Annotated in this window: 205 protein-coding genes and 3 pseudogenes (2 of these 208 only partly in view); 92 read left to right on the top strand and 116 right to left on the bottom strand. The window is 71.4% G+C overall.

Annotated features, from left to right (window positions below; translation table 11 throughout):
* A protein-coding gene (narI, locus tag ABD355_RS01515; RefSeq protein ID WP_344398103.1) for a respiratory nitrate reductase subunit gamma crosses the window boundary here: on the top strand, positions 1-637 show its 3' portion. It extends 86 nt beyond the left edge of the window; the window shows 637 of its 723 coding nt (coding positions 87-723); its start codon lies off the left edge, out of view; it ends in the stop codon at positions 635-637.
* Between the two features lie 3 nt (positions 638-640).
* Here the strand turns inward: narI and dnaK are convergent, their stop codons facing one another.
* The 4 genes from dnaK to ABD355_RS01495 all read right to left on the bottom strand — a co-directional run bounded on the left by dnaK (position 641) and on the right by ABD355_RS01495 (position 5,723).
* Complete coding sequence (gene dnaK / locus ABD355_RS01510) at positions 641-2,506, bottom strand: molecular chaperone DnaK (protein WP_344398102.1); 1,866 nt, start codon at positions 2,504-2,506, stop codon at positions 641-643.
* Positions 2,507-2,659: 153 nt separating this feature from the next.
* The gene (locus ABD355_RS01505; RefSeq protein WP_344398101.1) at positions 2,660-3,088 is read right to left on the bottom strand and encodes an OsmC family protein; all 429 of its coding nucleotides are present in this window, start codon (positions 3,086-3,088) and stop codon (positions 2,660-2,662) included.
* Between the two features lie 78 nt (positions 3,089-3,166).
* Entirely contained in the window at positions 3,167-5,224 is a 2,058-nt protein-coding gene (locus tag ABD355_RS01500; protein ID WP_344398099.1) for a phage holin family protein, read from the bottom strand.
* 97 nt (positions 5,225-5,321) lie between these two features.
* The gene (locus tag ABD355_RS01495; RefSeq protein WP_344398098.1) at positions 5,322-5,723 is read right to left on the bottom strand and encodes a hypothetical protein; all 402 of its coding nucleotides are present in this window, start codon (positions 5,721-5,723) and stop codon (positions 5,322-5,324) included.
* 83 nt (positions 5,724-5,806) lie between these two features.
* Between ABD355_RS01495 and ABD355_RS01490 the strand changes: the two genes are divergently transcribed.
* Together ABD355_RS01490 and ABD355_RS01485 are read left to right on the top strand one after the other, a co-directional pair.
* The gene (locus ABD355_RS01490; RefSeq protein ID WP_344398097.1) at positions 5,807-6,580 is read left to right on the top strand and encodes an MBL fold metallo-hydrolase; all 774 of its coding nucleotides are present in this window, start codon (positions 5,807-5,809) and stop codon (positions 6,578-6,580) included.
* Complete coding sequence (locus ABD355_RS01485) at positions 6,577-7,197, top strand: DedA family protein (RefSeq protein ID WP_344398096.1); 621 nt, start codon at positions 6,577-6,579, stop codon at positions 7,195-7,197. Before ABD355_RS01490 ends, ABD355_RS01485 begins: the two co-directional genes overlap by 4 nt.
* Before the next feature lie 16 nt (positions 7,198-7,213).
* Here the strand turns inward: ABD355_RS01485 and ABD355_RS01480 are convergent, their stop codons facing one another.
* The 4 genes from ABD355_RS01480 to ABD355_RS01465 all read right to left on the bottom strand — a co-directional run bounded on the left by ABD355_RS01480 (position 7,214) and on the right by ABD355_RS01465 (position 11,244).
* Positions 7,214-8,278, bottom strand: a complete 1,065-nt coding sequence (locus tag ABD355_RS01480; RefSeq protein ID WP_344398094.1) for an MBL fold metallo-hydrolase — start codon at positions 8,276-8,278, stop codon at positions 7,214-7,216.
* Complete coding sequence (locus tag ABD355_RS01475) at positions 8,275-9,522, bottom strand: aminotransferase class I/II-fold pyridoxal phosphate-dependent enzyme (RefSeq protein WP_344398092.1); 1,248 nt, start codon at positions 9,520-9,522, stop codon at positions 8,275-8,277. The genes ABD355_RS01480 and ABD355_RS01475 overlap by 4 nt, the downstream gene beginning before the upstream one ends.
* Positions 9,523-9,629: 107 nt before the next feature.
* Complete coding sequence (locus ABD355_RS01470) at positions 9,630-10,346, bottom strand: hypothetical protein (protein ID WP_344398091.1); 717 nt, start codon at positions 10,344-10,346, stop codon at positions 9,630-9,632.
* Positions 10,347-10,524: 178 nt separating this feature from the next.
* A complete protein-coding gene (locus ABD355_RS01465; protein ID WP_344398090.1) occupies positions 10,525-11,244 on the bottom strand; it encodes an ANTAR domain-containing response regulator in 720 nt (239 codons plus the stop codon).
* An 88-nt stretch (positions 11,245-11,332) separates the two neighbouring features.
* On the opposite strand from ABD355_RS01465, the gene ABD355_RS01460 reads away from it, so the two are divergent.
* Positions 11,333-12,448 (top strand): GAF domain-containing protein, encoded by a 1,116-nt coding sequence (locus tag ABD355_RS01460; protein ID WP_344398089.1) that lies wholly within the window; start codon positions 11,333-11,335, stop codon positions 12,446-12,448.
* Here the strand turns inward: ABD355_RS01460 and ABD355_RS01455 are convergent.
* Positions 12,429-13,223 carry an RNA polymerase sigma factor SigF gene (locus tag ABD355_RS01455; RefSeq protein WP_344398088.1) on the bottom strand — a complete coding sequence of 265 codons (795 nt, stop codon included), beginning with the start codon at positions 13,221-13,223 and terminating at the stop codon, positions 12,429-12,431. The genes ABD355_RS01460 and ABD355_RS01455 overlap by 20 nt on opposite strands.
* A 255-nt stretch (positions 13,224-13,478) precedes the next feature.
* Between ABD355_RS01455 and ABD355_RS01450 the strand changes: the two genes are divergently transcribed.
* The 7 genes from ABD355_RS01450 to ABD355_RS01420 all read left to right on the top strand — a co-directional run bounded on the left by ABD355_RS01450 (position 13,479) and on the right by ABD355_RS01420 (position 20,878).
* Positions 13,479-15,272, top strand: coding sequence for a thiamine pyrophosphate-requiring protein (locus ABD355_RS01450; RefSeq protein WP_344398087.1), 1,794 nt, complete (start codon positions 13,479-13,481; stop codon positions 15,270-15,272).
* 65 nt (positions 15,273-15,337) lie between these two features.
* Positions 15,338-16,216, top strand: coding sequence for an LLM class flavin-dependent oxidoreductase (locus tag ABD355_RS01445; protein ID WP_344398086.1), 879 nt, complete (start codon positions 15,338-15,340; stop codon positions 16,214-16,216).
* Between the two features lie 392 nt (positions 16,217-16,608).
* Positions 16,609-16,992 carry a DUF2795 domain-containing protein gene (locus ABD355_RS01440; protein WP_344398085.1) on the top strand — a complete coding sequence of 128 codons (384 nt, stop codon included), beginning with the start codon at positions 16,609-16,611 and terminating at the stop codon, positions 16,990-16,992.
* A 138-nt stretch (positions 16,993-17,130) separates the two neighbouring features.
* Positions 17,131-17,571, top strand: coding sequence for a CBS domain-containing protein (locus tag ABD355_RS01435; RefSeq protein WP_344398084.1), 441 nt, complete (start codon positions 17,131-17,133; stop codon positions 17,569-17,571).
* Positions 17,568-18,224, top strand: coding sequence for a diguanylate cyclase (locus tag ABD355_RS01430; protein WP_344398082.1), 657 nt, complete (start codon positions 17,568-17,570; stop codon positions 18,222-18,224). Before ABD355_RS01435 ends, ABD355_RS01430 begins: the two co-directional genes overlap by 4 nt.
* A gap of 6 nt (positions 18,225-18,230) precedes the next feature.
* Positions 18,231-18,773 (top strand): type 1 glutamine amidotransferase domain-containing protein, encoded by a 543-nt coding sequence (locus ABD355_RS01425; protein WP_344398081.1) that lies wholly within the window; start codon positions 18,231-18,233, stop codon positions 18,771-18,773.
* A complete protein-coding gene (locus ABD355_RS01420) occupies positions 18,773-20,878 on the top strand; it encodes a catalase (RefSeq protein WP_344398080.1) in 2,106 nt (701 codons plus the stop codon). Before ABD355_RS01425 ends, ABD355_RS01420 begins: the two co-directional genes overlap by 1 nt.
* Before the next feature lie 14 nt (positions 20,879-20,892).
* Here the strand turns inward: ABD355_RS01420 and ABD355_RS01415 are convergent, their stop codons facing one another.
* The gene (locus ABD355_RS01415; protein WP_115910185.1) at positions 20,893-21,165 is read right to left on the bottom strand and encodes a DUF6158 family protein; all 273 of its coding nucleotides are present in this window, start codon (positions 21,163-21,165) and stop codon (positions 20,893-20,895) included.
* Between the two features lie 57 nt (positions 21,166-21,222).
* Here ABD355_RS01415 and ABD355_RS01410 point away from each other — a divergent pair, with 57 nt between their 5' ends.
* The gene (locus tag ABD355_RS01410) at positions 21,223-22,338 is read left to right on the top strand and encodes a baeRF2 domain-containing protein (protein ID WP_344398078.1); all 1,116 of its coding nucleotides are present in this window, start codon (positions 21,223-21,225) and stop codon (positions 22,336-22,338) included.
* An 89-nt stretch (positions 22,339-22,427) separates the two neighbouring features.
* On the opposite strand, the gene ABD355_RS01405 is transcribed toward ABD355_RS01410, so the two are convergent.
* Both ABD355_RS01405 and ABD355_RS01400 read right to left on the bottom strand, forming a co-directional pair.
* Positions 22,428-24,047: an ABC-F family ATP-binding cassette domain-containing protein gene (locus ABD355_RS01405; protein ID WP_344398077.1), complete on the bottom strand. Its 1,620-nt coding sequence runs from the start codon at positions 24,045-24,047 to the stop codon at positions 22,428-22,430.
* A 42-nt stretch (positions 24,048-24,089) separates the two neighbouring features.
* A complete protein-coding gene (locus ABD355_RS01400; RefSeq protein WP_344398076.1) occupies positions 24,090-24,746 on the bottom strand; it encodes a histidine phosphatase family protein in 657 nt (218 codons plus the stop codon).
* 70 nt (positions 24,747-24,816) lie between these two features.
* On the opposite strand from ABD355_RS01400, the gene ABD355_RS01395 reads away from it, so the two are divergent.
* The 3 genes from ABD355_RS01395 (at position 24,817) to ABD355_RS01385 (ending at position 27,444) form a co-directional block, all read left to right on the top strand.
* The gene (locus tag ABD355_RS01395) at positions 24,817-26,310 is read left to right on the top strand and encodes a bifunctional phosphatase PAP2/diacylglycerol kinase family protein (protein WP_344398075.1); all 1,494 of its coding nucleotides are present in this window, start codon (positions 24,817-24,819) and stop codon (positions 26,308-26,310) included.
* A gap of 99 nt (positions 26,311-26,409) precedes the next feature.
* Positions 26,410-27,231, top strand: coding sequence for a class I SAM-dependent methyltransferase (locus tag ABD355_RS01390; protein ID WP_344398074.1), 822 nt, complete (start codon positions 26,410-26,412; stop codon positions 27,229-27,231).
* 42 nt (positions 27,232-27,273) lie between these two features.
* On the top strand, positions 27,274-27,444 hold the full coding sequence (locus ABD355_RS01385) for a hydrophobic protein (RefSeq protein ID WP_344398073.1): 171 nt from the start codon (positions 27,274-27,276) through the stop codon (positions 27,442-27,444).
* Here the strand turns inward: ABD355_RS01385 and ABD355_RS01380 are convergent, their stop codons facing one another.
* Genes ABD355_RS01380 through ABD355_RS01320 form a run of 13 tightly spaced genes read right to left on the bottom strand, consistent with a single transcriptional unit; the run spans position 27,445 to position 37,688 of the window.
* Complete coding sequence (locus tag ABD355_RS01380) at positions 27,445-27,729, bottom strand: gas vesicle protein K (RefSeq protein WP_344398072.1); 285 nt, start codon at positions 27,727-27,729, stop codon at positions 27,445-27,447. It abuts the gene before it with no gap.
* The gene (locus ABD355_RS01375) at positions 27,726-27,914 is read right to left on the bottom strand and encodes a gas vesicle protein (protein WP_030936857.1); all 189 of its coding nucleotides are present in this window, start codon (positions 27,912-27,914) and stop codon (positions 27,726-27,728) included. The genes ABD355_RS01380 and ABD355_RS01375 overlap by 4 nt, the downstream gene beginning before the upstream one ends.
* Positions 27,911-28,678, bottom strand: a complete 768-nt coding sequence (locus tag ABD355_RS01370) for a GvpL/GvpF family gas vesicle protein (protein WP_344398071.1) — start codon at positions 28,676-28,678, stop codon at positions 27,911-27,913. Before ABD355_RS01370 ends, ABD355_RS01375 begins: the two co-directional genes overlap by 4 nt.
* Positions 28,675-29,025, bottom strand: a complete 351-nt coding sequence (locus ABD355_RS01365; protein WP_344398070.1) for a gas vesicle protein — start codon at positions 29,023-29,025, stop codon at positions 28,675-28,677. The genes ABD355_RS01370 and ABD355_RS01365 overlap by 4 nt, the downstream gene beginning before the upstream one ends.
* Positions 29,022-30,131, bottom strand: a complete 1,110-nt coding sequence (locus tag ABD355_RS01360; protein WP_344398069.1) for an SRPBCC family protein — start codon at positions 30,129-30,131, stop codon at positions 29,022-29,024. Before ABD355_RS01360 ends, ABD355_RS01365 begins: the two co-directional genes overlap by 4 nt.
* Positions 30,128-30,838, bottom strand: coding sequence for a DNA primase (locus ABD355_RS01355; RefSeq protein ID WP_344398068.1), 711 nt, complete (start codon positions 30,836-30,838; stop codon positions 30,128-30,130). Before ABD355_RS01355 ends, ABD355_RS01360 begins: the two co-directional genes overlap by 4 nt.
* The gene (locus tag ABD355_RS01350; RefSeq protein ID WP_344398067.1) at positions 30,835-31,098 is read right to left on the bottom strand and encodes a gas vesicle protein GvpG; all 264 of its coding nucleotides are present in this window, start codon (positions 31,096-31,098) and stop codon (positions 30,835-30,837) included. The genes ABD355_RS01355 and ABD355_RS01350 overlap by 4 nt, the downstream gene beginning before the upstream one ends.
* A 4-nt stretch (positions 31,099-31,102) precedes the next feature.
* Positions 31,103-31,873 carry a GvpL/GvpF family gas vesicle protein gene (locus ABD355_RS01345; protein ID WP_344398066.1) on the bottom strand — a complete coding sequence of 257 codons (771 nt, stop codon included), beginning with the start codon at positions 31,871-31,873 and terminating at the stop codon, positions 31,103-31,105.
* Positions 31,870-32,301: a gas vesicle structural protein GvpA gene (locus tag ABD355_RS01340; RefSeq protein WP_344398065.1), complete on the bottom strand. Its 432-nt coding sequence runs from the start codon at positions 32,299-32,301 to the stop codon at positions 31,870-31,872. The genes ABD355_RS01345 and ABD355_RS01340 overlap by 4 nt, the downstream gene beginning before the upstream one ends.
* 43 nt (positions 32,302-32,344) lie before the next feature.
* Positions 32,345-32,689, bottom strand: a complete 345-nt coding sequence (locus ABD355_RS01335; RefSeq protein WP_344398063.1) for a gas vesicle protein GvpO — start codon at positions 32,687-32,689, stop codon at positions 32,345-32,347.
* Positions 32,690-32,734: 45 nt separating this feature from the next.
* The gene (ligD, locus tag ABD355_RS01330) at positions 32,735-33,667 is read right to left on the bottom strand and encodes a non-homologous end-joining DNA ligase (RefSeq protein WP_344398062.1); all 933 of its coding nucleotides are present in this window, start codon (positions 33,665-33,667) and stop codon (positions 32,735-32,737) included.
* Positions 33,664-35,520, bottom strand: coding sequence for a transketolase (locus ABD355_RS01325; protein ID WP_344398061.1), 1,857 nt, complete (start codon positions 35,518-35,520; stop codon positions 33,664-33,666). Before ABD355_RS01325 ends, ligD begins: the two co-directional genes overlap by 4 nt.
* A complete protein-coding gene (locus tag ABD355_RS01320) occupies positions 35,517-37,688 on the bottom strand; it encodes an FAD-dependent oxidoreductase (RefSeq protein WP_344398060.1) in 2,172 nt (723 codons plus the stop codon). Before ABD355_RS01320 ends, ABD355_RS01325 begins: the two co-directional genes overlap by 4 nt.
* 150 nt (positions 37,689-37,838) lie before the next feature.
* On the opposite strand from ABD355_RS01320, the gene ABD355_RS01315 reads away from it, so the two are divergent.
* On the top strand, positions 37,839-38,798 hold the full coding sequence (locus ABD355_RS01315) for an LLM class F420-dependent oxidoreductase (protein ID WP_344398059.1): 960 nt from the start codon (positions 37,839-37,841) through the stop codon (positions 38,796-38,798).
* Between the two features lie 10 nt (positions 38,799-38,808).
* Positions 38,809-39,900: an enolase C-terminal domain-like protein gene (locus ABD355_RS01310; RefSeq protein ID WP_344398058.1), complete on the top strand. Its 1,092-nt coding sequence runs from the start codon at positions 38,809-38,811 to the stop codon at positions 39,898-39,900.
* A gap of 4 nt (positions 39,901-39,904) precedes the next feature.
* On the opposite strand, the gene ABD355_RS01305 is transcribed toward ABD355_RS01310, so the two are convergent.
* Both ABD355_RS01305 and ABD355_RS01300 read right to left on the bottom strand, forming a co-directional pair.
* Positions 39,905-40,945, bottom strand: a complete 1,041-nt coding sequence (locus ABD355_RS01305) for an SDR family oxidoreductase (protein WP_344398057.1) — start codon at positions 40,943-40,945, stop codon at positions 39,905-39,907.
* A 3-nt stretch (positions 40,946-40,948) separates the two neighbouring features.
* The gene (locus ABD355_RS01300) at positions 40,949-41,491 is read right to left on the bottom strand and encodes a phage holin family protein (RefSeq protein ID WP_344398056.1); all 543 of its coding nucleotides are present in this window, start codon (positions 41,489-41,491) and stop codon (positions 40,949-40,951) included.
* Between the two features lie 147 nt (positions 41,492-41,638).
* Here ABD355_RS01300 and ABD355_RS01295 point away from each other — a divergent pair, with 147 nt between their 5' ends.
* A complete protein-coding gene (locus ABD355_RS01295) occupies positions 41,639-42,187 on the top strand; it encodes a hemerythrin domain-containing protein (protein ID WP_344398055.1) in 549 nt (182 codons plus the stop codon).
* Positions 42,188-42,278: 91 nt separating this feature from the next.
* The gene (locus tag ABD355_RS01290; RefSeq protein ID WP_030936891.1) at positions 42,279-42,626 is read left to right on the top strand and encodes a VOC family protein; all 348 of its coding nucleotides are present in this window, start codon (positions 42,279-42,281) and stop codon (positions 42,624-42,626) included.
* 4 nt (positions 42,627-42,630) lie between these two features.
* Here ABD355_RS01290 and ABD355_RS01285 read toward each other — a convergent pair whose 3' ends face one another.
* From ABD355_RS01285 to ABD355_RS01240, 10 genes and pseudogenes are all read right to left on the bottom strand, one after another.
* Entirely contained in the window at positions 42,631-44,559 is a 1,929-nt protein-coding gene (locus tag ABD355_RS01285) for a DUF5107 domain-containing protein (protein ID WP_344398054.1), read from the bottom strand.
* A 142-nt stretch (positions 44,560-44,701) separates the two neighbouring features.
* Positions 44,702-45,271 (bottom strand): GNAT family N-acetyltransferase, encoded by a 570-nt coding sequence (locus ABD355_RS01280; protein ID WP_344398053.1) that lies wholly within the window; start codon positions 45,269-45,271, stop codon positions 44,702-44,704.
* Between the two features lie 19 nt (positions 45,272-45,290).
* A complete protein-coding gene (locus ABD355_RS01275; protein WP_344398052.1) occupies positions 45,291-45,536 on the bottom strand; it encodes a LapA family protein in 246 nt (81 codons plus the stop codon).
* A gap of 57 nt (positions 45,537-45,593) precedes the next feature.
* Entirely contained in the window at positions 45,594-47,357 is a 1,764-nt protein-coding gene (locus tag ABD355_RS01270; RefSeq protein WP_344398050.1) for a CocE/NonD family hydrolase, read from the bottom strand.
* Positions 47,358-47,500: 143 nt separating this feature from the next.
* On the bottom strand, positions 47,501-48,424 hold the full coding sequence (locus ABD355_RS01265) for a S66 peptidase family protein (protein WP_344398049.1): 924 nt from the start codon (positions 48,422-48,424) through the stop codon (positions 47,501-47,503).
* Positions 48,421-50,373, bottom strand: coding sequence for a prolyl oligopeptidase family serine peptidase (locus tag ABD355_RS01260; RefSeq protein ID WP_344398048.1), 1,953 nt, complete (start codon positions 50,371-50,373; stop codon positions 48,421-48,423). Before ABD355_RS01260 ends, ABD355_RS01265 begins: the two co-directional genes overlap by 4 nt.
* A gap of 17 nt (positions 50,374-50,390) precedes the next feature.
* Positions 50,391-51,695: a M20/M25/M40 family metallo-hydrolase gene (locus tag ABD355_RS01255; RefSeq protein WP_344398047.1), complete on the bottom strand. Its 1,305-nt coding sequence runs from the start codon at positions 51,693-51,695 to the stop codon at positions 50,391-50,393.
* Positions 51,688-52,521: a M55 family metallopeptidase gene (locus tag ABD355_RS01250; RefSeq protein WP_344398046.1), complete on the bottom strand. Its 834-nt coding sequence runs from the start codon at positions 52,519-52,521 to the stop codon at positions 51,688-51,690. The genes ABD355_RS01255 and ABD355_RS01250 overlap by 8 nt, the downstream gene beginning before the upstream one ends.
* A 48-nt stretch (positions 52,522-52,569) precedes the next feature.
* Positions 52,570-53,324: pseudogene (locus ABD355_RS01245) on the bottom strand (dienelactone hydrolase family protein).
* A gap of 11 nt (positions 53,325-53,335) precedes the next feature.
* Positions 53,336-54,052, bottom strand: coding sequence for an NADPH-dependent F420 reductase (locus ABD355_RS01240; protein WP_344398045.1), 717 nt, complete (start codon positions 54,050-54,052; stop codon positions 53,336-53,338).
* 98 nt (positions 54,053-54,150) lie between these two features.
* Here ABD355_RS01240 and ABD355_RS01235 point away from each other — a divergent pair, with 98 nt between their 5' ends.
* Complete coding sequence (locus tag ABD355_RS01235) at positions 54,151-54,744, top strand: TetR family transcriptional regulator (RefSeq protein ID WP_344398044.1); 594 nt, start codon at positions 54,151-54,153, stop codon at positions 54,742-54,744.
* Positions 54,745-55,130: 386 nt separating this feature from the next.
* On the opposite strand, the gene ABD355_RS01230 is transcribed toward ABD355_RS01235, so the two are convergent.
* From ABD355_RS01230 to ABD355_RS01215, 4 genes are all read right to left on the bottom strand, one after another.
* Positions 55,131-55,856, bottom strand: a complete 726-nt coding sequence (locus ABD355_RS01230; RefSeq protein ID WP_344398043.1) for a class I SAM-dependent methyltransferase — start codon at positions 55,854-55,856, stop codon at positions 55,131-55,133.
* Positions 55,857-56,035: 179 nt separating this feature from the next.
* Positions 56,036-58,549, bottom strand: a complete 2,514-nt coding sequence (locus ABD355_RS01225; protein WP_344398042.1) for a SpoIIE family protein phosphatase — start codon at positions 58,547-58,549, stop codon at positions 56,036-56,038.
* 153 nt (positions 58,550-58,702) lie between these two features.
* A complete protein-coding gene (locus tag ABD355_RS01220) occupies positions 58,703-61,042 on the bottom strand; it encodes an MFS transporter (RefSeq protein ID WP_344398138.1) in 2,340 nt (779 codons plus the stop codon).
* Positions 61,043-61,233: 191 nt separating this feature from the next.
* Complete coding sequence (locus ABD355_RS01215) at positions 61,234-61,677, bottom strand: SRPBCC family protein (RefSeq protein ID WP_344398041.1); 444 nt, start codon at positions 61,675-61,677, stop codon at positions 61,234-61,236.
* Between the two features lie 179 nt (positions 61,678-61,856).
* Here ABD355_RS01215 and ABD355_RS01210 point away from each other — a divergent pair, with 179 nt between their 5' ends.
* The 4 genes from ABD355_RS01210 (at position 61,857) to ABD355_RS01195 (ending at position 65,613) form a co-directional block, all read left to right on the top strand.
* Positions 61,857-62,900 (top strand): Rv2578c family radical SAM protein, encoded by a 1,044-nt coding sequence (locus ABD355_RS01210; protein WP_344398040.1) that lies wholly within the window; start codon positions 61,857-61,859, stop codon positions 62,898-62,900.
* A 135-nt stretch (positions 62,901-63,035) separates the two neighbouring features.
* Positions 63,036-64,631 (top strand): alpha/beta hydrolase, encoded by a 1,596-nt coding sequence (locus tag ABD355_RS01205; RefSeq protein ID WP_344398039.1) that lies wholly within the window; start codon positions 63,036-63,038, stop codon positions 64,629-64,631.
* A gap of 62 nt (positions 64,632-64,693) precedes the next feature.
* Complete coding sequence (locus tag ABD355_RS01200) at positions 64,694-65,092, top strand: RidA family protein (RefSeq protein WP_344398038.1); 399 nt, start codon at positions 64,694-64,696, stop codon at positions 65,090-65,092.
* Between the two features lie 20 nt (positions 65,093-65,112).
* The gene (locus ABD355_RS01195; RefSeq protein ID WP_344398137.1) at positions 65,113-65,613 is read left to right on the top strand and encodes a GNAT family N-acetyltransferase; all 501 of its coding nucleotides are present in this window, start codon (positions 65,113-65,115) and stop codon (positions 65,611-65,613) included.
* Positions 65,614-65,620: 7 nt separating this feature from the next.
* On the opposite strand, the gene ABD355_RS01190 is transcribed toward ABD355_RS01195, so the two are convergent.
* A complete protein-coding gene (locus ABD355_RS01190; protein WP_344398037.1) occupies positions 65,621-66,196 on the bottom strand; it encodes an adenylosuccinate lyase in 576 nt (191 codons plus the stop codon).
* Between the two features lie 397 nt (positions 66,197-66,593).
* Here ABD355_RS01190 and ABD355_RS01185 point away from each other — a divergent pair, with 397 nt between their 5' ends.
* The 9 genes from ABD355_RS01185 (at position 66,594) to pssA (ending at position 77,630) form a co-directional block, all read left to right on the top strand.
* The gene (locus ABD355_RS01185) at positions 66,594-68,399 is read left to right on the top strand and encodes a 3-hydroxyacyl-CoA dehydrogenase family protein (protein WP_344398036.1); all 1,806 of its coding nucleotides are present in this window, start codon (positions 66,594-66,596) and stop codon (positions 68,397-68,399) included.
* Between the two features lie 136 nt (positions 68,400-68,535).
* Positions 68,536-69,354 (top strand): TetR family transcriptional regulator, encoded by an 819-nt coding sequence (locus ABD355_RS01180; RefSeq protein ID WP_344398035.1) that lies wholly within the window; start codon positions 68,536-68,538, stop codon positions 69,352-69,354.
* 390 nt (positions 69,355-69,744) lie between these two features.
* Positions 69,745-71,088 (top strand): crotonyl-CoA carboxylase/reductase, encoded by a 1,344-nt coding sequence (gene ccrA, locus ABD355_RS01175; protein WP_344398034.1) that lies wholly within the window; start codon positions 69,745-69,747, stop codon positions 71,086-71,088.
* 155 nt (positions 71,089-71,243) lie between these two features.
* Entirely contained in the window at positions 71,244-73,277 is a 2,034-nt protein-coding gene (locus ABD355_RS01170) for a protein meaA (RefSeq protein ID WP_344398136.1), read from the top strand.
* A complete protein-coding gene (locus ABD355_RS01165) occupies positions 73,274-74,239 on the top strand; it encodes an HpcH/HpaI aldolase/citrate lyase family protein (RefSeq protein WP_115910143.1) in 966 nt (321 codons plus the stop codon). Before ABD355_RS01170 ends, ABD355_RS01165 begins: the two co-directional genes overlap by 4 nt.
* 5 nt (positions 74,240-74,244) lie before the next feature.
* Positions 74,245-74,751, top strand: a complete 507-nt coding sequence (locus ABD355_RS01160; RefSeq protein ID WP_059195327.1) for a MaoC family dehydratase — start codon at positions 74,245-74,247, stop codon at positions 74,749-74,751.
* A 5-nt stretch (positions 74,752-74,756) separates the two neighbouring features.
* Positions 74,757-75,962 carry an acyl-CoA dehydrogenase family protein gene (locus tag ABD355_RS01155; RefSeq protein ID WP_344398033.1) on the top strand — a complete coding sequence of 402 codons (1,206 nt, stop codon included), beginning with the start codon at positions 74,757-74,759 and terminating at the stop codon, positions 75,960-75,962.
* Positions 75,963-76,132: 170 nt separating this feature from the next.
* A complete protein-coding gene (locus ABD355_RS01150; RefSeq protein WP_115910141.1) occupies positions 76,133-76,789 on the top strand; it encodes a phosphatidylserine decarboxylase in 657 nt (218 codons plus the stop codon).
* Positions 76,790-76,811: 22 nt separating this feature from the next.
* Positions 76,812-77,630, top strand: a complete 819-nt coding sequence (pssA, locus tag ABD355_RS01145; RefSeq protein WP_030936949.1) for a CDP-diacylglycerol--serine O-phosphatidyltransferase — start codon at positions 76,812-76,814, stop codon at positions 77,628-77,630.
* Positions 77,631-77,833: 203 nt separating this feature from the next.
* On the opposite strand, the gene ABD355_RS01140 is transcribed toward pssA, so the two are convergent.
* Positions 77,834-78,952 carry a glycerate kinase gene (locus ABD355_RS01140; protein ID WP_344398134.1) on the bottom strand — a complete coding sequence of 373 codons (1,119 nt, stop codon included), beginning with the start codon at positions 78,950-78,952 and terminating at the stop codon, positions 77,834-77,836.
* 204 nt (positions 78,953-79,156) lie between these two features.
* Here ABD355_RS01140 and ABD355_RS01135 point away from each other — a divergent pair, with 204 nt between their 5' ends.
* Positions 79,157-80,230, top strand: coding sequence for an ADP-ribosylglycohydrolase family protein (locus ABD355_RS01135; protein WP_344398032.1), 1,074 nt, complete (start codon positions 79,157-79,159; stop codon positions 80,228-80,230).
* 36 nt (positions 80,231-80,266) lie between these two features.
* On the top strand, positions 80,267-80,761 hold the full coding sequence (locus ABD355_RS01130; protein WP_344398031.1) for an NUDIX domain-containing protein: 495 nt from the start codon (positions 80,267-80,269) through the stop codon (positions 80,759-80,761).
* Positions 80,762-80,773: 12 nt separating this feature from the next.
* Here the strand turns inward: ABD355_RS01130 and ABD355_RS01125 are convergent, their stop codons facing one another.
* On the bottom strand, positions 80,774-80,974 hold the full coding sequence (locus tag ABD355_RS01125; RefSeq protein ID WP_344398030.1) for a type II toxin-antitoxin system VapB family antitoxin: 201 nt from the start codon (positions 80,972-80,974) through the stop codon (positions 80,774-80,776).
* A 76-nt stretch (positions 80,975-81,050) separates the two neighbouring features.
* Here ABD355_RS01125 and ABD355_RS01120 point away from each other — a divergent pair, with 76 nt between their 5' ends.
* Positions 81,051-81,788 (top strand): SIR2 family NAD-dependent protein deacylase, encoded by a 738-nt coding sequence (locus tag ABD355_RS01120; protein ID WP_344398029.1) that lies wholly within the window; start codon positions 81,051-81,053, stop codon positions 81,786-81,788.
* Positions 81,789-81,830: 42 nt separating this feature from the next.
* On the opposite strand, the gene ABD355_RS01115 is transcribed toward ABD355_RS01120, so the two are convergent.
* The 3 genes from ABD355_RS01115 to ABD355_RS01105 all read right to left on the bottom strand — a co-directional run bounded on the left by ABD355_RS01115 (position 81,831) and on the right by ABD355_RS01105 (position 85,309).
* The gene (locus tag ABD355_RS01115; RefSeq protein ID WP_344398028.1) at positions 81,831-83,072 is read right to left on the bottom strand and encodes a serine hydrolase domain-containing protein; all 1,242 of its coding nucleotides are present in this window, start codon (positions 83,070-83,072) and stop codon (positions 81,831-81,833) included.
* Between the two features lie 264 nt (positions 83,073-83,336).
* Entirely contained in the window at positions 83,337-83,819 is a 483-nt protein-coding gene (locus ABD355_RS01110; protein ID WP_344398133.1) for a methylated-DNA--[protein]-cysteine S-methyltransferase, read from the bottom strand.
* Between the two features lie 20 nt (positions 83,820-83,839).
* Positions 83,840-85,309, bottom strand: a complete 1,470-nt coding sequence (locus tag ABD355_RS01105; RefSeq protein ID WP_344398132.1) for an AlkA N-terminal domain-containing protein — start codon at positions 85,307-85,309, stop codon at positions 83,840-83,842.
* Positions 85,310-85,468: 159 nt separating this feature from the next.
* On the opposite strand from ABD355_RS01105, the gene ABD355_RS01100 reads away from it, so the two are divergent.
* The gene (locus tag ABD355_RS01100; RefSeq protein WP_344398130.1) at positions 85,469-86,614 is read left to right on the top strand and encodes an MFS transporter; all 1,146 of its coding nucleotides are present in this window, start codon (positions 85,469-85,471) and stop codon (positions 86,612-86,614) included.
* A 772-nt stretch (positions 86,615-87,386) separates the two neighbouring features.
* On the opposite strand, the gene ABD355_RS01095 is transcribed toward ABD355_RS01100, so the two are convergent.
* Together ABD355_RS01095 and ABD355_RS01090 are read right to left on the bottom strand one after the other, a co-directional pair.
* Positions 87,387-88,274 carry a M56 family metallopeptidase gene (locus ABD355_RS01095; RefSeq protein WP_344398027.1) on the bottom strand — a complete coding sequence of 296 codons (888 nt, stop codon included), beginning with the start codon at positions 88,272-88,274 and terminating at the stop codon, positions 87,387-87,389.
* 74 nt (positions 88,275-88,348) lie between these two features.
* Entirely contained in the window at positions 88,349-88,732 is a 384-nt protein-coding gene (locus tag ABD355_RS01090) for a BlaI/MecI/CopY family transcriptional regulator (RefSeq protein WP_344398026.1), read from the bottom strand.
* 136 nt (positions 88,733-88,868) lie between these two features.
* On the opposite strand from ABD355_RS01090, the gene ABD355_RS01085 reads away from it, so the two are divergent.
* A complete protein-coding gene (locus ABD355_RS01085; RefSeq protein ID WP_344398025.1) occupies positions 88,869-90,377 on the top strand; it encodes a hypothetical protein in 1,509 nt (502 codons plus the stop codon).
* Between the two features lie 161 nt (positions 90,378-90,538).
* Positions 90,539-91,429 (top strand): lysylphosphatidylglycerol synthase domain-containing protein, encoded by an 891-nt coding sequence (locus tag ABD355_RS01080; protein ID WP_344398024.1) that lies wholly within the window; start codon positions 90,539-90,541, stop codon positions 91,427-91,429.
* A 57-nt stretch (positions 91,430-91,486) separates the two neighbouring features.
* Here the strand turns inward: ABD355_RS01080 and ABD355_RS01075 are convergent, their stop codons facing one another.
* The 6 genes from ABD355_RS01075 to ABD355_RS01050 all read right to left on the bottom strand — a co-directional run bounded on the left by ABD355_RS01075 (position 91,487) and on the right by ABD355_RS01050 (position 96,239).
* Complete coding sequence (locus ABD355_RS01075; RefSeq protein ID WP_344398023.1) at positions 91,487-92,908, bottom strand: sensor histidine kinase; 1,422 nt, start codon at positions 92,906-92,908, stop codon at positions 91,487-91,489.
* On the bottom strand, positions 92,905-93,567 hold the full coding sequence (locus ABD355_RS01070; protein ID WP_344398022.1) for a response regulator transcription factor: 663 nt from the start codon (positions 93,565-93,567) through the stop codon (positions 92,905-92,907). Before ABD355_RS01070 ends, ABD355_RS01075 begins: the two co-directional genes overlap by 4 nt.
* On the bottom strand, positions 93,521-94,498 hold the full coding sequence (locus ABD355_RS01065) for a phosphatase PAP2 family protein (RefSeq protein WP_344398021.1): 978 nt from the start codon (positions 94,496-94,498) through the stop codon (positions 93,521-93,523). Before ABD355_RS01065 ends, ABD355_RS01070 begins: the two co-directional genes overlap by 47 nt.
* Before the next feature lie 191 nt (positions 94,499-94,689).
* A complete protein-coding gene (locus tag ABD355_RS01060) occupies positions 94,690-94,935 on the bottom strand; it encodes a hypothetical protein (protein ID WP_344398020.1) in 246 nt (81 codons plus the stop codon).
* Positions 94,936-94,971: 36 nt separating this feature from the next.
* Positions 94,972-95,577 carry a phosphatase PAP2 family protein gene (locus ABD355_RS01055; RefSeq protein WP_344398019.1) on the bottom strand — a complete coding sequence of 202 codons (606 nt, stop codon included), beginning with the start codon at positions 95,575-95,577 and terminating at the stop codon, positions 94,972-94,974.
* On the bottom strand, positions 95,574-96,239 hold the full coding sequence (locus tag ABD355_RS01050) for a DedA family protein (protein ID WP_344398018.1): 666 nt from the start codon (positions 96,237-96,239) through the stop codon (positions 95,574-95,576). Before ABD355_RS01050 ends, ABD355_RS01055 begins: the two co-directional genes overlap by 4 nt.
* A 119-nt stretch (positions 96,240-96,358) precedes the next feature.
* Here ABD355_RS01050 and ABD355_RS01045 point away from each other — a divergent pair, with 119 nt between their 5' ends.
* The 7 genes from ABD355_RS01045 to ABD355_RS01015 all read left to right on the top strand — a co-directional run bounded on the left by ABD355_RS01045 (position 96,359) and on the right by ABD355_RS01015 (position 102,950).
* Positions 96,359-96,784 carry a BlaI/MecI/CopY family transcriptional regulator gene (locus ABD355_RS01045; RefSeq protein WP_344398017.1) on the top strand — a complete coding sequence of 142 codons (426 nt, stop codon included), beginning with the start codon at positions 96,359-96,361 and terminating at the stop codon, positions 96,782-96,784.
* 79 nt (positions 96,785-96,863) lie between these two features.
* Positions 96,864-97,829, top strand: a complete 966-nt coding sequence (locus tag ABD355_RS01040) for a M56 family metallopeptidase (protein WP_344398015.1) — start codon at positions 96,864-96,866, stop codon at positions 97,827-97,829.
* Positions 97,830-98,197: 368 nt separating this feature from the next.
* Positions 98,198-100,048, top strand: coding sequence for a M1 family metallopeptidase (locus ABD355_RS01035; RefSeq protein ID WP_344398014.1), 1,851 nt, complete (start codon positions 98,198-98,200; stop codon positions 100,046-100,048).
* A gap of 578 nt (positions 100,049-100,626) precedes the next feature.
* Entirely contained in the window at positions 100,627-101,391 is a 765-nt protein-coding gene (locus ABD355_RS01030; protein WP_344398013.1) for a hypothetical protein, read from the top strand.
* Between the two features lie 45 nt (positions 101,392-101,436).
* Positions 101,437-101,721, top strand: coding sequence for a hypothetical protein (locus tag ABD355_RS01025; RefSeq protein WP_344398012.1), 285 nt, complete (start codon positions 101,437-101,439; stop codon positions 101,719-101,721).
* Positions 101,722-101,738: 17 nt separating this feature from the next.
* A complete protein-coding gene (locus ABD355_RS01020) occupies positions 101,739-102,257 on the top strand; it encodes a hypothetical protein (RefSeq protein ID WP_344398011.1) in 519 nt (172 codons plus the stop codon).
* An 87-nt stretch (positions 102,258-102,344) separates the two neighbouring features.
* Positions 102,345-102,950, top strand: coding sequence for a dihydrofolate reductase family protein (locus tag ABD355_RS01015; RefSeq protein WP_344398010.1), 606 nt, complete (start codon positions 102,345-102,347; stop codon positions 102,948-102,950).
* Positions 102,951-103,646: 696 nt separating this feature from the next.
* Here ABD355_RS01015 and upp read toward each other — a convergent pair.
* The 5 genes from upp to ABD355_RS00990 all read right to left on the bottom strand — a co-directional run bounded on the left by upp (position 103,647) and on the right by ABD355_RS00990 (position 113,173).
* A complete protein-coding gene (gene upp / locus ABD355_RS01010; protein WP_344398009.1) occupies positions 103,647-104,354 on the bottom strand; it encodes a uracil phosphoribosyltransferase in 708 nt (235 codons plus the stop codon).
* Positions 104,355-104,415: 61 nt separating this feature from the next.
* Positions 104,416-106,413, bottom strand: coding sequence for an HAD-IA family hydrolase (locus ABD355_RS01005; protein WP_344398008.1), 1,998 nt, complete (start codon positions 106,411-106,413; stop codon positions 104,416-104,418).
* Complete coding sequence (locus ABD355_RS01000; protein WP_344398007.1) at positions 106,410-107,363, bottom strand: pseudouridine-5'-phosphate glycosidase; 954 nt, start codon at positions 107,361-107,363, stop codon at positions 106,410-106,412. The genes ABD355_RS01005 and ABD355_RS01000 overlap by 4 nt, the downstream gene beginning before the upstream one ends.
* Positions 107,364-107,401: 38 nt before the next feature.
* On the bottom strand, positions 107,402-111,544 hold the full coding sequence (locus ABD355_RS00995) for an amino acid adenylation domain-containing protein (RefSeq protein WP_344398006.1): 4,143 nt from the start codon (positions 111,542-111,544) through the stop codon (positions 107,402-107,404).
* A gap of 375 nt (positions 111,545-111,919) precedes the next feature.
* Positions 111,920-113,173: a CynX/NimT family MFS transporter gene (locus ABD355_RS00990; protein WP_344398005.1), complete on the bottom strand. Its 1,254-nt coding sequence runs from the start codon at positions 113,171-113,173 to the stop codon at positions 111,920-111,922.
* A gap of 92 nt (positions 113,174-113,265) precedes the next feature.
* Here ABD355_RS00990 and ABD355_RS00985 point away from each other — a divergent pair, with 92 nt between their 5' ends.
* Positions 113,266-113,919, top strand: a complete 654-nt coding sequence (locus tag ABD355_RS00985) for a FadR/GntR family transcriptional regulator (RefSeq protein ID WP_425585689.1) — start codon at positions 113,266-113,268, stop codon at positions 113,917-113,919.
* Positions 113,920-114,578: 659 nt separating this feature from the next.
* Here the strand turns inward: ABD355_RS00985 and ABD355_RS00980 are convergent.
* The 4 genes from ABD355_RS00980 to ABD355_RS00965 all read right to left on the bottom strand — a co-directional run bounded on the left by ABD355_RS00980 (position 114,579) and on the right by ABD355_RS00965 (position 119,396).
* Positions 114,579-115,091 carry an O-acetyl-ADP-ribose deacetylase gene (locus ABD355_RS00980; protein ID WP_344398004.1) on the bottom strand — a complete coding sequence of 171 codons (513 nt, stop codon included), beginning with the start codon at positions 115,089-115,091 and terminating at the stop codon, positions 114,579-114,581.
* Positions 115,088-116,497 (bottom strand): phytoene desaturase family protein, encoded by a 1,410-nt coding sequence (locus ABD355_RS00975; RefSeq protein ID WP_344398003.1) that lies wholly within the window; start codon positions 116,495-116,497, stop codon positions 115,088-115,090. The genes ABD355_RS00980 and ABD355_RS00975 overlap by 4 nt, the downstream gene beginning before the upstream one ends.
* Positions 116,498-116,594: 97 nt before the next feature.
* On the bottom strand, positions 116,595-117,440 hold the full coding sequence (locus ABD355_RS00970) for an inositol monophosphatase family protein (protein ID WP_344398002.1): 846 nt from the start codon (positions 117,438-117,440) through the stop codon (positions 116,595-116,597).
* A gap of 105 nt (positions 117,441-117,545) precedes the next feature.
* The gene (locus ABD355_RS00965) at positions 117,546-119,396 is read right to left on the bottom strand and encodes a gamma-glutamyltransferase family protein (RefSeq protein WP_344398001.1); all 1,851 of its coding nucleotides are present in this window, start codon (positions 119,394-119,396) and stop codon (positions 117,546-117,548) included.
* Positions 119,397-119,642: 246 nt separating this feature from the next.
* Here ABD355_RS00965 and ABD355_RS00960 point away from each other — a divergent pair, with 246 nt between their 5' ends.
* The 3 genes from ABD355_RS00960 to ABD355_RS00950 all read left to right on the top strand — a co-directional run bounded on the left by ABD355_RS00960 (position 119,643) and on the right by ABD355_RS00950 (position 123,371).
* Positions 119,643-120,275, top strand: coding sequence for a DUF6230 family protein (locus tag ABD355_RS00960; protein ID WP_344398000.1), 633 nt, complete (start codon positions 119,643-119,645; stop codon positions 120,273-120,275).
* A 185-nt stretch (positions 120,276-120,460) separates the two neighbouring features.
* Positions 120,461-121,372 (top strand): DUF6230 family protein, encoded by a 912-nt coding sequence (locus ABD355_RS00955; protein ID WP_344397999.1) that lies wholly within the window; start codon positions 120,461-120,463, stop codon positions 121,370-121,372.
* Complete coding sequence (locus ABD355_RS00950; RefSeq protein ID WP_344397998.1) at positions 121,365-123,371, top strand: DUF6114 domain-containing protein; 2,007 nt, start codon at positions 121,365-121,367, stop codon at positions 123,369-123,371. Before ABD355_RS00955 ends, ABD355_RS00950 begins: the two co-directional genes overlap by 8 nt.
* Position 123,372: 1 nt before the next feature.
* Here the strand turns inward: ABD355_RS00950 and ABD355_RS00945 are convergent.
* Positions 123,373-123,532, bottom strand: a pseudogene (locus ABD355_RS00945) (FTR1 family protein); the annotation flags it as partial.
* Positions 123,533-123,582: 50 nt separating this feature from the next.
* Here ABD355_RS00945 and ABD355_RS00940 point away from each other — a divergent pair.
* A pseudogene (locus ABD355_RS00940) lies at positions 123,583-123,789 on the top strand (deferrochelatase/peroxidase EfeB); the annotation flags it as partial.
* An 11-nt stretch (positions 123,790-123,800) separates the two neighbouring features.
* On the opposite strand, the gene ABD355_RS00935 reads toward ABD355_RS00940, so the two are convergent.
* From ABD355_RS00935 to ABD355_RS00925, 3 genes are read right to left on the bottom strand one after another with little or no spacing between them, the layout of a single operon-like run.
* Entirely contained in the window at positions 123,801-124,163 is a 363-nt protein-coding gene (locus tag ABD355_RS00935) for a hypothetical protein (protein WP_344397997.1), read from the bottom strand.
* 40 nt (positions 124,164-124,203) lie between these two features.
* Positions 124,204-124,767 carry a DUF6232 family protein gene (locus tag ABD355_RS00930; RefSeq protein WP_344397996.1) on the bottom strand — a complete coding sequence of 188 codons (564 nt, stop codon included), beginning with the start codon at positions 124,765-124,767 and terminating at the stop codon, positions 124,204-124,206.
* A gap of 16 nt (positions 124,768-124,783) precedes the next feature.
* A complete protein-coding gene (locus ABD355_RS00925) occupies positions 124,784-126,043 on the bottom strand; it encodes a hypothetical protein (protein WP_344397995.1) in 1,260 nt (419 codons plus the stop codon).
* A gap of 157 nt (positions 126,044-126,200) precedes the next feature.
* On the opposite strand from ABD355_RS00925, the gene ABD355_RS00920 reads away from it, so the two are divergent.
* Positions 126,201-126,566, top strand: a complete 366-nt coding sequence (locus ABD355_RS00920; protein WP_344397994.1) for a response regulator — start codon at positions 126,201-126,203, stop codon at positions 126,564-126,566.
* A 14-nt stretch (positions 126,567-126,580) separates the two neighbouring features.
* Here ABD355_RS00920 and ABD355_RS00915 read toward each other — a convergent pair whose 3' ends face one another.
* Positions 126,581-127,237, bottom strand: coding sequence for a LuxR C-terminal-related transcriptional regulator (locus ABD355_RS00915; RefSeq protein ID WP_344398128.1), 657 nt, complete (start codon positions 127,235-127,237; stop codon positions 126,581-126,583).
* A gap of 68 nt (positions 127,238-127,305) precedes the next feature.
* A complete protein-coding gene (locus tag ABD355_RS00910) occupies positions 127,306-129,168 on the bottom strand; it encodes a sensor histidine kinase (protein WP_344397993.1) in 1,863 nt (620 codons plus the stop codon).
* Between the two features lie 303 nt (positions 129,169-129,471).
* Between ABD355_RS00910 and ABD355_RS00905 the strand changes: the two genes are divergently transcribed.
* The 6 genes from ABD355_RS00905 (at position 129,472) to ABD355_RS00880 (ending at position 137,015) form a co-directional block, all read left to right on the top strand.
* The gene (locus tag ABD355_RS00905; RefSeq protein ID WP_344397992.1) at positions 129,472-130,530 is read left to right on the top strand and encodes a LacI family DNA-binding transcriptional regulator; all 1,059 of its coding nucleotides are present in this window, start codon (positions 129,472-129,474) and stop codon (positions 130,528-130,530) included.
* Positions 130,531-130,922: 392 nt separating this feature from the next.
* On the top strand, positions 130,923-132,392 hold the full coding sequence (locus ABD355_RS00900; RefSeq protein ID WP_344397991.1) for a glycoside hydrolase family 32 protein: 1,470 nt from the start codon (positions 130,923-130,925) through the stop codon (positions 132,390-132,392).
* A 107-nt stretch (positions 132,393-132,499) separates the two neighbouring features.
* A complete protein-coding gene (locus tag ABD355_RS00895) occupies positions 132,500-133,843 on the top strand; it encodes an ABC transporter substrate-binding protein (RefSeq protein ID WP_344397990.1) in 1,344 nt (447 codons plus the stop codon).
* A gap of 76 nt (positions 133,844-133,919) precedes the next feature.
* Complete coding sequence (locus ABD355_RS00890; RefSeq protein ID WP_344397989.1) at positions 133,920-134,909, top strand: carbohydrate ABC transporter permease; 990 nt, start codon at positions 133,920-133,922, stop codon at positions 134,907-134,909.
* A 2-nt stretch (positions 134,910-134,911) separates the two neighbouring features.
* On the top strand, positions 134,912-135,748 hold the full coding sequence (locus ABD355_RS00885) for a carbohydrate ABC transporter permease (RefSeq protein ID WP_344397988.1): 837 nt from the start codon (positions 134,912-134,914) through the stop codon (positions 135,746-135,748).
* 274 nt (positions 135,749-136,022) lie between these two features.
* A complete protein-coding gene (locus tag ABD355_RS00880) occupies positions 136,023-137,015 on the top strand; it encodes a phospholipase D-like domain-containing protein (protein WP_344397987.1) in 993 nt (330 codons plus the stop codon).
* A gap of 121 nt (positions 137,016-137,136) precedes the next feature.
* Here ABD355_RS00880 and ABD355_RS00875 read toward each other — a convergent pair whose 3' ends face one another.
* Both ABD355_RS00875 and ABD355_RS00870 read right to left on the bottom strand, forming a co-directional pair.
* Entirely contained in the window at positions 137,137-137,814 is a 678-nt protein-coding gene (locus ABD355_RS00875; RefSeq protein ID WP_344397986.1) for a response regulator, read from the bottom strand.
* Positions 137,811-138,914 carry a sensor histidine kinase gene (locus ABD355_RS00870; protein ID WP_344397985.1) on the bottom strand — a complete coding sequence of 368 codons (1,104 nt, stop codon included), beginning with the start codon at positions 138,912-138,914 and terminating at the stop codon, positions 137,811-137,813. Before ABD355_RS00870 ends, ABD355_RS00875 begins: the two co-directional genes overlap by 4 nt.
* Positions 138,915-139,080: 166 nt before the next feature.
* Between ABD355_RS00870 and ABD355_RS00865 the strand changes: the two genes are divergently transcribed.
* From ABD355_RS00865 to ABD355_RS00855, 3 genes are all read left to right on the top strand, one after another.
* A complete protein-coding gene (locus ABD355_RS00865) occupies positions 139,081-140,082 on the top strand; it encodes a carboxymuconolactone decarboxylase family protein (protein ID WP_344397984.1) in 1,002 nt (333 codons plus the stop codon).
* Positions 140,079-140,606, top strand: a complete 528-nt coding sequence (locus tag ABD355_RS00860; RefSeq protein WP_344397983.1) for a class I SAM-dependent methyltransferase — start codon at positions 140,079-140,081, stop codon at positions 140,604-140,606. The genes ABD355_RS00865 and ABD355_RS00860 overlap by 4 nt, the downstream gene beginning before the upstream one ends.
* A 122-nt stretch (positions 140,607-140,728) precedes the next feature.
* The gene (locus ABD355_RS00855) at positions 140,729-141,388 is read left to right on the top strand and encodes a hypothetical protein (RefSeq protein WP_344397982.1); all 660 of its coding nucleotides are present in this window, start codon (positions 140,729-140,731) and stop codon (positions 141,386-141,388) included.
* A gap of 27 nt (positions 141,389-141,415) precedes the next feature.
* Here the strand turns inward: ABD355_RS00855 and ABD355_RS00850 are convergent, their stop codons facing one another.
* The 9 genes from ABD355_RS00850 to ABD355_RS00810 all read right to left on the bottom strand — a co-directional run bounded on the left by ABD355_RS00850 (position 141,416) and on the right by ABD355_RS00810 (position 153,162).
* Positions 141,416-142,942 (bottom strand): NCS1 family nucleobase:cation symporter-1, encoded by a 1,527-nt coding sequence (locus ABD355_RS00850; protein WP_344397981.1) that lies wholly within the window; start codon positions 142,940-142,942, stop codon positions 141,416-141,418.
* A 125-nt stretch (positions 142,943-143,067) separates the two neighbouring features.
* Positions 143,068-144,087 carry a TIGR03842 family LLM class F420-dependent oxidoreductase gene (locus tag ABD355_RS00845; protein ID WP_344397980.1) on the bottom strand — a complete coding sequence of 340 codons (1,020 nt, stop codon included), beginning with the start codon at positions 144,085-144,087 and terminating at the stop codon, positions 143,068-143,070.
* An 11-nt stretch (positions 144,088-144,098) separates the two neighbouring features.
* Positions 144,099-145,502, bottom strand: a complete 1,404-nt coding sequence (gene hydA / locus ABD355_RS00840) for a dihydropyrimidinase (RefSeq protein ID WP_344397979.1) — start codon at positions 145,500-145,502, stop codon at positions 144,099-144,101.
* Positions 145,503-145,599: 97 nt separating this feature from the next.
* On the bottom strand, positions 145,600-146,442 hold the full coding sequence (locus ABD355_RS00835) for a nitrilase-related carbon-nitrogen hydrolase (protein ID WP_344397978.1): 843 nt from the start codon (positions 146,440-146,442) through the stop codon (positions 145,600-145,602).
* Positions 146,443-146,597: 155 nt separating this feature from the next.
* Positions 146,598-148,160, bottom strand: coding sequence for a PucR family transcriptional regulator (locus ABD355_RS00830; protein ID WP_344397977.1), 1,563 nt, complete (start codon positions 148,158-148,160; stop codon positions 146,598-146,600).
* A 24-nt stretch (positions 148,161-148,184) separates the two neighbouring features.
* Complete coding sequence (locus tag ABD355_RS00825; protein WP_344397976.1) at positions 148,185-149,471, bottom strand: aspartate aminotransferase family protein; 1,287 nt, start codon at positions 149,469-149,471, stop codon at positions 148,185-148,187.
* A complete protein-coding gene (locus ABD355_RS00820; protein WP_344397975.1) occupies positions 149,468-150,310 on the bottom strand; it encodes a nitrilase-related carbon-nitrogen hydrolase in 843 nt (280 codons plus the stop codon). The genes ABD355_RS00825 and ABD355_RS00820 overlap by 4 nt, the downstream gene beginning before the upstream one ends.
* Positions 150,311-150,489: 179 nt before the next feature.
* Entirely contained in the window at positions 150,490-152,763 is a 2,274-nt protein-coding gene (locus tag ABD355_RS00815) for a hypothetical protein (RefSeq protein WP_344397974.1), read from the bottom strand.
* Between the two features lie 147 nt (positions 152,764-152,910).
* A complete protein-coding gene (locus ABD355_RS00810) occupies positions 152,911-153,162 on the bottom strand; it encodes a helix-turn-helix domain-containing protein (protein WP_344397973.1) in 252 nt (83 codons plus the stop codon).
* A gap of 32 nt (positions 153,163-153,194) precedes the next feature.
* On the opposite strand from ABD355_RS00810, the gene map reads away from it, so the two are divergent.
* From map to ABD355_RS00775, 7 genes are all read left to right on the top strand, one after another.
* On the top strand, positions 153,195-153,971 hold the full coding sequence (map, locus tag ABD355_RS00805) for a type I methionyl aminopeptidase (protein ID WP_344397972.1): 777 nt from the start codon (positions 153,195-153,197) through the stop codon (positions 153,969-153,971).
* Positions 153,972-154,309: 338 nt separating this feature from the next.
* Positions 154,310-154,420, top strand: coding sequence for a keywimysin-related RiPP (locus tag ABD355_RS00800; RefSeq protein ID WP_344397971.1), 111 nt, complete (start codon positions 154,310-154,312; stop codon positions 154,418-154,420).
* Between the two features lie 25 nt (positions 154,421-154,445).
* Positions 154,446-156,290 carry a lasso peptide isopeptide bond-forming cyclase gene (locus ABD355_RS00795; RefSeq protein WP_344397970.1) on the top strand — a complete coding sequence of 615 codons (1,845 nt, stop codon included), beginning with the start codon at positions 154,446-154,448 and terminating at the stop codon, positions 156,288-156,290.
* 24 nt (positions 156,291-156,314) lie between these two features.
* Entirely contained in the window at positions 156,315-156,569 is a 255-nt protein-coding gene (locus ABD355_RS00790) for a lasso peptide biosynthesis PqqD family chaperone (RefSeq protein ID WP_344397969.1), read from the top strand.
* Positions 156,566-156,991 (top strand): lasso peptide biosynthesis B2 protein, encoded by a 426-nt coding sequence (locus ABD355_RS00785; RefSeq protein WP_344397968.1) that lies wholly within the window; start codon positions 156,566-156,568, stop codon positions 156,989-156,991. Before ABD355_RS00790 ends, ABD355_RS00785 begins: the two co-directional genes overlap by 4 nt.
* 8 nt (positions 156,992-156,999) lie before the next feature.
* Positions 157,000-158,871: an ABC transporter ATP-binding protein gene (locus tag ABD355_RS00780; protein WP_425585688.1), complete on the top strand. Its 1,872-nt coding sequence runs from the start codon at positions 157,000-157,002 to the stop codon at positions 158,869-158,871.
* A gap of 168 nt (positions 158,872-159,039) precedes the next feature.
* Positions 159,040-161,577 carry an ATP-dependent Clp protease ATP-binding subunit gene (locus ABD355_RS00775; protein ID WP_344397967.1) on the top strand — a complete coding sequence of 846 codons (2,538 nt, stop codon included), beginning with the start codon at positions 159,040-159,042 and terminating at the stop codon, positions 161,575-161,577.
* A 75-nt stretch (positions 161,578-161,652) separates the two neighbouring features.
* Here the strand turns inward: ABD355_RS00775 and ggt are convergent, their stop codons facing one another.
* Positions 161,653-163,461 (bottom strand): gamma-glutamyltransferase, encoded by a 1,809-nt coding sequence (ggt, locus tag ABD355_RS00770; protein WP_344397966.1) that lies wholly within the window; start codon positions 163,459-163,461, stop codon positions 161,653-161,655.
* A gap of 143 nt (positions 163,462-163,604) precedes the next feature.
* Between ggt and ABD355_RS00765 the strand changes: the two genes are divergently transcribed.
* Both ABD355_RS00765 and ABD355_RS00760 read left to right on the top strand, forming a co-directional pair.
* Positions 163,605-164,363 carry a hypothetical protein gene (locus ABD355_RS00765; RefSeq protein ID WP_344397965.1) on the top strand — a complete coding sequence of 253 codons (759 nt, stop codon included), beginning with the start codon at positions 163,605-163,607 and terminating at the stop codon, positions 164,361-164,363.
* A 116-nt stretch (positions 164,364-164,479) separates the two neighbouring features.
* Positions 164,480-166,045: a CocE/NonD family hydrolase gene (locus ABD355_RS00760; protein ID WP_344397964.1), complete on the top strand. Its 1,566-nt coding sequence runs from the start codon at positions 164,480-164,482 to the stop codon at positions 166,043-166,045.
* Positions 166,046-166,081: 36 nt separating this feature from the next.
* Here ABD355_RS00760 and ABD355_RS00755 read toward each other — a convergent pair whose 3' ends face one another.
* Entirely contained in the window at positions 166,082-166,615 is a 534-nt protein-coding gene (locus ABD355_RS00755; RefSeq protein WP_344397963.1) for an ATP-binding cassette domain-containing protein, read from the bottom strand.
* 130 nt (positions 166,616-166,745) lie between these two features.
* Entirely contained in the window at positions 166,746-167,153 is a 408-nt protein-coding gene (locus ABD355_RS00750; RefSeq protein WP_344397962.1) for a DUF6278 family protein, read from the bottom strand.
* Between the two features lie 166 nt (positions 167,154-167,319).
* On the opposite strand from ABD355_RS00750, the gene ABD355_RS00745 reads away from it, so the two are divergent.
* Positions 167,320-169,086 carry an SGNH/GDSL hydrolase family protein gene (locus ABD355_RS00745; RefSeq protein WP_344397961.1) on the top strand — a complete coding sequence of 589 codons (1,767 nt, stop codon included), beginning with the start codon at positions 167,320-167,322 and terminating at the stop codon, positions 169,084-169,086.
* Between the two features lie 90 nt (positions 169,087-169,176).
* Here the strand turns inward: ABD355_RS00745 and ABD355_RS00740 are convergent, their stop codons facing one another.
* The 7 genes from ABD355_RS00740 to ABD355_RS00710 form a co-directional block, all read right to left on the bottom strand.
* Entirely contained in the window at positions 169,177-169,956 is a 780-nt protein-coding gene (locus ABD355_RS00740; protein WP_344397960.1) for an exodeoxyribonuclease III, read from the bottom strand.
* A gap of 62 nt (positions 169,957-170,018) precedes the next feature.
* On the bottom strand, positions 170,019-170,654 hold the full coding sequence (locus tag ABD355_RS00735) for an MBL fold metallo-hydrolase (RefSeq protein WP_344397959.1): 636 nt from the start codon (positions 170,652-170,654) through the stop codon (positions 170,019-170,021).
* Between the two features lie 71 nt (positions 170,655-170,725).
* Complete coding sequence (pcaDC, locus tag ABD355_RS00730; RefSeq protein ID WP_344397958.1) at positions 170,726-172,036, bottom strand: bifunctional 3-oxoadipate enol-lactonase/4-carboxymuconolactone decarboxylase PcaDC; 1,311 nt, start codon at positions 172,034-172,036, stop codon at positions 170,726-170,728.
* 136 nt (positions 172,037-172,172) lie between these two features.
* Positions 172,173-173,885: a hypothetical protein gene (locus tag ABD355_RS00725; protein WP_344397957.1), complete on the bottom strand. Its 1,713-nt coding sequence runs from the start codon at positions 173,883-173,885 to the stop codon at positions 172,173-172,175.
* 284 nt (positions 173,886-174,169) lie between these two features.
* Entirely contained in the window at positions 174,170-175,435 is a 1,266-nt protein-coding gene (locus ABD355_RS00720; RefSeq protein WP_344397956.1) for an alpha/beta hydrolase, read from the bottom strand.
* 144 nt (positions 175,436-175,579) lie between these two features.
* Positions 175,580-176,185, bottom strand: coding sequence for a dTDP-4-dehydrorhamnose 3,5-epimerase (gene rfbC / locus ABD355_RS00715; RefSeq protein WP_344397955.1), 606 nt, complete (start codon positions 176,183-176,185; stop codon positions 175,580-175,582).
* Between the two features lie 27 nt (positions 176,186-176,212).
* Positions 176,213-178,222 (bottom strand): glycosyltransferase family 2 protein, encoded by a 2,010-nt coding sequence (locus tag ABD355_RS00710; protein ID WP_344397954.1) that lies wholly within the window; start codon positions 178,220-178,222, stop codon positions 176,213-176,215.
* Positions 178,223-178,443: 221 nt separating this feature from the next.
* On the opposite strand from ABD355_RS00710, the gene ABD355_RS00705 reads away from it, so the two are divergent.
* The 4 genes from ABD355_RS00705 (at position 178,444) to ABD355_RS00690 (ending at position 183,057) form a co-directional block, all read left to right on the top strand.
* Positions 178,444-179,511: a glucose-1-phosphate thymidylyltransferase gene (locus tag ABD355_RS00705; RefSeq protein ID WP_344397953.1), complete on the top strand. Its 1,068-nt coding sequence runs from the start codon at positions 178,444-178,446 to the stop codon at positions 179,509-179,511.
* Entirely contained in the window at positions 179,508-180,494 is a 987-nt protein-coding gene (gene rfbB / locus ABD355_RS00700) for a dTDP-glucose 4,6-dehydratase (protein WP_344397952.1), read from the top strand. Before ABD355_RS00705 ends, rfbB begins: the two co-directional genes overlap by 4 nt.
* 32 nt (positions 180,495-180,526) lie before the next feature.
* Positions 180,527-181,375 (top strand): dTDP-4-dehydrorhamnose reductase, encoded by an 849-nt coding sequence (rfbD, locus tag ABD355_RS00695; protein ID WP_425585691.1) that lies wholly within the window; start codon positions 180,527-180,529, stop codon positions 181,373-181,375.
* A 476-nt stretch (positions 181,376-181,851) separates the two neighbouring features.
* Positions 181,852-183,057 carry a hypothetical protein gene (locus ABD355_RS00690; RefSeq protein ID WP_344397950.1) on the top strand — a complete coding sequence of 402 codons (1,206 nt, stop codon included), beginning with the start codon at positions 181,852-181,854 and terminating at the stop codon, positions 183,055-183,057.
* A gap of 73 nt (positions 183,058-183,130) precedes the next feature.
* Here the strand turns inward: ABD355_RS00690 and ABD355_RS00685 are convergent, their stop codons facing one another.
* From ABD355_RS00685 to ABD355_RS00665, 5 genes are all read right to left on the bottom strand, one after another.
* A complete protein-coding gene (locus ABD355_RS00685) occupies positions 183,131-184,780 on the bottom strand; it encodes an SWIM zinc finger family protein (RefSeq protein ID WP_344398126.1) in 1,650 nt (549 codons plus the stop codon).
* A 1,532-nt stretch (positions 184,781-186,312) separates the two neighbouring features.
* Positions 186,313-189,150, bottom strand: a complete 2,838-nt coding sequence (locus tag ABD355_RS00680; RefSeq protein ID WP_344397949.1) for a DEAD/DEAH box helicase — start codon at positions 189,148-189,150, stop codon at positions 186,313-186,315.
* 101 nt (positions 189,151-189,251) lie between these two features.
* On the bottom strand, positions 189,252-189,833 hold the full coding sequence (locus ABD355_RS00675) for a sugar kinase (RefSeq protein WP_344397948.1): 582 nt from the start codon (positions 189,831-189,833) through the stop codon (positions 189,252-189,254).
* Positions 189,830-190,978, bottom strand: coding sequence for an ROK family glucokinase (locus ABD355_RS00670; protein ID WP_344398125.1), 1,149 nt, complete (start codon positions 190,976-190,978; stop codon positions 189,830-189,832). The genes ABD355_RS00675 and ABD355_RS00670 overlap by 4 nt, the downstream gene beginning before the upstream one ends.
* A 136-nt stretch (positions 190,979-191,114) precedes the next feature.
* Positions 191,115-191,864: a GntR family transcriptional regulator gene (locus ABD355_RS00665; protein WP_344398124.1), complete on the bottom strand. Its 750-nt coding sequence runs from the start codon at positions 191,862-191,864 to the stop codon at positions 191,115-191,117.
* 117 nt (positions 191,865-191,981) lie between these two features.
* On the opposite strand from ABD355_RS00665, the gene ABD355_RS00660 reads away from it, so the two are divergent.
* Positions 191,982-193,004 carry a Gfo/Idh/MocA family protein gene (locus tag ABD355_RS00660; protein WP_344397947.1) on the top strand — a complete coding sequence of 341 codons (1,023 nt, stop codon included), beginning with the start codon at positions 191,982-191,984 and terminating at the stop codon, positions 193,002-193,004.
* Between the two features lie 167 nt (positions 193,005-193,171).
* On the opposite strand, the gene ABD355_RS00655 is transcribed toward ABD355_RS00660, so the two are convergent.
* The 4 genes from ABD355_RS00655 to ABD355_RS00640 all read right to left on the bottom strand — a co-directional run bounded on the left by ABD355_RS00655 (position 193,172) and on the right by ABD355_RS00640 (position 197,019).
* Positions 193,172-193,672 (bottom strand): hypothetical protein, encoded by a 501-nt coding sequence (locus ABD355_RS00655; protein ID WP_344397946.1) that lies wholly within the window; start codon positions 193,670-193,672, stop codon positions 193,172-193,174.
* A gap of 32 nt (positions 193,673-193,704) precedes the next feature.
* Positions 193,705-194,889 carry a cytochrome P450 family protein gene (locus ABD355_RS00650; RefSeq protein ID WP_344397945.1) on the bottom strand — a complete coding sequence of 395 codons (1,185 nt, stop codon included), beginning with the start codon at positions 194,887-194,889 and terminating at the stop codon, positions 193,705-193,707.
* A gap of 157 nt (positions 194,890-195,046) precedes the next feature.
* The gene (locus tag ABD355_RS00645) at positions 195,047-195,727 is read right to left on the bottom strand and encodes a response regulator transcription factor (protein WP_344397944.1); all 681 of its coding nucleotides are present in this window, start codon (positions 195,725-195,727) and stop codon (positions 195,047-195,049) included.
* Positions 195,728-195,774: 47 nt separating this feature from the next.
* On the bottom strand, positions 195,775-197,019 hold the full coding sequence (locus ABD355_RS00640) for a sensor histidine kinase (RefSeq protein ID WP_425585687.1): 1,245 nt from the start codon (positions 197,017-197,019) through the stop codon (positions 195,775-195,777).
* 168 nt (positions 197,020-197,187) lie between these two features.
* On the opposite strand from ABD355_RS00640, the gene ABD355_RS00635 reads away from it, so the two are divergent.
* Positions 197,188-197,388: a hypothetical protein gene (locus tag ABD355_RS00635; protein ID WP_344397942.1), complete on the top strand. Its 201-nt coding sequence runs from the start codon at positions 197,188-197,190 to the stop codon at positions 197,386-197,388.
* A 61-nt stretch (positions 197,389-197,449) separates the two neighbouring features.
* Here the strand turns inward: ABD355_RS00635 and ABD355_RS00630 are convergent, their stop codons facing one another.
* From ABD355_RS00630 to ABD355_RS00615, 4 genes are all read right to left on the bottom strand, one after another.
* A complete protein-coding gene (locus tag ABD355_RS00630) occupies positions 197,450-197,845 on the bottom strand; it encodes a guanyl-specific ribonuclease (protein WP_344397941.1) in 396 nt (131 codons plus the stop codon).
* Between the two features lie 85 nt (positions 197,846-197,930).
* Complete coding sequence (locus tag ABD355_RS00625; protein WP_344397940.1) at positions 197,931-198,836, bottom strand: DMT family transporter; 906 nt, start codon at positions 198,834-198,836, stop codon at positions 197,931-197,933.
* Between the two features lie 91 nt (positions 198,837-198,927).
* Positions 198,928-199,554, bottom strand: coding sequence for a dihydrofolate reductase family protein (locus ABD355_RS00620; RefSeq protein ID WP_344397939.1), 627 nt, complete (start codon positions 199,552-199,554; stop codon positions 198,928-198,930).
* A 103-nt stretch (positions 199,555-199,657) separates the two neighbouring features.
* Positions 199,658-200,473 (bottom strand): AIM24 family protein, encoded by an 816-nt coding sequence (locus ABD355_RS00615; RefSeq protein ID WP_344397938.1) that lies wholly within the window; start codon positions 200,471-200,473, stop codon positions 199,658-199,660.
* 118 nt (positions 200,474-200,591) lie between these two features.
* Here ABD355_RS00615 and ABD355_RS00610 point away from each other — a divergent pair, with 118 nt between their 5' ends.
* On the top strand, positions 200,592-201,338 hold the full coding sequence (locus tag ABD355_RS00610; protein ID WP_344397937.1) for an SDR family oxidoreductase: 747 nt from the start codon (positions 200,592-200,594) through the stop codon (positions 201,336-201,338).
* A 188-nt stretch (positions 201,339-201,526) separates the two neighbouring features.
* Here ABD355_RS00610 and alc read toward each other — a convergent pair whose 3' ends face one another.
* Both alc and allB read right to left on the bottom strand, forming a co-directional pair.
* Positions 201,527-202,657, bottom strand: coding sequence for an allantoicase (gene alc, locus ABD355_RS00605; protein WP_344397936.1), 1,131 nt, complete (start codon positions 202,655-202,657; stop codon positions 201,527-201,529).
* Positions 202,658-202,709: 52 nt separating this feature from the next.
* Complete coding sequence (gene allB, locus ABD355_RS00600) at positions 202,710-204,050, bottom strand: allantoinase AllB (RefSeq protein ID WP_344397935.1); 1,341 nt, start codon at positions 204,048-204,050, stop codon at positions 202,710-202,712.
* A gap of 253 nt (positions 204,051-204,303) precedes the next feature.
* Here allB and ABD355_RS00595 point away from each other — a divergent pair, with 253 nt between their 5' ends.
* On the top strand, positions 204,304-205,107 hold the full coding sequence (locus tag ABD355_RS00595; protein ID WP_344397934.1) for an IclR family transcriptional regulator: 804 nt from the start codon (positions 204,304-204,306) through the stop codon (positions 205,105-205,107).
* Positions 205,108-205,125: 18 nt separating this feature from the next.
* Here the strand turns inward: ABD355_RS00595 and ABD355_RS00590 are convergent, their stop codons facing one another.
* Positions 205,126-205,413 (bottom strand): DUF5955 family protein, encoded by a 288-nt coding sequence (locus tag ABD355_RS00590; RefSeq protein ID WP_344397933.1) that lies wholly within the window; start codon positions 205,411-205,413, stop codon positions 205,126-205,128.
* A 215-nt stretch (positions 205,414-205,628) separates the two neighbouring features.
* On the opposite strand from ABD355_RS00590, the gene ABD355_RS00585 reads away from it, so the two are divergent.
* Together ABD355_RS00585 and aceB are read left to right on the top strand one after the other, a co-directional pair.
* A complete protein-coding gene (locus ABD355_RS00585; protein WP_344397932.1) occupies positions 205,629-206,228 on the top strand; it encodes a nucleotidyltransferase family protein in 600 nt (199 codons plus the stop codon).
* Positions 206,229-206,430: 202 nt separating this feature from the next.
* Positions 206,431-208,056, top strand: coding sequence for a malate synthase A (aceB, locus tag ABD355_RS00580; RefSeq protein WP_344397931.1), 1,626 nt, complete (start codon positions 206,431-206,433; stop codon positions 208,054-208,056).
* Between the two features lie 15 nt (positions 208,057-208,071).
* Here the strand turns inward: aceB and ABD355_RS00575 are convergent, their stop codons facing one another.
* The 4 genes from ABD355_RS00575 to ABD355_RS00560 all read right to left on the bottom strand — a co-directional run bounded on the left by ABD355_RS00575 (position 208,072) and on the right by ABD355_RS00560 (position 210,545).
* On the bottom strand, positions 208,072-208,362 hold the full coding sequence (locus tag ABD355_RS00575; protein ID WP_344397930.1) for an Rdx family protein: 291 nt from the start codon (positions 208,360-208,362) through the stop codon (positions 208,072-208,074).
* Complete coding sequence (locus ABD355_RS00570; protein ID WP_344397929.1) at positions 208,359-209,273, bottom strand: HipA family kinase; 915 nt, start codon at positions 209,271-209,273, stop codon at positions 208,359-208,361. The genes ABD355_RS00575 and ABD355_RS00570 overlap by 4 nt, the downstream gene beginning before the upstream one ends.
* 311 nt (positions 209,274-209,584) lie before the next feature.
* Positions 209,585-210,028, bottom strand: coding sequence for a hypothetical protein (locus tag ABD355_RS00565; RefSeq protein WP_344398123.1), 444 nt, complete (start codon positions 210,026-210,028; stop codon positions 209,585-209,587).
* A gap of 61 nt (positions 210,029-210,089) precedes the next feature.
* A complete protein-coding gene (locus ABD355_RS00560) occupies positions 210,090-210,545 on the bottom strand; it encodes an ATP-binding protein (RefSeq protein WP_344397928.1) in 456 nt (151 codons plus the stop codon).
* A 273-nt stretch (positions 210,546-210,818) separates the two neighbouring features.
* Between ABD355_RS00560 and ABD355_RS00555 the strand changes: the two genes are divergently transcribed.
* Positions 210,819-211,049: a DUF397 domain-containing protein gene (locus tag ABD355_RS00555; protein ID WP_344397927.1), complete on the top strand. Its 231-nt coding sequence runs from the start codon at positions 210,819-210,821 to the stop codon at positions 211,047-211,049.
* 96 nt (positions 211,050-211,145) lie between these two features.
* A complete protein-coding gene (locus tag ABD355_RS00550; protein ID WP_344397926.1) occupies positions 211,146-212,066 on the top strand; it encodes a helix-turn-helix domain-containing protein in 921 nt (306 codons plus the stop codon).
* Positions 212,067-212,081: 15 nt separating this feature from the next.
* On the opposite strand, the gene ABD355_RS00545 is transcribed toward ABD355_RS00550, so the two are convergent.
* The 3 genes from ABD355_RS00545 to ABD355_RS00535 all read right to left on the bottom strand — a co-directional run bounded on the left by ABD355_RS00545 (position 212,082) and on the right by ABD355_RS00535 (position 214,737).
* The gene (locus tag ABD355_RS00545) at positions 212,082-212,900 is read right to left on the bottom strand and encodes an SAM-dependent methyltransferase (protein WP_344397925.1); all 819 of its coding nucleotides are present in this window, start codon (positions 212,898-212,900) and stop codon (positions 212,082-212,084) included.
* 134 nt (positions 212,901-213,034) lie between these two features.
* The gene (locus ABD355_RS00540) at positions 213,035-213,862 is read right to left on the bottom strand and encodes a ZIP family metal transporter (RefSeq protein ID WP_344397924.1); all 828 of its coding nucleotides are present in this window, start codon (positions 213,860-213,862) and stop codon (positions 213,035-213,037) included.
* Between the two features lie 122 nt (positions 213,863-213,984).
* On the bottom strand, positions 213,985-214,737 hold the full coding sequence (locus tag ABD355_RS00535; RefSeq protein WP_344397923.1) for a helix-turn-helix transcriptional regulator: 753 nt from the start codon (positions 214,735-214,737) through the stop codon (positions 213,985-213,987).
* Between the two features lie 122 nt (positions 214,738-214,859).
* Here ABD355_RS00535 and ABD355_RS00530 point away from each other — a divergent pair, with 122 nt between their 5' ends.
* The 4 genes from ABD355_RS00530 to ABD355_RS00515 all read left to right on the top strand — a co-directional run bounded on the left by ABD355_RS00530 (position 214,860) and on the right by ABD355_RS00515 (position 217,263).
* Positions 214,860-215,396 carry a DUF2231 domain-containing protein gene (locus tag ABD355_RS00530; RefSeq protein WP_344397922.1) on the top strand — a complete coding sequence of 179 codons (537 nt, stop codon included), beginning with the start codon at positions 214,860-214,862 and terminating at the stop codon, positions 215,394-215,396.
* Between the two features lie 75 nt (positions 215,397-215,471).
* Positions 215,472-215,921, top strand: a complete 450-nt coding sequence (locus tag ABD355_RS00525) for a hypothetical protein (RefSeq protein ID WP_344397921.1) — start codon at positions 215,472-215,474, stop codon at positions 215,919-215,921.
* Position 215,922: 1 nt separating this feature from the next.
* Positions 215,923-216,576, top strand: coding sequence for a GTP cyclohydrolase I FolE (folE, locus tag ABD355_RS00520; protein ID WP_344397920.1), 654 nt, complete (start codon positions 215,923-215,925; stop codon positions 216,574-216,576).
* A 114-nt stretch (positions 216,577-216,690) separates the two neighbouring features.
* Positions 216,691-217,263: a YbhB/YbcL family Raf kinase inhibitor-like protein gene (locus ABD355_RS00515; RefSeq protein WP_344397919.1), complete on the top strand. Its 573-nt coding sequence runs from the start codon at positions 216,691-216,693 to the stop codon at positions 217,261-217,263.
* Here the strand turns inward: ABD355_RS00515 and ABD355_RS00510 are convergent.
* Positions 217,248-218,933 carry an IucA/IucC family protein gene (locus tag ABD355_RS00510; RefSeq protein ID WP_425585690.1) on the bottom strand — a complete coding sequence of 562 codons (1,686 nt, stop codon included), beginning with the start codon at positions 218,931-218,933 and terminating at the stop codon, positions 217,248-217,250. The genes ABD355_RS00515 and ABD355_RS00510 overlap by 16 nt on opposite strands.
* A gap of 74 nt (positions 218,934-219,007) precedes the next feature.
* On the opposite strand from ABD355_RS00510, the gene ABD355_RS00505 reads away from it, so the two are divergent.
* From ABD355_RS00505 to ABD355_RS00495, 3 genes are read left to right on the top strand one after another with little or no spacing between them, the layout of a single operon-like run.
* A complete protein-coding gene (locus ABD355_RS00505; RefSeq protein ID WP_344397917.1) occupies positions 219,008-220,522 on the top strand; it encodes an IucA/IucC family protein in 1,515 nt (504 codons plus the stop codon).
* 44 nt (positions 220,523-220,566) lie between these two features.
* Entirely contained in the window at positions 220,567-221,841 is a 1,275-nt protein-coding gene (locus ABD355_RS00500) for a VWA domain-containing protein (RefSeq protein ID WP_344397916.1), read from the top strand.
* Positions 221,841-222,650, top strand: a complete 810-nt coding sequence (locus tag ABD355_RS00495) for a hypothetical protein (RefSeq protein WP_344397915.1) — start codon at positions 221,841-221,843, stop codon at positions 222,648-222,650. The genes ABD355_RS00500 and ABD355_RS00495 overlap by 1 nt, the downstream gene beginning before the upstream one ends.
* 237 nt (positions 222,651-222,887) lie before the next feature.
* Here the strand turns inward: ABD355_RS00495 and ABD355_RS00490 are convergent, their stop codons facing one another.
* Entirely contained in the window at positions 222,888-223,514 is a 627-nt protein-coding gene (locus ABD355_RS00490) for a winged helix-turn-helix transcriptional regulator (protein ID WP_344397914.1), read from the bottom strand.
* 87 nt (positions 223,515-223,601) lie between these two features.
* On the opposite strand from ABD355_RS00490, the gene ABD355_RS00485 reads away from it, so the two are divergent.
* Positions 223,602-224,810 carry a pyridoxal phosphate-dependent aminotransferase gene (locus tag ABD355_RS00485; RefSeq protein WP_344397913.1) on the top strand — a complete coding sequence of 403 codons (1,209 nt, stop codon included), beginning with the start codon at positions 223,602-223,604 and terminating at the stop codon, positions 224,808-224,810.
* A 67-nt stretch (positions 224,811-224,877) separates the two neighbouring features.
* Positions 224,878-225,715: the 5' portion of a serine hydrolase domain-containing protein gene (locus ABD355_RS00480; RefSeq protein WP_344397912.1), read on the top strand. 320 nt of this gene lie beyond the right edge of the window; the window shows 838 of its 1,158 coding nt (coding positions 1-838); the start codon lies at positions 224,878-224,880; its stop codon lies off the right edge, out of view.

The following is a 225,715-nucleotide window of genomic DNA, read 5'->3' as shown; positions in this document are numbered from 1 at the left end:
GTACGGCTGGACCACGCGTTCCTCGCAGGTGCACGAGTCGAAGCTGCTGAACATCGCCTCCCCGGCCTTCCACTACGGCATCCTCTTCGTGCTGGCGGGCCACCTGGTGGGGCTGTTCGTCCCACGGTCGTGGACCGACTCGATCGGCGCCCGCGAGCACACGTACCACCTGTTCTCGCTCTACGGCGGCACGGCGGCCGGCGCGCTCGCCGTCGCCGGGATCCTGCTGATCATCCACCGGCGCCGTACGCACGCCCCGGTGTTCCGGGCGACGACCGTCAACGACAAGCTCATGTACGTCGTCCTGATCGCCGCCATCTGGATGGGCATGGCCGCCAAGCTCACCCATGTCTCCGGCGACGGCTACAACTACCGTGCGTCCATCGCCCCTTGGGCTCGCAGCCTGTTCACGCTCCAGCCGCGGACGGACCTGATGGAGGGCGTGCCGGTGCTGTACCGGGCCCACGCGACGATCGGCATGGCCCTGATCGCCCTGGTGCCGTACACCCGCCTGGTCCACCTGTTCAGCCCACCGGTGCAGTACCTGCTCCGCCCGTACGTGGTGTACCGCAGCCGCGGCCCCAGGCAACTGGGGCCGCGGCCGGAGCGCCGGAGCTGGGAGCGCACCGGCGTGTGACGGCTATGCCGCGCCGCCCTTCGTGTCGCGGTCCTCGTCGACGATCTCGGCGTCGACCACGCCCTCCTCGTCCTGCGGTGAGCTCTGCTGCTCGGTGCCGCTGCCGGAGGCGCCCTGGTCGGCCTGGGCGTACATGGCCTGGCCCATCTTCTGGCTGACGGTGGCGAGTTTCTCGACGCCGGTGCGCAGCTCGGTGGTGTCCGCGTTGCGTTCCAGCAGGCCTTTGAGTTCCGTGGCCGCGCTCTGCACCTCCGACTTGGTGTCGGCGGGGATCCGCTCCTCGTTCTCCCGGATGAACTTCTCGGTCTGGTAGACGAGTTGTTCGGCCTGGTTGCGGGTCTCGGCGGCCTCGCGGCGCTTGCGGTCCTCCTCGGCGTACTGCTCGGCCTCCCGCATCATGCGGTCGATGTCGTCCTTGGGGAGCGCCGAGCCGCCGGTCACCGTCATCTTCTGTTCGCGGCCGGTGGCGAGGTCCTTGGCCGACACATGCATGATGCCGTTGGCGTCGATGTCGAAGGCGACCTCGATCTGCGGGACCCCGCGGGGGGCCGGGGGCAGACCCGTGAGGTCGAAGACGCCCAGCTTCTTGTTGTACGCGGCGATCTCGCGCTCGCCCTGGTAGACCTGGATGCCCACCGAGGGCTGGTTGTCGGTGGCCGTGGTGAAGATCTCCGAACGCCGGGTCGGGATGGTCGTGTTGCGTTCGATCAGCTTCGTCATGATGCCGCCCTTGGTCTCGATGCCCAGGGACAGCGGGGTCACGTCGAGGAGCAGCACGTCCTTGACGTCGCCGCGGATGACGCCGGCCTGGAGGGCCGCGCCGACGGCCACGACCTCGTCGGGGTTGACGCCCTTGTGCGGGTCCTTGCCGGTGAGTTCCTTGACGAGGTCGGTGACGGCGGGCATCCGGGTCGAGCCGCCGACGAGGATGACGTGGTCGACCGCGGACAGCTTGATGCCGGCGTCCTTGACCGCCTGGTGGAAGGGGGTCTTGCAGCGGTCGAGGAGATCGGCGGTGAGCTCCTGGAACTGGGCGCGGGTCATCTTCTCGTCGAGGTGCAGCGGCCCCTCGGCGGAGGCGGTGATGTAGGGCAGGTTGATCGTCGTCTCGGACGAGCTGGACAGCTCGATCTTGGCCTTCTCGGCGCCTTCGCGCAGCCGCTGCACGGCCATCTTGTCGCTTGCGAGGTCGATGCCGTACTGCCCCTTGAACTTCTTGACGAGGTGCTCGACGATCCGCTGGTCCCAGTCGTCGCCGCCCAGGTGTGTGTCGCCGTTGGTGGCCTTGACCTCGATGACGCCGTCGCCGATCTCCAGCAGCGACACGTCGAAGGTGCCGCCGCCGAGGTCGAAGACCAGCACGGTCTGCTCCTCGCCGCGGTCGAGACCGTAGGCGAGGGCCGCGGCCGTCGGCTCGTTGATGATCCGCAGGACCTTCAGGCCCGCGATCTCCCCGGCCTCCTTGGTCGCCTGCCGCTGGGAGTCGTCGAAGTACGCCGGCACGGTGATCACCGCGTCCGTGACGTCCTCGCCGAGGTAGGACTCGGCGTCCCGCTTCAGCTTCTGCAGCACCCGCGCCGACAGCTCCTGCGCCCGGTAGCGGGTGCCGTCCACGGAGCCCTGCTCGGGGAAGCGCCAGCTCGCGTCGCCCATGTGCCGCTTCACGGAGCGGGCGGTCCGCTCCACGTTGGTCACGGCCTGCCTTTTCGCGACCTCCCCGACGAGCACCTCGCCGTTCTTGGCGAAGGCCACGACCGACGGTGTGGTCCTGGCCCCCTCCGCATTCGCGACGACGGTGGGTTCGCCGCCCTCCAGCACGGCCACCACCGAGTTCGTGGTCCCCAGATCGATCCCGACCGCACGTGCCATCTCCGTCCCCTTCCGCCAGGGCACTCCTCACACACCAGCACAAAACTTGAGTGCGCTGTTGTCAATGCCGCGTACTCCGGGTACCCGGAAACGACGGTGCCGCGCCCCCTGTCCCGGGAGCGCGGCACGAACGACGTCAAGGACGCAGGGGTGTCAGGAAAGCTTGGCCGACAGGGTGATCGTCGTGCCGGTGAGGGCCTGGCTGACGGGGCAGTTCTTCTTGGCGTCCTCGGCGGCGGCGACGAACGCGTCGTTGTCGATGCCGGGGACCGTGCCCTCGACGGACAGGTGGATGCCCGTGATGCCCTCACCCGGCTGGAAGCTCACGTCGGCCGACGTGACGAGCTTGGTGGGCGGCGTGCCGGCGCCGTTCAGGGCGTGCGACAGCGCCATGGAGAAGCAGCTGGAGTGCGCGGCGGCGATCAGCTCCTCGGGGCTGGTCTTGCCGTTCGCGTCCTGGGAGCGCGAGGCCCACGTGACGGGCTGCGCCGCGATGGCACCGGAGGAGTCGAAGTTGACGACCCCGTTGCCCTCGATCAGGTTGCCTTCCCAGACGGTGTGTGCGGAGCGCGTGGTGGCCACAGTGAGTCCTTCCGGATTCCGGGGGTTTCTTGCGATCCCATCCGATCACATTCCGGCTCGTCGCACCCGGAAGACCGGCTAGGCGGCCCGCTCCTCCTGCTCCGTGCCCACCGGGACCTGGGGGCCGTTGGTCTCGCGCAGCCAGCGGCGCAGGACGCGGTGCACCTGCTCCGCGCCGACGAGGTCGCAGCCGTCCTCGACCGGCGGCGAGAAGGCGACAGGCGACAGCAGGAAGGGCCGGCTCTGCGCGCCGCCGAGCCCGCCGTGCGAGCCGATCTGTTCCTCGAAGGCGAGAACCTCGCCGTCCGCCGGGTCGTGGAAGGAGTTGACCATGATGTCGGCGGTGTGCGGGAAGGAGTGGGTGCGGCGCACGGCGTCGGCGGCGCCGGGCCCGAACGCCTCCAAGGGGCCGGGTTCGTCATCGAGTTGGTCGAGGGGTATCTCGGCGCCGTACGCGCCCAGCACCACCCCGCCGTGTATTTCGCTGCGGACGAGCAGGAAGCCGACGCCGGGATGGTTGGCGAGGGTGGTCAGCAGCGCGGGGTGGCGGGCGTCGATCTCCTCCTTGCTCATCCGGTGCGGCACGTCCGGGAAGGAGACCAGGCCGAGGTTGCCGGAGGCCAGCACGAGCGGCTCCGAGCGGCGGGAGGGGCGGTGCTGCTCGCCGCCCTCCTCGACGGGTCTGCGCAGCGCGGCCCGCACGGCCGCTCGGGCCTCCGCCCCGCTGTGCGTGCGCTGCGCCCTGCGCGGCACGGGCAGCCCGCAGCCGGCCCGCACCAGATCGCCGAGGCCCAGGCCGTAGCGGGAGCGGAAGGTCTCGCCGGGGCTCTGACCGTGGTCGGACAGCACCACGATCCGGTACGGCCGCGGGGCGTGCTCGGCGACGTTCGCGATCAGGGCCAGGGCGCGGTCGAGGCGTTCGAGGACCTTCTCCGCGTCGCGGCTCGTCGGCCCGGAGTGGTGCGCCACTTCGTCGTACGCCACCAGGTCGGCGTAGACGGCGGTGCGTCCGGCGAGCATGTCGCCCATCACCGCGGCGACGACGACGTCCCGTTCGACGACGGTCGCGAAGGCGCGGACGAAGGGGTAGAGGCCGCCGCGTGCGACGCGCGGGCGCTGCTTCCTGACCCGCGCCCGGGCGGACTCGCCCATCTCGCGGCCGACTTCGGCGACGAAGGACAGGGCGGTGCGCACGGCGTTGGCCGGGTCGGAGAAGTACGCGAAGTAGCCGGCCCGGGACCGGTTCTCCCGGCCGCGGCGACGGGTGGCGATCGACAGCACCAGGGCCTGCTCGTCGGCGCCGCCGCTGAAGAGGTTGCCGCGGCTCGCGCCGTCGGCGGTGAGCAGGCCGCCGTCGCCGGTGTGCTCGACGGCCCGGCGCTGGAGTTCGGCGGCGCTGGTCGGCCGGTTGCAGACCATCACCTCGCGGGTGTCCTTCTCGTACCAGCGGAAGGCCGGGACGTCGTGGTTGCTGCCGTGCAGGATGCCCAGCTGGCTGGCGCCGGTCTGGCTGGACCAGTCGGTGCGCCAGGGGGTGAGCCGGTGGGTGGTCCCCAGCCACCGGGCGACGGTGGGCATCACGCCCTTGCCGACCGCGGCCAGCAGTACGTCGTGGCCGACGCCGTCGAGTTGCAGGAAGACCGTGCCCGGGGCGGACGGGCCGGGCGGCAGACGTCTGCGACGGCGGTCGGCGAGGCGGTAGAGGCGCCGCCGGTACGCGTCGTCGTCGCGCACGGCCAGGGCGGCGCCGGTCGCGGAGGCCACGGCGGACATCACGGCGGCCACCACCACGGCCGTCTCCGGGGCCGCCTCGGCGCTGCTGGCCGGATTCAGCCGCAGGGCGACCAGCAGCAGCGACCCGTTCAGGACGAAGACGAGCAGGCCCAGCACCAGCGCCGGCACGAGCAGCAACAGCCGTACGAGCAGCGGCCAGACCAGGGCGGACAGCACACCGAACGCGCCGGCGCCGAACGCGGCGGTGACGGCGATGTGGGTGGCGCTCTCGCCGTCGGCGGACTGCAGCCGGAAGTCCGGCAGGATCCCCGCGAGCACGAGCATGGTGACCGTGGAGACCGCCCACACCGCGACGCTGCGCCCGATCTGACTGGCGGCCCGCCGCCAACGCCCGCCACGCACGCCCAGCCCCCTCACGTCCCGGCCCGTCGTCGGTGCGGGCCTGTACTTCAGACTGTCACACGGGTCGGACAATGCGGTCCGTCACCGGGAGCGGGGCTCAGCGCCCGTCGTAGCCCGCCGTCGGCATCGACAGCCGCCGGTGCACCCTGGCCTTCATCTGGGCGTCGTAGCAGGGCTCCTCGAACCCGACCGTCTCCACCCGCACCCCGCGCCGGGCGCACTCGGCGGTGAACTCCTCGACGGACGACAGCGCGCTCGCCAGCACCCGGCGGCTGGGCGCCACGAACAGGTCGATCCCCGGCCGGACGCCGTCCCACAGCACACGGTGGTCGGCGCGCAGTCCCCGCACCAGCAGTTCCCGGCTGACGATGTAGCCCCGCTCGGCGGCCCAGCGGGCGCACATCGCGTGCTGGCTGCGGGAGTCCACCAGGAAGGGATCGTCGTCCAGCTCCTGCAGCGGCGTCAGACTCGCGATCGCCGTGACCCGCACCGGTCCCATGGCGTCCCCCTCACCTCCGGGTTTCGGCGCCGACCCTACTCCTGCCCGTAGGCTTCGGGGAGTCGCGCGAAGGAGGCAAAGAGGTGCCGGTGGAGATCACCTGGTGGGGTCACGCGACGTGTACGGTCGCGGACTCGGGCGTACGGCTGCTCACGGACCCTCTGTTCGCGCGCCGTCTCGCCCATCTCCGCCGCCGTCGCGGGGCACTGCCACCGCCCGGCGCCCGGCGCGCGGATGTGGCGCTCGTGTCGCATCTGCACGCCGACCACCTGCACGTCCCGTCGCTGATGCGACTCGCGGAGGGCACACGCCTGCTGGTGCCCCGGGGCGCACCCCGGGCCGTGCCGGGACTGCGCCGGCTCGCCCATCTCACCGTGAGCGAGGTGGCGCCCGGGGACCGGGTGACGGTCGGTGACGTGGTCGTACGGGCCGTTCCCGCATGGCACGACGGGCGGCGGCTGCCGCTCGGTCCGCATCGCTCGCCCGCTCTCGGCTATGTGATCGAGGGCGAGGCGCGGACGTACTTCGCCGGGGACACGGGGCTGTTCGACGCGATGGAGCAGGAGGTCGGGCCGGTCGACGTGGCGCTGCTGCCGGTGGGCGGCTGGGGGCCCTACCTCGGCACCGGGCATCTGGATGCGGGGCGGGCGGCCCAGGCGCTGGCCCGGCTGGCGCCGCGCAGTGCGGTGCCGGTGCACTACGGCACGTACTGGCCGATCGGTATGGACGCCGTGCGCCCCCATGAATTCCATGCGCCCGGCGACGAGTTCGTGCGCCTCGCGGCGGAGCACGCGCCGGATGTCGAGGTGCACCGGCTCGTCCACGGGGAGAGTGTGCGCCTGGAGGTCGCTCGGTGACGTGGCTTGCCGCTACGGCGGCGATCGTGCCGCCGGAGTCGACGCAGCGGGCGATCGGTTATCCGTCGCTGTTTCTGCTGGTGCTGTTCGGGGCGCTGGTGCCGGTGATTCCCACGGGGGCGCTGGTGAGTTCGGCGGCCGTGGTCGCCTTTCATCAGACGGCGCCGTTCGCGTTGGCGCTGGTGTTCGTGACGGCGTCGCTGGCGGCGTTTCTCGGGGATGCGGCGCTGTACTGGCTGGGGCGGCGCGGGATGAGGTCGAAGAACGGGTCGCGGTGGCTGAAGGCGATTCGGGCGCGGGCGCCGGAGGAGCGGCTTGCGCAGGCGCAGTCGAAGTTGGCCGAGCACGGGATTGCCGTACTGGTGCTGTCCCGGCTGGTGCCCGCTGGGCGTATTCCTGTGATGTTGGCTTGTCTTATGGCCGAGTGGCCGTTGCGGCGGTTTGCCCGAGGGAACCTGCCGGCGTGTCTGGCGTGGGCCGTCACGTATCAGGTGATCGGGATTCTGGGCGGGTCGCTGTTCAAGGAGCCCTGGGAGGGTGTGGTGGCGGCGGTCGCGCTGACCGTGGTGATCAGCGCGGCGCCGAGCGTGTGGAAGCGGGTTCGGTCTGCCGGGTGAGGGTGCGACAAGGGCGCTACAGGACCCGGGAGGCTCCCACGGGGAGGTCCCAGAGGTCATTGCGATTCAGGCCCGCCTTCTCCCAGGCCGTGCGCACCCGTGTGAGCGGTTCGAGCACCGGTTCCGCCGAGAGGATGAACGTGCCCCAGTGCATCGGGGCCATCCTCTGCGCGCCGAGGTCCTGGGCTGCGCGTACCGCCTCCTCCGGGTCGCAGTGGACGTCACTGAGCCACCAGCGGGGGTCGTAGGCGCCGATGGGGAGGAGGGCGAGGTCGATGCCCGGGTAGCGCTCGCCGATCCGGGAGAACCAGTGGCCGTATCCCGTGTCACCCGCGAAATGGACGCGTTGGCCGTCGGGGGCCGTCAGTACCCAGCCGCCCCACAGGGAGTGGCAGGCGTCGGTGAGGGTGCGCTTGGACCAGTGGTGGGCGGGGACGAAGTCGAAGCGTACGCCGCCGAGTTCGGCCGCCTCCCACCAGTCCAGTTCGGTGACGGCGGTGAAACGGCGGCGGTGGAACCAGCGGGCGAGGCCTGCCGGGACGAACACCGGGGTGGTGCGCGGGAGTCGGCGCAGGGTGGGGGCGTCCAGGTGGTCGTAGTGGTTGTGGCTGATGACGACCGCGTCGACCGGCGGCAGCGACTCCCAGGGGATTCCGACCGGGGTGATACGGGCGGGGGTGCCGAGGATGCGGCGGGACCACACGGGGTCGGTGAGGACGGTCAGGCCGCCGATCCGGATGACCCAACTGGCGTGTCCCGCCCAGGAGACGGCGACGGTACGGGCGTCCACGCGAGGCAGCGGAGCGGGTGCGAAGGGGAGCCGGGGGATGTCGGCCAGGCCCTCGTGCCCTGGGCGGATGGAGCCCTCGCGGGCGAAGCGGGCCATGGCTTTGAGGCCGGGCAGCGGGGCGGTCAGGCGGTCGTGGAAGGTGCGCGGCCACACCCGGCGCTCGCCCAGCGGGCGGGGTTCGGCGAGCGGCGGAAGTGCGGGAGCCGAGCCTGGCCCGGACACCGTCCCGTCGGCTTCCCGGGTGGCCGTGCCCGTGCTCGTGGTGGTGGTCGACTCGGACTGTTGCGTCATCGAGGAGGCTCCCATCGCTGAGCGTCGTCGCGGAGATCGTCGAAGACCGACTTCACATGGCTCAACGCGCGTTGCACGTGTGGCAGTTCCAACGGCGCGGGTGAGGTGAGACATTCCATGCGTTCCTCGTCCGTGCGGCCCAGCAGGGGGCCGGTGGACAGACGGACGCGCAGGGCGCCTAGTTCGTCGCCGAAGCGGTGGCCGCCCGGTGCGGGCATGCCGAGCCGGGCGGCGAGGAAGTCCTCCAGTTCCTGTGCGTCGCCGACTCCGTGCTCGGAGAGCGCGGAGCGCAGCGGGCCGAGGTCGGCGTAGAGGTGGCGGCCGGCCTGCGGGGGGCGGGACAGGGTGCCCGCCGCGACGACCGCCGCGTGCAGGGCGGCGGCCACGCGCGCGTGCAGACGCACGGCGGCCGCCACGCGCGCGGTGACGGGCTCCGGCTCCCCGAGCGCATGGGCGGCCGGGGCGGCGAGGGGGCCGGCGATGCGGGCGCCGAGCGCGGTGAGCACGTCGAGCACGCGCGCGTGGAGGTCGGCGCCCGTGTCACCCGCCGGGAAGCGGGCCACCGCGGCCGGCCAGCCGGGCGGCAGCAGCGCGCCGGCCAGGTCGGTGACGACGGTGACCTGGTCGGGCAGCATCTCGGCGGGGCTGAGCAGCACGGTGTCGTGCGGTGCGTGCAGGGTGTCGCGCCAGGTCTCGTCGCTGACCAGGTGCAGTCCCTCCCCGGCGGCGGCTTCCACGCACTCGTGCAGGACCTCGGGCGGAGCGACCGTGGCGGTGGGATCGTCGGCGACCGACAGCACGAGCAGCCGCGGGTCGCCGCCCTCGGTGCGCACCCTGCGCACGGTCTCCAGGAGGGCGTACGGATCCGGGACGCCACCGCACTCGGCCGGTGTCGCCACATGGAAGACGGGTCTGCCCAACAGACGTGCGTACGGCGCCCACCAGGCCGCGCAGGGCCTCGGCACCAGGACGTCGCCGCCGAGTGCGGCGGTCAGTGCGAGCAGCAGGGCGGGGGCGCCGGGGCCGGCGGCCACGCGGTCGGGTGCGGCGGACAGGCCGCGCCGCTCCCAGTATCCGCACGCGGCCTCGATCAGCTCGGGTCCGCCGCCGATCGGCTCCCCTTCGGCCCGTGCGGCGGCCGCGGCGAGCACGGCGGTGAGCTCGGGCGGCACGGGCAGCCCGTCCTCGGGCAGCGGCGGCCCGTAGCGGACGGGGCCGTGGCCTTCCGGGTCCGTCCGCCGCATGCGTACCTCCGCGCAGTCCCTGTGCCGTGTCCGTCGCCGTGCTCCGAGTACCCAGAGTGCCGCTGTCGCATCGGAGTGCGCACGGGTTTCACCGGTCGTCCGGCGGGTCAGCGGTCCCAGACGGAGTCCTTCGGCCACAACCGGTAGGTGGCGGCGCCCAGTGCGCAGGCGATCAGGAGGCCGCCCGCGACGAGGGCGGGCACGGAGTCGGAGAAGGTGCCGCCCGCACCGGCCTCCACCCCGTGCTGCCTGCCGTCCTGCGGGTCGTGCTCCCGCCCGTTCTGCATGCCCGCGCCGCCGCAGGAGTCGGAGCCCGGCCCGGTGCAGGGCCGACCTTGGTCATGGCCGCCGCCGTCCCCGGCTTCGCCGCCGACGGTGCCTCCGCCGAGATCTGCGCCCTCACCGCCGCCGTTGTCTCCGCGCCCGCCACCACCCCCGTCGTCGCCGCGCCCGCCGCCGCCGCTGTCGCCGACCGGACCACCGTCACTCCCGCTCTCACCGGGCGCGGCACCGTCGCTGCCGTCGCCGCGGTTCACGCGGGAAGCGGCGCTCGACGTCTTGCCCTTGGCGCCGGGCGCCGTCGCGCAGGTTCCGTCGGCCCTCGCGGGGTTCCCGCTCCTGGCGTGGGTCTGTGAGATGGCGTCGAGGGTGGCGGGCGGCGGTCCGCCGGTGGCTTCGCAGGCGACCGAGACGGTGACGCTGCCGCCCGGGGAGACGCTGCTCGGGCCGGCCCCTGCGGCCGAGTCCGCGTAGGCGGCCGAGGCGAAGCCGAGGGTGGCGCCGGCCAGGGCTGCGACGGACAGGACACGGGCGGTGCGAGGCATGGGGAGGGCTCCTTCGACGGGTGACTCCTCAGGAGCACGGAGTCGTGCCCCATAGCCCATCACAGCCCGCCCGGCGGTCAGGCGCGCGCGGCCGAGCCCCATTCGCGCTACAGGGACGGCCGAGCGGGTGACACGGCCCTCCCCGTCGCGCAGGGACCAGGAGCCCGGTGCACGGCGCTCAGTTCAGCAACGCGGCCAGCTCCCTCTCCAGCCCCCGCCCCCGCCGTTCGACCACCGCCGCCGCCACGTCGGACAGCTTGCGGTTGCTGCCCTGCGAGAGGCGGCGCAGCACCCCGAACGCCGCGTCCGCGTCACAGCCCAGGACGTGCATGACGATGCCGCAGGCCTGGTCGACGAGGGGCCGGGAGCGCAGGGCGGTGCCGAGCTGGTCGAGCTCGGTGAGCGCGGCGCCGTAGGAGCGGTCGCGGACCAGGCAGGTCATGGCGAAGTCACCGAGAGCGCGGGCGGGCCCGTGCGGGGCGTCCTCCAGGGCGCCGGGCCGGAAGCTGTAGAGGCTGAGTGTCACCGCCAGGCCGGAGCGCCGGAAGGGCAGTGTCACGCTGGAGCGCACACCGGAGTCGAGCGCGAGGGCGCGGTAGTCGGGCCAGCGGTCCTCGCGCAGCAGATCGGGGCAGCGGGCGGGCTCCCCGCGTTCCAGGGCGGCCGGGATGGGCCCGTCCCCGGAGCGCAGCTGCACGGCGACGAGCGGGGCGAGGTCGGGATGGGTGACGGCCGCGGGCCGCTCGCTGCCGCCCTCGGCCACCATTCCGCTCGCTCCACAGCACTCGACGGTGCAGCGTGCGGCCTCCTCGACCAGTTCCGACAGCCGCCGCCCGGGGAGGGCGGGTTCGGTCGCCTCCGCTCCCCAACGACGGGTGTGAGGCCCGGTGTCCGGCATGGTGCACTCCTCCTCTCCCCCGCCCGCCTTCCCCTTCACCCGGTCCGAAAACGGTGGTCTTGAACGGGAGTCGCGCTACGTTCGTCGCATGACGCAGACGGACGAGTTCGGGGAAGACCTTGCGGATTTTGTACGCCGCGTCGCGGAGCTGAAATCGGCGCGGTCCTTGTCGGGCGGGGACCTGCCCACGGTGCTGGACGCCGCGATCTTCGAACTCGACCATGTGGTCGGCCAGTTGTGGCCCCGGTACGAGCGGCTCTCGGAAGCAGGCCCGGCCCGCACCCGCGCCTCCGCGGACCGTCAGGAGCAGCAGTTGCTGCGTGCCGTGTTCCAGCGCCTTCCGCTGCCGGTCGCGCTGGTCGACAAGGAGACGGTGGTGCGGCGGCTGAACGGCGCGGCTACCGCCTTCACCGGTGTGCGGGCCGGTTATGCCACGGGCCGCCCGCTGACCGGCTTCCTCGCGCATGCCGACCGGGCCGCGTTCCGTTCGCAGGCCGCCGCGGTGGCCCGCGGCGAGGGCGACCGCAGTCTCACCGTCCGCCTCCAGCAGCAGCCGTCCGTCCCGGTGCACGCCACGCTGGCGGCCGTACGCCCGAGCGGCGAGCCCCGCGCGACGGTCCTGGTGGTGCTGCAGCCCGGCGGCCCCGGCGCCCCCGTCGCACCGGCGGACCCGCCCGTGCGGCAGCTGCCGGACCTCGCCGAGACGACCCGGCACGCGGCCGTGATGGACCTCCTGGACGCGATGACCACGGCGCTGCTCACCACGGACCGGCAGGGCGCCCCGGAGGCGGCGGCGCGGGTCCTGCACGGCGGGTTCGCCGACTGGGTGATCGCCGACGCGGGGGCGGACGGCCTGACGCGCGCTGCCGTACTGGCCCCGCCGGACGGGGACGCGGCCGCGCTCGAAGGGCAGGATCCGGCCGACTGCCCCCTGGTCGTCGAGACGGCCCGGACCGGGTCCCCGGCTCTGCAGATCCGTCCGCCGGACCCGGATGCGTTCGGCGGGACCGAGACCGGCGCCCCCGTCCTCGTAGCGGCGAACGTCACCTCACTGCTGTGTGTGCCGCTGAAGGACGGGGACGCCGTGCGGGGCGTGCTCACGTTGTTCCGGTGCGGGCCCCGGCTGGCCTTCTCGATGGCGGAGGCGCAGGCGATGGACCTGATGTCGCGCCATCTGGCGCTGGCTATGCGGCCTCGTGCATGATCTGGTCCCGCATCCGGGTGCAGCAGCGGCTGATCAGCCGTGACACATGCATCTGGGAGATGCCGAGCTGCTCGGCGATCCGGCTCTGCGTCATGTCGCCGAAGAACCGCATGTACAGGATGGCGCGCTCCCGTTCGGGAAGCGCGGCCAGCCGCGGCTTGACGGACTCGCGGTCCACGACGGTGTCCAGTGCGGGGTCGGGCGAGCCGAGGGCGTCGCTCAGCGAGTAGCCGTCCTCGCTGCCGGGCAGTTCGGCGTCGAGCGAGAGCGCGGTGAAGCTCTCCAGCGCCTCCAGCCCGACCAGGACGTCCTCCTCGCTCATGTTGGCGTGCTCGGCGATCTCCGCGACCGTGGGCCTACGGCCCGAGATGGTCTGGGAGAGGTCCTGGGTGGCGAACCGGACGCGGTTGCGCAGGTCCTGGACCCGGCGCGGTACGTGCAGGGTCCACATGTGGTCGCGGAAGTGCCGTTTGATCTCGCCGGTGATGGTGGGCACGGCGTAGCTCTCGAAGGCGTTGCCGAGTTCGGGGTCGTACCGGTCGACGGCCTTGACCAGGCCGAGGGCGGCGACCTGTCGCAGGTCCTCGTAGCTCTCGCCGCGGCTGCGGAAGCGTCCCGCGAGGCGTTCGGCCATCGGCAGCCAGGCCTCCACGACCTGCTCGCGCAGCGTGTCGCGCTGCTGGCCCGGGGGGAGCTTGGCGAGCTTGCGGAAGGCGTCGGCGGTGTCGGGGGCGTCGTCGTGCGGGTGGTGCTTCGCGCTCACTTTGGTGGGCATGGTGCGTCGCAACTCCCTTGAAGGTGCTCTGGGGTGGACGGTCACCGTGGGAGTGCGGCCGCACGTTCGAGACAGGCGCGACCTGGGCGGCTCAGGGGCCGTTCCCACGGACGTGCCTCCTGTCCGAAGCACTGGACTGCGCCTGCCCCGGGCCCCGGGCCGCAAACACCCCCGTATGTTTTCCGGGCGCCCACCGGGTGACTCGGCCCGCAGACGACAGCTGCCCGATCACGTCAAGGCCCGGGAGGTCGACACATGAGCACCAAGGTCTCCGACCACGTCCTGCAACGACTGCGCGAGTGGGGCGTGGACCATGTCTTCGGCTACCCGGGGGACGGCATCAACGGCCTGCTGGCCGCCTGGGGCCGGGCCGAGAACAAGCCTCGTTTCGTCCAGTCCCGGCACGAGGAGATGTCCGCGTTCGAGGCGGTCGGCTACGCCAAGTTCAGCGGCCGTCTCGGAGTGTGCGCGGCGACCTCGGGACCCGGTGCGATCCACCTGCTCAACGGCCTGTACGACGCCAAGCTCGATCATGTGCCGGTGCTTGCGATCGTCGGTCAGACGCACCGCACGGCGATGGGCGGCTCGTACCAGCAGGAGGTCGACCTGCACACCCTGTTCAAGGACGTCGCCTCGGACTTCGTGGAGACGGTGACGGTCCCCGAGCAGCTCCCGAACGTCATCGACCGCGCGATCCGCACCGCGTACGCGCGCCGCGCCCCCACGGCGATCATCATTCCCGGTGACGTCCAGGAGCTGGACTACTCCGCGCCCACGCACGAGTTCAAGATGGTGCCCTCCAGCCTGGGCCGCAGCTCCTGGACGGCGGTTCCGTCCGAGGAGTCGATCCAGCGGGCGGCCGAGATCCTCAACTCCGGTGACAAGGTGGCGATCCTGGTCGGCCAGGGCGCCGCCGGGGCACGCGCCGAGGTCGAGCGGACCGCCGAACTGCTGAAGGCGGGCGTTGCCAAGGCACTGCTCGGCAAGGACGTCCTCAGCGACGAACTCCCCTACGTCACCGGCTCGATCGGCCTGCTGGGCACCCGCCCCTCGTACGAGCTGATGCGGGACTGCGACACCCTGCTGACCATCGGTTCCTCCTTCCCGTACACGCAGTTCATGCCGGAGTTCGGCAAGGCGCGCGGGGTGCAGATCGACATCGATCCGCACATGGTCGGGATGCGTTATCCGTACGAGGTGAATCTCGTCGGCGACGCGAAGGCGACCCTTCAGGCCCTCATCCCGCTGCTGAGCGAGGACCGCGGCCGCGAGTGGTACGACCAGGTGTGCGCGAACGTGACGCGCTGGCGCGAGGTGATGGGGCGGCGGGCGGAGCTGTCGGCCGATCCGATCAACCCGGAGTACGTCGCACATGCGCTGGACCCGCTGCTGCCGGCCGACGCGATCGTCAGCTCCGACTCGGGCTCGGCGGCCAACTGGTACGCACGCCATCTGACGATGAAGCCGGGCATGCGCTCCTCGCTGTCCGGCACGCTCGCGACGATGGGCTGCGGGGTGCCGTACGCGATCGGTGCGAAGTTCGCGCACCCGGACCGGCCCGCGATCGCGCTGGTCGGGGACGGTGCGATGCAGATGAACGGCATGGCGGAGCTGATCACGGCGGCCAAGTACCGCGACCTGTGGGAGGACCCGCGGCTGGTCGTGGCCGTGTTCAACAACCACGACCTCAACCAGGTGACCTGGGAGATGCGGGCCATGGAGGGCGCTCCCTCCTTCCTGCCCTCGCAGGAGATCCCGGACGTGCAGTACGCCGCGTTCGCCCGTTCGCTGGGTCTGACCGGTATCCGGGTGGAGAAGCCGGAGGACGTCGAGGCGGGCTGGCGGGCCGGCCTGGAGGCGGACCGCCCCGCGGTGATCGAGTTCCTGACCGACCCTGCGGTCCCGCCGATCCCGCCGCACGCCACCTGGGAGCAGATGGAGGCCACGGCCGCCTCGATCCTGAAGGGCGACGCGGACCGCGGCTCCATGATCAAGCAGGGTCTGAAGGCGAAGGTGCAGGAGTTCCTGCCGGGCAAGGAGAAGCAGTAGTCCCGTCGGACTCCGCCGCCGGCAACACCGTTGATCGGCATGTCACCGGCACATAGGTTCCGGGCATGACGCATGTACGGATCGGTGTGATGTACGACCGCGCCTGGGCGCCGGAAGAGCTGCCCGGGTTCGCGCGGCGGGCCGAGGCTCTCGGGGTGGACGACCTGTGGGTGGTCGAGGACCTCGGGTGGAACGGCGGGGTGTCGGCGGCGGCGATCGCCCTGGGAGCGACGGAGCGCATCCGGGTGGGCCTCGGCATCGCGCCCGCCCCGCTGCGCAGCCCGGCCCTGCTGGCGATGGAACTGGCCACGCTGGCACGGGTGTTCCCTGGGCGGCTGGTGGCCGGGATCGGGCACGGGGTGCGGGAGTGGATGGCCCAGGCGGGCGTCGCGCCGCGCTCGCCGCTCGCCCTGCTGGAGGAGACGATCACTTCGGTGCGCACGCTGTTGCGCGGGCAGCGGGTGGAGCTGGCGGGACGTGAGGTGCGTCTGGAAGGCATCGAGTTGGTGCATCCGCCGACCGAGGTGCCACCGGTGGTCGCCGGTGTCGTACGGCCCCGATCCCTCGAACTGTCCGGCCGGGTAGCGGACGGCACCGTGATCACCGAGGGCCATGGACCCGGTGACCTGGAGAACGCCCGCGCGCTGACCGCCAAGGGCGGCGCCGCGCCCGAGCACACCCTGACGGTCCTCGCCTTCGCCTCCGTCGGTGACGACGCCGACGAGGTGGCCCGTGCCCTGCGGCCGCACATCGAAGGTCACGCCGACTGGCTCGGCCGCCCGCAGGACGAGGTGTTCACCATCGCGGGACCCGCCTCGCGGGCCGCCGAACGGATCGGCGAGCTTTCGGCGGCCGGTGCGGACACGGTCGTCCTGCGGATCGCCGGCGCGGAGCCGCTGCGGCAGTTGGAGGCCCTCCTGGAGGCGGCCGGGCGTCGGGGCTGAAGGTCAGCTAGGAGAGTGCGGGGAAGGGTGGCGGCGGCGCCTGCGTTGCGCGGTCCTGAGCGCACCCGTCCCTGAAGCAACCACCCGGACCGGGCGTCGCGGGACCTGCAGGACCGGGAGTGGCACTGTCGCACCGAGTGGGCCGACCGGGGCTTCATCACTCGGGTCGGCCTTCTTCACGGGCAGCAGGAACTCCTCGTAACGGCCGAGTGCAAGCACCATGCCGAGCATGAGAAGCGGGATGATCACGGCAAGGAGTGCCATGGCCGATTCCTCCCCGAGGATGTGCGTGGAGGGCGGGTGTCGGGTTCCCGGCTTTCGGGCCGCAAACCCTGTGTCGCCCTCCGGTCTTCGGGTACGCGGAGCCCACCCCCGAAGATCTGGAGGGAGTCATGCAGCGAGGCAGTGACCGGCTGAGCGTCCACCGCGACGAAGAGATGAAGCACGAACTCCAGGGTCTGCTCCGGTCCGGGCACCCCACGCGGACCGAGGAATGGCACGACCCGGAGCCCACCGCCGACGACGACCCGGAGGTCGCGGGCGGTCCGATCGCACCGGGACGCTCCCGCGCGTCCCTGGCCGCGGTCCGTACGGAACTGGCCCGGCACCTGAACCGCCACGTGTTCCCCGCGGGCCCCCGCGAACTCGTCCAGGCACTGCGCCGCGCGTACGCGCCCGACGCCCTGATCGAGCCCGTGGAGCGGCTGCCCCGCACGGCGCGCTACAGCACCGTCCAGGAGCTGGCGGAGGCCCTCGCCGGGGAGCGACGGGCGTAGACCGGCACGCGGCCGGATCCTGCGGTCGCCGGAGTACGAGGGTCCGCCGCGGCGCATGGGCCCCGGGCCCGGGGGTACTGCGGGCGGCGTCACCCCGACGACGGCCCTGGGCCGGGAACGGAGGAAGGACCGACAGTGATGGCAGCGAGCGCGGATTTCGTCAGGGAGGTCATGACACCGGGCGTGGTCGCCGTCCGCCCGGACGCGTCACTCGTCGAGGCGGCGCAGCTGATGCGGTCGCAGGGCATCGGCGATGTGCTGGTGGCCGACGGGCAGCAGGTCGTGGGCGTGCTCACCGATCGTGACATCACGGTGCGGGCGGTGGCTGACGGCGTCGATCCGCTGACGGTGAGCGCACAGTCCGTGTGCACCCCGGATCCGGTGCTGGTCGGCCCGGACGATCCGGTTTCGGCCGCGGTGGCGCTCATGCGCGCGCACGCCGTCCGCCGGCTGCCGGTCGTGGAGGACGGGCTGCCGGTCGGGATGGTGAGTCTCGGCGATCTGGCCACGGTGCAGGACCCGGACTCGGCACTCGCCGAGATCAGTCTTGCCGTGCCGGACGGCCGGGGCGGCGTATGAGCCGGGACCAGGCCGCCGAGATCAGCGCCACCGGTGTCACCGTCGACGTCGGTGATGTGACCACCCGCTATCTGCTGTACGGGCTGCTGCCGGGCTGGTTCGTGCCCGGTCTCGCGGACTGGGTGATGCACCGGCGCAGCCGCATCGAGGACACGGCGGGCACCAAGGAGTCGTTGATCCACTCGCTGATGATGGCGGAGGTCGGCATCCCCATCGCGCTGACCTTGCGCTACGAGGTCAACCCGCTGCTCCTGGCGGTGCAGTTGGGCGGCGCCGCGGTGCATGAGGCGACCGCGCTGTGGGACGTGCGTACGGCGGTGAAGAGCGACCGTGAGGTCACCCCGCTGGAGCAGCACATCCACAGCTTCCTGGAGTCGCTGCCCTACGGCGCGCTGTCCGCGCTGATGTGTCTGCATGCCGACCAGGTCAAGGCACTGCTGCGCGGCGGCGCGGGCCGCGCCGACGCCTGGCGTCTGGTGCCGCGCCGCCGCCCGCTGTCCCGCGGCTATCTCGCGGGCATCGCCGCCGCGATCGGCACCTGTGTGGTGCTGCCGTACGGCGAGGAGCTCGTGCGCTGTGTGCGCGCGGGCCGCCGCAACAAGAAGCGCGCCACCTCCGACGAGGCCAACTGGCGTGCTGGGAAAGGACGTTGAAGCATCATGCGTATCGCATTCCTGACCGCACCCGAGGGTGTCGAGCAGATCGAGCTCACCGATCCGTGGCAGGCGGCGAAGGACGCGGGTCACGAACCCGTGCTGGTGTCGACCAAGCCGGGCCGCATCCAGGCCTTCGACCACCTCGACAAGGCGGACACCTTCCCCGTGGACGAGGTGGTGGGCGAGACCTCGGCCGCCTCCTTCGGCGCACTGGTCCTGCCGGGCGGCGTGGCGAACCCCGACTTCCTGCGCATGGACGAGAAGGCCGTCGCTTTCGTACGGGACTTCTTCGAGCAGGGCAGGCCCGTCGCCGCGATCTGCCATGCCCCGTGGACGCTGGTCGAGGCGGACGTCGTACGGGGCCGTGAGCTGACCTCCTGGCCGAGCCTGAAGACGGACATCAGCAACGCGGGCGGCACCTGGGTCGACGAACAGGTGAAGATCGACGACAACGGCACCGGCAAGCTGGTCACCAGCCGCAAGCCGGACGACCTGAAGGCGTTCTGTGACGCCTTCCTGCATGTGTTCGCAGAGGGGGCCGGCTGATGGGCTCCCCCGCCGACCGGAAGCAGCAGCAGCGCGCCTCCTTCCACGCCGACGATCCGGCGGGCGGGCCGCTCACCACCGACCAGGGCGTCGAGGTCGACCACACCGACGACTCGCTGGCCGCCGGCGAGCGCGGTCCGACGCTGATGGAGGACTTCCACTTCCGGGAGAAGCTGACCCACTTCGACCACGAGCGCATCCCCGAGCGGGTGGTGCACGCGCGGGGCGCGGGCGCGTACGGGTACTTCGAACCGTACGAGTCCTGCGCGGAGTTCACCCGCGCGGCCTTTCTGCAGGACCCCTCCGTGCAGACGCCGGTCTTCGTGCGGTTCTCGACCGTGCAGGGGCCGCGCGGCTCGGCGGACACCGTGCGGGACGTGCGCGGCTTCGCGACCAAGTTCTATACGTCGGAGGGCAATTACGATCTGGTCGGGAACAACTTCCCCGTCTTCTTCATCCAGGACGGCATCAAGTTCCCCGACTTCGTGCACGCGGTGAAGCCGGAGCCGCACAACGACATCCCGACGGGCGCCTCCGCGCACGACACCCTCTGGGACTTCGTGTCGCTGCAGCCCGAGACGCTGCACGCGATCATGTGGCTGATGTCGGACCGGGCGATCCCGCGCAGCTACCGCATGATGCAGGGCTTCGGCGTGCACACCTTCCGGTTCGTGAACGCCGAGGGGCGCGGCACCTTCGTGAAGTTCCACTGGAAGCCGAAGCTCGGCGTGCACTCCCTGGTGTGGGACGAGGCACAGGAGTGTCAGGGCCGCAACCCGGACTTCAACCGGGGCGACCTGTGGGACGCGATCGAGGCCGGCGAGTACCCGGAGTGGGAGCTGGGCGTCCAACTGGTGCCGGAGGAGGACGAGTTCGCCTTCGACTTCGACCTGCTCGACGCCACGAAGATCATCCCGGAGGAGCAGGTACCGGTCCGGCCGATCGGCCGGATGGTCCTCAACCGCAACCCGGAGAACTTCTTCGCCGAGACCGAGCAGGTGGCCTTCCACACGGCCAATGTCGTCCCGGGCATCGACTTCACCAACGACCCCCTGCTGCAGGCCCGCAACTTCTCCTATCTCGACACCCAGTTGATCCGCCTGGGCGGCCCCAACTTCACGCAGATCCCGGTCAACCGTCCGGTGGCACCCGTGCGCACCAACCAGCGCGACGGCTACCACCAGAGCGCGATCCACCAGGGCACGAACTACTTCCCGAACTCGCTCGGCGGCGGCTGCCCCGCCCATGCCGGGGTGGACGCGAACGCCTACACGCACTATGCGGAACGCGTCGACGGCGCCAAGATCCGCAAGCGCAGCGAGAGCTTCAAGGACCACTACAGCCAGCCCGCGATGTTCTTCCACAGCATGACGGACTGGGAGAAGCAGCACATCGTGGCGGCCTTCCGCTTCGAGCTCGGCAAGGTCGACGCGATGACCGTCCGGGCCCGGACGGTCGAGCAACTGGCCAAGGTGGACGGCGGGTTGGCTCGCGAGGTGGCGCGCGGCATCGGGGTGCCGGAGCCGGACGGCACCGAGCCGGGGACGTACAAACTCACCTCGCCCGCGCTCAGCCTCGAGTCACTGCGCGGCGACGGCTCGATCCGCACCCGGCAGATCGCGGTCCTCGTCACCGACGGCGTGGACGCCGAGCAGGTGACCTCGGTACGGGAGGCGCTGGCCGCCGAGGGTGCGGTCGTCGAGGCGCTCGCGCCGACGGACGGCATGGTCAGGGGCGCCGACGGCGAGTCGTACGCGGTCGACCGTGCACTGCCGACCGTCGCCTCCGTGCTGTACGACGCGGTGCTGCTGCCCGGCGGGCAGGACGGAGCCCCGGCGGTGGCGAAGGATCCGGACGCGCTGCGCTTCGTGCGGGACGCCTACCGGCACGGCAAGCCCGTGGGCGCGCTCGGCTCGGGCGTGGACGTCCTGTCCGCACTGGAACCCGAGGGCCTGCGGCTGTCCACCGGGGACCGGCGCACGGTGGCCGACCGGGGCGTGGTGACGGACACGTCACCGGGCACCCCGGACACCGAGTTCGTACAGGCGTTCGTCGACGCGATTGCGGCGCACCGGCATTGGGACCGGCCGCCGGTACGCCACTGAGGAGGCGCCGTGTTTCAGGGAGTCGCCGACTCCCCGCACCGGCGGTCCCGTGCGCCTTCACGGGTGCGGCCCGCGGCCACCATGCGCCGCGGGTTGCGGCGCAGGTACTCGCCCTCCAGCTGGGCCATGCGATCGTTGTGGGCCCGCAGCGCGTCCGTCGAGCCGTACAGCAGCGTGTCGTGGCGCGTGCGGTGGATCGTCTCCAGCTCCTTCATGAGCTGCTGGTCGTCCAGCCGGCTGGGGTCGACTCCGGTCATGGTGGCACCCCGCTCGTCGTGTTCGTCCATGCGGTCCGGGTACCCGCCCGGAGAGCACCAGTCCCAAGCGGCATCCGGGAGGGAACCATGGATCTCGCTTTTCTGCATCCACTCTACGAACATCCGGGCCCCTGGGCCTCCGTGTACGTCGACACTTCCCGGCATACGGAGGACACGCCCCACGAACGACATCTCACGGCCGTGGCGCTCGCCCGCGACCTCGATCGGCAGGGGGCGGACCAGGCGACGTGCCAGGCCGTCCAGGAGGCACTCGACGGGCTGCAGCACTCCTCCGAGCCTCACGGGCGAGCCCTGTTCGCCCGCGCCGGCGAGGTGGTGCTGGACCCGGCGCTGGCCCGGCCCCCGCAGCGGGACAGCGCCCACTGGGCGCCGCTGCCGCACACCGCGCCCCTGCTGGAGCTGGCCGGTGAGGACCCGGCCTGTGTGGTGGCGTACATCGACCGCAAGGGCGCGGACTTCGAGCTGCGCACCTCGCTGGGCGGGCAGGAGGCCGGCACGGTCAGCGGGCGGCAGTGGCCGGTCCACCGTACGAGCACGGGGGACTGGTCGGTGCGGCACTTCCAGCTGAAGGTGGAGAACACCTGGGAGCACAACGCGGCCGAGATCGCCGACGCGCTCGTCGTCTGTCAGGAGGAGACCCGCGCCGACCTGCTGGTTCTCGTGGGTGAGGAGCGGGAGAAGCGAGCGGTGCACGACCGGCTGCCCCGGCGGCTGCAGGACATGGTCGTCGAGGCCCCGCACGGCGCCGGCAGCAGGCTGCTCGACGAGGATGTCGAGCAGGCCCGCACCGAGCACGTACGGCAGCGGGCGGAGCGGGAGCTGGAACGGTTCCTGGCGGCCCGCGAACCGGGCGCCGAGGGGCGCTCCGGTGCCGTGGAGGGGGTGCCCGCCCTGGTCGAGGCCGCCCGCGAGCACCGCATCGAGGAACTGCTGGTCCGGCCCGAGGGCCCCGACGCGCACCGCGAGGTGTGGATCGGCGAGGACCCCGACCAGCTGGCGGTCCGCCGCACGGATCTGAAGATCCTCGGCGAACAGCGCTCCTGGCCGGCCCGCGCGGACGACGCCCTCATCCGCTCGGCGGTGACGACGGGCGCCCCGGCCCTGTCGGTGACCCCGGCGGCCGGGGCGACAGGGGGCCAGATCCCTGCGGGCGGCCTGGGCGCGCTGCTCCGCTGGACGTGACATATCCAGCCAGCCCGGCGTTTGAGGACGAGGCCCCTTAAGGGCCGAACGGGGGTCTGGGGGCAGAGCCCCCAGACCCCGGCCTCGAACTACCGCACCCGCTCCACGCGCCGCTCGTCCCACACCGGCTCGGCGGTCTCCCGCACACGCCCGTCACTGCCGAACACCAGATACCGGTCGAAGGACCGGGCGAACCAGCGGTCATGCGTGACCGAAAGCACCGTGCCGTCGAAGGCCTCCAGCCCCTCCTGCAGCGCCTCGGCGGACTCCAGGTCCAGGTTGTCGGTCGGTTCGTCCAGCAGCAGGGCCGTCACGCCCTCCAGTTCGAGCAGCAGGATCTGGAACCGGGCCTGCTGCCCCCCGGACAGGCGGTCGAACGTCTGCTCGGCCTGGTTCGTGAGCTCGTAGCGGCGCAGCCGGGACATCGCCGCACCCCGGTCCTGGGAGTGCTCCTGCCACAGGATGTCCAGCAGCTTGCGGCCCTGGAGCTCGGGATGGGCATGCGTCTGCGCGAAATGTCCGGGCACGACCCGCGCCCCGAGCTTCCACTCCCCCGTGTGCGCCACCTCCTCGCCGGCCAGCAGCCGCAGGAAGTGCGACTTGCCCGAGCCGTTGGAGCCGAGGACGGCGACCCGCTCGCCGTAGAAGACCTCCAGGTCGAAGGGCTTCATCAGACCGGTCAGTTCAAGTCCCTTGCACGTGACCGCCCTTACGCCGGTGCGGCCGCCCTTGAGGCGCATCGTGATGTCCTGCTCACGCGGCGGCTCCGGCGGCGGGCCCGCCTCCTCGAACTTGCGCAGCCGGGTCTGCGCCGCCTGGTAGCGGGACGCCAGCTCATGGCTGATGGACGCCGCCTGACGAAGGCTCAGCACCAGCTTCTTCAGCTGGGCGTGCTTCTCGTCCCAGCGGCGGCGCAGCTCCTCGAATCGGGCGAAGCGTTCACGCCGGGCGTCGTGGTAGGTGGCGAAGCCGCCGCCGTGCACCCAGGCGTCGGCGCCCGCGGGCGAGGGCTCCACCGACACGATCTTCTCCGCGGCACGGGCGAGGAGTTCACGGTCGTGGGAGACGAAGAGGACCGTCTTGCGGGTCTCCTTCAGCCGCTCCTCCAGCCAGCGCTTGCCGGGCACGTCGAGGTAGTTGTCGGGCTCGTCCAGCAGCAGCACCTCGTCGGTGCCCCGCAGCAGCGCCTCCAGCACGAGCCGCTTCTGCTCACCGCCGGACAGCGTGCGCACCTGCCGGAACTGCGCCTTCTCGTACGGCACCCCGAGCGCGGCCGTGGTGCACATGTCCCACAGCGTCTCCGCCTCGTACCCGCGCGCCTCCGCCCAGTCCGAAAGGGCCTGCGCGTACTGCAGCTGGGCCGCCTCGTCGTCCACGGTCATGATGCCGTGCTCGGCCTTGTCGACGGCCTGCGCGGCCTCCCGGATCCGGGGCGGCGCCACGGACACCAGCAGGTCCCGTACGGTCGTCTCGTCCCGTACGGACCCCACGAACTGCCGCATCACGCCGAGGCCGCCACTGACGGTGACGCTTCCGCCGTGCGGTTTCAGCTCGCCGGAGATCAGCCGCAGCAGGGTCGTCTTGCCGGCGCCGTTCGGTCCGACCAGGGCGACGACGGCCCCTTCGCCCACCCGGAAGGACACATCGCCGAGCAGCGCCCTCCCGTCGGGGAGGTAGTACTCGAGGTGCGCGGCTTCCAGATGTCCCATGAGGAGGCATTCTGCGGGCCGTGCCGGGCGTCCGGCAAACGCTTATGCGGTTTGGTCGAGCGGACGGCCCGCGGGTCCGCCCTCACCCACCGGGGCCACCACGGCGCCCGCCCACGACAGGGCCTTCCAGCCGTCGGCGGGCGAACCCTCCAGGACCACCACACCGGTGTTGTCGAGGGGGCGGGCCGCGGCGAAGGGGACGTCGACGTTGTCGGCGCGGGCCGCGGTCCACATGCGGATCGCCGCGCCGTGGCTGACCATGGCGACCGTCGCGGCGCCGCTGCGTGCGGCCTCGGCGACGACGGCGTCGTAGCGGGCGAGCGCCTCGGCGCCGCTCTCGCCGCCCGGCATCCGCAGCTCGGTGTCGCCGGCCGCCCACGCGAACACGGTCTTCATGTAGAGCGCGCCCTGTTCGGTGTCGCCGGGCAGCATCTCCAGGTCGCCCGCGGTGAGCTCGCGGATGCCGTCGCGGACCAGGACGTCGAGGCCGCGGGCGGCGGCCAGCGGGGCGGCGGTGAGCTGCGTACGGACCAGGGTGGAGGCGTACAGGGCTTCGATGTCCTCGTCGGCGAGCGCCTCGGGGAGGGCGGCGGCCTGCTGCTCGCCGAGTGCGGTCAGGCCAGGGCCCGGCACGGCGGTGTCGAGCAGGAAATCGACGTTCGAGGGGGTCTGACCGTGGCGTATGAGGAGCAGACGCATACAGGGCCCTCCGGGTGTCGATCACCGCCCGTGGGACAAAGAACGGGCACTTCAGGGTACCCGGCACTCCATGAGCCCCGACGTCGACCTCACCGTCCCGAAGCCCGGCCCGCACCCGCTGCGCAGCCGGCTGCTCGCCCTCGACTGCCGTCTCTTCGAGTTCGCCGCCGAGCGGAACTGGCCGGCCGCCGAGCGTGTGCTGCCCCGGCTGAGCCGGAGCGCGAACCACGGTGTGCTGTGGTTCGCGGCGGCAGCCGCCATGGCGGCGAGCCGCACCCCGCGGGCCCGCCGGGCCGCCGCGCGCGGTCTCGCCTCGCTCAGTCTGGCCTCCCTGACCATCAACACGCTCGGCAAGCGCTCGGTGCGCCGCCCCCGGCCGGTGCTGGATCCGGTGCCGCTGGTGCGGCAGCTGAAGCGGCAGCCGATCACGACCTCGTTCCCCTCCGGGCACTCCGCGTCCGCGGCCGCGTTCGCGACGGGCGTCGCACTGGAGTCGCCGGCCTGGGGTGCGGCGGTGGCCCCGGTCGCCTGGTCCGTGGCGCTCTCCCGGGTGTACACGGGGGTGCACTTCCCGAGCGATGTCCTCGCGGGAGCCGTCCTCGGCGTGGGCGCCGCCTACGCCGTACGGGGTCTGGTGCCGACCCGCGCCCAGCTCGTCCCGCCCGCCCGGCCCCGCGCCGAGGTCGCCGCGCTGCCGGACGGTGCGGGCCTGGTGGTGGTGGCCAACAACGGCTCGGGCACCGCCGACCGGGTGCGCGCCCTGCGGGACAGCCTGCCCGCCGCGGAGGTCGTCGAGTGCCAACCGGGCGACCTGCGCGCCGAGTTGGAGAAGGCCGCGACCCGCGCCCGGGTGCTCGGCGTGTGCGGCGGCGACGGCACGGTCAACGCGGCCGCCGAGGTCGCCCTGCGCCACGACCTGCCCCTCGCCGTGCTGCCCGGCGGCACCCTGAACCACTTCGCCTACGACCTGGGGGTCGAGGACGTCCGCGATCTGAGCCGGGCCGTGAAGCAGGGCGAGGCGGTGCGCGTGGACGTCGGCCGGTTCGTCTGCGGCGAGCAGCAGGGCGTCTTCCTCAACACCTGCAGCCTGGGCGTCTACCCGGAGCTGGTGCGGGTACGGGACCGCTGGTCGGGCCGGATCGGCGGCTGGCCGGCCGGGGTGCTCGCGGCCCTGCGCGTCCTGCGCACGGGCCGGCACCCGCTGGAGGCCGAGTTCGACGGCCAGACCCGCCCGCTGTGGCTGCTGTTCGTCGGCAACGGCACCTACCACCGGATGGGCCTGGCGCCCGGCCGCCGCCTCGACCTCGCGGACGGCCGGCTCGACGTACGAGTGGTGCACGGAGGCCGTCGTCCCGCGCTACGGCTGCTCGCGGCCGCCCTGGCGGGCCCGCTGACCCGCTCCCCCGTCCACGCGGCGGTCCAGGTGGGCCGTCTGCACCTGAAGGGCGTCGCCCCCGGCACGCTCCTCGCCCATGACGGAGAAGTCACCGAGGCGGAGGGCGAAGTGACGCTGGAGAAGCTCCCCGAGGCGCTCACCGTGTACCGCCCCCTCACCACCGGCTGACACCCCGTCAGTCCATATAGCAAAACGTGGGTCTCATCATTCGACATGCGCGCGTACGGTGATGCGTACCGACAAGCCGTCGAACAGGGGAGTTCCGCCATGTCGAAGCCGCAGGAGACCGCCGTCTACACGCACGGGCACCACGAGTCGGTGCTGCGCTCCCACACCTGGCGGACCGCCGCCAACTCCGCGGCCTATCTGCTCGGTTCGCTGAAGCCCCACATGAAGATCCTGGACATCGGCTGCGGTCCGGGCACCATCACCGCCGACCTGGCGGCCCTGGTCCCCGACGGGCACGTCACCGGCGTCGACCAGGCGCCGGAGATCCTGGACCAGGCCCGGGCCACGGCCGCCGAACGGGGCCTGACGAACGTCGACTTCGCGGTCGCGGACGTACACGCCCTGGACCACCCCGACGACACGTTCTGCGTGGTCCACGCGCACCAGGTGCTGCAGCACGTCGGCGACCCGGTGCAGGCGCTGCGGGAGATGGTGCGGGTGACGAAGCCGGGCGGGTTCATCGCCGTCCGCGACTCGGACTACGCGGCCATGGCCTGGTACCCCGCGTCCCAGGGCATGGACGACTGGCTGGACCTGTACCGCCGGGTGGCCCGCGCCAACGGCGGCGAGCCGGACGCCGGGCGGCGGCTGAAGTCCTGGGCGCTGCGGGCGGGCCTGACCGACGTGACCGCCACCTCCAGCACGTGGACATTCTCCACAGCGCAGGAACGGGCCTGGTGGAGCGGGCTGTGGGCGGACCGGACCCTCGCTTCGGCCTACGCCGAGCGGGCCACCGGGGGCGGGCACGCCACCAGCGAGCAGCTGCGGGCCGTCTCGGAGGCCTGGCGGGAGTGGGGCGCACAGGAGGAGGGCTGGTTCAGTGTGCTGCACGGAGAGATTCTGTGCCGAAAAGGCGCCTGAATCTCCTTTTCCGGGATACCCGTAGAACAGGAGGTTCGGATTATGGTTGCTGTTCTGCTCGTACTGCTTCTCGCACTGATTCTTTTCGGCGCGGGATTTGCACTGAAGGTACTGTGGTGGGTTGCACTGGCGGTTATCGTGCTGTGGCTGCTGGGATTCCTGGTGCGCGGCACAACAGCGGCCGGGGGCAGGGGTCGCTGGTACCGCTGGTAGTCAGCTCCTGGGAAGCAACGGCCCGAGCGGCCCGAGGTCCAGATTCAGGTCCTCGGGCCGCAGTCCGTAGCGCTCGCGCAGCTCGGTCATACGGTCGTCGAGCAGCATGAGCGTGAGCCCGATCCGCTCCTCCTGGTCCTCACTGAGGTCCCCGGCGTCGAAGCGGCGCAGCGCCTGGCGCTCCATGAGCTGGCGCAGCAGCTCGACCACGGTCAGCACGAGCTTGACGAGGTCGCGCTCGACGGTGTCGGGTTCCAGGTCGAGACGGTTGCGGTGCTGGGTCATGTGAGTTCCCCCCAGGGTGACGGAACCTGCTCGTTCACCGAGCTGATCAGCGCGTTCAGGTCGATGCGCACCAGGTCGACGTCCGCGATGCGCAGGGTGATGTCCCCGGTGATGACGACGCCGCCGGCGAGCAGCCGGTCCAGCAGGTCCACCAGGGCGATCTCACGACGTTCGACAACCGTCACGACTCTTCCCCCGCAAACGAATAGGCGGCCCACGGGCCGGTGAGTTCGACTCGTATCGCAGGACTGCTCAGCTTTGTTTCGTCCTTGCTCCGGTCCACCAGCTCCACGAATTCCTCGGAATCACGGCGGGACACCAGATAGGCGGCGTTGAGAACATTCCGGCCGGAGACTCCGGAGAGGGCGGGATTCTGCGGAGCATGCAATCGGGAGTCATCGGCGTAGGCGGAAAGCGCCGCATGCAGGTGCTCGGCGAACTCCTCCGTCTGCTTCCACATGTCCTCACTCGCGCGGACGCTCATACGCCGCTGTCGCAGATAGTCCCGGCCCGAGGCCGCCTTCTGCGCGGGGGCACCGGAATCCTCCGGCTGGGGTTGGGCGTACACCTTGACGCCCCATTCCACCCGCCCCTCCAGCCGGTCGAGGGTGCGCCGGAAGTCGTCCTCGCGCGCCTCCATCATCACGCGGACACCGCTGTCGTCCCGGAAGACGGTTCCGAGCCGCAGCGGCAGCGGGGTGGTGACGACGGTGAGCGCGTCGATCACGCTCTGATGGGCCCGCGCCGTCTCGGTCAGCCAGTCGAGGTCCTCCAGATGCCTGCGGAGCGGCTCCTCCGCGAAGTCCCGCTCCGGCACATGACTGACCACGGCGATCAGGCCGTGGTGGGTGAGCACTCTGGGCGGATCACCCGCCACGCCTTTCAGCTGGGACTGCAACGGGGCGCCGAAGGGACGGCAGACGGCGTAGACGTACCGCAGTCCGGTCATGGGGCCTCCTCCTCTTCGCGCACGGCACGGCCCTCTTCGAGCCGGCCGTTCTCCAGTTGAGCGAGGCGCTCGCGCAACTCGGCGTTCTCCCGCGCGAGTTCCTTGCGGCGGGCACCGGAGGACAACGCGGGGTCGTCCTCCCACCAGTCGATGCCCATCTCCTTCGCCTTGTCGACCGAGGCCACGATCAGGCGGAGTTTGACGGTGAGGAGTTCGATGTCGAGCAGGTTGATGCGGATGTCACCGGCGATCACGATGCCCTTGTCGAGCACACGCTCGAGGATGTCGGCGAGGTTGGCGCCGCCGTTGGATCCGTAGGGCTCGGGCAGCCGGCCGGCCATGGTCATCGACGGCTCCCGCTGTGGGCGGGTTCGTACTCGGGTTCCTGCTCTTCCTCGTACTCGTCCTCGCCCTCGTCCTCTTCGTCCTCGTACTCGTCCTCAGGCTCTTCTTCGCCTTCTGCGCCTTCTTCTTCCTCTTCCTCCTCGTCGAACTCCTCTTCCTCCCCTCCGGGCTCGTCGTCTTCCTCGTACTCGCCGGTCTCCTCGCCGTTCTCCTCCTCGCCGTTCTCCTCCTCGGCGATCGCGTCCTCGTGGCTGCGGACGACCTCGCCGTCGCTGATCTCGCCGCGCCAGCCGTCCTCGGCCTCGCCCTTGAGGGTGATGAACCGGACGAAGTTCTTGAGGTCGAGCCGGGCCCTGCGGCCCTGGGCGCGCCAGAGGTTGCCGGTCTTCTCGAACAGGCCCTTGGGGTAGTACTCGATGACCAGCAGGACGCGGGTGAGGTTGTCGTCGAGCCGGTGGAAGGAGACGACGCCCTTGGTGGTGCCCTTGCCGCCCTCCGAGGTCCAGGAGATCTTCTCGTCCGGCACCTGCTCGGTGGTCTTCGCCTTCCAGCTGCGGTTGGACCAGAAGACCTTGAGCTGCCAGTCGGACTCGGTGTCGTCGGCGCGGTTCGCGCTCTTGACGCCCTTGGCGAAGGTGCTGAAGTCCTGGTACTGGGTCCACTGGTCGTAGGCGGTGCGCTTGGGGACGCCGACGTCGACGGACTCGATGATGACCGTCGGCTTGTTGCCGGCCCCGCCCTTGCGCTTCCCCTTGCCGCCGCCGAGGTTCTTGAAGGCCTCGACCACGTTGTCCTTGGCCCGGCCGGCGCCGGTCTCCAGCGCGGCGCGCAGGGGGCCCTTGCCCTCGGCGAGCTTGCGGCCGCCGTCGAGCGCGAGCTTGGCGAAGCCCGGGCTGTTCCCCTCGGCGATGTCGTTCAGCTTGACGGTGGTCTCGCCGAGCTTGCGGCCGAAGCCGGCCAGCAGCCGGGTGGCCTGTGCGGCCAGGTACTCCTGCAGTTCGGCCTTGAGCCGGTCGGCGGCCTCGCTGTGGGCCACGTCGCTCAGCGGGCCGGTCGCGTCCTTCGCTCCGCGCGCGGCGGAGGTCGCGGAGCCGAGTGTCTCGGTCATCGCTCACCGCCTCCCTTCGGCCGGCGGGCCCGGGTGTCGCCGGATCCGCCCCTGGCGGGGGCCGTCTTGCGGGCGGCCGTCCTCTTGGCGGCGGACTTCTTCGCCGTCGCCTGCTTCGACGCGGCCTTCTTGGCCGGCGCCTTCTTCGCCGGAGCCCTCTTCGCGGCCGTCTTCTTGGCCGGGGCCTTCTTGGCGGCCTTCTTCGCGGTCTTGCGCGCCGGACCGCCTTCGGCCTCGTCGGACGGAGGCTCCTCCTCGCCCTCCGGCTCCTCGTCGTCGTACTCGTCCCGCGAGTCCTCCCCCTCAGCCTCCGAGGACTCCTCGCTCTCGTCCTCCTCCTGGGCCTCGTCCTGCTCCTCGTCGTCGAGGAGACCCTTCGCCCGGTCCGTCGCGCCCGAGAGCTGGTCGCGGACCTGGGCGGTACGTCCGTGGAGGCGGTCGGCGAGAGCGTCGATCTGCCGCTCCACCATGGCACCCGAGGCCGCCTTGCCGACACCGCGCAGGTCCTCGCGGAGCTGGTCCCCGATCTCCTTGAGCTGCGGATTGTTCTGCAGCTGCTGGGACACCAGGTCCGCGAGCGCCCGCGGGCTCAGATGCATCCGCTTGCCGGCCACCAGACTGCCGACGGCGAACGCCATTTTCATCTTCTTCGTACGTCCGAGGACGTATCCGGCCCCTACCGCGAGGCCGAGTCCCACTCGATTCATCGTGCCGTCCCGTTGCCCGTGGCCGCGCCGCCGCGCAGACCGATGTCCAGCCGGTCCAGAAGCTCGTCCTCCTGTCGGTCGAACTCCTCCTCGTCGATCTCGCCCGCCTCCAGTCGCTCCTCGAGCCGGGCGAGTTCCGCCCTGACCGTGGCGGGGTCGTAGTAGATCCGTTCTGCCTCGTGCAGCACCTGTCCGATCACCCACGCACTGCCGCGCACCGGGGCGAAGGGCAACAGGACCAGCTCCTTGATCAGTCCCACGGCCTCACTCCTGAGCGCTGCCCGGGCCGGCGGAGCTGCCCGCGTGCTCGGCGGGGCCGGGTTCGACGAAGCTGTACGGCGGCAGCGGGCCGTTGACGCGCAGCTCGATGTGCGGATGGCTCTTGCGGACCTGCTCCACCTCCGCCAGGAACGACTCGGCGGAGTCACGCTCCACGAGGAACGAGACGTTGAGCAGCCAGCCGGTGGACTCGGGGCCCGCGCTCACGGCGGCGGCCGCCGGTTCCAGGGCGCTCTGCAGCTCGGCCGCGTCCTCGGCCTCGCGCGCCTTGACCGCGGCGACGACCATCTCGCCGAGCCGCAGCCGCTGTTCGTAGCTGCCGCCGCCCGCCTGCCGGTTGGCCTCGGTCATGGCGCGGATCTCCGAGTTCTCGGACATCACGCGGTGCAGGACGGCCTCTTCCTGGTGGGTGGCCTTGACGTTGTACTCGACCTTGCCCTCCAGGGCGCGCAGTCGCTCCTTGTAGTGCTCGGCGCGTTCGGCGAGCACACCGGTGACCGTGTCGTCGTCCGGGGCCACGCTGCCGAACCGCATGGGCAGCACCGGGCCCGCCGCGCCCGCCTCGGCGAGCACGCTCTGGTGGGCGAGCAGGTCCTTGCGCTTGGGCCGCAGCCCCTCGGGGGCGTCGCTCACGACGGCCGCCAGATCGCCCTCCGTGAGGACGCGCACCGGGCGGGGCGGGTCGCCGACGCCGGTCAGGTCCTCGGGGAGCGCGGGATGCGAACTCGCGGTGATGCCGTATACGTAGGTGCTCACTCCTGCTCCTCCTTCCTGCGCGAGGACGTGGCCTTGCGGGCGCGGGGCCGGGACTCGGTCTCCCGCTCGCGGCCCTCGCCACGTGCCTGCTGGAAGGCGTCGGAGATGGTCTCCGCCGCTCCGGAGAGCGCGCCCTTGGACTTGCCGCGCGCGCCGGACTCAGTGATCTCTCCGACCATGTCGGGCAGGCCGGGGCTCTTGTGGGGTCCTGCTTCCAGGTCGAGGCGGTTGCACGCCTCGGCGAAGCGCAGATAGGTGTCGACGCTGGCCACGACGACACGTACGTCGATCTTGAGGATCTCGATGCCGACCAGGGAGACCCGCACGAACGCGTCGATCACGAGACCCCTGTCGAGGACGAGCTCCAGAACGTCATAAAGGCCACTGGAGCCGCCTCCGCCGCTCTGCTGTGCCGGGACAACGGTCATGCCGTCCGCGCCTCCTTTTCTGGGTAAGTTCCGGGAAGGCGGCCTAGCGGCCGCCGGACCTGTGTGCGTCGGCACGCCCGCGTTCGTAGCGGCGGACGCGCCGGTAGCCGGTGAGTTGTCCCTCGGGGTCCAGATCGACCTGATAGCTCGCCATCAGGCTCATCGTGTCCGGCACGCGGGCCAGTTCGAGGACCTCGACCTCCAGGGACCAGCCGTCTTCCGTCTGTTCGAAGGACGAGACGGTCTCGGCAGACATGCCGGTCAGCTCCGCGAGCTGCATGCGCGCCTGGCGCAGCACCTCCATGGGGTTCGGCCGCTTGTCCGCCGTACTCTCTTTGTCGGTATTCCGTGGACTCTGCGAATCTCTGGTGTCTTTTGTGTCAGCCATGGCCACCTCTGCGACCGGGTGGCCGCAATTGCGCTGGCCAAACCTTCAGGGGCTACGCAACGCGTCGAGCCTGCGCCGCGCCGGTCCCAGGGCGCGGCCGCGGCTCATGATCCCGGCCCAGGGATCGGTGCGGGCCTGCTCGACGGCGTCGGCGATGGTCCAGCGGCGGGCGGTCAGGTCCGGGTCGTCCAGCTGGTCCCAGGTGATGGGGGTGGCCACGGGGGCGCCGGGGCGGGCGCGCACGGTGAGGGGCGCGACCGCGGTCTGCGCGTAGGCGTTGCGGCCCACGTCGAGGTAGAGGCGGTCGCCGCGCTCCTTCTTGCGTGCGGCGGTGGTGAGCCGGTCGGGGTGGGCCCCGGCGAGGGTGTCGGCGACGTCACGGGCGAACTCGCGGACCTCGTCGAAGTCGTGCCGGCCGTTCAGCGGCACGACGACGTGCAGTCCGCGCGAGCCGGTGGTCATCAGCGCCGAGGGGAGCTCCAGCTCGTCGAGGAGTTCCCCGAGCAGCCCGGCCGCCTCGCGCACCGCCGCGAAGTCGTCACCGGCCGGGTCGAGGTCGAAGACCATCCGGTCGGGCCGGTCGAGGTGGCCGACCCGGGACAGCCAGCGGTGCAGGGTGAGGCTGGCCTGGTCGGCGAGGTAGAGGAGGGTGGCCAAGTCGTCGCACACGGTGTGGCAGACGGTGCCGCCCTCCTTGGGCACCTCGATGCGACTGATCCACTCCGGATAGTTCTCCGGGGTGTTCTTCTGCATGAAGAGCGGGCCGTCCAGGCCGTCCGGATGCCGTTCCAGCATCAGCGGGCGGCCGCGCAGATGGGGCAGCATGAGCGGGGCGGCGGACCGGTAGTAGTCGACGAGATCGCCCTTGGTGTACTCCTTCGCACGGCCGTCGCCGTTGCCGGGGAACAGCACCTTGTCGGCCCGGTGGACCTCCACGGTGCGGCGCCCGGCGCGCACGGTGCGTACATCGCCGCTCACCGCACGACCGCCTCCTCCACCAGCAGCTTCCCGGCCGCCGCGATCGACTCGGCATCGATGCCCGCGGCGTGCAGCTGCTGGTCCGGGGCGGCGGAGCCCGGCATCGTACGGACGGCCAGGCGCACCAGTCGAGGCACCGGCCGCCCGTCGAGGAAGGCGTCCAGGACGGCGTCGCCGAGGCCGCCCTCCTCGTGGTGGTCCTCCACGGTGACCAGGCAGCCGGTGTCCTCGGCGGCGCGGCGCAGAGTGAGCCGGTCCACGGGCTTGACCGAGTAGAGGTCGATGACACGGGCCTGGATGCCGTCCCGGTCCAGCGCGTCGGCGGCGGCCAGCGCCTCGGCCACGGTGACGCCGGCCGCGACGAGGGTCAGCCGGTCGTGCGGGGAGGAGCGCAGCACCTTGCTGCCGCCGATGGGGAACTCCTCGTCGGGGCCGTAGATCACCTGGCTCGCCCCGCGCGAGGTGCGCAGATACCGGATGCCCTCGCAGCCGGCCATCGCGGCGACGAGCTGCGCGGTCTGGTTGGCGTCGCACGGGTACAGCACGGTCGAGCCGTGCACCGCCCGCATCATCGCCAGGTCCTCCAGGCCCATCTGGGAGGGGCCGTCCTGGCCGATGGCGACGCCCGCGTGCGAGCCGACGAGGTTGATGCCGGCGCCGCTGACGGACGCCATGCGGATGAAGTCGTACGCACGGGTCAGGAAGGCCGCGAAAGTGGTGGCGTACGGCACCCAGCCGCGGGACGCGAGGCCCACCGCGGCGGCGACCATCTGCTGTTCGGCGATGTAGCACTCGAAGTACCGGTCGGGATGCTCCTTGGCGAAGAGCTCGGCCTTGGTGGAGTCGCCGACCTCGCCGTCGAGGGCCACGATGTCGCTGCGCCCCGTGCCGAGGGCGGTGAGCGCCTGCCCGAAGGCGTCGCGGGTGGCTACCCCCTCCTCGGGGGTGCCCTTCTCCCAGCGGGGCAGTTCGAGGTGCCCGGCGCGCACGGCGTGCAGCATGCGGGTGGCGGTCGGCTCGTGGACGTACACCCGCAGGTCGCGGAGGCCGCCGAGTTCGGCGATCGCCTCGTCGGCGTCCTTGATCGGCTTGCCGTGCAGTCCCTCGCGGTCCTGGGCGGCGCTGACGCCCTTGCCCTTGAGGGTGCGGGCGAGGATCACGGTCGGCTGCCCGGTGGTGGACAGTGCCTCGCCGTACGCGCGGTCAACGGCGTCGACGTCGTGCCCGTCCACCTCGATGGTGTGCCAGCCGAAGGCCTGGAAGCGGCGGGCGTAGGCGTCGAGGTCGTGCCCGTGCCGGGTCGGCCCGCGCTGGCCCAGCCGGTTCACGTCGACGATCGCGGTGAGGTTGTCCAGATGCTCGTACGCCGCGTGCTCGGCGGCCTCCCAGATCGACCCCTCGGCCAGCTCGCTGTCCCCGCACAGCACCCACACCCGGTAGCCGCCCCGGTCCAGCCGCTTGCCAGCCAGCGCGATGCCGACGCCGACGGGCAGCCCCTGGCCGAGCGACCCGGTGGCCGTCTCGACCCACAGCAGCCTGCGCGGTGTCGGATGCCCCTCGAGACGGCTGCCCAGCTTGCGGAAGGTGAGCAGCTCGCCGTCCTCGATGGCACCGGCCGCCTTGTAGGCGGCGTAGAGAAGGGGCGAGGCGTGCCCCTTGGAGAGCACGAAACGGTCGTTGCCGGGGTGGGCGGGCCGGTCGAAGTCGTAGCGGAAGTGGTGTGCGAAGAGTACGGCCATCAGATCCGCGGCGGACATCGAGGACGTCGGATGCCCGGACCCCGCGGCGTCGGCTGCACGCACACTGTCCACCCGCAACTGCTGGGCGAGCTCGACGAGTTCGTCGGTATTCATGAATCTCCTTCCGCGGGGCTGTCGGAACGTCGCTTCACGGGACCCGGCGGTTCGCCCGCTGCGCCACCGACCTGCCCCTCGGCGGGCTCACCACCCGGCTGGTTCTTGGCGGGCTCACCGCCCGGCTGGTTCTTCGCGGATTCACCGCCCGGCTGGTTCTTCGCGGATTCACCGCCGGGTTGGTTCTTCGCAGGCTCACTGCCGAGCCGGTCCTTCGGCGTCGCGCCACCCGGCAGGTTCTTCGCGGGCTCACCACCCGGCAGGTTCTTCGCGGGCTCACCACCCGGCAGGTTCTTCGCGGGCTCACCACCCGGCTGGTTCTTCGCGGGCTCACCACCCGGCTGGTTCTTCGCGGATTCACCGCCGGGTTGGTTCTTCGCAGGCTCACTGCCGAGCCGGTCCTTCGGCGTCGCGCCACCCGGCAGGTTCTTCGCGGGCTCACCACCCGGCTGGTTCTTCGCGGGCTCACCACCCGGCAGGTTCTTGGCGGGCTCACCGCCCGGCTGGTTCTTCGCGGATTCACCGCCGGGTTGGTTCTTTGCAGGCTCACTGCCGAGCCGGTCCTTCGGCGTCGCGCCACCAGGCGGGCCCCCGGCAGACCCGGAGGCCGGCTGCCCTTCGACGAGCTCACCGCCGGGTCCACCCTTCGAGGCGCCGCCACCGGACTCGTCCTCAGCAGACCGCGAGGCCGACCGACCCTTTGCAGGCTCACCCCGGGGCTGGTTCTTCGCAGGCTCGCCGCCCGGCTGGTTCTTCGCAGGCTCGGTGGTCCGCTCCGGCGCCCGAGCGCCCTGGCCGGTCGTGTCGGCCTCCGTGGCCGCGCCCGGGCCCGAGGCGGCTGCGGTCGCCTCCCGGGGTTCCGGCCGGCCCGGTACTCGGGCCAGTTCCGGCGAGGACGACTCCAGGGGGACCGACCAGGAGCGGACGAGGCCCAACTGGACCGCCTGGCGTGGGAGTACGGCGTCCAGGAGCCAGTCCGCGGCCACGCGGACGCGGTTGCCGGGCATGGCTGCCAGGTGGTAGCCGCGGGTGACCGCTCCGGCCAGCGGGCCGGGCAGGGGGACGCCGAGCGGGTTGGCAGCGGCCTTCGTGCCGCCCAGGTCGACGACGAAGCCCAGGTCGCGGTGGCGGTAGGCGCGCCGTTCACCGACCCCCAAAGACGCGGCGACGTTCTGCGCCGCGACCTTGCCGTGCCGCCAGGCGTGCTGCGCGGTCATCGGCGTGTACGACCCGGGGTTGTTGAGGTCCGGCACCGCGGCCGCGTCCCCGCACGCGAACACCTCGGGGCGGCCCGGCACTTGGAGGTGCGGGTCGACGAGGAGCCGGCCGCGTTCCAGCGGCTGCCCGGTGGACTCGACGAGCGGATCGGGCCGTACGCCGACACACCACACCAGCGTGCGGGTGTCGACGAACTCGCCGTCGGTCAGCAGGACCCCGCCCGGCGTGGCCTCCTTCACGGAGGTCCCCATGCGCACGTCGACGCCCCGCTGCCGCAGCACCCGGTCGGCGGTGTGCGAGAGCCGTTCGTCCATCTCGGGCAGGACGCGCGGCGCGATGTCGAGCAGCATCCAGCGAGGGCGTATCCCCTGCCGGAGCGGGTGCTTTCGCACCTGCGCCTCGGTGTACATCTGCCCGTGCGCGGCGACCTCCGTGCCGGTGTATCCGGCGCCGACCACCACGAAGGTGCACCGCGCGGCGCAGCTCTTCGGGTCGTCCGCGGCGGCGGCGAGTTCCACCTGCCGGGTGACGTGATCACGCAGATACAGCGCCTCGGGCAGCCCCCGGAAGCCGTGTGCGTACTCGGCCACGCCCGGGATCGGCAGCAGCTTGTTGACGCTGCCGACGGCGAGCACCAGCCGGTCGTACTCCAGCGTGCCGCCCTCGCCCTCCGGGTCGGTGTAGTGCACGCGCTGCCCGTCGAGGTCGACGGAGTCGGCCTCGCCGAGAACCAGCCGGACGTGCGGCAGGGTGCCGGACAGGGACACGGACACCCGGCGGGGTTCCAGGATCCCCGCGGCGACCTGGGGCAGCAGGGGCAGGTACAGGAAGTAGTCGGTCGGGTTCAGCAGGGTGACGTCGGCCTTGTGCCGCATCAGCCGGGACAGGACGCGGGCCGTCCGGTACCCGGCGAATCCGGCACCGACGATCACGATGCGGGGTCGACTCACGTTCGCCTCCGGCGCTGTCGCGTACGTCGTGCGGAGCCTTCCGCGTCCCCCTGGTCAAGGCCCCCAAACGTCCGCCGGTTTCCGCTGCGGGCGCCGGGTACCCGGAGCGGACCGGTCCCCGTCGCCCAGTGCCTCCCGGAGGTGTCCCCCATGCCCGAGTACGGCTACTTCCTGTCGTGCGAGGAGTTCGGTCCCGCGGAACTCGTCGAACAGGCGAGGATGGCGGAGCAGGCCGGATTCCGGTCGCTGTGGATCTCGGACCACTACCACCCGTGGAACGACACGCAGGGCCAGAGCCCGTTCGTGTGGTCCGTGATCGGCGCTCTCTCGGAGGCGGTGTCGCTGCCGGTCGAGACGGCGGTCACCTGCCCCACCGTGCGCATCCACCCGGCGGTGGTCGCACAGGCCGCGGCCACCTCGGCGGTGATGCTGAACGGCCGCTTCCGGCTCGGAGTGGGCACCGGCGAGGCCCTGAACGAGCACATCCTCGGGCACGTCTGGCCGCCCGCGCACATCCGCATGGAGATGCTGGAGGAGGCCGTGCAGATCATGCGCCGCCTGTTCACCGGCGAGGAGGTCAGCCACCACGGCACCCACTACACGGTGGAGAACGCCCGCCTGTACACCGTCCCCGACGAGCCCGTCCCGATCGACATCTCCGGCTTCGGCCCGGCCGCGACGCAGCTCGCGGGACGGGTCGGCGACGGCTACATCACGATGATGCCGGACGCCTCGATGGTCGAGCAGTTCCGCAAGGGCGGTGGCGGCGGCAAGCCGGTGATCGGCGGTACCAAGCTCTGCTACGGCACCGACCGCGACGAGGCCGTGCGCACGGTGCACCAGCGGTGGTTCAACCAGTTCCTGCCGGGCGAGATGGGCCAGATCCTGCCCTCGCCGAGCCATTTCGAGCAGCTGGCGCCGCTGGTCACCGAGGAGATGGTGCGCGAGAAGGCGGTGTGCGGGGACGACGTCGACGAACACGTCTCGGCCCTGCAGGCCTTCGCCGACGCGGGCTTCGACCGGGTCTACGTCAACCAGATCGGCCCCGACCAGCGCGGGTTCTTCGACTTCTACCGTACGAAGGTGCTGCCGCAGCTGCAGCAGTCCTGAGGGACCCGCGATGAAACTCCGCCGGCCCGTCGTCTCCGCATACACGGTGCCCACCGACGCCCCCGAGGCCGACGGCACGCTGGCGTGGGACTCCACGACCATGGTGATCGCCGAGGTGACGACGGGCGACGAGACGGGAACGGGCTGGACCTACGGCCCGCCGACGGTCGGCGACTTCATACGCGACCAGCTCGCCCCGCTGGTCGAGGGCCGCTCCGCCCTCGACGTCCCGTCCCTGCACGACGCGATGTGCCGCTCGGTCCGCAACGCGGGCCGCCCCGGGATCGCCGCGGGCGCGATCTCCGCGGTGGACATCGCCCTGTGGGACCTCAAGGCCCGCCTCCTCGAACTCCCGCTGGCCCGGCTGCTCGGCGTGTGCCGCGAGCGGGTCCCGGTGTACGGCAGTGGCGGCTTCACGACGTACCACGACACACATCTGGCCGCGCAGCTGAACGGCTGGGTGCACGGGCAGCGCATCCCGCGCGTGAAGATCAAGATCGGGGAGAGCTGGGGCCGGGCGGTCCCACGGGACCTGGCCCGTGTCCAGGCGGCCCGCCAAGTGATCGGACCCGAGGCGGAGTTGTACGTCGACGCGAACGGCGCCTACACCCGCAAGCAGGCCGTCCGCATCGGCCGCGCCCTGGCCGAGCACGGCGTCGGCTGGTTCGAGGAGCCGGTCTCCTCGGACGACCTGACGGGGCTGCGCCTGGTCCGTGACGCGCTGGTGTGCGATGTGACGGCCGGCGAGTACGGCTACGACCTGCCCTACTTCGCCCGAATGATCGCGGCCGGCTCGGTCGACTGTCTGCAGATCGACGCGACGCGCTGCGGCGGCATCACGGAGTTCCTGCGCGCCGCCGCGCTCGCCCAGGCCCACGGCCTGGAGGTCTCCACCCACTGCGCCCCGCACGCCCACGCCGCGGCGGCCGCCTCGCTCCCCAACCTGCGCCACATGGAGTGGTTCCACGACCACGTGCGCATCGAGGACATGTTCTTCGACGGTGCGCTGGATCCGATGGGAGGCACGGTGCGCCCGACGTCCGGCCCGGGCCACGGGCTGACCCTGCGGACCGACGAGGTGGAGGAGTACCGGGTCGGCTGATGCCCTAACGGCGGGCGAGCCGGGTCAGTTTGCGTGCGGCCAACGCGCCGGCGCCGACGGTGAGCGCCGTCCCCACCCGGCCGCGGTTCCGGGAGATCCACTCCTGCGCACTGTCCGGGCGGGACTCCTCGTCGAACCGCCCGTGCGCCCCGAAGTCCCGTCCGTGGGCTCCGTCCGCCGGGGCCCACAGGTTGCCGAGTTCGCCGTGCGCGCCCTCGTCCTGCTGGGCGTCGAAGCCGGTGCGGGCGAGATAGCGGTCGAGCACTCCGGGAACCACCGCGTTGGCGATCAGGGTGGCCACCGTCGAGCTTCCGACCCAGTACTCGCGCCGCCGCCCGTGCGAGGCCGCGTGCACGATCGCGCGGGCCGCGACCTCCGGCTGGAACACCGGCGCCACCGGCCGGGCCCGCCCCGGCATGCGGCTCAACACCCAGTCGAACTGCGGGGTGTTGAGGGCCGGCATCTGCACCATCGTCGTACGGACGCCGGTACCGCTGTGCAGCAGCTCGCAGCGCAACGACTCGTTGAACCCCTGGATCGCGTGCTTGGCCCCGCAGTACGCCGACTGCAGCGGAATCCCGCGGTAGGCGAGGGCGGAGCCGACCTGCACGATCGTGCCGCGGTCGCGCGGCAGCATGTGGTGCAGCGCGGCCCGGGTGCCGAACACATAACCCAGATACGTCACTTCGGTCACCCGGCGGAACTCGTCCGGGGTGATCTCGGTGAACGGCGCGAACACCCCGGCGAAGGCGTTGTTGACCCACACGTCGATGTGCCCGAACGTGTCGACGACCTGCTGGGCGGCGTCGTCGACCGCCTTGGCGTCGGCCATGTCGACGGTGACCACGAGCGCCTCGCCCCCGGCGCGCTGCACCTCGTCGGCGGCCGCGGCGAGGCCCTCACGTCCGCGGGCCAGCAGGGCGACCCGGTCGCCCCGGGCGGCGAAGGCCAGGGCCGTCGCCCGGCCCACGCCGCCGCTGGCCCCGGTCACGACGACGGCTTTACGGCCCCCCGGCACGGGCACGCCCCACCGCTTGCGGACCATGAGTCACCCCCGGTGGTGCGGCTGCTCGGGGTCGATGTCGTCCTGGCGCGGCGCCGGCGTGCCCGAACCCTGCGGTTCGCCCGCGACGGGTGCGCCCGCGGCCCCGCCCAGACCGCCCGGTGCGACCGGCGGCATCGGCGGGTACGGCGCCCCGAGTCCACTCGGCGGCGCGGCGGGCGCCCGGCCGCCCACGACGGGGTCGCCCTGGCTCGCGGCGGCCAGCTCCGCCTCCCGCTCCGGCGTGGCCCGGGACGCGGAGGGGCGGGCCGCGCCCCGCAGGACGTAGGCGACGACGCCGAGGATCACCGCGGTGATCAGTGCGGCCGCCCAGTCGGGCAGACCGATCGCGAGGGCCAGCCCGATGGTGAGCGCGAGGGCCGCGCCCGCGTACAGGGCGACGGCTCCGGACACGGCGTACAGCATCGCCCTACGCCGCTGCTTGCGAGTCTGTTCACGCAGCTCGTCGCGCACGGTCTCGCGCGCCACCTGCGCCAGCTCGTCGACCAGGTGCCTGTCCAGGTGCTCCAGATGATCCAAGCCTTCCATGGCCGCCGAGTACCCGTACGGGCGTACGGATAACGCGGTCCGTCACGGCCGGAAAGCGGTGCGTCAGCCCAGGGCCGCCGGGTACCCGGCCCGCTCGCACGACCGCACGACCAAAACCCTCACCGACCCCTCTACAGGAGTTGCAGGATGACCGAGCGCACCGATGTGGTGGAGCTGCTCAAGGGGCAGCACACCCGGATCCGAGAACTGTTCGACGAGGTGGCGAACACCAAGGGCGCGGACCGGGCGCGGCACTTCCACGACCTCGTCCGGCTCCTCGCGGTGCACGAGACGGCCGAGGAAGAGGTCGTCCATCCCTTTGCCCGCAAGCACATCGACGGCGGCGAGCTGGTCGTCAAGGACCGGATCGAGGAGGAGGAGAAGGCCAAGGCGGCCCTGTCCCGGCTGGACGACATGGATCCGGACTCGCCCGAGTTCCTGGACCAGTTCGCGGCCCTGCGCCAGGACGTGCTCGCCCACGCCGACAACGAGGAGCGGTACGAGTTCGCCCACTTCAGCCGGGTCGCCGACCGGGACAGGCTCAAGACCCTGGCCCGCGCCGTGCAGGCGGCCGAGGCGCTGGCGCCCACGCGTCCGCACCCGGGCACCGACACCGCCCTGAAGAACGTGGCGGTGGGCCCGGTCGCGGCCGTCATCGACCGCACGCGTGACGTCGTACGCAAGGCGATGGGCTGATCCACGCCGCCGGGGCGGCCGGGCCGAGGACGATCTCCCGAAACGATCGGAAGTGATCTCCTCGCCCGGCCGCCCCAACTAGGCTCTGGGCATGGACATTCTGGGAGCCACGCTGCGTATCTGCGTCGACGACCTGGAGACCGCGGTCCCCTTCTACGAACGGCTGGCGGGCGGCAGAGCCCAGCGCTTCGAACGCGGCGGCGTCCAGGTGGCCGCGGTCGGCTGCTTCCTGCTGATGAGCGGGCCCGAGGCCGAACTGGAGGTGCTGCGCAAGATCTCCGCGACGATCGCCGTCAAGGACGTCGAGGAGACCCACCGAGTGCTCACCGAACTCGGCGCACACATCGTCGCGGGCCCGGTGCCCACTCCAGGGGGCCGCAACCTGATCGCGATGCACCCGGACGGCATGGTGTACGAGTACGTGGACCGCAACGTGTAGACGGCTACGCCTCCGGCGGTCGCATACGGAAGTCGTAGTGGGCCGGGAGCGGTTCGTCGGTCAGCCTGGACCACAGGCGGCCGATCGCCTCCGCTCCCTCCCGCAGGTCGGCGGCCTCGAAGCCCGCCCGGAAGATGTCCAGGGCCTCCTCCCGCCTCCCCTCCGCGAGCAGCAGCCCCGCCTCGATCAGCCGGAACCGGCCGCGCTCGCGGGTGGCGGGGTGCAGCCGCTCCCAGACACCTCGGGCCTGCGCGGTGCGGCGTACGGCGAGCAGGGCCTCGATCGCCTCGCGGCCGAGCGCTGCCGTGGCGGCCGTCCACCGCTCCCCGCCGTCGCGCCGCTCGTGACACAGGTCGTCGAAGGCGTCCGCGTACCGGTCCGCGGCCCGTTCGTGGTTGCCGCTCTCCTGGTCGGCGACGGCCAGGCAGCGCAGCAACGGCCAGAGCGACGGGGCGAGTTCAAGGGCCCGCTCCCAGCTGCGCACCGCCTGCGCCCGGTCACCGGCGTGCCACTGGGCGACGCCGAGGTGGTACTCGGTGAGCGGGGTCGCGGGCGCGGTCTCCAGCATGTCCCGCCAGTGCGGGGCGACCAGCGTCTCGCCGGGGGGCCGCACCCGGCGCGGCTCGGGGAGGGCACCGGTCCGCAGCAGTTGCAGCCAGGGCTCCTGGGCCTCGCCGAGCGTGCCCTCGTCGAAGGGCGTGCCGGACAGCTTCCAGTCGGCGCGCAGCACTTCGAGCGCGCCCCAGCCGGAGCCCACGGTCAGGATCTCGCCGGGTTCGGTGTCGGCGTGCGGCTTCCAGGCGGCGTGGGCGGCGTCGACGTCGGCGCGCGGGAGGGCGGCTTCGAGACGCGCCTCCACTTCGCCGGCGGCCGCCGGGGAACTCAGCGGGCCGTAGGCCTCCAGCCACGACACCTCGCTCTCCGGTTCCAGCCGTACGTGCTCCAGCTGGGTGCGGGCGAGCCCGGCCTGGATCTCCGAGTAGCCGCCCGTGCCGGGTTCGGTGAGCCATCGCTGCCAGCGGCGCCCGCCGGGTCCCTTCCCCCAGACGAACAGCTTGCGCCCGCGCAGCAGGTCGGTCGAGGTCTGCACCAGACCGTGCCCGTCCTCGTCGAGGGCGGCGATCCAGCGACGGCGCGCCTCGGGAAGATCGCAGAAGTAGTCGGCTGCATACGGAAGTTGCTGTATCTCGGCGCACGACGGTGCGGGCACCTTCCGCAGCCGCCGCTCGTAGCCGAACTGCCAGGCCTCCTCCGCGGGCACCAGCACCCGGTGCTCCTCCGGTACGGCGATGTTGGACCACCAGTAGGCCGGCACGGGCCGCTCGTGCGGGTTTCGGACGCGCACGCCGACGTACAGGAAGTCGGAGTCCTCCGGCAGCCACAGGTCGACCTGGAAGGGCAGGTCGCGCAGCCGCTCCCACTCCCACAGCCGGAGCATGTCACCGCCGTCGGGGGCGGGGACGCGGGCGGCGTGCAGCGGGGAACAGGAGAGGGTGGTGTGGCCGGTGGCGCCGATGTTCCATTCGATGCCGCCGGAGAACCAGGCGCCGTTGAGGGCGAAGTTGGCGGGCTGGAACACCGGGTTGCGGTACAGGAGTTCACGGCCGGTCGGCTTGTGCAGCAGGGAGGCGACACGCCCGCCGAGCCCGGGCAGCACGGTGGCGCGCAGCCGTCCGTTCTCGATCACGAGGGCGTCGAACTCGCGGGGTTCACGCGCCCGCCCGTACCCGTCCCGGACCGGCACCGGCAGCAGACTGCGCAAGGGCCCGTAGCCGACCTGCCGGGCCATCTCCCGCGGCAACTCGTCCCGGTCCCGGTCTTCGATGCGGTGGACCTCGTGCAGCAGCCGCAACGGGGGCAGCGGATTGTCCGGCCCCAACTCCGCGGCGGGCAACGTCAGTACCTCACGTCGGATGCTCGTCACGATCACCATGGAAGCCGCTCACCGGTGAACCGGCCAGGGGACCTGCAGGTCAGGATTGCGCAAAGGGGAAGTGCAGCGCCCCGATAGGGGCGCGGGGAACTGCACGACAAGCCACGATGGCGCAGCAGCCAACCGACAACCCCTCACGGCACTACCCAAGCGGTGCGCCCCGCATCTCGGCAGTGATCGCCCACCGCTCGTGATCCCGCCAGTCCCCGTCGATAAAGATCATCTTCGGCGAGAACCCCTCGAGCCGAAAGCCACACGCACGCGCCAGCGCGATCGACGCGGCGTTCTGCGGCTGCGCGTTGATCTCCAGCCGGTGCAGCCGCATCGGCCCGAACGCGTACCCCACCACCAGGTCAAGCCCCTCTCGCATCAGCCCGCGCCCGGCGGCGTGCGCGAAGGCGCCGTAGCCGAGCGCCCCGCACTGGAAGCCGCCCTCGACGATGTTGTTGATGTTGATGTACCCGGCGATGGCTCCGGCGCCCTGCGCACCGTCCTTCTCGCAGACGAGGAACCCGGCCTTGGTCGGGTCCTCGATCAGCCGGCCCGCGTACGCGGTGTAGGCGTTCGCGGTGTCCGGCGGGAACAGCCAGGGGTGGTGCAGGTCCTTGCTCTCGCGGGCCCGGGCGGTGAACTCGGCACCGTCCTCGTAGGTGAAGTGACGTATACCCACGCGGGGGCCTTCGGCGAGATAACGGGATGCGGTGTGCGGCATCTCGCCACCCTACGGCGGTCTAGGGCTTCCGCCTCATGAAATACGCCCCGAAGAACGACCCGACGGCCGCCGCGACGAGCAGGGCCGTCGACAGGGGCATCGTGACCTCGGGGATCAGGAGGCGGATCCTGATGTCGCGGGTGTTCTGGAAGATGAAGATCAGGGCGAAGACGGCGAGCAGCAGGACGGTCACCCGGCCGGGCGTCACCGCCGGGCCCCGTTCGCCGCTGTGCCTGGCACCCGGCTCGGAGGTCTTCGGGCTCATACCCCCAGGATGCGCCCGAGGACCCCCTTACGCGCGGTGAGGAGGACCGCGGGCGCCTCACCCGCCGAGCACGGGCAGCTCCAGCATGCCGGTGTTCCCGGGCGCGCTCGCCACGGTCACCACCTTGATCCCGCGGTTGCCGAAGTAGGCGTCGTCGCTCGCCGCGATCACGAACTGCAGCCGGTGCCCCTTCTGGTACCGGTGCACGATGCCCGGCAGGCTCACGGTGAAGCTCTTGGTCACGTCCGGTACCCGGACCGGCGCGATCAGCCGGTGCACCAGCGTCCTGGTGCCGTCGGGCGCGACGTCGTACAGCTTGGCGAACAGGACGAGCCGGTCGGCGGCGTTGTCGGAGTCCTGGGCCTTCGCGGCCTGCGGGGAGTCGACCCTGAGCGTGGCCCGCGGCGCGCCGACCACATCGGTGGTACGGGCGAGCGGTTCGCTGGTCCAGGCGAGGTAGGTGCCCTCGGTGTCGAACGGCGCCGGGTCCGGCAGCCCGCCGAGCGCGGCCAGTGAGGTCTCCGAATGGCTCGTGGGGGTCAGCCGGTTGGCGTACGTACGGCTGCCGAGGGCCACCTTCTTGCTGTTGTCGACGAGTTTGCCGTCCCCGGAGAGATAGAGCTTCCGGTTGAGGGCGGGCAGGTGGTCGGCGGTGGCGTACGCGTGGCCGGGGTCGGTGATCCAGTCGCGGTAGTAGGCGAAGGCAGGTCCGGTGTCGGTGTGCTGCCTCCGGAGGTAGTGGTCGAACCAGGACATGATCCGCCTGCCGACATAGCTGGTGTCCAAGTTGCCCTGGACGAGGTTGAGTTCACCGTTCACCATGCCGCCGCTGTGCCCCCAGGACTGCCAGATCATCGCGGCGGGCGTGCCCTGGGACTTGAGCGTCTTGTACGTCGCCGTCGCTTCGTTGAGGTTGAAGAGGCTGTCGGCCTGCCCCTGGATCAGCAGGGTGGGCGCCTGGACCCGGTGCAGGTACGACGCCGGCGAGACGCTGTGGGCGTAGGCGAGCATCGCGGCGGTCGGGCCCGGGCGGTAGCTGCCGGAGTTCAGGGTGCGGATGGTGGCGCAGGCCCGGGTGACGAAGTGCAGACAGGTGAGGGAGTTGATCCGGGACGGGTCGAGGTTCGGCTGGGTCAGCGTCTGGCCCTCGCCGAGGAGGTAGAAGCCGTTGGTCCACTGCCATTTGAAGGCGCCGGGGACGGTGCCGCCGGCGTTGTTCGGGTCCAGCGCGTAGGCGAGGTCGTTCCAGGTGATCAGGGGGATCAGCGCGTCCACCCGGTGGTCGACGGCGGCCGTCGCCAGCTGGATGGCCCCGCCGTACGAGCCGCCGATCATGCCGACCCGCGGGTCGCCCGTCCCGTCGAGGGTGACGAAGTCGGCCCTGGTGCCGTCGTCGGCGGCGCGCTTGCCGCCGAGGAAGTCGATCAGCCGGGAGGCGGCGGTGCCGTCGATGCCGGGGTCGTCGAGCGAGATCAGACAGCCGGAGCGGCCGAAGCCGAGCCCGGAGTAGATCAGGGACACATAGCCGCGCGCGGCGAGGGCCTTGCCGACGGCGTCGGTGGTGCCGTCGGACTTGCTGCCACCGAAGCCGTTCGTGGCGAGCACGGCCGGGGCCCGGTGGGAGCTGTCGACGCCCGCCGGGCGGTAGAGGTCGGCGTCGATCGCGCAGCGGCGGCCGCCGGCCTGGACGGTGAACTTCAGTGCTGTGACGCTGTATTGGCCCGCTGCGGACACGGGAGCGGTGAGTGCCTGGGGCGCGGCGAGCGCCGCGCCCAGGGCGAGAGCGAGCGGAGCCCGGGATCTGAACACGCGTCGGGACACTGAGACCTCCACACTCAGGACAGCCCTGCTTACCGACCAGTAAGTAACCACCGCTTGTCATGGTGTGACACGTGTCATACGAGGTCAATCGCCCAGACGAGTGTTGTTGACGGATATTCAGTGAAGACGATCGCCCGTTCGGTTCAGAGAAGGGCGGGCTCGTCGAGCGTCAAGGTGCCCGCGTCGGCGTCGAGTTCGGCCCTCACGCCGAAGGGGATGGTCGACGCACCCTCGCAGTGCCCGAATCCGAACTCCTCGACGACGGGCACGCCGAGGCCGCCGAGCCGGTCCACGAGGACGGCGCGCACTTCCTCGTAGGGACCGCACCTCACCCACGACCCGAGCGCGATCCCGGTGACGCCGTCGAGCCATCCACTGCGCAGCAGCTGGGTCAGCATCCGGTCGATGCGGTACGCCCGTTCGCCCACGTCCTCGATCAGCAGCAGCCCACCGCGGGCACCCTCGTGGGCGTGCGGCGTTGCGAGGTCGGAGGCGAGCATGCTCAGACATCCGCCCAGCGTGACGCCCCGGGCCCGCCCCGCGACCAGAGCGGTGCCTGCGGAGACGAGGGTGCGGACCCGCTCCGGAGCGAACAGGGTGTCCTTCAGGTGTTCCTGCGCCCGGGCGTGCTTGATGAAGTCGATCCCGGCGGCCGCCGGTCCATGCAGGGTGACCAGGCCCAGCCGGTTGGCGAACGCCTGGTGCAGCACCGTGATGTCGCTGAAGCCCACGAACACCTTGGGACCGGCGGCCCGCATCGCGTCCCAGTCGAGCAGGTCGACCATCCGCTGCGCCCCGTACCCGCCCCGCGCACACAGCACCGCGTCCACCGACGGGTCGCACCAGGCGGCCTGCAGATCGGCGGCCCGGTCGGCGTCCGTGCCCGCCAGGTAGTCGAACTCGCCGTGCCGGTCCAGCACATGGGGTGCCACCACCGGGTCGAGGTCCCATCCCCGCAATACGTCGAGACCGGCCTGCACCCGCTCCTCCGGCACCGGACCGCTGGGCGCGACGACGGCCACGCGGGCGCCGGGGGCGAGCCGGGACGGACGCAGGAGTTCTCTCACTTGGTCAGCTCCAATGTGGGGACACCGCGCGGATTCAGCCCGAAGACCTGGGCGTAGAGGGAGAGTTCGGACTCCAGGACACGGATCATGGTCTCCGCCCGCCGGAACCCGTGCCCCTCCCCCTCGAAGGCGATGTAAGCGTGCGGCACCCGTCTGCCCTCCATCCGCTCCAGGAACCGCTCGCACTGGGCGGGCGGGCAGATCACGTCGTCCAGGCCCTGCAGCAGCAGGAAGGGCGCGGTGATGCGGTCGGCGTGCTCGGCCGGCGAGCGTTCCGCGTACCGGCCGGGCACCTCGGCGAGCGGTCCGACCAGGGTTTCCAGGTACTGCGACTCGAAGTCGTGGGTCTCCCCCGAGCCCCAGCCGGCCAGGTCGAGGATGGGATAGAGGATCGTGCCGCAGGCGTAGACGTCGGTGGCGGCGAGGGAGGCGGCCGAGGTCCAGCCACCCGCGCTGCCACCGCGGATCGCGAGCCGCTCGCGGTCGGCGGTCCCCTCGTCGGCGAGGGCGAGCGCGACGGCCGCGCAGTCCTCGACGTCGACCACACCCCACTGCTCACGCAGCCGGCCCCGGTACTCGCGCCCGTACCCGGTCGAGCCGCCGTAGTTGACCTCGGCGACACCGATGCCCCGGGAGGTGAAGTAGGCGATCTCCAGGTCGAGCACGAGCGGCGCCCGGCTGGTGGGGCCGCCGTGCACCCAGACGACGTACGGCGGCAGTTCGTCGCCGGGCGAGACGCAGTGCGGGTTGTGCGGCGGGTAGATGTGCGCGTGGACGTCGCGTCCGGCGGGGCCGGTGAACGTGCGGATCTGCGGTTCGGGGTAGTAGGCGGGGTCGACCGCGTCCTCGTGCTCGGCGCCGATCACTCGGGCCCGGCCGGCCCGGGTGTCGAGCTCCACCACCTCGTACGCGCTGCGCGGGCTGGCTCCGACGGTGACGACGCGCTCGCCGTGCACCGCGAGCGTGGATGCGAACTCGGTCCAGGGGCCGGCCGCGTCGACGACCTCGCCGGTCTCCGGGTCGAGGACGCCGAGCGCGGTGGCGCCGCGGCCGTGCACCACGGCGATCAGTCCGCTGTCCAGCGGGGCGAACCAGCGCTGTCCGAGCTTCCACAGCGGCCCGCCGAACTCCTCCTCGCGCGGGCAGAGGGGGACACCGTCGCGGTAGAGGTTCCACCAGCCGGTGCGGTCGCTCGCGTAGAGGAGGGAGCCGTCGGGGGCCCAGTCCGCCTGGGCGATCGACTCGTCCGGGCCGCCGGCGAGCGTGCGTGTCTCCCGCAGGGTGCCGTCCTCGGCGACCTGGGCCAGGACCAGTTCCGTGCCGTCCCACGGCATCCGCGGATGGTCCCAGGCGAGCCAGACCGCGCTGCGTTCGTCGGGCGAGATGCGGGGACCGGTGACGAACCGGTGCCGGCCGTCGGTGAGTTCGCGTACGGCATCCCGGTCCTGGGCGGCCGAGCCGTCCAGCGGCACCGCGGCCAGGACACGCCGCACATCGGTGGGTCCGTCGCCGGTGAACTCCTCCAGCACGCACCACACTTCACCGCGCTCGACCTGCAACTGCGGCTCCACCCAGCGCAGTCCGCCGCCCACCGGCGACACGGGTGTGAGGGGCCGCGGGTCGCTTCCGGGCTCGTACCGGTAGAGCCGCTGGTCGGCGAAGTTCACGAACACCACGAGCGGCCGTCCGTCCACGACCGTCCCCGCCCAGGGCTGTCCGCCGTACTCGATGACGCGGCTGCGGACGTCCCACGGTGCGGGCAGCAGCGGCTCCTCCTCGCCATCGGCGCGCCGCCGCACCAGGGTGCGGCGGCCGCCCTCGGTCGGGCGCGGCTCGGTCCACCACGCCTCGTCGCCCACGAAGCCCACGTACTCGGGACGCCCGTCGTGCGCGGCGGCGAGCGCCGCGTCGATGGGCGAGGGCCAGGAACCGTACGGCAGTCTCTGCACGTTCTCCCCCAACTCGCCTAGGCCGTCCGCAGAAAGCGGTCGAGGACGCGGACACCGAAGTGCAGCGCCTCGACCGGGACCCGCTCGTCGACCCCGTGGAACATGGCCTGGTAGTCGTAGCCCTCCGGGAGCCTCAGCGGCGTGAAGCCGTACCCGGTGATGCCGAGCCGCGAGAACTGCTTGGCGTCCGTGCCGCCCGACATGCAGTAGGGCACCACATGCCCCTCGGGCGCGAACTCCTCGACGGCGGCACGCATCTTCGCGTACGTCGGCGAGTCCACCGGCGCCTGGAGGGCCACCTCACGGTGGTGGAACTCCCACTCCACGTCGGGTCCGGTGAGCTGGTCAAGGGTCGTGCGGAACTCGTCCTCACCGCCGTACAGATACCGCCCGTCGACATACGCGAGCGCCTCCCCGGGGATCACGTTGAGCTTGTAACCGGCCTCCAGCATGGTCGGGTTGGCGCTGTTGCGGACGGTCGACTCGACGAGCTTCGCCGCCGGGCCGAGCTTTTCGAGCAGACGGTCGATGTCGTCCAGGTCGACGTCGAGGCCGTAGAGCGCCGCCAGTTCGGACAGCGCGGCCCACACGGTGGGAGTCGGCCGCAGCGGCCACTCGTGCTCGCCGATGCGGGTGATCGCGGCGGCGAGCCGGGTGACCGCGTTCTCCTTGTTCACCTTGGAGCCGTGTCCGGCCCGTCCGCGCGCGGTGAGCTTCAGCCAGGCCGTGCCGCGCTCACCGGCCGCGATCGGGTAGATCTGCCGTCCGCTGCCGTCGTGGAAGGTGAACGCCCCCGACTCGCTGACGCCCTCGGTGCACCCCTCGAACAGCCCCGGGTGCCGATCGGCGAGGAACCCCGAACCGTCCTGCGCACTGTCCTCCTCGTCGGCGGTGAAGGCGACGACGATGTCACGCCGGGGCCGCACGCCCTGCCGCGCCCAGCTCCGCAGCACGGCCAGGATCATGGCGTCCATGTTCTTCATGTCGACGGCGCCGCGGCCCCACACCACCCCGTCGCGGATCTCCCCGGAGAAGGGGTGCACGCTCCAGTCGTCGGCGCGGGCGGGTACGACGTCCAGATGACCGTGGAGGAGCAGCGCGTCGGCGGCCGGGTCGGTCCCCTCAAGGCGCGCGACGACATTCGTACGCCCCTTGGTGCGCTCCAGCATCGTGGGTTCGAGGCCCGCGCCGGCCAGCTGCTCGGCGGCGTACTCGGCGGCGGGCCGCTCCTGGCAGTCGCCGCCACCGCGGTTGGTGGTGTCGATACGGATGAGGTCGGAGGTGAACTTCACGACCTCGTCCAGAGCCTGCTGGTCAGCCATACTGCTCCTCCACGGCGGCCGAGACGATCGTGGTGACCGCCTTGAAGATACGGATCCCCTCGTACATCGTCTCGCTGGTGTACGCCACTTTCCGCTCCCCGATCCGGCCGACGCCCGGCACGATCGTGGCGGCCATGGCGAGATGCTCGGCGTCGAATTCGAGCGCGACGGTGAACGGCCCTGCCTGGACGGGCTGGTGACGGACCGCCAGCTGAGCCGCCTCCTTGGCGGCGGCCCGGATGTCGGACGCGGTCCTGACCGGCGTACGGCACACGGCCGCGTACCGCGACACATGGTCCTTGACCGCGACCTTCAGTGCCTCGGGCGCATACCCGAGGGCGTCCTCGCAGGCCACGTCGTCGCCCGTGACCAGGATGACGGGCACCCCGTACTCGGCGACGACATGCGCGTTGAGCAGGCCCTCACTGGCACGTACGTCGTTCAGCCACACCCCGGTGATGGAGTTGGCGAGGTAGGTGTGGGCGAGGACGCCCTCCATCCCCGCACCGGCGTGATAGCCGACGAAGGCGATGCCGTCCACGTCCCCGTGCTGCACCCCCTCGACCATGGAGAGGGACTTGTGCCGCCCGGTGAGCATCTCGGTGCGCTCGTCCAGGTGCTCCAGCAGCAGGTTGCGCATGGTCCAGTGGGCCTCGTTGACGAGGACCTCGTCCGCCCCGCCGTCGAAGAACCCCAGCACGGCGGCATTGACGTCCGAGGTGAACATCGAGCGGCAGCGCTCCCACTGCGGTGTCCCCGGCAGCACGTCGGCCGGCCAGGTCACCCCCGTGGCACCCTCCATGTCGGCGCTGATCAGGATCTTCATGGAGCGCCACGTTACGCGCCGCGCGGGAAACCGGCCAGGAAGCAGAGGTCAGAGCGTACGGCGGAACAGGTCCAGCAGCGCAGTCCAGTGCCGCTCCGTGGCCTTGGCGCTGTACATCGCCGTGTCCGCCTGCGTGAAACCGTGCTGCGCCCCTGTGTACACCTCGCCGCGATGACGGACCTCCGCCGCGGTGAGCGCCTTGCCGAGGCGGTCGATCTGTTCGGCGGGATTGCTGGCGTCCTGGTCGGCGTGGCCGAAGTAGAGCTCGGCGGTGATGCGGTCGGCGAGCAGATGGGGGCTGTCCGGGGCGTCGGTGGCGAGGTACGCGCCGTGGAAACCGGCCGCTGCGGCGACCCGCTCCGGGTAGGTGCCGGCGGTGCGCAGAGCGAGGGCCGCCCCCATGCAGTAGCCGGTGATCCCGACGGGGCCGGTGGTGGTGAAGACGGACGCGGCCGGCCAGTCCAGGTAGCAGGCGGCGTCCCGCATGGCGCCCTCCGGGGTGAGGGTCCGCGCGGCCGGGCCCAGCGCCTGGATGATCTCCGGACGCTCGGCGTGGTTGATGAAGTCGGGCAGTCCGACCACGGGTGCGCGGCCACGGCGATGGAAGACGTCGGGGACGAGGACCGTGTAACCGGCCGCGGCGAGGCGGTCGGCCATCGACCGCAGGTGCGGTCGCAGACCGAAGGCGTCCATGTAGAGCAGCACCGGGGGTGCGGGGCGTTGTCGTCGGGATGGGCGAGGTAGGCGTCGGCGGTTCCGTCGGGGGTCGGGATGTCGGCGGAGGTTGCCTGGACGGCGGTCACGGGGGCGTCGCTCACTTCTGGCGGGCGGCGGCGGTGAGTTCCTTCACGCGGGCGGCGGGGACGGGGACGCCAGGCGTCTCGAAGAACCAGCGCTGCCCCTCCTCCTGGCTCAGTCCCTCCGGCCGCTCCCCCATGTACGGCTGTACGTAGACGGGTGTGCCGGGCTGGGTGCGCCAACTGTCGGCGAGTGTGCCGATGTCCACCGCGTCGTAGCCGAGGGCGTCGAGCAGTGCGGCAGCCTCCGTCTTGGCGGTCGGGTCGTCGCCCGCGACGGGCAGGGCGCTGCGGTCGGGGGCACCGGCGGGGCGGGCGCTGGTGAACAGGCGCCGGAAGTCGATGTTGTTGAAGGCTTTCACCACCCGGGACTCGGCCAGGTGCCGCTGCACCAGGGCGCTGGAGGTCAGAGCACCCGCGTCCAGTTCGGCGAGGCGGCCGTCGCGGTCGGGGTAGTAGTTCATCGTGTCGATCACCGTTCGGCCCGCCAGCGCGGCGGCGGGGAGACGGTCGTAGGCCTTCAGGGGAATGGCGGCCACGACCAGGTCACCGGCCCTGGCGGCCTCGGCGGGGGTGCCGGCACGGGCGCGTGGCCCCAGCTCGCCGACGAGATCGGCGAGGGTCTGCGGGCCGCGGGAGTTGCTCAGTACGACGTCCAGTTCCGCGGCGACCGCAAGGCGGGCCACTGCTGCGCCGATCATTCCGCTGCCGATGATCGCGAGGGTCCTGCCCACCGTTGTGCACCTCCGAGCCGTATCTGAAACTGAGTGTCAGGCTAGCCACCGAGTTCCGAGACTGCAAGCGGGAATCGGCAGAGGGTTAGGATCGCGAGGTGACCGGAGCAGCACGTACGAACACCAGGGACATCGCCCGGGCCGCCGTGAGGGCCGAACTGGCCCAGGTGGCCTTCGAGTTGTTCCGTCGGGAGGGCTTCGACAAGGTCACTCTCGACGATCTCGCGGCGGCCGCCGGGGTGTCCCGCAGCACTTTTCTGCGCTACTTCGGCACCAAGGAGGACGCGGTCCTCGGCGCCTTCGAGGGGCAGGACCGCCGGGTCGCCGACGCCCTGCGTGCCCGCCCGGCCGACGAGGACCAGTGGACGGCCCTGCGGCACGCCCTGGACACGGTGATCGAGCGGTATCACATGGACCCGGCCGGCTCCCTGGAGACGCTGCGGCTCGTGCGTGAGACCCCGGCCCTGTGTGCACGGCAGCTGGAGAAGCAGCACAGCTGGCGCCCGGCCCTCGCACAGGCGCTCGCCGAGCGCGCCGGTTCCGAGGAGCCGACCCTCGCCCAGTCGGTGCGGGCGGCGGCCGCCCTGGACTGCCTGAACGTGGCCCTGGACCACTGGCTCGCCTCCGACGGCCGCCTGGACCTGGTCGCCCTGCTCGACGAGGCCTTCAGGGCGATACAGCGACCGCGTTGAACGTCGTCTGTGGCGTCCGCGGGCGATGAGGCGTGCGGCGCAGGGTGGCCGTGGTCGCCTCGACGTCGAGCTCGAACACGCTGATCAGGTTCAGGCGGCAACGCACCCCGTCCTGCCCGTGCGCAGATCCGTGCGGCAGATGGCGCCGTTGCGCGCGAGCCCATGTACGCATGCGGCTTGGCCCCGATCGTGATGCCCTCGGGGGGCCGGCCGTCGGAGAGCGGGACTCCGTCGGCCACGCGGCTCCGACCGCGGCAGGGGTGGCGCTCGCCGTGTCCGCGCCGGCCGCCGCCGGGCCTCCGCGACGTGGGGGTGGGGCTCGGCGAAACGAGCCGCTGTCCGCGGGAGTTCCCCTGCGCCCCACCCTCACCTCATGGCGTCGGCCCTCAGCCCGTGCGCCCCGCCACCAGCCACTTGGACGGCAGCACGATCCGGTTGCCGTCGGGGGCGAACTCCGTGGTGGTCAGCGGGAGTTCACCGCTCGCCAGGACCGTGAGGCCGGCCGCGCGCAGATACTCGGGCACGGCGTCGTCGGCGACTTCACCGGGGGCGATTCCGTGCTGGAAGATCGGTGCGAGCTTGGCCGGTGGTCCGGTGGGGCTCTGCGCCAGGCCCAGCAGGACGGGCTTGGCGGCCTCGGAGAGTTCGACGAGGAAGACCCGGCCGCGCTCCCCGACCAGCGCGGCGATCCCGTCCACCATGGGCTGCCGGTCGTCCGGTTCGGCCTGGTGCAGGACGCCGCGCATATAGACGTTGGCGTCACCGATCTCGGCGTGCAGCGTCTCCGTCTCGCTCTTCTCGACGGCGTCCAGCACACGGTATGTCGCCTGTCCGGCGGGGTCGGCGTGCCGGGCCTGGTCGACGGCGGCGGCGGACAGATCCGCGCCGACCACACGCTTGAAGCGGTCGGCGAGGAAACGGGTCTGGGTGCCGTTGCCGCAGCCGAGGTCCACCATCGCCAGGCCGGGATCGGCGAGGTGCGGTTCGAACAGGCCCAGGTGTATGCCGACGGTCAGGGTGGGCTCCGCGTCCCAGAACACGGCCCCCTGTTCCTCCGGGGCTGCACGCCAGAAGCCCTCCCAGGCCTCCCGGTACCGACTCGTCACGCTCATGCCCAACTCCCCAGGGTGCGACGTACTGGCCCGATTCAAGTGACGGGCCAGTACGGTCTATCGCGCCCCGGTCACGGCTACAAGCGCACGGCGCATTCCTTCACTCCGCATTCGAGGGGCGTACGCCCCAGGGCGCCCCCATACTCCTGATGTGCAGTCAGTACGCCCCTGTGGTGCGGTCAGCGGCGGGGCAGGGTCAGTTCGAACCAGACGGTCTTGCCCGCCTTCGTACGGCTGGTGCCCCACTCGCGGGCGAGGGCGCTGACCACGCGCAGTCCGCGTCCGAACTCCTCCTCGGGACCGGCGCTGCGCAGGGTCGGCAGGTCGTGGTCGTCGTCGTCCACCTCGCACAGCAGGGTGTCCCCGCGGACGAGCCGCAGTTCGACGGGGCGGCTGTGGGAGTGCCGTACGGCGTTGGTGACGAGTTCGCTGACCAACAGCTCGGCGTTGGGGACGAGTTTGGCGAGCCCCCAGTCGTGGAGCTGTTCGCGGACGACGGCACGCGCGCGGCCGACCTCGATCGGGTCGAGGGCGAGCCGCCACTCGGCGACGTCGTCCGGCTCGATGCCGTTCAGACGGGCCATCAGCAGGGCCACGTCGTCCTTGCGTCCGCCGCGGCCCGCTTTTGAGAAGGTCACAGCGAGGGCGCGGATGATGGAGTCGCAGGCGTCGTCCATGGAGGCGGCCGGGTGGGCGGCGGACTCACTGAGGGTCGCGAGACCCACGCCGATGTCCTCGCCGCGCACCTCGACCAGTCCGTCGGTGCACATCACGATGCGGTCGCCGGGCTCCACACGCACGCGTACCGCTTCGAAGGGCACTCCGCCGACGCCGATGGGCGCGCCGGTCGGCAGGTCGAGCAGCTCGCTGCGGCCGTCCTCCGCACGGACCAGCACGGGCGGGATGTGGCCTGCGTTGGCGATGTGCAGTTCGCTCGCGATCGGGTCGTAGACGGCGTACAGACAGGTCGCGAGGTAGGTGTCGCCGAGGCGCTGGGCGAGGTCGTCGAGGTTGCGCAGGAGCTGGGCGGGCGGCAGATCGAGGGCGGCCATGGTCTGCACGGCCGTACGCAACTGGCCCATCATGGCAGCCGAGTTCAGGCCGTGGCCCATGACGTCCCCGACGACCAGCGCGGTGCGGGCGCCGGGCAGCTTCACGGAGTCGAACCAGTCGCCGCCGACCCGGCCGAGCAGCGTGCCCGGCAGATAGCGGGTGGCGATGTCGCAGCCCGCCATACGCGGCGGGATGTGCGGCAGCATGCTGTCCTGGAGGGTCTCGGCGACGGACTCCTGGTACGTGTACATGCGCGCGTTGTCGAGCACGAGGCCCGCGCGGGCGGCGAGTTCGGCGCCGGTGACCCGGTCCATGTCGTTGAACTCGACGCGCTCGGGGTGGCGCAGCAGGATCATGAAGCCGAGGACCACGTTGCGCGCCTTGAGGGGCACGATCAGCATGGAGCGGTTGGTGATGAGCGGCCGGATGTCCCGCTTCTCGAACTGCGAGGCGATGGCGTGGCCCATCTCCTCGCTGATGCGCGGCACCAGGACGGGCTCGCCGCTGGTCATGCACTGGAAGAACGGCGTGTGCGCCGGGAAGGGCATGGCCTCGCCGACCGGGACGACGTCGTCCCAGCGGCCGGGTTCGTCGGTGTGCTCCAGGGCGACCCGGTGCCACATCGTGGTCGTGTCCGGCACACCGTCCGGGAAACCCTCACCGGCGACGACCTGTTCGCGCAGATAGGTGCCGGCGACGTCCGTGAAGCGCGGGACGACGGCTTTGCTGACCTCGACGATGGTCGTGGCCAGGTCGAGCGAGGTGCCGATCTTCCCGCTGACCTCGTTGAGGAACTCCAGGTGTTCGCGTACGGCTGCGTACTCGAGGTCCTCGGCGTCGTCGGCGAGTTCGTGCGGCACCGGCAGGCCCTCGGCCGCCGCCCGCGCGGCCCGCTCGCGCCGGGCCTTGCGCTCGATGCGCCGCGGGACGCCCCAGTCGGGGGTGACGGGCACCCGGTCGTTCTGGCTGAACTCCAGGACGGGGTAGCCCAGTTCGAGGACCTGGGCGACGATGCGGGCGCTTTCGTCGACGCTCATGCTGGGCAGGATCTCGGGCAACCTGCGGGCCAGCTCCTCGGCGCCGGGGAAGTCCGTGTGCAGGGCGAAGCCGGGCGCGATCCGCTCGAACGCCAGGTCCCCTTCGCTGCCGTCCGGCTCGTCCTGGCGGAGTCCGGCGGTGTCGGCCGCGAGCACCAGCAGCCGCTCGTGCCCCGGGCCCACCAGGGGGTACGCCCACCACAGCACGTCCACGCGCGCGTGGTCGCCCTCGTGTTCGGGAACGGTGAGCCGGGCGCGGCCCGCTGCCGGGTACGAGAGCCTGCCGTCGAGGGACGTCTCGAGGTCGGGGCCCAGCCCGTCATATGCACCGTACGGCCCGTACGGACTGATGTCCTCGTCCTCGGGCAGTGCGCCGGAGACGGGCAGCAGGTCCACCGCGGAGCGGCCTATCGCGTCGTCCTTGGGGACTCCGAAGAGCCGGCCCGCGCCCCTGCTCCAGTGGGAGACGAGGCCGTCACGGTCCACCACGACCACGGCCAGCGGGACGCGGCCGGCCGCGGCGGGCTCCGTCGCCGCGCCGGTCCCAGCTCCGCGGCTGGGAGGCGTGTCCCTCTCGGTGCCACGGTCGGTGCCATTGTCCATGGCCCAGGCCCTCTCTCCCCACGGCTCCGCAAGATCTGTGCCGCCTACTCCACCGTAAGGCTCCGCCCGGTGGTGATGTGCGGCAATGCGGGAATTGGTGCGACGGAACGGTCCTCGCGCGCGGGGGCGCGCGCCGGAGCGTATGACACCACGTCAGTCTTCGTGGCCCAGCTGCAGATCCCGCTCGGTCCGTCCGCCTCCCGCGACCCGGAGCACGGTGGCGACCGGCGGGTAACCGGCCGCGATGACGGTGTACTCGCCGGAGGACAGGTCGACGAACCGGAACGTTCCGTCGAGGCCGGTGGTGAGCGTGTCCACCACATTGCCCGCCGCGTCGAGCAGTGTCACGCGCGCGTCGTCGACCGGCCGCCCGCCGCTGGTGCGCACGGTGCCGCGCAGTACGGCGCCGCCCGCGAGTTCGACGTCCTGGCGGGTCTCCCGGGCGGCCTGGACGGTGACGGGGAGCGCGGCCGGGCGGTATCCGGGGGCGCTCGCGGCGAGGGTGTACTCGCCGGCCACCAGTTCGGTGATGACGTAGCCGCCCTCGCGTCCGCTGCGGGTGGTGGCGACGACCTCGCCGCGTACGTCGGTGAGCGTCACGGTGGCGTCGCGCACGGGGGTGCCGTCGGCGGTGAGCACACCGCCGGCGAGGCGTCCGGCGCCGCCGAGGACGACATCCAGGTCCACCGGGCGCTCGCCGACGGTGACGGAGACGGCCTGCGGCTGGTGGCCGCCCGCGGCGGCGATGAGGACGTACGACCCCGTGCCGGGCGTGGACAGCGCGTACCGTCCGTCCTCGCCGCTGGCGCCCCGCCCGATCTGCTGTCCGGTGGCGTCGATGAGCGTGAGTGCGGCGCGGCGGACGACGGTCCCGTCGGGGTGCTGCACCGTGCCGCAGACGGGGACTCCGGCGGCGTGCGGCGAACGGGCGTGCGGGATCGCGGTGGCCGCGGGCTCGGTTTCGGCGGCGTTGTAGGACACCAGGGGTTTCTCCTTGAGGAAGAACGCGATGAGCAGGCCGAGGGCGAGCACCGGCACCAGGTAGAGGAAGATCCGGGGCATGGCGTCGGCGTACGCGCGGATGTAGTCGTCGCGCAGCGGCGCGGGCAGGGCGTGGACGAGCTGCGGGGTGATGGACTGCGGATCGGGAAGCTGCGCGCCCGCGCGCGTGGGCAGCCGTTTCTCGAGGGCGTCGGTGAGCCGGGCCGCGAAGAGGGTGCCGAAGATCGCGGCGCCGACACTGCCGCCGATCTGCCGGAAGTAGTTGTTGGCGCTGGTGGCGGTGCCGAGGTCGGCGGGGCGCACGGAGTTCTGCACGGCGAGGATCAGGACCGGCATCACCATGCCGATGCCGGCACCGAGGACGGCCATCCAGAGGCTGTAGTGCAGTCGGGGCGTGTCGACCTGGAGGCGGGAGAGCAGCCACATGCCGACGACGGAGACGGCGCTGCCGAGGACGGGATAGATCTTGTAGCGCCCGGTGTGGCTGATGAGCTGCCCGGAGACGATCGAGGCGCCGACGATGCCGCCCATCATGGGCAGCATCAGCAGGCCCGACTCGGTGGCGGAGGCCCCGTCGACCATCTGCAGGAAGGTCGGCAGATAGCTGGCGGCGCCGAACAGCGCGACGCCGATCACCAGGCCCACCAGACCGGTGACGTTGAAGACGGAGTCCCTGAACAGCCGCAGTGGGATGAGGGGTTCGACGGCGAAGCGCTCGGCGACGAGGAAGAGGGCGGTGGCGGCCGCCGCTCCCGCGCCGAGCCCGAGGATCGTCCGCGACTCCCAGGCGTACTCGGTGCCGCCCCAACTGGTCAGCAGCACAAGGCAGGTGGACGCGGCGGCGAGCAGCAGCGCACCGAGCACGTCGAGCCGCGCCTTGGCCTGCTGCTTGGGGAGTTTCAGTACGACGGTGACGACGGCGAGGGTGACCAGGCCGAAGGGAACGTTGAAGTAGAAGCACCAGCGCCAGGAGAGGTGGTCCGTGAAGTACCCGCCCAGCAGGGGGCCGGCCACGGACGCGAGGCCGAACGCGGCGCCGATCAGTCCCATGAACCGTCCGCGCCGGCGGGGCGGCACGATGTCCGCGATGATCGCCTGCACGCCGATCATGAGCCCGCCCGCGCCGACGCCCTGGACCGCGCGGAAGGCGATCAGCTGGTCCATGCTCTGCGCCCGGCCCGCGAGCGCGGCGCCGATCACGAAGACGACGATGGCGAACTGGAAGACGCCCTTGCGGCCGAGCAGGTCGCCGAGCTTGCCGTAGACCGGAAGGCCCACGGTGGCCGTGAGGAGGTAGGCGGTGATCGCCCAGGACATCCTGTCCAGGCCGTGCAGCTCGCCGACGATCTTCGGGAGCGCGGTGGCGACGATCATCTGCTCCAGGGCGGCGAGCAACAGCGCCAGCATCAGTCCGAGGAAGACCAACCGCACCCGGCGCGGGCTCAGTTCGACCGGCCCGGCCGGTGCGGCGGGGGTCCGCGGGAGCGCCACGGCCGGTTCGCCCCGCAGCTCGCCCTGCGCCGTCGTCCCGCTCACGTACCGCTCCCCTCGCCGCGCCGCCACACAATCCCGCTCAAGGCGGCAACTACGGGCAAGCGCGACGAGTTACGGCGGACCGGTGCGGCGCAGGGAGATCCACTCGATCCGGTGAGGGGCGTCAACCGCCCCCGAGGGGACGGTACTTACTTCTCGACCTCGGTGGCGAGCTTGGCGAGCACGGCGTCGTAGATCCGGCCGAGGCCCTTGGGTGCGAAGGTCTTCTCGAAGAAGCCGCCGATGCCGCCGGCACCGTTCCACACGGTGGTCACGACGACACGGGACTTGCCCTCGCCTGCCGGGGTGACCCGCCAGGTGGTGACCATGGAGGAGTTGCGGTCCTTCTCGACGAGCTCGCCGTCGGTGGGCTCGCTGACCTCCAGGAGGCAGTCGCGCACGCGCTTGCTGGTGGCCTGGAGCTTCCAGTGGACCAGGGTGCCCTCGCCGTCGCCGCCCTCGCGCACCTCGTACTCGCTGAAGTGCTCGGGCAGCAGCCTCGCGCGCGTGCCGCTGTAGTCGGCGAGGGCGTCGAACACCTTCTCCGCGTCTGCCGCGACGACCCGCTCGGTTGTGGCCTCGACCTGCGCCATCGGTTTCCTCCAGGACTTGCTTCTCTCGGGGTTGGGGCAAGCCAACCACCCCCGCCCACGGCCGCCCAAATCGGGGTGCCCGAGGACGCCCCCCGGGGCTTGTGGAGCGATCGGAAACAGGCCTTGCACGAGAAATCGAACACGTGTTTCACTCGGGGCAGCGCTACCGAGGAGGCGTCATGCGGTGGGAGAACCTCACAGTGGAGTCCGGCGGGCACAGCCGGGCGGCGGACGCCGCGCTGTTCGGCGCGGACGCGGTCGTGAGCCGCACCTTCGACACGCCTGAATTCCGTGGCATCACCTTCCACGAGGTGCGGGCCCGCTCGATCATCAACCGGGTGCCGGGCGTCTCGCGGATGCCCTTCGAGTGGACCGTGAATCCGTACCGCGGCTGCTCGCACGCGTGCGTGTACTGCTTCGCCCGCAAGACGCACACCTATCTGGACCTCGACTCGGGGCTCGACTTCGACTCGCAGATCGTGGTCAAGGTGAACGCGCCGGAGCTGCTGCGCCGCCAGCTCGGCTCGCACCGCTGGCAGGGCGAACACATCGCGATGGGCACGAACGTCGACTGCTACCAGCGCGCCGAGGGCCGCTACCGCCTGATGCCGGGCATCCTGTCCGCCCTGCGCGACCACGCCAACCCCTTCTCGATCCTGACGAAGGGCACGCTGATCCTGCGCGATCTCGATCTGCTGGTGCAGTCGGCCCAGGTGACGGACGTCGGCATCTCGGTGTCGGTGGGCTTCACCGACACCGAGCTGTGGCGCACGGTGGAGCCGGGCACGCCCGCGCCGGAGCGCCGCCTGGACGTGGTCCGCACGCTCGCCGAGCACGGCATCGGGTGCGGTGTGCTGATGGCCCCGGTGATCCCGTTCCTGAGCGACCGGCCGGCCCAACTGCGCGCCACCGTGCGGGCGATCGCAGCCTCCGGGGCCACCTCCGTCACCCCGCTGGTGCTGCATCTGCGCCCCGGCGCCCGCGAGTGGTTCATGGCCTGGCTGGGGCAGCACCACCCGTACCTGGTGCGCCGCTACGAGCGCCTGTACGCGGGCGGCGCCTACGCCCCGAAGTGGTACCAGCGCCGGATCACCCGTCAGGTCCACGAGCTGGCACAGGAGTACGGGATCGGCCCCACGCGCGCGGGGATGCCACGGCGGATCCGGCCGCCCGAGGCACCCGAGCCGGCGGTGTCCGAACCGACCCAACTCACTCTCATTTGAGAGCATACGAGCGCATCCCGCGACCCAATCGGGTCAAGTCTGGCCGGAACGAGTTCTTCAAAGGCGGCTTTCCGGGACGATGCGGCGAGGACCGTGAGACTCGCGGTCCGAAACCCTCCGTCCTGGGAGGACTTCATGAGAAAACGCGCAGCCGTGCTGTGCGGTGCCGCCGTCGTCGTGGCCGGGAGCTTCACGGCTCTCCCCGCGGGCGCGAGCACCGCGCAGTCCCCGCAAGACGCTCCTGCCGCGAAACTCACCTGGAAGAACTGCGCCACCACGAACTATCCGACGCTCCAGTGCGCGTCGCTCGATGTGCCGCTCGACCACCAGCGTCCGCACGGGAAGCAGATCACGCTTGCGCTCTCGCGCGTGAAGCACACCGCGCAGAAAAGCCAGGGCCCGCTGCTGGTCAACCCCGGCGGCCCGGGCGGCAGCGGCCTCACGCTCGCCGGATTCGTCGCGAACTCCCTGCCCAAGGCGGTCGCGGCCCAGTACGACATCATCGGTTTCGACCCGCGCGGGGTCGGCAAGAGCAAGCCCGCCCTCGACTGCGAGCCGGGCCATTTCAACCCGGTGCGCCCGGACACCGTGCCGAGCACACCGGCCCTGGAGAAGACCAACCTCGACCGCGCGAGGTCCTTCGCCGCCGCCTGCGGCACGAAGTACGCGAGCCTGCTGCCGTACCTCGACACCCTCCAGGCCGTGCAGGACATGGACTCGATCCGCGCGGCCCTGGGCGCCCGGCAGACCAGCTACTTCGGCTATTCGTACGGCACCTATCTGGGCGCCGTGTACGCCAAGCTCTTCCCGCAGCGCGTGAAGCACCTGGTCCTGGACTCGATCGTCGACCCGACCGGCGTCTGGTACGAGGACAACCTCGCGCAGGACCACGCCTTCGACGCCCGCCACAAGGCCCTGATGGCCTGGATCGCCAAGTACGACGCGACGTACAGGCTCGGCACCGACCCGGCCAAGGTCGAGGCCAAGTGGTACGCGATGCGCAAGGCGGTCGCCAAGAAGCCGGCCGGCGGCAAGGTGGGGGCCTCCGAGCTGGAGGACACGTTCGTCCCGGGCGGCTACTACGACGGCTACTGGCCGTACCTGGCCGAGGCGTTCGCGGCGTACGTGAACGACAAGAAATCCGACCCGCTGGTCGAGGCGTACCAGAACTTCGGCGCCGTCGACGCGTCCGGGGACAACGGCTACAGCATCTACGCCTCGGTGCAGTGCCGTGACGCCCCCTGGCCGCGCGACTGGAACCAGTGGCGCAAGGACAACTGGGCGGTCTACGAGAAGGCGCCGTTCATGGTCTGGAACAACGCCTGGTACAACGCGCCGTGCGCGTTCTGGCCGACGGATTCACTGAAGCCGGTGCACGTCGCCAACGACAAGCTGCCGCCGGTGCTGCTTTTCCAGGCGACCAACGACGCGGCCACCCCGTACGAGGGCGGCGCGACGGTGCACCGTCTGCTGGCCGGCTCGAGCTTCGTGGTCGAGCAGGGCGGCGGCAACCACGGCATCACGCTGAGCGGGAACGCCTGCCTGGACAAGTACCTGGCGGCATACCTGTCCGACGGCACGGTGCCGCGCAGCGGCGGCCCGATCGACGCGGTGTGCCCGAAGACGCCCGACCCCAAGCCGCTGAGCTCCAAGGCGCCGATGAGCACCAAGGCGGCGTCGGGGTCCGACAGCGGCGCAACTCTGCACGCGCTGATCGGCTTCCGCGGCTGAGCACGACCCGAAGGTGAGGTCCCGTCGGAGGCGTTGTCAGACCCATGGTCCACGATGGACGCATGAGTGAGCTGACCAGGATCACCACCCCCGACGGGGTCTTCCCCGCCGCGCAGTACAGCCACGTCGTCATGGGCACGGGGCGTTTCGTCGCGATCGCCGGCCAGCTCGCGCTGGACGAGGAGGGCAGGCTCGTCGGCGAGGGCGACGCCGAGGCCCAGGCCCGCCAGGTCTTCGAGAACCTCCGCCGCTGTCTGGCCGCCGCCGGGGCGACCTTCGCCGACGTCGTCAAACTCACCTACTTCGTCACGGACACGGCACACCTGCCCGCGATCCGCAGGGCCCGCGCCGCCCACATACCCGACGACCGCCTCCCCGCCGCCTCCGCGGTACAGGTCGCCGCCCTGGTCCGGCCCGAGTTCCTGATGGAGATCGAGGCCTTCGCGGTGGTGGACGGGTGAGCGGTCTCCTGGTCCGCGAAATGACCCTGGCGGACTGCGAGCGCGTGGCGGAGATCCGCGTCGGTGGCTGGCAGACGGCCTACCGGGGCATCGTCCCGCAGTCCTACCTCGACACGATGAGCGTGTCGGAGGACGCCGAGCGCCGCCGCACCCATTTCCTGGGGGGCAGCGCCGATGTGGTGAACCTGGTCGCCGAGCAGGACGGGGAGATCGTCGGCTGGGCCTGCCACGGCCCGTACCGGGACGGTGAAGTCCGCACCGCGGAGCTCGAGTTGTACGCACTGTACGTGGCCCCCGAGTCGTACGGCGTGGGCGTCGGGCGGGCACTGATCGAGGAGTCGGTACGGCGGTGCACGGCCGCCGGGCACGCACGGATGTACCTGTGGGTGCTCAAGGAGAACGCGCGCGCCCGCCGCTTCTACGAGCGGTCGGACTTCCGCCCCGACGGCGCCGAGGAACCCTTCGAGGTGGACGGGGTCGAGGTGCCGGAGGTGCGGTACGTCAGGGACCTGACCGGCTGACGCGGCCTCACCTCTGCCTCGGGATCCGGGCCAGCGCCCGCACCGCCGCCTCCGCCAGCGCCGGGTGTGCCAGTGCCTCGTTGAGTACGGGTCTGGCGCGGGCGTCCTCCAGGGCGCCGAGGCCCTCCACGCAGGCGAGCGCCACCCGGCGGTACGGGTCGTGCGGGCGCAGTCTGCGCTCCAGCGTGGTGATCAGCGCGGGCACGGACTCGGGGGCGCGCAGCTCCGCAAGGAGCCGGACCGGATGGAGGGCGTAGGCGACGCGGAGTTCGTTGGTGGCGAGGGCGGCCGCCGCGCGGGCGGTGCGCGGGTCGTCCAGGCGGGCGAGGGCGTGGGCGGCGGAGGCGCAGCGCTGCGGGTCGCGGTGGTTCAGGAACAGGACGAGGGACTCGAAGGCACGCCGGTCACCCGCGAGCCCCAGCCGGAACGCGGCCAGCTCCCTGGCCCACAGCGGCTGCCCGGGCTCGGTGAGGACCCGCGCCAGCTCGTCGGGATCCTCGGTGGCCACGAGACGGTCGTACGCGGCCGTCGCCCCCGACTCCGCCCGTAAACGCTCCGTGAGCGATCGCAACTCTTCGTCCATGACACCGAAGATTAGAGGGGCCGCCGATCTCTCGGGACGCACATCACAAACACGGGGACTGGCGCGCTCGTTACCCGCCGGTTAAGCTCAGACGAGCGAGTTACCCACTCGCACCCGCTTGCGGCGGCCTGGTGACGCAGCTGCCGTAAGAGCAAGTCGGTTCGGTACATCAGGTACCGCAGCACGACCCGGCCACGGGACAGGGCCGGTCGGATTCTCACCGTTCGCTCCAGGCGTGTGCGCGCCCACGGCGACGGCACCGGGCGTGTGCGCTTGCAGCCCGGCAACACCCGCATTGCTTTCATGCACCCGGTGCGCCAGGCCCGGCTCAGGCCGGCCTTCCCTCGGCGCACCCGGGCGCTCTCCCAGTCGTCACCCTCATGCCTGGAGTCCCGCGATGGCCACTCCCCTGTCCCACACCCCTTCCGCTTCGCTCACGACCATTGCCGTCGTCGGCCTCGGCACCATGGGCACCGGTATCACCGAGGTCCTCGCCAAGGCCGGCCGCAAGGTCGTCGGCATCGACATCAGCGAGGCCGCGGCGGCCAAGGCCGTCGCCACCCTGGAGGCGGCCACCGCCCGCGCCGTGGAGAAGGGCCGGCTCACCGAGCAGGAGCGCGCGGACGTCCTCGCCCGCGTGAGCACCTCCACCGATCTGCGGGCCGCGGCCGACGCCGACCTCGTCATCGAGGTGGCTCCGGAGTCGTACGAGATCAAGCACCAGATCTTCCGCGAGCTCGACGGCATCGTCCGCCCGGAGACCATCCTGGCGACCGGCACCAACGCCCTGTCCGTGACCCGTCTGGCCGCCGACTCGGCCCGTCCGGAGCGCGTGCTCGGCCTGCACTTCTTCAACCCGGCGCCGGCGATGAAGCTGGTCGAGGTCGTCTCGTCCGTCCTCACCGCGCCGACCGCCGTCACCGCGGTCACCAACCTCGCCCTCGACCTCGGCAAGGAGCCCGTGGCGGTCGGCGACCGGCCCGGGTTCGTCGCCGACGGGCTGCTGTTCGGCTACCTCAACCAGGCCGCCGCGATGTACGAGGCCAAGTACGCCTCCCGCGAGGACATCGACGCGGCGATGCGGCTAGGCTGCGGTCTGCCGATGGGCCCGCTCGCGCTGCTCGACCTGATCGGTGTGGACACCGCACGCACGGTCCTGGAGGCCATGTACGCCGAGTCCCACGACCGGCTGCACGCCCCCGCCCCGATTCTCAAGCAGCTCAGCGAGGCGGGCCTGACCGGCCGCAAGTCGGGCCGCGGCTTCTACACCTACGAGGCCCCCGGCAGCGCCACCGTCGTGCGGGACGCGCTGACGCCCCTGGACGGTGCCGCCCTCACCCCGGGCCGCGAGGTCCGCTCCGTCGGTGTCGCCGGCTCCGGCACCATGGCGTCCGGCATCGCGGAGGTCTTCGCCAAGGCCGGTTACGAGGTCGTCCTCGCCGCCCGCAGCGAGGAGAAGGCGCAGACCGCCAAGGCCCGTATCGGCAAGTCCCTCTCGCGCTCCGTCGACAAGGGCCGGATGACCGCCGAGGCGGCGGCGCAGACCCTCGACCGGATCACCGCAGCCGGCTCCTACGAGTCCTTCGCCGACGTCGACCTGGCCGTCGAGGCCGTCGCCGAGGACCTGGAGATCAAGCAGCAGCTGTTCCAGGCGCTGGACAAGGTCTGCAAGCCGGGCGCGGTCCTGGCCACCACGACCTCCTCGCTGCCCGTCGTCGCCTGCGCCCGCGCCACCTCGCGCCCGCAGGACGTGATCGGCATGCACTTCTTCAACCCGGCGCCGGCGATGAAGCTGGTCGAGGTCGTCCGTACGGTGCTCACGGCCGAGGACGTCCACGCGACGGTCCGCGAGGTGTGTGGACGGATCAAGAAGCATGCCGTCGACTGTGGCGACCGTGCAGGCTTCATCGTGAACGCGCTGCTTTTCCCGTACCTCAACAACGCGATCAAGATGGTGCAGGAACACTATGCATCTCTTGACGACATCGACGCGGCGATGAAGCTGGGCGGCGGCTACCCGATGGGCCCCTTCGAGCTCCTGGACGTCGTCGGGCTCGACGTCTCCCTGGCGATCGAGAAGGTCCTGCACCGCGAGTTCCGCGACCCGGGCCTGGCCCCCGCGCCGCTCCTGGAGCACCTGGTGGCCGCGGGCTGCCTCGGCCGCAAGACGGGCCGTGGCTTCCGCGAATATGCCCGCCGCTGACGGCGCCGGCGACTGGTTCAGAGGCGAGACGGACTGGGGCGGACTGCTCGGCCCCACCGGAGGACCCCCGCCCGTGCAGGGCGGGGTAACCCCGGTACACGCGCAACAAGCTGCGCACATGCAGTACGTTCGGGTCATGTCCCAGCCCGCCAAGTCCTCACGTACACCAGCCACGCCCGACGCGCCGGAAAGTGCCGCAGGCAGTCGCGCGGCCGCCCAGCGGCTCAAGATGCGCCGCGAACTGGCGGCCGCGGCGATGGAGCTGTTCGCGACCAAGGGGTACGAGGCGACCACCGTCGACGAGATCGCGGCCGCTGCCGGGGTCGCGCGGCGCACCTTCTTCCGCCACTTCCGCTCCAAGGAAGAGGCGATCTTCCCCGACCACGACGACACGTTGATCCGTGCGGAGGCCGTGCTCAATGCGGCTCCCGCGCACGAGCACCCGCTCGACACGGTGTGCCGCGGCATCAAGGAAGTCATGCGGATGTACGCGGCGCGGCCGGAGATCTCGGTCGCCCGCTACAAGCTCACCCGCGAGGTGCCCACCCTGCGTGAGGCGGAGATCGCCTCGGTGGCGCGTTACGAGCGCCTCTTCACCCGGTATCTCCTCGGCCACTTCGACGAGCACGCGCACGACGACGACGCCAACGACGACCCGCTGCTCGCGGAGGTCGCCGCGTCCGCTGTGGTCACCGCCCACAACCACGTCCTCAGACGCTGGCTGCGGGCCGGCGGACAGGGCGACGTGGAGGCGCAGCTCGACCATGCCTTCGCGATCGTGCGCAAGACGTTCGGGACGGGCATCGGGGCGGGGCGCAGCACCACGACGGCGACCCGGCCGACGGCTCCCGCGGCCGTCTCCACCCAGGGCGAGGTCCTGGTCACCGTCGCCCGCACCGACGCTCCGCTGGACGAGGTCATGCGGACCATCGAGCAGGCGCTCAAGGACCGCTGAGGTCTCTTCCGCCCTGTGATGACGGCCACCCTTCGGGGTGGCCGTTTTGGCATGTCAGAGCCCCTTTTCGAGCAGATTTCAAGCCGCATTCGATCGATCATCGCTCATTTGTTACGTAAAGATTTCACCTGAGAGCGATTGCTGGCACTCAGTGCCTTGCCAGGTGACACGCGGTGTCATACGTTGAAGGAGTCCGGGCGGCCGGCGTGCAGAGACCATGCGTACGCCGGCTGTCCCAACAAGTCATCGACTTGCCCCGCCCGGACGCCTGCGTCACAGGCAACCTCCCGCGCCACAAAGCGCTGCCGCACAGCATGACCGCCGAACCGACGGCACCGACGTAACCCTCAGCGTCCCTCCCTCAGGACGCGTATCGCCGGAGGCAACACCGTGACCACCAAGGACATCCTGGACGCGATCCAGTCGCCGGACTCGACGCCGGCCGACTTCGCCGCCCTGCCGCTCCCCGAGTCGTACCGCGCGATCACCGTGCACAAGGACGAGACGGAGATGTTCGCGGGCCTGGAGACCCGCGACAAGGACCCGCGCAAGTCGATCCACCTGGACGAGGTTCCGCTGCCGGAGCTCGGCCCGGGCGAGGCCCTGGTGGCTGTCATGGCCTCCTCGGTCAACTACAACTCCGTGTGGACCTCGATCTTCGAGCCCCTGTCGACCTTCGGGTTCCTGGAGCGCTACGGCAGGCTGTCGGAGCTGACCAAGCGCCACGACCTGCCGTACCACATCATCGGCTCCGACCTCGCGGGCGTCGTCCTGCGCACCGGTCCGGGCGTCAACGCCTGGAAGCCCGGTGACGAGGTCGTCGCGCACTGCCTGTCCGTCGAGCTGGAGTCGTCGGACGGCCACAACGACACCATGCTCGACCCCGAGCAGCGCATCTGGGGCTTCGAGACGAACTTCGGCGGTCTCGCCGAGATCGCGCTCGTCAAGTCCAACCAGCTGATGCCGAAGCCGGGCCACCTCAGCTGGGAGGAGGCCGCCGCCCCGGGCCTGGTCAACTCCACCGCCTACCGGCAGCTGGTCTCCCGCAACGGCGCCGGCATGAAGCAGGGCGACAACGTCCTGATCTGGGGCGCCAGCGGCGGCCTCGGCTCGTACGCCACCCAGTTCGCGCTGGCCGGCGGCGCCAACCCGATCTGTGTCGTCTCCAGCCCGCAGAAGGCGGAGATCTGCCGCTCGATGGGCGCCGAGGCGATCATCGACCGCAACGCCGAGGGCTACAAGTTCTGGAAGGACGAGAACACCCAGGACCCGAAGGAGTGGAAGCGCTTCGGCAAGCGCATCCGCGAACTGACCGGCGGCGAGGACATCGACATCGTCTTCGAGCACCCCGGCCGCGAGACCTTCGGCGCCTCCGTGTTCGTCACCCGCAAGGGCGGCACCATCACCACCTGCGCCTCGACCTCCGGCTACATGCACGAGTACGACAACCGCTACCTGTGGATGTCGCTGAAGCGGATCATCGGCTCGCACTTCGCCAACTACCGCGAGGCCTGGGAGGCCAACCGGCTCATCGCGAAGGGCAAGATCCACCCGACGCTGTCGAAGACCTACTCCCTGGAGGAGACCGGGCAGGCGGCCTACGACGTGCACCGCAACCTCCACCAGGGCAAGGTCGGCGTGCTGTGCCTGGCCCCCGAGGAAGGCCTCGGCGTGCGCGACGAGGAGCTGCGCGCCAAGCACATCGACGCCATCAACCGCTTCCGCAACATCTGAGACACCCGAGGTCATAGATGACTGAGCGTCAGCCCGCCGAAGGTGTGCGGGAGCCCGTGCCTGCGCCTGAGGGTGCGTCGGAGCCGAAAGAGACGAAGACAAGGGAGCGCAGCGACCGCGGGCTGAGGAACGTCGGCTCCGACACAGAGCGCCCTCTGGCGCAGGCACAAAGGGAAAGGGACCGGCCGTGGCTCATGCGCACGTACGCCGGTCACTCCACGGCCGAGGCGTCCAACGAGCTGTACCGGCGCAACCTCGCCAAGGGCCAGACGGGCCTGTCGGTCGCGTTCGACCTGCCGACGCAGACCGGCTACGACTCCGACCACATCCTCGCCCGCGGCGAGGTCGGCCGGGTCGGAGTGCCGGTCGCGCACCTCGGTGACATGCGCCGGCTGTTCCAGGACATCCCCCTGGAGCAGATGAACACCTCGATGACGATCAACGCCACCGCCATGTGGCTGCTGGCGCTCTACCAGGTCGTCGCCGAGGAGCAGGGTGCGGACGTCACCCGGCTCCAGGGCACGACCCAGAACGACATCGTCAAGGAGTACCTGTCCCGCGGCACGCACGTCTTCCCGCCGGGGCCGAGCCTCCGTCTGACGACGGACATGATCGCGTACACGGTCTCCCACCTCCCGAAGTGGAACCCGATCAACATCTGCAGCTACCACCTGCAGGAGGCGGGCGCCACGCCGGTCCAGGAGATCGCGTACGCGATGTCCACGGCGATCGCCGTCCTGGACGCCGTCCGGGACTCCGGTCAGGTGCCGCAGGAGCGCATGGGCGACGTCGTCGGCCGTATCTCCTTCTTCGTGAACGCGGGCGTCCGGTTCATCGAGGAGATGTGCAAGATGCGCGCCTTCGGGCGGATCTGGGACAAGATCACACTCGAGCGCTACGGCATCCAGAACCCCAAGCACCGCCGCTTCCGCTACGGCGCCCAGGTCAACTCCCTGGGTCTGACCGAGGCGCAGCCGGAGAACAACGTCCAGCGCATCGTGCTGGAGATGCTGGCCGTGACCCTCTCCAAGGACGCACGCGCGCGTGCCGTCCAGCTCCCGGCCTGGAACGAGGCGTTGGGCCTGCCCCGTCCCTGGGACCAGCAGTGGTCGCTGCGCATCCAGCAGGTCCTGGCGCACGAGAGCGACCTGCTGGAGTACGAGGACATCTTCGAGGGCTCGCACGTCATCGAGGCGAAGGTGGCGGGGCTCGTCGAGGAGTCCCTGGCCGAGATCGAGCGGATCCAGGAGATGGGCGGCGCGATGGCCGCCGTCGAGTCCGGCTATCTCAAGTCGCAGCTCGTCTCCTCGCACGCCGAGCGCCGCGCCCGTATCGAGTCCGGTCAAGAGAAGATCGTGGGCGTCAACATCTTCGAGACGACCGAACCCAATCCACTCACGGCCGATCTCGATACAGCCATCCAGACGGTTGATCCAGCTGTCGAGGCCCGGGTCATCGCCTCGCTGCAGCACTGGCGCGACACCCGCTACCAGCCGCCCTTCAACCACCCGCGCCCCTGCAAGGCGCTGGAGAGGCTGAAGGAGGCCGCCAAGGGCACCGACAACCTCATGGAGGCCACCCTGGAGTGCGCCCGCGCCGGAGTCACGACCGGCGAGTGGGCCGGGGCCCTGCGCGAGGTGTTCGGCGAGTTCCGCGCGCCGACGGGCGTCTCGTCCGCGCCGGTCGCGGTCGCAGCCGAGGAAGGCTCGGCCATGTCCGAGGTGCGGCGCAAGGTCGACCTGACGGCCAAGGACCTCGGCGTCGGCAAGCTCCGCTTCCTGGTCGGCAAGCCCGGCCTGGACGGGCACTCCAACGGCGCCGAGCAGATCGCCGTGCGGGCCCGTGACGCCGGCTTCGAGGTGGTCTACCAGGGCATCCGGCTCACCCCCGAACAAATCGTGGACGCGGCCCTCGCCGAGGACGTGCACGCGGTCGGCCTGTCCATCCTGTCCGGCTCGCACGCCCAGCTGGTCCCGGACGTGCTGGAGCGCCTCCGTGTGGCCGGTGCCACAGATATACCGGTGATCGCCGGTGGCATCATCCCCAATGGCGACGCCGAACAGCTGCGGGCCGCCGGAGTGGCCGCGGTCTTCACCCCGAAGGACTTCGACATCACCGGAATCATCGGCCGCATCGTCGACGAGATCCGGAAAGCGAACAAGCTCGACCCCCTGGAGGTCCCCGCATGACCACGCCCGTCAACCGTCTGCGTCCGCGACGCTCCTGCCTCGCGGTCCCCGGGAGCAACCCCCGCTTCCTGGAGAAGGCGCAGGGCCTCCCCGCCGACCAGGTCTTCCTCGACCTCGAGGACGCGTGCGCCCCGCTCGCCAAGCCCGAGGCGCGGCACACCATCGTCAAGTTCCTCAACGAGGGCGACTGGACCGGCAAGACGAGGGTCGTGCGCGTCAACGACTGGACGACCGAGTGGACGTACCGCGACGTCGTCACGGTCGTCGAGGGCGCCGGCCAGAACCTCGACTGCATCATGCTGCCGAAGGTGCAGACGGCCCAGCAGATCGTCGCCCTGGACCTCCTGCTGACCCAGATCGAGAAGACCATGGGCTTCGAGGTCGGCAAGATCGGCATCGAGGCGCAGATCGAGAACGCCCAGGGGCTCAACAACGTCAACGAGATCGCGACGGCCTCCCAGCGCGTCGAGACGATCATCTTCGGCCCGGCCGACTTCATGGCCTCGATCAACATGAAGTCGCTGGTCGTGGGCGAGCAGCCGCCCGGCTACCCGGCGGACGCCTACCACTACATCCTGATGAAGATCCTGATGGCCGCCCGCGCCAACAACCTCCAGGCGATCGACGGCCCCTACCTGCAGATCCGCAACATCGACGGCTACCGCGAGGTCGCCCAGCGCGCCGCGGCCCTCGGCTTCGACGGCAAGTGGGTGCTGCACCCGGGCCAGGTCGAGGCGTCCAACGAGATCTTCTCGCCCTCGCAGGAGGACTACGACCACGCCGAGCTGATCCTGGACGCGTACGACTACTACACGTCCGAGGCGGGCGGCAAGAAGGGCTCCGCGATGCTCGGCGACGAGATGATCGACGAGGCCAGCCGCAAGATGGCGCTGGTCATCTCCGGCAAGGGGCGTGCGGCCGGTATGCAGCGCACGTCGAAGTTCGAGATCCCGGAGGCCTGAGCGCGATGCAGTTCGGACGCACCTACGAGGAGTTCGAGGTCGGCGCGACGTACAAGCACTGGCCGGGCAAGACGGTCACGGAGTACGACGACCACCTGTTCTGTCTCCTCACCATGAACCACCACCCGCTCCACATGGACACCAACTATGCGGAGAAGACGACGGACTTCGGCAAGAACGTCGTCGTGGGCAACTACATCTACTCCCTGCTGCTCGGCATGTCCGTGCCGGACATCTCCGGCAAGGCGATCGCCAACCTGGAGATCGAGTCGCTCAAGCACGTGGCGCCGACCTTCCACGGCGACACGATCTACGGCCAGACGACCGTGCTCGACAAGTGGCCGTCGAAGTCCAAGAACGACCGCGGGATCGTCTACGTCGAGACCAAGGGCTACAAGCAGGACGGCACGCTGGTCTGCGTGTTCCGCCGCAAGGTGATGGTGCCCACCGAGACGTACATCAAGGAGCGCGGCGGCGAGCAGCCCGGCCGCCCGGAACTTCAGGAGGGCTGAGCCCGATGGCACGCCTCGCCCAGACCGCCGGTCTGACCGACATCCAGCAGGAGATCCTCTCCACCGTCCGCGACTTCGTGGACAAGGAGATCATCCCGGTCGCCACCGAGCTGGAGCACCGCGACGAGTACCCGCAAGCGATCGTCGACGGCCTCAAGGAACTCGGCCTGTTCGGCCTGATGATCCCCGAGGAGTACGGGGGCCTGGGCGAGTCGCTCCTCACCTACGCCCTGTGCGTCGAGGAGATCGCCCGTGGCTGGATGTCGGTGTCCGGCATCATCAACACGCACTTCATCGTGGCGTACATGCTCAAGCAGCACGGCACACAGGAGCAGAAGGACCACTTCCTGCCGCGCATGGCGGCGGGCGACATCCGCGGCGCCTTCTCGATGTCGGAGCCGGGCCTCGGCTCGGACGTGTCCGCCATCACCTCCAAGGCGGTCAAGGACGGCGACGAGTACGTCCTCAACGGCCAGAAGATGTGGCTGACCAACGGCGGAACGTCAAGCCTGGTCGCCGTACTCGTCCGAAGTGATGAAGGACACCCCGAGGGCACCGCGCCCCACAAGTCGATGACGACCTTCCTGGTCGAGAAGGAGCCCGGCTTCGGAGAGGTCCGCCCCGGCCTCACCATCCCCGGGAAGATCGACAAGATGGGCTACAAGGGCGTCGACACCACCGAACTCATCATGGACGGCCTGCGCATTCCGGCCAACCGTGTGCTCGGTGGCGAGACCGGCCGGGGTTTTTACCAAATGATGGACGGCGTGGAGGTCGGCCGCGTCAACGTGGCGGCGCGTGGCTGCGGCGTCGCCCAGCGTGCGTTCGAGCTCGGCGTCCAGTACGCCCAGCAGCGCCACACGTTCGGCAAGCCGATCGCCCAGCACCAGGCCATCCAGTTCAAGCTGGCCGAGATGGCTACCAAGGTCGAGGCCGCGCATGCCATGATGGTCAACGCGGCACGCAAAAAGGACTCCGGGGAGCGAAACGACCTTGAGGCCGGCATGGCGAAGTACCTCGCCTCCGAGTACTGCAAGGAGGTCGTGGAGGACGCCTTCCGGATCCACGGCGGCTACGGCTTCTCCAAGGAGTACGAGATCGAGCGCCTCTACCGCGAGGCCCCGATGTTGCTGATCGGTGAAGGTACGGCCGAGATCCAAAAAATGATCATCGGCCGCAGGCTGCTCGAAGAGTATCGGTTCCAGGGCTAGATGTCCGGATACGGGGTGTTTTCTTGGAGAAGAAGATCACACCCCGTCAGCACTCTTCGGCCGCCGACTCGGCTTCCTGGCTTGCCCAGTTGCGGCCCGCGACCGGTACCATCCCGGGAAAGCCGCCGTCCCCCGTTACAGCGCGGCATCATCCGCTACGAAGGTCATCCATGCCCCACAGCCAAACCTCTGCACCACGCGACAGCCGGGCCGGCGTACGCCTCGCGCGCGGAGCATCGCCGTGGCTTCTGCCGACCGTCGCCACCGCAGCCCTCAGCCTGGCCCGTGCGCGCCGCTCCGGCGTCGCCAAGGCCGTGGCCGTGCCCGCCACCGCGCTCGCGGCGGGCATGCTGTGGTTCTTCCGCGACCCCGAGCGCGAGATCGCCCCGGGCCGGGTCATCTCGCCCGCCGACGGTGTGGTGCAGAGCATCATGCCGTGGAAGGACGGCCGTACCCGCGTCGCGATCTTCATGAGCCCGCTCAACGTCCACGTCAACCGCGCGCCGCTCTCCGGCGAGGTGACGTCGGTCGAGCACATCCCCGGCGGGTTCGTTCCGGCGTTCAACAAGGAGAGCGAGAACAACGAGCGCGTAGTCTGGCATTTCGACACCGAACTCGGCGACATCGAGATGATCCAGATCGCCGGCGCGGTGGCCCGCCGCATCGTGCCGTACATCCCGCAGGGGACGAAGGTCGAGCAGGGTGACCGCATCGGTCTGATCCGCTTCGGCTCGCGCGTCGACATCTACCTGCCCGAGGGCGTGGACGTCGCGGTCGAGGTCGGCCAGAAGACCGTGGCTGGGGTGACTCGCATTGACCGTGATTGATCCTGATACCCAGGCGGGCTGGGTGCCCGAGGCCGACGAGGTGGACGAAGAGGAGGAGATGCCCCTCTCTCTCCGCCTCTCAATAGCGGACACCCTCACCCTGGGCAACGCCACGTGCGGCTTCATGGCGGTGTACTTCACCACCACCGGCATCCTGATCCCGCACCTCACCGGCGACCAGGAGACCGGCATGGCCCGCCACAGCGCGGCCACCGCGGTCATCCTGATGCTGTGCGCGGCGGTCTTCGACCTGTTCGACGGCCTGGTGGCACGCAAGCTGCGCTCCTCCCCCATGGGCGCGGAGCTGGACAACCTGTCGGACCTGATCAGCTTCGGTCTGGCGCCGGCGTACTTCGTCCTCGTCTACGGCATGGTCGCGGACGACGCACATCAGCGGGTGGCCGCGGTCGGGGCAATCGTGGTGCTCCTGGCCGTGGTGCTGCGTCTGGCGAGATTCTCGTGCGTGACCGTCCCGAACGGCATGTTCCAGGGCATGCCGTCACCGTTCGGCGCGCTGACCGTCGTCTCGATCGTCCTGCTGGAGCTGCCCTTCGTGGCGACCCTGCTGGCGATCCTCGGCACCGCCTGGCTGATGGTGAGCCGGGTCGAGTATCCGAAGCCGCGGGGCCGCCTCGCGGTGGCGATGCTGTCCTGGATCGTCGTGTCGATGGGCCTGCTGGCGGCCTGGGCGTTCGACGCCCCGAGCGGCCAGCTGCTCCTCCAGACGGGGTGCGCGCTCCAGCTGGTCACCGGTGCGGTGATCCCCCTGTTCGCCACGGCCCGCCGGGTGAACAACTTCCGCGACAACCGACGCGAGGCACGGGCGGCGCAGTTGCCGTAGCGGCGCTTGTACGACGCCGAAGGGCCCCGAACCCATTGGTTCGGGGCCCTTCGGTTTCGGCCTGAACGGCCTCGTCCTCAAACGCCGGACGGGCTGAGTGGGCTGAGCCGGATCCAGCCCCTCCGGCGTTTGAGGAGCGGGGGTCCGGGGGCTGGCCCCCGGGTCGGGACGGGAAGGGGCGGCGGGGGCGAAAAACCCCGGCCTCAGGTCAGGAAGTCCCGGCCGATCTGCTCCGCCACCCGCTCCAGGATCGGCCCGGCGTCCGCGATGCACTTCGCCACGTCCGGCTCCACGGAGGTCAGCGGGTACGCCCGCCGGATCCCCGCCCGCCCCAGCGCGTCCGGCGGCAGCGCCAGACGGCCGCACACGGCGACGACCTCCTTGTCCGCGGCACGCGCGGCGGCGGCGACCCCCGCCGGCGCCTTGCCGTGCAGCGTCTGCTCGTCCAGGGACCCCTCCCCGGTGATCACCAGATCCGCCCACTCCAGCGCCGGCGCGAATCCGAGCACATCGAGCATCACCTCGATGCCGGGGCGGAAACCGGCACCGAGGAGCAGGGCGCCGTACCCGATGCCGCCCGCCGCACCCGCCCCCGGTGATGCGGCGAATTCCGCCGCCTTCGCGCCGACCGCCTCCTCCAGCACCTTCGCGTAGTGCGCGAGGGCCGTGTCCAGGGCCTCCACATCGTCCGGGGCGGCGCCCTTCTGCGGGCCGTAGACGGCGGGTGCGCCCTTCGGGCCGGTCAGCGGGTTGTCGACGTCGCTCGCCAGGACCAGTTCGACGGAGGCGAGACGCGGGTCCAGGCCGGACAGATCGGCGGAGGCCAGCTCGCTCAGTCCGCCGCCGCCCGGGGGAACCGGCTCGCCCTCCGCGTCCAGGAACCGTGCCCCGAGCGCCGACAGCATCCCGGCCCCGCCGTCGGTGGTCGCGCTGCCGCCGACGCCGAAGACGATCGTGCGCGCGCCCGCGTCCAGCGCGGCCCGCAGCAGCTCGCCGGAGCCGTACGTCGATGCCGTGAGCGGTGCGAAGACGCCGGCCGGCAGTCGCTGCAGCCCGCTCGCCTCGGCCATCTCCACGACCGCCGTGCCCGCGCGCAGTGCGAAGGCCGCCGTGACCTCGTCGCCCAGCGGCCCCGCGACGCGCACCTCGCGCCGCTCGAAACCGGCCGCGACCGCCGCGTCCACGGTCCCGTCGCCGCCGTCGGCCACGGGCAGCGACTCCACCTGGAGCTCCGGCACGACCCGGCGCAGCCCGGCCGTCACCCGCTCGGCGACCTGCACGGCCGTCAGCGACCCCTTGAACTTGTCCGCGGCGATGAGCACGCGCTGTGTCACCTGTTTCCCCTTGCTCTCCGGGCCTCGCGCACGTCAAGGCCAGTCGCGCCGCTGCGACCTTAACCGGGGGAGGCCCCCGGCGTCATTCCGTGACCGGAGCCTGGGACACCGGTGGGTGCCTGCCGGGGGCCTGCTGTGCGTCCCTCGCCGAACCCCGCGCAGCCCGCGGCCAAATTGGGTAAACCTTCTGCTATGACCCCTGTGGGCACTGAGCCAGAGCTCGCGGACCGCATCCTCGGGGGCTGGCTGGGCCGGATCTCGGGCAACATGCTCGGCAAGCCGGTCGAGCAGGGCGACCTGTGGACGCGGGACCGTATCGACCGCTATCTGCGGCAGGCCGCCGCACTGCCCCTCACCGACTATCTTCCCGAGCCCGCCGACGAGAGCGACGGCTTCGAGCTGCGCCCCGAGTGGCGTCAGTGCGTGCGCGGCCGGATCCACGGCAGCTGCCGCGACGACGACGTCGACTACGCGATCCTCGGCCTGGACCTCCTGGAGACGCACGGCTTCGACTTCAGCACCGAGCAGGTGGGCGACCTGTGGCTGCTGCGGCTGCCGTATCTGCAGACCTTCACGGCGGAGCGCGCCACCTATCGCAATCTCGCCAACGGGCTGAAGCCGCCGCTGACGGCCACCTACGACAACCCGTACCAGGAGTGGATCGGCGCCCTGATCCGCGCCGACATCTACGGCTGGACCTGCCCGGGCGTGCCGCGCCGGGCCGCCTTGCTGGCCCGCCGGGACGCGGTGCTGTCGCACACCGGCAACGGCGTGTACGGCGCGATGTGGGCGGCGGCGCTGATCGCGGCGGCGTTCACCGCGCCCACCGTGCGGCACGCCGTCGACCAGGCCCTCGCCGTCATCCCGGCGAGCAGCCGGCTCGCCCGTACCGTGCGGCGGGTCGTCTCCCTCCACGACACGCGGATGACCTGGGAGGACACGCTCACCACGGTGGCCGAGGAGACCGCCGGTCTCGGCTGGATCCACACCATCCCGAACGCCGCCGTACTCACCGCGGGGCTTCTGTACGGCGACGGCGACTTCACCCGCACCATCACGCTGACCGTCCGCGGCGGCCTGGACACCGACTCCAACGGGGCGACGGCCGGCTCGGTGGCGGGCGTACTGACCGGGGCGGACGCGATTCCGGCGCAGTGGAAGGAGCCGCTGGAGGACACGGTCCGCAGTGCGGTGTTCGGCTTCGACGGGGTGCGGATCAGCGAGCTGGCGCAGCGGACGGTGCATCTGGCGGAGGCGGAGAGCTAGCCGAAGGCCCAGCCCGGAGCTGGTTACCCTTCCTGGATGACCTCCACGCCAGACTTCGCCACGTACCTCGCCGGCCTGCCCCGCATTCTCGCCGGGGCCGCCGCCCTCTTCCGCGACGCCGAGGGCCGGGTGCTGCTCGTCGAGCCCAACTACCGTGAGGGCTGGGCGCTGCCGGGCGGCACGATCGAGTCCGACGACGGCGAGACCCCGCGCCAGGGTGCGCGCCGCGAGACGCTCGAGGAGATCGGTCTCGACCGCGAACTGGGGCGGCTGCTCGCGGTCGACTGGGTGTACAAGCCGAGCTGGCCGCCGCTGGTGGCCTATCTGTACGACGGTGGTGTCCTCGACGAGGACGACCTCAAGGCGATCCGCCTGCAGGAGGAGGAACTGCTCTCCTGGCGCCTCGTCCCCCGCGAGGAACTCGACGACTACCTGCTGGGCACCCTCGGCCACCGCGTCCGGGTCGCCCTGGACGTCCTGGCGGAGGGCTCGGGCACGGCCGAGCTGGAGAACGGGCAGCGGGTGGCCTGACCGGGCGCCGGCTCACCCCTCGGAGTCGCGGGGCTTGGCGTCCACCTCGCGCAGCCTCTCGTCCCGTGCGGCGATGCGGGCCTCGGTCCGGTGGCCGCGCTCGATGTAGTCGCGGACGACGAGCTCGACGGCGTCCTGCGGGCTGCCGACGCCCGCAAGGACCATGACTTCGACGACGAGTTCGGCATCGAGCGAGACGGTGACCTTGGTCATGGCGGGAACCTAGCACCGGAGAGCGCGCACGAATATCCGTTCGCCCCACCCGGTCCCCCGTCCTACCCTCGGTTCCATGAGCAAGCCCCTCGTCGCGATCCTCAGCGGTGCCGGTATCTCCACGGACTCCGGGATCCCCGACTACCGCGGCCCCAACGGGCTGTGGCGGAAGGATCCCGGGGCCGAGAAGCTCGTGACGTACGAGTACTACATGGGCGATCCGGAGATCCGGCGACAGTCCTGGCAGATGCGGCGCAAGAACCGCACGCTGCAGGCCGAGCCCAACGCCGCGCACCGGGCCGTGGCGGAGTTGGAGCGGTCCGGGGTGCCCGTGCGGGTGATCACGCAGAATGTCGACGGGCTGCATCAGCTCGCCGGATTGCCCGCCCGCAAGGTGCTCGAACTGCACGGTTCCGCACGGAGTTTCGTGTGCACCGGCTGTCATGCGCGCGGGCCGATGGAGGACGCGCTCGCCCGGGTCGAGGCCGGGGAGGACGACCCGGCGTGCCTGGAGTGCGGGGGCATTCTCAAGTCGGCGACGGTGATGTTCGGCGAACGGCTCGACCCGGTGGTCCTCGGTGAGGCTCTCGCCATCACCAAGGCCTGCTCCGTGTTCATCGCCGTCGGCACCAGCCTGCAGGTACAGCCCGCGGCCGGACTCGCCGGCGTCGCCGCCGACAACGGCGCACGGCTCGTCATCGTCAACGCCGACCCGACGCCGTACGACGACCTCGCGGACGAAGTCGTACGGGAACCCATTGGCACCGCGCTGCCCGAACTCCTGGCCCGGCTGGGCGCGGAGAGCCGCAGCTAGGGGCCCGGGCCGCGGTCCCGCGCGCCCACGACGGGCACCGTGTCAGCTCCCGGCCGGGACGATGGTGCCGAAGGAGGCTGCGGCGATGTGCTGGATGTAGCGCATCTCGGTGCCGTCCAGGTTGTTGGGGTTGAGGGAGTAGGCGATCTTGCGGGAGAGGTCGCTGGTGGCGAAGACGCCGCTGGTGTAGCCGGGGCGGGAGCCGGTCTTGCCCCAGACCACGACGCCGTTGGAGGCCTTGACCCGCATCAGGCCCATGGTCATGCAGGCCCGGCCGGCGTCCGTCTGGGTGCGGCACTGGCTGCTGTGGTAGCTGGGGACGTCGGGAACCGCGAAGAGCTCGGCCTGCTGGGCCGGCGGAAGGAGACGGCCGCGGAACAGCTGGGTGATGAAGCGGTCGAGGTCGGCGGCGGTGGAGATCATGCCGCCCTCGGCCCAGGGCCAGGGGCTCTGCTCGGTGACGTCGACCGGGTGCCTGGTGCCGTCCGCGGACTTGACCATCAGATAGCCGTGCGAGTGCGGGCCGGGCAGGGTCGGGTCGTCCGCGTCGGGGACGTAGGTGTCGTGCAGGCCGAGGGGACGGGTGATCCGGGACCGCACCTCATGGGCGAAGGTGTGCCCGGTGATCTTCTCGATCAGCACGCCGGCGACGTAGTAGTTCATGCCGTTGTACTGCTGCGCGGTGCCCGGCGCGAACTGCATCGGCTGACCGGCCATCAGGTCGATCACCTGCTGCGGGGTGAAGCTCTTCAGACGGTGGGCGGCGAACCATTCGGGGCTGCCGTCACCGAAGTCCGGGCTGTCGGCCGCCCGCGGCAGGCCGCTGGTGTGGTTGAGCAGCTGGCCCACGGTGACCGGCGGCAGCCCCGCGGGCAGCACGCCCGGCAGGTAGTGCTGGACGGGTGTGTCCAGGTCGATCCGGTGCTCGGCGGCGAGTTGGAGCACGACGGTCGCGGTGAAGACCTTGGAGATGCTGCCGATCCGGAAGTGCCCGTTGCGCGGGACGCCCTGGCCGGTCTCCAGGTCGCCCACGCCCGAGGTGCCCGACCAGTGGCCGGCGCTGCCGGTGATCCGCAGCAGCGCGCCGGTGACGTCCGCGCTGGGCAGGCCGCCGATGGCCGCCCTGAGCTTGACCGGATCGAGCGCGGGCAGCGGCGTGCTGGTCGCCGCCGCTGCAGATGCCGTAGCGGGGACCGCGGCGGAGGCGGGGGCGGCCACGCTCACGGCCAGGGCGGCCAGCACGGCGCCGGCGGCTGCCACGGTGGACCAACGGGTATGACGCACGGAGCAGTTCACGGCAGGGCTCTCCCAAGGTGACGGTCGGACCGGCGAACGCCCGGCCCCGACCACGAGTCTCATGCACCCCGGCAGCCCCGTTCATCAGGAGCCTCCCCGAGTAACCCCCCACCGCACCCTGAGAACTGATCAGGGGTCAGGTTCCTACCTGATCAGGGCGACCCCGCCGGAACAGCGTCCCGCTCGGCCTCATCGCGGCGATCACGGCGCCGTGGCGGTACGGCACCAACCGGGGTCGGCGCGGCTGAGCAGCTAGAACAGTGCCTTTCCGCTCTCGAAGTCCAGCAGGCGCTGTTTGCGGTCCAGGCCGCCGCCGTAGCCCGTCAGGCTGCCGTTCGCGCCGACGACTCGGTGGCAGGGGACGATGATGCCGATCGGGTTCCTGCCGTTGGCGAGGCCGACCGCTCGGGAGGCGGACGGGTTGCCGAGGGCCGTGGCGAGTTCGCCGTAGGAGCGGGTCTCGCCGTAGGGGATCTCGCGGAGCCGGCCCCATACCGTGCGCTGGAACGGGGTTCCGTGCAGGTGGAGTTCGAGGGTGAACTCCTTCAGGTCGCCTGAGAAATAGGCCTCCAGTTGTTCCTCTGCCTCTGCGAAGAGGGTCTCGTTCCGTGTGCCGAATGACTCCTCGGGTGGGCGGTGGCGCTGTTCGGTCATGTAGAGGCCGCACAGGATGCCGTCGTCGGCGACGAGGGTGAGGGGGCCGTACGGGCTGTCGATCACGGTGTGGTGCTTCATGGGGCTCATCACGAACGTCCTTACACGGGCAGGAAGTTGATGGGGTGGCTGTCGGTCGCCCACAGGTACTGGACGGCGTACGCCCGCCAGGGGCGCCAGGCCGCCGCGCGGGCGGTGAGGGCCGCCGGGGTGGACGGGAGGCCCAGTTCCCGGGCGGCGCGGCGGATGCCGAGGTCGGTGGGGAGGAAGGCGTCGGGGTCGCCGAGGGCGCGCATGGCGATGACGTCGACGGTCCAGGGACCGAAGCCGGGGAGGGCGAGGAGCTGGGAGCGGGTCTCGGGCCAGTCGCTCTCCGGTCCCAAGTGGACGGTTCCAGCAGCGAGTTGGCGTACCAGGGTGGTGAAGGTGGTGCGGCGGGTGCGGGGCATGGCCAGGGACTCGGGGTCGAGGGCGGCGAGTGCCTCGGGGGTGGGGAAGAGATGGGTGAGGCCGCCCTCGGGGTCGTCGATGGGGTCGCCGTGTGCCGTGACCAGGCGGGAGGCGTGGGTGCGGGCGGCGGCCGTGGAGACCTGCTGGCCGAGTACGGCCCGTACGGCGAACTCCGCCTCGTCGACCGTGCGCGGGACGCGTCGGCCGGGGGCCTTGTCCACCAGCGGCGCGAGGAGGGGGTCCGTGCGGAGCTGGTCGTCGATCGCGACCGGGTCGGCGTCCAGGTCGAGCATCCGGCGGCAGCGGCTGATGGCGACGGGGAGGTCGCGCAGGTCGCTGAGGGTGAGGCGGCAGGCGATGTGGTCGGGTTCGGGTGCCAGGGTCGCGATGCCGTGGCCGTACGGGAGGCGGAGGGTGCGGCGGTAGGCGCCCTCGCGCCACTCCTCCACGCCGGGTACGGCGGTCGCCGCCAGGTGGCCGAAGAGGTTGTCGGGGTTGAGGGGGGCGCGGAAGGGCAGGCGGAGAGTGAGGGCGCCGGGGGCCGCGGGGGCGTTCTTCTTGGGCAGCCTCGCCCGCAGCTCGCTCGGGGAGAGCGCGAAGACCTCACGCACGGTGTCGTTGAAGGTGCGGATCGAGGAGAAGCCGGCGGCGAAGGCGACATCCGCCATGGGCAGGGTGGTCGTCTCGATCAACAGGCGGGCGGTCTGGGCGCGTTGGGCTCGGGCCAGGGCCAGCGGGCCGGCGCCGAGTTCGGCGAGCAGCTGGCGTTCGATCTGGCGGGTGCTGTAGCCGAGGCGGGCGGCGAGGCCGGGGACACCGTCGCGGTCCACGACGCCGTCGGCGATCAGGCGCATGGCGCGGGCCACGAGGTCGGCGCGCTGGTTCCACTCCGGGGAGCCCGGGCTGGTGTCGGGGCGGCAGCGCTTGCAGGCCCGGAATCCTGCCTGCTGGCAGGCGGCCGCGCTCGGGTAGAAGGTCATGTTCTCGGGCTTGGGCGGTACGACCGGGCAGCTGGGCCGGCAGTAGATGCGGGTGGTCAGGACCGCCGTGAAGAACCATCCGTCGAAGCGGGCGTCCTTGGACTGGACGGCGCGTACGCAGCGCTCTCGGTCGGTGTGCATCCCGTTCTGCATGCGTCCAGCATCGGCGATGGGCGGGTCCGGGGCTGGCGAGAATCCGACATCAAGGTGGTGTGGGCTGGAGCGGTCCGGATCACCCTCTCCTCTGCGCGGTGGGTGGTGGGTACGCTGCCCTGCATGGACCGTGGACGGCAGCGACCGATGTGGCCGCTGTACGCGGCGGGGTTCACCACCGCCTTCGGGGCGCACGGTATCGCCGCGAACCTCGGGGGTGCCGGAAAGGGCGCGGTCACCTCGCTGCTCGTCCTGGGCGGTCTGCTGGCGCTCTACGACGGGGCCGAGGTTGTGCTGAAGCCGGTGTTCGGCACGGTGGCCGACCGGGTGGGGGCGCGGCCGGTGCTGCTCGGCGGGTTGGTGGCGTTCGCCGCCGCATCCTTGGTGTACGTCCTGGCGGACAGCCCGGGGTGGCTGTGGGCCGCGCGGCTCGGGCAGGGGGCGGCGGCGTCCGCGTTCTCGCCGGCCGCGTCGGCGCTGGTGGCGCGGCTGAATCCGGCGGCCAAGCACGGGCGGGTCTTCGGTAGTTACGGCTTCTACAAGTCCATCGGCTACACGCTGGGACCGCTGCTCGGCGGGGTGCTGGTGTGGGCGGGCGGGCTGCGGCTGCTGTTCGCCGTGCTGGCGGTGCTCGCTGCAGCCGTCGCGGTGTGGGCGCTGGTGACCGTGCCCGTCGTGGCGCCGCTCCCCCGCGCCCGGCAGACCCTGCTGGATCTGGCGCGACGGCTGACGGACCCGGTGTTTCTCGTGCCGACGGCCGCGCTCGCGGGGGCCACGGCCGCGCTCTCGGCCGGGGTGGGCTTTCTGCCGGTGTCCGGCGCGGTGGCGGGGCTCGGGACGGTGGCGACGGGGGCTGCGGTGTCGGTGCTGGCGGGGTGTGCGGCCGTCGTACAGCCCCGTGCCGGACGCGCCCTGGACGCCGGGCGGCTCACCGCGGGCGCGGGGCTCACCGCCGGGCTGTTGCTGGCGGCAACCGGCCTGGCCTGCGCGATGCTGCCCGGCCTGACCGGCATCCTGCTCGCCGCCGCCCTCATCGGCACCGGCACGGGCCTGATCACCCCCCTGGGCTTCGCAACCCTGGCCTCGGCGACCCCGCAGGAACGGCTCGGACAGACGATGGGCGCGGCGGAACTCGGCCGCGAACTCGGGGATGCGGGCGGCCCGTTGCTGGTGGCGGGGGTGGCGGCCGCAGCGACCCTGACGTACGGGTTCGGGGCGTTGGCGGTGGTGTTGGGGTGCCTGGCGACGGGGGTTGTGGCGGGGGTACGGAGGGCGACGGCCGGGTCGCGCTGAGGCGGGGGCGGGGCGGACCTGATGAGGAGGCCGACACAGGCTGTCCAGGCCGAGCGGCTCGCACACGCTGTCCGCGCCAGACAGCTCCCGCTCACGTCCACTCCGGGACAACGCCTGCCCGGCGTCCAGTCCGGACGAGTGGCGGCGCCCCCGTCGGCCGGGCCAGGCGTCCGCCCCCGTCCGCTCCGGGCCAGCGCCCGCGCCGGTCCGCGCCGCCTCCAGGTCCTGCTGCAACCGCCCACGCCCACGCCCCGCCCACTCCACCCCTGGCAAGCACCGCCCCGCGTTCACGCCCGGCGAGCGCCGACAGCCCCGTCGGCCCACACCGCCCCCTTCACCCGCAGCAAGCGCCCACGCCCCCATCCGGCCCAGCCCAGCACCCGCCCCCGCCACCCCAGACAAGCGACCACCCCCGTCCAACCCGGGCAAACACCGCCCCGCGTTCACGCCCGGCGAGCGCCGACAGCCCCGTCGGCCCACACCGCCCCCTTCACCCGCAGCAAGCGCCCACGCCCCCATCCGGCCCAGCCCAGCACCCGCCCCCGCCACCCCAGACAAGCGACCACCCCCGTCCAGCCCGAGCGAGCGCCAGCGCCACCAGCCGCCCCGGCCGCCTCGGTCATCTGCAGCAACCGCCCACATCCGCCCGGGCCGGCACCCGCCCCGTCGTCCACGCCCGGCCCGGGCCACCGCCCACGCCCGTCTGCTCCGGGAAAGCCCCCCCCCGGTCCAGGCGGGCGCGCGGTCCCACCCCCCAGGGGAGGCGCCCGCGTTACGTCAGCACGCCGCCCAGCAGATGCAGCAGATCGCCCGTCGCGTCCGCCGCGCCGAGGGCGGGCAGGACGCCGAGGGCCAGTACCGCCGCGGCGATCGGGCGCAGGTGGGGTGGCGGGGCCGTCTGCAGGGCGGCGACGCGGCGGGTGACGGCTCGGTCGGAGAAGTTCAGTGCGCAGCCGGGGCGGTGGGCGACCAGGGCGGCTCGGGCCAGGGCCTGGGCGGTGGTGCGGCGGTCGCCCACTGCGTCGGCGGCGCACTCGTCGGCCCAGCGCTCCACCAGGTAGGTGACCGTCGTACGCACCGGCGCGAGCAGGGGGTTCACCGCTGCGGCGAGGGTGACCGCGTGGACGAGCAGCGCGTGGCGGTGCGCGAGGTGGGCGCGCTCGTGGGCGAACAGGACGCGGCGTTCGGCGGGGCGCAGCGCGGCGAGCATCGCGGAGGTGACCAGGATCCGGCCCGGGGTCCCGGGCACCGCGAACGCCTGCGCGGTCGGCGAGGCCGCGACGACGAGCTCGATGCCGTCCGGGTGCCCCTCGCACAGGCGGCGCAGGGTGCGGCGGGTGGCGCGTTCGGCGCGGATCGCCCGCAGGACCCGGCAGACGGCCACCGCGAGAACCGCGAGCGCGGCGAGGGCGACGATCTCCGGGACGGGATCGGGCAGCACCCGACCGTCCTCACGGGCGTCGGCGACGACCGGCGGTGCCTCGCCGACAAGCGTGACCGTCAGCAGGACCAGCGCCCAGGTGGTGGCACCCGCGGCGAGGACGGCGGCCACGGTCAGAGCGCGGGCCGCCGGAGCGGGCGCGAGGCGCAGGCCGACCTGCGGACTGACGAAAGCGAGCAGCAGGGACAGCAGCAGCGGGGTGTAGACGTCGATCCTCATGGCCCGCGCCGCCTCCTTCGCCTGCTGCCTCTGCGCCTCGTGAACTCCCTGCCCGTATTGTTGCGGCCGCCGCCTCACGCACCGCTCTCGCTGAGGAGTGCCCGCAGCGCCGCCTCCTCCGCCGGGCTCAGGCCCGTGACGAACTGCTGGAGGGCGGCTATCGGGTCGGGGCCGCGGTCCAGGGCCTGGTGCATGGCCTCGGCGGTCATCTGTGCCGCGTTCTTCGCCGGGCGGTAGGCACCGCGCCGGCCGTCGGCGTCCCGCAGGACGAGGCTCTTGTCGTGCAGTCGCCGAAGGATGGTGTGCACGGTGTTGTAGGCGAGGTCGCCGCCGAGGTCGGTCTGGATCTCGGCCGGGGTGAGAGCCCGGTCCGTCGCCCACAGGGTGGCGAGGACCTCGCTCTCCAGCTCGCCGGGGCTGCGTCGCTCGCCCCTGCCGCGAGGAGTCGTGCCTGCCATGGCCACCACCTTACGGTGCGTAGGGTCCGGCGGTCACCAAGTCGCACCCGCCCCTTACCCGGCACCGGCTTCGCCCCGACCTACACCCTGTAGGGTGAGACCAACCCTACAACTTGTAGGGCCGGATGGGTGAACGATGACGAGGACCTCCCACGCCACCCCGACCCGCGCCACCCGGCACGGGCCGCCGGCGACCACCCGGCCGCCGTGGCGCTCCACGGGCGAATGGTGGCTCGCGGCGGTGGCGGCAGCCTTCACACTGCTCCAACTCGCCCTGGTACGGCCCGGAATGGGCCTGGGCTGGGACGAGACGGTGTACGTCAGCCAGGTGAGCACCCACGCCCCGGCGGCCTTCTTCAGCGCACCGCGTGCCCGCGGCATCACCCTGCTGGTGGCTCCCGTCGCCTCCTGGTCGTCGTCCACCGGGCTGCTGCGGGTGTACCTGGCGGTTCTGTCCGGGCTCGGTCTGTACTGGGCCCTGCGAGCCTGGCGGGGCCTGTTCCCGGTACGGGTGATCGCGGCCGGCGGCGCCCTGTTCGCATCGCTGTGGATCACCCTCTTCTACGGCCCGCAGGCCATGCCCAACTACTGGGTGGCCGTGGGCGGGTCGGCCACCGTGGGCTTCTTCCTGCACGCCCGGTCCGACCCCACCCGGCGCGGCGCCCTGTGGGGCGTGGCCGCGGGCACGGCGCTGATGGCGTGGATGCGGCCCACGGACGCCGTCTGGGTCAGCCTCCCGTTGCTCGCGCTCGTGCTGTTCGTCCGCCCCCGACGCCAACTGCGGCTGCTGTCGGCCCTGGTCACCGGCCTTGCGGCGGGGGCCACCGAGTGGATCGTCGAGGCGTACGTCGACTACGGCGGCGTCGGCGCCCGGCTGGCCGCCGGCTCCCGCATCCAGGGCGGCCTGGGCCTGCACAACGCCGTCGTCGACCAGCTGCGCAGCCTCGGCGGACGTGCCCTGTGCCGCCCGTGCACGGGGGCGATCGCGAGTCCGACGGTGATCGCCTGGTGGTTCGCCCTGCCGCTGCTCGCCGCCGCCGCGCTGGTCATCGCCGTACGGGCCCGCCGTACGCCCCCGACGCTGGTGCCGCTGGCCTGTGCGGCGACCGCGGCCGTGCCGTACCTCTTCCTGATCGGCTATGCGGCACCCCGTTTCCTGTTGCCCGCCTACGCCCTGCTCGCGATCCCGGTCGCGGACGCCGTGGCCCGTCTGGTCACCGCACCGAGCGGGCACCGGCGAACGCTGGCGGTGACAGTGGTGGCCCTGGGTCTCGCGGGCCACCTGGCCGTGCAGTTCGACGTGTTGGAGCGCGCCGTGTCCAGAACCACCGCCGACCACCGTGTCTGGGGTCGCACCGCCGCGGACCTGCGCCGTCTCGGCGTACGCCCACCGTGCCTGGTCACCGGGGGCGATTCCGTGCCGGTCGCCTTCGCCGCAGGCTGCGCCTCCGCCCACACCGGCGGCCACGACGCCAACACCACCCCTGCGGAACTCGCGCGAACCGGCCGCCGGATGCCGGTCGTCCTTCTCACCACTCGGCTCGGCCACCCGCCGTCGTACGCCCGCACATGGCAGCCACACCGCCTGACGGGCGGTTATGCGTACCTGTCTCCCGGCATGGCAGGGAAGGGCGGTCAAGGATGACCACGTCCGTGGACGGGACGGCACGCACAAGCACCGTCGGCGGAGTCCCGGCCGGCTCGGCAGCGCCCCGCAGGAGCGCGGGGCTGTCTCAATCTGCGGCTCCGCCGCGGGGTGCGACCAGCCACGACGGCACCGCAGACGAAAGACACCCCATCGCGGCCATGGCCGCAGTCGTCCTCACCGCCGCCGCCATCGGCCTCGCCGCCCTGCACTGGCCCGTCCTCCGGTCGGGCGTCGACCGACTGGCGGTCGCCGACCGCGGCTGGCTGCTGCTGGCAGCCCTGCTCACCCTGCTGACCTGGGCAAGCGCGGCGCTCACGCAGCAGGGCGCGGTGCGTGAGGCACTGCCCGCGGGCCGGCTGCTGACGGTGCAGTTCGCTGCCTCCGCGGCGAACCATCTGCTGCCTGCCGGGCTCGGCGCGGGCGCGGTCAATCTGCGGTTCCTGATGCGCAGCGGTCTGACACCCGGCCGGGCGGCCACGGCCCTCGCGGTCAAGTCCACCGCCGGAGCGGTCGTCCGGATCGCCCTGATGGCGGTGCTCGCCCTCGCCTGTCCCGGTGTGCTGCGGCTGCCGTCGGTGGGCGGATCGAAGCTGCTGGTCGGCGCGGTGGCGGCAGCGGCGGCGGTGCCCTTGGCCGTCCTGCTCGTGCGGCGGACGCGGCTGCGGCGGGCGCTGGCCTGCGCGGCGGCCGACGTCCGTGCCGTGCACGAGAACCCCCGGCGCGCGGCGGCCCTGTGGGGCGGCTCCCTGGCCTTCGCGGCCCTCCACACGGCGGTGGTGATCGCCGTCGTCCACGCCCTGGACGTACCGCTGCCGGTGGGGCGCATCGCGCTCGCCTATCTCGCCGCGAGCAGCGCCGCCGTCCTGCTGCCCACCCCCGGCGGCCTCGGCTCCCTGGACGCCGCGCTCGCCTGGGCGCTGACCACGGCAGGCGCCCCGGCCTCGGTGAGCGTGTCGGCCGTGCTCGGCTACCGGTTGCTGACCGTCTGGCTGCCGCTGGTACCGGGGCTGCTGGTGCTGGCCGGACTGGTCCGTTCGAGAGCACTGTGACGGCACCGCAGGCGCAGCACCGGCGTAGCCGTCGCGAGCGACGGCCTGCGGACGTCGTCAGCCGGAGGGCAGTCTGACCACAAAGCGCGCACCGGGGGTGAGTTCGGGGTCGTAGGAGACCTCGCCCCCCACGGAACGGGCCAGGCGTCGTGCCAGCGGCAGCCCGAGGCCCGCTCCGCCGTGTCCGTCGTCCGGGTCGGCGCGGCGGCCGGGCTGGAAGAGCTGTCCGGCGAAGGCAGGCGGCACGCCCGGTCCGTCGTCCGTGACGCAGATGCGTACGCCGCCGCCGTCGCGGTCCGCGCACAGGGTGACGCTCGACTCGGCGTACCGCAGGGCGTTGGCCAGCAGCGGGCTGACGATCCGTTCGAGGAGTGCGTCCTGTACGCCGGCCTCCAGGCGTCCGTCCGTGCCCTCTCTGACACCGGGCGCGCCGACCGTCACCGTCACGTGGTCGGGGGGATCCGCCTGTGCGGCGAGACGGCGCAGCGTGGGCAGGACCGGGGAGGTGCCGGGGGCGACGGTGGTCGCGTCTTCTCGGGCGCTGTTCAGGAGGGTGTCGCAGATGGTGCGCATCGACTCGGCGGCCTCGGCGATCGTCTCGTGCACCGCCTTGGTCTCGGCCGCCGTGCGGGGACGCGAGCGGTACCAGTCCAGCTCGGCGACGATCCTGCTGAGCGGGGTACGCAGCTCGTGCGAGAGTTCGCCGGTCAGCTGCCGCTCGTGCCGCAGCACCGCGCGGATCCGGTCCAGGAGGGCGTCCAACGAAGCGCCCAGCCGGGCGAGTTCGGCCGGTCGGTCCGCGCTGCCGAACCGTTCCTCGGAGGCCACCGCGCTCCACTGGGTGGCCTGGTCGGTCATCGTCCCGACGGGACGCAGCGCGCGTCCCACCGCCAGCCGGGTCAGCGCATAGGTGCAGGCCAGCATCACGCCGTCCAGGGCGAGCGAGCCCAGCAGCAGGATGTCGGCCGAACCCTGGTACGGGGACAGGTCCAGGGCCGTGACGATGGTGGCCGCCCGGTGTGCGCCGGGTACGGGCTCGGCGCAGAGGCGGACGGGGCTCGATCCGTGACCGGAGGTGGTGACGCAGTGCCGTCCGCCCTGGCGGGCCAGGCCTTCGGCGACCTGCGTGAGCGCGCCGGCGGAGGGTGGTTGCTCCAGCAGGCGCCGATCGGCGTAGATCCACACGTTCGCGTCGAGGAGGTGGTCGTTGACGGTCTCCAGGACCCGCACCCGTGGGCCGCCGGTGTCGACGGTGGTGGCGACGGCGGCCGCTCGGGTGCGCAGTTCGTCGTCCGCCTGGCGCCGCAGGTGGTGGCGGACGACGGTGTTGAAGACGACCGTGAGGATCACCATCAGGAGGGCGGCGGTGGTGAGCGCGACCAGGGAGAGCCGGCCGCGCAGCGTGCGGGGGACGAGACGGGGACGGAGGCCGGCGCCCGGGGTGCGTGAGGCCGCCGGCCGGGGAGGGAGTGCGGTCACGTCAGCCGGTGTCCGATGCCGCGTGCGGTGCCGATCGTGACGTCGCTGCCCGCCTCGCGCAGCTTGCGGCGCAGGCGGGTCAGGTACTGGTCGAGGGTGTTGTCGCTGACCTGGGCGCCCTCCGGCCAGCCCGCCCGGACGAGCTCGCGACGGCTCACGATCTCGCCGGGGGCGGCCATCAGGGGGGCCAGGAGCCGGAACTCCGTCGGCGTGAGGTCGACTTCGGTTCCGCGCACGGTCAGGGAGTGCCGAAGGGCGTCCAGGACGAGGTCGCCGGCCGCGGGGCGGGGTGCGGGTGCGGCGCGTTTGAGTGCCGCGCGCAGCCGGGCGGCGAGTTCGACCAAGTGGAAGGGCTTGGGCAGGTAGTCGTCGCCGCCCGCGGAGAACCCGGACAGCCGGTCGGTCAGGCTCTGCCGGGCGGTGAGAAAGATGACGGGGGCCACGAACCCGTTCGCCCGCAAGGCCTGGCAGACGTCCCGCCCGTCCGCATCCGGCAGCCCGACATCCAGCACGGCCGCAGCCACCTCGTCCTCGGCCAGCCGCAGCGCGGTCGCACCGTCGGCGGCCGGCACAGTGTCGAAGCCCTCGTCCCGCAGCCCCCGCAACAACACATCACGCAGGGCGTGATCGTCCTCGACGACCAGGATCTTGGGGGGCATGGTCCTCCGTCGGCGATTGTGCGTCGGTGGTCGGTGTGCTGCGGATGTTGTGGGTGGGACGCGGGGCGGTGGGCGGAGGTTCCCCAGGACGGGGGCGGATCGGCAGTGTCCGGGGGTGGGTTCGGCCCCGGAGTGTCCGTGGGCGGGGGCGGGTGGGCTGACCGTCCGACGACGGAGACAAGCCACGAGCCTCCGCAGGCGGACGCCGGCCCGAAGCCCCCCGGGACAGAGGTGCGGTGGGCGCGTCCAGCGCCGTGCCCGTGCCGGGTGCCCCTGGCTCATCACGCCCCGTCGGCTCCACGGGCAGCCACCGGGCCCAGCCCCACCACCACAGGCTCAGCCATGCGACGGCGAGCAGCCAGCCGCCGATGACGTCGCTCGCCCAGTGCACTCCGAGGTACACGCGAGTCAGGCCGACGGCCACCGCCCAGCACACCGCGAGAATGCAGGTCGTGCGGGCGAGATCCACGCGGGCGCGACGAGTCGTCGCCCAGCACAGGAGGCCTGCGGTGAGGGCCGAAGTGGTGGCGTGGCCGGAGGGGAACGCGAAGCCGGACGCATGCGTCGCCCAGTCGGCAGGCGCCGGGCGGGCCCGCGCGAGGAGTTCCATCGTTCCGGTGCGGACCAGTTGACCGGCGACCAGCACGACCAGGAGGACGACGGCGATCCGGAGCCGCTCACGCACGGTGCGCCCCGCGAGGCACCCGGCGATCACCACGAGTACGTAGGGCCAGGGCCCCGTCCCCGTAGCCGTGAACCCGCGGGCGAGCGCCACCGCTTCCGGGGGCCGGTGCGCAAGCCCCCACGCGTGGGCCGCCGTGTCCCCCGGCAGGGGCGCGCCGTGGCGCAGTCCCACCGCGGTCGCGAGGCCGGCGAACAGCAGCGCACAGACGACGGCAAGCAGCACCGGCGCTCGTCCGGCCCGGTTCACGCCTGGCCCTTGCCCCGTCCGGTTCACGCCTGGCCCTTGGCCGGTTCCACCCGGCCCTCGCCCGCTCCGGTTGGCGCTCGGCCCTCGTCCGCTCGGGTCCCTGCGCGGCCGCCCCGCAGGGTCGCGTGCCCGCGCACCCTGCACCGCCGACCGCCGCCCGCCCTCGGCCGGTCCCCGTGCTGAACGCCGGGCTACCCGCCCAGTCCCTCCGCCTCCACCGGATCCGGCATCACGTCGGCCGCGCTCGCCCTCACCACCCGGGCCAGCAGCACGCCCACCGGGCCCGGTGCCGCCACCGGACCCGGCTTCCTTTCCGCCGTCTCCAGCACTTCCGCCAGACCCAGCACCCTCCCCGCCGCGCCCGTCCCCGCCAGACCCAGCAGCCTCTTCAGCGCGCCCAGGAACCCGACCCGCGCCGTCGCCGCCCCCAACCGCACCCCGGCCCCGCTCGTCCCTCTCCCCCTCGCGCCCGATCATGAAGCCGTCACCAGCGGCCTGAGCCGGGTGGCGGCCGCCCGGGTGACAAGGGGGGCGGCGCGGTCCGCCAGGAGAGTGAGAGGCCAGGCGAGGGCCGCGCCGAATGCCAGGCCCACGATCACGTCATGCGGATAGTGCACGCCGATCCAGACCCGGGAGGCGGCCATCAGGACGGCCGCCAGGGCCGCGATCCAGCCGAGGCGCCGGTGGGCGAGCCACAGGGCGGCCGCGGCGGCCCCGGCGATCACCGCATGGTTGCTGGGGAACGACCAGTCGCCCGCGGCCGGGCACGCCTCGACCGTCACCGTGTGCAGCGTCCGGCACGGTCTGCGTTCGGCGACGGCCGACTTGACCAGCACATCGACCACGTAACAGACCACCACGACCACAGGGGCCGCCAGCGCCCGGACCATCCGCGCCTCCCCCGCACTGCGGGCCCACCACCACGCGGCAAGCATCAGCGCGCCGAACAGCGCGAGGCCGTAGTCGGACCAGGCGGCGATCACGGTGTTCACTGCATGCGGGGTGTGACGGGCGAGGCCGGTGATCCAGGTGTACGCGCCGCCGTCCACCGAGGCGCCGCCGAAGGCGAGACCGGTCACGAGGAGGCCCCCTCGGAGGCGCGGCGGGCGCGGGCGCGCCGGGCCTCGAGAGCGATCGGGGTCAAGGAGAGGACGACCACGAGGGCGACCAGCGGCAGCAGGTAGCGGTCGACGTTGGGCACCGAGGAACCCAGCGCGTAACCACCCAGCACCAGTCCGATCGTCCAGACGAGGCCACCGATCACCTGCCACAGGGTGAAGACCCGCACCGGCACGTCGAGCGCCCCCGCCAGCGGGTTCAGCACGGTGCGCACGACCGGCACGAAGCGGGCCAGGACCACCGCTTTGGCATGTCCGTAGCGTGCGAGCAGTTCCTCGGCCCGCGCCGCGCCCTCGTGCAGCTTCTTCGCACGGCTGCGCGCCAGCAGCGCGCGGCCGCCGCGCCGCCCGAGCCAGTACCCCGTCTGGGCACCGAGCAGTGCGCCGACCACGGCGGCGGCCAGCACCTGCGGGAGTGACAGGTGCACGGATCCATGGACACCGGGGACGCACAGCAGCCCGGCCGTGAACAGCAGCGAGTCGCCGGGCAGGAAGAAACCGACCAGCAGGCCGGTCTCGGCGAACATGACGACCGCGATACCGAACGCGCCGAAGGCGGACAGCAGGGATCCGGCATCCAGGACGTTCACCGCTTGGGCTACGGCGAACTGGGCAGCTGCCACGGAGGCGACCCCTCTCATACTGGGACGTGGACGGAGCGGGCACGGACCCGCACCTTGCGACTACAGTCATGTAGACCGTCTACTGAACTGTAGACGAATGAGAGCCGAGGAGTGTTCCCATGCCCCAGGGGCAGATTGACGAGCCGGTCGACGGCCCGGTCGACGGGCGCACGGACCGACGGCCGGCCGGCGAGCTCGAAGCGAGCGTGCTGGCCGCACTGTGGGCCGCCGACGCGCCGCTCACGCCCGGTGCCGTCCAGCTGGAGCTCGGCGGCGGTCTCGCCCGTACCACGGTGACCACGATCCTCACACGTCTGCACGCCAAGGGCGCGGTCACCCGCGCGCGCTCCGGCCGCGGCTACGCCTACGCACCGGCCCAGGACTCCCCCGGCCTCACGGCCCGCCGTATGCACGCCGAACTCGACAAGGACGAGGACCGCGGCACCGTCCTCGCCCGCTTCGTCTCCGATCTGAGCCCGGAGGACGAACAGCTGCTGCGCACGCTCCTGGAGGGCGGCCAGGAGGGCGGTGAGGACAGCGTGTGAACGGCGCCTTAGGGATCTTGTTGTCGGCTGCGGCGCGTAAGCTGGTCGACTACGGTCCTCAGGCCCCTGGAGGAATCCCGTGATCTACGCCGTCTGGCTTCCGCTGCTCATGCCGTTGCTCGCCGTGCCCGTGGCCCGGCGTGGTGCCGAGCAGTTGCGGCCGCGGACGGCCGCCTGGGCGCTGACGACTCTCGCGCTGGTCCTCGCCCTCTCCAGTACGGCGGCACTGGGCATACTGGCCCTGGCCGGCGCCCTGCGCCTGCCCTTCGTCGCCGAGGCGGCACGCCTCTCCCCGCATCTGCTGGGCGCCGGCTCGCCCACCACCGTGCCGGCCGCGGTGCTGGCCGCCCTCGCGCTGACGGGTCTCGGCGCCCTGGTCCTCGACCGGGCCCGCCGCCACCTGCGCGAACTGCGCGCCGCGCACCGGCAGTTCCGCAGTGGCGCGAGCGCCGGCGATCTCTGCGTGCGGCACGACGACAGGCCCGAGGCCTACGCCCTGCCCGGGCGGCCCGGCCGCATCGTGGTGACGACGGGAATGCTGCGCGCCCTCAGTGCCGGCGAACGCGAGGTGCTGTTCGCCCACGAGCGCGCCCATCTCACCGGCCGCCACCACGTCTTCCTCGCGGCCGCGGAGTTCGCCGTCGCGTTGCACCCCGCCCTGCGCGGCCTGCGCGCCCCGCTCTCGTACGCCCTGGAGCGCTGGGCCGACGAGTCCGCGGCGCAGGCGACGGGCGACCGCGCGCTCACCGCCCGAGCCGTCGGCCGCGCCGCCCTCGCGGCCCGTGCGGCGGGCCCCTCCGCGCGCCCCCGTCTGTCGCTGACCGCCACGGCGGGCCCGGTGCCCCGCCGTGTCACCGCCCTCCTGAGCGCCCCTGCGCCCGCCACCCGCATGCTCCCCCGCTCCCTGGCCTGTCTGCTCCTGGCCTGCGTGGCCGTATCGGCGACGGCGGTGCTGGACGCGGCCACCGATCTGCACGCGGGCATCGAGGTCGCCCAGGGCGAGCAGGGGCAACACGGGCACGCGGTCCTCGGTGACGGCGACTGACCCCGCGCAGACCTGACAGCCCCGTAGAGCCTGCGGTCATGGAGACCGGCGGGCCGCCCCTTCGATGAATCCGGTCACGAGGTCGACGTCTGCGCGCGTCCGGCAGCCGCTCCCGCATCCCGGGGCCGAGCGCGACCTCCCACGAACTCGTGCGCTCGCCCCCACCGGTAGAGCCCCCTTGGCGCCGATTTCCCGGCAATCACCCCAACCCGCTTCACCCCCTTTTCATGGCATGCCCTCGACAAATCTGCCACGCTACAGCGGTCGCACCACCGATACACGCAGCCCACTGCCGTCCGCAGGCGCACCCCAGCCGGCCGGGCGGCACCGAGCAGGCCGGGATCCCGGCCGCCGCAAAGGAGTTTCGCGTGAGAAGGACCCCCCACAGATCCATCGCCATGCGCGCACTGGCAGTCGCCGCGCTGGCCGCCGTCTCCCTTCCCGCCGCCCCCGCCACAGCCGCCCCGTCGGCCGCGGCAGCCTGCACCCCGGCCCAGGTGGTCGGCAACAGCGGCTTCGAGAGCGGCACTTCGCCGTGGACCCAGTCCTCGACGAGCGTCATCACCAGCCGTTCCGGCCAGACCGCCCACGGCGGCACCAGCTACGCCTGGCTGGACGGAACGGGCGGCACCCACACCGACAGCCTCTCGCAGAGCGTCACGATCCCGTCCGGGTGCAGCACCGCCACGCTCTCCTTCTGGCTCCACATCGACACCGACGAGACGACCTCGTCCACCGCGTACGACAAGCTGACGGCGAAGATCGGCAGCACGACGCTGGCGACGTACTCGAACCTCGACGAGAACACCGGGTACGTGAAGAAGACCCTCGACGTCTCGGCGTTCGCGGGGCAGACCGTGAGCCTCGCCTTCACCGGCAGCGAGGACTCCAGCCTGCAGACCAGCTTCGTCCTCGACGACATCGCCCTGGACACGTCCGGTGGCAGTACCCCGCCGGCGGACTCCACGCGCACGCCCGCCACGCCCTCGTACACCGTCAGCCTCAGCAGCAACACCAGCGGCACGGTGTGGACCGGCCACGAGAGCGCGACCTTCACCAACGCCTCCTCGACCGCACTGAGCGAGGTGTACCTGAGGCTGTGGGACAACTACCACGGCACCTGCGACGCCATGCCGATCACGGTCACCAACGTCACCGGCGGTACGGCGGGTTCCCTGTCCGTCGCCTGCACGGCCCTGCAGATCACCCTGCCGACGCCACTGGCGCAGGGGCAGTCCGCCACGATCGGCTTCGACCTGGGCATCACCGTGCCCAGCGGCGCCGACCGGTTCGGCCACGACGGCGCCTTCAACAACATCGGCAACGCGCTGCCCGTCCTCGCCGTCAAGGACGGCTCGGGTTGGCACCTGGACCCGTACACCAACAACGGTGAGTCCTTCTACTCCCTGGCCGCTGACTTCAAGGTGACCCTCGACCACCCGAGCAGCCTGCTGGTACCGGCCACCGGCACCTCGACCGACACCCCGGGCTCCAGCGGCCGTACCGTCACCACCGCGACGGCCTCCAAGGTGCGTGACTTCGCCTGGGCGGCCGGCCCGTTCAGCAAGGTCTCCGGCACCTCGGCCGCCGGGACCGCGATCAACATCTACTCCGTCTCGGGCATCAGCTCCTCCGACGCCCAGTCGATGCTCTCCACCGCCAAGTCGGCCGTGGACGCCCATGCGGCGCGCTTCGGGGCGTATCCGTACGGAGAGTTGGACGCGGTGATCGACAACAACTACTGGTTCGGCGGCATGGAGTACCCCGGGTTCGTCCTCGACCTGGTCAGCACCACCGCGCTCACCCATGAGATCGGCCACCAGTGGTGGTACGGCATCGTCGGCGACGACGAGTACAACAGCCCCTGGCTGGACGAGGCGTTCACCGACTACGCCACCGACCTGGCCCTCGGCAAGACCGGCACGAACTGCTGGAACAGCGTCTCCTGGGCCTCGTCGGCGGAGAAGATCACCAACTCCATGGCCTACTGGGACGCCCACTCGTCCCGCTACTCCACCGTCGTCTACGGCTACGGCAAGTGCGCCCTGCACGACCTGCGGCGGCTGCTCGGCGACACGGCGATGACCAAGTTGCTGAAGGACTACGCCACTTCGCACTGGTACGGCGTCTCGACCACGGCCGAGTTCAAGGCGGCCGCGCAGGCCGCCACGACCACGGACCTGACCTCCTTCTGGAGCACGCACCGCATCGACGGCTGAGCATCGGCCCGGCGGGCCCGCGCGGCGAACGCCTCGCGGGCCCGCCGGTCCTTTCACCCTCGCGCGCGGTTGAAATCAGCTCCCGGGTCCGCCTCGTGACGGTCACGTTGATGCGGAAGGCGCCGGCGGCAGACAGGCGGGGGCGCGAACTACTGACCTGGCGCGGGCGCAGGAGCCGCTCGCGCGCCCCTGCGTCGTGTGATCAACCGCGCCCCCCGGGACCGCGTCCTCATCGTCGCCTGGCGGGGCGCACTGTTGGCTGCCCCTCTTCCTGAACTCACGTACTGCGCTGGGCAGTTGGTGTCCCAGGCGGTGCATCGGTGGCGGTTCGAGTCGATGAGATCGACCGACTTCGCCCGGAATCCCATGACATGAATGGCATATGACCTATGCCTATCCGTTCCGTTACATATCTCTCTTGCGTAAAGCTCAATAACTTCACCCGTCCTTCACATCTTCCGGACCGCTACATTCCTCTCCTTCGGTATGCGCCTTCTGGCCGTTCCGTCCCATGACGGACCGACATGTCTGACGGCCGGCGCACACTCATCGGGGGAAAGGGCTGGGGACCCATGCACGTGAGCGACATGGCAGCCGAGGCTGTCCGCGTCCTGACTCAGCACATGACATCGGCGGCCGCGGGTGCGGGGCAGGTCGCGCAGGGGGTGGCGACCCGGCTGCTGGCCGATCTGGTCGCGGACCGGCTGCGCCGCGGGGGCAACGGCGGGCAGTGGGACGACTTCGCCCGCGACCCGCGCAACAACTCCCTCGTCGAGTACCTGCTGAGACAGGCGGTGGAGGAGGACGAGGACTTCCGGAGCGCCCTCGCCGAGGCGGTGCGCGGGGCGAAGGCCGAGCGGCCGGGCGGCACGCGGGTGAACTCGATCAGCATCGGCCGTGACGGCGACGCGCAGATCGGCGACCGGCGCGACACCTACGGCGACCACAACCGCGTGGTCAACGGAGCCGGTTCGATCTACGAAGGCGATGTCACCCACCAGCATGAGGGCGACACCTACGAGGGAGACGTCACCCACAACAGCCCGGTCGGGCGCTACGTGGTGATCGCCCTGGTCGTCCTGGCGCTGATCCTCATCGTTTTCAAGGCCGTTCCGGCGATCCTCGGCGGCGAGGACGCGGGCCTGACCGGCTCCTCGACCTGCAAGGACTTCCTGAACGAGGACCAGGCGACGGAGTCACAGGCCCTGGTCGACATCGCCACGTCCAAGGGGCTCGGCGGCTTCGGCAGCCCGCTCGCCCTGCCCGCCATCCGCTACGAGTGCAGCTTTCGTCCGGACGACTCACTGGGCTCGGTGATCGAGAAGTACAAGGGCCAGTTCTGACGTCCGTGGAGTGCAGGTGCCAACGTCCGACAAGGGGGACCAACCATGCATTGGGGTGTCTACGAAGTCTTCTCCGTGATCTCGGGGATCGTGCTTCTCGTCTGCGGGCTGATGCTGCCCGACATCACCGTGAAGGACCGATCGTGGTCGGTGCTCGGCGGTGCGTTCCTGCTGGTCTACGGCGTCTACGTCGCCAAGCAGACCTCGGGCACGTACTACTTCCCGGTCGCCGTCTTCATCATCCCGGTGGGAGCGGTGCTCTACCTGCTCGCCGCCGCGTTCGGCGCGACCCGGTCCGGGGCCACCGGCGCCTCGGACGACGGTGAGTAGGGAGAGAGGGCACGGTCATGACCGACGACACCGCATACGGGCCCACCGACGCCCGGCCCGGACAGCCCACCTGTCTGCGCCCCGGCTGCCGGCAGCACAACAAGCTGGAGCTCGGCCCCCAGTGCCGGGGCTGCGGCCACCGTACGTCGATCCGGCCCCGGCCGGACCTGTTCCAGACGCTGGGCTACCACAACCGGCCCGCGCCGGTGCCCCCGATGCCGGAAGGTGCGCCGCCGGTGCCCTCCGCGCCGCCGAGGCCGGTGGCATCGCCGTTCGTGTCGGCGGGAGCCTTCGGGCCTCCGGCGATGCCGGTACGGCCGCCCGCGCAGCGGCTGGGCGTGCGGGAGACCGCCTCCCGGGCGATCTTCGGCGGCTTCTGGTGCCTGGTGACGGCGGGCGGGGCCGTCGCCGCGGTGAAGGGGCTGGCGGACGGCGACTTCGGCGGCTTCCTGCTGAGCGTCCTCGTCGCCACGGCGAGCGGCTTCTACGCCCGCTACATCTTCCGCGGCGGCCGCTTCCGCATCCTCTTCTTCTAGGAGACGCGGGAGCGGCAGAGCCTCCGCCGATGATTTTGTGGCTCCCGACCGGTCCAAGCTCGTGACACCTCAGGAAAGGACACCGCCATGTCGGAGCTTCTCGTCGACTTCATCACCTCCCTCGACGGCTACGCATCGGGAGAGGGATGGCCCGGGTTCTGGGGCCTGGAGGGCCCGGAGTACCTCGCATGGCTCGGCGAACAGCCCAAGGCCGCCTACCTGATGGGAGCGAACACCTACCGCCTGATGTCGGGCTTCGCCGCGGGCGAGGTGCCGAAGGGCCAGGACGAGTTCAGGCCCGAGGAAGAGGCCTCCGTGGACGAGCTCACGCAGGCGTCGAAGGTGGTGTTCTCCTCCACACTCGAGGAGCCACTGACGTGGGCCAACTCCACGCTCGTGCGCGACGACGCCGTCGAGGCGGTCCGCGCCATGAAGTCGAGCGGCTCGGGGCTCCTCAGCACGATCGGCAGCCTCAGCCTGTGCCGGTCCCTGCTACGAGCGGGACTCGTCGACCGCTTCCGGGTCGTGATGTTCCCGGTGATCACCGGGGCCACGGGCGAAGAACGCATCTACGACGGCTATCCGGACGTCGCCCTCGAGATGATCGAGCACCGCACCTTCGACGGCCGCATCCAACTGGTCGAGTACAAGCCCCGCGTGCTCGAGCACCCACCGCTCGGCGCCCCTGCGTGACATCGCCCCGTCCGCCGGTGGGGCTGGGGAATTGGTGTGCCCCACCACGGCTTCCTCAGCCGAGTCGCTTGGCGAACGCGTCGTACGCTCGGCCGTCGAAGAGGATGAACCGCACTTCTTTGACGTCCGTAGACGGCCCCGTGGTCGGGCTCAGGCGGAAGGGCCGAGCGGCAGCGAGGGCCCGGGGGACGAGTGTCTTCTCGTGCCTGACGCGGGAGGAATTCTCGGCAGCGGCCCATCTCGACGACCCTCGAAGCAGCCGAGGTGCTCGCGGCGCTGCCCTGGCGCACATCGCCTGGCCTGTGCAGTTGAGGCGCCTCGACCGGCACCGGCTTCGCACCTGACGGAAGGTGCATGCGGTGCGCTCATGAGTCATGCCGGGATCGGAGGCCGGGAGCCCCGTTGTGGGGCTCGCGGAGATGAGGATGCCGAGGTCATCGCGCTGGCTGTGGCGGAAGGGCGGCGACTTCTGGCGGCTCACGCGGCCCGAGTCCCCCGCGCCCGCAGCTGCGCGCTGAGCTGGTCTCGTGGGCCCCGCCGACGCCAAGCGGCGGCCCTCCGCTGCCACCGTCGCCGTCGTGGGCACTCCGTCGAGAGGGGCGGGCGGGCAGGAGCCGTCCGTGACGGCACTCTGCCCGCTGCACTCCCACCGGCTCGACGTTTCCCCAGGTCAAGCCACGAAGTACTGCTCGAGGACTAGCGGTCGGTCCCGAAGTACCGGTCGCCGAAGTCGCCGATGCCGGGCAGCATGTAGGCCTGCTCGTTGAGACCGTTCTCAACGGCCGAGGTCACGATCCGGACCCCGGGGTAGCGGTCGGCTACGGCGGCGATGCCCTCGGGGCAGGTGATGAAGTTGACGAAGACGATGTGCTCCTCCGGCACACCCAGCTCGCGCAGGACCTCGATGGCCGCGAGGGCGGTGCCGCCGGTCGCCAGCATCGGGTCGAGCAGGAGGACCTGGCGGTCCGCGATGTCCTGCGGCAGGGCGGTGTAGTACAGGTGCGGCTGCTTGGTCGTCTTGTCGCGCTGGATGAGGATCTTGCCGATTCTGATGCCCGGGACCACGGCGCGCAGTTCGGCCTCCATGCTCTCCCCGGCACGGATGATCGGCACCCCGATCAGCTTCTGCGCGAAGCGCAGGCCGTGGTAGGTGCTGCCGACCGGGGTGGTCACGTCGTACGGCTCGAAGGGCAGCAGGTTCAGCGCCGCCTCGGTGAGCATCCGGATGATCCGGCCGGCGCCGAAGACGAAGTCCTCACGGCTGGCGTCACGGTTGCGGACGACCGTGTGCAGGGCGCGGAGCTGGTCGGTCTGCGGGAGCAGGTGAACGTTCGCGCCGAAGAAGTGGCCGCAGGTGTCCGAGGTGGCGGAGGCAGTGGTCACGGGGCGCAGGGCGGTGGTCATCGGTGGCTCCTTCGTGGGTGGGGTGGAGCGGGGCGGGATGGAGCGGGGCGGTGTGCGGGTCTCACTCGGACGGGGGCTGCTCGAAGGTGGGCGGCAGCTCCGGGGTGGTGGTGAACTGACCGGCGGCGACGCGGTACACGGAGCTGCCGCCCGAGCGCTGCCACAGCTCGCGCATCACGTAGACGAGCTTGGCGTTGTGCTCCTCTTCCTCCTCGACGGCCCGCGCGATGTGCCAATCCCACTCGCGAGCCCAGCGCGGGTCTGCCACGTCGTCCAGGGCGGTGTCGAAGAGGCCGTCGATCGCCGTCAGCTTGGCCGGGGCGACGAAGCGGCCACGGGAGAACAGCACCCCGATGATGCCGGTCCAGTAGCAGGCGACCGCGCGCCGGCGATCCTCGACGGGCAGTGCGTCCGCGATGTGCCGCATCGCGTGCAGCGCGGTGACCAGGTGCAGCAGGAGGAAGTCGCCCGGCTCGGTCAGATAGAGGACGGTGACGAGGTGGGCGAGCTGGTCCCAACTGGTGTCGGGGTCCTGCGCGGCGATCCAGGAGGGCGTCTCGTGCATCAGCGGGTGGCCCTCGCCGAGCATCCGGGCGATGCGGTACTGGAGCCCGGAGCGGCGCAGCTCGGGATGGATGCCGCTGCCGGCGCTCTCGACCATGTCCTCGATCCGGGCGCCGAGCCGGGGCTGGTGCTCCTCCCAGTGCCGGGCGATCCGCAGCAGGGTGTCGCGGGGCTGTTCGGCGCCGTGCGCGGCCGGGGCCAGGGCGCGCTCGGGGTGGCAGTCGACGTAGGCGAAGGCCAGGTAGGCGATGCCCTCGATGGCCATCCGGCGGTTGCCGGCGTCCAGGGCCCAGCCCAGGTGGATGGTGGCGTGCTGAAGCGCTCCGGCCCAGCCCGCGAGGAGTCGGGGCATGTACCGGCGCAGCAGACCGGTCATCCCCAGTTCCCGCTCGCGCCGGTCGAAGAAGGCGCAGTACGCGGCGAAGTCCTGGCGCTGTCCGAGGAGTTCGAGCCAATTGTCGTCGTCGATCTCGCGCTGCGCGGGACGGGCCGGCTCCACCCGGCAGCCGTACGGCGTGAGGGCGATGTAGTTGTCGTGGTAGGCCCTGATCCGGCCGGGGTCGACCCCGAGGCCGGCGAGGGCGACGACGGCGTGCTTGATGTGGTTGGTGAGATGGCCGTTGAACTCGATGTGGTAGGTGTCGTCGTCCAGCAGGTCCGCCACGCTCCGGGTGTCGGCCGGTGCCAGGGTGGCGAGGATGTGCTCCACGGCCCGGGGAAAGTCGTCGGCGATGTGGGTCGGCGCGGCCGACTCCAGCTCCGCCCGCTCGTGCACCCCGTAGGTCACCGCCACGGACGCCAGACCGGCCGCCCCGGCCATCTTCAGGTCGTGGGTGGTGTCGCCGACCATCACCCCGTGCTCGGGCAGCGCACCGAGCCGGTCCAGGATCAGCCGCCCGGACTCGGGGTGCGGCTTGGGGTGGGTGACGTCGTCGGCGCCGACCAGGACGGTGACGTGGTCGCGCAGGCCGGCCGCGGTGAGCAGGGCGTCGGCGCTGGCGTGGAACTTGCTGGTGGCCACCGTCACCACGATGCCCCGGTCGCGCAGCGCGGCCAGGCCCTCGGCGACGCCGGAGAAGACCAGCGAGCGGGCGCGGGGCAGGATGACCGTGCGGAACGCCTCCTGGTAGCGGGCCACGCCCTCGGCGACCAAGGGGTCGTCCTGCGGCACCCCCAGCAGCTTGCCGAACGCCTGCTCCAGGGGGAGGCCGATGGTGGCCCGCACGTCCGCCGGGTCCCGGGGCGGGAGGCCCAGCGCCGTGAAGGCGGCGGCGAACGTCTCCACGATGGCCCGGGGCGAGTCGACGAGGGTGCCGTCGAGGTCGAACATGGCCACCCGGGTCGGGGTGGCGCCGTCGGCGCTCGTTTGCACGGTGTCATCCGTCACTGCCGCCGCTTCGGTCAGGGTCCGCACTGTCTTCTCCGTCTCCGCCAGGACCGGCGAGTTCGTCGTGGGCGTTGCCGAGGGTGCCGCTGCCGTCGGGGCCGTGGTCACCGGGATTCCTCCCGCCGGAGCCGGGCGTGGGCCGCCGCGAGCCGGCCGCCGACACGTGCGGTGTGGACGAGCACGGCGGTGTTGGCGCGGGCGGACCGCCCCTCGGTGGCGCGGTCCACCGCGCGCATCACGTACTTGGTGACGGCGCCGCCCCGCACCCCGTCCGCCGCTGCGCCGCGCAGCGCGTCCGCGATGGCCGCCTCGACGTCCTCCTCGTCGATGGCGTCCTCGGGCCGGGTCGGGCTGGTGACGAGGACGCCGCCGGGATTGCCGAGCGCCCAGTGGGTCTCGACGGCGCGGGCGATCAGGTCCGGGTCGTCCAGCCGCTGCGGGGCGCGCAGCCCGCTGGAACGGCAGTAGAAGGCGGGGAAGTCGTCCGAGCCGTGCGCGATGACGGGGACGCAGTGGGTCTCCAGGAACTCCAGGGTCAGCCCGAGGTCCAGGATCTTCTTCGCGCCGGCGCAGACCACCGCCACCTTGGAGCGGGTGAACTGGACCAGGTCGGAGGAGATGTCCATGGTGGTCTCGGCACCTCGGTGGACCCCGCCGATGCCCGCCGAGGAGAAGAACGGGATGCCGGCCAGCTCGGCGGCGACCAGTGAGGAGGCGACGGTGGTGGCGCCGGTGCCGCCCGACGCCAGGACGGCGGCCAGGTCCCGGCTGCTGACCTTGGGGATGCCCGGGGTGTCGGCGAACCGCTCGATGTCACCGTCGGTCATCCCGATCATGATGCGGCCGGCGTCGATGCCGATGGTGGCGGGCACGGCGCCGCCCTCGCGCACCGCCTCCTCGACCTTGCGGGCGGTGGCGGCGTTGTCGGGGTAGGGCAGGCCGTGGGTGATGACGTTCGACTCCAGGGCGACCACCGGGTCACCGGCGGCGAGCGCGGTGGCCACCTCGTCGGTGAACACCAGGGGGACCGGGAGGCGCCGGGCTGCGGGGCTGGTCATGATGAGGGGTCCTCTCTCTCGTCGGCTGCGGGCGGCGGTCAGTAGTTCGGCGTCTTGCGCAGCAGTTCCTGACGGGCGACGATCTCGGGGATGTAGACCCGCTCGTTCCACACCGCCTGGTCGATGGGCTCCAAGGCGACGGAGACGACATCCTCGGTGCAGCCGAAGGCGTCGCGCACGGCCGCGGTGACCGCGGCGACCAGCTCGGACTCCTGCTCCTCGGTGATGGCCACCGGGAAGTGCTTGATGTTGATGTGGGGCACTCCGACCTCCTGGATCGTGGCCTGGGCAGGCCGGCTGTGACGGGGGGACTCGCTGGCACCGGCGGGCAGCCGGTCGTTCAGGATCGCGGCGAGCTGCTCGACATGGGGTGCGCGCAGCAGCTCGTAGTGACCGGCCCGCAGTTGGTGGACGGCGGGCGGCCGGGCGGAGTAACCGCCCTCGTGCTCGATGAAGGAGTAGTTGTCGTCGGTGGCCTTGACGAGGGTCACCGGGGCGTCGAGCCGGCCGCCGCGCAGCTCGTGGAACTCGTAGGTGAGGGAGTAGGTCCGCCGCACGATCTCGGTGACGGAGCGCACCAGGTCCTCGCCGAGGCCGGGGAAGTCCGCGGTGACGAAGGCGACGAAGGTCTCCTCGTCGGTGACGGTGTCCAGGCACCGGTCCAGCCGCGGGCCGTCGAGCGTGCCGGCGAAGACGGAGAAGAGCAGGGCGAGGAAGGCGCGGTCGGTGAAGTCGGCCCGGCCGGTCGCGCCCGCGGCGTCCTCGGCACGCAGCCGGGGCTGTCCCGGTGCCACGAGGAACAGCTGCTCCACCTGCTCCCCGGCCTGTTCCAGCTGGCGGGCCGCCTCGAAGGCGACCCGGGCGCCGAAGGAGTAGCCGCAGAGCAGATAGGGGCCGTGGGGCTGCATCTCGCGGATCGCCCGGACGTCGGCCGCCGCCATCTCGGCAACGTTGTCGAACGGCTTCTCGCCGGGGTTGATGCCCTGGGCCTGGATGCCGTGCACGGGCCGCTCGATGCCGAGGGACGCGGCCAGCGGGCGCAGGTTCATGGGGTAGCCGCCGAGGCCGGGCCAGCAGTACAGCGGGGTGCCCCGGCCCTCGGGCTGGAGCGGCACCAGACGGGAGGCCGGCCGGGGCGAGGCGGCCTCCAGGTGCACCGCGAGCTTCTGCACCGTGGGCGCCTCGAAGAGGATCTGCAGCGGGACCGAGCCGCCGAAGTCGGCGTTGAGGCGACCGACCAGGGCCACGGCGAGGAGTGAGTTGCCGCCCAGCTCGAAGAAGTCGTCGGCGACGGAGACCTGGTCCCGCTTGAGCACCGCCTGCCAGATGTCCCGGATACGCCGCTCCAGCGGAGTGGCGGGCGCGACGAAGGTCCTTCCTCCGACGGCCAGTTCGTCCTCCTGGGTGGCCTGGAGGGCCTTGATGTCGATCTTGCCGTTGGCGGTGTGCGGCAGCCGGTCCAGGACGACGATCCGGTTGGGCAGCATGTAGCGCGGGAGCAGGGTGGCCAGGTCCTCCTTGATCAGCTCGGCCGGCCCCTGCATGTGGACCACGTCTTCCTTCATGTCCTCGCCGCCCCACTGCTCGGCGCTGACCCGGCCGCCGACGCAGAAGTAGGACGGTCCGGACGGCAGCCCGTGGTCGGCGAGGATGCGGCCCAGCCGCTTGGCCGACGGCAGGTCGTCGCCCGACTTGGAGCTGTAGCCCGAGGACATGAAGCCGAGGTGGAGGTCGTTCATCTGGAGGCGCTGGAGCCTACGGCCCAGGTCGAGGTAGTGCCGCCAGGACTCGGTGTGGGTGGCGACCAGGCTGACGCCGAAGTCGGAGCGCTCGTACACGCGCTGGTTGATGGCGATGACGTGCTTCTTGAGGATCACGTCGGCGCCGACCCGGACGAGGTCGCCCCCGGCGTAGCGGTACTGCCCCTGCGCCAGGCCCTCGACCCGGGCGGAGTGGGCCTGCACGTAGATGTCGAAGGCGTCGCCGTCCGCGTCGCCGTCCGCCGTGTCCCGGTCCAGCGGGAGCAGGTCGAAGCTGCCCAGGTAGTGGTCCTCGGGGGCGCAGTCCAGGCGGTGCTTGACGGCGGGCCGGTGCTCGGCGGCGACGATGCGCAGGCCGTGGGCTGGCAGCACTTCCTCGAAGAGGCCGACCATATGACCCGCCTCGATCTCCAGGACCTCGCGGATGTTGTTGCGGTAGACCGGCTCGATGGCGCCGTGCTTGCCGAGGAAGTGGACCCGCACCCGGGCGGTGGACGTCTCGTCGGCGGCGCCGATGAGCACGAGCCGGTGGTGGAGCGGGTGGTAGTAGTACACGCCCGCGGGGATGTCGTGCCCGGCGCCGATCTCCACGTACAGCTGCGTGGCGTACAGGGAGCCGGGGGAGGCGTAGGCGTACTTGGGGAGCAGCCGCTGGTCGCTGAGGTGGCGGCCGAAGTTCCGTAGGACGGTGCCGAGTTCGACGGCGCCGATGGTCTCGGAGGTGCGGGCCGGCGGCAACGGGCGGGGTCGCGGGGCGAGCAGGCGCAGGATGTCGTCCCGGGTGACCTTGCCGCCCTCGTAGAAGCGGTAGGTCTTGCGGGAGAAGGCGAGGGCGCGCTGCGCGGGCGTGGCCTCGGCGCCGGGGAGGTCCACCGCGGGGCGCCCGGCCAGATCGGCGTCGTCGCGGCAGCCGGGGTGCGCCAGCTGGGCCCTGACCTGGAGTCGGCTGTGCTTGGACTGGTGGTGGGAGCCGTGGTTGCCCTGGTCCATCAGGGCGGCTTCCTTGGGGTTGAGCTCGACGAACGCGACGAGGTTCTGGAAGCCCGTGGTGGCGTCGTCGCGGAGCAGGACGGCCGCGGCGCGGACCCAGTCGTGGGTCTCGACGGTCTGACGGATCTCGTCCAGCTCGACGCGGTAGCCGCGCAGCTTGACCTGGTTGTCGGCGCGTCCGACGAACTGCACGGTGCCGTCGGCGTTGAGGTGGGCCAGGTCCCCGGTGCGGTAGAGGCGGGAGCCGGGGACGCCGGAGAAGCGATCGGCCACGAACCGGTCGCCGGTCAGGTCCGGGCGGCCGAGGTAGCCGCGGGCCACCTGTACGCCGCCGATGTACAGCTCGCCGATCTCACCGGCGGGGACCGGCTCGCCGTCCGGGTTCAGCACGTAGAGCGTGGTGTCGCGGACCGGGGTGCCGATCGGCATGACGAGCGGTCCGTCCTCCAGCACGGCCCGGTCCACGGTGAACGACGAGGCGTTGATGGTGCACTCGGTGGGCCCGTAGAGATTGACCAGGGAGGCGTCCGGCATGGTGTCCAGACACTGCGCGGCCAGGCTGCGGGACAGCGCCTCGCCGCCGCTGAATATGTGGCGCAGCGTCCGGCAGACGGGGAACCTCTCGGTGTCCAGCAGCGCCTGGAGCAGAGTGGGTACGCACTGGAGCGTCGTCACCCCGTGCCTTTCGACGGTGGTGATGATGGCCTCGGGATCGCGGTATATGCCGGGGGCTCCCATCACCACCGTGCTGCCACAGGCAGGGGCCAGTAATTCCCACTGCGCGGCGTCGAAGCTCATCGGCGTCTTCTGGAGCACCGTTTCGCGCTCGTCGATACCGCACTCGTCGTGCAGCCACTCCAGCTGGCTCACGATGCTGCGGTGCTCGACCATCACACCCTTCGGTTTTCCGGTGCTGCCGGACGTGTAGATGACGTAGGCGAGGTCGTCGGGGCGCACCCCGGAATCCGGCCGGACCGCTGCCGGACCGTTCTCGTCGGCGACCTCCGATATTCCGTCGAGAGTGAGCACCGTGACGCCGGCCGGAGCCAATTCCTGAAATGCGGGACGGAGGTTCTCCTGGGTGAGGGCGACATCCACGCCGGCGTCGGCCAGCATGTATGCGATCCGCTCTTCCGGGTATTCGGGGGAAAGCGGAACATAGCAGCCGCCGGACATCAAAATTCCCCAGACACCGGTGAGCAGGTCGAGCGACGGTTCCATGAACACGCCCACCCGGCTGTCCCGGCCCACGCCCGCCTGCCGGAGCAGCGCCTCCACCCGCTCACTGCGCGCCACCAGCTCGGCGAAGGTCAGGGACTGGTGTTCATGGACGGCGGCGATCCGGTCGGGGGCCGCTTGTGCCCGGCTGCGCAGCACGTCGGGCAGGCCGGAGGCGGCACGACGGGAGCAGGGGGCGGTTTCTAAACTCATGGGGGTCTTCCTTTTTCCGCGTCTTGGGAGGGCGGCGTCCATGGTGAGGACGAAACGGCGCCTCGAACTTCGCGTTCTTTCCTGGTGCGGTACTCGGAATTACTCGCCAGCCCAGTGCGGCTGGCGTGGCTCTGCGGAACCTGAACCCGGTAAGAATTACCTGGGGGCCCGCCATCGAAATCCTAATAGGAGTTCCGGACTGCTGTCGCGCAGTTCGATAAGAATTATCACGAAAAACCGATGCGCGCCACAAGTGGGTGTTGTTGCATACTATCTCCGCAAGACATTTCCGCAGGTCTGCGACAGATATACACAGGGCGGAACGCGGAGATTAGGCCGTACCTGTGAAGCGATTTTCTGCCGAGCCCGAGTGGTTCAGCCGATTGGCCTGTCGCGGCCCGCGGGAATAGCGGCCACAATCTGGATCAGGGTCAGCAGCAGTACGAAGGACAGCGGCAGCCGCCAGCCGTCCGCGTGGCCGTAGAGAACACCCACGACAAGGGGGCCGGGAATGGACAGCGCGTAGCCGAGGCTCTGCACGAAACCGGAGAGCCGGGCGACGGTCGCGCCGTCTCGGCCCCGCATTCCGATCATCGTCAGGGCGAGGGGGAAGGAGCAGTTGGCGATGCCCAGCAGGATCGCCCACAGCCATGGTGCGACGGCGGGGTCGAACCAGAGACCGGCGAATCCGGCGAAGCCGCACACCCCGATCCCGGCGGCGAGCCCGCTCTGGTTGCGCAGTCGGCCGGCCATGGCTGACAGCACAAAGGACAGGGGCACGCCCAGCAGGGAGGACACCGAGAACAGCAGTCCCGCGGTGCCCGGGGAGAGTCCCGCGTCCCGGTAGATCTGGGGCAGCCAGCCGATGATGATGTAGGCGGAGCTCGCCTGGAGCCCGAAGTACACGGCGAGTGCCCAGGTCGTGGGGTCGCGCGAGAGCCGGCCCTCGGCAGCGGGCGGCGGGCCGACCGCGCTGCCGGTGTGTCCCGGGTGCGGCTCCTGCCGGCCCCGGGCCAGGGCCAGGGCCAGCCAGGGTGGCACGGACAGGGCCGCGAGGACCGACCAGGCGCCCAGGCCGTACCGCCAGTCGCCGCCGAAAGCCTCCGACAGGGGAACCGTGAGCGCCGCCGCGGACGACGCGCCCACGTTCAGCGCCATCGAGTACAGGCCCGTCATGGCGCCCACCCGGTCGGGGAAGCGCTGCTTCACCACCATCGGCAGCAGCACATTGGCCACCGCGATGCCGGCCAGCGACAGCGCGGTCAGCGCCACGAACAGCACCGGGTCGAAGGCGAACGGCCGCAGCGCCAGACCCAGAGCGAGCACGCCGCCGGCCGCCGCGATGACGGCGCTCGCACCGAAGCGGCGGGCCAGCAGCGGGGCCGTGGAGCCGACCACGGCGAAACACGCCGCGGGGATCGAGGTCACCAGCCCGGTCACCGAGCCGCTCATGTCGAGGCTGTCCCGGACCTCTTCCAGGACGGGCCCGAGGCTGGTGACCCCCGGGCGGAGATTCAGGGCGGCCAGGACCAGCGCCACCACGGCGGTGCGGCGCAACCCCCTCATGGCGGGGCTGGCTTGGGCCGCGGTGGAACGAGAGGCGCTCTTGTTGACCTCATCCGTTGTCATGGACCCCATCATAGAGTCATCCCATGACTGGATGTCCAGTGATTCTCGTAGAGTCATAGGATGACTGACGGATCTGGCGTACGCTTGGCGTCATGACCATGGGACCTGTCCGCCGCCAAGCACTGGGCGACCAAGTGATCGCCCGGCTTCGCGAGCAGATCACCTCAGGCGCCTGGCCCGTCGGCAGCCGCATCCCCACCGAGACCGAGCTCGTCGAACAGCTCAACGTCGCCCGCAACACCGTGCGCGAGGCCATCCGGGCCCTCGCGCACACCGGGCTGCTCGACATCCGGCACGGCTCCGGCTCCTACGTCCAGGCCACCAGCGAACTCGCCGGCATGATGCGCAACCGCTTCGAGAAGGCCAGAACGGAGGACATAGTCGACGTCCGCAGCGCCCTTGAGGTGCGTGCGGCCCGTCTCGCCTGTCAACGCCGCACGGAGGACGACCTGGAGCGGCTGGAGCACGCGCTCCGGCAGCGGCAGGACGCATGGACCGCCGACGACCCGGTGGCCTTCGTCAACGCCGATGTGGCCTTCCACCTCGCCGTCGTCACCGCCTCCCAGAACACGGTGCTCGCCGGACTCCACGCCGACCTCGGCGAGGTCATCCGCGACTCCCTCCTGGACCATTTCGGCTCGGAGCTGCGCTCCGAGCAGTTCCAGGACCATGACGCGCTCGTCGACGCCATCCGCGACCGCGACGCCGACCGCGCGGCGAGCGAGGCGGCCTCCTACATGGACTGAGCCGGCCGGGGGGAGAGCTCCCACCGGCCGGAGCGCGCGTCCGGGCCGGCCGGCGCGTTCGGACTCACGTCGGGTGAAGTGGTCGGCCCCGAGGTCCTGGTAACTGGTCCTGTCGTGGAGAATGCGCCGGATCGCGATGGCGATCTTGTGCATCATGGCGACCTGGGCCCGCCGGCCGCGAACCCGGAGACGATCCGGACGCACATTCCAGGAACGCGTCGATCGCCCAAGACACCGCCGAGGCAGTCCTGCACCGGCCCGTACGGGCCGCGCGGAACCAGTCCGCCGGTGAGCAGCTTGTGGTCAACGGTGATTGGCGATCTTCCTCAGAGGTAGCCGGCCAGTCGATACCCGGTTCGGTGGAGCGGCACACTCCCCTTGGCACCTGGCTGCGTCCAGGGGAATGGCGTACGGGTTCGACCTGATCCGGGGTTTGCTCCGGCATCGGGAGGGTGCCCGCCCAGATAGACGGCCACCGTCGTCGCCCACCGCATCATGCTCCCCGGCAGCAGCTCCGGGTCATCCCGTGTCCAGCCTCTGCCGGCAGGCAACATCACAACGCCGGACAGGCCGGCGTCCCTGCTAGGGACGCCGGCCTGTCCAATTCCCGCCTGCCGGGGGGCTCAAGGGCAGTGGGTGATGTACCACCGTGCTTTCCGTTAGCCGAGTTGCCGGGAGAACGCCTCGTACGCCCGGTCATCGAAGAGGACGAACCGCACTTCTTCGACGTCCGTGGGTGTGTTCAGCACCGTCTCCACGGCGATACGCGCCGCATCCTCCATCGGCCACCGGTACACGCCGGTGGAGATCGCCGGGAACGCGACCGTACGGGCACCCAACTCGTCGGCCACACGCAGAGACTCCCGGTAGCACGAGGCAAGGAGCGAGGCATCGCCGCCGCCGATCCGCCAGACCGGGCCCACCGTGTGGATCACCCAGCGTGCGTCCAGGTCACCGGCGGTGGTGGCGACCGCCTGGCCGGTGGCCAGGCCCTTGCCGTACTGCGAGGCGCGGAGTTTGCGGCACTCCTCGAGGATCGCGGGGCCGCCACGGCGGTGGATGGCGCCGTCGACTCCTCCGCCGCCGAGCAGGGAGGAGTTCGCGGCGTTGACGATCGCGTCGGCACTCTCGCGGGTGATGTCACCCTTGGCGAGCGTGATGGTCGGCGTCATGTCTGCCTCAGCCTCCTCCAGACCGCCTTCGCCGCGTTGTGCCCCGACATGCCGTGTACCCCCGGGCCCGGTGGGGTGGCCGAGGAGCAGATGAAGACGGCCGGGTGGGGGGTGCTGTACGGGGACAGGGAGAGCTTGGGGCGCAGCAGGATCTGGAGTCCGGAGACCGCGCCGGAGGCGATGTCGCCGCCGATGTAGTTGGCGTTGCGGGCGGCGAGTTCGGGCGGTCCCGCGGTGGCGCGGGCGAGGACGCGATCGCGGAAACCGGGCGCGAAGCGCTCCAGTTGGCGTTCCATGGCGTCCGTGAGATCTCCCGTCCAGCCGCTGGGGACATGGCCGTAGGCCCAGAAGACCTGTTTGCCCTCGGGGGCGCGGGTGGGGTCGACGACGCCGGGCTGGACGGTGATCATGAAGGGTTTGTCGGGTGCTCTGCCCTCCCGGGAGGCCGCCGTCAGGGCGGCGCCGATCTCCGCGCTGTCCGCGCCGATCTGCACGGTGCCGGCGGCGCGGGCCTCCTCGGCGGTCCACGGCACCGGGCCGTCCAGCGCGTAGTCCACCTTGAAGACTCCGGGGCCGTACTTGTAGCCCTCGTAGTAGCGGCCGAAGCCCGCGATGCGGGCCAGGGCGGTGGGTGAGGTGTCGAAGACGTAGGCGCGGGCGGGCGGCAGGTCGTCGAGGCGCTTGACCTCGTAGTCCGTGTGGACCAGGCCGCCCAGGTCCTTGAGGTACGCGGTGAGCGCGTCGGAGATGGACTGGGAGCCGCCGCGGGCCACGGGCCAGCCGCGCGCGTGGGCGGCCAGAGCGAAGACCAGGCCGATGGCGCCCGTGGCGAAGCCGTTCAGCGGGGCCATGACGTGTGCGACGAGGCCCGCGAACAGGGTCTTGGCCTTCTCGTCCTGGAAGCGGCGGGTCAGCCAGGCCGACGGGGGCAGGCCGACCAGGCCGAAGCGGGCGAGGGTCACCGGGTCGCGCGGCAGCGCGGTGAGCGGCAGGGACATGAAGTCCCGGGCCAGGGTGTCCCACTTGGGGAGGAAGGGGGCGACCAGCCTGCGGTAGGCGCCCGCGTCCCGCGGGCCGAAGGACGCGGCCGTCTCGGCGACCGAGCGGGACAGCACGGCGGCGGTGCCGTCGGTGAAGGGGTGCGCCATGGGCAGTTCGGCGTGCAGCCACTCCAGGCCGTACCGCTCCAGGGGCATGGTGCGGAACGCCGGGGAGTTGATGGCGAGGGGGTGGGCCGCGGAGCACGGGTCGTGCCGGAAGCCGGGCAGGGTGAGCTCTTCGGTGCGGGCTCCTCCGCCGACGGTGTCACGGGCCTCGAACACCGCCACGGAGAAGCCGCGGCGGGCCAGTTCCACGGCGGCCGTCAGTCCGTTCGGCCCCGCACCCACCACGACAGCATCGAGCATCGACGGCACCTTCGGACCCCTTCGTCAGCCGATGGCCTCTGAGGATCAGCATATGCCGGGACACTGACAGCCACCGGCGGCAGGTGGTTCCCGCTGATCAGGCCGGGCCCGACAGCAGCCCGTGCACCCTTCGGGCCGTCGCCGTGTCGCGTGCGGCCGTGAAGGGAAGGGCGTTGCCGCCCGTGATGCGGAAGGGCTCCCCGCTGAGCGTGAGGTGGGCGCCGCCCGCCTCCTCGACCAGCAGGATGCCCGCCGCATGGTCCCACGCCGCCTCCCAGGAAAAAGCGACGGCGTCCAACTGGCCGCGGGCTATGGCGAGATACTCCAGTCCCGCCGAGCCGCAGGACCGGAACTCGATACCGTCGGTCCGCAGGCCGAGCAGGGCGCGCTTCTGCTCGTCGGTCGTGTAGTCCGGGTGGGAGGTGGCCACTTGGAGGTCCCGCCCGGAAACCGGCGAGCCGGCGGACAGCCGCTCGCCGTCCAGGAAAGCGCCCTGGCCCCTTGTGGCGGTGGCCAGTTGGTCGCGGGCGGGTGCGTAGGTCCAGGAGGCGAGCAGAACTCCGCGGTGTGCGAGGGCGACCAGCGTGCAGAAGCCGGATTCGCCGCGCACGAACTGCCGTGTCCCGTCGACCGGGTCGACGATCCAGACCGGGGCGTCGCCCTGTATCGCCTCGTAGGTCACCGGGTCGGCGTGCACCGCCTCCTCGCCGACCACGACCGAACCGGGCAAGAGCGCGCCGAGGGCGTCCGTGAGGTACTGCTCGGCGAGGCGGTCGGCGTCGGTCACCAGGTCGTGCGGTCCGGCCTTCTGGTCGACCTCGTGGGCGGCGAGCCGGCGGAAGCGGGGCATGATCTCGGCCGCGGCGGCCTTGCGGACCGCCTCCTCCACGTCGGCCGAGTGGCGGGCGAGAAACTCGTCGATGGTTTCCTTGTCTTCGATCATGGCTCCATGAGAGCACGCGCCACTGACAATCCCCGCCCTGCCGGTGGACCCCCGGTGGAATCGGCGTGAACTCGGCGTGCTCGGACAGCGGCCCGGTGTGCGCGATCAGCGACCCACCGCGTACCCCTGCATGCCCCGCGGGTTCGCGGCCGCCGACAGGATGCCGGTCTCCGGGTCCCGGGCGACCGCGCACAGCCGGCCTTCCGACCAGGGGTCACCGACGGTGACATCGTGCCCGCGGCGCCGCAGCTCCTCGACGACGCCGGGGTCCATGCGGGACTCGACCGTCACGCTTCCCGGCCGCATGCCGCGCGGGTAGAACGACCCCGGGAAGCCGTCGTTGTGCCAGTTCGGGGCGTCGATCGCACCCTGCAGGTCAAGCCCGCCGCGGACTTGCCCGCGCAGGGCGACGGCCAGGAAGAAGTGCAGCTGCCACTGGTCCTGCTGGTCACCGCCGGGCGTGCCGAACGCCATGACCGGCACACCGTCCCGCAGGGCGATCGAGGGCGTGAGGGTGGTGCGGGGGCGACGGCCGGGCGTCAGCGAGTTCGGCAGGCCCTCCTCCAGCCAGGTCATCTGCAGCCGGGTGCCGAGCGGGAACCCCAGTTCGGGCACGACGGGGTTGGACTGCAGCCAGCCACCGCTGGGCGTGGCCGCGACCAGGTTGCCCCAGCGGTCGACGACGTCGAGGTGGCAGGTGTCCCCACGGGTGGCACCGTCGGCGCGCACCTCGGGTTCCCCGGCACGCGCGCGTGGCTCCCCCGGCACCGGGGACGTGGTCGGCTTGGCGACCGTCGGCTCACCCGCGCCCATCGGGTCGAACCCGGGGTCGTCGGTGGCGACCACGCGCGCGTACCTACTCAGCCGCGGGGTCCGCCCGCCCGGACTGCCGGGACGCAGCTCGTACGAGGCCTTGTCGCCGACGAGGTCGCGCCGGGCCGCGTTGTAGTCCGCCGACAGCAGCTCGTCGAGCGGGACCTCGGCGGCGTCCCCGTACCAGGCCTCCCGGTCGGCCATGGCGAGCTTGCAGCCCTCGATCAGCAGATGGACGTAGTCGGCGGACCCGTACTCGGGCAGCTCCGGCGGGAGCAGGGCGAGCTGCTGGAGGAATGCCGGGCCCTGGCTCCACGGACCGGCCTTGCACAGGGTCCAGCCGTTCCAGTCGTACGTCGCCGGTGCCTCGTAGGTCGCGGACCAGCCGGCGAGGTCGGCGGCCGTGAGGGTGCCGGTGTGGCGTAGACCGCTGGTGTCCATGGTGGGCCGCTGCGCCTGCCGTACCAGGGCCTCGGCGATGAACCCGGACCGCCAGACCTCCCGCGCCGCCTCGATCTGCGCGACCCGGTCCCCCGCACCGGCGACCTCGGCGAGCAGTCGCTTCCAGGTGGCGGCGAGGGCGGGGTTGCGCAGCAGCTCACCGGGGCGCGGGGCCCTGCCGCCCGGCAGGTACACCTCCGCCGACGAGGTCCATTCCGTCTCGAACAGCTGCCGTACCGACTCGACGGTGGCGCCGACGTTCTCCACGGGCGCGTGGCCGTGTTCGGCGTACCCGATGGCGTATTTGAGGACGTCGGCGAGGGGCTTGGTGCCGTGGTCGCGCAGCAGGAGCATCCAGGCGTCGAACGCGCCGGGCACGGCGGCGGCGAGCGGTCCGGTGCCGGGGACGAGTTCCAGCCCGAGCCCGCGGTAGTGCGTGACCGTCGCACCGGCGGGTGCGACGCCCTGGCCGCACAGCACCCGCACCTCACCGCCCGCCGGGGCAAGCAGGATCGGCACCTCGCCGGCCGGCCCGTTGAGGTGCGGCTCGACGACGTGCAGCACGAACGCTCCGGCCACGGCAGCGTCGTACGCGTTGCCGCCGGCCTCCAGAACGGCCATCGCCGACTGCGAGGCCAGCCAGTGGGTGGAGGACACCGTCCCGAAGGTGCCCTGGAGGGTGGGACGAGTGGTGAAATGCATCTCTGACCTCGATGTCTGCGGGCATGGGCCGACCCCATCCAATCCCAGAAGGAACCTGGGGAGAAAGACCACCCGAGGTCCACTGCACATCCCGGGCGCCCGAAGCCTCGGCTGATCACTGCGCACCGGTTCCGGTTGCCGACCTCCACACCGCAGGTTGCAATGAGGCTGCGGCCCGACGGCCGCAGCCGGCGGCTCAGGTGGTTCCCGCCCCCGCTCGGCCCCGCTCGAGCCGGGGAGGCAGTGATGACGTTCCCTGAGCCCGGTGCCCGCCCCGAGGGGCACACCCGGTGGAGTCGGCTCGCTTGGGTGATGGTGCCGACGCTGGTGGTGTCCGCGCTGCTCCTGGTGGGGATCGGCAGCGGCATCCTCCCCGTCTCGCTCGCGGTCACGGCACAGTCCATGACGATCTCCGGACAGAACCTCAAGATCTCCGCCGACCGGCTGGTGGGCACGGGCTTCACCCAGTACGTCTCGACGGACCGGTCGAAGTCCACGACGTATCCGGAAGCCATCGCCGGGATCGACTCGGCCGACCTGTACAACCTGTGCCAGTCGATGGTCGTCAAGCTCCCCGTCGTCGGCGAGACCACCCTGCGGATCGGCGCCGGCGGGGGCGGCGAACCCGCGCACGCGGACCATCTCGTCGTCCATACCGACGACCTCGGCGGCGACGCGGAGTTCCACAACATCGTCATCGGCCAGGACGCCTCGACCTTCAAGAACGGCTCCGGCGACCTCGCGGGAATCTTCGGACAGTCGGCCGACAGCGTCCGCATCGATCATCTGCGGCAGTCGACCCGAGAGGTGACCGCGGCGACCTTCCGGCTCACGGGCCTGCGCCTGAGCGTGAAGGCCGGAGACAAGCCCTGCTACTGAACACCCTCCCCCTCCCCTCTTGAGCCACGCGGGTGAATGCGTCCGTCCATTGGGGTCCCGCCGCTGATTCTCGGAGTCACCCGCGGGTCCCGCCGCAGTTGGCGATGCGTACCGCCCGAGACTCGGGAATTTGGGGCTTCTCGGCCCGTTGATGGGCCGGCCCGGATTGTCTGACGGGGAGAGGGATGACGAGCAACGCCGACAGTGCCACCCAGACCACCGTGAGCACACGTCTCACGGGCCACACCCGATGGAGGCGCCTGGCCGTGGCCATGGTGCCCACTTTGCTGGCGTCCGCAGGGCTGTGCACGGCGATGGCGCGTGGCGCCCTGGCCGCGTCCTTCGGGGTGTCGCCCAACTCGTTCACGGTTTCCGGCGAGAGCTTCCAGATCTCGGCCAGCACGCTCGACGGGCAGGGATTCGTTCAGTTCGGTGTGCTGGACCGCGGCGCTCACGCCTCCTACCCGGAAGCGCTTTCCGGCATCCGGTCCGCGGACCTGTACGACCTGTGCCAGTCCGTCGTACAGGACGTGCCGGTCCTCGGACCCGTCACCCTGCGGCTGACCTCGGGCAGCGGCGGGACCCCCGCGCACGCGGACCGGCTCGTCGCCGACAGCCACGACCTGAAGGGCGACGCGCTCTTCCACAACATCAACATCGGTCAGGATGCCGCGACGGTGCAGGGTGTGCCGGGCGTGCACGGCGAGCCCGGCGGCTTCGGCGAGCAGGCCGACACCGTACGCATCGACAACCTGCGGCAGCAGACCCGTTCGGTGAGTGCGGCGACGTTCCGGTTGCCGGGACTCCATCTGAGCGTGCAGGTCGGCTCGAACCCGTGCTTCGACGCTGATGCGGATCAGGGCGCGGACCAGGGGGGCGACGACTCTTCCGGTGCGGACCACGACGGTCACGGCTCTTCCGGTGCCGATCACGGAGGTCACCACTCCTCGGACGAGGGTCACGGAGGTCACCACTCCTCGGACGAGGATCACGGAGGTCACCACTCCTCGGACGAGGATCATGCAGGTCACCACTCCTCTGATGAGGACGATGCGGATCACGGACACCACCGCACTCCGGGGGACCGAAGTGAGTAGTGCGTGGCTGCATCTCGGAGGCAGGAGGAAGGGAGAGGCTGACGGCGAGCGGAACGGATGGTGGAGCGCTTTCCGTGACTGGCGGCGCAGCCGTCCGTTCTGGGCCGGGGTGTGGACGCTGCTGTCCGGGGTCGAGATCCTCTCCATCCCGTTCGCGCCGTTGCCGATCATGATGCATGAAGGCATCGCCGGCGTGGCGGGGTCGCTCATGGGGATCTTCCTGGTGGTTCTCGCGCTCAGCCTGTGGCTGTCGCCCGGGCACCGGGTGTTCGCGGGCATCGCGACGCTGGTGCTCGCGGTCGCCTCCCTGGTGCTCTCCAATTTCGGCGGCTTCCTGATCGGCTTTCTGCTGGGCATCACCGGCGGCGCGATGGCGGTGAGCTGGGTGCCGTACGCGAGGCCTCCGGCCCGGCCGCCGATCTGGCCGGACTGGCGCCGCGGGAACGGCTCGGACCGCCCCGGAGGACCGGACAGCCCGGAGGATCCGGACGGTCCGGGCGGCCCTGGTGATTCCGGCGGCGGTTCGGGCGGTTCCGGTGGGTCGGGCGGCGGTGGGGCCGGTGGCTCGGATGAACCGGACGGCCGGGGAGGCGGCGGAGGTCGTGCGGTCGGCGGCGGACAGGCCGGCGGCACCCCGCGCCCGAACGGTCTGACCTGGCGCACCAGCCGTATGCGGGCGCTCGGTGTGCTGCCGATCGGGGCGCTGCTGACCGGCGGGCTGCAACCGGCGCCGGCGCACCTCCCGCGGGTGGTGCCGAACCGCGCCGATCCGCCCAGCGTGCTGGGGAGCACCGTCGACGACAGGACCGCCCCGCAGCTGACCGTCTGCTCTCTGCTCGACGGACTGCTGGGCGGGGCGGTGCCTCCCGCACGCGGCACCGGAGGTCGTATCCCCGGCTCAGACTCCGCAGGGGAAGGCGGCCCGCACACACCCCTCGTCCCTCTTGTGCCGAAGCCACGTACCGAGAGGCACGACGAACAAAGGCCCGGACGCGGACCCGTCTCCGTCAAGCCCGCTCCCGCTCCTTCATCCGGAGCGGGCCTTCTCGGCTCGGTCTCCGACCTGCTCGGCCTGCACGGTTCGGACCACGCACGCGACGACAAGGGCTCGGCTGCCCGGCACGGCGGTGAGACGTCGGGGCCGACCGGCCCCACCGACCGGCCGCAGGGCAGTAAGCCCGACCACGCCCCTGAGCCGGGCACGTCGGACAAGAAGCCGAGCGGGTCCGACGGCAAGGTCCCGCCGTCCGTGCTGCGTCTGGACATCCCGCCGCTGCCCGCCGACGGGCGGATGGACGGGCCGCTGTCGCTGCTGCCGCTGCACATCGATCTGGGCGCCGGCCCCGACGGGGGCAAGCAATCGCGCTGGTGCCTTCCGCAGCCCTTGATCTCCCTCAGATTGGGTGTCGATGCCGCCGCGTACCGCGTGCGCACCGCCGCCCAGCCGTTCCGGGTCGTCACCCCGCTGCTGGTACTCACCGGCCTGACCTATCACGGCATCACCGAGGTGCCGACGGCGTACGGCCCCCAGGAGGTCCTGGTCTTCACCGCGTACCGGGTCGACATTGCGAGTCTGCGCCAGACGGCCCCTCTCCTCGCCCCCCGATGCGGCCGCAACCAGCCCCCGCCGCCCGCTCCGCCCTTCCACGGCCTGCCCGGCCTCCGGCTGCCCCTGCTCGACATGGGCATCCCCGGTATCGGCCGCGTGGACCCGTCCGCTCCCGGCCCCTGGTATCCCTGCCAGGGCACGCTGGAGACGGACGCCCCCTCCAGCACGACGGTGGCCACCGGGCGGCCCGTGGTCCTGCTGACCAAGGTCCTCAGCGGGAACCTCCTCGGCCTGCTCCCCGTCACGTTCACCCCGAGCATGCCGCCCCCGCTGCCACCGGGGCTCACCCTTCCCATCCCGATCTTCTTCACGAACGTCACCGCGTACAACCAGTTCCTCAGCGCCGACGAACTGGACGTCCCCGGTATCCACCTGACGGCATCCCGCTGACTTCGCGCGGCCGTGAAGGTGAGGACCGCGCCGAAGCTCATGGCCAGCGCGATCGCCGCGAGGATGCCCGTCCACACCTGCGGCAACCGGGAGCGGGGGTCGGCCCGCACGAGGGTCGCGACGAGGATGGAGACGACGAGCCCGGCTCGCGGAGGGGTAATTGCGAGGCCGAAATCCTGATCTGCCGCACTGCCGCACTCCCGCAAAAGTCGTCGACAACGTCGGCAACCACGACATGGTCCTGGTCTTCTGCTGCTACCAGCAGGACGTCAAGCGCCAGCTCGAAGCCACCCGGACCCGTCTGATCGACGAACCCCTCGTCGACTGCATCTCCCCCACCGGCGGCGGCTGCTTCTACGCCCTGCCCGGCGTCCGCGACACCAAGGACTGGTACGGCCGCGGGCTGCTCGCGACCTGACGACGGCCCGGTCACGTCCCTGTGACGAGCGCCGTGACCAGTGTCGCCACCCCACCCTGCACGGCTGCCAGCACCGCGTCCGAGGCGCCGCCCGCGATCGCACGGGCGAGCGCCCCCAGGCGTTCGGGCCGGGAACGCACCGCCGTGACGACCGCACCGGCGTCGGTGACGCTGCCGTCCGCCGCAACGACCCCCTCCCGGGTCAACTGGGCTACGAAGGCGCGCAGTTCACCGACGGCTGCGTCCAGCTCGGCGGGCGAGACTTCCGGCGAGTTGTCGATCCTGAAGGTGTTTCCGCTGCCGCCGGTCTGGACGTTCTTGTCGCGGCCGATCTTGTCGCCGCCGAACTTGTCCCCGTGGACGTAGTCGGACATCCGTGGCTCCTTCTCTTCGTTCTCTGCGTGAGGGTGGTGGTTATGCGGGGGATCCGCTCCGGACGTTCTTGTCGCGACCGACCTTGTCGCCGCCGAACTTGTCCCCGACGACGAGGTCCCCTCCCACGTGCAGGATCCGTTCCGTGGCCGGAGGGTCCTCGATCGCGGCGACGATCGCCGCCTGGATGCGGTGGATCTCGTCGCGGGCCGTGCCGGACAGTGCCGTGTACTGCGTGCCCGCCGTCTCGATGAGCAGCGCGTACCGCTTGCGCCGCAGCAGCAGCCGGTAGAGCAGCACGCCCAGCAGGTATGCGGTCCGGACGGCCAGCAGCGCGACGACGGCCGTACCGATCCGCCGTACGGTCTCGGCGTCGGCGCCCGCGAGCCGGGACCCGGCGCGCTGCAGGACCAGGGCGATCGCGCCGCCCAGGAGGAGCAGGGCGGTGATCTCGCGGAGCGGGTGGAGCGTGGCGAGCTTGCCGCCCCAGACCACGCGCAGGGTCTGGACCCGCGAGATGTTGGCGAGCGGGTAGGTCTCGTGTCCGATGGTGACGATCCGCTTGGCGATGCGGATCTCGCCGACCTTCTTCTTCGTTCTGCTCATCGCTGTTCGTCGTCCCTCATTCGGTCGCGGTCGGGGTCGGGGTGCCGTCGGACGGAGTGACCGTCGCCGCGGCCGTGCCGTCCGGCGCCGGACCGGAGGGCTCGGCACAACCGGGGAGCGACAGGGCGTCGGGGCCGCCGCTGAGCGCGGTGGCCGTGACCCAGCCCGTACCGCCGCCGGCCCGGAGCAGTTCGACCCAGAGATCGCTGTCGTAGCCGTGGGCCTGCACGCGGTCGCCGTGCGCGGCGCACAGCGCCCGGTAGGAGCCGCCCGCCTCGATGTGGCTGATCTGGGTGTCCGCGGTAGTGGGCCCGGTGCGTACGGGTGCCGTCACGGCGCCGGTGACCGGCGCGGTCCCGGGAGTTCCGGTGTCGGTGGGCGTGTCCGTCGGTGTGGGGCTCGGGGAGTCCGTCGGCGGTTCCGAGGGCGCGGGCGGTGTCGCGGCCACGTAGACCGTCGTCGGGTCACGGCGGCTTGCGGTCACCCGGTCGCCCGGCCGGGGCGCGGCGTCGTCGGCGGGCGGAATCTGTACGGTGCCGCCGGCGGTCGGGATGACGACCCGGGACACCGTGCCGTCCCCGACGCCGTTCGCGGGCTCGGCCGCGTACTGCACCTGGAGGCAGTCGGCGGCCAGCCGTGCCACGGTGTCGTCGATGTCGGCGCCGGCGCTCACCTCGGGCAGGGTGATGCCGATGTCGCCGGTGCCGGGGGCGCACGAGGATGCGGAACCGGTGGGCACGGGAGAGTCCTGCTGCTTCGGGGCGTCGGCGATCTGCAGCCGCGTCACCTTGCCGGGCTGTGTCCGGGTCGCGTCGACCAGCACCGTGCCGCCCTGCGCGAGGGCGAGGTCCCGCCCGTCCAGGGAGGGCTGGACATGGCGGCCCCCGGTGTGGATCTCGTACGCGGAGTAGACGTATCCCGTGCTGCCGTCCGCGCCCTGTACGTGAACGAACGCGGCGCTCCGGGTGGTCGTCACGGCGTGCGCCAGGTGCCGGATCAGGACCACCAGGTTCTTGCCGCTGACCAGTCGTTGCTGGAATCCGCCGACGGAGACCTCGCCGAGCGGCGTGACGATCTTCGCGTCGGCGTTGACACTGATGTTGCCCGCCGAGTCGATCGTGAACGACACCGGCAGGAACGCCGGTTTGACGGTCACCGAGCCCTCGCCCGGTTTCTTGCAGCCGGCCAGGCCGGTCGCGAGCAGTGCCGCAAGCACGACCACGGTGACCGGCCCGAAAGCTTTCTTCCATGCCTTCCCGCGTATGTTCCCCCGCATGATGTTCCCCCGATTCCCCCGGCTTCCCCGATGAGTGGTCCGCCCAGTCTTCGCGCGGCAGGAGCCGGGAACATCCAGGCGGACACCGGTCCGCCGGCGCGGGCTTCTCAGGGTCTGCCCTGATGCCGTGGCCATGGCGGGCCGTCAGCATGGGGCCATGAGCCGCAGCGTGCTGATCGTCGACGACGACCCCGCCTACCGGGCCGCCGTACGCGCCCTGTTGGAGGCGGACGGGGCGTATGCCGTGTCCGAGGCGGTCTCCGGGGCGGCGGCGGTCGCGGCGGTCGCCCGGGGAGAGCGGCCGGACATCGTGCTCCTGGACCTGGGGCTGCCGGGCGAGAACGCCTTCTCCGTGACGCGCGAGCTGAAGACGCTGGCCGCCGACATGGTGCTCGTCCTGTGCTCCGTGCGCGAGGCCGACGAGTTCGCCGCGCGCATCGCCCGGTCCCCGGCCGCCGGTTTCCTGGCCAAGGACCGGCTGTCGGTCAGGGCCCTGTCGGACCTCGCCGGCCGCGGACCGTGAACCGGGGCCGCAGGTCAGGAGTCGCGGGACTGGAGGTACTTCAGCACGGCCAGGACCCGGCGGTGGTACTCCCCCTCGCTCTCGTCGGGCAGTTCGAGCCGCCGGAAGATGCTGCCGACGTGGGTCTCGACGGTCTTCACGGTGACGACGAGCTGCTCGGCGATCGCCGGGTTGGTCAGGCCCTGGGCCATGAGCCGGAGCACGTCCAGTTCGCGGCGGCTGAGTGTGGCCAGACCGCCGCGCCGGCGCGGGCCGTTGAGGAGCAGTTGCAGCACCTCCTGGTCGAACTCGCACTCCCCGTCCGCGATCCGGCCGACGGTGTCGAGGAAGTGCCCGTCGGCGACGCGCTCCTTGAGCAGGTAGCCGACGCCCCGTACATCGGATGCCGTCAGCTCGGCGAGGTGGGTGACCTGGACGCTCTGGGACAGCAGCAGGATTCCCACGCCGTGGTGGGACTGCCGGATGTCCACGGCCGCCTGGAGACCTTCCAGGCGCTTCGTCGGCGGCATCCTGATGTCGATCACCGCGAGGTCCGGGACCGTGCGGGCGACCGCCGCACGCAGCGCGTCCGCGTCGCCGACCTGGGCGATGACCTCGTGCCCTCGGCTCGCCAGCAGCGCGGCGAGGGCGGCCCGGAAGAGGCGTTCGTCGTCGGCGAGCACGATCCGCAGGGGCCTGGGCACAGGCGGGGCGCTCGTGATGCCTCCGCGCGGGGAGCCTCCCGGCAACTCGTGTTCCGTCACGCCCGTCCGTCCTCCCCTTCGCCGGAAACGCCGGAAGCCGCCTCCGCTACGGACAACGCCTCGGCCGCAGCCGCCGTCACGGCCAAGTCCCGGACGGGCAACGGCAGTTCCACCGACACCACGGTCCCCCGCCCGCGCTCGCTGCGGACCGTCATGGTGCCGTCGAACACCGCCACCCGGTCCCGCAGCCCGAGCAGTCCGGTGCCGCCGTCCGGGTCGGCGCCCCCGACACCGTCGTCGGCCACCGTCAGACGCAGCACCCCGTCCTCGGCCCGGTGGCGGACGTCGATGCCGATGGTGTGCGCGTGGGCGTGCTTCAGGGCGTTGGTGAGCGCCTCCGCGGCGACGAAGTACACGGTCGCCGCGAGCGGCGGCGGCAGACCGGGCACCGCGCCCGCGGTCACCTCGACCGGGCAGGGGGCGCGCGCGGCGAGCGTCTCCAGGGCCGCCACCAGGCCCGTTTCGGTCAGTACGGCGGGATGGATGCCGTGCGCGAGGTCGCGCAGCTGGTCGATGCCCTCGCCCATGAGCACCGCGATCCGGTCGAGCAGGGCGACCAGTTCGGGATCGGGGGCCTCCCGGCCGGCGAACCTCTGCCGGGCCAGCCGTAACGTGACCAGCGTGGTGACGAACGTCGTCTGTGCCCCGTCGTGCAGGTCGTGCTCGATCCGGCGGCGCTGCTCGTCGCCCGCCTCGACGATACGGGCCCGTGAGGCGCGCACCTCGGCCAGTTGGGCACGAACCTCGGCGGCCAGGCGCTGGTTGTCCAGCTCCAGCGCCGCCGCGGAGACGACGGCTTCCAGAACGTAGCGGTCCTCGCGCAGCGCCGGGTCGTGGACGAGCACCCCGACGCGCCGGCCGTCCCGCTCCAGGGGGCTGACCTGCCGTCCGGGCGCCACGGCGAGCGCGGCGCCCCGGCTGTCGACGTACCCGTCGGGCACGGGGTAGCCGACCTGCACCGACGGGTCGCGCAGCGCCCGCGCCAGCGCGTCACGCAGCTGCGTCCGGGTGGCGGTCGGCATGCGGCGCAGCAGGTCGGCCACGGCCGTACGCCCCATGCGGACATGCCAGACGCCGGCCAGGAAGGCGAGCGGCAGGGCGAGCACCGCGATGTGCGCGACGGCGATGAGCGGTGGATGGGTCGGCGAGTCGGGTCCCGTCCCGAGGATCGCGTCGAGCGTGGACGCGAGCCCGCCGACCAGTCCCGCGGCGAACAGCGGCGCGAGCACCCGCCGCGCCGGACGTGTGGCCCTCACCCACCGGCCTAGCAGGACGGCGACGACGGCCGCGCTCATGACGAACTGGACCCGGTCGACGGCCTGGGGCAGCCAGAGCACGGGGTGCACCAGCAGCAGATTCCGTACCAGCGAGTCGTAGAAGAGTGTGCTCAGCGGGATCAGCCCGAACGCGGTCGCGTAACCGGCGGCCACCAGGAGCCGCTCCAGCCGCGAGCGCAGCACCCCGTCGGGGAACATCAGCAGCAGCGGGATCAGGAATCCGCTCGACGCCGAGCGCACCAGCAGCCCCACGGTGTGCGCCACCGGAGCCGGGCTGATCTGCAGGTCCTCGGCGAACCAGCCGATGCCCACCCACAGCATCAGCAGCCCGACCGGGTTGCTCGGCCGTCGCATCCGCGCGAGCAGCCCCGCTCCGAGATACAGACCGCCGACCGCACCCGAGAACCATGTCGTGGTGGTCGTGACATACCGCCCGGGCGCGCTGACGACCAGCACATACGCCCCGAACGCGAGCCCGCCCACGGCCAGCCCGACCGCTTCCGCCTCCGGTGCGAGCCGCGGCCGCCCACCCGGGGCTCCCGAGCGCCCGGTCGGCCCGGCCGCTTCCGCCGCCTCAACCATGAGCCGCCTCCCCCTGGCGCGGGCCCCTCCGCAGGCCAACGGCCCGTCGGGAGGGCCATGTTAGCGAGGCGAACCCCTCGGACCTGGCGGAACAGGGAGAAACAGGGACAGAAAACGGATGCGTACGGAACGCTGCACCGATGCCCGTGGGCCCGGTCGCGCTTCCTGCCGCCCGCCGGGACATGTCGCGGCCACGAGTTCGTAACGAGCCATTGACAGTGGCTTCCGGCGGGGGCACTCTCATGTCCACACGGTTGGCTAAACGATTAGGCAACCCGGAATCAACCACTTTGGGCGGGGGCAATGGCGCGCCGGATCGGGATCAAGGACGTGGCTGCGGCGGCGGGTGTGTCGACCGCGACCGTGTCGCACGTCCTGAACCGGGTCGAGGGCAAGCGGATCAGCGAGGAGACGCGCCGGCGCGTCTGGAAGGCCGCCGACGAGCTCGGGTACGCGCCGAACGGTCTTGCCCGGGGCCTGCGGACCCAGCGGTCGCAGACCATCGGCTTCGTCAGCGACCAGATCGCCACCACCCCCCACGCGGGTCGCATGATCCTGGGTGCCCAGGAGGCCGCCGCGGCCGAGGGCCTGGTCCTGCTGCTGGTCAACACCAGCGGCGATGCCGAACTGGAGCGCACCAGCATCGAGATGCTGCTCCAGCGGCAGGTGGACGGCATCGTGTACGCGGCCATGTACCACCGCATCGTGGAACTGCCCGAGGCCCTTGGCTCGACGCCCACCGTGCTGCTCGACGCGGGCTCGGCCGACCCCGCCGTCCCGTCCGTGGTGCCCGACGAGGTCCAGGGCGGTTACGCGGCGGTGCGCGAGCTGATCGACCACGGCCACCGCCGGATCGGTGTGACCGTGCAGACCGTCGATCTGCCCGCACGGCAGGGCCGGTTGGAGGGCTACCGCAAGGCGCTGGCCGAGGCCGGTGTGGCCTACGACCCGTCGCTGGTCGCCGCGGAGACGGCGGTGCCGTTCAACACGGTCGGCGGTGACGTGGACACGGGCTACCGGGCCGCGCGCCGGCTGCTGACGGCCGAGCGGCGCCCCACGGCGTTGTTCTGCTTCAACGACCGGATGGCCGCCGGGGCCTACCGGGCCGCCGCCGAGCTGGGACTGTCCATCCCCGGCGATCTGTCGGTCATCGGCTTCGACAACCAGGAGCTGGTCTGCGAGTCGGTGCACCCGCAGCTGAGCACGGTTCAGCTCCCGCACTACGAGATGGGGGCACGGGCCGTCGCCCAGTTGCTCGCGCTCACCAAGACGCCGGGCCGGCCACCGGGCCCGGACACCAAGGAATTGCTGCCTTGCCCGCTGGTGGCGCGGGCATCGGTCACTTCGCCGCCCCGACTCTGACCCCGGGACGGCGAAGCAATCGCACCGTGACAGGCGACCGTCGCAACCGGTCGTCGGTCCTGCCAGTACGTGGAACACAGTGAGGGTACACATATGTCCCCCGGGCTTTTCAATGAGCGATCGAGGCGGCATTCCCGCCTGACGTCCGACAGCGCCTCGGAGTACTGAGCCGCGCGTTCCCCGCCGACGAGCCGTCGGCGCTTCAGTCGGCCTTCCCGCATCTCGCCGCCGGCGGCACGCCGGACCCGGCTTTCCTCGTCATGCCACGAGGGCCGGCAGCGAGCGCGGCGTGAAAGGCGCCTTCATCGAGTTCCACGAGGCGATCGTGGCCGGCCGTTCCCGGTGACCATCCGTCCTCGCATGCTCTGCTGCACATACCGAAAGGCACGCGTGTGTCCACCGCGCCCCGCGATCCGCACCGGCCCGTCGCGCATCTGCGCCCGCCCCGGAACTGGATTAACGACCCCAACGGACTGGTCTTCCATGACGGCCACTACCACGTCTTCCACCAGTACAACCCCTCCGGCGCGACGCACGCGAACATGCACTGGGGTCACTTCCGCAGCCCCGACCTGCTGAGCTGGGAACCGCTGCCGATCGCCCTGTCCCCTACCCCGGGTGGCGTGGACGCCGACGGCTGCTTCTCCGGCAACGCCGTCTCCGACGGCGACCGGCTGGTCGCCTTCTACTCCGCGAACCGCTGGGACCGCTCGCCCCAGCACCAGCCGGTCGCCACCGCCGTCTCCCACGACGGCGGCCGGACCTTCAGCCGGCGGGGCCAACTGGCCGTCCCCACCTGGCCCGAGGACTGCACCATGTACCGCGACCCGTATGTGTGGCGGGACGGCGAGCGGTGGCGGATGCTGGTCGGCGCCGCCCTCGCTGACGGCCGCGGCGCGGCCCTGCTGTACGAGTCGCCCGACCTGGAGACCTGGACCTACCTGGGCCCCTTCGACGCCCGCGCCCAGGAACCGGTGGCCGGCACCGACCTGCACACCGGCGAGGGCTGGGAGTGCCCCCAGTACCTGCCGCCGCACTCCGGGCGGCCCGGCGCCCTGATCTTCAGCGCCTGGAACCACCACGACGGCGCGCGCTGCGTCACCGCCCTGGTCGGCGAGGAACACGGCAACGCCTTCGAGGCCGGTGCGCCGGCCTTCGTGGACCACGGTCCGGACTGCTATGCCCCCGCCCTCCTGCGCGCACCGGGTGACCGATGGCTGCTGTGGGGCTGGTCCCCGGAGGCCCGCGAGGGAGACTGGGCGGTCGCCGACGGATGGTCCGGCGTACTGACCCTTCCGCGTGAGATCTCGGTCGCTGCCGACGGCACCCTGCACCAGCAGCCCGCCTCCGAACTCCTTGCCCTGCGCGGCGAGTCGGCGCTCCATGCGGAGGGCGTGGCGAATGGCCCGCAACCAGTCGAACTGGGCAGTGTGGGCCGCGCCTTCGACCTGACGGCCCGTCTGGAGGCGACCGGCACGGCGAGCCTGCGGCTGATCACCGGACCCGGCGAGTACCTCGACATCCGCCTCGACGCCGACGCGGGCGAGCTGGTCGTCGACCGCGACCACGCCTCGCTGGACCCCCGCGCCCACGGCGGCTCGTACCGAATGCCCTGCCCCACCGGCCGGCCGGTCGAACTGCGCCTGGTCGTCGACCACTCCCTCGCCGAACTCTTCCTGACCACCACCGGCCAGGTGCTCACCCTGCGCTTCTACCCGACCGGGGACGGCCCCTGGCGCCTTGAGGCCCGCACCGCGCCGGGCGCGCGCCTGAGCCACGCGGTCGACGCCTGGGAGCTGCTGCCCCTCGTGGTCAAGGAGCCGAGCGCCGGTCCCGAACTGCCCGAGGGGCAGCCCACATGACGGAGTCATCGCCCACGTCGCCGTACCGGCGCGTGCCGATCCCGAATCCCCCCATGCACCTGAGCACCACCCACCCTCGCACGCACCACACACCGGAGGCACCCACGATGAACGCCGGTACCACAAGAGCCCGTCGGACGGCCGCCACGGCCCTGGCCCTCGCCCTTCCCCTGGCCGCGCTCGCCGCCTGCGGCGGGGGCAGCGGCACCGGCACCTCCGCCGAGCAGGGCAGCGGCACGGGCACCATCACCGTCTGGGCCCACCAGGGTCAGGCGAGTGAGGCGGCCGCCCTGCAGAGCGCGGTGAGGACCTTCAACTCCTCGCAGAAGAAGGTCAAGGTCAAGCTGACACTGATCCCGGACAACGACTACACCAAGACCATCACCGCGACCGAGGCGTCCAAGCTGCCGGACGTGATGGAGTTCGACGGCCCGACGATGGCCAACTTCGTCTACAACAAGAAGCTCACCGCGATCGACAGCTATGTCTCCGCCAAGACCCTGGCCAACGCAACTGAGGCGATCAAGGCGGAGGGCCGGTTCGAGGGCAAGCAGTACGGGCTCGGCATGTACGACTCAGGGCTCGGCATCTACGGCAACAAGAAGCTGCTGGACGCGGCCGGCGTCAAGTACCCCACCGGTCTGTCCGACGACTGGACCGCGGCCGAGTTCACCGCCGCGGTGCAGAAGCTGGCCGCCAAGGACTCCGACGGCAAGAGCCTGGACCTCCAGGAGAGCAACGGCTTCGCCAACGAGTGGGGCACCTACGGCTTCGCCCCCGTCGTCTGGTCGGCGGGCGGCTCCCTGCTGAAGAACGGCAAGGCCACAGGCGCCCTGGACACCCCGGCCGTGGTCTCGGCGCTGAAGACCTTCCAGTCCTGGAAGAAGTACGTCGACCCCAACACCGACGGCAACGCCTTCACCAAGGGCCGCGTCGCCCTCAGCTGGGTCGGCCACTGGATGTACCCCGCCTACGGCAAGGCCCTCGGCAAGGACCTCGTCGTGCTGCCGCTGCCCGACTTCGGCAACGGCCCCAAGACCGGGCAGGGTTCGTGGGCGTGGGGCATCGGCGCCGCCACCAAGAACGGCAAGGCCGCCGGCGCCTTCCTCGACTCCCTGCTGAACGACACCAACGTCACCGCGATGACCACGGCCAACGGAGCCCCTCCCGGCACCAGGACCGCGCTGGCCAAGAGCAGCCTGTACAAGCAGGGCGGCCCGCTGCAGCTCTTCGCCGACCAGCTCACCAAGGCCTGCGGTGACACGACCATCGACAAGTCCTGCGTCGCCGTGACCCGCCCGGTCACCGCCGGATACCCCACGGTCACCGCCAAGTTCTCGCAGGCGCTGAGCGACGTCTACGGCGGCGCGGACCCGAAGTCCGCCCTGGACAAGGCCGCTCGCGCCGTCGACCAGGACTTCTCGGACAACGACGGCTACAAGCTGCAGTAGCGGCATCCAGCAGCCGGGAGGCACGGACGCACTCTGACAGCGCCCGTCCCTCCCGGCCCGGAAGAGGACACCCACCGTGACCACCGTGAACCCCGCACCCGCCGCCCCCGACCGGCCAAAGCCGAGCCCGGCACCGCCGTCCGTCAAGCCCGTACGGCCTCGCCGCGCGAACCGCGACCGGGTGCACGGACTGCTGATGTCCGCACCCGCGCTCGGCGGACTGATCGCCTTCGTCGCCGTGCCGTTCGTGTACGCCGTCGTCCTGTCCTTCTACAACGTGCGGCTGGGCTCCCCGCTTCCGCCGCGCTTCTTCGGCATCGAGCAGTACCGGCGCATCTTCACCGACCCGGACATGTCCGGCCCGTTCCTGCGGGCCCTGCTGAACAACCTGACCTTCGCCGTGGTCGTCGTACCCCTGCAGACCGGCCTCGCGCTGGCGTTGGCGATCCTGCTCAACCGCAGGCTGAAGGCGATCGGCGTGTTCCGGTCGCTGTTCTTCCTGCCGGTCGTCTTCCCCATGGCCCTGGTCGCGGTCATCTGGCGGCTCATCCTCGCCCGCAGCGGTGACGGCCTGCTCAACTCGGCGCTGCACGCGGTGAGTTTCGGCAACTGGGGCGCCTTGGACTGGCTCGGTGACGGCCTCACCGCCATGGCCTCGATCATCGTGCTGTCCGTGTGGCAGGGCGTCGGCTTCCAGATGGTCATCCTGCTCGCCGGCCTCCAGCAGATCCCGGGCGAACTCTACGAGGCCGCCCAGCTCGACCGGGCCTCCCGCTGGCAGCAGTTCCGCAACGTCACCCTGCCCGGCATCCGCGGCACCCTCACCTTCGTCGCCATGCTCACCTCGGTGCTGTCCTTCCGGGTCTTCGACCAGGTCTACGTCCTCGTCCACGGCGGCGGACTCGACGAGGACGCCACGCGCACCGTGATGTACCAGGCCGTCACCACCGCCTTCGACCAGAACAACATCGGCCAGGCGTCCGCGATCACCGTCGTCTTCTTCCTGATCGTCGTCGCCCTGACCCTCATCCAGCGCCGCGTCGTCCGCCCCGGCAACGAGGACTGATCATGACCAGCACACCCCTGCGCCGCTTCTTCGACTACGCCGTGCTCAGCGTCCTGGCGTTCGTCTTCGTCCTGCCGGTCCTCTACCTGGTCCTCGGCAGCTTCAAGCCGTCCGACCAGGTGCTCAGCGGGCTGACCGGCTTCCTGCCCACCCACCTGTCCTTCGACAACTACCGCGCCGTACTGAACAGCTTCGACTCGGACGCCACCGGCTACTTCTGGCGCTTCATGGGCGTCTCGCTGCTGGTGGCCACGGTCGTGGTGCTCGGCAACCTGATCGTCAACTCCATGGCCGCGTACGGCCTCACGCGACTGCGCTGGCGCGGCCAGGGCGCCGTCTTCACCCTCGTCCTGCTGCTGATGCTGGTGCCGTTCGAAGCGGTCGCCGTCCCGCTGTTCTACATGTTCAACGGTCAGCGCAACACCATCTACATCCAGGCCGTCCCCTTCATCGCCAACGCCTTCTCCATCTACCAGTTCGCCACATTCTTCCGCGCGATCCCGCCGAGCATCGAAGAGGCCGCCCGTATCGACGGCGCCGGTCCGTGGCGCACCTTCTTCGCGATCATCGTCCCGATGTCGAAGCCGGTGTTCGCCTCGGTCGCGATCCTGACGTTCCTCACCCAGTGGGGGGCCTTCCTGTGGCCGGTCCTGATGATCTCCGACCCTTCGGTGCGGCCGCTGCCGCTGGAGATGAGCGTCTTCCAGGGGCAGATGCCCGTCGACTGGGGCCAGGTGCTCGCCTTCGGTGTCCTCCTCGTCCTGCCCGTCCTGATCGTCTTCGCGTTCTTCCAGCGCTGGTTCGTCCAGGGCGTGGCGAGCTCGGCCGTCAAGGGTTGAGCTGCCGGGTGCGGGTCACATGGCGTTCTGGGCCGGACCTCCCGGCAGAACGCCATGCGCCGCATTCCACTGCGGGCACCCTACGAAGATTTTGCGAACTCGCGGGGACCGCATGAACCGCCTCCCACCTGCCTGAAGTCCCGTTTGTCCGCTCGCACTCCGGGCCGGTAATCCTGTGTTCACCGACCTTCTCTTCCTGGGCGTTCTACGCGCGTGGTGTCATGCCCACGCTCACCCACCCCCCACGTGGGCACAACTCGACCAGGAGTCACACATGCTGTGGAAGGTCATCGGGCGCGCAGGTGTCGCCCTGGCGGCCGGCGCCGCCGTAGTCACCACCGCCGTCCCCGCGAACGCGGCGAGCTACACCGCGTTCGCCTTCTCCCAGAGCGGCAGCCAGCCGAACATCTACGACTTCATCGACTCGGCCACCACCTCCCTCGACATGACCATGTACGAGTTGGAGGACACCACGGCCGTCAACGACCTCATCGCGCTGGAGAACAAGGGCGTCAGGGTGCGGGTGATCCTCGACCGCCAGCACAAGACCGCCAACAACTCGGCGTACACCGCCCTGACGAACGCGGGCGTGGGTGTGGTGTGGTCGTCGTCGAGCTTCGTCTACACCCACCAGAAGACGATCACGGTGGACGCCACCAAGTCGCTGGTCCTCACGGGCAATCTCACCTCGCAGTACTACGCGACGGGCCGCGACTACGGTGTCTTCACCGACGACACCCGTGACGTCGCCGCGATCGAGAAGGTCTTCAACGCCGACTACGCGGGCACCTCCATCACCCCGACCGACGGCGACCACCTGCTCTGGTCGCCCACCGACTCCCGCAACCGGCTGCTGTCCGTGGTCAACGCCGCCACGAAGACACTCGACGTCGAGGAACTGGAGTTCAGCGACAGCACGGTGGTCGACGCCATCGCGGCGAGAGCGAAGGCGGGCGTGACCGTGCGGGTGGTCCTGGAGAGTCCCTCCAGCTACTCCAGCGAGGTCTCCGAGATAGAGGCTGCGGGCGGCAAGGTCGTGGGGTACTCCGACCCCAACGGCTTCTACATCCACGCCAAGGCCATGGTCGCCGACTACGGCCTGTCCACCCAGGAGGTGGAGGCGGGCTCCATGAACATCAGCAGCAACTCGCTGTCCGGCAACCGTGAGTTGGGCATCATCCTCACGGGCACCGGGGTGGCCCAGTCGGTGGCCACGACGGTCGAGACGACGTTCAACAGCGACTACGCGGGCGGCACGGCCGCGTAAGCGCTCCGCTGGGGTGCGGGGAAGACACCGCGGGCCGGTGAGGGCTGGTCGCGCAGTTCCCCGCGCCCCTGCCGGGGCGCGACGGGTTGCCGGCGGCCCCCAGGACGGTCCGGCACGGCGATCACTCGAACCGGTGATCCCCGCCCCGCGGCGCCACCAGCCCCGACTCATACGCGAACACCACCAGCTGGGCCCGGTCCCGTGCGCCCAGTTTCGTCATCGCCCGGCTGACATGGGTCTTCGCCGTGAGGGGGCTGATGACCATGTGGGCGGCGATCTCCTCGTTCGACAGGCCCCGCGCCGCCAGGGCCGTCACTTCGCGTTCGCGGCGGGTGAGGCAGTCCAGGCCGGGAGCCGTCGACCGGTCCGGTGGACGCGAGACGAACTCGCCGATCAGGGTACGGGTGACCGACGGGGAGAGCAGGGCCTCGCCATGGGCCACGACCTCGATCGCCTGGAGCAGGTCGGCGGGCTCGGTGTCCTTGAGGAGGAAGCCGCTGGCGCCCGCCCGCAGGGCCTCGAAGACGTATTCGTCGAGGCCGTAATTGGTGAGGATCACGACGCGTACGGCGGACAGGGCGGGGTCGGCCGCGATCCGCCGGGTTGCCTCGATGCCCGTCATCACCGGCATCTGTACGTCGATCAGCGCGACGTCCGGCACCTGCGCGCGCACCAGTGCCAGGCCCCGTTCGCCGTCGGCCGCCTCGCCGACCACCTCCAGGCCGTCCTCGGCCTCCAGCAGCGCCCGGAATCCGGCGCGCATGAGGGCCTGGTCGTCGACGAGGGCGACCCGGATCATCCCGTCTCCCCCAGCGGCAGCCGGGCCCGCACCTCGAAGCCGCCCTCCGCGCGCGGGCCTGTGTGCAGGGTCCCGCCGAGCGCCGTCACCCTCTCGCGCATGCCCGTGAGCCCCACTCCGGGCGCGGGTGGACGGTCCGGGTCGGCGGTGCCGTCGTCCTCGACCCGTATCGTCAAGTCGTCGTCACCGTAGGCGAGTTGGACGTTGACCTTCGCTGCTCCGGCATGTCGGGCCGCGTTGGTCAGGGCCTCCTGGACGATGCGGTACACCGCGCGGTCGACCGTCGCCGCCAGCGGCCGTTCCGCACCGGTCACCGTCAGCTCCACCGCGAGTCCCGCCGCGCAGGCCCGCTCCACCAGCAGCGCGGGCGTGCCGGTCGGCTCGTCGGTGCGCAGGATCTCCAGGGTGGCGCGCAGCTCGCGCATGGCCTCGCCGCTGGCGTCCTGGATCGCGAGCAGCGCGGGCGGTATCTCCTCGCCGCGCTTGCGGGCGAGATGCACCGCGACCCCCGCCTGGAGCTTGACGATCGAGATGCTGTGGGTGAGCGAGTCGTGCAACTCGCGGGCTATCCGCAGGCGTTCCTCGCCCGCACGGCGCAGGGCCGCCTCCTCCCGCGTGCGTTCGGCCTCCAGGGCGCGCTGTTCGGTCTGGCGCAGATACGCCTGCCAGTTGCGGTCCGCCATGCCCGCGACCACCGCGGACAGGAACCAGCCCGCGAGCAGCGCGGTTCGCTCGACCACCTGCTGGGTCGTGGGCCCGGTCGCGAAGTAGGCCGCCAGGAACACCCCGCTCGTGGCGGCCGCGTACCCGCGGTGCCCCAGGCGGACCGCCCCGAGCGCGGCCGCGAACACGGGCAGCGCGGACACAGGCCCCGGGTGGGCGTGCAGGACGTACGCACCACCGCTCACCGCCGCCACGGCCGGCACCGCCCGCGGAGCGGCACGGTGGAAGGCCAGGGCGGCCGAACTCACCGCGATCAGCGCGTAGTCGACGGCGGTGGTGTCCGAGTCGAAGGCGGCCGTGGTCATGACGAGGGCGCCGACCACGACCGCGAGGGCCACGTCGGCGAGGTACCTGCGTGAGACCGCGTGCCCGCCCATGCACGCACAGTAGACGGCGCCACCGACAACGGCGTCAGACCTGTGGACGGCTCTCCTGCTACTCCTCCCGCAGTAGTGCCCGGTCCCGCCGCGCCCGCGGTCGCAGTGCGGACTGTCTTCGGCCGTACGACGACCGCGCTCGCCCCCGAGGCGCACGCTGCTGCCCATGTCCACACCCTTCCGATTCACCGAACCGCTGCCGCCCAAGGCGGCCACCGGCCTTGTCGCCGAGGTGTACGAGCAGCTCGCTCGCGACTTCGGCATCGACAGGGCGGCCACCTTCGTGGTGCTGTCCTCCGCCCCCGAAATCCTCGCCCCCACCTGGGCGTTGATGCGGGAGTCGCTGATCGCCGGCGCGGGCAGCCGCACCGGAAAGGAGCTGGCGGCCTACGGGGTGTCGCGCGCCAACAAGTGCCCGTTCTGCGTGGACGCGCACACGGTCCTGCTGCACGCCACCGGCGACCACGCCCTCGCGGAACGGCTGGCCCGGGGTGAGCGGCCGGAGCGCGAGGAGCACGCGCGTGTGCTCGCCTGGGGGCAGCACACGCGCGTGCCGGGCGCCGGCCTGATGCCGTACCCCTTCCCGAGCGAGCACGCCCCTGCCTACATCGGCACCGCGCTCGCCTTCCACTTCATCAACCGGATCGTCTCGGCCCTGCTGACCGAGCAGTTGCTGCCGGGCAACGCGCAGCGGCTGCGCGCGGTACGGAGCCTCGCGGGCCGCTCGCTCGCCCGTACCGTACGCCGCACCGCCGTGCCCGGCGCGGCTCTCGCCCTCCTCGACGATCCGGCCCCTGGACCGGCATGGGCGGCAGGCACGACCGTCGGCCCGGCGTACGCGGCGCTCCGGTCGGCGACCGCGGCCGGCGCGGGCCTTCTCGACGCCGACGAGCAGGCCCTCGTACGGGAGGCCCTGTGGGACTGGGACGGCTCGCACCCGCCTCTCGCCTGGGCCGCACTCCCGGACCGCCGGGAGCACCCCGGCGCGCGGCTCGCGCTGCTGGCCGCCCTGGCGCCGTACCGCATCACGCCGGAGGACGTGACGGCCTGGCGGCGACCGGAGCACACCGACCACTGCCTCGTTCACCTGGTCTCTTACGGAGCCTTCGCCGCCGTGGACCGCCTGGAGAGCTCGTTCGGCCTGCACGCCGCCCGGGAGACGTCATGACCGTGATCGCCGACATCCGGCAGGCACACCCCTGGAACGGCGTCGACGCCGCGTTGTTCGCGGCGGCGGGCATCAAGCCCGCCGACCGGGTCCTCGACATCGGCTGCGGCACCGGGACCACGACCCGGATCGCCGCCCGGCTGGCCTCGCGCGGGTACGCGGTCGGCGTCGACATCTCGGCGCCGCTGCTGCGCACGGCCCAGAAGCTGACGGCCGCGGAGAAGGTCGCGAACGCCTCGTACCAGGTGGCGGACGCGCAGGTCCACCCGTTCCCGCCGTGCGGCTACGACGTGATCGTCAGCCGCGGCGGCATGCTGTCCTTCCCGGACCCTGCTGCGGCCTTCCGCAATCTGGCGCGGGCGCTGATGCCGGGCGGCCGACTGGTGTTGGTGAGCTCCCGGTCCGACCCCGACCGCGTCCGGGCGGTACTGGACGGCTGGGAGAACGTCGAGGTCGAGCGGCATGACGGCATCCGGCTCGTCACCGCCGGCCGGCCGCGCCGGATGCCCGGCGATGCCGACTGAACAGTAACCGCGCGGCCACGGAGCGAGTTGACACTTCCGTCTCACAGGGACTCATGTGAGACTGGCGCCCCGTCCGCAGTGCGGACCACCTCCGCACACCGTCCCCCACCGAAAAGTGTGCCGTGCGCGATTTTCCTCTGCCGCTCGCTCTGACCGCGCGTCTGTCCCCGGTCGTCGTGCTGGCCGCGGCGGGCTGGGCGCTGACGTCCGGCCCCGCGGCGACGCCGACCGCCGAGCACAAGGACGCTCCGCAGACCGGCAGCCAGTCGGCCTCCGCCCCGTCCACGACCGCGCAGACCAAGACGTACGCCGCCTCCCCCGCGCCGTGCGGCAGCGTGGCGGAGAAGACGCTCAAGGCGCTCGTTCCGGGCGCCAAGACGGCGGGCAAGGAAATCCAGTCGACGGACGCGAAACTGCGCCGCACCTGCTCCTGGAACGCGCTCAAGGGCTACGACTACCGGTGGCTCGACGTCTCCTTCGAAGTCATGAACTCGGACGAAGCGGCACAGAGCACCTACAAGCAGCGAATTACGGAGAAGAGCGGCGGAGGGGCGGTTCCCGGACTCGGTGACCAGGCCTACTCCGTCGTCAACCTCACCACCGAGGACAAGCAGCAGACCCGCGAGGGCATGGTGTTCGCGCAGGTCTCCAACGTGCTGGTGGTCGTCACGTACAACGGCAGCGACTTCGAGACGAAGAAGGCGCCCAGCACGGACGAGATCAACAAGGGTGCGATCGAGGCGGCGAGGGACGCCGTGACCGCGCTGAAGGGCAGCCAGTAGGACCGGCTGCCCTCCCAAGGCGCAGGCTCAGGCCTCGATGCGGTCCCTTCCGCGCAGCAGCATCAGCACCACGTACAGGACCATCGAAGTGCCGAGGCCGACCGCCCAGCCGTAGTCGGCGAGCGGTTCCAGCGCCGGGATGGGCCGCCCGTCGATCAGCGGCTTGAAGCTGGCGCCGCCGATGGCGAGGACACCGCCGGCCACGAAGGCGACGACGGCCCGCCAGTTCCAGCCGCCCTCGTACCAGTAGCGGCCGCCCGCCCGGTACAGGTCGACGAGGTCGAGCTTGCCGCGGCGCAGGATCCAGTAGTCGGCGATGAGGATGCCGGCGACCGTGCCGAGCAGTCCGCCGACCAGTCCGAGCCAGGTGAAGATGTAGCCCTGCGGGTCGGAGTACAGCTTCCACGGGAAGATCAGCACGCCGATGACGCAGGTGGCGAGCGCGCCGGCCCGGAAACTGACCTTGCGGGGCGCGATGTTGGAGAAGTCGAAGGCCGGTGAGACCAGGTTGGCCGCGATGTTCACGGACAGGGTCGCCACCAACACGGTCACCAGCGCGTACAGCAGGCCGAAGACGTTGTCCGTCTTGGCGGCGAGCTGGACCGGGTCCCAGACCGTCTGCCCGTACACGGCCTGCGAACCGGAGGTGACCAGCACGGACAGCAGCGCGAAGAGCGTCATGGTGGTGGGCAGGCCGAGCGCCTGACCCCAGGTCTGCGCCTTCTGCGACTTCCCGTAGCGGGTGAAGTCCGGGATGTTCAGCGACAGCGTGGACCAGAAGCCGATCATGCCCATCAGGGACGGCCAGAACAGCTTCCAGAAGCCGCCGCCCCAGCCGAGCTTGGAGGGCTGATCGAGCAGCGGGCCGAAGCCGCCGGCCTTGTTGCTCATCCAGATCAGCATCACCAGCGCGCCGACGATGACGAAGGGCGCCGCCCAGTTCTCGAAGCGCCGGATCGTCTCCATGCCCCGGTAGATGATGGCGACCTGGATGACCCAGAAGAGGGCGAACGACAGCCACATCGTCCAGGCGTACCCGCCGACCTTCCCGGCATCGGACCAGCCGTTGCCGATCAGCTTCCCGGCGAGGAAGTAGATCGCCTCGCCGCCGATCCAGGTCTGGATGCCGAACCAGCCGCACGCCACCAACGCCCGTACGACGGCGGGGAGGTTGGCGCCCCGGATACCGAAGGACGCGCGCGCGAAGACCGGGAAGGGGATGCCGTACTTCGGTCCCGCATGCCCGGTGAGCAGCATCGGGATCAGCACGATCACATTGGCCAGGGCGATGGTGAGAACCGCCTGCTTCCAGTCCATGCCGACGGCGATCAGACCGGAGGCCAGGGTCCAGGAGGCCGTGTTGTGGGCCATGCCGACCCACAGGGCGGAGAAGTTGTACGTGGTCCAGGTGCGCTTCTCGACCGGGACCGGGAGCAGGTCCTCGTTGGCGTACGGGCCGCTGGGCAGCGGGGAGCCGGGGGCGATCTCCACCCGCCCGTCGGCGAGGGTGACTTGGGCTGTCGGCGGTATGGCCGTGGGAGCGGTGTCGGTCATGGGCAGGCCAATCAATGAAGGGTGGGTCCGGAAAGGCCGTGCGGGGGTCTCCGGCCCCCTCCCCGGGGAGGTGGGGAGGGGAGAACTGGAGTGGGGGGACGGGGAGTTGAGCAGCAGCTGTCGGTTCAGCCGTTGACGGCCGGGATCACCTGTGACCCGTACGCGTCGATCACGGCCTCCTGCGCGTCGTGCATGTCGTAGACGGCGAACTGGTCGACGCCCAGTTCGCGCAGCGCGTTCAGCTTCTCGATGTGCCTCTCGACCGGGCCGATGACGCAGAACCGGTCGACGATCTCGTCGGGTACGAACTGGGTGTCCGGGTTGTCGGCGCGCCCGTGGTGGGAGTAGTCGTAACCCTCACGGGCCTTGATGTAGTCGGTGAGTTCCTCGGGGACCTGGGCGGAGTGCTCGCCGTACTTGGAGACCAGGTCGGCCACGTGGTTGCCGACCATCCCGCCGAACCAGCGGCACTGGTCGCGTGCGTGGGCGAGCGCCTCGGGCGAGTCGTCCTCGGTGACATAGGCGGGGGCGGCGACGCAGATCTTGACGTCGGAGGGGTCACGGCCGGCCGCGACGGCAGCGTCCTTGACCGCCTTCACCATGTACTGGGTGAGGTAGAGGTCGGACAGTTGCAGGATGAACCCGTCGGCCTCCTCGCCGGTCATCTTCAGGGCCTTGGGGCCGTACGCCGCCATCCAGACGGGGAGCTCGGCACCGGGCTTGATCCACGGGAACTTGATCACCGTGCCGCCGAGGTCGGCCTCCTCGCCCCGGCCCAGCGCCCGGATGACCTTCATGGCCTCGCTGATCCGGGCCAGGGTGTTGGGCTTGCGGCCCGCGACGCGCATCGCGGAGTCGCCGCGGCCGATGCCGCAGACGGTGCGGTTGCCGAACATGTCGTTGAGGGTGGCGAAGGTGGAGGCGGTGACCTCCCAGGTGCGGGTGCCGGGGTTGGTGACCATCGGGCCGACCGTCAGCTTCGTGGTGTTCGACAGGATCTGACTGTAGATCACGAACGGTTCCTGCCACAGCACGGCGGAGTCGAAGGTCCAGCCGTAGGTGAAGCCGTTGCGCTCGGCGCGCTTCATCAGGCTGACGACCTTCGAGGCCGGCGGGTCGGTCTGCAGGACGAGTCCGAAGTCCATGGGCGCCACTCCTAGTTGAGGTACTGACAGGTGGAGCGCGGGGTGTAGACGCCGTGCCCGGCGTGTCCGGTGTACTCCCGCTCGTTGATGACGACCTCGCCGCGCGAGAGGACCGTCTCGACCCGGCCGGTGGTGCGCTTGCCCTCGTAGGCCGAGTAGTCGACGTTCATGTGGTGGGTCTCGACGGACATGACCTGCTCGGCGTTCGGGTCGTAGATGACGACGTCCGCGTCCGCGCCGGGCGCGATGGTGCCCTTCTTCGGGTACATGCCGAACATACGGGCCGGGGTGGCGCACGCGATCTCGATCCAGCGACGGCGGGAGATATGGCCCTCGACGACGGCCTGGTGGAGCAGGTCCATGCGGTTCTCGACGCCGGGGAGACCGTTGGGGATCTTGGAGAAGTCGCCCCGGCCGAGCTCCTTCTGGCCCACGAAGCAGAAGGGGCAGTGGTCGGTGGAGACCACCTGGAGGTCGTTGGTCCTGAGCCCCTGCCACAGCTTGGCCTGGTGCTCCTTGGGACGGAGCGGCGTGCTGCACACGTACTTCGAGCCCTCGAAGTCCGGCTCGGCGAGGTTGTCGGTGGACAGGAACAGGTACTGCGGGCAGGTCTCGCCGAAGACGGGGAGCCCCTCGTCACGCGCGCGCGCCAGCTCGGCCACTGCCTCCATGGCCGAGACGTGCACGACGTAGAGCGGGGCACCGGCGACCTGCGCGAGCCTGATGGCGCGGTGGGTGGCCTCGGCCTCCAGCAGGGCCTTGCGGACCTCGCCGTGGTAGCGGGGGTCGGTCTCGCCGCGGGCCAGCGCCTGCTCGACCAGCACGTCGATCGCGATGCCGTTCTCGGCGTGCATCATGATGAGGCCGCCGTTCTCGGCGGAGCGCTGCATGGCGCGCAGGATCTGGCCGTCGTCGGAGTAGAAGACGCCCGGGTAGGCCATGAACTGCTTGAAGGAGGTGACGCCCTCCTCGACCAGCAGGTCCATCTCCTTGAGCGTCTCCTGGTTCACGTCGGAGACGATCATGTGGAAGGCGTAGTCGATCGCGCAGTTGCCCTCCGCCTTGGCGTGCCAGGCGTCGAGGCCCTCGCGCAGGGAGTGGCCGACGCTCTGCACCGCGAAGTCGACGATCGTGGTCGTACCGCCCCAGGCGGCCGCCCGGGTGCCGGTCTCGAAGGTGTCGGAGGCAAAGGTGCCGCCGAACGGCAGCTCCATGTGGGTGTGGGCGTCGACTCCGCCCGGGATGACGTACTTGCCGGTGGCGTCTATGGTCCGCTCGGCCGTCCAGGCCTCCGCGGCCGGGGTGCCGGACGCGGCGAGGGCGGCGATGCGGCCGTCCTCGATGAGGACGTCGGCGTGGAGTTCGTCGGACGCGGTGATCACGAGGCCACCACGGATGACGGTACGGCTGCTCATTCTCCCTCTCCTTATGACGGACGACGGTGCTGAAGGCCCCTTGTGCCCCGCAGGCCCGATCTCCGTGCACCGGGCCCGCGGCGGCACTCGGCGGCGATCAGGGAGCGGTCAGCGGGGCGTACGCGTCGGGACGGCGGTCTCGGAAGAACTGCCAGCGGTCGCGGACCTCGCGGAGTTTGGCCAGGTCCAGGTCGCGGACGACGAGCTCGGTCTCCTTGTCGCTCGCCACCTCGCCGACGAACTGGGCCTCCGGGTCGACGAAGTACGTCGTCCCGTAGAAGTCGTTGTCGCCCAGTTCCTCGACGCCGACCCGGTTGATCGCGCCGACGAAGTACTCGTTGGCGACGGCCGCCGCCGGCTGCTCCAGCTGCCAGAGGTAGGCGGACAGTCCGCGCGAGGTGGCCGACGGGTTGAAGACGATCTCGGCGCCCGCGAGGCCCAAGGCCCGCCAGCCCTCCGGGAAGTGGCGGTCGTAGCAGATGTAGACGCCGATCTTCCCGACCTTGGTGTCGAAGACGGGCCAGCCGAGGTTGCCGGGGCGGAAGTAGAACTTCTCCCAGAATCCCGGGACCTGGGGGATGTGGTGCTTGCGGTACTTGCCGAGGTACGAGCCGTCCGCGTCGATCACCGCGGCCGTGTTGTAGAGGACGCCGGGCTGCTCCTCCTCGTACATGGGCAGGATCAGGACGATGCCCAGTTCCTTGGCGAGCGCCTGGAAGCGCTTGACGATCGGGCCGTCCGGGATCGCCTCCGCGTACTCGTAGAACGCCTTGTCCTGGACCTGGCAGAAGTAGGGCCCGTAGAACAGTTCCTGGAAGCACAGGACCTGAGCGCCCTGCGCGGCCGCGTCCCGGGCCGCCTGCTCGTGTACCTGGATCATCGACTCCTTGTCGCCCGTCCACGCGGTCTGGAAGAGGGCGGCACGAATCACTCTGCTCATCGGGACCTCCGGTCGCTCGGTGTGCGAGAAGACTAGGAAGTCCGAAAACGGGCTTTGAGTTGCACGCTGTCACGTCTGCGGGCCTTGCGCGTGCCACGGTGTCACCCTCTTCCGAGCCCATGTTTCACCGCCGTTTTCCCAGGTCGTGGCATGTTTCAGCCCTGTTGCGCGTCGTGCGCGAGGAGCGCGATGTGCACCGAGGCGGCCTGTTCGAAGTCGTCGAGGTCCACGCCGAGACGGCCCTGTATGGCCTCCAGGCGGCGGTAGAGCGCGGGCCGGGAGACGTGGTGGAGCTGGGCGGTGCGGGACTTGTTGCGGCCGGTGGCGAGATAGGTGCGCAGCACGGACAGCAGGTCCTCGTCGGCCGCGCACAGCAGCCCGTCCAGCTCCCGTTCCGCGAACGACTGCACATGCGGATCGTCCCGCAGCAGCCGGATCAGGCCCCGCAGATGTACGTCCCTGAGGCGTACGACGGCCGGGAGGTCGAGGGCGGCCGAGGAGTCGGCGACGGCGTCGGCGACGTGCTGGGCCTCGCGCAGTCCGGCGGGCACGTCGTCCCAGGCGGTGCGCGGGTCGGCGGCGGCCACCACGGCCTTCGTCGACCCCGATTCCGTCCGCAGCCTTGCCGCGAAGTGCGTGGCGAGCGCCTCGGCGTCCTGGTCGCGGGCGAGGCTGAGCAGGACAGCGGTGGCCGCGTCGGCCAGCTCGGCGACGAGGCCGGGCAGGCCCAACATCCTCAGCACCCGGTCGAGTTGGGCCGGTTCGCCGTCCCGCACGACCAGCGGCACGAAGGTGCGCCGGTTGACCGGGAGCCCTGCGGCACGCGCGCGTGGCAGCAGTTGCCTGGCCGGTACGACGCCGCTGACCAGGTCGGTGAGCAGGCTCTGCGCGGACTGCTCCTCCCAGGTGTGGGCCGAGTTTCCGCCGAGCATGCGGTGCAGCACGAGGGACTCGGCGCCCCGGTCGGCGAGGAGGCGTCCGGTGGCGGTGTCACCGCGGTAGCCGCACAGCATGATCTGTCCCCAGCGTTCGCCGCGCCCGCCGAGTTCGGCGCGGATCCAGCCGTCGCCCTCGCTGCCGCCGGCCTGCCGCGCGATGCGCTCCCAGTCGCGCAGCACGTCGTCCACCGCCGGCCGCTCCCCCGCAGTGGCGAGGACGCGGTGGGCGAGGTTGGTGACGACGACCGGGCAGGCGCTGTGCTGGGCGATCTCGTCGAGGAGGCGTTGCAGCGGGGCGCCCGCGGTGATGAGTCCGGTGAGCGCTGTGCGGACGGACTCCGAAAGGCTCACGGCGGCGAACTTCCGCCGGACCAGCCGGGCCTGCACCTCCTCCGTCAGCTCCGCGAACGGGAAGGGGCGGTGCAGGACGACCATGGGCAGCCCGCACCGCTCGGCGGCCCGGCGCATCACGTCCGGCGGGGAGGGGAACGCCCGCCCGAGGCCGAGCACGACGGCCGCGGCCTCCGCGCGGTGCAGGGACCGGATGTACTCGGCCTGCTTCTCCTCGTCGCCGGCGAGCAGCACTCCGGTGGTGAGCACCATCTCGCCGCCGCTGAGCATGACGCCCACGTCGGGTGCCTCGGCGACATGCACCCAGCGCACCGGCCGGTCGAGCTGGGCCGCGCCGGCCACCACCTCGGGCTCCCCCGCGAGCACCCGTTCCAGGGTCAGCACCTGGCGCACCGACAGGGCGGGTTCGGGGGTCCCGAAGGTGGTCATGGCGGTCTTCCCTTGCTCAGTCCACTACTGCGTGACGCTCCTCAGAGCGCGTTCGAGGATCGCGGCGCCCTCCTCGGCCTCCGCGACCGTCAGGGACAGGGGCGGGGCGATGCGCAGGGCGCTGGTGTTGTGGCCGCCGCCCTTGCCGATGAGCAGCCCGTCCGCGCGGGTCGCTTCGAGGACGGCGGACGCGGCGTCCGGGTCGGCCTCGTCGGTGCCCGGCTTCACCAGTTCGACGCCGAGCATCAGGCCGCGGCCGCGCACCTCCCGTACGTGCGGGACCTGGGCGGCCACGGCCCGCAGCCGCTCGATCAGCAGCCCGCCGACGCGCCGGGCGTTGCCCTGCAGATCGTGTTCCAGCAGGTAGTTGAGGTTGGCGAGGCCCGCGGCCATGGTGATCTGGGTGCCCCCGAACGTCGAGATGCTGTTGGCGTCCAGGCAGTTCATGATCTCGGCGCGGGCGACGACACCGCCGATGGAGCTGCCGTTGCCGATGCCCTTGGCGAAGGTGAGGATGTCCGGCGGTCCGCTCTGGCCGTGTGCCTGCCAGCCCCAGAAGTGGTCGCCGGTGCGGCCCCAGCCGGTCTGCACCTCGTCGGCGATCCACAGGATGCCGCGCTCGGCGAGGACCTCGCGGAAGGCCGCGTACAGGCCGTCCGGCCCGGAGGTGAAGCCGCCGACGCCCTGGATGGGCTCGGCGATCAGCGCGGCCGGCGGGCGGGTGTGGCCGAGCAGGTCCTTCAGGTCGTCGACGCAGGCCGCGATGAAGTCGTCGTCGCTGAGGGAGGCGTACGGGCCGCGGGTGCGGACGCCACCGTGGACGTACAGGGTCTGCAGCGGGGACAGCGAGGTGGGGGACCAGCCGCGGTTGCCGGTGATGCCGACCGCGCTGAAGGAGCGGCCGTGGTAGCTGTTGCGCATCGCCAGGATGGTGTTGCTGCGCCGGTAGGTGGTGGCGAGCAGCAGGGCCGTGTCGTTGGCCTCGGTGCCGGAGGTGGTGAAGAAGACACGGGCGTCCGGGATGCCGCTCAACTGGGCGATGCGCTCGGCGAGTTCGACCATCGGGCGGTTGAGGTAGAGCGTGGACGAGTGCAGGATCCGCCCGGCCTGCTCGCTGACCGCCTTGGTGACCTCGGGCAGCGCGTGCGCGGTCATCGTGGTGAGGATGCCGCCGAAGAAGTCGAGGTACCTGTTCCCGTCGGAGTCCCAGACGTGACGGCCCTCGCCGTGCGTGATCTCCAGTGGGTCCTCGTAGTAGAGGGCGAGCCAGTCGGGCAGTACCGACTTGTGGCGGGCGTAGAGGTCGGTCACGGCTGCACCAGTCCTTCGTAGGCGTCGGGTCGTCGGTCACGGTAGAACGCCCATTGCTGCCGCACTTCCTCGATCAGGTCGAAGTCGAGGTCGCGGACGAGGAGTTCCTCGGTCTTGTCGCTCGCGGTGTCGCCGACGAACTGGCCGCGCGGGTCGACGAAGTACGAGGTCCCGTAGAAGTCGTTGTCGCCGTACTCCTCGACGCCGACCCGGTTGATCGCGGCGACGAAGTACTCGTTGGCCACGGCCGCGGCGGGCTGCTCCAGCCGCCAGAGATAGGACGAGAGACCGCGGTGGGTGGCGGAGGGGTTGTAGACCAACTGGGCGCCGTTGAGACCGAGTTGGCGCCAGCCCTCGGGGAAGTGGCGGTCGTAGCAGATGTAGACGCCGACCTTCCCGACAGCGGTGTCGAAGACCGGCCACCCCACATTGCCGGGCTTGAAGTAGTACTTCTCCCAGAAGCCCTTGACCTGCGGGATGTGGTGCTTGCGGTACTTGCCGAGGAAGGTGCCGTCGGCGTCGATCACGGCGGCGGTGTTGTAGTAGAAGCCGGACTGCTCGACCTCGAAGACCGGCACGACGATCACCATGCCCGTTTCGCGGGCGAGGTCCTGCATACGACTCACGGTCGGCCCGTCGGGCACCGGCTCGGCCCAGCGGTAGTGCTCGGGTTCCTGGACCTGGCAGAAGTAGGGGCTGTTGAAGACCTCCTGAAAGCCGATGATCTTCGCACCCCGACGGGCCGCCTCGCGGGCGTGCTCCTCGTGTTTCGCCACCATGGACTCGGTGTCGCCGGTCCAGGTGGCCTGGACCAGAGCGGCACGAACGACGTTGGCCATGAGCTGCTCCTTCGGCGGGTCGTCAGAGCCTCTACGCCCGTAGAACAGGCCGTAGAGGGATGAACGTAAGCCTCCGGGAGAGCCTTGCCAAGACCATCGCCGTTAACCCGCGGAGTCGATCACGTTTCGCACTCCTGTGGAGGAGCGCAGGGGCCGGTGGGACGGGTGGTCGGGGTGTGTCAGGCGGTGAAGCCGGCGACCCGGAGGGCGTGCACCAGATCCCAGTGTCGCTCTTCGGAGACGCCCTGCGCGGCCTCCAGGAGGAGCGGCACCAGGGTTCCCGGGTCGGGCTCGGCGCTGCGGGCCGCCTCCTCGGGGGTGCGGACGCGGACGTATGCGTCGAGCAGCGCGCGCACCTCGCGCTCGCGCCCCTCGCCGGACAGTGCCAGTACGGACTGCCCGATCTCGCCGGCGGGCCGGGCGACGCCCTGCCGCAGGATCTGCTCACCGTCGTCGCCGCGCCCGGCCGCGACCAGGGCGTCCGCGGCGGCCACGAGCCGGTCGGCGGGCAGCGAGGCGGCCTCCCACAGCAGGGTCGCCCAGTCGGCGCCGAGCCCGGCGCGCTGCAGTTCCGCGGCGAGCAGCGGGAACCGGGCGGCGGGCCAGTGGGCGGCGTCGACGAGCAGGGCGTGCGCCTCGCCGCTGCGCCCCTCGGCGCGCAGCCGCACCAGCCGCTCGACGGTCACGACGACCTCCCGCGGCCCCGCCGCGTCCAAGGGCTCGGCCTGCGGCTGCTGCGGCTGCTCCGCCACCTCGGCGGCCCCGGCGAACCGCGCTCCGCGCAGGACACGGCCGGTGGCCTTCGGAGCGGGCAGCACGGGCGCGGCGGTCGGCGGTACGGCGACGGGGGCGGCCTGCTCCTCGACCATCCCGGCGAACCGCGCACCGCCTCGACGGCGCTTGCGCTGTTTGGGGGCGGGGGGCTCAGGGGCGGGCTGCGCCACGCTGGAGGGGGTGGCGTGCGGCTGGGGCTCGTACGAGACGGGACGCGCCGCCTCGAACGGGCCACGGGGCTGCGCCGCACCGCGGGCACCGGACCGTTGGTCCACGGCACCTGCGCGCGCCCCTGCCGGACCTTGCCCCGACCCTGCGGGGCCATGGTCGTACACCGGCGCCGCACCGGAAGCAGCCGCCTCGAAGGGGCCGTCCGGCTGCCCCACACCGCGCTCATACGAACCGCTGCCCACCGCAGACCCGTGCGAGCCTTGCCCCACCCCCGCGGGACCACGGTCACGCGGCTCGTACGACCGCGCCGCACCGGAAGCAGCCGCCTCGAAGGGGCCGTCCGGCTGCCCCACACCGCGCTCATACGAACCGCTGCCCACCGCAGACCCGTGCGAGCCTTGCCCCACCCCCGCGGGACCACGGTCACGCGGCTCATACGACCGCGCCGCACCGGAAGCAGCCGCCTCGAAGGGGCCGTCCGGCTGCCCCACACCGCGCTCATACGAACCGCTGCCCACCGCAGACCCGTGCGAGCCTTGCCCCACCCCCGCGCGACCACGGTCACGCGGCTCATACGACCGCGCCGCACCGGAAGCAGCCGCCTCGAAGGGGCCGTCCGGCTGCCCCTCCGCGAGGCCGCGCCGGTACGAACCGCTACCCGCCCCCGCCGCCCCCGCGCCGGAGGCAGCCCCCTCAACGCGACCGCCCTGCTGCCCCTCTGCAACACCGTGGTCGTACGGGCCGCTCCGGGCCCACGCAGGGCCACCGTCATGCGAGTCGGTCGGCTGGGTGGCGCCCGAGGCGCCCGCCTCGAACCGCTCCCGTGACCCGGCTGCGGGACCCGCGTCGTACGCGCCGCGCTGGTGCGGGAAGCCCTGGCTGTGGGTCTCGTCGCCGTCCGTGGGTGGCGGCTCGTCCGGGGGGAACTCCCTGTCGATGCGGTAGACCGCGCCTTCCGGGATGCGGGCCCGGCGGATCGCCGCCGCCCTGCCGTCCGCCGTGCGGCTTTCCAAGTCGGCCATCCGGGCGCGGAGTTCGGCGCAGCGGGCGGTGGCCCGTTCGTGGTCGTCGCGGGCCCAGGCCAGGTCGAGGCGGAGGGCGTCGGCCTCCTGCCGGGTGGCGGCGGAGGCGAGCCGACGGCCCAGTTCCGCCTGGCGTTCAGCGGCGTAGCGCTGCTCGCGGAGCATCACGTCGAGCCGGTCACCGAGCGCGTCCCGGCCGCCGGGCCGGGCGTCGTGCGCTGACAGCGCGGCGGTGTGCAGCGCGCGCGCCCGCTCCTTCTCCTGGGCGGCGGCAGCCGGACCGTACTCCGCCGCGAGGTCCTGCAGAAGCGCCTCCACCACGTCCCAGGGCGGCACTTCACGCCCTTCGAGGCAGGCCCGCATCCCTTCGGGGTCGCGCTGCCAGAAGACGGCGCACCAGCCGCCGCCCTGATCCAGACGCGCCAGCAGGCCGTTCAGGTAGTTCACGAACTCCCGTACCCGGCCCGGGAGTTGATCCACAGCCATCGCCCAACTCCTGCCAGACCGGAGCACTCCGGTCCGTTAGACAACACGAGCCGTGTTACAGGAGCGCTACGAGAAGTTTTCCGACGGGACGCAGAGTACGCCCCGCCTGCCGGAACGTGACGTGCGCGGGGGCAGCTCTTGGCGGACTCATACCGCGAGCGGCGCGCAGGCCCCGGCGAGTTCGTCCATCGAGAGGCCGAGCGCGCGGGCCAGCGCGGCGACCGTGAAGAAGGCCGGCGTCGGGGCCCGGCCCGTCTCGATCTTCCGCAGGGTCTCCGCGGAGATCCCGGCGTCCGCCGCGACGTCCGTCATGCTCCGCCCGCCGCGGGCCTCGCGGAGCAGCCGTCCGAGCCGCTCGCCGCGTTCGCGCTCTTCGGGGGTGAGAGGGGTGCGCACCATGCCGTCATTCTAATACCGGTATAGTAATTGGCATGGTGGAGCTGAAGACAGACACATCGATCGACGCCATGTACGAGGCGGGACAGGTGGTCGGGCGCGCCCTGACGGCCGTACGAAACGCCGCCGACGTGGGCGTTTCCCTGCTGGAGCTGGACGAGGTGGCCCGCGGGGTGCTGCGCGGGGCCGGGGCGTCCTCGCCCTTCCTCGGGTACCGCCCCTCCTTCGCCCCCGTCCCCTTCCCTGCCGTCATCTGCGCCTCGGTGAACGACGCGATCGTGCACGGCATCCCGACCGGCTACCGGCTGCGCGACGGCGATCTGGTCTCCATCGACTGCGGCGCCGAACTGGGCGGCTGGGTCGGCGACTCGGCGACCAGTTTCGTGGTCGGCGAGCCGCGCCCGGCGGACGTGAGGCTGATCGAGACGGCGGAGCGGGCCCTGGCGGCGGCCATCGAGGCGGCGGTGGTCGGCAACCGCATCGGCGACATCGCCCACGCGATCGGCACGGTGTGCCGCGCCGCGGGCTACGGCATCCCGGACGGTTTCGGCGGCCATGGCATCGGACGCCGTATGCACGAGGACCCAGGGGTCCCGAACGAGGGCCGCCCGAGGCGCGGCCTGCCGCTGCGCCATGGCATGGCCCTCGCCATCGAGCCGATGCTCATCGCGGGCGGCCGGGACGACTACCACGCGGCGGCGGACGGCTGGACCCTGCGTACGAACGACGGCTCACGCGCGGCTCACGTGGAGCACACGGTGGCGATCACGGAGGACGGCCCCCGGATCCTCACCGCCCGGCAAGCTCTTTGAGCAAGCCGCCCACCGGCCCCGCCGGCGCCGGACATGGTGCGTGCCGACTGCCGGGCCGCGCGCTCCGGCGGCTCCCTCCCCGGATTTTGTGCGCGGTACGCTCCGCTCAGAGCGAGACACAGATGGGAACGTTTCTTCGCGCACGCGTACGGCAAATCGCCAGCAGGCGCACCCTCTCGCGCCCGGCACGTGCGCCGACGTCAGACCAGAGGCATCTGCCTTTTCATACCGTCATACTTTCAGGCCGCCTCTTGCGCCTTTCTCACGTTCCGCAGCTAGCTGGTGCTGCGCCCGCTGCCCACCCGGGGAGTGGGACACCACCGCAGTGAGGAGTAGTCATGAAGAAGGCATACGAAGCGCCGACGCTCGTCCGGCTCGGTACGTTCCGCAAGGAGACGGGGCTCCTTCAGCGCTCCGGCAACGACCGAGTGATCTTCAGCAAGAACTGACGGGCGACGGCACTGACCCGACGTCATGACTGAACTGCACGATAGTGCGGGGACGGGCCCCGGCGACGCGGACTTCGCGGTCTTTCCGGACCGCGAGGACGCGGCCGCCGTGGCCCGCTCCTTCGCCCGCCCCGGTAGCCGGACCCTCGCGCATGCGTCGGGCCGGCCCTGGCTGGTCGGCCACTGGCACGACGACGAGATCGTCACCGCGAGCGCCGGGAGTGCCACCCTCGCCGTCATCGGCTGCTGCCCCGTCGATTCGGCGCAACTCCGGCGTATGGCCGCACGGCTGAGGGATCTGACGGAACTCGACGCGCCGACCCGCTCCCTCCCCGGCAGCTTCCACCTCGTCGCCGCCCTCGACGGACAGGTCCGGGTCCAGGGCACCGCCTCCGGCCTGCGGCTGGTCTTCCACACGGAGATCGACGGCGTCCGGGTGGCCGCCACCCGCGCCGACACGCTCGCCGCCGCGCTCGGCCTCGACCCCGATCCGCAGGAGCTGGCCGTCCGGCTGCTGTGGCCGGCCCCCTACCCCCTGTTCGAAACCTCCCTGTGGCGCCCGGTCACCGCTGTGCCCCCGCAGGACGCCGTGATCGTCGCCGCGGACGGGCGCACCGCACGGCACACCCGCTGGTGGACGCCGCCGGAGCCGGTGCGGCCGCTCGCCGAGGCGGCGCCCCTGATCCGGACGGCGCTGGAGGAGGCCGTGGGCGCGCGGACCCGGCAGGGCGGCGTGGTGAGCTGCGATCTGTCCGGCGGTCTGGACTCCACCTCCATCTGCTTCCTGGCCGACCGTTCCCCCGCCCACGTGGTGGCCAGTACCTGGCCGGGCCGCGATCCGGCGGACACCGACCTGCAGTGGGCGCAGCGGGCCATCAAGCACCTCCCGGACGTCGAGCACGTGGTGTGGGACGCCGACGCCTCGCCGCTGGTCTACGAGGATCTGCTCGGCATCAACGACCTCCTCGACGAGCCCACCATCGGCGTCATGGACCGCTCCCGGGTCCTGCACCACCTGCCTGGCCTCGCCGCACGCGGCAGCCGGTTGCACCTGACCGGAATCGGCGGCGACCACGTGGCATGGTGCTCCGACGCGTACTACCACCGGCTGCTGCGCACCCGTCCGCTGTTCGCCCTACGCCAGTTGCGCGGGTACCGCGCGCTGTGGCAGTGGCCACTGGGCGGCACGGCCCGCGCCCTCGCCGACTCCCGGCCGTACGGGAAGTGGCTCGCCGACGGAGCCGGCCGGCTGCGTGGCCCGTTGCCCTCGTCCGTCGCGACGAGTCTCGGCTGGGGCATGGCCCCGCGCCTGTTCGACTGGGTGACCCCCGAGGCCGAGCGGATGGCCCGCCGGGCACTGCTCGACGCGGCGGCCACGGCCTCGCCGCTGCACCCGGACCGTGGACTGCACACCGACCTGGAGCAGATCCGCTCGTGCACCCGCGTCATCCGGCAGTGGGACCGGATGGCGGCGCGCGCCGGCCTGCCGATGGCCTCCCCCTTCTTCGACGACCACGTCATCGAGGCGTTCCTCGCCGTCCGTCCGAGCGAGCGCGTCACTCCCTGGCAGTACAAGCCCGTCCTGAGCGCCGCGATGCGCGGAATCGTGCCCGACGACTGCCTGCGGCGGGCCAACAAGGCGACGGCCGCCATGGACGCCGCCGACGGACTGCGCCGGCACCGCGGCGACCTGCTGGCCCTGTGGGAGGGCTCACGGCTGGAGGCGCTGGGCCTGGTGGACGGCGCCGAGCTGCGCCGCCTCGCCCAGCGCCCGACCTCACCGGGCCTCTCCGACGCCATCCTCTACTCAACCATCGCCGCCGAGGTGTGGCTGCGGGGGCTGTCCCACAGCCGTGCCCGTACTCCCTGAGAACCCCGTCAGAAAGGCGAGCACATGCCCTTGCGGTTCGACGCGCACATCTCCACGGCCGAGACCGACTACGGCACCGTATTGCTGGACGAACGAGCCGGAACCTACTGGGAGTTGAACCCGACCGCCACCCTTGTGGTCCGTACCCTGCTCGACGGCGGCGAGGAGGCGGACGCGACCGCCGCACTGGTCCGCGAGTTCGACATCGACCGGGCACAGGCCCAGCGGGACGTGGAGGCGCTCGTCCGTCATCTGCGTGAGGCGGGGCTGGCCTCATGACGACACCCAGCGCGCTGGAACGCCCCACCGGTGTGCCGCTCGGCCGTCGGCTGGCCGCCCGCCTGGTGCTGCTCCCCGCCGTCGGGCTCGCCCTGCTGCCGCCGCGCCGTATCCGCGCCGTCCTCGCATTCCTGCGCCGCGGGGCCGCGCCCGCCACCACCGCGCAGGCCCAGGACGCACGCGACGCCATGTGCGCCGCCAGCCTGCGCTGCGCCGGCCCGAAGGGGTGCCTGCCGCGCTCCCTGGGGGCCGCTCTGCTGTGCCGGCTGAGGGGGACGTGGCCGACCTGGTGCACCGGAGTCCGCGTCGTCCCGCCCTTCACCGCGCATGCCTGGATCGAAGCGGAGGGCCGCGCCGTGGGCGAGGGCCTGCCCGACGGCTATTTCGCCCGGCTGGTGGCCGTCGAGCCGGCAGACCGATGAGCGGCGGCGTGGCTGCGGACACCGGGCCGGCGGCGGGCAGCACGGTCGCGGGCCTAAGGTCCGACGACGAGGCCGCCGACGAGGACCGGTCGACCCGCGCGGCCGTGGCCACGCTGTACGGGCTCACCGCCGGGCACCGGACCGCCGCCGCCGTGGCCACCGCGCTCACGCTGGCCGGCTCCGCGCTGGGACTGGTCCAGCCGCTGGTGGCCCGGCACGCCGTGGACGCGAGCGGCCGCGGCCAGGTCATCTGGCCGCTGCTGGCACTCCTCGGCGCACTGTTCCTCGCAGAGGCGGCGATCGGGTCGGCGGGGCGCTTCCTGCTGGAGCGGATGGGCGAGGGCGTCGTACGGCAGCTCCGGCTCGGCCTGGTGGGGCGGCTGCTCCGGCTGGAGATGCGGGAGTACGACCGCCACCGCAACGGCGACCTCATCTCCCGGGTCACCGCCGACACCACGCTGCTGCGCGAGGTCGTCTCGCAGGCCCTGGTCGACCTGGTGACCGGAAGCCTCGTCGCGGCCGGAGCGGTGATCCTCATGGCGTGGCTCGACCCGCTGCTGCTGCTTCTGGTCGCGCTCACCGTGGCCGTCGCCGCTGCCTTGGTCACCTCGCTGCTCCAGGGCCTGCGGAAAGCGTCCGAGCACATGCAGGAATCGGTCGGTGCCGTCGCCGCCGACCTGGAGCGGGCCCTGGGCGCCCTGCCCATGGTCCGGGTGCACCGCGCCGAGGACCGCGAGGCCGCCCGCATCGGGGGCCGGGTCCAGGAGGCCTACGACGCGGGGGTCCGCACGGCGAAGCTCGCCTCCGTCATGAGTCCCGCCGTCGAACTCGCCGTCCAGGGCTCCTTCCTCATCGTGCTCGTCGTCGGTGGCCTGCGGGTCAGCGGTCACGCCGGCTCTCTCGGGGATCTCGTCGCGTTCCTGCTGTACGCCTCGTATCTCGTCCTGCCGCTGTCCTGCGTTTTCCACGCGGTGGGTCTGGTCCAGCGCGGCATGGGCGCATACCTGCGCGTCGACCAGGCGCTGCGCCTCCCCGTTGAGCACACGGGGCCGCCGGTCGCGCAGGCGCGCCCCCGCCACCGGCCTGTACCGTCCGTGCCCGCCGACCGGCCCGCGCTGGCGCTGCACGACGTCCGGTTCGGCTACGACCCGGACCGTCCCGTGCTGTCCGGCGTGACCTTCGCCGTACCCCACCGCCGGCACGTCGCCCTGGTGGGCCCGTCGGGAGCCGGCAAGAGCACGGTCTTCGCGCTGGTGGCGGGGTTCTACGAACCGGACGCGGGAACCGTGCTGTTCGACGGACGGCCCGCCGCCGAGCTCGGCCGCGACGCCTGCCGCCGGCGCATCGCCGTGGTCGACCAGAACACCCATGTCGTCCACGGCACCCTGCGGGAGAACATCACCTACGCCGTCCCCGACGCCCCGGCGGCCGAGGTGCGGCGGGTCCTCGCGCTGGCCCGGCTGGAGGAACTCGTCGACCGGCTGCCCGGCGGCCTGGACGCCGTCATCGGTGAACGCGGCAGCACCCTCTCGGGCGGCGAACGCCAACGCGTCGCCCTGGCCCGCGCCCTGCTCGCCCGCCCCGCGCTGCTCCTGCTGGACGAGCCCACCTCGCATCTCGACGCGATCAACGAAGCTGCGCTGACCGGCGTGATGAAGGAGATCGCCCAGGAATGCGCCCTGCTGGTCATCGCCCATCGCCTCTCCACCGTGCAGCACGCCGACCGCATCGTCGTGCTCCATGAGGGCCGCAGCGTCGCCGCCGGCGACCACGAGGAACTGCTCGCCCACAACCCCCTCTACCGCGACCTGGCCACCAGCCAGATGCTGCGCCCCGGCGCACCGTCCACCGACCGTGCGGGCCGTCGGGCGAACGACTGAGGAAGACCCGCCGGGCGGGCGCTGGAGGTGCCCGTGGCCACCCTTCGTGCGAAGGTGTTCTACGGGCGTGCGCCAGGGTGTAACCGGCTCCCACCCGGGTTACCCGACTGCGGCACGTCGATCAGCGAGGGCGTCCCGGGCCCCGCAGGGACGCCGGATGGGAAGGCCATGACCAGCGGCTTCAGCAGCCCCGAGGGCTACGACCCCTTCGGAGAATTCCTCGCCCGCTTCTTCGGCGGCCCGCGCCCGGGCCCCCGGCAGATCGACATCGGGAGGCTGCTCAGTCAGCCCGCCCGGGAACTGGTCCGCGGAGCCGCCCAGTACGCGGCCGAGCACGGCAGCCGGGACCTGGACACCCAGCATCTGCTGCGGGCCGCCCTGGCCAGCGAGCCGACCCGGAGCCTGCTCAGCCGGGCCGGGGCGGATCCCGACTCGCTGGCGTCGGAGATCGACGAACGCTCCGGCCCGGTCCAGCACACGGCGGAGGAGGCGCCGCCGCCCACCTCGCTCTCCCTCACCCCCGCCGTCAAGCGGGCCCTGCTCGACGCCCACGACCTGGCGCGGGCCAGCGGCGCCGGTTACATCGGCCCCGAGCACGTGCTCAGCGCCCTGGCCGCGAACCCCGACTCGGCGGCCGGGCACATCCTCAACTCGGCCCGTTTCGGGCCCACCGGGCTGCCGCCCGAGGCACCGGACACCACGCAGACCCGTACCGAGCACACACGCGCCACCGGCACGCCCACCCTGGACAAGTACGGCCGCGACCTCACCGAGCTGGCCCGCGAGGGCCGTATCGACCCGGTGATCGGCCGGGAGGACGAGATCGAGCAGACCATCGAGGTGCTGTCGCGGCGCGGCAAGAACAACCCGGTGCTGATCGGTGATGCGGGCGTCGGCAAGACCGCCATCGTGGAGGGGCTCGCGCAGCGCATCGCCGACGGGGACGTGCCCGACGTACTGATCGGGCGGCGGGTGGTCGCCCTGGACCTCACCGGTGTGGTCGCGGGTACCCGCTACCGCGGTGACTTCGAGGAACGCCTCAACAACATCGTCGGCGAAATCCGCACGCACTCCGACCAGTTGATCGTCTTCATCGACGAGCTGCACACGGTCGTCGGTGCCGGCGGAGGCGGCGAGGGCGGCGCGATGGACGCCGGCAACATCCTCAAGCCGGCGCTCGCCCGCGGCGAGCTCCACATCGTCGGCGCCACCACCCTGGAGGAGTTCCGCCGGATCGAGAAGGACGCGGCACTCGCCCGCCGCTTCCAGCCGATCCTGGTGCCCGAACCCTCCGTACCGGACACCATCGAGATCCTGCGCGGCCTGCGCGACCGCTACGAGGCCCACCACCAGGTCCGCTACACCGACGAGGCCCTGGTCGCCGCCGTCGAGCTGTCCGACCGCTACCTCACCGACCGCCGGCTGCCGGACAAGGCCATCGACCTCATCGACCAGGCCGGCGCGCGGGTACGGCTGCGGGCGCGCACGAAGGGCACCGACGTACGGGCCCTGGAGCGCGAGATCGAGCAGCTGACCTGCGACAAGGACCAGGCGGTCGCCGACGAGCAGTACGAGCAGGCGACCCAGCTGCGCGACCGGATCGTCGAGTTGAAGAAGCGCATCGCGGACACCACGGGCGGCGACGAGGCCGACGAGGGGCAGCTGGAGGTGACCGCCGAGGCGATCGCCGAGGTGGTGTCCCGGCAGACGGGCATCCCGGTCGCCAGTCTCACCCAGGAGGAGAAGGAGAAGCTCCTCGGCCTGGAGGAGCACCTCCACGAGCGGGTCGTCGGGCAGGAGGAGGCCGTCGCCGTGGTCGCCGAGGCCGTGATGCGCTCCCGCGCCGGACTCGCCAGCCCCGACCGGCCGATCGGCAGCTTCCTCTTCCTCGGCCCGACCGGCGTCGGCAAGACGGAACTGGCGCGGGCCCTCGCGGAGGCCCTCTTCGGCAGCGAGGAGCGCATGGTCCGCCTGGACATGAGCGAGTACCAGGAACGCCACACCGTCAGCCGCCTGGTCGGCGCCCCGCCCGGCTATGTGGGCCATGAGGAGGCGGGGCAGCTCACCGAGGTCGTACGCCGCCACCCGTACTCGCTCCTCCTGCTCGACGAGGTGGAGAAGGCTCACCCGGACGTCTTCAACATCCTGCTCCAGGTCCTCGACGACGGCCGTCTCACCGACTCCCAGGGCCGCACCGTCGACTTCACCAACACGGTCATCGTGATGACCAGCAACCTGGGCTCCGAGGCGATCAGCCGGCGCGGCGCCGGCATCGGCTTCGGGCCGGGCGGTGCCGACGCCGACGAGGAGGCCCGCCGCGAACAGATCCTGCGTCCGCTGCGCGAGCACTTCCGCCCCGAGTTCCTCAACCGCATCGACGAGATCGTCGTCTTCCGCCAGCTCACCGGCGACCAACTGCGGCAGATCACCGACCTGTTGCTGGAGAGGACCCGCCGCCTGCTGCAGGCGCAGGGCGTCACGGTCGAGTTCACCGCCCCGGCCGTCGACTGGCTCGCCGAACACGGCTACCAGCCCGAATACGGCGCCCGCCCCCTGCGCCGCACCATCCAGCGCGAGGTCGACAACCAGCTGTCACGACTGCTGCTGGACGGCCGGGTGGCGGAGGGCGGCCGCGTGACGGTGGATGTCGAGGACGGCAGGCTGGCCTTCCAGACTGAGGACCTACCAATCGCTCCAGAGCTATAACGGGGTTGGGCTGCAGCGCCCCGACAGGGGCGCGGTGAACTGCGCGACCAGCCCCCACGCGCCCGCAGTCGGGGTCTAAGGCGCAGGATCCACCACCTGTGCCGATCCCCCACCTCGCCGCACGGTCTCAGCCGCCGCCAGCCACTTCCCACCGGACAACCGCTGCACACCGGTGGCCGCACCGATCTCCGGGTTCAACTTGAACGAATGCCCAATGGCCTCAAGCTGCGCCCGCAGACTCCCCGCACCGGTGTCGTTGTACAGCGCGGGCTCCAGCTCGGTCTGCGCAGCATTCCGCTGACTGGCCCGCGGCGCAGCGATCGCATCGACCAGCGGCAGATGACGGTCGAGGAACTCGGTCAGCACCTGCAGCACGGTGGTGATGATCGTCGCCCCGCCGGGCGAACCGAGCGCGACCACCGGCTTGTCGTGCTTGTCGAGCACGATCGTCGGCGAGATCGAGGACCGCGGCCGCTTGCCCGGCCCCGGCAGGTTCGGGTCGTGCACCGCCGGGTTCGCCGGGGTGAAGGAGAAGTCCGTCAGCTCGTTGTTGAGGATGAACCCACGCCCGGGCACCGTGATCGCGCTGCCGCCGGTCTGCTCGATCGTCAGCGTGTAGGAGACGACGTTGCCCCACTTGTCGGCCACGGTCAGATGGGTGGTGTTCTCACCCTCGTACGTCGTCGGGGCCGCCGTACCGCCGGAGGCGCACGCGGCCGGGTGGCGCGGATCCCCGGGCGCCACCGGGCTGGTCAGCACCGCATTGTCCTTGATGAGGCACGCCCGCGAGTCGGCGTACTTCTGCGAGAGCAGTTCCTTCGTCGGTACGTCCTCGAAGGCGGGGTCGCCGACCCAGCGCCCGCGGTCCGCGAACGCGATCCGGCTGGCCTCGATGTAGTGGTGCAGGTACTGGACCTCGCTCGCCTTCGAGAGGTCCGTGTTCTCCAGGATGTTGAGGGCTTCGCCGACGGTCGTGCCGCCGGAGGAGGAGGGCGCGATGGAGTAGACGCCGAGTCCGCGGTACGAGGTCCTGGTGGGCGCCTGGAGCTTGGCGCGGTAGGCCGCGAGATCCTTGTCCGACAGCTTGCCGGGGCGGGCGTTCCAGCCCGAACTCGGGTCCACCGGTGGGTGGTTCACGGTGCGGACGATGTCGTCGCCGAGGTCGCCGTCGTAGACGGCGCCGATGCCCTTCCTGCCCAACTCCTCGTAGGTGCGGGCGAGATCGGGGTTCTTGAAGGTGGAGCCGACCACCGGAAGCTGCCCGCCCGGCAGGAACAGCTTGGCCGTGTCCGGGAAGTAGCGGAACCGGGTCTCGTTGGCGGCGGTCTGCGAGCGGAAGGTGTCGTCGACGGTGAAGCCGTCGCGGGCGATCCGCTCGGCGGGCTTGAGTACCGTGCCGAGTCTTCTGCTGCCCCAGTTGTCGAGCGCGGTCTGCCAGGTGGCGGGCGTGCCCGGGGTGCCGACGCTCAGGCCGCTGCTGACGGCGTCGGCGAAGGCGAGGGGTTTGCCGTTCTCCACGAAGAGGTTGGAGTCGGCGGTCAGGGGCGCGGTCTCACGGCCGTCGATCGTGTGCACCGTACGGGACTTGGCGTCGTAGTAGACGAAGTAGCCGCCTCCGCCGACGCCGGAGGAGTAGGGCTCGGTGACACCGAGCGCGGCAGCGGTGGCGACGGCCGCGTCGACCGCGTTGCCGCCCTTCTTCAGGACCTCGATACCGGCGGCGGAGGCGTCCGCGTCGACGCTGGCGACGGCGCCGCCGTAGCCGACGGCGACGGGCACCTTCTGCGGTGTCCTGGCGGCGGTCGGCGGCGCTGCCGCCCCCACCGACACCACGGCGGCCGAGACCGCCAGGACCGAGAGTTTCCGCGCGAGGGGGCGACGCATCCGTACCTCCAGTCAGGGACGTCCGCGCAGCGTAACCGCATTCTCCGGGGCCCCAACAGCCCCCTTCCGGCTGCTGTCATACGAATGCCATGGATCGAACACCGGTACGTACCAGCCATGTCGGCCCGCTAGCATGCGCGCCCATGAATGACGACGTGCGCAACATCGTCCTGGGCGTGGTCGCGGCCGGCATCAGTGCCGCGCTCGGCTGGCTGGCCCGTACCTATCTGTGGAAGCGGAAACTCCGCCGCAAGCAGGCGTTCTTCGGGCTGCCCGACCACTCCGAGTCGCTGCTCGTCGTCAACCGCGACGCCGGCAGCCCGGACCTCGCGGTGCACCGCTACGACGTGTTCGCGCTCCTGGAACTCGCCGCCCTCATCAAGGACTGCGGCGCGCACGCCGAGGTGATCACCCAGGACGCGGCCCGGCAGGGCTTCGGCGAGCGGACCGAGTTCTGCGTCGGGGGCCCGGGGTCGAATCGGCGCATGGCGGCGCACCTGCACGCCATGCTGCCCGGAGTGCGGGTGAACACGGACCCGGAGCCGGGCCCGGACCGGCTGGCGTTCCAGATCGGCAGCGAGCGCTACCGCATGGAGAAGGGCCTGTCCGAATACGTGCTGCTGGCACGGCTGACGGCCGGTCAGCCCGGTCTGACCCGCCCCGTCTTCCTGTTCAGCGGCCAGACCGCGATCACCAACCAGGCAGCGACCCGCTACCTCGCGCGCAACCACGAGCGGCTGGCCCGCAAGTACGGCAACAACACGTTCGTCCTGCTGCTGAAGGTGGTCAACTCACAGGCGTACGGCCCGGATGTCGCCGAGCTCGTCGCGGACGTGACCCGCGCGGCACAGGCACCCCTGCCGGCGCCCCCTGCTCCCCGCAACTCCCACCGCGCCTCCTGAATTCATTCACATGACAACAATCGTTACTGCCACGTAACTTACCGACGGGTTACCTCCGGTAAAGGGGCGAGGTTACCGTCTGGTCACTTTGCACTGACACGAGTGAGGAGTGACCCGTGGGAACCCATCGCAAGGCCCTGCGTACGACCGCCGTGGGCGCCGTCTCCGCGACTCTGATCGCCGGTAGCGCCCTCGGGCTCGCCCCCGCCGCCCAGGCGACGGACGCCGTCCGCTTCGTCGACATCACCGGCGACGGCGGCACCGTCCTCAAGGCGAACGTCCTCATGCCCGCGGGCGCCGACGGCACGCACCGCTACCCGCTGCTGGTGCTCCCCACGAGCTGGGGCCTGCCCCAGGTCGAGTACCTCGCCCAGGCCCAGAAGCTCGCCGACTCCGGCTACATCGTGGTCAGTTACAACGTGCGGGGCTTCTGGCAGTCCGGCGGGGAGATAGAAGTGGCCGGGCCACCGGACATAGCCGACGCCTCCAAGGTCATCGACTGGGCGCTCGCCAACACCCCGGCCGACTCGGCCCACATCGGCATGGCGGGCGTCTCCTACGGCGCCGGCATCAGCCTGATCGCCGCCGCGCACGACAAACGGATCAAGGCGGTCGCCGCGCTCAGCGGCTGGGCCGATCTGATCGACTCGATCTACTCCGGCCGCACCCAGCACGTCCAGGCCGGCGCCCTGCTGGACGGCGCGAGCCTGGTCACCGGCCGGCAGAGCCCCGAACTCCGGCAGATCTTCGACAACTTCTACGCCTCCAACCTGTCCAAGGAACAGGACATGATCAATTGGGGGAAGAAACGTTCGGCCGCAACATATGTGGATCAGCTGAACAAGAACGGCGCAGCGGTCATGCTGGCCAACGCGTGGGGCGACACGGTCTTCGCGCCCAACCAGTACGCGGACTTCTACGAGAAGCTGACCGGCCCGAAGAGACTGGAGTTCCGCCCCGGCGACCACGCCACCGCCGAGCTGACCGGCCTGTTCGGACTTCCCAACGACGTGTGGACGGACACCGAGCGCTGGTTCGACCACTACCTCAAGGGCGAGGACAACGGCATCAACCGCGAGGAGCCGGTCCAGCTCAAGCCCCGCACCACGGGCGGCTACGAGGGCTACCCGGACTGGAAGTCCATCGCCGCGACCGACCGGAAGATCGCCCTCGCCGGCACGACCACGATCCACACGAACGTCGACTCCGGGGCGGACGGCGGGATCGTCTTCCTGTCGAGCATCCTCGACCAGCTCGCCCAGCTGCCCCCGATGGCCTCGATCCCCCTGCTCCCCCGCCGCTGGGCCGCCGTCTGGCAGTCGGAGAAGTACGCAGCCGCCCAGCAGATCCGCGGCACGGCCCAGTTGCACACCACGGTCACCCCGACCAAGGAGAGCGGCACCCTCGTCGCCTACCTCTACGACGTGGGGCCGCTCGGCCTCGGCAAGCTGGTCAGCAACGCGCCGTACACCTTCCACGGGCGCACGCCCGGAAAGCCGTTCGGTCTCGACCTGGATCTGTTCTCCACGGCCTACGACGTCCCGGCAGGGCACCGGCTGGCCCTGGTCGTCGACACGGTCGACCCGCTCTACATCGAGCACAACCCGTCCGGCGCTCAGCTGACCTTCTCCTCGCCGGCGAACGACCCGTCGTACGTGTCGATTCCGCTGCGCAAGCAGTGATCTCCGGCTGCCGCCGGCCGGGCATGGCTCTGTCGCTCAGTGCTTGAGGATCTCGGACGGGAAGTCTTGGGCGCGCTCGCTGTGCGGGTCGGTGAAGAACTCCTCCGGGGCGCGGTCCTCGATGATGCGGCCGTCCGACATGAAGACGACTCGGTTGGCGGCAGAGCGGGCGAAGCCCATCTCGGGGGTGACGACGACCATCGTCATGCCTGAGGTGGGCTCGTCGAACAGGAGCGCTTCGGGCTCCTCCATGGTGAGGGCGCGGGCGACGGCCACGCTGCCCCAGTGCCTGAAGGGCCTGGGAGGTACCCCCAACTGTCGGCCGCCGGAGAGCTGCGCGGGGAACTTGGGCGCCTGGTCGGCGAGTCCGACGCGGTCGAGGAGCCGTGCGAGGGCCCTGCCCTCCTCGGGCAGCGGCTGCCCGCATGCGGCGGGCCTGCACAGCACCGAGAAGCAGCGGCCGACAGCACCCCCCGTCCTGCCGACAGTGAGGTCGATGTCCTGCAGGACATGCAACTCCCCGTAGTACTTGTTGACGTCATGCAGCTCGATCAGCGGATCGACGGCCATTCGCAGCCCTACTCACTCTCAGCTGTGTCGTGGTTGCCGCAAACTATCCGGACGCGAGTTGACTTACGTCACGACACGCACTTTTCGGGCATAAGCCGTATTTACGTCGATCTTAGGTCGGCTGCTCCGCTCATGTCTCCGCGACCTCGGCGTACAGCTGCGAGAGCTCGGGCACCCCGCCGGCCGCCCACTCGTGCCCGGAGGTCACGACGTCGAACTCGCGGCCCGAGGCGAGCCGTACGACGGGCCGGCCGTCCGGCCAGAGCCCCCAGGCCGCGCCGGTCACCGTGCGCACGATCACGGTGCCGAGATAGAGCCCGGCGTCGTTGCCGAGCCAGTGCAGCACCTCGGGGTCGTCCCGCCAACGCGGCAGCAGCTGGTCGAGCGCCTCCAACGAGGCTGCGGAATCGTCGAGTCGGACGCCCTCCTGGTACGCCTGCGAGCGAAGCAGTTCGCACTCGGAGAGGAGTTCGGCGATGCCCTCCGGGTCGGGGATGCCGTGCTTTTCATGCCGGTGGCCCAGAAAAGGGATCTTCATACCTCCCAGCGTGTCATTCGCACCGGCATGCGCACCACAGGCGCGCGGGCGGTCACTTCGGGGCTATTTCGCGGCGACTCCGTGCATGGCGCGTTGACGGGTCCCTCACGTCTCTCTAGCTTCGCGATGCGTCTTTCGTCCCACCGGTGAGCGGGAGGAGTCGGCCGTGCGTCGACGTGTGCGGGGATTCGCGGTTGCCATCGTCTCGTTCGCCTTCCTGGCGCCCGTCGTGTCGGCACGGGCCACTGCCGGCGACGGGGCACAACCACAGCCGCTGCAGCGGCTCTTCGACAACGTTGCCGTCAGCGACGACGCCCGTCCGGGTCTGGCGAACCTCGACGGCTACGGGGGTTCCCTGTCGGCACAGGACCTGACGGCGGCGGGCTGGACGCCCGGCCGTGCCCTCACCGTGCAGGGGGCCCGGCTGACCTGGCCGCGGCGGCTGCCGGGCGAGCCGGACAACGTGCTCGCCGCCGGACAGTCGGTGCGGGTCGGCGGACGCGGCGACGCGCTCGCCTTCCTGGTGGCGGGCACGGGCGGGGTCGGCGCGAGCGGCACGGGCGCGGTCTCGTACCGGGACGGCACCCGCTCCTCGTACACCCTGACCGCTCCCGACTGGCGCGCCGGCCCGCTCGCCACGAAGGCGGTGGCGCTGCCGCACATCAACACAGCCGACGGGCAACTCGCCGAGCAGGCACGGCTGTACGTGGTGACCGTGCCGCTGGTCCGGGGTCGCCAGGTGGCCTCGGTGCAGTTGCCGCGCGCAACCGGTGTGCATGTCTTCGCCCTGGCCGTGCGGTCCTCGGGCGCGGGCTGGACCGGCAGTTGGGCGGCCGCCACCTCCGGTGTCCGGGCCGTGGGGCCGTGGAGCGACCGGACGGTACGGCTGGTGGTGCACACGTCGGTCGGCGGGGCGCGGGTACGGCTGCGGTTCGACAACACGTTCGCGGCGGCGCCGGTACGGATCGGTGGCGCGACGGTGGCCGTGCAGAAAGAGGGGGCCACGGCTCGGGGTGTGCCGGTGCCGCTGTCGTTCCGGGGCGGGGCGAGGGTCGAGATCCCGGCCGGGGCCCAGGCGTTCAGCGATCCGCTCGGCTTCCTGGTGCCCGCGGATGCGAATCTGCTGGTCAGTTTCCATCTGCCCGGGCCGGTGGCCGCGGCACCCGTGCACCAGCTGGCGGTGCAGCGGTCGTACGTGAGCACGGCGGGCGACCATACGGCGGAGGGCTCCGGGGCGGCGTACACCACGACCCTGACCAGGTGGCCGTTGCTGACCGGGGTGGACGTGGGCGGTGGACCGGGGTCGGTGGTGCTGCTCGGGGACTCGATCACCGACGGGGACAGGTCCACGACGGGTGCGAACCGGCGGTGGCCCGACGTGCTGGCCGCACGGCTGCTGAAGCAGCGTGGGGTCCCGCACTACGGGGTGCTCAACCAGGGGATCTCCGGGAACCGTGTGGTCACCGACCGGTATCCCGGTGACGGGGTCTCCACGGACATGGCCGGGGTCAGCGCCCTGAGCCGGTTCGACCGCGATGTCCTCGCCCAGACCTCGGTGCGCACGGCGGTCGTCTTCGAGGGCGTGAACGACCTGCGGGGGCAGGCCACTGCCCAGCAGATCGTCGCCGGGTTGCAGGAGATCGCGGACCGGGGGCATGCGCGGGGCCTGCGGATGCTGGCCGGCACGATCCTGCCCTGCGAGGGCGAGGTGCGGTGCACGGCTGCCGTCGATGCGGAGCGCTCCGCGGTGAATGCGTGGATCCGGGGGGCCGGGGTGTTCGATGCTGTGCTGGACTTCGATGCGGTGGTGCGGGATCCGCAGCGTCCGGGGCGGATGCTGGCCGCGTACGACAGTGGGGATCATCTGCATCCTGGGGATGCGGGGCTCGCCGCGATGGCCCGATCCGTGGATCTGCGCGCTCTGGTGCCGTGACCGCCCTGGGGGCTGCGCCCCCAGACCCCCGCTTTCGGCCTGAACGGCCTCGTCCTCGAACGCCGGACGGGCTGATTTCGCACCCGGTGCCTACACGTCCAGGTCCACCACCACCGGCGCATGGTCCGATGCGCCCTTGCCCTTGCGTTCCTCGCGGTCCACGTAGGCGTCTGTGACTGACTTGGCGAAGGGGGCGTTGCCGTAGACCAGGTCGATGCGCATGCCGCGGTTCTTGGGGAAGCAGAGCTGGCGGTAGTCCCAGTAGGTGAAGGGGTGCTCGTACTTCAGAGGGCGGGGGACCACGTCCGAGAGGCCGGCCTCGCGGAGGGACGCCAGGGCTGCGCGCTCGGCGGGGGTGACGTGGGTGAGGCCCTCGAAGGCGGCCACGTCGTAGACGTCGTCGTCCGTCGGGGCCACGTTGTAGTCGCCGAGCACCGCGAAGGGGCGGCTGCCGGCCGCGTCGCCGGCGACGGCGGCCTTGAGTGCCTCGAACCACTGGAGCTTGTAGGCGTAGTGGGGGTGGTCCACCTCGCGGCCGTTCGGCACGTACACCGACCAGACGCGGACCGGGCCGCAGGTCGCCGAGATGGCCCGGGGCTCCTCGCTGCCGTCGTAACCGGGGTCGCCCGGCAGGCCCTTGACCACTTCCTTGAGGCCGACGCGGGAGAGCACCGCCACGCCGTTCCACCGGCCGGTCGCGTTCACCGCCGCCTCGTAGCCGAGGTCGCGCAGGTCGTCGAACGGGAACTGCTCCTCGGCCAGCTTGGCCTCCTGGAGGCAGAGCACGTCCGTGCCGCTGCTCTCCAGCCAGGCCAGGAGCCTCGGCAGACGGGCGGTGATCGAGTTCACGTTCCAGGTCGCAATGCGCATGCCTCACAACCTACCGGGCCGCTCTGACAACGCGGCCGGCCCGCCCGCCGTGCATCCCGTCCTCAGACCTCCGCCGACTCTCCGGGTGTCAGCCGCAGGTGTTCCGAGCCGCCGAGGGTGCCGATCTGGCGGTCGTAGATCGGGCGGGCGAGGTCGGTGAGCAGGGCGTCGTGGATGTCGTAGGCGCGCTGCGGTTCGACCTCCCGGACGTACTCGATGACCTCGGCGATCTTGTTCCAGGGTGCCTGCACCGGGAGCAGCAGCGTCTCGACGGGGTGGTCGGGGACGGTGAGGGCGTCGCCGGGGTGGAAGACCTTGCCGCCGTCGACGAGGTAGCCGACGTTCGTGATGCGCGGGATGTCCGGGTGGATGACGGCGTGCAGTTCGCCGTGGACCTGGATGTCGAAGCCCGCGGCGGTGAACGTGTCGCCGTGGCCGACGGTGTGGACCCGGCCCGGGAAGGCGGCCGAGATCTGCTCCGCGACCGAGGCGAGGGTCCAGATCTCGGCGGCCGGATCGGCCTCCAGGGCCGCTCGCAGCCGGCCCTCGTCGAAGTGGTCGGGGTGCTCGTGCGTGACGAGGATCGCCTCCGCGCCGAGCGCGGCGTCCTGCTCGCTGAACATGCCGGGGTCGAGGACGAGCGTGCGCCCGTCCTTCTCCAGACGAACGCAGGCGTGCGACTTCTTCGTGAGCTTCATGGCTCCCATCCTGCCCCGCTCCCGGCCGGCTCGGGCGGCTGAGACTGGTGCTCTCGCTGCCCGGCTGACGATCACTCGGTGGGGGTCGTTTCCTCTCTTATGACCTGCTGGGCCACCTTGAACGCGCTGTTCGCCGCCGGCAGGCCGCAGTAGACGGCCGACTGCATCAGTACTTCCTTGATCTCGCTCGGCGTGAGGCCGTTGCGCAGGGCGGCTCGGGTGTGGACGGCGAGCTCCTCCAGGTGGCCGCCCGCGACCAGGGTGGCCAGGGTCACGCAGCTGCGGGCACGCCGGTCGAGGCCGGGGCGGTCCCAGATCTCACCCCAGGCATAGCGGGTGATGAACTCCTGGAAGTCCCCGGAGAACTCGTCCGCCTGCGCCAGCGCCCGGTCGACGTGTGCGTCGCCGAGCACCTCACGGCGCACCTTGATGCCGGTGTCGTAGGGGTCGGGACGTCCGTTCACCGGCGGGGGCACGACGGCGGCCGGGGCTATCTCGGCGATCGGCGCGGGCTGGTGAGGCTGCGGGGGCGGGGCGAGTACGGGTTTGGCGGGGGTCGCCGGGATGGCGATCTGCCCCGTGGACGACTCGACGTAGCCGGGCTGCCAGGCGGTGGAGAAGTGCCGGACCAGCAGGTCGGTGACGGCGGCGGGCTGCTCGACCGGCACCAGGTGGGAGGCGCCGGGGACGACGGCGAGGCGCGCGTCGGGTATGCCGGCGACCAGGGTGCGGGCCTCGGCGGGGCCGGTGACCTTGTCCTCCGAGCCGACGAGCACGAGGGTGGGCACGCCGACGCGGCCGAGTTCGGGCCGTACGTCGAACGCGGCAAGCGCCTCACAGGCGGCGATGTAGCAGCCGGGGTCCGTGGTGCGGACCATCTGCACGGCCCAGTCGGTGATCGCGGGCTGCGCGGCGGCGAACCCGCCGGTGAACCAGCGGTCCGGGGAGGTACGGGCGATGGGGTCGAGCCCGTTCGTCCGCACTATCACCCCGCGCTGGCGGAACTCGTCGGCCGTGCCGAAACGGGGCGAGGCGGCGATCACCACGAGCGAGGCGAGCCGCTCGGGATGGCGAAGGGCCAGCTCGAGACCGATCGCACCGCCGAGCGCACAGCCCGCGTAGCCGAAGCGCTGCACGCCGAGCCCGTCGAGCGTGGCCAGCAGCCGGGAGGCGAGTTCGCCGACCGAGCCCACCGGGTACGCGGGCGCCCCGCCGTGCCCCGGCAGGTCGAAGCGGAAGACGCGCCACTGCTTCGCCAGCTCGGGCACCTGGCGGTCCCACATGTGCCAGGTCGTGCCGAGCGAGGGACCGAGGATGAGGACCGGGGCGTCTTCCGGGCCGTCGAAGCGGTACTGGAGGGCAGGGGTCTTCGTCTCACTCACCGCTCCACGCTAACCGCCTTTTCTCGCCTTCCGGACCTGGGACCCCACGTCCTCACACCTGGCTCCCGCGGATCACCGGCGAACCCTCACACCGCCTTCACCGGTTGCCGGGCGGGCCGCCCCGTACGCCCGCCGTTCACCGCTTCGACGGCGGTGCGGGCGGGAGGGAAGCCGTGGTGATCGTCATCGGGGTGCCGGTGACGGCGATGAGGTAGGTGCGTGCATGCGTGCCGTGCGGGAGGGCGCGGAAGCCTCCCGGGGGTTCGACGACGTATTCGGCGGACGCGTGCGGCGCCAGGGTCGCCGGGCCCGAGGTGATGGTCCACCAGTTGGAGGCGCCCTGCCCGGTGCGGCTGGCGAAGTGCGGGGCGAGGGCCGTGCCCGTGGTGTTGACGGCCCGTACGGCGACGGCGGTGACGCCTGCGCCCGAGGCGTGGGTCGCGTAGCGAGGGGCGAGGCTCAGGCGCAGGGGTGGCGGGCTTGCGGCGGCCACCGTCACACAGGCGAAGGCGGGCAGGAGCAGGCCTGTGGCCACGGCTCCCTTCGCGCGGCGACCGAAGGCGCCGGGCAGACGTGGCTGCCAGGCGGTGGCGAACGCGGCGGCCGGGACGGTGGCGACGGCCGCGAGCCACAGCGGCGTCATCATCAGGAAGTAGCCGTCCTGGGAACGCGTGGCCAGATAGAACGCACACCAGGGCAGCACGGTGATCGCGGGGCCGAGGCGCCGGACGAACAGCAGTGTGGCGGCCAGCAGGCCGAGCAGGAGCAGCAGGCTGCCGTAGGAGTAGTAGTCGAGGCGGCTGCTGCCCGCGGTGAAGTAGTAGGAGATCCCCATCAGGCCCTGGCCGTGCAGGATCGCCTTCTGGTCCAGCGGCAGCAGCAGACCGTGCAGCCAGGTGGAGAACTCCTGGACGGCGAAGTAGGCGTTGACGGCGGCCCAGGCGAGCACGGCCGTGCCGGTGTACCGGGCGGTGACGGCGAGCGCCCGCCGCGGGCCGAGTTCGCCGCGTCTGACGGCGTACAGGCCGATCAGGAGGAACGGCGTGAGGAACCAGGCGAGCTGCTGAGCGGCGCAGGCCGCGCCCAGACAGGCCGCCCGCAGCACTCCTCTGCCTCCCAGTTGGCCGCCCGCGCCCGTGGCGGGCCAGCGCACCACCACGGGGACGAGGAGGGCGAGGGCCGTGATCGCGGGGTAGCCGGCGTAGGCGTACTGGGGCAGGAAGCCGAAGCCGAGGCAGACCGCGGTGGCCGCCGGCCGCCAGGGTGCCGGCAGCAGGAACCACAACAGGACCGAGGAGGCCAGGAGCGCGCCGGTGGTCACCAGCGTGGCGGCCGCCGCCGAATGGACGACGGCATGCACCGGGGCGGCGAGCAGGGCCGTCAGCGGCGGATAGCCGTAGGTGTAGTCGGCACCGCCGGACATGGTCTTGGTGATCCCGACGCGTACGCTGTCGAAGAGCCAGGGCCAGGACTGGCCGTAGACCGGATGGCCGTGCAGGATCTGGTTCGCGGCCTGGGCGGTCAGCACGCCTTCGTCGCTGCCCGCATGGTCGAGCAGATAGCCGCAGGTCACCAGCGCCACCGCGGTCAGCAGCACCGCCGCGTCCACCCGGACCAGCGCCCGCCGGGTGCGCACGAAGAGGGCGAGCACGGCACAGATGAGGATCGAGGCGTAGCAGGCGGAGATCGCCGCGGCGACGGCCGGGCGGGATGCCATCGCGGCGGTCCAGGCGTCCCGCGTCCCGATGAACAGGCTGATCGTGGCCACCAGCGTCATCCCGCGATGCCACTGCTGGGGGCCGGCGTCCTGGACCCCGGGCACCGCGGCCCGGGTCGGAGGCGACGCCATCAGGTCCGTCCCGGCACTCCCGGGAAGCTCGACGCTTGTTCCGGCGCGACGGGCGTCCATCACGCGACCGCCTCCTCCTCTGCCTCGTCTCCATTGGGCAGCACCCACGCGTGTTCAGCCACTCGGGACCAACTACTACAACGTGTAGGTAAGTGCTGGAGGGGCGGGTCCCACAGGATCAGGGACCATCCGCCGGCCGGCCCTGTTCGACCTCGTGGAGGGGCAGACTTCTTCTCACCTTCCTCTCACCCTACAGTTTGTAGGGCGAGAGGAAGGGTCCTGCGTCACCTGCGCCTGGTGGGAGCCTCCGAGGGCTCCTGGCCCGAGGCACGCACCGTGGTGTGGCCCGGCTTCGGCTTGGGCAGGTGCCGCGGCACGACGTCCTGGGGGAAGGTCAGCTGCTGGTTCATCCACTTCAGGGTGGCCGGCATCTCCCGTACCCAGGTCGGGAAGTTGTGGCTGCCGTTCTCGGGCAGGATCGACACGACGCGCATGGGCGCCTTGACCGCCTTGATGAAGGCCAGCGTCTCGGGGTAGCCCTTCTCGCCGTGCTTGCTGTCCGCGACCAGGACGGAGACCTGGGGCGCGGGAAGGTGCTGGAGCCGCCACATCAGGTCGTGACTGTTGATCCGGTTGACGCGGCCCAGTCCGCTGCCGAAGAGGTTGCCGGTCGTCGCGTCGTCCTTGATCTTGTAGTCGGGCGACAGGGCACCGGCCGTCGTGTACACGTTCGGGTTGCGCATCGTCAGCTGCAGGGCGCAGGTGCCGCCGGAGGAGTAACCCATGACGCCCCAGGCGGTGGCGTCGTGACCCACCCGGTACGTGGCCTTCAGGGCGTCCGGCAGGTCCTTCGCCAGGAAGGTCTCGGTCTGCGGTCCGCCCGGCACGTTCACGCACTCGGTGTCGCGCGGCGGAGCGATGGTCGGCCGGATCATCACCATGATGGTCGGCTGCATCTGGCCGCTCTTCTGCAGTTCTCCGGCGGTCTGTGACACCCGCAGGTACTGCGCGAGGTTGAAGATGGAGCCCGGGTAGCCGCTGAGCGCGACGATCACCGGGAAGCGCTGCCGGTGGTACGCCTTCTGGAAGTACTGCGGCGGCAGGTACACGAAGGCCGGGTCGACGACGCCGGTGCGGCGGCCGATGACCTTCACGGACTCGACCCGCCCGTTCACCGCTGCGGGGCCGGTGGGCAGTCCGCTGACCCGGTTCAGCTGCTCGGTGCCGTTGGGCTGTATGAGGGAGCCCTTCACGGAGACGCCGGAAAAGGCCCCGTCGTTGTTTCCACCCGCCTGGGTGACACCGACGGGAGCGGTGTCGACGTTGCCGAAGAGCTCACCCCAGGATCCGAAGAACTGGTAGGACGAGTTCAGCCAGCACGCGAAGGCGGCGATGATCGTCACCTGGGCCACTCCGACGGCCGCCAGGCGTCCGAGCACCTGCCACACGCCCTGCTTGGCCAGCCGTGGCCACAGCCAGACCAACAGCGCCACACAAATGGCGGCCACGGCCGCCATCACGTACACAGTCGTCTCGCTGGTCAAACCCATGCCACTCAGTCCCCGGTTTCCTTGCCCGTGGTTTTTCCGTCACCCAGGAGGAGGGTTGCGGACCCTTCCGCGTTCCCCAAGAAACGCTAATGGGACAAAGCCCATACCTTCTTCTTGATGTCACAGAAGGGCCCTCACCAGAGGTCAGGAGCCGTCAGCCGTTCGGAGGGACCTGCGGTATGTGACGCAGTCCTCATACAGCGGCAGCAGACCCTGGGCCTCCGCCTCGGCGAGGGTCGGCGCCTGCTCGTCCTTCGGGGACAACAGCGGCTCGATGCCGTCGGGCCACTGGATGGCGAGATCCGGGTCGAGCGGGTGGATGCCGTGCTCACGCTCGGGGGCGTAACCCTCGGAGCAGAGGTAGACCACCGTCGCGTCGTCCGTCAGGGCGAAGAAGGCGTGCCCGAGGCCCTCTGACAAGTAGACCGCGTGATGGGTCTCGTCGTCGAGCCGGACGGCTTCCCACTGCTTGTACGTCGGTGATCCGACACGGATGTCGACGATGACGTCGATGACCGCGCCGCGTACGCACTTGACGTACTTGGCCTGGCTCGGTGGAACGTCGGCGAAGTGGATGCCGCGCAGGGTGCCCCGCTTGGAGACGGAGCAGTTGGCCTGGGCCAGGTTGAGGTCCTGGCCGGTCGCCTCGCGGAAGTCGGCGCCGCGGAACCACTCGTGGAAGCTGCCGCGGTCGTCGGGGAAGACCTTGGGCTCCAGTACCCAAGCGCCGTCAATGCCCAGTGGTCGCACGTATCGATCCTAGTTCGCGTGGTTCGGTTACTTCTTGAGAGCCCGACGGAGCCTGCCCGCCGCGCGGCGCAGGAATGTCCGCTTCGCCGGGCGAGAGGCGGGCTTGGGCCGCCCGGGGGCCTTGGCCACCAGGTCGGCGGCCGCAGCCGCGAGGGGCTTGACCTCGACACCACCACTCGCGGAGACATCGAGCACCAGCGGCAGTGCCACCGGCTTGGGGGCGCCTGCCGACGGCAGGATCAGCTCCAGCCGCCACTGGCCGTCCACCAGTTCACCAAGCGTAAGCCCGGCGCTCAACTCGGCCCCGCCGGTCGCACGGGCGGCCAGGGTGGCGGGGAACTCGACCGAACGGCTGGTCGCGGCCTTCGTCAGCTTCACGGCTGCCTCGCTCTCGCCCTGGACGTGGAAGGGCAGGGCAACGGTGAGGCGGTCGGGGCCCGTTGTGACGGTGACGTCGGCGGCCGTGTGACCGGCGAACTCGTACGAGATCCGGTTGGTCTTCCGGTCGACGTCGAGCGAGAGGTTGCCGTGCGGGTCGGTCCAGTACGGCAGGACCAGGTGCGCCGGGGAGCCCACCACGGCAGCGCGCCGTCCGCGCCCGGCCGCCTCGCTGCGCACGGAACCGAGGCGGGTCTCCTTGGTCCACCCGCAGGAGTGGATACGGATGAGGACGTCCCAGATGCCCGCGTCCAGCCCGGCGCCGTTCGCCGCCGACAGCGGGTCGATGCGCGAGGTGGCGTGCAACACCTGCCGGAAGTACCCGTCCCGGCCCTCCACGGCGACCTTCTCCCGGGTGAACTCCACGGGCTGGAAGAACTCCGCGGCCGTCGCGCGCTCACGTACGACGAGGTCCACCTTGGACTTGCCCAGCGGTGCGGAGGTGTCCGCGCCGAGCAGGGCGATGGCGTCCAGGCTGGTCTGCGGCAGCGGCGGGACGAGCAGGTCCTTGTCGCCGTCGGCACGGAAGGTGATGGGCTCGCCCGCCGACTTGTACTCGGCGGTGAAGCCGATCGACAGCTTGCCGTCCTCCCAGCCGAGGCTCTCCAGGGTGCCGGAGGGCTTGATCCCCGACTCCCACTGGGCGAACTCCTCGACGTCGGCGAGCCGGTTCGCCGCGATCAGGCCGGCGACGATCTGCTGCGTGGGCTGCAGACCGGCCGCGACGCCGGGTCCGAAGCGCTCGACGACCACCTTGTGGATCTCGTCGAACAGCTCCTGGCGGTAGTCCTCCGGCAGCTTCAGCAGGCGCTGTCCACGCATGCGCTCGACCATTTCGTTGCGCAGCCAGCGGCGGAACAGCCGGTCACGCAGCGGGCCGGGCTCGGTGAGCTTCTCGACGACGTCGAGGGCCTCGCGCAGGTTCTTGAAGTAGCCGACCGGGTCGAAGCGCTGGAAGCCCGCGTTGGACGCGTCCTCGCGCTTGACGTGGTAGTAGCACAGGTAGTCGCTGAGCACGGAGACGTTCTCGGCCCGCAGATAGGCCTCGGTGACGAAGACGTGGTCCTCGAGGCGTCGGCGCCCCTCCTTGTAGCGGAGGTCGTACTTGTCGAGGAACGCCTTGCGGAACATCTTGTGCGGGGTGAGGCTGTCGATCAGCGGGGCGTTCTCGACGTTCGCGTGCGGGCGGTTCTTGCGGAACAGCTCCAGCGGGACCGGGCGGCCCTTTCCGGCCATCTTGCCGACGATCACATCGGCGCCGTTCTCCACGCCGTAGTTGTACATGCGCTCGAGGGCTTCGTCGCCCAGCCAGTCGTCGTTGTCCACGAACTGGATGAACTCGCCCTTGGCGGCGGCGATGCCGACGTTGCGCGGCTTGCCGGACCAGCCGGAGCCCTCCTGGTGAATGACGTGCATGTGGGGGTACTCGGCGGCCAGCCGGTCCAGGCGCTCGGGCGTCTCGTCGGTGGAGCCGTCGTCGACGAAGATCGCTTCGTACTCGTCGTCCGGCAGGCTCTGACGCAGAAGAGAGGCTATGCAGTCCTCGATGTAGTTGCCCGGGTTGTAGACCGGGATCACCACGCTCACCTTGATGGGCATGTCTCTTCTTCCGCTTCAGTCACTGGGGAGTCATTACGTCATGACCCGGCGTACACCGCCGCTAGCTGACGGACAAGGCTAACGCGTGGCGGTCACACCGTGGTCACGTCAATCGGCGGCCGCGGCCACAAACAGATCACAAAGTCCACACGATGGTTTGGCCAACTGTGATGAAACGCACGGAGCGGTGCTTGCCCCGGACCCCGGTTAGGATGCGCCGCATGAAGGCTCTCGTTCTCTCCGGTGGCTCGGGCACTCGCCTGCGTCCGATAACCCACACATCGGCCAAGCAGCTGGTGCCCGTCGCCAACAAGCCCGTCCTGTTCTACGGGCTGGAGGCGATCGCCGACGCCGGCATCACGGATGTCGGAATCATCGTCGGCGACACCGCCGAGGAGATCCGGGAGGCCGTCGGCGACGGCTCGAAGCTCGGGATCGACGTCACGTACATTCCGCAGGAAAAGCCGCTCGGCCTCGCGCACGCGGTGCTCATCGCACGCGAGTTCCTCGGCGACGACGACTTCGTCATGTACCTCGGCGACAACTTCATCGTCGGCGGCATCACGGGCCTCGTCGACGAGTTCCGCACGGAACACCCCGACGCCCAGATCCTGCTGACCCAGGTGCCCAACCCGACGTCGTTCGGTGTCGCCGAGCTCGACGAGAACGGCCGGGTCAAGGGGCTGGAGGAGAAGCCGAAGCAGCCCAAGAGCGATCTGGCGCTGGTCGGCGTGTACCTGTTCACCCCGGCGATCCACGAGGCCGTCCGCAGCATCGAGCCCTCCTGGCGCGGCGAGCTGGAGATCACCCACGCCATCCAGTGGCTGATCGACCAGCGCAAGGACGTCCGCTCGACGACGATCTCCGGCTACTGGAAGGACACCGGGAACGTCGCCGACATGCTGGAGGTCAACCGCTCCGTCCTGGAGAGCGTCGAGCCGAGCGTCGAGGGCACTGTCGACGACTCCAGCGAGATCATCGGCCGCGTGCGCGTCGAGGCCGGCGCCGAGGTCCGCGGCTCGCGCATCGTCGGCCCCGCGATCATCGGCCCCGGTTCGGTGATCAGCGACTCGTACGTCGGCCCCTTCACCTCCATCTCCGAGGGCGTCCGGATCGACGACAGCGAGATCGAGTACTCCATCGTCCTGCGCGACTCCTCCATCACCGGCGTACGGCGGATCGAGACCTCGCTCATCGGCCGCGACGTCCAGGTCACCCCCGCGCCCCGCAATCCCGCAGCCCACCGACTCGTCCTCGGCGACCACAGCAAGGTACAGATTTCTTCATGACAACCCGAATCCTGGTGACCGGCGGTGCCGGTTTCATCGGCTCCCACTACGTCCGTACGCTGCTCGGCCCCGAGGGGCCGGGGGACGTGGCGATAACCGTCCTGGACAAGCTCACCTACGCGGGCAACCCGGCCAACCTCGACGAGGTGCGCGACCACCCGGGCTTCGCCTTCGTGCAGGGCGACATCTGTGACCCCGAGCTGGTCGGCAAGCTGATGGCCGAGCACGACGAGGTGGTGCACTTCGCCGCCGAGTCGCATGTGGACCGCTCCATCGACGGCGGCGCGGAGTTCGTCCGCACCAATGTCGTCGGCACGCACACCCTGATCGACGCCGCGCACCGGGCCGGCATCAAGACCTTCGTGCACATCTCCACCGACGAGGTCTACGGCTCCATCGACGAGGGCTCCTGGCCCGAGACGCACCCGCTGCAGCCCAACTCGCCCTATTCCTCGGCGAAGGCGTCCAGCGACCTGATCGCGCTGTCGTACCACCGCACCCACGGCCTCGACGTCCGCGTCACCCGCTGCTCCAACAACTACGGGCACCACCACTTCCCCGAGAAGGTCATCCCGCTCTTCATCACCAACCTCCTCGACGGCAAGAAGGTCCCGCTGTACGGCGACGGCGGCAACGTCCGCGACTGGCTGCACATCGACGACCACGTCCAGGGCATCGACCTGGTGCGCACCAAGGGCCGCCCGGGCGAGGTCTACAACATCGGCGGCGGCACCGAGCTCTCCAACAAGGAGCTCACCGGGCTGCTGCTGGAGGCCTGCGGCGCCGACTGGGACACCAGCGTCGAGTACGTCGCCGACCGCAAGGGCCACGACCGCCGCTACTCCGTGGACTGCACGAAGATCCGCGAGGAGCTCGGCTACGAACCCCGCAAGGACTTCGCCACCGGTCTCGCGGAGACCGTCGCCTGGTACCGCGACAACCGCGCCTGGTGGGAGCCCCTGAAGGAGCGGGCGGCGCTGTGACCTCCACCTGGCTGATCACCGGTGCGGGCGGCATGCTCGGCAAGGACCTCCTGGCCCGGCTGGCCGCCGACGGAGTGCCGAGCGTCGGCCTGACCCGGGGGGAGCTCGACATCACGGACCCGGAGGCGGTGCACGGGGCCGTCGCGGAACACCGGCCGGACGTGGTGGTCAACTGCGCCGCCTGGACCGCCGTCGACGACGCGGAGACAAAGGAGGCCGAGGCGCTGCGGATCAACGGCGACGGTCCCCGGCACCTGGCCGCGGCCTGCGCCAAGACCGGCGCCAGACTGCTCCAGGTCTCCACGGACTACGTCTTCGCCGGCGACGGCGCCTCTCCGTACGCGGAGGACGACCCGACGGCTCCACGCAGTGCCTACGGCCGCACCAAGCTGGCCGGCGAGCAGGCGGTGCTGACCGCGCTCCCGGACGCGGGCCATGTGGTGCGCACGGCGTGGCTGTACGGGGCGGGCGGCGGCAATTTCGTCCGCACGATGATCAAGCTGGAGGGGGTCAAGGACACCCTCGACGTGGTCGACGACCAGCGCGGCCAGCCCACCTGGACCGTCGACCTCGCCGACCGGCTGGTCCGCCTCGGGCAGTCCGCGCTGGCGGGTACCGCCCCGGCGGGGATCTACCACGGCACCAGTGGCGGCGAGACCACCTGGTTCGGCCTCACCCGGGAGATCTTCCGGCTGCTCGGCGCGGACCCCGAGCGGGTCCGCCCCACCACCAGCGCCGCCTACGTCCGCCCGGCCCCCCGGCCGGCGTACAGCGTCCTCGGGCACGACCGCTGGGCAGCCGCCGGGATCGAGCCGATCCGCGACTGGCGCGAGGCCCTGCATGAGGCGTTTCCGGCGCTGCTGGCGGCGGAGCGGCCGTAGGCCGGGGTACAACTCGCCTTGACGAGCGGGGTGGCCGGAACCTCTCTGGTTCCGGCCACCCCGCTCGCCCGTGGTGCGATGGCCCGCCTCTGGTCCATTCACCCGCATGGCGGCCGGACTTGACCGCCCCGGCGGCGGCGAGCTCCGCGGTGTTGTCGGCCGCGCGCACGGTGAACGGGACCAAACGGCTCTGTGTGGAATCCGTGTCGACACAGGTGATGACCTGCCGGTCCGCCTTGCACCCCGGGTCGTCAACTGCAAGGCTCGCGATACCGGTCAGGTCCCGGCCCCTGCGGCCGCACCGCGCCTCCAGGACCGTGCACTTGGATTTCATGCACATGTGATCCGGGGGACCTTCAAAGGTTGCCGTCCGTTCTCACCATGAATTTCACTGATTCTCACGAAGTAAGAGATTTCTCAGCAATGGAACCAGGCGTCCGGCCGCTCCCTCATGCAGGGCAGCGAAGGAGGTCGAAATGGGCGACAGCCCCATGCAGACGAGCAACGCGCTCACACGGCGGATCGCGCCGAGACTCGATCCACCGCCCCAGCAGCGGCGGTGGCGTATCGAGCTGGGAAAGGCACTGCCGGCACTGACGTTGTTCGTCTCCGTGCGGCTGTCCGGGGTGATCATGGCGACCCTGTGGTCGATCCACCTCGGCAGACACCCGCGAACCGTGGCCGGCCTGGAATGGGACGGCCACTGGTACTGGCACATCTCGCAGTACGGCTACGGCCTGATCGTCCACGCCAAGCACGGCGTCATCTACAACGACCTGGCGTTCTTCCCCCTCTTCCCGGGCCTGATCCGCGCGGTGAACACGGTGCTGCCGATCGGCCCGGTCAACGTGGCGCTGCTCATCGCATGGACTGCCGCCCTGGTGGCCGCCTGGGGCGTGTACGCGGTCGGCGAGCTGCTGCACGGACGACGCGTCGGGATCCTCCTCGTGGGGCTGTGGGCGCTGCTGCCGCACGCGATCATCCTGACGATGGCGTACACCGAGCCCGTCATGACCGCCTTCGCGGCCTGGGGGCTCTACGCGGTGCTGACCCGCCGCTGGCTGACCGCGGGGACGCTGGCGGTGCTGGCCGGGCTGTGCCGCCCGAATGGCCTCGCCGTGGCGGCCGCCGTCGTCACCGGCGCCGTCGCGTATCTGTGGCAGTTGCGCCGCTCCGGTGCGCCCACCGCGCCACGCGCCTGGGCGGCCGCCGCAATGGCTCCCCTCGGATGGCTGGGCTACATCGGCTGGGTGGGACTGCGGACCCACAGCCCCCTCGGCTACTTCCACGTACAGAGCCTGTGGGGCTCGCGGTTCGACTTCGGCCTCTACACCGCCCGCACGTTCAAGCACCTGATCGTCGGTCACGACGTCCTCGTCGTCTATGCGACCGCCGCGTTCGTCCTCGGCTACCTGCTGCTCTTCGTCTTCTGCATCCTGAACAGGATGCCCCTGCCCCTGCTCGCCTACTGCGCGCTCCTCATCGTGATGGCGGTCGGCGGCACCCACTTCTTCAGCAGCAAGCCGAGGTTCCTGCTGCCGGCCTTCCCGCTGCTGATCCCGCTCGCCCGGCATCTGGCGCGCAGCCGCCTGCGCACCCTGGTCACCCTGCTCAGCGCCCTGGCCGTCGTCTCCCTCTTCTACGGCACCTACCTGCTCACCGTCTCCCACCGGGCTCTGTGACGGGAGGACTGCTGCGCAGGGCCGTGCACCTGGCTTCCGCACGGCAGTTGAGGGCTGCGGGTGCGGCCTGCGCTCAGAGGCCGTTCGGTGTGCCCAGGCCCGTGAGGGCGCCGACCGGGTCGAGGTCCGGGGTACCGCGGGGCCACCAGTCGTCGTGGCCCGGCTCCGACTCGTAGGCGTACCACAGACCGTCGCGGCCGAGGCGGAGCTGAACGTGGCCGCGGGGGTGGGTGAGGTGGTTGCGCCAGGGTCTGAAGGCGGGGAGGTCGGCGGCGAGAAGGAGGGGGCGGGCGCGGTCGAAGCGTCCTGCGGGCGGGTCCCAGGGTTCCTCCAGGACGGCGAGGCCCTCGAGGCCGCCCTGCCGCCAGGCTGCGACCGCTCGGGCCAGCTCGGCGGGGGTGCGCCCCGCGGCCGAGGCGAGCGAGGCGTAGAGCGCGCGGGTGCTTGCCGTGAGGCCGGAGCCGGGGCGGGCGGCGGCGAGCCGGACGGCGTCCTGCCACAGCGTCAGCTCCGCCACCGGGTCGCGGCCGGTGCTGAGCAGCGCGTGGGCACGGGCGGCGGCGTCGGTCGCCAGCTGGTCCAGCGCGAAGGGGTCGGGGCCGCCCGGGGCCGCGGGGTAGACCGGGGGCTGCTCGGGGTGCGGCGGGACGGGCAACGGGGCCGGCAGCGGCGGTAGCCGGCGGGGCAGCACGGCTTCGGTCGCGCGCACGCCGGGGAGCGGGGCCGGCTCCTGCTCCTGGGCGGCGCGGGCCGCGCGCGTGGCGCTCAGGCGGGAGAGGGCGTCCAGCAGCTCGCGTTCCCCGCGGCCGCGCAGCAGGAGCAGTACGAAGGGGTCGGCGTCGAGGAGGCGTGCCGTCTGGTAGCAGAGGGCGGCGGCGTGTTTGCAGGGGTGGCCGCGATCGGGGCAGCTGCAGTGCGGGTCGAGGTCGCGCGGGCCCGGCAGCAACGGCACTCCGCAGTCGGCGAGGCCCTGGGGCAGCTCCTTGTCGAGCAGGGCCGCGATGTGCCCGGGCCGCTCGGCGGCCGCGTCCAGGAACCGCGCCCAGTCGGCGTCGTCCAGCGTGCGCAGCCGCACCTGCACGCGGTACGGGCGCGGGCGGCTGCCCTGCACATACGCGAGTACGAGTCCGGGCGTCACCGTGATGGCGTCCACATGGCCCTGCTCGGCATAACTACGGCCACGCGCCAGCCGCTTGGCGTCGAGCGCCCCCTCTTCCAACGCCGTGACCCAGGCATTGCCCCACCATGTCTCCGCGAACCGGGCGTCGGCGGCAGAACCCGGGGAAGCCGAGGAGGCCGGGGAACGGAAGGCGCGGGCCGGGAACGCTGGGAAGGTACGGCGCAACTCGCTGTCGCGGCCGGGGGCGGCCATGGAGTGGGCGCGGGGGGCCGTGGGGCCGGTGGGGGATTCGCCGGGGAAGAGGGACGGGGTGGAGCTGGGGGTGCCGGGGCGGCGCTCGGCTGCGGCGAAGTGCTCGGCGGAGGTGGCTGCCTGCGGGGCTTTACTGGACGTGGGCGTCCGGGGTTTCGAACTCTGCCCCCGCACCGGGGGGTTGTCGTCCGGGCCTTCTCCCGGCACGCTCGCCGAGGCAGGCATGGGGAAGGCGTCGGCAAGCAACCCCTTCAGGTCCCGCGCCTGGACACCGGCAGCGCGTCGAGGCCCGCCGCCGCCCGCCCGACGCGCGCCTGCGGCCCGCTCGGCATCCACCCGGGCCTGGCGCATCTCCGCCCGCGCGGCACGCAAGGCCTCACGCGCGACATCAGCGGGCCGCGCACCTGCAGGGGCGGCAGACCGCACATCTGCGCCCGGCAGCACGGAACTCGGCGCCTCACCCTGGCGCTCCGCGGTCGCTGGCGCCACCCCGACCGCGGCGTCGTCCGGCAGAGGGCCGGGGGCGCCACCGTCCGTCGCCCCGCCTGAAGCACCTCCACCAGCGCCGGCCGGGTGAGCCCCTGCCGCCGAAGCGAGCCGATCCCCGTCTGCGTCCGCACCGGACCCAACGCCCGAGCCTCCGGCCCCGGCACCGAACACCACCGCGTCCGCCAACCGCCCGGCATCCGCATCCTGACCGGCCCCCACACCCGAAACATCTCGCCCCGACCCCACACCCAAAGCATCTCCGCCCGAGCCCCCCGCCCCGGCACCAGACACCACAGCATCTGTAACCCTGCCCCCGGCACTGTCAGAGCCTCCACGTGCAGAGCCGCCCGCGTCAGGCCCGCCGGCATCCGCAACCTCACCAGGCCCAGCATCCGAAGCATCTCGCCGCGAGCCTCCCGCCCCGGCGCCCGATACCACCGCGTCCTCGAACCGACCTCCGCCGCGGCCAGAACCCCGCTGTCCAGTGACCGCTGCGTCAAGCCCGCCGGCATCCGCAACCGCACCAGATCCAACGCCCAAAGCATCTCCGCCCGAGCCCCCCGCCCCGGCACCCGAGGCCACCGCGTCCGTGAACCGGACCCCACCACCGCCAGAACCCCGCCGTGCAGAGACCGCCGCGTCAGGCTCTCCTGCATCCGCAGCCGCACCAGGCTCAATACCCGAAGCCTCTCCCTCCGAGCCTCGCGCCCTGGCACCGGACACCTCCGCGTCCGTCACCCTGCCCCCACCACTGCCGGCGCCACGCCGTGCAGAGACCGCCACCCCATGCCCGCCGGCATCCGCAACCGCACCAGACCCAACGCCCAAAGCATCTCCGCCCGAGCCCCCCGCCCCGGCACCCGAAGCCACCGCATCCGTGAACCGGGCCCCACCACCACCGGAACCCCGCCGTGCAGAGACCGCCGTCCCAACAGGCCCGCCCGCGGTGACGTTCTCACCGGGGCCAACGCCCGAAGCGTCTGCTTCCGGGCCTCCCCGTCCCGCGCCGGACAACACGCCGTCCGTGGCCCCGCCGTCGGCGCCCGGCCGTGCCGAGACCGCCGCTCCCGCAGGCCCCTCCGCATCCTCGCCGGGCGGCATCCCCGATGTGTCCGCGACCGCGGCCTCCGACACCGGCCCCGCCGGGGCAGGGTCGGCGTCTGCTTCGCGTCTGGCGGAGATCGCTCGGCGCAGCGCAGCGCGGGCGGCGTCGGCGGGCCTTGCCTCGCGGCCCTGCGGAGCCTGCTCCTGCCCGGGGGACTCCCGGTCCGCGTCCCGCTCGGATGCGGGTTCGTGGCCCGCAGCCCTCCCCTGCCCCGGTCCTCCGGTGCCGGGCTTCTCCCGTTGCCGTGCCTCCCTCAGGGCCCGGCGGGCCTCGTCGGCCGGGCCCGGGGTCATGTCGGCCTCCGGAGGGTGACCAGGTCGGTGAGTTCGCGGTCGGTCAGTTCGGTGAGGGCCGCCTCACCGGAGCCGAGGATGGCGTCGGCCAACGCCCGCTTGGACTCCAGCATTTCGGCGATGCGGTCCTCGACCGTGCCCTCCGTGATGAGGCGGTGGACCTGGACCGGCTGGGTCTGGCCGATGCGATAGGCGCGGTCGGTGGCCTGTTCCTCGACCGCCGGGTTCCACCAGCGGTCGAAGTGGATGACATGGCCCGCGCGGGTCAGGTTCAGGCCGGTGCCGGCCGCCTTCAGCGACAGCACCAGGACCGGGGTCGAACCGCTCTGGAAGCGGTCCACCATCCGTTCGCGCTCCGGGACCGGCGTGCCGCCGTGGAGCAGGTCCACCGGGACCGCCCGGGAGGCCAGATGTGCGGTGATCAGGCGGGCCATCCCGACGTACTGGGTGAACACGAGCGCCGAGCCGTCCTCCGCGAGCAGCGTGTCCAACAGCTCGTCCAGAAGGGCGAGTTTGCCGGAACGTGGGAGCAGCCGTTCGCCTTGGACCGCCTCCTCCTTGAGATACAGCGCGGGGTGGTTGCAGATCTGCTTCAGCGCGCCCAGCAGCTTGAGCACCAGGCCCCGGCGTGCGATGCCGTCCGAGGTCTCGATGGCCAGCATGGACTCCCGCACCACCGCCTCGTAGAGAGCGGCCTGTTCCCGGGTGAGCGGCACCGGATGGTCCGTCTCCGTCTTGGGCGGCAGCTCCGGGACGATGCCGGGGTCGGACTTCTTGCGGCGCAGCAGGAAGGGACGGACCAGACGGGCCAGGCGGGTCACCGCCTCCTCGTCCTCGCCGTTCTCCACGGCGCGCGCGTGCCGGGCGCGGAAGGATTTCAGGGGGCCGAGCAGTCCGGGTGTCGTCCAGTCGAGCAGCGCCCAGAGTTCGGAGAGGTTGTTCTCGACGGGCGTACCGGTGAGGGCCACCCGCGCCGGGGAGGGGATGGTGCGCAGGGCCTTGGCCGTCGCCGAGTACGGGTTCTTGACGTGCTGCGCCTCGTCCGCGACGACCATGCCCCAGCGCTGCTCGGCCAGTCGCGGTGCCGTCGTCCGCATCGTGCCGTAGGTGGTGAGGACGAAACCGTCGGTCAGGTCGTCCAGCGTGCGGTCGGGGCCGTGGAAGCGGCGGACGGGGACGCCGGGCGCGAACCGGGTGATCTCCCGCTGCCAGTTGCCGAGCAGGGAGGCCGGGCAGACGACCAGGGTCGGCTCGCGGCGGGCGCGCTTGAGGTGCAGCGCGATGAGGGTGATCGTCTTGCCGAGCCCCATGTCGTCGGCGAGGCAGCCGCCGAGGCCGAGGGAGGTCATGAGGTCCAGCCAGGCCAGGCCCCGGAGTTGGTAGTCGCGCAGGGTGGCGTGCAGGCCGGAAGGGGGTTCGGCGGGGCGCACCCCGGCCGTCAGACGGTCGCGCAGGGCCGCCAGGGCGCCGACCGGTACCGCCTCGACCGTCTCGCCGTCGACCTCCGCACTGCCGCTGAGCGCGACCGAGAGCGCGTCCACCGGGTCGAGCAGGCCCAGTTCGCGCTTGCGGGCCTTGCGGACCAGGGCGGGGTCGACCAGGACCCAGCGGTCCCGCAGCCGCACCACCGGTCGGTGGGCTTCGGCCAGGGCGTCCATCTCGGCCTCGCTGAGCGGGTCGCCGCCGATCGCCAACTGCCAGCGGAACTGCAGGAGTTCCTCGCTCTCGAAGAAGCCGGTGCCGTCGGTCGCGGAGCCCGGTGCGGGCCGGACCACCGCGGCCGCGCTCAGGTCCTGGGCGAGGTCCCGGGGCCAGTGCACGGCGACCCCGGCGGCCGCGAGCCTCGTCGCCGCCACGCCGAGCAGCTCGCCCAGTTCCTCGTCGTAGAGCGGCAGGACGTCGGGCACGTCCTGCTCGGCGAGCCGGTCCAGGGGCGGCCAGATCCGGGCCGCGCGCCGCACGGCGAGGGCCGCGTCCACGCGTGCGCGCGGCCCGAACGCCGCGTCCGCCTCGCCCGCCCACAGGGCCGCCGCGTCGGCGATCAGCGTGGGGTCGGCGAGGCTGTGCACCTGGACGATCGCGGCGCCCGCGGTGCGTACTCCCTCGTCCCGGTCGAACACCTCGTACGCCGACAGGTCGAGGCGGAGCGAGATGCGCACGCCCGCGTCCATTCCGGCGGCGACCTCGGCGGCCCAGTCATGGGCTTCGGGCAGGTTCTGCGGGCGACGGTCGGCGAAGGGTTTGCCGGAGGCGTGCGGTGCGGCGGGGGTGCGCGGGAGGGTGTCGGCGACCGCGTCCAGGAAGGAGCGCATCAGCGCCTCCGGCTCGGGCAGCCGGAGCGGGCCGGGTCCGGGCAAGGGGACCGCGTGGCCCTCGTACGGCAGGGCCGCGGCGACCGACCGGATGTGTGCGATGTCGTCCGGGTCCAGGGGGCCGGCCCGCCAGGCGTCGTGCCCGGTGGGCGTCAGACCGGGCAGCAGGCGTCCGCGGGCGACGAGCCGCAGTGCGTGCAGTGCGGCCGCGCCCCAGCAGGCGGTGGCGGGGTGGGCGGCCGGGTCGCGCCGGGCGCGGACGAGGTGGGGCAGCGCCTCGCCGACCGGGAGGGAGAGCGCGGGCGCGGTCCTGCGCCGTACTCCAGCGCCGTGCGGTCGTACGACCGTGAGCTCGGTGTCCCCGGCGGTCAGTGGGCCGCCTTCGGGATCCCAGAAGGCGATCCGGCCGTCCCGGGGCAGCGGGGCGGGCAGGAAGACGGCCGCGAGCCGGACGGGCACGGACGCCCCCGCGCCCTGCTCCCCCTCCCCCGCCCGCGCGGCCACCGCAGCCGTGTCGCGCATACGACCTGTCACCTCCCGTCCCATGAGTCGGATCAGATGTCTTCGACTCTACGGGCGGGGTCTGACAATCGGCTCCGGCGGCCGCGCCGAGGCCCGCCGCGTCACGGAACCGTGCGGGAGACGACGTAGAAGAAGGGGTTTTTCCGGTTCCCCAGGCTCATCATGACGTACTGGGTGGGCTTGGGTGCCTTCTGCTCGTGGACCAGGCCGTACCAGGGGCCCGGGCTGGTGAAGTCCCAGCCGGTGATCTTCTGGTCGCGCGCGCTGATGGTGATGTCGCCCCGCTTCAGGTCGGCGCGGGTGACGCCCATGTCGTGCAGGAAGACGTCGAGGTTGCGCAGGGGGGTCTGGAACTGGACGTAGAGACGGCTGGTCTTCCAGTTGTTCGTCTCGTAGCTCGCGACCTTGCCCGAGGGGTGCGGCATCGGCACCTGGTAGAGGCGGCGCTGAACCTGCGACGGCCAGCCCTTGGTCAGACCGGTCGCCGCGTACTTGGCCTCCTTGTCCTTGCCGCTGTCGCGGCTCTGGTTGGCGGAGATCACCAGATAGCCGGCCGGGACACCGATGAGCAGCACGATGATGAGCAGGGTGAGTGCCCTGCGGCGGATCTTGTGCCGGCGGTCCTCGGCCGGCCGGGGCGGCTCGTCCGGGGGCAGGGCCTGACGCGGCAGCGAGGCGGTCATGCGCTGTCCCGGGCGGAGCGGCGGGTTTCCAGATACCGCCCGTAGCGCTCGTGCCGCTCGACCCGGCGTCGATTGGCGCGGCGGAAGCGGCGGGCGACCAGGCGGGCGAGGTCGGCGGCGCCGACCATGCCGGCCTCGGGGCCGAGCTGGGCGCGTGCGATACGGGCCTCGGGCCGGTAGCCACGGCCGGTGAGCTGACGCTTGAAGGCGTCCCGGGCGGGCCCGATCAACAGGTCGTCGGCGGCCGAGACCCCGCCGCCGATCACGAAGCAGGAGGGGTCCAGGGCGGCCGCCAGGTTCGCGATGCCGACGCCGAGCCACTGCCCGATGTCCTGCAGCAGCTCGATGCACATCGCGTCGCCCTCGCGGGCCAGCTCGGTGATCATCGGGCCGCTGATGTCGGCGATGTTGCCCTTGACGTGCTCGATGATCCCGTACGCCACCGGGGAGTCGGCGGCGGCCAGTTCCTTGGCCTCGCGGACCAGCGCGTTGCCGGAGCTGTACTGCTCCCAGCAGCCGCGGTTGCCGCACGGGCAGCGGTGGCCGCCGGGCACGACCTGCATATGACCGAACTCACCCGCGACGCCGTACTTGCCGCGCTTGACCTGGCCGTCCTCCAGGATCGCGCCGCCGATGCCGGTGCCCAGCGTGATCATGACGAGGTGGTCCTCGCCGCGACCGGCGCCGAAGCGCCACTCGGCCCAGGCGGCGGAGTTCGCGTCGTTGTCGACCAGGACGGGTACTGCCAGGCGGCCGGCGAGGCGGTCGCGCAGCGGCTCGTTGCGCCAGGACAGGTGAGGGGCGAACAGGATGCGGTTGCGGTCGGCGTCGACCCAGCCGGCCGCGCCGATGCCCACCGCGTGCACGTCGTGCCGGTCGGAGAGGTCCAGGACCAGTTCGACGATGGTGTCCTCGACGACCTTGGGGCTCTTGGACTTGTCCGGGGTCTCCGCGCGGAGCTTCTCCAGGATGTTGCCGTCGGCGTCGACGACGCCCGCCATCACTTTCGTGCCGCCGATGTCGATGCCGACCGTGGGCACGCGGGGTGCGGTCAGGTGGGAGCGGCGCTCCCGGGTGCCTACCGTTCTCAGGGCGGGGGCACGGCGGGAACCTATGGGGGCGGTGAAGTTGCCGTAGGTGCTCATCAAGGCCCGATTGTGCCTCACCATGGGTAAGGGTGCTGTGCGGGGGAGGAACGGGGGGCGCCGTGTGTGGCGGTGCCCACAGACCCGAGCCGATTGTCCTGACATTGCGACGAACCGAACTCCGCCCACGCCCCCTTCAGGGCCGTACGAGCAACTGGAACTCGAACGAGTAGCGGGTCGGGCGGTAGGTGTGGGTGCCGTACTCGACCGCGCGGCCCGTGTCGTCGAAGGTGACGCGCTGCATGGTGAGCAGGGGGGCGCCCTCGGTTTCGGCGAGGCGGTCGGCCTCGGCGGCCGTGGCGGCGCGGGCGCCGATCGTCTGGCGGGCGCTGTGCAGGGTGATCCCGGCGGCGCGCATCATGCGGTACAGGCCGGTGGCTTCCAGCTGTGCGGTGTTCAGGTCGAGCAGGCCCGGCGGGATGAAGTTGCACAGGTACGCCATCGGCTCACCGTGGGCGAGGCGCAGGCGCTCCACGCGGTGGACGTCGCTGTCCTCGGCCACGTTGAGGGCCGCGGCGACCTCGGCGGTCGCGGGTACGAGCGTGTTGACGAGCACCTTGGTGGCGGGGCGCTGGCCGGCCGCCTCCAGGTCGTCGTAGAGGCTGGAGAGCTCCAGGGGACGCTTGACCTGGCTGTGCACGACCTGTGTGCCCACGCCGCGGCGGCGGACCAGGAGGCCCTTCTCGACGAGCGACTGGATGGCCTGGCGGACGGTGGGCCGGGACAGGCCGAGCCGGGCGGCCAGCTCGATCTCGTTGCCCAGCAGGCTGCCGGGGGTGAGCGCTCCGTGCTCGATCGCCGCTTCGAGCTGCTGGGACAGCTGGAAGTACAACGGCACCGGAGAGCTCCGGTCCACACTGAACTCGAGCGACGCGGTCGGGTCCACTTCTGGTTTCGGCACGGGGCGAGCGTAGCTCCACGCGTTGTTGACGGGAAGTTGTGTAGTCCGATTGTCCGGACATATGCATTGACAGCGTACGCACTGAACCCTCACTTTGTTTTCATGCGCATCGGGGTCATCGGTACGGGCCGCATCGGCACCATTCATGCGAAGACGCTCAGCCGCAACCGCGACGTGGGGTCGCTGATCCTCACGGACGTGGATCCGGCGCGGGCCCAGGAGCTCGCGCTCCGCCTCGGGGAGACGGCTGCGCCGGGGGTCGACGAGATCTTCAAGTGGGGCGTGGACGCCGTGGTGATCACGACGGCGACGTCGGCCCACGCCGAACTGATCGGTCGGGCAGCACGCTCGGGGCTCCCGGTGTTCTGCGAGAAGCCCATAGCGCTGGATCTGCCCGGCACCCTGCATGCCATCGGCGAGGTCGAGGCCGCCGGGACGATTCTGCAGATGGGGTTCCAGCGCCGCTTCGACGCGGGCTACACGGGCGCGCGCAACGCGGTGCTCGCGGGCCGGCTCGGGCGGCTGCACACCGTACGGGCGGTGACGTCCGACCAGGTGCCTCCCGCACCGGGGTGGCTGCGGCTGTCCGGCGGGCTGTACCGGGACGCGCTGATCCACGACTTCGACGCGCTGCGCTGGGTGACGGGGCACGAGGTCGTCGAGGTGTACGCGGCCGGGTCCGACGCGGGGCCGCCGATGTTCCGGGAGGCGGGTGACGTGGACACGGGGGCCGCGCTGCTCACGCTTGACGACGGCACCCTCGCCACGGCCACGGCGACGCGGCTGAACGGCGCCGGCTACGACGTCCGCATGGAGCTGGCCGGCGAGCTGGACCAGATCGTCGTGGGCCTGGACGACCGTACGCCGATCGCGTCCACGGAGCCGACCGGGCCACCGGCGGCGGACAAGCCGTGGTCCGGCTTCCTGGAGCGCTTCGGGCCTGCCTACGAGGCCGAGCTGGCCGCATTCGTCGAGGTGGTCCTCGGCCAGCGCCCCAACCCCTGCGACGGCCGCGAGGCCCTGCAGGCACTGCGCATCGCCGAGGCCTGCGAGGTCTCCCGCCGGGAGCGCAGACAGGTGGCGCTCGCGGAGATCCCCGGGCGGACCGAGTCCGCGTTCAGGTGACCGCCGTAGCCCCTTGCCGTAGCGCGGCTACCAGCGCGCCCAGCACATCAGCACGGCGAGGACTCAATCGCGGGGCGGAGTAGCGGATCGCCGAGGCCTGCGAGGTCTTCCGACGGGAGCGCAGAGAGGTGTTCCTGCGGAGCCTCCGGGGCGGGTGCAGTCGGCGTTCAGGTGACCAGGCGTATCGCGGGAGCCGCGGCGTCCGTCGCCATGAGGGACTCGCAGTGGGCACATCTCAGTTCGTACGGCCGGACCAGATTGGTCTGGATGCTGTTCGTGCCCGACTCCTTGGTCTTCGGGCAGTAGTGGCGCAGGTTCAGACGCACCCAGGGGTGACTGGTGGGCGCCAGGCCCCTTCTGCCGTCCTTCACGTCCTCGAAGGGGGCCCACCAGAAGTCCACCAGGGCCCGCAGTGCGAGCCGCTCGGAACCGGAGGTCGTGTCGTACGCGGCGATCCGGCCCGCGGTGTAGTGGCTGCGGAAACCGCTGCGGCTGCCGGAGCACAGCGCCCGTTCGGCACCGCGCTCGTAGACCGTGGTGCGGCCGGTCCGCTCGCAGATGAAGCAGTCCACGCTGAACTCGAGCTTGGAACTCCAGTGCAGCTGGTGGGAGTTGTCGCCGCCGAGCGGTCCGGTCAGCTCGGCGGTGATCTCCGCGGTGCGCAGCACGCATGCCCCCTGGGAACGTCCGGATCGGTGTTCTACCAGCGCACCGGCAGGCTGCGCACCCCGCGCATCAGCATGCCGGGGAGCCAGTCGCCCGGTGGGGCGTCGAGGGCCAGGCCAGGGGCGCGTTGCAGGAGGGTGCGGATCGCCGTGCGGGCTTCGAGGCGGGCCAGGGGGGCGCCGAGGCAGTAGTGGATGCCGTGGCCGAAGGCCAGGTGGCCGCGGGTGTCGCGGTGGATGTCGAAGCGGTCCGGGGCGGGGTAGCGCAGTCCGTCGCGGTCGGCCGCGGTGAGGCCGACCATCACGAAGTCGCCCTTCTCTACCCGGGTGCCGCCGATCTGAAGGGGTTCGGCCGCGAACCGGAACGTGGCGTTCTCCACCGGTCCCTCGTAGCGCAGCGTCTCCTCGACCACGCCGTCGACGAGGTCCAAGTCGTTGCGCACGGCGGCGAGTTGGTCCGGGTGGGTGAGCAGGGCGTGGACCGCGTTGCCGATCAGGTTGACCGTCGTCTCGTGCCCGGCGATGAGCAGGATGAAGGCCATGCCGCGCAGTTCGCCCGGGGAGAGCCGGTCGCCGTCCTCGGCGGTGGTGCGGATCAGGTCGCTGAGCAGGTCGCCGCTCGGCCCCGCGCACCGCTTGTCCTCGATCAGCCCGGTGAGGTACTCGGCGAGCCGCACGAAGGCGTCGTGCTCGCTGTCCGCGCTGGTCGGCGCGACCGCCTCGGTCGACATCTTGCGGAACTGCGTGCGGTCCATCTCCGGTACGCCCAGCAGCTCGCAGATCACGGTGATCGGCAGCGGGTACGCGAAGGAGTCCACGAGGTCGGCGCGGCCGCGCGGCAGCATCCCGTCGAGCAGTTCGTCGGTGATCTGCCGGATCCGCGGCCGCAGTTCCTCCACGCGGCGCATGGTGAAGGCCCTGGAGACCAGTGCGCGCAGGCGCGTGTGCTGCGGCGGGTCGGCGCCCAGGAGGTACTTCCCGATCAGCTCCTCGTCGAGGAACACCATGCCGATCCTGCTGCCGTCCTTGGCCAGCCGCGGGTCGGTGAGCGCCGTGCGCGCCTCCTCGTGGCCGACGACGAGCCAGGTCACGTGGTGCTCGTCGGGCGGGGGCAGCCGCACCCGGTGCACCGGCCCGCGCTCGCGCAGTCGCGCGTACACGGGATGCGGGTCCTCGCGGAACCCGTCGCCGAACTCCCCCAGGTCGATCACGTCCGTCATGTTCTCCCCGTCCCGCCCCGTCCCCCGCCCGGTTTTCCCCCGGTGCATCGACAACGCACGGCAGGCTGCGTCAGTGCCCGTCCGCCGGACAGATCCCGCGGGGCGCGAAAGCCACGACGACGCCGCGGACGATCGACCGGCGCATCCCGCGGAGCGCTCAGTGCCCGTTCCCCTCCGATTCCTCCAGTAGGCCCGCGTCGTACGCCAACAGGGCGATCTGCACACGGTTGTTGAGGTCGAGCTTGGCCAGGATGCGGGAGACATGGGTCTTGACGGTGGCGACGCTCATGAAGAGCGTCGCGGCGATCTCCGCGTTGGACAGGCCGCGGCCGACCGCGACGGCGACCTCGCGTTCGCGGTCGTTGAGGGTGCCGATGCGCACGCGCGCGTGCGTGCGCCGGGTGTCGGCTCCGGAGCCCGCGGCGTGCTCCATCAACTGCCGTGTGACGGTGGGCGACAGCACGGGGTCGCCGACCGCGACCCGGCGCACGGCGTCGACGATCTCGGCGGGCGGGGTGTCCTTGAGGACGAACCCGGCGGCACCCGCCCGCAGGGCGCGCAGCACCTGTTCGTCGGCGTGGAAGGTGGTGAGGACCACGACCTGCGGGGCGTCCTTGCGGTCCCGCAGCCGCTCGGTGGCCGTGAGGCCGTCCACCGACGGCATCCGGATGTCCATCAGGACCACGTCCGGGCGGGTGCGGTCGACGAGTTCCTCGACCTCGGCGCCGTCGGCGGCCTCGCCGACGATCTCGATGTCCTCGGCGCCGCCCATCATCAGGGACAGCCCGGCCCGCACCAGGGGGTCGTCGTCGACGAGGAGCAGTCTGATCGCAGTCATGGGCCTTACGTAATCACGGTGGGCGGGGCCGCCGCGCCCGGGTCGCCTCATCCCCAGGGCAGCCAGGCCCGCACCCGGAACCCGCCGTCCGGCTGCGGCCCGTGCTCGAGCCGTCCGCCGGTCAGGGTGGCCCGTTCCGTCAGCCCGATCAGCCCCTGCCCGGAGCCGGGCACGGCGGGCACCTCCCCCTCCGGGGCGGGATTGCGTACGTCCACGACGAGGCCCTCGCCCGGGGTGCCCGTGACGGAGACGGTGACCTCGGTGCCGGGGGCGTGTTTGCGGGCGTTGGTCAGGGCCTCCTGGGCGATGCGGTACGCGGTACGGCCGACGGAGGAGGGGACGGCGGCGGGGTCGGTGACGCGGCTTGCGAGGGTGACCTTCATGCCGGCCTCGCGGCACTCGGCGACCAGCCCGTCCAGCGCGGCGAGCGTCGGCTGCGGGCGGCCCGCGTCGTCGGGCTCGCCCGCCCGCAGCACGCCGATGATCTCCCGCAGGTCCTGGAGGGCCTCGTGCGCGCTCTCACGGATGACGCCGGCCGCCCGCGCGACCTCCTCCCGGGGTGCGTCGGGCCGGAACTCCAGGGCGCCCGCGTGCACGCTCAGCAGGGTCAGCCGGTGCGCGAGGACGTCGTGCATCTCGCGGGCGATGGCCTCGCGGGCCAGCCGCTGGGCCTGCTCGGCGCGCAGCTGGGCCTCCGTCTCGGCCCGCCGAGCGCGGTCGCGCAGGCTCACCATGAGCTGGCGCTTGGACCGGACGAACATGCCCCAGCCGATGACGGTGAGGGTGAGCAGTTCGGCGAACGCGACCGCCCCGGCGTACTGCAGGTCGGGGTCCGGGCGCAGCCAGAAGAACGGCGGGATCAGCGCGAGGGAGATGCCACCGATCCAGGCGACGTACCGGAAGGGCCGGTGCACGGCGAGGGTGAAGACGGCGATCATGCCGGCGCCGCCCGCCGTGTTCGACAGGAGGCCGACGGGGATCATCGCGACGGCGAGCCCGAGCGGCCAGCGGCGGCGCGCCCACACCGCGGCGCAGGACAGCGCTCCCAGCAGCTGGTCGACGACGGCGAGGGCGTGCGGGGTGTGCGTGTCGTGGTGCAGGGTGTTCGCGGCCGCAAGACCGATGGCGACGGCGAGCAGGAAGCAGGTGAAGTCGACGACCCAGTCCCGCACGGTGCGCCGGGGCCGCCCGGCGTCGGGGTCGATCTCGTGCAGCAGCGCCGACGGGAACAGCCATCTGCGGCCGATGACCCCCGCGGCCGGTGTCGGCTTGTCATCCCTCACGGTCGACAAATCTACGCAGTGCGGCGACCCGTCACCGCTCCACACGGAGGATCCCCGACCAAAGTTGCACCACTGGAGACTTTCGGCGCGCGCCACCGCCGGACGGTGGACTTCCGGCCGCTACGACTCGCCCCGCGGCCGATGTCTGTGGGGAGTCCGCGGGGCGAGGGTCGGAGTATGAAGCAGCTGCTGGAGCTACTCGGATTCATCGCCCTGGTGCAGGGCGTGCTGGGCCTGGTGCACGAGTTCACCCACTGGCATGTGGGCCTCGTGCAACGGCTCGGCTTCCTCGACGGCTACGGGGTCTACGCGAGCGTCGCCCTGGTGGTGCTGGCGCTCGCGCTGTTCGCCGCCGCGGAGAGCCGGAAGTCCGGATGAGCGCCACCGGACTCCCGGCTGGTCACGCCGTTCCCTCGGAGCGACTGAGTGGGGAAGTCGCTCAGCAGCTGAAGTCGATCAGGTCGAACGTCGCGTAGTGGTCCGAGGTGTAGTAGTCCTCCTGGGACTGCTCACCGGTCACGATGCGGCGGGCACCGCGCGTGGGCGAACCGGGCGTGATGACCGTGTACTCGTGGTAGTACCCGGACGCCTGGCTGGGCAGGACGCCTTCACGGTTGGTGAAGACGACGCCGTCCTGCCGGTACGGGAACGGACCGCCCTGGTCGATCAGGTCGAGGGTGTCGTGCGCCTGGGAGGGCAGGGAGTTGTAGCAGATGCTGCCGACGGAGTCGGCCGCGGCGTCCGCGCTGGTGGCGGTGACGGCGCCGCCCACGAGGAGGGCGGACAGCAGAACGGCTGCGGCACCGATGCGAGTGGTGCGTGTGGGGGTTGTCATGCCCTCATGATGACGCGCGTAGACAGTGGCATGTCAATGTCAAGTCCGGAGATTTTCCCGTCAAGTCCGATGAGTTTTCCGCACGTTAACCTGCGGCCCTGCGTCCCCACGCGGTCCCCACAAGCACCAGCGCGCCGCCCGCCAGTCCGAGCGCGCCGAGCCGTTCCCCGCCGAGCGCGATGCCGGCCGCGGCCGCCCACAGGGGCTCGGTGCCGAGCAGCAGGCTGACCCGCGACGGGGAGGTCCGACGCACGGCCCACATCTGCACGAAGAACGCGAACAGCGTGCAGCACACGGACAGGAACAGCAGCCCCGCCCACTCGCGCATCCCGAAGCCGGCCGCGGTGCCCCAGGGCGTGGCGTCGGCGCCGACGGACAGGGCCGCGAACACCGCGACGGCGGCGCCCAGTTGGACCGTGGTGAGCGGCAGCGCGTCGGCGCCCCGGACGGCCTTGATGCGGGCCATGGCGAGGACGTGCACGGTGCGGGCGAGGGCGGCGAGCAGCATCAGCAGGTCGCCGAGGGAGGGGCGGGTGAAGCCGCCGCCCTGGGTGAGCAGGACGACGCCGAGCACGGAGAGGCCGGCCGCCGCGAGGAACGCCCGCGGGGGCCGGACGCGTGTGACGGCGGCCTCGGCGAGCGGGGTGAAGATCATGGTGAGGCTGATGATGAGGCCGGCGTTGGTCGCCGAGGTGTGCACGACGCCGTACGTCTCCAGCAGAAAGATCCCGCCGAGGATCAGACCGAGCAGAGCGGCGCCGCGCCACTGGGCGGCGGTGAGGGCGCGCAGGGAGCGCCGCGCGAGGACGGCGAGCACCGGCAGGACCACGGCGAAGCGCAGCACCAGGACGGCGAGTACCGTCCGGGCGGTGGTGATGTCCTTGGCGGCGAGATAGCTCGCACCCCACACCACCGCGACGAGCAGCACGGGCAGATCGGTGAGCCAGGCTCGGCGGGGCGCCAGCGGGCGCGGTACGGCGATCGACGACATGGGGGCGGCTCTCCCGGTCTCCGACGGGTGTGCGGAGACGTCGGCGGCTCCCACGGGGAGCGATCACCGTACCGGCGCGGCTGATCTGCGGCTAGGCGTTTTCCGGGAGCTCGTACGAGCCGTAGTCGGGCCGGCCGGCCACGTCGTACGACTGGATGGAGACCCCGGCGGGGGTGGTACGGCCGCCCGTGTGGCGGAACTTGGTCGGTACGGCACCCTCCCTGAAGAGACGGAGGCCGGTGCCGAGCACCACCGGGAACGTCACCAGGTGGACGGTGTCGACGAGGCCCAGGTCCAGCAGGGACTGGACGAGGGCGCCGCTGCCGTGCACCTGGAGCTCGCCGTCGGTGCGCTCCTTGAGGGCGGTGACCTCCTTGGCGAGGTCGCCGCCGATCACCGTCGTGCCGGACCAGGCGGGGTCGCTGAGGGTGGCCGACGGGACGTACTTGGGCAGCGCGTTCAGCTGGGCGGCGATGCGGTTGGCGGGGTCGGTCACCTTCGGCCAGTACGAGGCGAAGATGTCGTACGTACGGCGGCCGAGGAGGAACGCGGCGGGGCGCTCGAAGACCTCGCCGACGAACCGGCCGAAGTCCTCGTCGCCGTAGACGAAACTCCAGCCGCCGTGCTCGAAGCCGCCCCGGGTGTCCTCCTGGGGGCCGCCGGGGGCCTGGTAGACGCCGTCGAGAGTGACGAAGATCGTGGAGACGAGCTTGCCCATGGCGGGTGCCTGCTTCCTGGTGTGGGGTCTGTTGTCATCACCTCAGACCCCACGGGCCCCCGCAACTCATCGGTCGGTCCTGCGGCACCTCACCCGGCGCGCGTCATCCGGCGTTGGTGGAGAACAGGCCGCCCGTCGGGCCCTGCTTGTCGCCGCCCTGGGCCTTCTTCAGGGCGTTCGCCAGGCTCTCGATGGTGAGCGACTGCAGGATCACCCGGCCGTTGCCCTCCAGGGTCGCCAGGGACAGGCCCTCGCCGCCGAAGACGGCGTTCATGATGCCCTGGCGGTTGAGGCCTCCGACGCGCTGGACGCCGTACTGGATGCCCTCCTCGAAGGCGACGACGCAGCCCGTGTCGACCTCGATGCGGCCGCCGAAGTCGGCCGGGTTCAGGTCGATGAAGTTGCCGGCGCCCGCGATGATCACCGTGCCGTACCCGGTGAACTTCTCCAGGATGAAGCCCTCGCCGCCGCTCATGCCGGTGCGGCCGCCCTGGAAGGCGATGCCGAAGTCGACGGTGGACTCGGCGGCCACGAAGGCGTCCTTCTCGGCGAACCACGCGCGTGTGCCGTCCAGTTCCAGGGCGCGCATCTCACCCGGGAGCACGCCCGCGAAGCCCACGGTGCCCTCGCCGCCCTGTGCGCTGAAGTACTGGAACGCCATCGACTCGCCCGCGAGCATGCGCTGGCCGACCTGCATGGCCGTGCCCATGGCCTGGCGCAGCATGCCGCCCATGCCGCCGCCACCGCCGCCCTGGGACTGCCCGCCGCTGTTCGACGGACCGGAGAGGCGGGTCTCCATGGTCACGTTCGTCGTCTTGAACAGGAACTTCCCCGCCTCGCAGTAGACGGTCTGGCCGGGGCTCAGGTTGACGACCGCCATCTGCATGGCGTTGCCGACGATCTCTTGCTGAAGTGTCACGTGAGGAGAACGCGGGAGGTGGAGGAAAGAGTTCCGGCCTTCCGGTGTGTTCCGGCCACTCGATCTCGGTGTCCGTTGGCCGCCAGCGTCGGCGCGCTGCCGGCGCTGGGATGGACCCATGACGACGACTTACGGAACTCTCGACGGCAAGGTGGCCCTGGTGACCGGCGGCAGCCGTGGCATCGGTGCGGCGACGGCGCTGCGGCTCGCCCGGGACGGCGCGGACGTGGCCGTGACGTATGTGAACGGCAAGGATGCGGCCGCGGACGTCGTACGGCGGATCGAGGCGCTGGGGCGGCGGGCGGTGGCCCTGCGGGCGGATTCCGCGGACGCGGAGGAGGCGGTGGCGGCGGTGGAGCGCACCGCCGAGGCGCTGGGTGGGCTGGACGTGCTCGTGAACAACGCGGGCGTGGGCGTGCTGGGACCGTTGGACGGTCTGGCGCTCGCCGATGTCGACCGGGTGCTCGCCGTGAACGTCCGGGGGGTGTTTCTGACCTCGCAGGCGGCGGCCGCGAGGATGGCGTCCGGGGGGCGGATCATCACGATCGGTACGTGTATGACTCAGCGGGTGCCGTGGGCGGGTGGGACGCTGTACGCGACGAGCAAGGCGGCGCTGGTGGGACTGACGAAGGCGCTGGCGCGGGAGTTGGGTGGGCGGGGGATCGCGGCGAACATCGTGCATCCCGGGCCGATCGACACGGACATGAATCCGGCGGATGGGCCGTCCGCGGCGGATCAGGCGGCGATGACGGCGATCGGTCGCTACGGGACGGCGGAGGAGGTGGCGGGGATGGTGGCGTATCTGGCGGGGGCCGAGTACGTCACCGGGGCGGAGTTCGCGGTGGACGGCGGGTTCGCGGCGTGATGCCGTGGAGGGTTTTCGCCCCCGCCGCCCCTGCCCGTCCCGTACCTGGGGGCTGCCGCCCCCAGACCCCCGCTTCGGCCTGAACGGCCTCGTCCTCAAACGCCGGACGGGCTGAAAAAACTCAGCCCCTCCGGCGTTTGATGAGTGGGGGTCCGGGGGCCGGCCCCCGCGTCCGGCAACGGGCCTGGTCAGCCGCCCAGTTCCTGGTGACGGGCCGCCAGCGCCGTCGCGCCGGCCTCCGTCAGGGAGCCGTACAGCCGCAGCCGCGAGATGCCGCCGTCCGGGAAGATGTCCACGCGCGCGTGGGTGCCGACCGCCGGGTTCGGCAGGACGAAGCGGTGGTTGGTGTCGGGCTGCAGGCGGGTGCGCGGCAGGATCTCGCGCCAGTCGCCGTCCTCACCGTCCTTCACCGACACCGAGGCCCAGCCCGCGCTGTTCCCCTTCAGATACGCCGTGTCGATCTCGATCGCACGGATCTGGGACTGGGCCGCCAGGCGGTAGCGGATCCAGTCGTTGCCCTGGTCGCGGCGGCGGCGCGTCTCCCAGCCGTCGTCCATCTTGCGGGAGCGGCCCGGCTGGATGGTGTTCGTGGCCGGGGAGTAGAAGAGGTTGGAGGCGTCCTCGGCCTGGCCGCCGTTCTCCAGGGCGACGACGTCGAAGGTGCCCAGGGTCGCCAGCCACTGCGGGTCCGGGACGACCTCGCCGTGGACGCGCAGGCGCGCGATGCCGCCGTCGGGGTGCTGGTTGACCCGCAGATGCGTGAAGCGCTGCTCGACGGAGACGGAGAAACCGTTCGCCGCGTGGCCGCCCACCGAGGTGCGCGGGACGAGGGTCGTCCACTTCACGTCGTCGCCCAGGAGCTCCTCCGGGGACGGAGAACCGGGTACCGAGGTGCCCTCGACCGAGACCGCCTGCGGGTAGTTGCCGCGGAAGTGGGCCGTGTCGACCACGATCCCCCGGATCACGCCCGGCGCTCCCAGCCGGACCAGCGCCCAGTCGTGGTCCTCGGCCGTGGGCCACGGGTGGTCGGCCGAGGCGCCGCGGCGGCGGCGGGTCTCCCAGCCGTCCATGATCTTGCCCTTGTGCCCGAAGTGCTCGGGGTCGAACTCGGCCCGCTCGGGCACCAGCAGGTTCTCGCGCTGGGCGAAGAACTCGTCGTTGGCGGCGATCACACCGGCCCCGAGGCGCCGGTCGGCGAGGTTGGCGTACTGGGTGAAGGGGAAGTCGGCGGTGCGGTAGTCGGCGTACGGGTCACCGCCTCCGTACGGGTTCGCGTCGCCGGTGAAACTGGCCAAACGGGATGGATGCTGCGCCGTCACGGTGATCAGATCGTCCTTTCGGGGTCGGCCGCTGCGGGTGCGGGAGTCTCGTTCAGTTGTCGCGGGTGAGCAGCTGCCCCTTCGGCTCGGTGAACTCGCCGTCGGCGACGATGCGTTCGCCACGGAGCCAGGTCGACTTCACGACGCCGTACAGGGTCTTGCCCGCGTACGCCGTCACGCGGTTGCGGTGCTGGAGGGCCGCCGGGTCCACGGTGAACGTCTCGTCGGGGGCGAGGACCGCGAAGTCGGCGTCGCGGCCGGCCTCGATGGCGCCCTTGCGGGTGTCCAGGCCGACCAGTTCCGCCGTGCGTGAGGACATCCAGCGGACCACGTCCTCCAGGCCGTGTCCGCGCCTGCGCGCCTCGGTCCAGACCGCGGCCAGGCTCAGCTGGAGGCCGGAGATGCCGCCCCAGGCGGTCGCGAAGTCGTCCGTCTTGAGGTCGGCCGTGGACGGGGAGTGGTCGGTGACCACGCAGTCGATGGTGCCGTCCGCCAGCGCCTGCCACAGCAGGTCCTGGTTGGCCGCCTCGCGGATGGGCGGGCAGCACTTGAACTCGCTTGCGCCGTCCGGGACTTCCTCGGCCGTCAGGGTCAGGTAGTGGGGGCAGGTCTCGACCGTGATGCGCACACCCTCGGATTTCGCCTCGGCGATCAGCGGCAGCGCGTCGCTCGAGGACAGGTGCAGGACGTGCACGCGCGCGTCGAGGCGTTTCGCCTGGCCGATGAGCTGGGCGATCGCCGTGTCCTCGGCGTCGCGCGGGCGGGAGGCGAGGAAGTCGGCGTACTTGGGGCCGCCGTGCTGCGGGGCCGCCTCCAGGTGGTGCGGGTCCTCGGCGTGCACGATCAGCAGGCCGCCGAAGGAGGCGATCTCGGCCAGGGACTGGGCGAGCCGGTCCTGGTCGAGGTGCGGGAACTCGTCCACCCCGGACGGCGACAGGAACGCCTTGAAGCCGAAGACTCCGGACTCGTGCAGCGGGCGCAGGTCCTTGATGTTGTCGGGCAGGGCGCCGCCCCAGAAGCCGACGTCGATGTGCGCCTTGTCGGCGGCGACCGCCTGCTTCGTACGGAGGTTGTCGACCGTCGTGGTCGGCGGCAGGGAGTTGAGCGGCATGTCGACGAGGGTGGTGATGCCGCCGGCCGCCGCCGCGCGGGTGGCCGTCCAAAAGCCCTCCCACTCGGTGCGTCCGGGGTCGTTGACGTGCACGTGCGTGTCGACCAGGCCGGGCAGCAGGACGTGGTCGCCGAAGTCCTCCAGGCGGGCGTTCGAGGGTACGGCGACCTCGTACGGGAGCACGGCCGTGATTCTGCCGTCGGCGACCGTGACCGTGGCGGGACGCGTCCCCTCGGGTGTGATGACGCGCGTCGAGCGCAGCACCAGTTCTGTGTCGGACACCCGGACCCCTCTCAGCCGCCGCGATTTACTTCCACGTAACGGAATTCAACTTTCTGTTGAAGGAGTCTTCACTCCCGCTTCCACGCCGTCAAGGGCACACTTCTCCACAGTGCACCCGCTGCGCCCACTCTGGACGTTTCCACAAAGCGGAATTAGAATTCCAGCAAGCAGAACGTAGCTATGCACAAGCAGGGAGTCAACCGACCGGCGGGTAGGCTTCTGCCCTTCCCGCCAGTCCCGAAAGGAACGCGCCGTGCCGACGTCCAGCGCCAGCACCACCGACGCCGCCAAGTCCAACGGCGGTGGCGTCCAGTCCCTCGAGCGCGCCTTCGATCTGCTGGAACGGATGGCGGACGCGGGCGGCGAGGTGGGGCTCAGCGAGCTCTCCGCGAGCAGCGGGCTGCCGCTGCCCACCATTCACCGGCTGATGCGCACCCTTGTGGCCTGCGGATACGTCCGCCAGCAGGCCAACCGCCGGTATGCGCTCGGCCCGCGTCTGATCCGTCTCGGCGAGTCCGCCGCCCGGCTGCTCGGCACCTGGGCGCGCCCGTATCTGGCCCGCCTGGTGGAGGAGACGGGCGAGACGGCGAACATGGCGCTGCTCGACGGCGACGAGATCGTCTATGTGGCCCAGGTGCCGTCCAAGCACTCGATGCGGATGTTCACCGAGGTGGGCCGCCGGGTGCTGCCGCACTCCACGGGCGTCGGCAAGGCGCTGCTTGCGAACACCCCGGACGACGAGGTGCGCGCCCTGCTCTCCCGCACCGGCATGCCCGCCGCGACGGACAGGACGATCACCACGCCGGAGGGCTTCCTGGCCGCCCTTCAGGACGTGCGCCGGGACGGCTACGCGGTCGACGACAACGAGCAGGAGATGGGGGTGCGCTGCCTGGCCGTCTCCGTGCCCAACTCCCCCACCGCGGCCGCCATTTCGATCTCGGGCCCGGCGGGCCGGGTCACGGAGGCGGCCACGGACAAGATCGTGCCGGTGCTGCAGCAGGTGGCGGTGGAGCTGTCGGAGGCACTCGCGAGCTCGGGGCCCGTGGCCCAGATCTGAGCGGCCCCGACCGGCGGCTCAGCGGCGCGGTGGTTCCCCGAACAGGTCCACCGCGTTGCGCACCTCCGACAGACCCCTGGCCAGCGCGCTCACGGACCCGATCGCGCCGGCGATCAGCAGCAGCGACCGGCGCAGCCGGGGGATTTCGGGGGCGCCGTCGATCGTCATCGCGGCGAGGGCGGCGAGTTCGTCCTCGGCTATGCCGCGGTCGGGGAACTCGGCGGGATGCGCGGCGAGTTCGCGGCGCAGCCGGGACACCGCGGTCCGCAGTTCCGCCACTCTCGGGTCCTCGTCGCTGCCGGTCACTGGCCTCTGCCCCAAGCTCCGCAACACAGCTCTCCCCCTCGCACGCCCTCGTGCGCAGTTTCCTCGTGCTCCCGCAGTGCAGCCCCGTGGCGATGGTCGGGCGCCGGGGGACGCGGGTCAGTAAACGCCACCCGATGCCCCGTGCGCCACCGCGCGGACCGAAATTCAGCCCCCGGAAACCGGGCGCTCGCCCTGGCGTCAGGTATGCAGGACGCATGACGGAGAACGAACAGCAGGTGGCCGGGCTGGTCCTCGCCGCCGGCGGTGGCCGGCGGCTCGGCGGGCGCCCCAAGGCGCTGCTTCAGCACCACGGCCGGCCGCTCGTCGAACACGCGGTCGGTGTGCTGCGGGCGGCCGGCTGCACCCGCATCCATGTGGTCCTCGGGGCGCAGGCGGCCGCCGTACGGGAGCGCACCGCGCTGGAGGGGTGCGTGCTCGTGGAGAACCCGGACTGGGGCCGGGGCATGGGCACCTCACTGCGGGCCGGGCTGGACTCGCTCGCCGGAACGGGGGCCCGGGCCGCCCTCGTCTCGCTCGTCGACCAGCCGGGGATCGGTCCGCAGGCGGCAGGGCGGGTGCTGGCCGCGTACCGGGACGAGAGGTCCCTCGTCTCGGCCGCCTACGACGGCGTACGCGGCCATCCCGTCCTCTTCGGCAGCGCGCACTGGGCGGGCATCGCCGAGACCGCGACCGGGGACCGCGGGGCCCGCGCCTACCTCAAGGCGCACGAACCGGCGATCACGCTCGTCGAGTGCGGGGACGTGGCACAGCCGTACGACATCGACACGGAAGCCGATCTGGTCCACCTTGAGTGAACCTTGAACTTTGAGTGACGAAGGTGGCACTGAGCGCCACCTTCCCTCGACTCGGAGAATCTCGATATCAACAAACCATTGAACTTCCACAATGAGGAAACTAGTATCCACTGTTCAGAAGCGCCCTACCGCTCCAAGGGCGTCGCTCGCCGTACCCGGTTCGACTGGCACCCGGTGCCACCGCTGAAGGAAGTGACAGCTCATGTCCGCACCAGCGCCGTCCCCGCTGGCCATCGTCGACGCCGAGCCGCTGCCGCGGCAGGAGGAGGTCCTCACGGAGGCGGCCCTGGCCTTCGTGGCCGAGCTGCACCGGCGGTTCACGCCCCGGCGTGACGAGCTCCTCGCCCGCCGCGCGGAGCGCCGCGCCGAGATCGCCCGCACCTCCACGCTCGACTTCCTGCCGGAGACGGCCGCGATCCGCGCGGACGACTCCTGGAAGGTCGCCCCCTCCCCCGCCGCCCTGAACGACCGCCGGGTGGAGATCACCGGCCCCACCGACCGCAAGATGACCATCAACGCCCTCAACTCGGGCGCCAAGGTCTGGCTCGCGGACTTCGAGGACGCCTCCGCGCCGACCTGGGAGAACGTGGTCCTCGGTCAGATCAACCTGGCCGACGCCTACACCCGCACCATCGACTTCACCGACCCGGCGAGCGGCAAGTCGTACGCCCTGCGCCCGAACGAGGAGCTGGCGACGGTCGTGATGCGTCCGCGCGGCTGGCACCTGAACGAGCGCCACCTCGTCGACGCCGACGGCACTCCCGTCCCGGGCGCCTTCGTCGACTTCGGCCTGTACTTCTTCCACAACGCCCAGCGTCTGCTCGACCTAGGCAAGGGGCCGTACTTCTACCTCCCGAAGACCGAGTCGCACCTCGAAGCGCGCCTGTGGAACGAGGTGTTCGTCTTCGCGCAGGACTACGTCGGCATTCCGCAGGGCACCATCCGCGCCACCGTCCTGATCGAGACGATCACGGCGGCGTACGAGATGGAGGAGATCCTCTACGAACTGCGCGACCACGCCTCGGGGTTGAACGCGGGCCGCTGGGACTACCTGTTCTCCATCGTGAAGAACTTCCGTGACGGCGGCGCCAAGTTCGTCCTGCCGGACCGCAACGCGGTCACGATGACGGCCCCGTTCATGCGGGCGTACACCGAACTCCTCGTCCGCACCTGCCACAAGCGCGGCGCGCACGCGATCGGCGGCATGGCCGCGTTCATCCCCTCCCGCCGGGACGCCGAGGTCAACAAGGTGGCCTTCGAGAAGGTCCGCGCCGACAAGGACCGCGAGGCGAACGACGGTTTCGACGGCTCCTGGGTCGCGCACCCGGACCTGGTCCCGATCGCCATGGAGTCCTTCGACAAGGTCCTCGGCGACCGGCCGAACCAGAAGGACCGGCTGCGCGAGGACGTCCACGTCGAGGCGGCCGACCTGATCGCCGTCGACTCCCTGGACGCGAAGCCGACGTACAACGGACTGGTCAACGCCGTGCAGGTCGGCATCCGTTACATCGAGGCCTGGCTGCGCGGGCTCGGCGCGGTCGCCATCTTCAACCTCATGGAGGACGCGGCGACCGCGGAGATCTCCCGCTCGCAGATCTGGCAGTGGATCAACGCGGGCGTCGAGTTCGAGAACGGCGAGAAGGCCACCCCGGAGCTGGCCCGCAAGGTCGCCGCCGAGGAGCTGTCCCACATCCGTCAGGAGATCGGTGAGGAGGCCTTCGCGGCCGGTCACTGGCAGCAGGCCCACGACCTGCTGCTGCAGGTCTCCCTCGACGAGAACTACGCGGACTTCCTCACGCTGCCCGCGTACGAGCAGCTCAAGGGCTGACGTCCTCTTCGAGACCTACTCCTGCGAGACCTTGTCCGAGTGGCCCAGGGACCTTCCCGGGGCCACTCGGTCGCGTACGGCCTGCTTCACGGCCGTCGGCTCCGGGAAGCCCTGTTCGCGGCGGTCCCAGACCACCTCGTCGTCGACCCGGACGACGAAGACACCGCCGGTGCCGGGCTTGAGCGACAGCTCGGTCAGCTCCGCCTCGAAGGTGGTGAGCAGCTCCTGTGCCAGCCAGGCCGCGCGGGGCAGCCAGCGGCACTGGGTGCAGTACTCGATCTGTACTGCCGGTCCGACGCGGTTCATCCGAGGTGCACCGACCAATCCTGTTCCGCCGCCGGTTTGCCGTGCAGGTCGGGGACCCGCTTCAGCCAGTTCGGGCGGCCTTGCTGGGTACGCGCCGTCCGCAGGGCCTCCTCGGCGGCGAGTTCCTCCCGGGTGGGGAAGTCGGTGGGGAGCCACTCCGCGGAGGCCCGCACGCGCGTGTGGAGGTAGTCCACGTACGCGGCCCGGATGTCGTCCGGGGTCGCGAAGCCCTCCTCTCCGGCCAGCCAGGCGTCGGGGACCTCCGCGGCGATGTCCCGCAGCAGCTCCCGCGTCACCTTCGGCGCCAGCTCCGCGTCGGCGGCCCGTACCTCGGGGGCGTAGTGGCCGAGGGCGTGATGCCGGAAGTCGTACGCCTTGGTGGGGTCCGAGCTGTCCCAGCGGTGGTGGAAGACGAGGGCCGCCCCGTGGTCGATCAGCCACAGCCGCGGCGGCGCGATCCCGAGCGTCGGCCAGACCATCAGGTTCGAGCTGTGGACCGTGCGGTCCACGTTCACGGTCAGCGCGTCGAGCCAGACGATGCGGCCCGCCTCCAGCGCATCGACCGGGAACGACTTCGCGACCTGAGGGGTGAAGTCCCGCGCGCCCGGCAGGTAGTCCATGCCGAGGTTGATCCCCGCGCTGGCGCTGTGGAGCTCCCGCACCTCCTGGTGGGGCTCGCTTTCGGCGATCGCCGGGTCGAAGTGCACCAGCACCAGCTCGGGAAAGCGCAGCCCGAGCGCCCGCGCCAGCTCGCCGACGATCACCTCGGCGACCAGCGCCTTGCGGCCCTGCGCGGATCCGGTGAACTTCACCACGTACGTCCCCAGGTCGTCGGCCTCGACGACTCCGGGGACGGAGCCGCCGGAGTGCAGAGGGGCGACGTAGCGGGTTGCAGTGACCTCTCTCAGCATTTCCTCAGGCCACCCCCAGCAGTCCGTCGATGGCCGTCCGCCCTCTGCTTCCGGCCTCCGGCATGGAGTGAGCATAGTAACCGAGGGTGATCGCCGGTGAGGAGTGCCCAAGCCATCAGATCGGCCGCTGTGATGTTCTCGGGAGACAGTGGCCCAGGTGCGGAACGATGTGCAGGCGCCGCGATGCGCGCGTCATGCAAAGCGGAGACGCCCCTGCCGCGCGACGCATCGTCTCGTGCGCTTCCAGAACCACCGCCCAGTGCACCTCCTGCAGGCCCACGGCCGTCGCTGCCGGGCCCCACAAGACCTCGTCAGGCAGCCAGTGCCGAAGCGAGTTCCTCGGTGGCCTGGACCAGTTCGGCATTCTGATCGTTCAGCAGTCGCGGGATGGCGCCGCTGTGTGCACGGACGGCGCGTCGGGCCGCGTCTTCCCAGGCAACGTAGTGGCCATGGCGGCGGCGCAGTTTCGGGTAGGCGGCGGCCGTGGTCTCCCACTGGCGCGCGCCGGCGATGTTCCGCAGCAGATCGAGGATCTGGGCGCGGCAGGTGACCTCGGGGCGCAGGGCGAGGTCCCACAGGAAGGGGACGGTGACGGCGGTCGCCTGGTCGACGACGAAGCCGTACCGGCAGATCCGGTTGCGCAGCCTTTCCAGCGCGGTGCGGGCTGCCCCCGCGTCGCCCGAGGCAAGGGCGGCGAGCAGGAAGGGGATGGCCGCAGCGGACCCCGTGGTGTCCTTGATCTCGCGCCAGGGCACCTGCGCCACCTCCCCGAGGGTGGCGGGCGACCGGTCGTGTCTCGCAAGCCCACTCATCGTGTCAGGGCGTCGCCGTCCCGTCGGTCCGGGCGCTGCGCCGGGTGGGCAGCATGGCCCAGACGGTCTTGCCGGTGGGGGCGGAGCGGGTCCAGCCCCAGTGTTGGGACAGGGCGTCGATGATGTGCAGGCCGCGGCCGTGCTCGTGGAGTTGGTCCGTTGTCCTCGGGCAGGCCGGCAGGGCGCTGCCCTGGTCGGTGACGGCACACACCAGGTGGTGGGGGCGCAGGGTGAGCTTCAGCCATACCTCGGGCTCGGCCCCGTCGGCGGGGTTGGCCGGCCGGGCGTGTACCACGGCGTTGGCGACGAGTTCGGAGACGATGCTCAGCGCGTCGTCACGGCAGTGGCCCAACTGCCAGACGGTGAGGGTGCGGTTGGTGAAGGCGCGCGCTTGGGCGCATTCATGACCGGTATCGGGCAGGCGCAGGGCGGCTGTTCTGGGCGCGCCATGCGTGCGCACATCCAGCGGTGCACTCCGATCGGCCGTGCTCGTAGCCGGGTTGAACAAGGCTGCTGGGTGCGCGGGCGACACAGCGCCTCCCTGAGAGGACGTCAGGAACGGGGCGTCTGCACGGAGATTGACGCCTTGGCTATTATCCACGCCGAGAGCGACTTCGTGCAATTTCACGGGAAATTGCGCGCGTCGAGAGGGAGACCGTCCCCGCACGTCGATGGTCCGCGCCCGTGGGACTGCAGGCCGCCGGCGTGACGGAACACATGCAAGGAGAGTGTCGTGCCGTCAGTTCAGAACGGGGTGCGGGCCAGTTCGCTGGGCGTGGACTGGATCAAGAGCCGTCACAGCAATGCCGAGGGGAACTGCGTCGAGGTGGCCGCCCTGCCCGGGGGAGGCATCGCCATGCGCAACTCCCGTGACCCGCACGGACCGGCTCTCGTCTACACGCCGGTCGAGGTGGCCGCCTTCCTGGCGGGCGCGAAGGACGGCGAGTTCGACCACCTGCTGTGACGCGGTCCCCGGCGGCCCGCTGCGGCCGAGGCATGCACAGGCGGATGCGGCAATGCGATAATGCGGCCTGTCGTCGCCTGCCCACAGGGAGTCAGGATGCACTGCGAGTCACCGCGCATCTCCCGCCTCGAACCGTATCTGAGCAGCACCGAACCCGCTCCGACCTTGCTGAAGATGCTGGTCGGGGTGCAGCTGGCAGGCATCCGCGAAGGCGTCGGCCTCGCTCAGGAACAGGCCGCTCGTGCGGTGGGATTCAGCCCGGCGAAGCTGTCACGCATCGAGGCGGGCAAGGGCCGCCGACCGCCCACCGAGGGGGACGTGCGAGCCCTGCTGGAGCTGTACAAGACGGAGGACCACGAGACGTCGGTGCTGCTGCAGTTGCTGCGGCGGGCCGGGGAACCGGGGTGGTGGCAGCGCTTCGACAAGCGGCTGATGCCGGAGTGGTTCGACCGGCTGGTCGGGCTGCAGGAAGCAGCCCAGGCGATCCGCACGTTCGAGATCCAGTACGTTCCCGGGCTGCTGCAGACTCCGGCCTACACCCGCGCCGTGGTGGAGCGCGGACTGCCCACGGCGTCGGCCCGCGAGGTGGAGCGCCGCGTCGAACTCCGCATGCAGCGCGCGGAGTTGCTGCGGCGGGCCGATGCCCCGCAACTCTGGGCGGTCATCGACGAGTCGGTGCTGCTGCGCATCCTGGGCAGCCGCGACGTGATGCGCGGGCAGCTGGAGCACCTGGTCACGATGGCTCAGCTGCCTCATGTGACCTTGCAGATCGTCCCCCTGGACGTGACGAACGCCTCCGCGCCGGCCATCCCCGTCACCTACCTGCGCTTCGGCGGTCTCGACCTGCCCGACATCGTCTATCTCGAGCACATCAGGAGCGCCACCTTCCTGGAGGACCGGGACGAGACGGAGGAGTACCGGGTGATCCTGGACCGGCTGGCCGACGAGGCCCTCAATCCCCGCGAGTCGCTGGCCCTCCTCCGCAACACCGTCGAGCGGCGCTACGCGGGGGCATGACCCCCACGCGCCTCACTACCGGAGTCGGCCCACACCGCCGAACTCGATCCACTCCTGGGTGAGCTGACGCGGCGCCACTTCGTTGTCCGGCCGCCAGGTGGACACCTCCACCAGGCCCGGCTCGAGGATGTCCATCCCCTCGAACCACTCCGCGACGTCCTTCTCCTGCCGCACCCGGCCCCAGTGTCCCTGCGTGGCCTGATCCATGAAATCGGTGACGAAGTCCCGTACCTCGGGGTCGTCGCTGACCAGCTGGCACATCACCAGACAGCTGCCGGGCACGAGCCGCTCGGCCACTCGGCGTACCACCGCCGACGGCCCGTCACTGTCGCTGTCCGGGATGCAGTGGAACACCGAGTTGAACAGCACCGCCACCGGCTGCGAGAAGTCGATCAGCCGCTGGGTGTCGGGATGGGAGAAGATCATCTCGGTGTCGCGCAGGTCCGCCTGGATGACGGCGGTGCGCTCGTTCTGCTCCAGCAGGGCCCGGCCGTGCACCAGGACCATCGGGTCGTTGTCGACGTAGACCACACGCGACGCCGGGTCGACCTGCTGTGCCACCTGGTGCACGTTGTTCTGCGTCGGCAGCCCCGATCCGTGGTCGAGGAACTGGCGCATGCCGTACTCCCGCGCCAGCGCCCCCACCACCCGCTGCAGGAAGCGCCGGTTGTTCAGGGCCAGCGCCCGGGTGCTGGGCACGACTTTGTCGAGTTCCTCGCAGGCAGCCCGGTCGACGGCGTAGTTGTCCTTGCCGCCCAGATAGTGGTCGTACATGCGAGCGGCCGTCGGGACCGTCGCATCAATGTTCGTCGACAAATGCTTTCCCGACTCCATCGTCGCCCCCACTCCCGCGCCATCGAAGCGCACCAGCACGCAAGGCAATACATCTTAGAGACACCGCAGTTGCCCCAACCACCCCTTGATCGAACCCCGCACGCGGGCAGCTGACGGCAGACGGTGCGGGAGCTTCAGGCCCCGGCGGCGGTGACGACGGCGTCGGTGGCGAAGCCGAGGACGAGGCCCAGCAGAACGCACCAGGTGGTCACGGTCTTCAGCGCGGCCTTGCGGGCGACGGCCAGCAGTTCGATGACCACGTAGAGGATCGACCCCGCGGCCAGACCCAGGAAGGCGATCGACACGGTGTCGTTGACCAGGTGCTGGCCGACCACGGTGCCGAGGAAGGTCGGACCGCCGCCGATCAGGCCGAGCAGCAGCAGCGTGGCCCAGGAGGGGCGTTCACCCTCGGCGGCCAGCGGGGCGACGATGCCGAACCCTTCGGTGGCGTTGTGCAGCCCGAAGCCGATGATGAGGAGTACGGCGAGGGAGAGTTCGCCCTGGGCGGCGGAGTTGCCGATGGCCAGGCCCTCGGCGAAGTTGTGCAGGCCGATACCGGTGGCGATCATCAGTGCGAGCGAGCCGGCCCGGCTGCGGACCCGGGGGGCCAGCTCGGCGGAGGCGGCGGCACCGGGGCCGGCGGGCCGCGCCGCGGAGGCCGCGCGGCGGGCGATCCAGCCGTCGTAGTACACCAGGCTCATCAGCCCGACTCCGAGGCCCACGGCGAGGGTGAGGCCCCCGGAGGCCACGGTGCTCCAGTCGTGCTTGCCCAGCGCCTCGTCGACCGGCTCCCAGGCGTGTGTCAGGACGTCCCAGACCAGGAAGATCAGGATGCCGATGGCGACGGCGTTCAGACCTGCGCGCAGCCGCGGGCTCGGGTTGCGCAGCCGGCCGAGGGGCAGGCCGAGGTAGATGGTGAACCCTGCGATGGCACCGAGCAGGGCTACCTGGGAACTGGACATTAGGGGGGACTCCAGTGGGAAGAGCGGAGAAGTACCTCCCGAACCTAGATGAGGCAAGGCTTACCTAATAGGTCCCTGTGGGTCGATTTTGAGAAAACTTGGCGAATTCCTCGAACTCGGCTTCAGCGGGCCTCGCCCTGATCGCCGTCGGGATCCGCGCCCGCCGGGGTGAGCCGAACGCAGCATTCTCCGGGCTGTGGGGCCAGGACGGCTTGGACGCCGTTGATCCGCAGGCCGTCGAGGTAACCGGTGAGGAAGGCGTGGTTCATGCCGCACACCAGGTCGGGGGCCTTGGCCGCAAGGGGGTGGAAGGGGCAGTTGCGCAGCCGGATGTGCGTGGGGGTTTCACGGACGGGTTCGTAGCCGTGCTCCTCGAGCATGCGCTCACAGGTGGTCAGCCCGCGTTCGGCGCCGAGACGGCCGGGCCGCGTCCGCTCCCGTTCCGTCTCGCCCATCTGTCGCCCGCGCACGCCGGCGGTGCGTGTCGCCGCTTGCATGGCGCTCTCTTCGGGGCCCTCGGTCAGGACGGCGTCCAGCAGGAGGTCCGCCAGGAGTTCGTGGCGCCGGTCGGGGATGCTGACGGTGAGCTGGGTGTCGGTGGGCTCGTAGACCTTGGGCTGCCTACCGGCCCTGCGGATCCCGCCGGGCGTCTCGTAGCGGGCGCGCAGCAGGCCGGCGTCGACGAGCTTGTCGAGGTGGAAGGCGGCCAGCTTGCGGGATATGCCGACGCTGGCGGCGGCCTCGTCACGGGTGACCGCGCGGCGGGCGCGCCGGATGAAGGCGAACATGCGCCGCCGGGAGTCCTCGCCCAGGACGCTCACGGAGTCGATGGCGGCGTCGGCCGCACGGGCCGGCGGTATCGGATCGGAAGCCACATGACCACGATAACTCCTACCTGCATGGGCGCTTGTGCTCTTTGAGTGCCTGGAACTGGGCGTCTTGACTCGCAGACCTAATAAGACCAAGATTTGTTGGCGAAACTACGGAGGTCGTCGCGATGGTCAGTGAGTCTCAGCTTCAGGCGAAGCGGCCGGTCAGTGCCGCCCTCGCCGGCCCGTACGGCCATCCCTTCCACCCGATTCTCGTGACGGTGCCGATCGGCGCCTGGGTGGCGAGCCTGGTGTTCGACATCGCCTCCCAGGTGGTGCACGATCCGGCATTCCTGACCCGGGGCTCGGAGTGGCTGATCGCGGTCGGCGTGATCGGCGCACTGCTGGCCGCACTGGTCGGCTTTCTCGACCTGTTCGCGATTCCCGCCGGGACCCGCGCGTTCCGCACCGGCCTGCTGCACATGACGCTGAACCTGGGCGTGACCGCCGCCTACGTCGTCAACTTCCTGTGGCGCCACGGCACCTACACCGACGGCAGCTGCGTCGGCGCCGGGAAGCTCGCCCTGTCCGCGGTCGGCATCGCCGTCCTGGGTGTCTCGGGGTTCCTGGGCGGCAAGCTCGCCTACCGCTACGGCGTACGGGTCGCCGACGAGAACACCCAGGCCGAGGGATACGGGCCGGGCGACCCCGGCCGGACCTCGTGACAGCAGCCCCGCACACCTCTCGACGGCCGGTGCCCGCCGGCTGCCTTCCAGCCATCCATCGTTGGGGAGTTCCTCATGGACATCGCCGCACTGATCGCCTGGGTGGTCACCGCCCTCGGCGGCTTCTACCTGCTCGGCACCTGGATCCAACGCGGCGGGATCCGCCAGCAGCAGTCCGGCACCAGCCGCCTGCCCGCACCGGTGATCTTCGGGCACTTCGCCCTGGCCGCCATCGGCCTCGTGGTGTGGATCATCTACGTCGTGGCTGACAAGAAGGCCCTGGCCTGGACCGCCTTCGGCCTGCTGCTGCCGGTCGCCCTGCTCGGCTTCACGATGCTGGCCCGCTGGATCCCCGTCTACCGCGACCGCGCCACGGCCACCCCAGCCGCGGCTGCTCCGGGAGCGGAGGGGACGGTCCCTGCCGAACGGCACTTCCCGCTGCCCGTGGTCCTGGCACACGGCCTGCTCGCGGTCGTCACCCTCGTCCTGGTCCTGCTCACCGCCCTCGGCATCGGCGGCAGCTGACATGACCGAACTCTCGCGCCACACCACCGCACGAATACGCCCCACCGACCAGGAAGGCCCATCCGCAGGCCCCACCCTGCGGGTGGTCCATGAACCCGACGGCATCGACCTTGCCGCCGCCGAACGCGCCGCCGGTCAGTTCCTGAACGCCCTGGGCATCGCCACCTCCTCGGAGAGCATGCGCGGCACACCGGGCCGCATGGCCCGCGCCTACGCCGAGCTGTTCAGCCCGCGCCCCTTCGACCTCACCACCTTCCCCAACGACGAGGGCTACGACGAACTCGTCCTGGCCCGCCGCATCCCGGTCCGGTCCGTCTGCGAGCACCATCTGCTGCCGTTCGTCGGCACCGCCCACGTCGGCTACCTGCCCGGTGGCCGGATCCTGGGGCTGTCGAAACTGGCCCGTGTCGTCGAGCACTTCTCCTGCCGGCCGCAGGTGCAGGAGCGGCTGACCAAACAGGTCGCCGACTGGCTGCAGACCCACCTGGAACCCAAGGGTGTCGGCGTGGTCATCGAGGCCGAGCACAGCTGCATGACCCTGCGCGGCGTCCAGGCCACCGGCTCCAGCACCATGACCTCCACCCTCCTCGGCCTGCTGCGCACCGACGGCCGTTCCCGCAGCGAGTTCCTCGCCCTGACCGGCGCAACCACCTGACCCGGCCTCAGGCTGCGCCACCACGGTTTTCCCCGCCCGCAGTCCGAAATGTTCCTGTGCGGACCGTCGCGATCCCCGTGTATAAGGATCAAAACCCACCACGAGGAGCAACTCATGGCTGTGCTGGGCAAGTTGCTGAAGAACAAGCGGGCCGGGGACGAGGGCCTCGCCTGGAACGCGCCGAACCTGGCCGGCGCGAACACCCTGGAGCTGAGCAGCCCCGACTTCGCGCACGAGACGACGATCCCCACCCCGCACGCCGGCAAGCGCCTCGGTGGAAAGGATCTCTCACCGGCCCTGACCTGGGGCAAGGCGCCCGCCGGGACGGTCCGGTTGCTGCTGGTCATCGAGGACCCCGACGCACCGACGGCGTACCCGTACAACCACGGCATCGCCCTGCTCGACCCGTCCCTGACCGCTCTCCCCCAGGGCGGCCTCGACGCCGGTACCCCCGCGGACGGAGTACGGCTGCTGAGTTCGGGCTCGCGCCGCGGCTACCTCGGACCCGCGCCGATCAAGGGCCATGGTCCGCACCGTTACGTCTTCCAGCTGTTCGCCCTGGGCAAGCCGCTGACCGTCGGAAAGAGCGGCACCGTGCCGGACACCGCCAAGCCGCGGGCCGTGCTCGCCGCCGCGGGTGAGGTGCTCGCGCGCGGCCGCCTCGACGGCTTCTACGAGCGCGTCTGACCTGCGGTCAGCGGATTCGGCAGCGGCAGATAGCGGGCGTCCGCGCCGTCCGCACCCGTCCAGCGCAGGAGCAGGTTCGTCTTGCCCGGGAGGGTCGGGGAGCTGAGCAGGGCGGTGATCTCCGGGAGGTCATGGCGGGCGAGTTCGCGGCGGGCCGCGGGCCAGGGGTCGAGACCGGGGTGGCGTTCGGCCAGGGTGGCGGCGACCTCGGTGAGGTGGTTGACGACCAGGCAGTACACCAGCCGTTCCCAGCCGGCCGCGCGCGACACCTCCGGCAGCAGCTTCACGCCCTCGGCGTCCCGGAACAGCGCCTGCACCGGGATGCCGTCCGCGTCGACGGCGACCAGCGTGTTCTGCAGATGTGCCTCGAGTACGACCCCGTGGTCGGCGAAGGCTGCCAGCGCCGGCGGCACGACGGCCCTCAGATACGCCTCCCACCAGGCCTCCGGGTCGCGAGTCGCGTCGAGAGGGCTGCCCGCGAAGCCCTCCACCAGGCCCGCGGCAAGCAAGGGGGTCGCGCCGGGCAGCACATGGCCGTGCAGCCCGTCGCGGACCAGGACGGCGAGTTCCTCGAAGGCGAAGCCGGCGCTGCGGTAGCCGCGGTCGCCGAGCCAGGCCGCCGGGCCGTCCACGGCGGCGAAGGCGGCGGCCGCCGCCTCGTCCGTGCGGCGGAGTTTCAGCAGGTCGTGGCGCCACAGCCGGCGGATGTCGTTGGTGATGCGGACGTCGAGGCTGAACTTCAGGAAGAGGTCGTGCTCGGGGGCGTAGAGGGTACGGATCGCGGCCGTGGGCCAGGTCTCGAAGGCTGTCGTGCCCAGCGGGATCAGACGGCCGTCGGCGAAGGCGGGCGCGAGGTCCACGAGGTCGAGCTGCCAGGGGTGGGCGGGCAGCAGCCGGTAGCCGGGCGGGGCCTCGCCGAGGGCGTCCAGCGCCGAGGTGTCGCCCTCCTCGACGACCAGGTCCTCGCGCACGCCGAGCAGCACCAACGGGAAGCGGGCGTAGGCCTCAGGGGCGTACGGCAGCCAGCCCGCGACCGGGCCGCCACCGCGTGCCTTGGGGGCCGGATGGTAGGGGTGGCCGGTGATCAGGGACTGCTCGGAGCGCTGGTACGGGTCCTCGGGCGCCGTCGCCCCGGCGCGGGCGGCCAGCAGTGCGGCCACGGCGTCCCGGCTGTCGATCATCTCGGCGGGGAGTTCGTGGTTGGACAGGCCCGTGTCGCGGCGCAGCTCCTCGGCGACGAGCTTGACGAGTTCGGTGTGCCCGACGGGGTGCCAGTGGCCGCCTGCATAGACCTCGGGGCCGGCGGGCCGGCGTTCCCCGCGCACCCGGAGGAGCCGGCCGGTGCCGGGCAGTCGGTACGTGCGGAAGGGGCAAGCGTCCGTCCCCGACGGCGCGGGCCTGCCGTGCGCGCCGGAATCCGAGGCGGAAGGCCCCGTCCCCCAAGCGCCGGGGCCCGTGCCCTCCAGCCAGGGCGCGCCCTGAGCGCCCGGATCGAGACCCAGTGACCCGGACTCGGCACGCGGGTCAGGGTGCACCACCGGCTCGGCCACCTCGCGCAGCAGACAGTTGAGGAGCGGTGCGGCCGCGTATGCGTCGGCACGGCCGGCGGGGTCGTCACCGGTGTGCGGGGTGATGAGATCCACGCGATCCACTCGTTCCCTCAGGTCCATTCGGGCGGAGACGATCAGTATGTATGCCGTCACCCCGGTTCGTGACGCCCTACTCGTACCCGAGGAGCCCGCCCGTGCACCGTCCCCACCCCGCGGAGGCCGAGGTCGCCGACGAGCTGGCCGCCGTACGCCCCGCGCTCGAGTCACGGTACGCGGCCGAGCTGCCGGGTGCCCGGGCGGCCGTGCTGACCCGGCTGTGGCGGGCGCTCGCCCATGAGCCGCTGCCGTGGATCGCCGCCCGCCACCCGGACCGGGAGGGTCTCACCGTGCGCCTTCGCGACGGGCGCCGGCTGCACGGGCCGGCCGCGGATCCGTACGCCACCGCCGGCCATGTCACCGCCGTACACCTCGACAGCGTGGCGTACGACCATCCGGCGCGGCTGATGACCGACCTGGCGGTGCCGCACTGCGTCGACTTCGCGGCCGAACTCGGGCACAGCGTGGCGTCCTTGGCGCTGTCCCGGGCCGATCAGGAGCGCCACACGGACGAGTGGCCCGCGCAGGACTGGGAGTGGGAGCAGCGGGTGGTGGACGGGCATCCCTTCCATCCGGGTTGCCGTTCCCGGCCCGGTTTCTCGGTGGCCGAGCAGCTGGCCTACGGGCCCGAGCACCGGCCGCGGGTCGAGCTCGGGATGCTGCCGGTCAGGGCCGACGAGTGCCTGGTGACCGGGGCGTGGCCGGACGACATGCGGGACGGGGAACGGCTGTTGCTGCCGGTGCACCCGTGGCAGGCGGCGCATGTGCTGAAGCGGACCTGCGAGCAGAAGCTCACCGCGCATCCGCTGATGTCCCTGCGCACCCTCGCGGTGCCCGGCGGGCCGCATGTCAAGACCGCGCTGAGCGCCCGGCTGACGTCCTCGGTGCGGGACATCTCGCGCTACTCGATCGCACTGTCGGCGACGCTGTCGGCCTTCGCGGAGTCACTGGCGGCGCGCGCCGACGGCCTGCTGCACGTGACGCGCACCTGGGGTGCGGCCACGGCCGAGTCCGCGGACCTCGCCGCCGTGCTGCGGGAGTCGCCGCAGACGTACGCCTCGACGGCCCGCGGCGAGCGGGTCGTGCCGGTGGCCGCGCTCGCCACCACCGCGCTGCCCGAATCCCCCGCCTGGCTCGCCGACTTCACCCGCCTCACCCTCACCGTCGGCCTGCGCCTGCTGGAGCTGGGAGTGGCCCTTGAGGCGCATGGCCAGAACCTTCTGGTCGTCCTCTCGGCGACGGGTGCCCCGCTGCGGCTGGTCTACCGCGATCTCGCCGACATCCGCGTCAGCCCGGCGCGGCTGGCCCGGCACGGCATCCCGGTCCCCGATCTCCTGTCCGGACGGCTCGTCACGGACGACGTGACGACGCTGCGGCGCAAGCTGTTCGGCTCGCTGGTGGCGGGCGCCCTCGCCGGTACGGCGGGTTCGGCACAGGCGCTCGGGACGGCGCTGGAGACGGCCGTACGGGAGCTGCCGTGCTCTCCCGACCTGGCCGCGCTGCTCGAAGAGCCGCTGCCCACGAAGGCGCTGACGCTGATGCGGATGTCGCCCGGGACGCCCGGTGACCAGTGGGCCCAGCTGCCCAATCCCCTGCGCTCAGAGGCCTGCTGACGCTCGTTTTGGAACCCGGCACATCTGATCAATAAGATCCGCCGATGATCAGAAGACAACGGCTGGCGGCAGGAGTGTGCGCCCTGCTCGCCGCCCTGGCGGCCGGGATGGCGTTCCCGGCCGCGGCGAGCGCCGGCGAACCCACGGGCGAGGCGACCGCGAAGGTCGATCTCGTGCTCGACGTCAGCGGTTCCATGCGGACCCGGGACATCGACGGCGGAACCCGGATGGCCGCGGCGAAGCAGGCGTTCAACGAGGTCCTCGACGCGACACCCGCGGAGGTCCAGCTCGGCATCCGCACGCTCGGCGCCAACTACCCGGGCAACGACCGGAGGACGGGCTGCAAGGACACCGCGCAGCTCTACCCGGTCAGCACCCTGGACCGCACCGGGGCGAAGACGGCGGTCGCGACCCTCTCGCCCACCGGCTGGACCCCGATCGGCCCGGCCCTCCTCAAGGCGGCCGACGACCTGAAGGGCGGCGACGGCTCCAAGCGGATCGTGCTGATCACCGACGGCGAGGACACCTGCGCCCCGCTCGACCCGTGCGAGGTGGCCCGCGAGATCGCCGCCAAGGGCATCGGGATGACCATCGACACCCTCGGCCTGGTCCCCGACACCAAGCTGAACAAGCAGCTCAGCTGTATCGCCGAGGCGACCGGCGGCACCTACACCTCGGTCGAGCACACCGCCGAACTCACCGACAAGGTCAACCAGTTGGTGGACCGGGCGGCCAACCCCGTGGTGACTCCGGTCGCCACCGAGGGCGCCGCACAGTGCACGGACGCGCCGACCCTGAAGTCGGGTCTGTACACGGACCGTGAGGAGTTCGGGCAGCAGCGCTGGTACCGCGTGGAGGTCCTGGCGGGCCAGGAGCTGCGCGCCTCGGTGAGCGTGGCGGCCGACCGGGCCGTCGGTCCGGACTACGGGGCACTGCTGCGGGCCGTCACCGTGCACGGCCGGGAGATCGTGCGCGGGGAGGCCGCGGGCAACGGTCGTACGGACGTCATCTCCACCGGGCTGCGCTACCCCAAGCCCGAACGGGACGGCGACGACAGCGACAAGCCCGCCGCGGAGACGGTCTGCCTTCAGGTCACCAACTCCTTCTCTGCGGCCTCCGGCGTGAAGACCACGCCCGGTCTGCCGCTGGAGCTGACCGTGGACGTGGTCGACGGCCCGTCCCACTCCGGCGACGTGGCCTCCTTCGGCCTCGGCCGCGGCTGGTGGCTGCTCGGCGTACTGGTGCTGGTCGGCTTCCTGGCCGGTCTGATCTGGGGCTGGCTGTCACGCTGGCGGGTCGCGGTCTGGAGGACCAACTGATGCGGATCACACGTGTGTTGAGCGCGGCCCTGCTGACGCTCGGGCTGGCGGCCGCTCCCGCGGCGGCCGACTCCTCGCCGTCGCCCAGCGCCTCCGGCGCCGGCTCGGCGCCGACCTCGGCGGGGACGTCCTTCCGTACGGCGACGGAGTTCGAGCAGGGGCAGCAGGCCACGGCGGTCGGCTCCACGGGCGACTACCTGTACTGGTCGTTCCCCGCGGACGCCGGTCAGCGCCCCACCGTCGAAGCCACCGTGAAGCTGCCGGACACGCATGCCGCGCAGACCTGGCAGATCGACGTGTACGACGGACTGCGGCGCCGCCAGGCCTGCCAGTACGGCGCGCAGACGCGCACCGCGGCCCAGGGCACGCCCAGGGTCGACCTGGCCTGCACGCTGCGTACCGTGCGCGCCTGGTCGGAGCCGTGGGCCGACGACCCGCTGCCGGGGACGTACTACATACGGCTGTCCGTGGTGAACCTGGCGCCGGCCGACCTCGGCCAGCCGATCCGCGCCTCGGTCCGGGTCGGGTCCAAGGACATCGGCGGCTCGGCGGCCGTGGACGGCTCGCTGGCGAAGCCGCTGGTACCGGGGATCGCGGCGGCCGCCAAGTCTGCGGAGAACAACGGGAGTTCGTCGAAGCCCGCCGTGCTGTCGAGCATCGAGCCCGAGGACGGCTGGGCATCCGGCTGGTGGTCGGACCGCTGGGTGTGGACCGCGATCGGCGGCGCACTGGCCGCGCTCGCGGGCGTCGGAGGATATGCACTGACACGCGGCATGGGACGCCCCTCACGGGTACCGCCGGGCGCCTGACGCTCCCCAGAAGGCCCGCGCCAGGCGGGCCTTCTGGCCTCCCAGACCGCGCGCAGCGGTCACGAGGGTGCCCCGCCGGCTGACGCGGCGGAAGGGACCCGCCCGCAAGTACCGCCGGACACCAGGCACCTCGGCAAATGGCCCGCCCGCGCCGACGGCCCTTCTGCAGCCCTCAGGGGCGCCGCCTGGCGCCTGACACCCGCACAGAAGGCGTGGGCCCGAGGGGCTTCTGTCGTCTCACGCCTCGCGCAGCGCCTTCGCCAAGGTGCCCTCGCCGGTGACGTCGACCCGCCCCTGCCGCACCGCCTCGGTCAGGGCCAACTCGCCTCGCGCGAGGGCCGCGCCCGTTTCGGCGTCCAGGGTCAGTCGCGCGTCGGGGTCCCCGGGGGCGGGCCCGTCGCCGTACAGCGGGCCGGCCTCGGCGCCGACGTACAGGTGGAAGTCCCCCTCCTCCAGCCGGACCTCGACGAGCCCCTCCCCCTCCAGTGAGCGCAGCAGGGGCAGCGCGAACCAGTGGGCGCGCAGGGCGTCCGTGGGCCGGCGCTCACCGAGTTCGCCCTGGCCCCATACGCTCAGCGCCTGCAGCACGGGGAGCAACTCCCGCCCACGCGAGGTGAGTTCGTAGACGTAGGCCGCACCGGGCGGGGGCAGCCGGCGGCGCGTGCTGAGCCCGTCGCGTTCCATGTCCTTCAGCCGTGAGGCGAGTACGTCCGTGCTCACGCCGGGCAGGTCCGCGTGCAGGTCCGTGTAGCGGCGAGGGCCGGCCAGCAGCTCGCGGACGATCAGCAGGGTCCAGCGGTCGCCGACGAGGTCGAGGGCGCGGGCGGCGGAACAGTACTGGTCGTAGCTTCGGCGTCGTGACATGCGACGCAGTCTAGACATGTTGTTGGACTTTCCAAGCTCGAACTTGGTAAAACCAAGCAACACACGAAACCGGAGGGGCGAGCGAGCATGGAGTTCCGGCAGTCGAACAAGCTCAGCGAGGTCTGTTACGAGATCCGCGGCCCGGTGATCGAGCACGCCAACGCACTGGAGGAGGCGGGCCACAGCGTGCTGCGCCTGAACACCGGCAACCCCGCGGTGTTCGGCTTCGAGGCGCCGGAGGAGATCCTCCAGGACATGATCCGGATGCTCCCGCAGGCGCACGGCTACACGGACTCCCGCGGCATCCTCTCCGCCCGCCGTGCGGTCGCCCAGCGCTACCAGACCCTGGGCCTGGAGGTCGACGTCGACGACGTCTTCCTCGGCAACGGCGTCTCCGAGCTGGTCTCGATGGCCGTACAGGCACTGGTCGAGGACGGCGACGAGATCCTGATCCCCGCCCCGGACTTCCCCCTCTGGACGGCGGTCACGACCCTCGCCGGCGGCAAGGCCGTCCACTACCTCTGCGACGAACAGGCCGACTGGTACCCGGACCTGGACGACATGGCCTCGAAGATCACCGACCGCACCAAGGCCGTCGTCATCATCAACCCGAACAACCCCACCGGCGCGGTCTACCCCAAGGAGATCATCGAGGGCATCCTCGACCTCGCCCGCCGCCACGGCCTGATGGTCTTCGCCGACGAGATCTACGACCAGATCCTCTACGACGACGCCGTGCACCACTCGGCCGCCGCGCTCGCCCCCGACCTGGTGGTGCTCACTTTCTGCGGTCTGTCGAAGACGTACCGGGTGGCCGGCTTCCGCTCGGGCTGGCTGGTGGTGACCGGCCCGAAGCAGCACGCGAAGAACTACCTGGAGGGCCTGACGATGCTGGCCTCCATGCGGCTGTGCGCCAACGCGCCCGCCCAGTACGCCATCCAGGCCGCGCTCGGCGGCCGTCAGTCGATCCGCGAGCTGACCGCGCCGGGCGGCCGTCTCCACGAACAGCGCAACGTCGCCTGGGAGAAGCTGAACGAGATCCCGGGCGTCTCCTGCGTGAAACCGAAGGGCGCCCTGTACGCGTTCCCGCGCATCGACCCCAAGGTGCACAGGATCCACGACGACGAGAAGTTCGTCCTGGACCTGCTGCTGCGGGAGAAGATCCAGGTGGTGCAGGGCACCGGCTTCAACTGGCCGACCCCGGACCACTTCCGGATCCTGACGCTGCCGTACGCGGACGATCTGGAGGCGGCGATCGGGCGGATCGGGCGGTTCCTGAGCGGATACCGCCAGTAGCGGGAATGCCGTGCCACGGCCCTCTGTTGGTGGATGCCGTATCCGATCACCGAACAGGGGGCTTTGCATGTCGCACGACGTACAGGGAACGGTGTCCGAGGGATTCGAGGGTGTGCGCGAGGAGTTCGCCGCCTTCCTCGCCGGGGAGCGGCACGAGCCCGGTGCGCAGCTGGTGGCGTACCACCACGGGCGGCGGGTGGTGGACCTGTGGGCCGGGGAGGGAATCGACGGGGACTCGCTGACCAGTCTGTTCTCCATCACCAAGGGCGCGGCGCATCTCGTCGTCGCCCTGCTGGTGCAGGACGGCGTGCTGGATCTGGGCCGTGAAGTGGCCGCGTACTGGCCCGAGTTCGGGGTGGAGGGCAAGGAGCGGCTGACGCTGCGCGAGCTGCTGGAGCACCGGGCCGGTCTGGTCGGCATCCCCGACGGCGGGTTCAGCACCGAAGAGTTGGCCGACGACCGGCTCATGGCGGCACGGCTCGCCGGGCAGAAGCCGCTGTGGGACCCGCAGAGCGGCTACGGCTACCACGGGCTCGTCATCGGCGCGCTCACCGGCGAGGTGGTGCGCCGGGCCACCGGGAAGTCGATCCAGGAGCTGTACGAGGAGCGCATCCGGGCGCCCTACGGCCTCGACTTCCACCTCGGCCAGCCCGAGGAGCTGGAGCCGCGGTGGCGGGAGGTGCAGCCGCTCGTTCCCACCCCCGAGGAGGCCGCCGCGCTGGCGGCACGGGCGGCCGTCCCCGGCAGCATCCGGTACATCGCCTTCAACCTGAACGCGCCCGAGCCCACCGACCTGCTCGCCTTCGCGAACGACCGCCGCACCCGGGCCCTCGGCCCGGCGTCCTCGGGCGGGGTCGGCAACGCGCGTGGGGTGGCCGGCATGTACGCGGCCGCGATCAGCACGG

The sequence above is a fragment of the Streptomyces longisporus genome, assembly GCF_039532765.1.
GTDB lineage: Bacteria > Actinomycetota > Actinomycetes > Streptomycetales > Streptomycetaceae > Streptomyces > Streptomyces longisporus.
Note: the sequence above shows the minus strand (reverse complement) of the source record. Positions and strands in the feature narration are given on the sequence as shown.

What these genes read in the sequence shown, in the direction of transcription:
- ABD355_RS00750 (WP_344397962.1), bottom strand. Translation starts at nt 167,153, where the DNA reads ATGAAGATCCCTTTTCTGGGCCACCGGCATGAAAAGCACGGCATCCCC.
- ABD355_RS01315 (WP_344398059.1), top strand. Translation starts at nt 37,839, where the DNA reads ATGCCCGAGTACGGCTACTTCCTGTCGTGCGAGGAGTTCGGTCCCGCG.
- ABD355_RS00720 (WP_344397956.1), bottom strand. Translation starts at nt 175,435, where the DNA reads ATGGGTTTGACCAGCGAGACGACTGTGTACGTGATGGCGGCCGTGGCC.
- ABD355_RS01100 (WP_344398130.1), top strand. Translation starts at nt 85,469, where the DNA reads ATGTGGCCGCTGTACGCGGCGGGGTTCACCACCGCCTTCGGGGCGCAC.
- ABD355_RS01085 (WP_344398025.1), top strand. Translation starts at nt 88,869, where the DNA reads ATGACGAGGACCTCCCACGCCACCCCGACCCGCGCCACCCGGCACGGG.
- ABD355_RS01125 (WP_344398030.1), bottom strand. Translation starts at nt 80,974, where the DNA reads ATGACCAAGGTCACCGTCTCGCTCGATGCCGAACTCGTCGTCGAAGTC.
- ABD355_RS00830 (WP_344397977.1), bottom strand. Translation starts at nt 148,160, where the DNA reads ATGACCACCTTCGGGACCCCCGAACCCGCCCTGTCGGTGCGCCAGGTG.
- ABD355_RS00490 (WP_344397914.1), bottom strand. Translation starts at nt 223,514, where the DNA reads ATGTCACGACGCCGAAGCTACGACCAGTACTGTTCCGCCGCCCGCGCC.
- ABD355_RS01190 (WP_344398037.1), bottom strand. Translation starts at nt 66,196, where the DNA reads ATGGACGAAGAGTTGCGATCGCTCACGGAGCGTTTACGGGCGGAGTCG.
- ABD355_RS00815 (WP_344397974.1), bottom strand. Translation starts at nt 152,763, where the DNA reads ATGGCTGTGGATCAACTCCCGGGCCGGGTACGGGAGTTCGTGAACTAC.
- ABD355_RS00990 (WP_344398005.1), bottom strand. Translation starts at nt 113,173, where the DNA reads ATGACAACGGATGAGGTCAACAAGAGCGCCTCTCGTTCCACCGCGGCC.
- ABD355_RS01430 (WP_344398082.1), top strand. Translation starts at nt 17,568, where the DNA reads ATGAGCCGGGACCAGGCCGCCGAGATCAGCGCCACCGGTGTCACCGTC.
- ABD355_RS00500 (WP_344397916.1), top strand. Translation starts at nt 220,567, where the DNA reads ATGATCAGAAGACAACGGCTGGCGGCAGGAGTGTGCGCCCTGCTCGCC.
- ABD355_RS00930 (WP_344397996.1), bottom strand. Translation starts at nt 124,767, where the DNA reads ATGAGCAGAACGAAGAAGAAGGTCGGCGAGATCCGCATCGCCAAGCGG.
- ABD355_RS00550 (WP_344397926.1), top strand. Translation starts at nt 211,146, where the DNA reads ATGCACTGCGAGTCACCGCGCATCTCCCGCCTCGAACCGTATCTGAGC.
- folE (WP_344397920.1), top strand. Translation starts at nt 215,923, where the DNA reads ATGACCGAACTCTCGCGCCACACCACCGCACGAATACGCCCCACCGAC.
- ABD355_RS01160 (WP_059195327.1), top strand. Translation starts at nt 74,245, where the DNA reads ATGCAGTTCGGACGCACCTACGAGGAGTTCGAGGTCGGCGCGACGTAC.
- ABD355_RS01195 (WP_344398137.1), top strand. Translation starts at nt 65,113, where the DNA reads ATGACCCTGGCGGACTGCGAGCGCGTGGCGGAGATCCGCGTCGGTGGC.
- ABD355_RS00575 (WP_344397930.1), bottom strand. Translation starts at nt 208,362, where the DNA reads ATGAACCGCGTCGGACCGGCAGTACAGATCGAGTACTGCACCCAGTGC.
- ABD355_RS01390 (WP_344398074.1), top strand. Translation starts at nt 26,410, where the DNA reads ATGTCGAAGCCGCAGGAGACCGCCGTCTACACGCACGGGCACCACGAG.
- ABD355_RS00495 (WP_344397915.1), top strand. Translation starts at nt 221,841, where the DNA reads ATGCGGATCACACGTGTGTTGAGCGCGGCCCTGCTGACGCTCGGGCTG.
- ABD355_RS01335 (WP_344398063.1), bottom strand. Translation starts at nt 32,689, where the DNA reads ATGGCTGACACAAAAGACACCAGAGATTCGCAGAGTCCACGGAATACC.
- ABD355_RS00865 (WP_344397984.1), top strand. Translation starts at nt 139,081, where the DNA reads ATGTCCACACCCTTCCGATTCACCGAACCGCTGCCGCCCAAGGCGGCC.
- ABD355_RS00995 (WP_344398006.1), bottom strand. Translation starts at nt 111,544, where the DNA reads ATGAGTTTAGAAACCGCCCCCTGCTCCCGTCGTGCCGCCTCCGGCCTG.
- ABD355_RS01165 (WP_115910143.1), top strand. Translation starts at nt 73,274, where the DNA reads ATGACCACGCCCGTCAACCGTCTGCGTCCGCGACGCTCCTGCCTCGCG.
- ABD355_RS01250 (WP_344398046.1), bottom strand. Translation starts at nt 52,521, where the DNA reads ATGAAGATCCTGATCAGCGCCGACATGGAGGGTGCCACGGGGGTGACC.
- ABD355_RS00685 (WP_344398126.1), bottom strand. Translation starts at nt 184,780, where the DNA reads ATGCGCCAGGCCCGGGTGGATGCCGAGCGGGCCGCAGGCGCGCGTCGG.
- ABD355_RS00845 (WP_344397980.1), bottom strand. Translation starts at nt 144,087, where the DNA reads ATGGACTTCGGACTCGTCCTGCAGACCGACCCGCCGGCCTCGAAGGTC.
- ABD355_RS00735 (WP_344397959.1), bottom strand. Translation starts at nt 170,654, where the DNA reads ATGAAGCTCACGAAGAAGTCGCACGCCTGCGTTCGTCTGGAGAAGGAC.
- ABD355_RS00690 (WP_344397950.1), top strand. Translation starts at nt 181,852, where the DNA reads ATGGGCGACAGCCCCATGCAGACGAGCAACGCGCTCACACGGCGGATC.
- ABD355_RS01405 (WP_344398077.1), bottom strand. Translation starts at nt 24,047, where the DNA reads ATGGGACATCTGGAAGCCGCGCACCTCGAGTACTACCTCCCCGACGGG.
- ABD355_RS00510 (WP_425585690.1), bottom strand. Translation starts at nt 218,933, where the DNA reads ATGGACCTGAGGGAACGAGTGGATCGCGTGGATCTCATCACCCCGCAC.
- ABD355_RS01200 (WP_344398038.1), top strand. Translation starts at nt 64,694, where the DNA reads ATGAGTGAGCTGACCAGGATCACCACCCCCGACGGGGTCTTCCCCGCC.
- ABD355_RS01475 (WP_344398092.1), bottom strand. Translation starts at nt 9,522, where the DNA reads ATGCGGCGGACGGACCCGGAAGGCCACGGCCCCGTCCGCTACGGGCCG.
- ABD355_RS01415 (WP_115910185.1), bottom strand. Translation starts at nt 21,165, where the DNA reads ATGGACGAACACGACGAGCGGGGTGCCACCATGACCGGAGTCGACCCC.
- ABD355_RS00850 (WP_344397981.1), bottom strand. Translation starts at nt 142,942, where the DNA reads ATGACCGACACCGCTCCCACGGCCATACCGCCGACAGCCCAAGTCACC.
- ABD355_RS01205 (WP_344398039.1), top strand. Translation starts at nt 63,036, where the DNA reads ATGAGAAAACGCGCAGCCGTGCTGTGCGGTGCCGCCGTCGTCGTGGCC.
- ABD355_RS01340 (WP_344398065.1), bottom strand. Translation starts at nt 32,301, where the DNA reads ATGACCGTTGTCCCGGCACAGCAGAGCGGCGGAGGCGGCTCCAGTGGC.
- ABD355_RS01455 (WP_344398088.1), bottom strand. Translation starts at nt 13,223, where the DNA reads ATGCCCACCAAAGTGAGCGCGAAGCACCACCCGCACGACGACGCCCCC.
- ABD355_RS00960 (WP_344398000.1), top strand. Translation starts at nt 119,643, where the DNA reads ATGACGTTCCCTGAGCCCGGTGCCCGCCCCGAGGGGCACACCCGGTGG.
- ABD355_RS00870 (WP_344397985.1), bottom strand. Translation starts at nt 138,914, where the DNA reads ATGGGCGGGCACGCGGTCTCACGCAGGTACCTCGCCGACGTGGCCCTC.
- ABD355_RS01015 (WP_344398010.1), top strand. Translation starts at nt 102,345, where the DNA reads ATGTCGGAGCTTCTCGTCGACTTCATCACCTCCCTCGACGGCTACGCA.
- ABD355_RS01410 (WP_344398078.1), top strand. Translation starts at nt 21,223, where the DNA reads ATGGATCTCGCTTTTCTGCATCCACTCTACGAACATCCGGGCCCCTGG.
- ABD355_RS00985 (WP_425585689.1), top strand. Translation starts at nt 113,266, where the DNA reads ATGACCATGGGACCTGTCCGCCGCCAAGCACTGGGCGACCAAGTGATC.
- ABD355_RS00675 (WP_344397948.1), bottom strand. Translation starts at nt 189,833, where the DNA reads ATGACCGCCTCGCTGCCGCGTCAGGCCCTGCCCCCGGACGAGCCGCCC.
- ABD355_RS00545 (WP_344397925.1), bottom strand. Translation starts at nt 212,900, where the DNA reads ATGGAGTCGGGAAAGCATTTGTCGACGAACATTGATGCGACGGTCCCG.
- ABD355_RS01275 (WP_344398052.1), bottom strand. Translation starts at nt 45,536, where the DNA reads ATGAGCCCGAAGACCTCCGAGCCGGGTGCCAGGCACAGCGGCGAACGG.
- ABD355_RS00895 (WP_344397990.1), top strand. Translation starts at nt 132,500, where the DNA reads ATGAACGCCGGTACCACAAGAGCCCGTCGGACGGCCGCCACGGCCCTG.
- map (WP_344397972.1), top strand. Translation starts at nt 153,195, where the DNA reads ATGGTGGAGCTGAAGACAGACACATCGATCGACGCCATGTACGAGGCG.
- ABD355_RS01255 (WP_344398047.1), bottom strand. Translation starts at nt 51,695, where the DNA reads ATGGCTGACCAGCAGGCTCTGGACGAGGTCGTGAAGTTCACCTCCGAC.
- ABD355_RS00765 (WP_344397965.1), top strand. Translation starts at nt 163,605, where the DNA reads ATGAATGACGACGTGCGCAACATCGTCCTGGGCGTGGTCGCGGCCGGC.
- ABD355_RS01230 (WP_344398043.1), bottom strand. Translation starts at nt 55,856, where the DNA reads ATGAGCGTGACGAGTCGGTACCGGGAGGCCTGGGAGGGCTTCTGGCGT.
- ABD355_RS00820 (WP_344397975.1), bottom strand. Translation starts at nt 150,310, where the DNA reads ATGGCCAACGTCGTTCGTGCCGCTCTGGTCCAGGCCACCTGGACCGGC.
- ABD355_RS00775 (WP_344397967.1), top strand. Translation starts at nt 159,040, where the DNA reads ATGACCAGCGGCTTCAGCAGCCCCGAGGGCTACGACCCCTTCGGAGAA.
- ABD355_RS00650 (WP_344397945.1), bottom strand. Translation starts at nt 194,889, where the DNA reads ATGACGGACGTGATCGACCTGGGGGAGTTCGGCGACGGGTTCCGCGAG.
- ABD355_RS01450 (WP_344398087.1), top strand. Translation starts at nt 13,479, where the DNA reads ATGAGCACCAAGGTCTCCGACCACGTCCTGCAACGACTGCGCGAGTGG.
- ABD355_RS01155 (WP_344398033.1), top strand. Translation starts at nt 74,757, where the DNA reads ATGGCACGCCTCGCCCAGACCGCCGGTCTGACCGACATCCAGCAGGAG.
- ABD355_RS00660 (WP_344397947.1), top strand. Translation starts at nt 191,982, where the DNA reads ATGCGCATCGGGGTCATCGGTACGGGCCGCATCGGCACCATTCATGCG.
- ABD355_RS01305 (WP_344398057.1), bottom strand. Translation starts at nt 40,945, where the DNA reads ATGGTCCGCAAGCGGTGGGGCGTGCCCGTGCCGGGGGGCCGTAAAGCC.
- upp (WP_344398009.1), bottom strand. Translation starts at nt 104,354, where the DNA reads ATGACCACCGCCCTGCGCCCCGTGACCACTGCCTCCGCCACCTCGGAC.
- ABD355_RS00525 (WP_344397921.1), top strand. Translation starts at nt 215,472, where the DNA reads ATGGACATCGCCGCACTGATCGCCTGGGTGGTCACCGCCCTCGGCGGC.
- ABD355_RS00610 (WP_344397937.1), top strand. Translation starts at nt 200,592, where the DNA reads ATGACGACGACTTACGGAACTCTCGACGGCAAGGTGGCCCTGGTGACC.
- ABD355_RS01420 (WP_344398080.1), top strand. Translation starts at nt 18,773, where the DNA reads ATGGGCTCCCCCGCCGACCGGAAGCAGCAGCAGCGCGCCTCCTTCCAC.
- ABD355_RS01295 (WP_344398055.1), top strand. Translation starts at nt 41,639, where the DNA reads ATGACCGAGCGCACCGATGTGGTGGAGCTGCTCAAGGGGCAGCACACC.
- ABD355_RS00875 (WP_344397986.1), bottom strand. Translation starts at nt 137,814, where the DNA reads ATGATCCGGGTCGCCCTCGTCGACGACCAGGCCCTCATGCGCGCCGGA.
- ABD355_RS00835 (WP_344397978.1), bottom strand. Translation starts at nt 146,442, where the DNA reads ATGAGCAGAGTGATTCGTGCCGCCCTCTTCCAGACCGCGTGGACGGGC.
- ABD355_RS01090 (WP_344398026.1), bottom strand. Translation starts at nt 88,732, where the DNA reads ATGGCAGGCACGACTCCTCGCGGCAGGGGCGAGCGACGCAGCCCCGGC.
- ABD355_RS00980 (WP_344398004.1), bottom strand. Translation starts at nt 115,091, where the DNA reads ATGACGCCGACCATCACGCTCGCCAAGGGTGACATCACCCGCGAGAGT.
- ABD355_RS00965 (WP_344398001.1), bottom strand. Translation starts at nt 119,396, where the DNA reads ATGCATTTCACCACTCGTCCCACCCTCCAGGGCACCTTCGGGACGGTG.
- ABD355_RS01480 (WP_344398094.1), bottom strand. Translation starts at nt 8,278, where the DNA reads ATGACGCAACAGTCCGAGTCGACCACCACCACGAGCACGGGCACGGCC.
- ABD355_RS01025 (WP_344398012.1), top strand. Translation starts at nt 101,437, where the DNA reads ATGCATTGGGGTGTCTACGAAGTCTTCTCCGTGATCTCGGGGATCGTG.
- ABD355_RS00860 (WP_344397983.1), top strand. Translation starts at nt 140,079, where the DNA reads ATGACCGTGATCGCCGACATCCGGCAGGCACACCCCTGGAACGGCGTC.
- ABD355_RS00790 (WP_344397969.1), top strand. Translation starts at nt 156,315, where the DNA reads ATGCCCTTGCGGTTCGACGCGCACATCTCCACGGCCGAGACCGACTAC.
- ABD355_RS00910 (WP_344397993.1), bottom strand. Translation starts at nt 129,168, where the DNA reads ATGGTTGAGGCGGCGGAAGCGGCCGGGCCGACCGGGCGCTCGGGAGCC.
- ABD355_RS00800 (WP_344397971.1), top strand. Translation starts at nt 154,310, where the DNA reads ATGAAGAAGGCATACGAAGCGCCGACGCTCGTCCGGCTCGGTACGTTC.
- hydA (WP_344397979.1), bottom strand. Translation starts at nt 145,502, where the DNA reads ATGAGCAGCCGTACCGTCATCCGTGGTGGCCTCGTGATCACCGCGTCC.
- ABD355_RS01080 (WP_344398024.1), top strand. Translation starts at nt 90,539, where the DNA reads ATGGCCGCAGTCGTCCTCACCGCCGCCGCCATCGGCCTCGCCGCCCTG.
- ABD355_RS01400 (WP_344398076.1), bottom strand. Translation starts at nt 24,746, where the DNA reads ATGCGTCTGCTCCTCATACGCCACGGTCAGACCCCCTCGAACGTCGAT.
- ABD355_RS00885 (WP_344397988.1), top strand. Translation starts at nt 134,912, where the DNA reads ATGACCAGCACACCCCTGCGCCGCTTCTTCGACTACGCCGTGCTCAGC.
- ABD355_RS01070 (WP_344398022.1), bottom strand. Translation starts at nt 93,567, where the DNA reads ATGCCCCCCAAGATCCTGGTCGTCGAGGACGATCACGCCCTGCGTGAT.
- ABD355_RS00635 (WP_344397942.1), top strand. Translation starts at nt 197,188, where the DNA reads ATGAAGCAGCTGCTGGAGCTACTCGGATTCATCGCCCTGGTGCAGGGC.
- ABD355_RS01365 (WP_344398070.1), bottom strand. Translation starts at nt 29,025, where the DNA reads ATGACCATGGCCGGCCGGCTGCCCGAGCCCTACGGATCCAACGGCGGC.
- ABD355_RS01095 (WP_344398027.1), bottom strand. Translation starts at nt 88,274, where the DNA reads ATGAGGATCGACGTCTACACCCCGCTGCTGCTGTCCCTGCTGCTCGCT.
- ABD355_RS00680 (WP_344397949.1), bottom strand. Translation starts at nt 189,150, where the DNA reads ATGCGCGACACGGCTGCGGTGGCCGCGCGGGCGGGGGAGGGGGAGCAG.
- ABD355_RS00620 (WP_344397939.1), bottom strand. Translation starts at nt 199,554, where the DNA reads ATGGGCAAGCTCGTCTCCACGATCTTCGTCACTCTCGACGGCGTCTAC.
- ABD355_RS00585 (WP_344397932.1), top strand. Translation starts at nt 205,629, where the DNA reads ATGACGGAGAACGAACAGCAGGTGGCCGGGCTGGTCCTCGCCGCCGGC.
- ABD355_RS01020 (WP_344398011.1), top strand. Translation starts at nt 101,739, where the DNA reads ATGACCGACGACACCGCATACGGGCCCACCGACGCCCGGCCCGGACAG.
- ABD355_RS00670 (WP_344398125.1), bottom strand. Translation starts at nt 190,978, where the DNA reads ATGAGCACCTACGGCAACTTCACCGCCCCCATAGGTTCCCGCCGTGCC.
- ABD355_RS01470 (WP_344398091.1), bottom strand. Translation starts at nt 10,346, where the DNA reads ATGCCTCGCACCGCCCGTGTCCTGTCCGTCGCAGCCCTGGCCGGCGCC.
- ABD355_RS00705 (WP_344397953.1), top strand. Translation starts at nt 178,444, where the DNA reads ATGAAGGCTCTCGTTCTCTCCGGTGGCTCGGGCACTCGCCTGCGTCCG.
- ABD355_RS01105 (WP_344398132.1), bottom strand. Translation starts at nt 85,309, where the DNA reads ATGCACACCGACCGAGAGCGCTGCGTACGCGCCGTCCAGTCCAAGGAC.
- ABD355_RS01300 (WP_344398056.1), bottom strand. Translation starts at nt 41,491, where the DNA reads ATGGAAGGCTTGGATCATCTGGAGCACCTGGACAGGCACCTGGTCGAC.
- ABD355_RS01360 (WP_344398069.1), bottom strand. Translation starts at nt 30,131, where the DNA reads ATGACCGAGACACTCGGCTCCGCGACCTCCGCCGCGCGCGGAGCGAAG.
- ABD355_RS00935 (WP_344397997.1), bottom strand. Translation starts at nt 124,163, where the DNA reads ATGTCCGACTACGTCCACGGGGACAAGTTCGGCGGCGACAAGATCGGC.
- ABD355_RS01325 (WP_344398061.1), bottom strand. Translation starts at nt 35,520, where the DNA reads ATGAATACCGACGAACTCGTCGAGCTCGCCCAGCAGTTGCGGGTGGAC.
- ABD355_RS00810 (WP_344397973.1), bottom strand. Translation starts at nt 153,162, where the DNA reads ATGGTGCGCACCCCTCTCACCCCCGAAGAGCGCGAACGCGGCGAGCGG.
- ABD355_RS01385 (WP_344398073.1), top strand. Translation starts at nt 27,274, where the DNA reads ATGGTTGCTGTTCTGCTCGTACTGCTTCTCGCACTGATTCTTTTCGGC.
- ABD355_RS01280 (WP_344398053.1), bottom strand. Translation starts at nt 45,271, where the DNA reads ATGCCGCACACCGCATCCCGTTATCTCGCCGAAGGCCCCCGCGTGGGT.
- ABD355_RS00625 (WP_344397940.1), bottom strand. Translation starts at nt 198,836, where the DNA reads ATGTCGTCGATCGCCGTACCGCGCCCGCTGGCGCCCCGCCGAGCCTGG.
- ABD355_RS01130 (WP_344398031.1), top strand. Translation starts at nt 80,267, where the DNA reads ATGACCTCCACGCCAGACTTCGCCACGTACCTCGCCGGCCTGCCCCGC.
- ABD355_RS01380 (WP_344398072.1), bottom strand. Translation starts at nt 27,729, where the DNA reads ATGACCCAGCACCGCAACCGTCTCGACCTGGAACCCGACACCGTCGAG.
- rfbD (WP_425585691.1), top strand. Translation starts at nt 180,527, where the DNA reads ATGCTCGGCAAGGACCTCCTGGCCCGGCTGGCCGCCGACGGAGTGCCG.
- ABD355_RS01355 (WP_344398068.1), bottom strand. Translation starts at nt 30,838, where the DNA reads ATGAATCGAGTGGGACTCGGCCTCGCGGTAGGGGCCGGATACGTCCTC.
- ABD355_RS01150 (WP_115910141.1), top strand. Translation starts at nt 76,133, where the DNA reads ATGCCCCACAGCCAAACCTCTGCACCACGCGACAGCCGGGCCGGCGTA.
- ABD355_RS00925 (WP_344397995.1), bottom strand. Translation starts at nt 126,043, where the DNA reads ATGCGGGGGAACATACGCGGGAAGGCATGGAAGAAAGCTTTCGGGCCG.
- ABD355_RS00485 (WP_344397913.1), top strand. Translation starts at nt 223,602, where the DNA reads ATGGAGTTCCGGCAGTCGAACAAGCTCAGCGAGGTCTGTTACGAGATC.
- ABD355_RS01370 (WP_344398071.1), bottom strand. Translation starts at nt 28,678, where the DNA reads ATGACCGGACTGCGGTACGTCTACGCCGTCTGCCGTCCCTTCGGCGCC.
- ggt (WP_344397966.1), bottom strand. Translation starts at nt 163,461, where the DNA reads ATGCGTCGCCCCCTCGCGCGGAAACTCTCGGTCCTGGCGGTCTCGGCC.
- ABD355_RS00570 (WP_344397929.1), bottom strand. Translation starts at nt 209,273, where the DNA reads ATGCTGAGAGAGGTCACTGCAACCCGCTACGTCGCCCCTCTGCACTCC.
- ABD355_RS01290 (WP_030936891.1), top strand. Translation starts at nt 42,279, where the DNA reads ATGGACATTCTGGGAGCCACGCTGCGTATCTGCGTCGACGACCTGGAG.
- ABD355_RS00710 (WP_344397954.1), bottom strand. Translation starts at nt 178,222, where the DNA reads ATGCCCATCAAGGTGAGCGTGGTGATCCCGGTCTACAACCCGGGCAAC.
- ABD355_RS01445 (WP_344398086.1), top strand. Translation starts at nt 15,338, where the DNA reads ATGACGCATGTACGGATCGGTGTGATGTACGACCGCGCCTGGGCGCCG.
- ABD355_RS01110 (WP_344398133.1), bottom strand. Translation starts at nt 83,819, where the DNA reads ATGAAGCACCACACCGTGATCGACAGCCCGTACGGCCCCCTCACCCTC.
- ABD355_RS01395 (WP_344398075.1), top strand. Translation starts at nt 24,817, where the DNA reads ATGAGCCCCGACGTCGACCTCACCGTCCCGAAGCCCGGCCCGCACCCG.
- ABD355_RS00540 (WP_344397924.1), bottom strand. Translation starts at nt 213,862, where the DNA reads ATGTCCAGTTCCCAGGTAGCCCTGCTCGGTGCCATCGCAGGGTTCACC.
- ABD355_RS01465 (WP_344398090.1), bottom strand. Translation starts at nt 11,244, where the DNA reads ATGCCGGACACCGGGCCTCACACCCGTCGTTGGGGAGCGGAGGCGACC.
- aceB (WP_344397931.1), top strand. Translation starts at nt 206,431, where the DNA reads ATGTCCGCACCAGCGCCGTCCCCGCTGGCCATCGTCGACGCCGAGCCG.
- ABD355_RS01180 (WP_344398035.1), top strand. Translation starts at nt 68,536, where the DNA reads ATGTCCCAGCCCGCCAAGTCCTCACGTACACCAGCCACGCCCGACGCG.
- ABD355_RS00725 (WP_344397957.1), bottom strand. Translation starts at nt 173,885, where the DNA reads ATGGCGTCGCCTCCGACCCGGGCCGCGGTGCCCGGGGTCCAGGACGCC.
- ABD355_RS00795 (WP_344397970.1), top strand. Translation starts at nt 154,446, where the DNA reads ATGACTGAACTGCACGATAGTGCGGGGACGGGCCCCGGCGACGCGGAC.
- ABD355_RS01215 (WP_344398041.1), bottom strand. Translation starts at nt 61,677, where the DNA reads ATGGCGCAGGTCGAGGCCACAACCGAGCGGGTCGTCGCGGCAGACGCG.
- ABD355_RS00970 (WP_344398002.1), bottom strand. Translation starts at nt 117,440, where the DNA reads ATGATCGAAGACAAGGAAACCATCGACGAGTTTCTCGCCCGCCACTCG.
- ABD355_RS01435 (WP_344398084.1), top strand. Translation starts at nt 17,131, where the DNA reads ATGGCAGCGAGCGCGGATTTCGTCAGGGAGGTCATGACACCGGGCGTG.
- ABD355_RS01460 (WP_344398089.1), top strand. Translation starts at nt 11,333, where the DNA reads ATGACGCAGACGGACGAGTTCGGGGAAGACCTTGCGGATTTTGTACGC.
- ABD355_RS00630 (WP_344397941.1), bottom strand. Translation starts at nt 197,845, where the DNA reads ATGACAACCCCCACACGCACCACTCGCATCGGTGCCGCAGCCGTTCTG.
- ABD355_RS01045 (WP_344398017.1), top strand. Translation starts at nt 96,359, where the DNA reads ATGCCCCAGGGGCAGATTGACGAGCCGGTCGACGGCCCGGTCGACGGG.
- ABD355_RS01425 (WP_344398081.1), top strand. Translation starts at nt 18,231, where the DNA reads ATGCGTATCGCATTCCTGACCGCACCCGAGGGTGTCGAGCAGATCGAG.
- ABD355_RS00740 (WP_344397960.1), bottom strand. Translation starts at nt 169,956, where the DNA reads ATGCGCATTGCGACCTGGAACGTGAACTCGATCACCGCCCGTCTGCCG.
- ABD355_RS00755 (WP_344397963.1), bottom strand. Translation starts at nt 166,615, where the DNA reads ATGGCCGTCGATCCGCTGATCGAGCTGCATGACGTCAACAAGTACTAC.
- ABD355_RS00515 (WP_344397919.1), top strand. Translation starts at nt 216,691, where the DNA reads ATGGCTGTGCTGGGCAAGTTGCTGAAGAACAAGCGGGCCGGGGACGAG.
- ABD355_RS01310 (WP_344398058.1), top strand. Translation starts at nt 38,809, where the DNA reads ATGAAACTCCGCCGGCCCGTCGTCTCCGCATACACGGTGCCCACCGAC.
- ABD355_RS00920 (WP_344397994.1), top strand. Translation starts at nt 126,201, where the DNA reads ATGAGCCGCAGCGTGCTGATCGTCGACGACGACCCCGCCTACCGGGCC.
- ABD355_RS01135 (WP_344398032.1), top strand. Translation starts at nt 79,157, where the DNA reads ATGACCCCTGTGGGCACTGAGCCAGAGCTCGCGGACCGCATCCTCGGG.
- ABD355_RS00975 (WP_344398003.1), bottom strand. Translation starts at nt 116,497, where the DNA reads ATGCTCGATGCTGTCGTGGTGGGTGCGGGGCCGAACGGACTGACGGCC.
- ABD355_RS00905 (WP_344397992.1), top strand. Translation starts at nt 129,472, where the DNA reads ATGGCGCGCCGGATCGGGATCAAGGACGTGGCTGCGGCGGCGGGTGTG.
- rfbB (WP_344397952.1), top strand. Translation starts at nt 179,508, where the DNA reads ATGACAACCCGAATCCTGGTGACCGGCGGTGCCGGTTTCATCGGCTCC.
- ABD355_RS01120 (WP_344398029.1), top strand. Translation starts at nt 81,051, where the DNA reads ATGAGCAAGCCCCTCGTCGCGATCCTCAGCGGTGCCGGTATCTCCACG.
- ABD355_RS00955 (WP_344397999.1), top strand. Translation starts at nt 120,461, where the DNA reads ATGACGAGCAACGCCGACAGTGCCACCCAGACCACCGTGAGCACACGT.
- ABD355_RS01225 (WP_344398042.1), bottom strand. Translation starts at nt 58,549, where the DNA reads ATGGACAATGGCACCGACCGTGGCACCGAGAGGGACACGCCTCCCAGC.
- ABD355_RS01185 (WP_344398036.1), top strand. Translation starts at nt 66,594, where the DNA reads ATGGCCACTCCCCTGTCCCACACCCCTTCCGCTTCGCTCACGACCATT.
- ABD355_RS00530 (WP_344397922.1), top strand. Translation starts at nt 214,860, where the DNA reads ATGGTCAGTGAGTCTCAGCTTCAGGCGAAGCGGCCGGTCAGTGCCGCC.
- ABD355_RS00785 (WP_344397968.1), top strand. Translation starts at nt 156,566, where the DNA reads ATGACGACACCCAGCGCGCTGGAACGCCCCACCGGTGTGCCGCTCGGC.
- ABD355_RS01000 (WP_344398007.1), bottom strand. Translation starts at nt 107,363, where the DNA reads ATGACCAGCCCCGCAGCCCGGCGCCTCCCGGTCCCCCTGGTGTTCACC.
- ABD355_RS01285 (WP_344398054.1), bottom strand. Translation starts at nt 44,559, where the DNA reads ATGGTGATCGTGACGAGCATCCGACGTGAGGTACTGACGTTGCCCGCC.
- ABD355_RS00645 (WP_344397944.1), bottom strand. Translation starts at nt 195,727, where the DNA reads ATGACTGCGATCAGACTGCTCCTCGTCGACGACGACCCCCTGGTGCGG.
- dnaK (WP_344398102.1), bottom strand. Translation starts at nt 2,506, where the DNA reads ATGGCACGTGCGGTCGGGATCGATCTGGGGACCACGAACTCGGTGGTG.
- ABD355_RS01440 (WP_344398085.1), top strand. Translation starts at nt 16,609, where the DNA reads ATGCAGCGAGGCAGTGACCGGCTGAGCGTCCACCGCGACGAAGAGATG.
- ABD355_RS00880 (WP_344397987.1), top strand. Translation starts at nt 136,023, where the DNA reads ATGCTGTGGAAGGTCATCGGGCGCGCAGGTGTCGCCCTGGCGGCCGGC.
- ABD355_RS01495 (WP_344398098.1), bottom strand. Translation starts at nt 5,723, where the DNA reads ATGGGACCGGTGCGGGTCACGGCGATCGCGAGTCTGACGCCGCTGCAG.
- ABD355_RS01210 (WP_344398040.1), top strand. Translation starts at nt 61,857, where the DNA reads ATGCGGTGGGAGAACCTCACAGTGGAGTCCGGCGGGCACAGCCGGGCG.